Source organism: Microcoleus sp. FACHB-672 (assembly GCF_014695725.1).
In the GTDB taxonomy this organism is placed as follows: Bacteria; Cyanobacteriota; Cyanobacteriia; order Cyanobacteriales; family Oscillatoriaceae; genus FACHB-68.
Genome location: NZ_JACJOU010000019.1, coordinates 230687 through 461372 on the forward strand (window position 1 = coordinate 230687; position 230686 = coordinate 461372).

196 protein-coding genes, 2 tRNA genes and 1 other RNA gene (1 of these 199 only partly in view) are annotated in these 230686 nt (G+C 47.0%); 100 read left to right on the forward strand and 99 right to left on the reverse strand.

What is annotated here, in order from left to right; all coding sequences use genetic code 11:
• Positions 1 to 320: the 5' end (the start) of a DUF3616 domain-containing protein gene (locus H6F56_RS14575; protein ID WP_190669370.1), read on the reverse strand. The gene continues 751 nt to the left of window position 1, outside the view; only the first 320 of its 1071 coding nucleotides appear in the window; its start codon is at positions 318 to 320; the stop codon falls past the left edge of the window.
• A 240-nt stretch (positions 321 to 560) separates the two neighbouring features.
• Positions 561 to 812 (reverse strand): hypothetical protein, encoded by a 252-nt coding sequence (locus H6F56_RS14580; RefSeq protein WP_190669372.1) that lies wholly within the window; start codon positions 810 to 812, stop codon positions 561 to 563.
• A 267-nt stretch (positions 813 to 1079) separates the two neighbouring features.
• On the opposite strand from H6F56_RS14580, the gene H6F56_RS14585 reads away from it, so the two are divergent.
• Together H6F56_RS14585 and rpsU are read left to right on the forward strand one after the other, a co-directional pair.
• Complete coding sequence (locus H6F56_RS14585) at positions 1080 to 1397, forward strand: RNA recognition motif domain-containing protein (RefSeq protein WP_190669374.1); 318 nt, start codon at positions 1080 to 1082, stop codon at positions 1395 to 1397.
• Between the two features lie 297 nt (positions 1398 to 1694).
• Positions 1695 to 1877, forward strand: a complete 183-nt coding sequence (rpsU, locus tag H6F56_RS14590) for a 30S ribosomal protein S21 (protein ID WP_190669376.1) — start codon at positions 1695 to 1697, stop codon at positions 1875 to 1877.
• Between the two features lie 317 nt (positions 1878 to 2194).
• On the opposite strand, the gene H6F56_RS14595 is transcribed toward rpsU, so the two are convergent.
• From H6F56_RS14595 to H6F56_RS14600, 3 genes are all read right to left on the reverse strand, one after another.
• Positions 2195 to 2476, reverse strand: a complete 282-nt coding sequence (locus H6F56_RS14595) for an NfeD family protein (RefSeq protein ID WP_190669378.1) — start codon at positions 2474 to 2476, stop codon at positions 2195 to 2197.
• Positions 2477 to 2515: 39 nt separating this feature from the next.
• Positions 2516 to 2647, reverse strand: a complete 132-nt coding sequence (locus H6F56_RS26880; RefSeq protein ID WP_255513720.1) for a hypothetical protein — start codon at positions 2645 to 2647, stop codon at positions 2516 to 2518.
• Positions 2648 to 2915: 268 nt separating this feature from the next.
• Positions 2916 to 3095: a hypothetical protein gene (locus H6F56_RS14600; RefSeq protein ID WP_190669381.1), complete on the reverse strand. Its 180-nt coding sequence runs from the start codon at positions 3093 to 3095 to the stop codon at positions 2916 to 2918.
• 1020 nt (positions 3096 to 4115) lie between these two features.
• Here H6F56_RS14600 and H6F56_RS14605 point away from each other — a divergent pair.
• Positions 4116 to 4391, forward strand: coding sequence for a GlsB/YeaQ/YmgE family stress response membrane protein (locus H6F56_RS14605; protein ID WP_190669382.1), 276 nt, complete (start codon positions 4116 to 4118; stop codon positions 4389 to 4391).
• Between the two features lie 152 nt (positions 4392 to 4543).
• Here the strand turns inward: H6F56_RS14605 and H6F56_RS14610 are convergent, their stop codons facing one another.
• Both H6F56_RS14610 and H6F56_RS14615 read right to left on the reverse strand, forming a co-directional pair.
• Positions 4544 to 4915, reverse strand: a complete 372-nt coding sequence (locus H6F56_RS14610; RefSeq protein ID WP_190669383.1) for a DUF4342 domain-containing protein — start codon at positions 4913 to 4915, stop codon at positions 4544 to 4546.
• Positions 4916 to 5089: 174 nt separating this feature from the next.
• On the reverse strand, positions 5090 to 6205 hold the full coding sequence (locus tag H6F56_RS14615) for a WD40 repeat domain-containing protein (protein WP_242032011.1): 1116 nt from the start codon (positions 6203 to 6205) through the stop codon (positions 5090 to 5092).
• A 738-nt stretch (positions 6206 to 6943) separates the two neighbouring features.
• Between H6F56_RS14615 and H6F56_RS14620 the strand changes: the two genes are divergently transcribed.
• The 4 genes from H6F56_RS14620 to rppA all read left to right on the forward strand — a co-directional run bounded on the left by H6F56_RS14620 (position 6944) and on the right by rppA (position 14744).
• Complete coding sequence (locus H6F56_RS14620; protein ID WP_190669386.1) at positions 6944 to 7474, forward strand: hypothetical protein; 531 nt, start codon at positions 6944 to 6946, stop codon at positions 7472 to 7474.
• Positions 7475 to 7505: 31 nt separating this feature from the next.
• Complete coding sequence (locus H6F56_RS14625) at positions 7506 to 8132, forward strand: DUF305 domain-containing protein (protein ID WP_190669388.1); 627 nt, start codon at positions 7506 to 7508, stop codon at positions 8130 to 8132.
• Between the two features lie 500 nt (positions 8133 to 8632).
• Positions 8633 to 14005, forward strand: coding sequence for an AAA family ATPase (locus tag H6F56_RS14630; RefSeq protein WP_190669390.1), 5373 nt, complete (start codon positions 8633 to 8635; stop codon positions 14003 to 14005).
• 40 nt (positions 14006 to 14045) lie between these two features.
• Positions 14046 to 14744 carry a two-component system response regulator RppA gene (rppA, locus tag H6F56_RS14635; protein WP_190669392.1) on the forward strand — a complete coding sequence of 233 codons (699 nt, stop codon included), beginning with the start codon at positions 14046 to 14048 and terminating at the stop codon, positions 14742 to 14744.
• An 87-nt stretch (positions 14745 to 14831) separates the two neighbouring features.
• On the opposite strand, the gene H6F56_RS14640 is transcribed toward rppA, so the two are convergent.
• Both H6F56_RS14640 and petN read right to left on the reverse strand, forming a co-directional pair.
• Positions 14832 to 15941, reverse strand: a complete 1110-nt coding sequence (locus tag H6F56_RS14640) for an AI-2E family transporter (protein ID WP_309236530.1) — start codon at positions 15939 to 15941, stop codon at positions 14832 to 14834.
• A gap of 445 nt (positions 15942 to 16386) precedes the next feature.
• On the reverse strand, positions 16387 to 16476 hold the full coding sequence (petN, locus tag H6F56_RS14645; protein WP_190669395.1) for a cytochrome b6-f complex subunit PetN: 90 nt from the start codon (positions 16474 to 16476) through the stop codon (positions 16387 to 16389).
• 84 nt (positions 16477 to 16560) lie between these two features.
• On the opposite strand from petN, the gene H6F56_RS14650 reads away from it, so the two are divergent.
• Positions 16561 to 17019: a hypothetical protein gene (locus H6F56_RS14650; protein WP_190669397.1), complete on the forward strand. Its 459-nt coding sequence runs from the start codon at positions 16561 to 16563 to the stop codon at positions 17017 to 17019.
• A 139-nt stretch (positions 17020 to 17158) separates the two neighbouring features.
• On the opposite strand, the gene H6F56_RS14655 is transcribed toward H6F56_RS14650, so the two are convergent.
• The 3 genes from H6F56_RS14655 to H6F56_RS27350 form a co-directional block, all read right to left on the reverse strand.
• A complete protein-coding gene (locus H6F56_RS14655; RefSeq protein ID WP_190669400.1) occupies positions 17159 to 17836 on the reverse strand; it encodes an SDR family oxidoreductase in 678 nt (225 codons plus the stop codon).
• 380 nt (positions 17837 to 18216) lie between these two features.
• Entirely contained in the window at positions 18217 to 18834 is a 618-nt protein-coding gene (locus tag H6F56_RS14660; protein ID WP_190669402.1) for a class I SAM-dependent methyltransferase, read from the reverse strand.
• 32 nt (positions 18835 to 18866) lie between these two features.
• Positions 18867 to 20354, reverse strand: a complete 1488-nt coding sequence (locus tag H6F56_RS27350) for an adenylate/guanylate cyclase domain-containing protein (protein ID WP_190669404.1) — start codon at positions 20352 to 20354, stop codon at positions 18867 to 18869.
• A 172-nt stretch (positions 20355 to 20526) separates the two neighbouring features.
• On the opposite strand from H6F56_RS27350, the gene H6F56_RS14670 reads away from it, so the two are divergent.
• Positions 20527 to 21300 carry a class I SAM-dependent methyltransferase gene (locus H6F56_RS14670; protein WP_323798430.1) on the forward strand — a complete coding sequence of 258 codons (774 nt, stop codon included), beginning with the start codon at positions 20527 to 20529 and terminating at the stop codon, positions 21298 to 21300.
• Here H6F56_RS14670 and H6F56_RS14675 read toward each other — a convergent pair.
• The 4 genes from H6F56_RS14675 to H6F56_RS14690 all read right to left on the reverse strand — a co-directional run bounded on the left by H6F56_RS14675 (position 21297) and on the right by H6F56_RS14690 (position 25503).
• Positions 21297 to 22217 carry a cobalamin-binding protein gene (locus tag H6F56_RS14675; protein WP_190669406.1) on the reverse strand — a complete coding sequence of 307 codons (921 nt, stop codon included), beginning with the start codon at positions 22215 to 22217 and terminating at the stop codon, positions 21297 to 21299. The two genes, H6F56_RS14670 and H6F56_RS14675, sit on opposite strands and share 4 nt — an antisense overlap.
• Before the next feature lie 42 nt (positions 22218 to 22259).
• Positions 22260 to 23489, reverse strand: coding sequence for a DUF445 domain-containing protein (locus H6F56_RS14680; protein WP_190669408.1), 1230 nt, complete (start codon positions 23487 to 23489; stop codon positions 22260 to 22262).
• A gap of 170 nt (positions 23490 to 23659) precedes the next feature.
• Positions 23660 to 24355, reverse strand: coding sequence for a bifunctional demethylmenaquinone methyltransferase/2-methoxy-6-polyprenyl-1,4-benzoquinol methylase UbiE (gene ubiE, locus H6F56_RS14685; protein WP_190669411.1), 696 nt, complete (start codon positions 24353 to 24355; stop codon positions 23660 to 23662).
• A gap of 209 nt (positions 24356 to 24564) precedes the next feature.
• Complete coding sequence (locus H6F56_RS14690) at positions 24565 to 25503, reverse strand: response regulator (RefSeq protein WP_190669413.1); 939 nt, start codon at positions 25501 to 25503, stop codon at positions 24565 to 24567.
• A gap of 552 nt (positions 25504 to 26055) precedes the next feature.
• Between H6F56_RS14690 and H6F56_RS14695 the strand changes: the two genes are divergently transcribed.
• Positions 26056 to 36261 (forward strand): cadherin-like domain-containing protein, encoded by a 10206-nt coding sequence (locus tag H6F56_RS14695; protein ID WP_190669415.1) that lies wholly within the window; start codon positions 26056 to 26058, stop codon positions 36259 to 36261.
• Positions 36262 to 36326: 65 nt separating this feature from the next.
• On the opposite strand, the gene H6F56_RS14700 is transcribed toward H6F56_RS14695, so the two are convergent.
• The 6 genes from H6F56_RS14700 to H6F56_RS14725 form a co-directional block, all read right to left on the reverse strand.
• Positions 36327 to 36845, reverse strand: a complete 519-nt coding sequence (locus H6F56_RS14700; protein ID WP_190669417.1) for a chemotaxis protein CheW — start codon at positions 36843 to 36845, stop codon at positions 36327 to 36329.
• A gap of 168 nt (positions 36846 to 37013) precedes the next feature.
• Positions 37014 to 39875 (reverse strand): hybrid sensor histidine kinase/response regulator, encoded by a 2862-nt coding sequence (locus H6F56_RS14705; RefSeq protein WP_190669419.1) that lies wholly within the window; start codon positions 39873 to 39875, stop codon positions 37014 to 37016.
• Positions 39876 to 39965: 90 nt separating this feature from the next.
• Positions 39966 to 43550 (reverse strand): PAS domain S-box protein, encoded by a 3585-nt coding sequence (locus tag H6F56_RS14710; protein ID WP_190669421.1) that lies wholly within the window; start codon positions 43548 to 43550, stop codon positions 39966 to 39968.
• 839 nt (positions 43551 to 44389) lie between these two features.
• Entirely contained in the window at positions 44390 to 44911 is a 522-nt protein-coding gene (locus tag H6F56_RS14715; protein ID WP_190669423.1) for a chemotaxis protein CheW, read from the reverse strand.
• Between the two features lie 71 nt (positions 44912 to 44982).
• Complete coding sequence (locus tag H6F56_RS14720) at positions 44983 to 45342, reverse strand: response regulator transcription factor (RefSeq protein ID WP_190669425.1); 360 nt, start codon at positions 45340 to 45342, stop codon at positions 44983 to 44985.
• Positions 45343 to 45728: 386 nt separating this feature from the next.
• Positions 45729 to 46145, reverse strand: a complete 417-nt coding sequence (locus H6F56_RS14725) for a response regulator (RefSeq protein ID WP_190669427.1) — start codon at positions 46143 to 46145, stop codon at positions 45729 to 45731.
• 387 nt (positions 46146 to 46532) lie between these two features.
• On the opposite strand from H6F56_RS14725, the gene H6F56_RS14730 reads away from it, so the two are divergent.
• Positions 46533 to 46778: a hypothetical protein gene (locus tag H6F56_RS14730; RefSeq protein ID WP_190669429.1), complete on the forward strand. Its 246-nt coding sequence runs from the start codon at positions 46533 to 46535 to the stop codon at positions 46776 to 46778.
• A gap of 109 nt (positions 46779 to 46887) precedes the next feature.
• On the opposite strand, the gene purQ is transcribed toward H6F56_RS14730, so the two are convergent.
• Together purQ and purS are read right to left on the reverse strand one after the other, a co-directional pair.
• Positions 46888 to 47601 carry a phosphoribosylformylglycinamidine synthase subunit PurQ gene (gene purQ, locus H6F56_RS14735; RefSeq protein WP_190669431.1) on the reverse strand — a complete coding sequence of 238 codons (714 nt, stop codon included), beginning with the start codon at positions 47599 to 47601 and terminating at the stop codon, positions 46888 to 46890.
• Between the two features lie 85 nt (positions 47602 to 47686).
• A complete protein-coding gene (gene purS, locus H6F56_RS14740; RefSeq protein ID WP_190669433.1) occupies positions 47687 to 47968 on the reverse strand; it encodes a phosphoribosylformylglycinamidine synthase subunit PurS in 282 nt (93 codons plus the stop codon).
• Between the two features lie 197 nt (positions 47969 to 48165).
• On the opposite strand from purS, the gene H6F56_RS14745 reads away from it, so the two are divergent.
• The gene (locus H6F56_RS14745; protein WP_190669435.1) at positions 48166 to 48570 is read left to right on the forward strand and encodes a Fur family transcriptional regulator; all 405 of its coding nucleotides are present in this window, start codon (positions 48166 to 48168) and stop codon (positions 48568 to 48570) included.
• 82 nt (positions 48571 to 48652) lie between these two features.
• On the opposite strand, the gene H6F56_RS14750 is transcribed toward H6F56_RS14745, so the two are convergent.
• Together H6F56_RS14750 and H6F56_RS14755 are read right to left on the reverse strand one after the other, a co-directional pair.
• On the reverse strand, positions 48653 to 49615 hold the full coding sequence (locus H6F56_RS14750; protein ID WP_190669437.1) for an SPFH domain-containing protein: 963 nt from the start codon (positions 49613 to 49615) through the stop codon (positions 48653 to 48655).
• A gap of 132 nt (positions 49616 to 49747) precedes the next feature.
• Positions 49748 to 50179: an NfeD family protein gene (locus tag H6F56_RS14755; protein ID WP_190669900.1), complete on the reverse strand. Its 432-nt coding sequence runs from the start codon at positions 50177 to 50179 to the stop codon at positions 49748 to 49750.
• A 296-nt stretch (positions 50180 to 50475) separates the two neighbouring features.
• On the opposite strand from H6F56_RS14755, the gene H6F56_RS14760 reads away from it, so the two are divergent.
• Complete coding sequence (locus H6F56_RS14760; protein WP_190669439.1) at positions 50476 to 52419, forward strand: protein phosphatase 2C domain-containing protein; 1944 nt, start codon at positions 50476 to 50478, stop codon at positions 52417 to 52419.
• Positions 52420 to 53463: 1044 nt separating this feature from the next.
• Positions 53464 to 56121 carry a type I DNA topoisomerase gene (topA, locus tag H6F56_RS14765; protein ID WP_190669441.1) on the forward strand — a complete coding sequence of 886 codons (2658 nt, stop codon included), beginning with the start codon at positions 53464 to 53466 and terminating at the stop codon, positions 56119 to 56121.
• A gap of 49 nt (positions 56122 to 56170) precedes the next feature.
• On the opposite strand, the gene H6F56_RS14770 is transcribed toward topA, so the two are convergent.
• The 3 genes from H6F56_RS14770 to ald all read right to left on the reverse strand — a co-directional run bounded on the left by H6F56_RS14770 (position 56171) and on the right by ald (position 61700).
• On the reverse strand, positions 56171 to 57556 hold the full coding sequence (locus H6F56_RS14770) for a tyrosinase family protein (RefSeq protein WP_190669443.1): 1386 nt from the start codon (positions 57554 to 57556) through the stop codon (positions 56171 to 56173).
• Positions 57557 to 58262: 706 nt separating this feature from the next.
• Complete coding sequence (locus tag H6F56_RS14775) at positions 58263 to 59621, reverse strand: tyrosinase family protein (RefSeq protein WP_190669445.1); 1359 nt, start codon at positions 59619 to 59621, stop codon at positions 58263 to 58265.
• Between the two features lie 984 nt (positions 59622 to 60605).
• The gene (gene ald, locus H6F56_RS14780) at positions 60606 to 61700 is read right to left on the reverse strand and encodes an alanine dehydrogenase (RefSeq protein WP_190669902.1); all 1095 of its coding nucleotides are present in this window, start codon (positions 61698 to 61700) and stop codon (positions 60606 to 60608) included.
• Positions 61701 to 61790: 90 nt separating this feature from the next.
• Between ald and H6F56_RS14785 the strand changes: the two genes are divergently transcribed.
• From H6F56_RS14785 to H6F56_RS14805, 5 genes are all read left to right on the forward strand, one after another.
• Complete coding sequence (locus tag H6F56_RS14785) at positions 61791 to 62057, forward strand: TOBE domain-containing protein (RefSeq protein ID WP_242032012.1); 267 nt, start codon at positions 61791 to 61793, stop codon at positions 62055 to 62057.
• 94 nt (positions 62058 to 62151) lie between these two features.
• Positions 62152 to 62322 (forward strand): hypothetical protein, encoded by a 171-nt coding sequence (locus tag H6F56_RS14790; RefSeq protein WP_190669447.1) that lies wholly within the window; start codon positions 62152 to 62154, stop codon positions 62320 to 62322.
• Positions 62323 to 62564: 242 nt separating this feature from the next.
• Positions 62565 to 62858, forward strand: a complete 294-nt coding sequence (locus H6F56_RS14795) for a hypothetical protein (RefSeq protein ID WP_190669450.1) — start codon at positions 62565 to 62567, stop codon at positions 62856 to 62858.
• A gap of 276 nt (positions 62859 to 63134) precedes the next feature.
• A complete protein-coding gene (locus H6F56_RS14800) occupies positions 63135 to 63572 on the forward strand; it encodes a heavy metal-responsive transcriptional regulator (RefSeq protein ID WP_190669452.1) in 438 nt (145 codons plus the stop codon).
• A gap of 150 nt (positions 63573 to 63722) precedes the next feature.
• On the forward strand, positions 63723 to 64688 hold the full coding sequence (locus H6F56_RS14805) for a WD40 repeat domain-containing protein (protein WP_190669455.1): 966 nt from the start codon (positions 63723 to 63725) through the stop codon (positions 64686 to 64688).
• An 81-nt stretch (positions 64689 to 64769) separates the two neighbouring features.
• Here H6F56_RS14805 and H6F56_RS14810 read toward each other — a convergent pair whose 3' ends face one another.
• From H6F56_RS14810 to murA, 5 genes are all read right to left on the reverse strand, one after another.
• A complete protein-coding gene (locus tag H6F56_RS14810; RefSeq protein ID WP_190669456.1) occupies positions 64770 to 66953 on the reverse strand; it encodes a DEAD/DEAH box helicase in 2184 nt (727 codons plus the stop codon).
• Positions 66954 to 66968: 15 nt separating this feature from the next.
• Complete coding sequence (locus H6F56_RS26885; protein WP_255513721.1) at positions 66969 to 67094, reverse strand: hypothetical protein; 126 nt, start codon at positions 67092 to 67094, stop codon at positions 66969 to 66971.
• A gap of 224 nt (positions 67095 to 67318) precedes the next feature.
• A tRNA-Leu gene (locus H6F56_RS14815) sits at positions 67319 to 67400 on the reverse strand.
• The gene (locus tag H6F56_RS14820) at positions 67379 to 68254 is read right to left on the reverse strand and encodes a M48 family metallopeptidase (protein ID WP_190669458.1); all 876 of its coding nucleotides are present in this window, start codon (positions 68252 to 68254) and stop codon (positions 67379 to 67381) included. The genes H6F56_RS14815 and H6F56_RS14820 overlap by 22 nt, the downstream gene beginning before the upstream one ends.
• Positions 68255 to 68290: 36 nt before the next feature.
• Positions 68291 to 69673, reverse strand: coding sequence for a UDP-N-acetylglucosamine 1-carboxyvinyltransferase (gene murA / locus H6F56_RS14825; protein ID WP_242032013.1), 1383 nt, complete (start codon positions 69671 to 69673; stop codon positions 68291 to 68293).
• A gap of 228 nt (positions 69674 to 69901) precedes the next feature.
• On the opposite strand from murA, the gene H6F56_RS14830 reads away from it, so the two are divergent.
• Positions 69902 to 69983, forward strand: a tRNA-Leu gene (locus tag H6F56_RS14830).
• A gap of 116 nt (positions 69984 to 70099) precedes the next feature.
• Positions 70100 to 70918 carry a TrmH family RNA methyltransferase gene (locus H6F56_RS14835; RefSeq protein ID WP_190669460.1) on the forward strand — a complete coding sequence of 273 codons (819 nt, stop codon included), beginning with the start codon at positions 70100 to 70102 and terminating at the stop codon, positions 70916 to 70918.
• On the opposite strand, the gene H6F56_RS14840 is transcribed toward H6F56_RS14835, so the two are convergent.
• Positions 70875 to 71144 (reverse strand): hypothetical protein, encoded by a 270-nt coding sequence (locus H6F56_RS14840; RefSeq protein WP_190669462.1) that lies wholly within the window; start codon positions 71142 to 71144, stop codon positions 70875 to 70877. The genes H6F56_RS14835 and H6F56_RS14840 overlap by 44 nt on opposite strands.
• Positions 71145 to 71631: 487 nt before the next feature.
• Here H6F56_RS14840 and lpdA point away from each other — a divergent pair, with 487 nt between their 5' ends.
• From lpdA to H6F56_RS14860, 4 genes are all read left to right on the forward strand, one after another.
• Complete coding sequence (lpdA, locus tag H6F56_RS14845) at positions 71632 to 73065, forward strand: dihydrolipoyl dehydrogenase (protein ID WP_190669464.1); 1434 nt, start codon at positions 71632 to 71634, stop codon at positions 73063 to 73065.
• Between the two features lie 208 nt (positions 73066 to 73273).
• Positions 73274 to 74161, forward strand: a complete 888-nt coding sequence (gene trpC / locus H6F56_RS14850) for an indole-3-glycerol phosphate synthase TrpC (RefSeq protein WP_190669467.1) — start codon at positions 73274 to 73276, stop codon at positions 74159 to 74161.
• A gap of 357 nt (positions 74162 to 74518) precedes the next feature.
• On the forward strand, positions 74519 to 74800 hold the full coding sequence (locus H6F56_RS14855; protein WP_190669469.1) for a DUF5340 domain-containing protein: 282 nt from the start codon (positions 74519 to 74521) through the stop codon (positions 74798 to 74800).
• 216 nt (positions 74801 to 75016) lie between these two features.
• Positions 75017 to 76171, forward strand: coding sequence for a pyridoxal-phosphate-dependent aminotransferase family protein (locus tag H6F56_RS14860; protein WP_190669471.1), 1155 nt, complete (start codon positions 75017 to 75019; stop codon positions 76169 to 76171).
• Between the two features lie 172 nt (positions 76172 to 76343).
• On the opposite strand, the gene H6F56_RS14865 is transcribed toward H6F56_RS14860, so the two are convergent.
• The 4 genes from H6F56_RS14865 to H6F56_RS14880 all read right to left on the reverse strand — a co-directional run bounded on the left by H6F56_RS14865 (position 76344) and on the right by H6F56_RS14880 (position 79717).
• Complete coding sequence (locus H6F56_RS14865; protein ID WP_190669473.1) at positions 76344 to 76535, reverse strand: DUF2949 domain-containing protein; 192 nt, start codon at positions 76533 to 76535, stop codon at positions 76344 to 76346.
• 770 nt (positions 76536 to 77305) lie between these two features.
• Complete coding sequence (locus tag H6F56_RS14870) at positions 77306 to 77845, reverse strand: DUF192 domain-containing protein (protein WP_190669908.1); 540 nt, start codon at positions 77843 to 77845, stop codon at positions 77306 to 77308.
• Between the two features lie 127 nt (positions 77846 to 77972).
• The gene (gene nblR / locus H6F56_RS14875; RefSeq protein ID WP_242032031.1) at positions 77973 to 78692 is read right to left on the reverse strand and encodes a response regulator transcription factor NblR; all 720 of its coding nucleotides are present in this window, start codon (positions 78690 to 78692) and stop codon (positions 77973 to 77975) included.
• A 107-nt stretch (positions 78693 to 78799) separates the two neighbouring features.
• Positions 78800 to 79717 (reverse strand): NAD(+) kinase, encoded by a 918-nt coding sequence (locus H6F56_RS14880; RefSeq protein ID WP_190669477.1) that lies wholly within the window; start codon positions 79715 to 79717, stop codon positions 78800 to 78802.
• Positions 79718 to 79801: 84 nt separating this feature from the next.
• Between H6F56_RS14880 and H6F56_RS14885 the strand changes: the two genes are divergently transcribed.
• Entirely contained in the window at positions 79802 to 79957 is a 156-nt protein-coding gene (locus tag H6F56_RS14885) for a hypothetical protein (RefSeq protein WP_190669478.1), read from the forward strand.
• A gap of 64 nt (positions 79958 to 80021) precedes the next feature.
• Here H6F56_RS14885 and H6F56_RS14890 read toward each other — a convergent pair whose 3' ends face one another.
• Positions 80022 to 81002 carry an SDR family oxidoreductase gene (locus H6F56_RS14890; protein ID WP_190669480.1) on the reverse strand — a complete coding sequence of 327 codons (981 nt, stop codon included), beginning with the start codon at positions 81000 to 81002 and terminating at the stop codon, positions 80022 to 80024.
• 566 nt (positions 81003 to 81568) lie between these two features.
• Here H6F56_RS14890 and H6F56_RS14895 point away from each other — a divergent pair.
• The 4 genes from H6F56_RS14895 (at position 81569) to H6F56_RS14910 (ending at position 86790) form a co-directional block, all read left to right on the forward strand.
• Complete coding sequence (locus H6F56_RS14895; protein ID WP_190669482.1) at positions 81569 to 83437, forward strand: CheR family methyltransferase; 1869 nt, start codon at positions 81569 to 81571, stop codon at positions 83435 to 83437.
• Positions 83438 to 83752: 315 nt separating this feature from the next.
• Positions 83753 to 85090, forward strand: a complete 1338-nt coding sequence (locus H6F56_RS14900; protein ID WP_199312851.1) for a PAS domain-containing sensor histidine kinase — start codon at positions 83753 to 83755, stop codon at positions 85088 to 85090.
• Between the two features lie 141 nt (positions 85091 to 85231).
• Positions 85232 to 86248, forward strand: a complete 1017-nt coding sequence (locus H6F56_RS14905; protein WP_190669484.1) for a chemotaxis protein CheB — start codon at positions 85232 to 85234, stop codon at positions 86246 to 86248.
• Positions 86249 to 86379: 131 nt separating this feature from the next.
• Positions 86380 to 86790 (forward strand): ArsR/SmtB family transcription factor, encoded by a 411-nt coding sequence (locus tag H6F56_RS14910; RefSeq protein WP_190669486.1) that lies wholly within the window; start codon positions 86380 to 86382, stop codon positions 86788 to 86790.
• Positions 86791 to 86857: 67 nt separating this feature from the next.
• On the opposite strand, the gene H6F56_RS14915 is transcribed toward H6F56_RS14910, so the two are convergent.
• The gene (locus tag H6F56_RS14915) at positions 86858 to 86965 is read right to left on the reverse strand and encodes a PetM family cytochrome b6-f complex subunit 7 (protein WP_190669488.1); all 108 of its coding nucleotides are present in this window, start codon (positions 86963 to 86965) and stop codon (positions 86858 to 86860) included.
• Positions 86966 to 87201: 236 nt separating this feature from the next.
• Here H6F56_RS14915 and pdxA point away from each other — a divergent pair, with 236 nt between their 5' ends.
• Together pdxA and H6F56_RS14925 are read left to right on the forward strand one after the other, a co-directional pair.
• On the forward strand, positions 87202 to 88266 hold the full coding sequence (pdxA, locus tag H6F56_RS14920) for a 4-hydroxythreonine-4-phosphate dehydrogenase PdxA (RefSeq protein ID WP_190669490.1): 1065 nt from the start codon (positions 87202 to 87204) through the stop codon (positions 88264 to 88266).
• A gap of 83 nt (positions 88267 to 88349) precedes the next feature.
• On the forward strand, positions 88350 to 89417 hold the full coding sequence (locus tag H6F56_RS14925) for a two pore domain potassium channel family protein (RefSeq protein ID WP_190669492.1): 1068 nt from the start codon (positions 88350 to 88352) through the stop codon (positions 89415 to 89417).
• An 85-nt stretch (positions 89418 to 89502) separates the two neighbouring features.
• Here H6F56_RS14925 and H6F56_RS14930 read toward each other — a convergent pair whose 3' ends face one another.
• The gene (locus tag H6F56_RS14930; RefSeq protein ID WP_190669495.1) at positions 89503 to 90534 is read right to left on the reverse strand and encodes an adenosine deaminase; all 1032 of its coding nucleotides are present in this window, start codon (positions 90532 to 90534) and stop codon (positions 89503 to 89505) included.
• Between the two features lie 185 nt (positions 90535 to 90719).
• Between H6F56_RS14930 and H6F56_RS14935 the strand changes: the two genes are divergently transcribed.
• Together H6F56_RS14935 and H6F56_RS14940 are read left to right on the forward strand one after the other, a co-directional pair.
• Positions 90720 to 92069 carry an adenylosuccinate synthase gene (locus H6F56_RS14935; protein WP_190669912.1) on the forward strand — a complete coding sequence of 450 codons (1350 nt, stop codon included), beginning with the start codon at positions 90720 to 90722 and terminating at the stop codon, positions 92067 to 92069.
• A gap of 68 nt (positions 92070 to 92137) precedes the next feature.
• Positions 92138 to 92740, forward strand: coding sequence for a 50S ribosomal protein L25/general stress protein Ctc (locus H6F56_RS14940; protein ID WP_190669496.1), 603 nt, complete (start codon positions 92138 to 92140; stop codon positions 92738 to 92740).
• 88 nt (positions 92741 to 92828) lie between these two features.
• On the opposite strand, the gene H6F56_RS14945 is transcribed toward H6F56_RS14940, so the two are convergent.
• Positions 92829 to 93845 carry an adenosine kinase gene (locus H6F56_RS14945; protein ID WP_190669498.1) on the reverse strand — a complete coding sequence of 339 codons (1017 nt, stop codon included), beginning with the start codon at positions 93843 to 93845 and terminating at the stop codon, positions 92829 to 92831.
• Between the two features lie 110 nt (positions 93846 to 93955).
• Here H6F56_RS14945 and H6F56_RS14950 point away from each other — a divergent pair, with 110 nt between their 5' ends.
• Entirely contained in the window at positions 93956 to 95485 is a 1530-nt protein-coding gene (locus tag H6F56_RS14950; protein WP_190669500.1) for an AAA family ATPase, read from the forward strand.
• Positions 95486 to 95689: 204 nt separating this feature from the next.
• Positions 95690 to 96115, forward strand: coding sequence for an ATP synthase subunit I (locus H6F56_RS14955; protein ID WP_190669502.1), 426 nt, complete (start codon positions 95690 to 95692; stop codon positions 96113 to 96115).
• Positions 96116 to 96141: 26 nt separating this feature from the next.
• Here the strand turns inward: H6F56_RS14955 and H6F56_RS14960 are convergent, their stop codons facing one another.
• Both H6F56_RS14960 and H6F56_RS14965 read right to left on the reverse strand, forming a co-directional pair.
• Positions 96142 to 100476: a PAS domain S-box protein gene (locus H6F56_RS14960; RefSeq protein WP_190669503.1), complete on the reverse strand. Its 4335-nt coding sequence runs from the start codon at positions 100474 to 100476 to the stop codon at positions 96142 to 96144.
• A gap of 40 nt (positions 100477 to 100516) precedes the next feature.
• Positions 100517 to 100780: a hypothetical protein gene (locus tag H6F56_RS14965; RefSeq protein WP_190669505.1), complete on the reverse strand. Its 264-nt coding sequence runs from the start codon at positions 100778 to 100780 to the stop codon at positions 100517 to 100519.
• An 83-nt stretch (positions 100781 to 100863) separates the two neighbouring features.
• On the opposite strand from H6F56_RS14965, the gene H6F56_RS14970 reads away from it, so the two are divergent.
• A complete protein-coding gene (locus H6F56_RS14970; protein ID WP_190669507.1) occupies positions 100864 to 101658 on the forward strand; it encodes a YdcF family protein in 795 nt (264 codons plus the stop codon).
• Here H6F56_RS14970 and H6F56_RS14975 read toward each other — a convergent pair.
• Complete coding sequence (locus tag H6F56_RS14975; protein WP_190669509.1) at positions 101655 to 101879, reverse strand: hypothetical protein; 225 nt, start codon at positions 101877 to 101879, stop codon at positions 101655 to 101657. The genes H6F56_RS14970 and H6F56_RS14975 overlap by 4 nt on opposite strands.
• Between H6F56_RS14975 and H6F56_RS14980 the strand changes: the two genes are divergently transcribed.
• Entirely contained in the window at positions 101878 to 102105 is a 228-nt protein-coding gene (locus H6F56_RS14980; RefSeq protein ID WP_190669511.1) for a hypothetical protein, read from the forward strand. The genes H6F56_RS14975 and H6F56_RS14980 overlap by 2 nt on opposite strands.
• A 62-nt stretch (positions 102106 to 102167) precedes the next feature.
• Here H6F56_RS14980 and H6F56_RS14985 read toward each other — a convergent pair whose 3' ends face one another.
• The 3 genes from H6F56_RS14985 to H6F56_RS14995 form a co-directional block, all read right to left on the reverse strand.
• Entirely contained in the window at positions 102168 to 102392 is a 225-nt protein-coding gene (locus tag H6F56_RS14985) for a ferredoxin-thioredoxin reductase variable chain (RefSeq protein WP_190669514.1), read from the reverse strand.
• 346 nt (positions 102393 to 102738) lie between these two features.
• Positions 102739 to 103140, reverse strand: coding sequence for an ExbD/TolR family protein (locus tag H6F56_RS14990; RefSeq protein WP_190669516.1), 402 nt, complete (start codon positions 103138 to 103140; stop codon positions 102739 to 102741).
• Complete coding sequence (locus tag H6F56_RS14995) at positions 103124 to 103777, reverse strand: MotA/TolQ/ExbB proton channel family protein (RefSeq protein ID WP_190669518.1); 654 nt, start codon at positions 103775 to 103777, stop codon at positions 103124 to 103126. Before H6F56_RS14995 ends, H6F56_RS14990 begins: the two co-directional genes overlap by 17 nt.
• 372 nt (positions 103778 to 104149) lie before the next feature.
• Here H6F56_RS14995 and H6F56_RS15000 point away from each other — a divergent pair, with 372 nt between their 5' ends.
• Positions 104150 to 106252, forward strand: a complete 2103-nt coding sequence (locus H6F56_RS15000; protein WP_190669520.1) for an energy transducer TonB — start codon at positions 104150 to 104152, stop codon at positions 106250 to 106252.
• Positions 106253 to 106486: 234 nt separating this feature from the next.
• Here the strand turns inward: H6F56_RS15000 and plsY are convergent, their stop codons facing one another.
• The 4 genes from plsY to H6F56_RS15020 all read right to left on the reverse strand — a co-directional run bounded on the left by plsY (position 106487) and on the right by H6F56_RS15020 (position 109827).
• Positions 106487 to 107164, reverse strand: coding sequence for a glycerol-3-phosphate 1-O-acyltransferase PlsY (plsY, locus tag H6F56_RS15005; protein WP_190669522.1), 678 nt, complete (start codon positions 107162 to 107164; stop codon positions 106487 to 106489).
• Between the two features lie 160 nt (positions 107165 to 107324).
• The gene (locus tag H6F56_RS15010; RefSeq protein WP_190669524.1) at positions 107325 to 108446 is read right to left on the reverse strand and encodes a DUF3086 domain-containing protein; all 1122 of its coding nucleotides are present in this window, start codon (positions 108444 to 108446) and stop codon (positions 107325 to 107327) included.
• A gap of 127 nt (positions 108447 to 108573) precedes the next feature.
• The gene (locus H6F56_RS15015; RefSeq protein ID WP_190669527.1) at positions 108574 to 108966 is read right to left on the reverse strand and encodes a DUF3119 family protein; all 393 of its coding nucleotides are present in this window, start codon (positions 108964 to 108966) and stop codon (positions 108574 to 108576) included.
• Positions 108967 to 109029: 63 nt separating this feature from the next.
• Positions 109030 to 109827, reverse strand: a complete 798-nt coding sequence (locus tag H6F56_RS15020; RefSeq protein WP_190669529.1) for an MlaE family lipid ABC transporter permease subunit — start codon at positions 109825 to 109827, stop codon at positions 109030 to 109032.
• A 413-nt stretch (positions 109828 to 110240) separates the two neighbouring features.
• On the opposite strand from H6F56_RS15020, the gene H6F56_RS15025 reads away from it, so the two are divergent.
• Positions 110241 to 110681, forward strand: a complete 441-nt coding sequence (locus H6F56_RS15025) for an Hsp20/alpha crystallin family protein (RefSeq protein WP_190669531.1) — start codon at positions 110241 to 110243, stop codon at positions 110679 to 110681.
• A gap of 511 nt (positions 110682 to 111192) precedes the next feature.
• Complete coding sequence (locus tag H6F56_RS15030; protein WP_190669533.1) at positions 111193 to 113202, forward strand: MASE1 domain-containing protein; 2010 nt, start codon at positions 111193 to 111195, stop codon at positions 113200 to 113202.
• A gap of 158 nt (positions 113203 to 113360) precedes the next feature.
• Here the strand turns inward: H6F56_RS15030 and H6F56_RS15035 are convergent, their stop codons facing one another.
• The gene (locus H6F56_RS15035) at positions 113361 to 113600 is read right to left on the reverse strand and encodes a hypothetical protein (RefSeq protein ID WP_190669536.1); all 240 of its coding nucleotides are present in this window, start codon (positions 113598 to 113600) and stop codon (positions 113361 to 113363) included.
• Between the two features lie 613 nt (positions 113601 to 114213).
• Between H6F56_RS15035 and H6F56_RS15040 the strand changes: the two genes are divergently transcribed.
• Positions 114214 to 116796 carry a GAF domain-containing protein gene (locus H6F56_RS15040; protein ID WP_190669537.1) on the forward strand — a complete coding sequence of 861 codons (2583 nt, stop codon included), beginning with the start codon at positions 114214 to 114216 and terminating at the stop codon, positions 116794 to 116796.
• Positions 116797 to 117002: 206 nt separating this feature from the next.
• Here the strand turns inward: H6F56_RS15040 and H6F56_RS15045 are convergent, their stop codons facing one another.
• Positions 117003 to 117251 (reverse strand): hypothetical protein, encoded by a 249-nt coding sequence (locus H6F56_RS15045; protein ID WP_190669539.1) that lies wholly within the window; start codon positions 117249 to 117251, stop codon positions 117003 to 117005.
• Positions 117252 to 117872: 621 nt separating this feature from the next.
• On the opposite strand from H6F56_RS15045, the gene purC reads away from it, so the two are divergent.
• From purC to H6F56_RS27050, 8 genes are all read left to right on the forward strand, one after another.
• Complete coding sequence (purC, locus tag H6F56_RS15050) at positions 117873 to 118613, forward strand: phosphoribosylaminoimidazolesuccinocarboxamide synthase (protein ID WP_190669541.1); 741 nt, start codon at positions 117873 to 117875, stop codon at positions 118611 to 118613.
• A 278-nt stretch (positions 118614 to 118891) separates the two neighbouring features.
• Positions 118892 to 121375, forward strand: a complete 2484-nt coding sequence (locus H6F56_RS15055) for a BamA/TamA family outer membrane protein (RefSeq protein ID WP_190669914.1) — start codon at positions 118892 to 118894, stop codon at positions 121373 to 121375.
• A 39-nt stretch (positions 121376 to 121414) separates the two neighbouring features.
• Positions 121415 to 122290 carry a UDP-3-O-acyl-N-acetylglucosamine deacetylase gene (gene lpxC / locus H6F56_RS15060; RefSeq protein ID WP_190669543.1) on the forward strand — a complete coding sequence of 292 codons (876 nt, stop codon included), beginning with the start codon at positions 121415 to 121417 and terminating at the stop codon, positions 122288 to 122290.
• A 69-nt stretch (positions 122291 to 122359) separates the two neighbouring features.
• A complete protein-coding gene (gene fabZ / locus H6F56_RS15065; RefSeq protein WP_190669544.1) occupies positions 122360 to 122902 on the forward strand; it encodes a 3-hydroxyacyl-ACP dehydratase FabZ in 543 nt (180 codons plus the stop codon).
• Positions 122903 to 123092: 190 nt separating this feature from the next.
• Positions 123093 to 123908 carry an acyl-ACP--UDP-N-acetylglucosamine O-acyltransferase gene (gene lpxA / locus H6F56_RS15070; protein ID WP_190669546.1) on the forward strand — a complete coding sequence of 272 codons (816 nt, stop codon included), beginning with the start codon at positions 123093 to 123095 and terminating at the stop codon, positions 123906 to 123908.
• A 47-nt stretch (positions 123909 to 123955) separates the two neighbouring features.
• On the forward strand, positions 123956 to 125158 hold the full coding sequence (gene lpxB, locus H6F56_RS15075) for a lipid-A-disaccharide synthase (RefSeq protein WP_190669916.1): 1203 nt from the start codon (positions 123956 to 123958) through the stop codon (positions 125156 to 125158).
• A gap of 82 nt (positions 125159 to 125240) precedes the next feature.
• Positions 125241 to 126563, forward strand: coding sequence for a DNA cytosine methyltransferase (locus H6F56_RS15080; protein ID WP_309236533.1), 1323 nt, complete (start codon positions 125241 to 125243; stop codon positions 126561 to 126563).
• 752 nt (positions 126564 to 127315) lie between these two features.
• The gene (locus tag H6F56_RS27050) at positions 127316 to 130489 is read left to right on the forward strand and encodes a DUF4114 domain-containing protein (RefSeq protein WP_190669548.1); all 3174 of its coding nucleotides are present in this window, start codon (positions 127316 to 127318) and stop codon (positions 130487 to 130489) included.
• Between the two features lie 638 nt (positions 130490 to 131127).
• On the opposite strand, the gene H6F56_RS15090 is transcribed toward H6F56_RS27050, so the two are convergent.
• On the reverse strand, positions 131128 to 131799 hold the full coding sequence (locus H6F56_RS15090) for an SOS response-associated peptidase (RefSeq protein WP_190669550.1): 672 nt from the start codon (positions 131797 to 131799) through the stop codon (positions 131128 to 131130).
• Positions 131800 to 131972: 173 nt separating this feature from the next.
• On the opposite strand from H6F56_RS15090, the gene H6F56_RS15095 reads away from it, so the two are divergent.
• Positions 131973 to 133754 carry a hypothetical protein gene (locus H6F56_RS15095; protein ID WP_190669552.1) on the forward strand — a complete coding sequence of 594 codons (1782 nt, stop codon included), beginning with the start codon at positions 131973 to 131975 and terminating at the stop codon, positions 133752 to 133754.
• A gap of 156 nt (positions 133755 to 133910) precedes the next feature.
• Here H6F56_RS15095 and H6F56_RS15100 read toward each other — a convergent pair whose 3' ends face one another.
• From H6F56_RS15100 to H6F56_RS15110, 3 genes are all read right to left on the reverse strand, one after another.
• Positions 133911 to 134729, reverse strand: coding sequence for a metal ABC transporter ATP-binding protein (locus H6F56_RS15100; RefSeq protein ID WP_190669554.1), 819 nt, complete (start codon positions 134727 to 134729; stop codon positions 133911 to 133913).
• 2 nt (positions 134730 to 134731) lie between these two features.
• Positions 134732 to 135712: a metal ABC transporter solute-binding protein, Zn/Mn family gene (locus tag H6F56_RS15105; RefSeq protein WP_309236534.1), complete on the reverse strand. Its 981-nt coding sequence runs from the start codon at positions 135710 to 135712 to the stop codon at positions 134732 to 134734.
• A 386-nt stretch (positions 135713 to 136098) separates the two neighbouring features.
• Positions 136099 to 137382: a tetratricopeptide repeat protein gene (locus H6F56_RS15110; protein WP_190669556.1), complete on the reverse strand. Its 1284-nt coding sequence runs from the start codon at positions 137380 to 137382 to the stop codon at positions 136099 to 136101.
• Positions 137383 to 137571: 189 nt separating this feature from the next.
• Here H6F56_RS15110 and H6F56_RS15115 point away from each other — a divergent pair, with 189 nt between their 5' ends.
• From H6F56_RS15115 to H6F56_RS15135, 5 genes are all read left to right on the forward strand, one after another.
• Positions 137572 to 138885, forward strand: coding sequence for an esterase-like activity of phytase family protein (locus tag H6F56_RS15115; RefSeq protein WP_309236535.1), 1314 nt, complete (start codon positions 137572 to 137574; stop codon positions 138883 to 138885).
• Positions 138886 to 139108: 223 nt separating this feature from the next.
• Positions 139109 to 139705, forward strand: coding sequence for a chromophore lyase CpcT/CpeT (locus H6F56_RS15120; protein ID WP_190669558.1), 597 nt, complete (start codon positions 139109 to 139111; stop codon positions 139703 to 139705).
• Positions 139706 to 139889: 184 nt separating this feature from the next.
• Positions 139890 to 141041, forward strand: coding sequence for an NAD-dependent epimerase/dehydratase family protein (locus tag H6F56_RS15125; RefSeq protein WP_190669560.1), 1152 nt, complete (start codon positions 139890 to 139892; stop codon positions 141039 to 141041).
• Positions 141042 to 141124: 83 nt separating this feature from the next.
• On the forward strand, positions 141125 to 142258 hold the full coding sequence (locus H6F56_RS15130) for a glycosyltransferase (RefSeq protein WP_190669562.1): 1134 nt from the start codon (positions 141125 to 141127) through the stop codon (positions 142256 to 142258).
• Between the two features lie 131 nt (positions 142259 to 142389).
• Positions 142390 to 143316 carry a metal ABC transporter permease gene (locus tag H6F56_RS15135; RefSeq protein WP_323798469.1) on the forward strand — a complete coding sequence of 309 codons (927 nt, stop codon included), beginning with the start codon at positions 142390 to 142392 and terminating at the stop codon, positions 143314 to 143316.
• 177 nt (positions 143317 to 143493) lie between these two features.
• Here the strand turns inward: H6F56_RS15135 and H6F56_RS15140 are convergent, their stop codons facing one another.
• The gene (locus H6F56_RS15140; protein WP_190669564.1) at positions 143494 to 143658 is read right to left on the reverse strand and encodes a metallothionein; all 165 of its coding nucleotides are present in this window, start codon (positions 143656 to 143658) and stop codon (positions 143494 to 143496) included.
• A gap of 290 nt (positions 143659 to 143948) precedes the next feature.
• On the opposite strand from H6F56_RS15140, the gene H6F56_RS15145 reads away from it, so the two are divergent.
• The 7 genes from H6F56_RS15145 to H6F56_RS15175 all read left to right on the forward strand — a co-directional run bounded on the left by H6F56_RS15145 (position 143949) and on the right by H6F56_RS15175 (position 150791).
• Positions 143949 to 145091: a glycosyltransferase gene (locus H6F56_RS15145; RefSeq protein WP_190669565.1), complete on the forward strand. Its 1143-nt coding sequence runs from the start codon at positions 143949 to 143951 to the stop codon at positions 145089 to 145091.
• A 105-nt stretch (positions 145092 to 145196) separates the two neighbouring features.
• A complete protein-coding gene (locus H6F56_RS15150; RefSeq protein ID WP_190669567.1) occupies positions 145197 to 145901 on the forward strand; it encodes a sugar transferase in 705 nt (234 codons plus the stop codon).
• A gap of 153 nt (positions 145902 to 146054) precedes the next feature.
• Positions 146055 to 146432 carry a hypothetical protein gene (locus tag H6F56_RS15155; RefSeq protein WP_190669569.1) on the forward strand — a complete coding sequence of 126 codons (378 nt, stop codon included), beginning with the start codon at positions 146055 to 146057 and terminating at the stop codon, positions 146430 to 146432.
• 2 nt (positions 146433 to 146434) lie between these two features.
• The gene (gmd, locus tag H6F56_RS15160; RefSeq protein ID WP_190669571.1) at positions 146435 to 147514 is read left to right on the forward strand and encodes a GDP-mannose 4,6-dehydratase; all 1080 of its coding nucleotides are present in this window, start codon (positions 146435 to 146437) and stop codon (positions 147512 to 147514) included.
• A gap of 89 nt (positions 147515 to 147603) precedes the next feature.
• Positions 147604 to 148548, forward strand: a complete 945-nt coding sequence (locus H6F56_RS15165; protein WP_190669573.1) for a GDP-L-fucose synthase family protein — start codon at positions 147604 to 147606, stop codon at positions 148546 to 148548.
• A 503-nt stretch (positions 148549 to 149051) separates the two neighbouring features.
• Entirely contained in the window at positions 149052 to 149624 is a 573-nt protein-coding gene (locus H6F56_RS15170; protein ID WP_190669575.1) for a 5-formyltetrahydrofolate cyclo-ligase, read from the forward strand.
• Between the two features lie 366 nt (positions 149625 to 149990).
• Positions 149991 to 150791, forward strand: coding sequence for a carbohydrate ABC transporter permease (locus H6F56_RS15175; RefSeq protein ID WP_242032036.1), 801 nt, complete (start codon positions 149991 to 149993; stop codon positions 150789 to 150791).
• A 49-nt stretch (positions 150792 to 150840) separates the two neighbouring features.
• Here H6F56_RS15175 and H6F56_RS15180 read toward each other — a convergent pair whose 3' ends face one another.
• The gene (locus tag H6F56_RS15180) at positions 150841 to 153453 is read right to left on the reverse strand and encodes an HD family phosphohydrolase (RefSeq protein ID WP_190669579.1); all 2613 of its coding nucleotides are present in this window, start codon (positions 153451 to 153453) and stop codon (positions 150841 to 150843) included.
• 196 nt (positions 153454 to 153649) lie between these two features.
• Here H6F56_RS15180 and H6F56_RS15185 point away from each other — a divergent pair, with 196 nt between their 5' ends.
• A complete protein-coding gene (locus H6F56_RS15185; RefSeq protein WP_190669581.1) occupies positions 153650 to 154030 on the forward strand; it encodes a hypothetical protein in 381 nt (126 codons plus the stop codon).
• A gap of 32 nt (positions 154031 to 154062) precedes the next feature.
• On the opposite strand, the gene H6F56_RS15190 is transcribed toward H6F56_RS15185, so the two are convergent.
• The 6 genes from H6F56_RS15190 to glyA form a co-directional block, all read right to left on the reverse strand.
• Complete coding sequence (locus tag H6F56_RS15190; RefSeq protein WP_190669583.1) at positions 154063 to 155058, reverse strand: ADP-ribosylglycohydrolase family protein; 996 nt, start codon at positions 155056 to 155058, stop codon at positions 154063 to 154065.
• 115 nt (positions 155059 to 155173) lie between these two features.
• Complete coding sequence (aroQ, locus tag H6F56_RS15195) at positions 155174 to 155620, reverse strand: type II 3-dehydroquinate dehydratase (RefSeq protein ID WP_199312933.1); 447 nt, start codon at positions 155618 to 155620, stop codon at positions 155174 to 155176.
• Between the two features lie 31 nt (positions 155621 to 155651).
• The gene (locus H6F56_RS15200) at positions 155652 to 155789 is read right to left on the reverse strand and encodes a hypothetical protein (protein WP_190669585.1); all 138 of its coding nucleotides are present in this window, start codon (positions 155787 to 155789) and stop codon (positions 155652 to 155654) included.
• A 115-nt stretch (positions 155790 to 155904) separates the two neighbouring features.
• Complete coding sequence (locus H6F56_RS15205; protein WP_190669587.1) at positions 155905 to 157179, reverse strand: competence/damage-inducible protein A; 1275 nt, start codon at positions 157177 to 157179, stop codon at positions 155905 to 155907.
• Positions 157180 to 157255: 76 nt separating this feature from the next.
• On the reverse strand, positions 157256 to 158317 hold the full coding sequence (locus H6F56_RS15210) for a glycosyltransferase family 4 protein (RefSeq protein WP_190669589.1): 1062 nt from the start codon (positions 158315 to 158317) through the stop codon (positions 157256 to 157258).
• Positions 158318 to 158998: 681 nt separating this feature from the next.
• Positions 158999 to 160282 (reverse strand): serine hydroxymethyltransferase, encoded by a 1284-nt coding sequence (gene glyA / locus H6F56_RS15215; protein WP_190669591.1) that lies wholly within the window; start codon positions 160280 to 160282, stop codon positions 158999 to 159001.
• Positions 160283 to 160605: 323 nt separating this feature from the next.
• Here glyA and H6F56_RS15220 point away from each other — a divergent pair, with 323 nt between their 5' ends.
• Both H6F56_RS15220 and H6F56_RS15225 read left to right on the forward strand, forming a co-directional pair.
• The gene (locus H6F56_RS15220) at positions 160606 to 160803 is read left to right on the forward strand and encodes a hypothetical protein (protein WP_190669593.1); all 198 of its coding nucleotides are present in this window, start codon (positions 160606 to 160608) and stop codon (positions 160801 to 160803) included.
• 131 nt (positions 160804 to 160934) lie between these two features.
• A complete protein-coding gene (locus H6F56_RS15225; RefSeq protein WP_190669595.1) occupies positions 160935 to 161411 on the forward strand; it encodes a Tic20 family protein in 477 nt (158 codons plus the stop codon).
• A gap of 43 nt (positions 161412 to 161454) precedes the next feature.
• Here H6F56_RS15225 and H6F56_RS15230 read toward each other — a convergent pair whose 3' ends face one another.
• Positions 161455 to 162246 (reverse strand): fumarylacetoacetate hydrolase family protein, encoded by a 792-nt coding sequence (locus H6F56_RS15230; protein ID WP_190669597.1) that lies wholly within the window; start codon positions 162244 to 162246, stop codon positions 161455 to 161457.
• Between the two features lie 603 nt (positions 162247 to 162849).
• Here H6F56_RS15230 and rpsF point away from each other — a divergent pair.
• The gene (gene rpsF / locus H6F56_RS15235) at positions 162850 to 163209 is read left to right on the forward strand and encodes a 30S ribosomal protein S6 (RefSeq protein WP_190669598.1); all 360 of its coding nucleotides are present in this window, start codon (positions 162850 to 162852) and stop codon (positions 163207 to 163209) included.
• Positions 163210 to 163326: 117 nt separating this feature from the next.
• Here the strand turns inward: rpsF and ssrS are convergent.
• The 3 genes from ssrS to H6F56_RS15250 form a co-directional block, all read right to left on the reverse strand.
• Positions 163327 to 163512, reverse strand: a non-coding RNA gene (ssrS, locus tag H6F56_RS15240) — 6S RNA.
• 42 nt (positions 163513 to 163554) lie between these two features.
• Entirely contained in the window at positions 163555 to 164712 is a 1158-nt protein-coding gene (locus tag H6F56_RS15245; protein WP_199312857.1) for a 5-(carboxyamino)imidazole ribonucleotide synthase, read from the reverse strand.
• Positions 164712 to 165203 carry a pentapeptide repeat-containing protein gene (locus H6F56_RS15250; RefSeq protein ID WP_190669600.1) on the reverse strand — a complete coding sequence of 164 codons (492 nt, stop codon included), beginning with the start codon at positions 165201 to 165203 and terminating at the stop codon, positions 164712 to 164714. Before H6F56_RS15250 ends, H6F56_RS15245 begins: the two co-directional genes overlap by 1 nt.
• Positions 165204 to 165685: 482 nt before the next feature.
• Between H6F56_RS15250 and H6F56_RS15255 the strand changes: the two genes are divergently transcribed.
• The gene (locus H6F56_RS15255; protein ID WP_190669601.1) at positions 165686 to 166096 is read left to right on the forward strand and encodes a phage holin family protein; all 411 of its coding nucleotides are present in this window, start codon (positions 165686 to 165688) and stop codon (positions 166094 to 166096) included.
• Here H6F56_RS15255 and cobJ read toward each other — a convergent pair.
• Both cobJ and H6F56_RS15265 read right to left on the reverse strand, forming a co-directional pair.
• Positions 166039 to 167994, reverse strand: coding sequence for a precorrin-3B C(17)-methyltransferase (gene cobJ / locus H6F56_RS15260; RefSeq protein WP_190669603.1), 1956 nt, complete (start codon positions 167992 to 167994; stop codon positions 166039 to 166041). The genes H6F56_RS15255 and cobJ overlap by 58 nt on opposite strands.
• A gap of 396 nt (positions 167995 to 168390) precedes the next feature.
• Positions 168391 to 169965, reverse strand: coding sequence for an NAD(P)H-quinone oxidoreductase subunit N (locus tag H6F56_RS15265; protein ID WP_190669605.1), 1575 nt, complete (start codon positions 169963 to 169965; stop codon positions 168391 to 168393).
• A gap of 61 nt (positions 169966 to 170026) precedes the next feature.
• On the opposite strand from H6F56_RS15265, the gene H6F56_RS15270 reads away from it, so the two are divergent.
• The gene (locus H6F56_RS15270; RefSeq protein WP_206753409.1) at positions 170027 to 170191 is read left to right on the forward strand and encodes a hypothetical protein; all 165 of its coding nucleotides are present in this window, start codon (positions 170027 to 170029) and stop codon (positions 170189 to 170191) included.
• A 215-nt stretch (positions 170192 to 170406) separates the two neighbouring features.
• On the opposite strand, the gene proC is transcribed toward H6F56_RS15270, so the two are convergent.
• The 8 genes from proC to der form a co-directional block, all read right to left on the reverse strand.
• Positions 170407 to 171228 (reverse strand): pyrroline-5-carboxylate reductase, encoded by an 822-nt coding sequence (gene proC, locus H6F56_RS15275; RefSeq protein WP_190669609.1) that lies wholly within the window; start codon positions 171226 to 171228, stop codon positions 170407 to 170409.
• A gap of 91 nt (positions 171229 to 171319) precedes the next feature.
• The gene (locus tag H6F56_RS15280; protein WP_190669611.1) at positions 171320 to 171904 is read right to left on the reverse strand and encodes a cell division protein SepF; all 585 of its coding nucleotides are present in this window, start codon (positions 171902 to 171904) and stop codon (positions 171320 to 171322) included.
• A 337-nt stretch (positions 171905 to 172241) separates the two neighbouring features.
• Complete coding sequence (locus H6F56_RS15285; protein WP_190669928.1) at positions 172242 to 172913, reverse strand: YggS family pyridoxal phosphate-dependent enzyme; 672 nt, start codon at positions 172911 to 172913, stop codon at positions 172242 to 172244.
• Entirely contained in the window at positions 172904 to 173173 is a 270-nt protein-coding gene (pipX, locus tag H6F56_RS15290) for a transcriptional coactivator PipX (RefSeq protein ID WP_190669613.1), read from the reverse strand. Before pipX ends, H6F56_RS15285 begins: the two co-directional genes overlap by 10 nt.
• Before the next feature lie 126 nt (positions 173174 to 173299).
• The gene (acpS, locus tag H6F56_RS15295; RefSeq protein ID WP_190669615.1) at positions 173300 to 173713 is read right to left on the reverse strand and encodes a holo-ACP synthase; all 414 of its coding nucleotides are present in this window, start codon (positions 173711 to 173713) and stop codon (positions 173300 to 173302) included.
• A 103-nt stretch (positions 173714 to 173816) separates the two neighbouring features.
• Complete coding sequence (locus H6F56_RS15300) at positions 173817 to 175268, reverse strand: anthranilate synthase component I (RefSeq protein ID WP_190669617.1); 1452 nt, start codon at positions 175266 to 175268, stop codon at positions 173817 to 173819.
• Between the two features lie 41 nt (positions 175269 to 175309).
• Positions 175310 to 176314 carry an energy-coupling factor transporter transmembrane component T family protein gene (locus tag H6F56_RS15305; RefSeq protein WP_190669619.1) on the reverse strand — a complete coding sequence of 335 codons (1005 nt, stop codon included), beginning with the start codon at positions 176312 to 176314 and terminating at the stop codon, positions 175310 to 175312.
• Positions 176315 to 176678: 364 nt separating this feature from the next.
• Positions 176679 to 178040: a ribosome biogenesis GTPase Der gene (der, locus tag H6F56_RS15310; RefSeq protein WP_190669620.1), complete on the reverse strand. Its 1362-nt coding sequence runs from the start codon at positions 178038 to 178040 to the stop codon at positions 176679 to 176681.
• A gap of 134 nt (positions 178041 to 178174) precedes the next feature.
• Between der and H6F56_RS15315 the strand changes: the two genes are divergently transcribed.
• Positions 178175 to 179383 (forward strand): NupC/NupG family nucleoside CNT transporter, encoded by a 1209-nt coding sequence (locus tag H6F56_RS15315; RefSeq protein WP_190669622.1) that lies wholly within the window; start codon positions 178175 to 178177, stop codon positions 179381 to 179383.
• A gap of 160 nt (positions 179384 to 179543) precedes the next feature.
• On the forward strand, positions 179544 to 180116 hold the full coding sequence (locus H6F56_RS15320) for an NUDIX hydrolase (protein ID WP_190669624.1): 573 nt from the start codon (positions 179544 to 179546) through the stop codon (positions 180114 to 180116).
• A 2-nt stretch (positions 180117 to 180118) separates the two neighbouring features.
• Here the strand turns inward: H6F56_RS15320 and H6F56_RS15325 are convergent, their stop codons facing one another.
• Complete coding sequence (locus H6F56_RS15325; RefSeq protein ID WP_190669626.1) at positions 180119 to 180613, reverse strand: DUF427 domain-containing protein; 495 nt, start codon at positions 180611 to 180613, stop codon at positions 180119 to 180121.
• Between the two features lie 127 nt (positions 180614 to 180740).
• Entirely contained in the window at positions 180741 to 180989 is a 249-nt protein-coding gene (locus H6F56_RS15330; RefSeq protein ID WP_190669628.1) for a Ycf34 family protein, read from the reverse strand.
• Positions 180990 to 181252: 263 nt separating this feature from the next.
• Here H6F56_RS15330 and H6F56_RS15335 point away from each other — a divergent pair, with 263 nt between their 5' ends.
• From H6F56_RS15335 to H6F56_RS15345, 3 genes are all read left to right on the forward strand, one after another.
• A complete protein-coding gene (locus tag H6F56_RS15335; RefSeq protein ID WP_190669630.1) occupies positions 181253 to 182518 on the forward strand; it encodes a CCA tRNA nucleotidyltransferase in 1266 nt (421 codons plus the stop codon).
• Between the two features lie 161 nt (positions 182519 to 182679).
• Positions 182680 to 182865: a hypothetical protein gene (locus H6F56_RS15340; protein WP_190669632.1), complete on the forward strand. Its 186-nt coding sequence runs from the start codon at positions 182680 to 182682 to the stop codon at positions 182863 to 182865.
• Positions 182866 to 183621: 756 nt separating this feature from the next.
• Positions 183622 to 183903, forward strand: a complete 282-nt coding sequence (locus tag H6F56_RS15345) for a KGG domain-containing protein (RefSeq protein ID WP_190669634.1) — start codon at positions 183622 to 183624, stop codon at positions 183901 to 183903.
• Positions 183904 to 184017: 114 nt separating this feature from the next.
• Here H6F56_RS15345 and H6F56_RS15350 read toward each other — a convergent pair whose 3' ends face one another.
• Positions 184018 to 185145, reverse strand: a complete 1128-nt coding sequence (locus H6F56_RS15350; protein WP_190669636.1) for an NAD(P)/FAD-dependent oxidoreductase — start codon at positions 185143 to 185145, stop codon at positions 184018 to 184020.
• 182 nt (positions 185146 to 185327) lie between these two features.
• On the opposite strand from H6F56_RS15350, the gene H6F56_RS15355 reads away from it, so the two are divergent.
• The 4 genes from H6F56_RS15355 (at position 185328) to H6F56_RS15370 (ending at position 188733) form a co-directional block, all read left to right on the forward strand.
• Positions 185328 to 186170, forward strand: a complete 843-nt coding sequence (locus H6F56_RS15355) for a YaaW family protein (RefSeq protein ID WP_190669638.1) — start codon at positions 185328 to 185330, stop codon at positions 186168 to 186170.
• Positions 186171 to 186286: 116 nt separating this feature from the next.
• Positions 186287 to 187639 carry an O-antigen ligase family protein gene (locus H6F56_RS15360; protein ID WP_309236537.1) on the forward strand — a complete coding sequence of 451 codons (1353 nt, stop codon included), beginning with the start codon at positions 186287 to 186289 and terminating at the stop codon, positions 187637 to 187639.
• A 149-nt stretch (positions 187640 to 187788) separates the two neighbouring features.
• Positions 187789 to 188388, forward strand: coding sequence for a J domain-containing protein (locus H6F56_RS15365; RefSeq protein ID WP_190669642.1), 600 nt, complete (start codon positions 187789 to 187791; stop codon positions 188386 to 188388).
• Positions 188389 to 188460: 72 nt separating this feature from the next.
• Entirely contained in the window at positions 188461 to 188733 is a 273-nt protein-coding gene (locus tag H6F56_RS15370; protein ID WP_190669645.1) for a DUF3143 domain-containing protein, read from the forward strand.
• Positions 188734 to 188786: 53 nt separating this feature from the next.
• Here H6F56_RS15370 and H6F56_RS15375 read toward each other — a convergent pair whose 3' ends face one another.
• The 3 genes from H6F56_RS15375 to lysA form a co-directional block, all read right to left on the reverse strand.
• Complete coding sequence (locus tag H6F56_RS15375) at positions 188787 to 189536, reverse strand: isoprenyl transferase (protein WP_190669647.1); 750 nt, start codon at positions 189534 to 189536, stop codon at positions 188787 to 188789.
• Complete coding sequence (gene cdaA / locus H6F56_RS15380) at positions 189533 to 190477, reverse strand: diadenylate cyclase CdaA (RefSeq protein ID WP_190669649.1); 945 nt, start codon at positions 190475 to 190477, stop codon at positions 189533 to 189535. Before cdaA ends, H6F56_RS15375 begins: the two co-directional genes overlap by 4 nt.
• Before the next feature lie 307 nt (positions 190478 to 190784).
• Positions 190785 to 192197: a diaminopimelate decarboxylase gene (lysA, locus tag H6F56_RS15385; protein ID WP_190669652.1), complete on the reverse strand. Its 1413-nt coding sequence runs from the start codon at positions 192195 to 192197 to the stop codon at positions 190785 to 190787.
• Positions 192198 to 192378: 181 nt separating this feature from the next.
• Here lysA and rimI point away from each other — a divergent pair, with 181 nt between their 5' ends.
• The 4 genes from rimI (at position 192379) to H6F56_RS15405 (ending at position 197035) form a co-directional block, all read left to right on the forward strand.
• Positions 192379 to 192969: a ribosomal protein S18-alanine N-acetyltransferase gene (gene rimI / locus H6F56_RS15390; protein WP_190669654.1), complete on the forward strand. Its 591-nt coding sequence runs from the start codon at positions 192379 to 192381 to the stop codon at positions 192967 to 192969.
• Between the two features lie 198 nt (positions 192970 to 193167).
• Positions 193168 to 195642: an ATP-dependent Clp protease ATP-binding subunit gene (locus H6F56_RS15395; RefSeq protein ID WP_190669930.1), complete on the forward strand. Its 2475-nt coding sequence runs from the start codon at positions 193168 to 193170 to the stop codon at positions 195640 to 195642.
• Positions 195643 to 195881: 239 nt separating this feature from the next.
• Positions 195882 to 196454: a signal peptidase I gene (gene lepB, locus H6F56_RS15400; RefSeq protein ID WP_190669656.1), complete on the forward strand. Its 573-nt coding sequence runs from the start codon at positions 195882 to 195884 to the stop codon at positions 196452 to 196454.
• Between the two features lie 257 nt (positions 196455 to 196711).
• Complete coding sequence (locus H6F56_RS15405) at positions 196712 to 197035, forward strand: DUF1825 family protein (RefSeq protein ID WP_190669657.1); 324 nt, start codon at positions 196712 to 196714, stop codon at positions 197033 to 197035.
• Positions 197036 to 197138: 103 nt separating this feature from the next.
• Here H6F56_RS15405 and H6F56_RS15410 read toward each other — a convergent pair whose 3' ends face one another.
• Entirely contained in the window at positions 197139 to 199055 is a 1917-nt protein-coding gene (locus H6F56_RS15410) for a transglycosylase domain-containing protein (RefSeq protein ID WP_190669659.1), read from the reverse strand.
• A gap of 492 nt (positions 199056 to 199547) precedes the next feature.
• Here H6F56_RS15410 and tyrS point away from each other — a divergent pair, with 492 nt between their 5' ends.
• The 4 genes from tyrS (at position 199548) to H6F56_RS15430 (ending at position 203594) form a co-directional block, all read left to right on the forward strand.
• Complete coding sequence (tyrS, locus tag H6F56_RS15415) at positions 199548 to 200732, forward strand: tyrosine--tRNA ligase (protein ID WP_242032039.1); 1185 nt, start codon at positions 199548 to 199550, stop codon at positions 200730 to 200732.
• 118 nt (positions 200733 to 200850) lie between these two features.
• Positions 200851 to 201573 carry an orotidine-5'-phosphate decarboxylase gene (gene pyrF / locus H6F56_RS15420; RefSeq protein WP_190669934.1) on the forward strand — a complete coding sequence of 241 codons (723 nt, stop codon included), beginning with the start codon at positions 200851 to 200853 and terminating at the stop codon, positions 201571 to 201573.
• Between the two features lie 187 nt (positions 201574 to 201760).
• Positions 201761 to 202222 carry a hypothetical protein gene (locus H6F56_RS15425; RefSeq protein WP_190669661.1) on the forward strand — a complete coding sequence of 154 codons (462 nt, stop codon included), beginning with the start codon at positions 201761 to 201763 and terminating at the stop codon, positions 202220 to 202222.
• Positions 202223 to 202754: 532 nt separating this feature from the next.
• The gene (locus tag H6F56_RS15430; protein ID WP_190669663.1) at positions 202755 to 203594 is read left to right on the forward strand and encodes an exosortase-dependent surface protein XDP2; all 840 of its coding nucleotides are present in this window, start codon (positions 202755 to 202757) and stop codon (positions 203592 to 203594) included.
• Positions 203595 to 203688: 94 nt separating this feature from the next.
• Here H6F56_RS15430 and H6F56_RS15435 read toward each other — a convergent pair whose 3' ends face one another.
• Positions 203689 to 204396, reverse strand: coding sequence for a uracil-DNA glycosylase (locus H6F56_RS15435; RefSeq protein WP_190669665.1), 708 nt, complete (start codon positions 204394 to 204396; stop codon positions 203689 to 203691).
• A 131-nt stretch (positions 204397 to 204527) separates the two neighbouring features.
• Here H6F56_RS15435 and H6F56_RS15440 point away from each other — a divergent pair, with 131 nt between their 5' ends.
• The 3 genes from H6F56_RS15440 to H6F56_RS15450 all read left to right on the forward strand — a co-directional run bounded on the left by H6F56_RS15440 (position 204528) and on the right by H6F56_RS15450 (position 206334).
• Positions 204528 to 205202, forward strand: a complete 675-nt coding sequence (locus H6F56_RS15440; protein WP_190669667.1) for a phosphoribosyltransferase — start codon at positions 204528 to 204530, stop codon at positions 205200 to 205202.
• A gap of 188 nt (positions 205203 to 205390) precedes the next feature.
• Positions 205391 to 205687, forward strand: coding sequence for a hypothetical protein (locus H6F56_RS15445; RefSeq protein ID WP_190669669.1), 297 nt, complete (start codon positions 205391 to 205393; stop codon positions 205685 to 205687).
• Between the two features lie 113 nt (positions 205688 to 205800).
• A complete protein-coding gene (locus H6F56_RS15450; RefSeq protein ID WP_190669671.1) occupies positions 205801 to 206334 on the forward strand; it encodes a GAF domain-containing protein in 534 nt (177 codons plus the stop codon).
• A 15-nt stretch (positions 206335 to 206349) separates the two neighbouring features.
• Here the strand turns inward: H6F56_RS15450 and H6F56_RS15455 are convergent, their stop codons facing one another.
• Both H6F56_RS15455 and psb29 read right to left on the reverse strand, forming a co-directional pair.
• Positions 206350 to 206736, reverse strand: coding sequence for a VOC family protein (locus tag H6F56_RS15455; RefSeq protein ID WP_190669673.1), 387 nt, complete (start codon positions 206734 to 206736; stop codon positions 206350 to 206352).
• A gap of 107 nt (positions 206737 to 206843) precedes the next feature.
• Positions 206844 to 207563 (reverse strand): photosystem II biogenesis protein Psp29, encoded by a 720-nt coding sequence (gene psb29 / locus H6F56_RS15460; RefSeq protein WP_190669674.1) that lies wholly within the window; start codon positions 207561 to 207563, stop codon positions 206844 to 206846.
• A gap of 231 nt (positions 207564 to 207794) precedes the next feature.
• Here psb29 and H6F56_RS15465 point away from each other — a divergent pair, with 231 nt between their 5' ends.
• Complete coding sequence (locus H6F56_RS15465; RefSeq protein ID WP_190669676.1) at positions 207795 to 208418, forward strand: chromophore lyase CpcT/CpeT; 624 nt, start codon at positions 207795 to 207797, stop codon at positions 208416 to 208418.
• Positions 208419 to 208569: 151 nt separating this feature from the next.
• Here H6F56_RS15465 and H6F56_RS15470 read toward each other — a convergent pair whose 3' ends face one another.
• On the reverse strand, positions 208570 to 208941 hold the full coding sequence (locus H6F56_RS15470; RefSeq protein ID WP_190669678.1) for an STAS domain-containing protein: 372 nt from the start codon (positions 208939 to 208941) through the stop codon (positions 208570 to 208572).
• Positions 208942 to 209197: 256 nt separating this feature from the next.
• The gene (gene hemF, locus H6F56_RS15475) at positions 209198 to 210241 is read right to left on the reverse strand and encodes an oxygen-dependent coproporphyrinogen oxidase (RefSeq protein ID WP_190669680.1); all 1044 of its coding nucleotides are present in this window, start codon (positions 210239 to 210241) and stop codon (positions 209198 to 209200) included.
• Positions 210242 to 210560: 319 nt separating this feature from the next.
• On the opposite strand from hemF, the gene H6F56_RS15480 reads away from it, so the two are divergent.
• The 5 genes from H6F56_RS15480 to H6F56_RS15500 all read left to right on the forward strand — a co-directional run bounded on the left by H6F56_RS15480 (position 210561) and on the right by H6F56_RS15500 (position 216905).
• On the forward strand, positions 210561 to 211631 hold the full coding sequence (locus H6F56_RS15480; protein ID WP_190669682.1) for an Mrp/NBP35 family ATP-binding protein: 1071 nt from the start codon (positions 210561 to 210563) through the stop codon (positions 211629 to 211631).
• A 213-nt stretch (positions 211632 to 211844) separates the two neighbouring features.
• Positions 211845 to 213110 carry a rod shape-determining protein RodA gene (gene rodA / locus H6F56_RS15485; protein WP_242032015.1) on the forward strand — a complete coding sequence of 422 codons (1266 nt, stop codon included), beginning with the start codon at positions 211845 to 211847 and terminating at the stop codon, positions 213108 to 213110.
• Positions 213111 to 213248: 138 nt separating this feature from the next.
• Positions 213249 to 213446 carry an NAD(P)H dehydrogenase subunit NdhS gene (locus tag H6F56_RS15490; protein WP_190669685.1) on the forward strand — a complete coding sequence of 66 codons (198 nt, stop codon included), beginning with the start codon at positions 213249 to 213251 and terminating at the stop codon, positions 213444 to 213446.
• A gap of 87 nt (positions 213447 to 213533) precedes the next feature.
• On the forward strand, positions 213534 to 214202 hold the full coding sequence (locus tag H6F56_RS15495) for an HAS-barrel domain-containing protein (RefSeq protein WP_190669936.1): 669 nt from the start codon (positions 213534 to 213536) through the stop codon (positions 214200 to 214202).
• A 594-nt stretch (positions 214203 to 214796) separates the two neighbouring features.
• The gene (locus H6F56_RS15500; protein ID WP_190669687.1) at positions 214797 to 216905 is read left to right on the forward strand and encodes a cation:proton antiporter; all 2109 of its coding nucleotides are present in this window, start codon (positions 214797 to 214799) and stop codon (positions 216903 to 216905) included.
• A 79-nt stretch (positions 216906 to 216984) separates the two neighbouring features.
• Here H6F56_RS15500 and H6F56_RS15505 read toward each other — a convergent pair whose 3' ends face one another.
• Positions 216985 to 217185, reverse strand: a complete 201-nt coding sequence (locus H6F56_RS15505) for a hypothetical protein (RefSeq protein WP_190669689.1) — start codon at positions 217183 to 217185, stop codon at positions 216985 to 216987.
• 648 nt (positions 217186 to 217833) lie between these two features.
• Between H6F56_RS15505 and H6F56_RS25865 the strand changes: the two genes are divergently transcribed.
• Positions 217834 to 218325, forward strand: coding sequence for a helix-turn-helix domain-containing protein (locus H6F56_RS25865; RefSeq protein ID WP_199312867.1), 492 nt, complete (start codon positions 217834 to 217836; stop codon positions 218323 to 218325).
• 11 nt (positions 218326 to 218336) lie between these two features.
• Positions 218337 to 218903: an IS630 family transposase gene (locus H6F56_RS25870; protein ID WP_199312869.1), complete on the forward strand. Its 567-nt coding sequence runs from the start codon at positions 218337 to 218339 to the stop codon at positions 218901 to 218903.
• A gap of 78 nt (positions 218904 to 218981) precedes the next feature.
• Here the strand turns inward: H6F56_RS25870 and H6F56_RS15515 are convergent, their stop codons facing one another.
• From H6F56_RS15515 to H6F56_RS15530, 4 genes are all read right to left on the reverse strand, one after another.
• Positions 218982 to 220553: a glycosyltransferase family 39 protein gene (locus H6F56_RS15515; protein ID WP_190669691.1), complete on the reverse strand. Its 1572-nt coding sequence runs from the start codon at positions 220551 to 220553 to the stop codon at positions 218982 to 218984.
• A 340-nt stretch (positions 220554 to 220893) separates the two neighbouring features.
• A complete protein-coding gene (locus H6F56_RS26390) occupies positions 220894 to 221535 on the reverse strand; it encodes a PEP-CTERM sorting domain-containing protein (RefSeq protein WP_242032016.1) in 642 nt (213 codons plus the stop codon).
• 690 nt (positions 221536 to 222225) lie between these two features.
• Positions 222226 to 224520, reverse strand: coding sequence for a GumC family protein (locus tag H6F56_RS15525; RefSeq protein WP_190669693.1), 2295 nt, complete (start codon positions 224518 to 224520; stop codon positions 222226 to 222228).
• A 39-nt stretch (positions 224521 to 224559) separates the two neighbouring features.
• On the reverse strand, positions 224560 to 226101 hold the full coding sequence (locus H6F56_RS15530) for an SLBB domain-containing protein (protein WP_190669695.1): 1542 nt from the start codon (positions 226099 to 226101) through the stop codon (positions 224560 to 224562).
• Positions 226102 to 226444: 343 nt separating this feature from the next.
• On the opposite strand from H6F56_RS15530, the gene H6F56_RS15535 reads away from it, so the two are divergent.
• Positions 226445 to 227842, forward strand: a complete 1398-nt coding sequence (locus H6F56_RS15535) for an O-antigen ligase family protein (protein ID WP_190669697.1) — start codon at positions 226445 to 226447, stop codon at positions 227840 to 227842.
• Here H6F56_RS15535 and H6F56_RS15540 read toward each other — a convergent pair.
• Positions 227812 to 228039, reverse strand: coding sequence for a hypothetical protein (locus H6F56_RS15540; protein WP_190669954.1), 228 nt, complete (start codon positions 228037 to 228039; stop codon positions 227812 to 227814). The two genes, H6F56_RS15535 and H6F56_RS15540, sit on opposite strands and share 31 nt — an antisense overlap.
• Before the next feature lie 7 nt (positions 228040 to 228046).
• Between H6F56_RS15540 and H6F56_RS15545 the strand changes: the two genes are divergently transcribed.
• On the forward strand, positions 228047 to 229324 hold the full coding sequence (locus tag H6F56_RS15545) for a flippase (protein ID WP_242032017.1): 1278 nt from the start codon (positions 228047 to 228049) through the stop codon (positions 229322 to 229324).
• A 152-nt stretch (positions 229325 to 229476) separates the two neighbouring features.
• Positions 229477 to 230403 carry a glycosyltransferase family 2 protein gene (locus H6F56_RS15550; RefSeq protein WP_190669700.1) on the forward strand — a complete coding sequence of 309 codons (927 nt, stop codon included), beginning with the start codon at positions 229477 to 229479 and terminating at the stop codon, positions 230401 to 230403.
• The last annotated feature ends 283 nt before the right edge of the window (positions 230404 to 230686 follow it).

The following is a 230686-nucleotide window of genomic DNA, read 5'->3' on the forward strand; positions in this document are numbered from 1 at the left end:
TCATTTCCCTTGGTTTTTTTACGCTTCGTACTGTGAGAACCGATAAACCAAAGATAGTGATTGGTATAATCCATCCCTTCAATATCGATTTCGTCTTTCTCATTAAAAAGCTCAATAAAATCTCCAATAGCAAATCGCTTATGTTCTCCAAAGATACAGGGTTCAATCTGAGATAAACGCTCAATTGATGTTGTTTCATCAGAAGCCACCCATAAGCTCCCATCAGGGGTGAGAGCGGCTGCTGATAAATCTCCAATAATATCCGTAAATTCAGGCGCAAAGCGAAGTAAAACCCGACTCAGTAAAAAACCTTCTGCCATTGTAACTTTATCCTTAAAACTGTTAGAAAATTGTTGATAGTTACTGCTAGCATATCGAACAGCCAGCTTTTATAACCTATCCTTGGGTAGAGCTTTGAAAAAAACTTGCCAATTGAAAGTGGCTGCCGGAATATCTATCTTAAGAGGGATGTTAGCGTGAAGTATGAAAACGCCAAAGATTAGAAGCCGCAATTAGTAGAAATTCTCGCTCTATCTAGAGAGGTACAAAGCCGGCTTTCCCTATCGTTCGCAGAAGGCATTCGCATCTATCGAACACCACAGCAGTTTCCTGTGATGATGCCGGTGGGGTTTGCCGGCTTGATAGACTAGCAAGAAACGATAATATCGATCACCCGTCAGCCAGTTAAACCCGCCTCTGATTTCCAGTTGCCGGTGAGCGAAGGCATCAAGCTGGTAGAAGCAATTCCCAATCCCCGCAAGGTTTCGGTCAACCGCTGCTGCGATCTTTACACTCACCCTGATCGCAAGCATCGGCATCCCTCCCGTAAACCCGACTCAACTGTTCGCTAAATGGCATCAAGTGCGGCAGGGATTGAATGTGTCTGGGTTAATGCTATCGCCTCTCAAGCCTTACTGTCACTGGCTTTAAGAAAGTATAAAAAATGAATTTAAATCGATAATTTGTGCTATAATCCTGAGCGAGAAGTAAGTTCGGCGGCAGTGTTTGTTATTTTTTGTTGCAGGCGCATCTGCGGATCGAAATCTCTACACTATCTGATTTAAGTCTGGAGAGACTTTATGTCAATTTATGTAGGCAACCTATCCTACAAAGTTACCCAAGAAGACCTAACAAGCGTTTTTGCGGAATATGGAACCGTGAAGCGAGTTCAACTCCCCACTGACCGTGAAACCGGCCGGATGCGGGGTTTTGGTTTTGTAGAAATGGAAACCGAAGCCGAAGAAACTGCAGCTATTGAAGCTTTAGATGGTGCGGAGTGGATGGGCCGCGATCTAAAAGTGAACAAAGCCAAACCGCGTGAAGAAAACAAGCGGTCGGGTGGCGGCGGTGGCTGGGGAGATAAAAATCGCGGCGGATATTCTTCCCGACGTTATTAAGCTTTAGTCATAAAGCCTTCAAAGTAGTTAATTAGGTGAACTTCTTGCCAGGGTCATTCAGTTCCAGTCACTAGGTTTTACCTCAGTCTTACACTCAAAGCGCTGAGATTTGCTTAGAAATCTGGGGCGTCAGCGATCAAAGGCGATGAGTCTGCGCCGTTTAGCGCAAATTCAGCCATTGAAAGCCAAGCCAAGAACTGAATGACCTTGAATTTTTGTTCTATCCTATTTCGAGGTTTGATTCACTTGGGTGAATGCAATCATCCAACAATAGTTCAACGCTTAGGAGTAGACAGAATGACCCAAATTATTCTGGGTGAAAATGAAGGAATTGAGTCAGCGCTGCGCCGGTTTAAGCGTGAAGTATCTAAAGAAGGCATTTTTGCTGATATGAAGCGCCAGCGTCACTTCGAGACGCCAATTGAGAAACGCAAGCGCAAAGCGATTGCCAGAAGGCGGAAGCGGCGATTTACCAGATAGCGAACAGCACAAAATCGCAAATTACTGCAGCCATTTTCTCAAAATCTCATTTGACATCAAAAGTAGGGGCGAGTTTCGAGCGAGATTTAATCGTTAGAGTAAAAAGTGTATAGCTAAACCCGCCCCTACCTCTCCATACGTAGATCCTTTGGTTTAACAATCCTGCACCGTAGAGAAGCATTGACAAGCCGTGACGCATCATCTCTAGTGCAGTGTAGATTGATATAATTAAAAGCTTGATGGAACCTCAAAACTCAAACGAGAACAAGTTCAAAAAGTTTCGCCTCATCTAGAAACTGTAATCGCTGAGTTTGGCCTTATTTGATAGAATTCGACACAACTGGTTCAACCAGCAGTGTGATGTTATGAATTCCCTTAACAAGCACTCTTTGGCCGGGATTTAGGGTCAGTGAGCGTTCACATTTAGCCGGCCACCAGCTGCCTCTAAACTTGACCCGTCCTGGCTTATACGGGCCTTCAATAATTTCTTCAACAATGGCTTCTTCTCCCGGTTTTCCTAACAAATGTCTGAGGTAGTAGTTCCTTCTTTTTCTATATTTAGGTTTAACGGCATTGTAGAGCTTAAAAGGGTTAAACATTGCTTTTGCTACCTTCTTTGGGTGAGAGAATTGTTAAAATTAAGCAAGTCGCATCAGAAATTCCGCTGAGGCTGTTTCAGTTCCTTCGCCGGCAGCAGTCTTCGTTAGAAAAACATGAGTCGGATAATCGAACTTGCTGGGCATTGGGAAAAAGTAGGCTAAAAATTCCATGTGAACCTTCCTGATTGCGATGGTTCAACTTTACGAATTCCTCAATGCGTACAGTCTCGGCAACGTATCACTATCAAAGGTGGTTATCTCAATGGCATCTGATGACGCTTGAGATAGCGGTTTTTACTGCAATTCCAGTGGACACTTGCCTAACTGGCAACCAGAAAGCGCCGTCTTTGCGCCGGCAAATACACTTCACTTGAGCACCCTACAACCGCAAGTGATTGACACAAAAGACAAGTGGATGTACAGTAAAAGCCCTAGTTTTTTAGCTAAAGGCGTGAAGATAGACCGGCTCGATTTGCTCAACATCAAGTCTGGAACCGTTAGCCGTCGTTAAGCTACGAGTGCTGGGTGCCGGCGCTACAATTGCACAAATAGCACCGGCAACGAGACTGACAGGAGGCATTAAAAATCGGCAGAATTCGACAACTCTATTGGTTTGCACTTCTCTTTTGCAAGTCGTGATTTTCACAAGAAATAAGAAAGGATAAAAATAACTGGAATTGAGCGATATCAGAAGTTGTGGCCTGTAGTCAGATGCATCCTATGGCTGTCATGTCGGTCGTAATCTGGCTTTTGTTCCTTTTATAAAGCTCAGGTTTTGTACCTTAACAGGTTTATATTTTAATTTAAAAAAAATGCTTAAACATCAGAATAACTACTGATAAATAGGCAGTCAGGTGGCGATTAACTCTATAGCGCTTTAGTTAAGTTCAATGCTTCCAATGTAAAAAACTACAGACAGCACGATGAGAGTTTTTCTTACAAAAAAGAAGCCGGCAGTAAAACTTCCATTCTTTCCGACCCCTTCCGGATCGTCACAGATCTGATAAAACTAAGTCGCCATTCTCTCTAAGGTAGATGCAAGCACACTCTGCTGTTGCCATTCATGGGACAATCAACCAGCCGGACTCTACACGCAACCGGATCGGCTTCGATTAGGTTAAAATGCTACGCTCTTTTAAAGAAGCTAAAGCAACTAGCTCTCAGCCGTTGTCCCGACAAACTCACCCGTCCTACGTGACAGGTACTCGACGACTATTCGGGTGCAACACCGACTTAATACGATTACAAACTGTGAAGCGGGATGAAGCAAACCCTCACCCTAACGCGAGTGCGAAGTGATTATCCAAATCAGTTCGTCTATTGAAAGACAAGGGAGAAGAGGAGAGAGGAGGAGGAATACTTGGAGTTTGACTGCTAGCCGGCAATCGAAATTTGATGCACGTTGAGAAGATAACCCGGAAAAGCGGTTTTGCTTAACCTCAAAACCGGCCTTATCTCCACCTGTTTATTTACAGTTCTTAATTTCTCTTTAGGATTAAAGTCGAGCCGGTGCGACTTTAATCCTAATCCAGATTTTATCTAAGTGCTTATATCGTTTGGTAGATGCTTAACAGTGGCGCTCGCTGTTAAGGTTAAAACATAAAGAACTTTAGTCTTAGACATTCAAGGATTTAAAGCCATGAATAATATTCTTGCCTGGGTTATTTTAGGTTTAATTGCCGGCGCAATTGCTAAAGCCATATATCCCGGTTATCAAGGCGGCGGCATTCTTGCCACAATCTTGCTGGGTATTGTCGGCGCTTTTGTCGGTGGAACCTTGGCAACGTTCTTATCAACAGGAAGTCTCCAGTTAACAGCGACAACTTTTAGTCTTCCCGGTCTTTTTGTGGCCGTTTTGGGTGCCTTAGTTGCTATCTGGTTGTGGCACATGATTAACCGCCGCGCTTATCGTTAAACGAGACTTCAATGCGTCGCGGATGAGAGATGTGAGTAGCAATCTAACGAAGAGCCGGCAAAGAGCAAAGGCGCGGGTGATTTCATATTCTCCAGTGAATAATAACGATTTAATCAGCTGCATTACCCGCCCTTTCCCGGCGCCAAAGGAGTTTATTCTGTTCTTTCAATCGCAATTTTGAGATGAGCAACCAGTGCACCAATCGCACCAATTGCCGCTACGATTGGAAATAAACTGGTCGCAACAACTCCGCCAACAACTCCTGCGGTCAGAGGAATTTCTATTAGGGTGCGTCCTTCATCATTTTTAATAATGATACGCCGAATGTTGCCTTGATGAATGAGTTCCTTAACTTTGCTAACGAGAGCTTCGCCAGTGATAGAAAATTCTTCTACCCGAACGTTTTCTGAAGAATGAGCTTGAGGTTCAACAGTAATCCTTTCCAATCGAACGGTAGTATCTTCTTCAATCGGCGTTGAGTTAACTTCAACTGAATCGGAAGGGCGATTGTAAGGTGAATTCATATTTTAAGTCTCTGTGCTGAGGTTTCTTTCAGTATGGAAGTTTATTTCAGTAAATGGCTGCTTCTTTAGATATATAATTATTGCCTTAGCCATTTTTAAACTTCCTACATCTGAATCCCTCAATGTGAGCTTTGGGGCGGTATCGCCGCCCCACCGCAATAGCCGGCTTTATCCCTAGTGAGTGGGTTCCGTCACACTTCCCCAAATCTTAATTGTTGTGTCACGGCTACCACTGGCTAACGTCTCTCCATCCGGACTGAAAGCCACGCACAAAACTTCATCACAATGATCAGTTAAGGTGTTGATCAAAGTTTGGCTGTTGAGATCCCAAAGTTTGATAGTCTGGTCACTACTAGCACTGGCTAACGTCTCTCCATCTGGGCTAACAGCGACAGACCAAACCCAATTAGTATGCCCCTCCAGAGTGCCGATCAAATTCTGGTTTTCCAGATTCCAAATTTTAATCCTACAGTCACGGCTGCCACTGATTAAAGTCTTTCCATCAGGGCTAAAAGCGACTGAAAAAACTGAAGCTGAATGGCCGGTAAGGGTGTAGAGTAGTTTTTTTCTTTTCAGATCCCAAATCTTAATGGTGTTATCACGGCTGCCACTGGCTAAAATCTTGCCATCTGGGCTAAAAGCAACCGAAAAAACGGGTTCTAAATGGCCTTTCAGGGTACTAATTTGTTTCCTTTTTTCCCCATCCCAAATCTTAATCGTGTTGTCGAAACTGGCACTCGCTAACGTCTTGCCATCCGGACTAAAAGCAACAGAGGAAACCCAATGAGAATGCCCTCTTAAGGTACTGTTAAGCTTCTCTGTCTCAAGATTCAAAATCTTAATGTCACACTCATCGCTGCCACTGACGAGCGATGCTGCATGAACGGGGTTAAAGATGACAGACCGAACTGATTCGGAATGTAGTGTCAGGGTATTTTTTAGTTGAGCGATCTCCAGATCCCAAATTTTAATCGTCGTGTCATCACTGCTACTAGCTAAAGTCCTTCCATCTGGGCTAAAAGCGACCGAAAACACTTCTTTAGAATGGTCAGCGAGTGTGTGTAAGCATTTCCATGTTTGCAGTTGCATTGCACCGGGCCGGCTCAGCAAATGTGGCGGCTGCTGTTCTACCGGCAGCATTTCTAAGGACAAGTTTTCATGAGTTAGGGCTTTGAGAATCGCCTTAGGCAGTTGAAAGAGGTGCCCGTGGGGCAATTCTAAGGAAGGGTGGGAAGGAACAGATACAGACTGATTGGCGGTGATGGCTTTATTGAGTATGGAGTCGCTCATAGCTTTCATGAGGGTTTTTTGCTCCAAAAGAATTTTGACTTTAACCCAAACAACTCCTTTAACGGAGCAAACGTGGGAAATCCGGATTTGGTAGCTTTTTAATTTTTTATATTTTACAAACTTTTTCATAAGAAAATAAAATTTTTATTAGCTCTTTACATATTCGAGTATCCCTATCCGAATGAACACGTAAATATATTTTCCTTAATCTCAACCACTCAGTGATTCCTCGGAGATGAAGAACAGATGAGGAAGAATTTCTCTGCTTTATCGTTTGTCGCAGCATTTTTAGCCTTAGCGAATTCTGATACTTTTTTCCAAAAGCGCTTCAAAATCGCCGCAAACAGTCACTTTTTTGAGTAGTTTATATTTTGTAAATTTTTCTATTTAATCAATTTCTTGCCAAAAACTGCTTTCAGGTGTTTATCTACTTTTGCACCGTATAACCTGTTGAGCCGGTGAAGCAATCTTGGAAAAATTCATCTCACATTGATCTTATGAAATTACGGGGTGTGTAGGCTGGGAGGGTGAGATCGGGCAAATGGCTTAATAGAATTTCATCCTGATTTCATTTTGCTGTGTCAAATAATATTAGAAGGGGATTCTCCAGATTGGCAATCGGCAACCAACCCAGTTCGGGAAGGTTTGGGTGACTAAAATTAAGAATCTAAGCGATTTCAAGGAAGTAGCAGAAAACGAATTTAGCTGGGAAAAACAGAACACAGAGGAGGGAAAGAGATGAAAGCTTTGCAGAAAAGTATAATAGGCTTAGGAAGTATAGGACTGATATTTTTGGCGGCTTGCGGCAATGAAACACCGGCAACCAATTCTAGTAACACAAATTCGCCGGCTGCAACAGCTAATCCTGCAACTTCTTCTTCGACAACGACAGCTACAACGACCACTGCGACTGAGCCTAAATCAGAAGCATCTGCTAAAACAAATCATCCCCAAACCTCCCAAGGGGGTCAAGTTATAGAATCTGGCCTGTATCATTTAGAATTGGTGCCGGTTTCTGAAGAAAATGGCACACATATCGATTTTTTTCTGCAAAAAGGTGACACTCATGAAGCTATCCCTGATGCAAAAGTAACCGCTCAAATTCAGTTGCCGGCAGGAGAACAAAAAACTCTAGAGTTTGACTATGACGTTGCAGGCAAGCACTATGCTGTTTTTCTATCAGAAAAGGCCCCTGGAGAGTATAAGGTTGTTATTTTAACCGACATTAAGGGTGAAAAAATAAATGGTCGCTTTGCGTTTAATCGCTAACTTCTTACTGCAATACAAAGGATGTAAAACCATGAACAAGAAAGTCAAAAATTATACGGTTATTGGATTCTTAGCACCTCTAGTAATCGCTGTAGGATTAAGCAGTTGCAACACTGAAGCAAGTCAAGACAATTTGACGCCGGCACCCACGGCAACTGCAACACCTGTCGTTTCTTCTAAAGCCGAAGCAAAAACTCAGATCGATCAAAAATTTATCGAACTGATGATTCCCCACCATCAAGGGGCAGTAGAAATGGCAGAAATGGCTTTAACTAAAGCTAAACGACCTGAAATTAAAAAACTGGCTGAATCAATCATTCAAGATCAAAAACGAGAAATTCAGCAAATGCAGGACTGGTATAAACAGTGGTACGGCAAAGAAATTGCTGCTTCCTCCTCAATAGATCATTCTGCACATCAAGGGATGATGAGCATGGATATGATGGGAATGGATATGCAAGCGCTGAAAAATGCGGCAGACTTTGATAAGGAGTTTATTAAGCAAATGATTCCCCACCATCAAAGCGCTCTCATGATGGCCGAGATGGTTCTTGACACTGCCGAAAATGCCGAAATTCGTAATTTGGCAAAATCAATTATCGAAAGTCAAAATGCAGAAATCAAGCAGATGCAACAATGGCAGCAAGCTTGGAAGTAAGCAAACATTAATAAAATGAAGCTGAAAAACCTGGGTTTGTAGAAAAAATCCAGGTTTTTACCATCTCAATAGAATTTTTGCGTCCATCGAGAGAAACAGTATAAATCTCAGCAACAAGCAAGTTTATAAAGGTACGAGGAAGCAGAACTAAAGCCTCTTAGCTGCCAGTATAAATAAATATTTAAAATAAAGCTAGAGACTTTTTCTAACCTGAAAAAAAGTCGTAAAGAAATTATTGGCTCAACTAAAGGGAGTTAAATTAATATTAATACTAGACAAAAATATCAGATATCTGCTGACAAAGGCTATCATTATCACAGCGTCACTTCCTTGAAAAAGCCCCGCCGAGGTCCATTGAATCGAGTTCTAAAACCGGCAAATCGTCAACAGGCAAAGATGAGAATCACAGGGGAATAGGTCATGTTTGCCAGCTCGAAAGGCTATTCTCGAAACAGTTGGGTGCGCTTTACGATCAGTTAATCTTTCCAAAAATAACAAGTATGCTCTCGATTCCAGGCGTTACCGTCCAGACGCTTCTTTACGAAAGCGCTAGTTCTCTAATTTATCGAGCTGCTCGGGAATCCGACAGCCAGCCGATTATCCTCAAACTGCTTAAAGACAGCTACCCCACCCCTCAAGAGTTGGTGCGCTACCGCACTGAATACCGCATCACCCGATCACTGGAAAAACCCGGAGTCGTGCAAGTCTATGACTTGCAAAAGTACCAAAACACCCTCGTGATGTTTGTGGAGGACTTTGGCGGAGAGTCGCTGGCGTTCTGGATGCAGCGGTGCCGATTTAGCCTGGAAGAGTTCTTACAAATCGCAATAGAAGCGGCTCGAAGTTTAGGTCAGATTCACGCAGCCGGCGTGATTCACAAAGATATTAACCCCTCCAATATTGTTTACAACCGGCAGACGGGACAGTTAAAAATTATTGATTTTAGTATTTCCACCCAGCTAACACGGGAAAATCCCGTGCTGAAAACGCCCGGAGTTCTGGAAGGCACACTCGCTTATATCTCGCCAGAACAAACTGGCAGGATGAATCGCGTCCTCGACTATCGCACCGACTTTTACTCCCTCGGAATCAGCTTTTATCAAATACTGACAAATCAACTTCCCTTTACCACAACAGATCCTCTGGAATTAGTCCACTGTCATATTGCCAAACAGCCATTACCCCCGTCTGAAGTCAATCTAGGAATTCCCCAATTAGTTTCAGACATTGTAATGAAGCTGATCGCGAAAACTGCCGAAGAGCGCTACCAAAGTGCCTATGGATTACAAGCCGATTTAGAAGAATGCCGGCAGCAACTTCATTCTACTGGAATTATCTCAAATTTTCCCTTAGGGCGTCACGATATTTCTGATAAATTTCAACTTCCACAAAAGCTCTATGGACGACAATTAGAAATCGAAACCTTGCTTGCTGCTTTTGAACGGGCCAGCGATTTTAAAAGCGAGTTAATGCTAATTGCTGGATATTCTGGCATTGGTAAATCAGCTTTAGTACAAGAAATTTATAAACCAATTACTAAAAAACGTGGCTACTTTATTACAGGAAAATTTGACCAATATCAACGTAATATTCCCTATAGTGGTATCATTCGTGCATTTCAAGAATTAATTAAGCAACTACTAACCGAAAGTGAAGCTCAACTGAACCAATGGCGAAAGAAACTATTAGAAGCACTAGGGTTAAACGGGCAAGTGATTGTCGAAGTCATTCCCGAATTGGAATTAATCGTTGGCAAGCAAACCGCCGTGCCAGAACTCGGACCCGACGAGTCCCAGAATCGCTTTAACTTAGCGTTTAAAAACTTCATCAAAGTCTTTACCCAACCAGAACATCCCTTAGCGTTATTTTTGGATGATTTGCAGTGGTCAGATGGAGCATCATTGAAACTAATGCAATTGTTGATGAATGCTGCTTCCCCCGGATTATTCTTAATGGGGGCGTATCGGGATAACGAGGTTGGAGCAGCGCATCCGTTGATGCTTGCAGTAGAAGAGATAGCCAAAAAAGGGGCGATTATCAATCGAATTTTCCTGTCACCTTTAGATTTTTTCAGCGTTAGCAAAATTATTTGTGAGGCGCTGAATAGCTCTGAAGAAAAAGTTAAAGTCTTTGCTGAATTAGTGGAGGTTAAAACTGGTGGCAACCCATTTTTTATGAATGAATTTTTGAAATCACTTTATACAGAAAACTTATTAAAATTTGACATTCAATCACTAAGCTGGCAGTGGGAATTAGAACAAATTAAAGCGCGGGACTTTACAGATAACGTTGTTGAACTGATGGCCGGTAAAATTCAAAAGCTACCAAAAGAAACGCAAGAAATCTTAAAACTTGCGGCATGTATCGGCAATCAATTCGATTTAAATTTATTAACTTCTATCCTTAAAAAACCTTTAAGAGAAACGACAACTGCTTTATTTGCAGCAGTCGCTGAAAATTTAGTGACGCCTCTTAACAATATGGGAGATGTAGAACTAGCACTAATCGCTCTAGAGCTTCCAGATTCTTTGTTCTCCATTACCCAATCTCAATCCCTTGAATACAAATTTGTCCATGATCGCATTCAGCAGGCAGCTTATTCCCTGATTCCCACGAATACTAAGGAAGCAGTACATCGGCAAATCGGACAATTTTTGCTAAAAAATACTCCTCCCAATAAGCGAGAAGAAAAAATATTTGACATTGTTAATAAATTCAATTTTGCTCTAAAATTAATTACTGAGCGCACAGAAAAAGATGACCTCGCTCAATTAAATCTGACTGCCGGCAAAAAAGCGAAGCTATCAGCGGCCTATCAGCCGGCCCTGACTTATTTACAAACAGGGATAGAACTGTTAGCAAGCGATAGCTGGCAGCAACAGTATCATCTCACTCTCTCGCTATACGAACAGGCCGCAGAAGCCGCTTATCTCAACGCGGACTTTAACTTGATGAACCAATTCATTGAGGCGGTACTGTCACGAGCTAAAACCGTGCTAGATAAAGTGAAAGCTTATGAGGTAAAAATTCAAGCACACGTTGCCCAAGCTAAGTTGAATAAAGCAATCCATATTGCATTAGAAATCCTAAATTTGCTGGGAGTTAAGTTACCTAAACAACCTAATAATCTCGATATTTTGTGGGGACTACTACAGGCAAAGCTCAAAATAGGATCGCAACCGATTGCAAGCTTAGTTGACCTGCCGGTGATGACCGATCCTTACCCGAAAGCAGCGATGCGGATTCTGGCTAAAATTGCCGGTGCGGCTTACTCAAGCGCACCAATGCTGATGCCGCTGATTGTGTTTCAAAAGATTAGGTTATCTATCGAGTGGGGGAATACTTCTGAATCTGCTTTCGCTTACAGTTTCTATGGATTAATTCTCTGTGGCGTTGTTGGCGATATTGAAACCGGCTATCAATTCGGTCAACTCGCTCTTAACCTACTCTCACGACTCAATACAAGAGAAGTTAAAGCTAGAACCGAATTCATCGTTCATGTCTTTATCAGACACTGGATAGAGCCGGTTAAAGAAACATTGAATTCACTGCGGGAAGCTTATGCAGTTGCACTCGAAACTGGAGATTTAGAATACGCTGCCTATTCAGTTCATTTCTACTGTTGTTATGCCTTTTTAAGCGGAAAAGAATTGGAGCAATTGGAGTTAGAGATAGAAACTTACGCCCAGGCCATGCGCCAAATTGGGCAAGAAAGAACCGATGAGGGAGATGAGTTGTATTATCAGGAAGCTCTGCAATTGCTCAGCCAGGCAGCTTTGAACTTGCTAGGCCACTCACAAAACCCTTGTTATTTGATTGGCACCGCTTATGACGAACGAGCGATGCTGCCTGTGCTTGAAAAGGCGAATGACCGCACTGGAAGTTACTATGTGTACTTCAAAAAATTAATACTTTGCTACTTGTTTGGTGAGCAAGGGCAAGCAGTCGCCAATGCCGAATTAGCTGAAAAATATATAGATGGCGGAACCGCCCTTCTCTGGATTCCTCAATTTTATTTTTATGATTCTCTAGTGCGTCTTGCACTCGCTACTAATGCTGAGCAACCCTCTAGCAAAGCAGAGAAAAAGCTCCTCCAAAACCGCACAATTCAAAAGGTAATTTCCAATCAGAAAAAAATGAAAAAATGGGCGCATCATGCACCTAGGAATAACTCGCATAAATATCAGCTTGTGGAGGCTGAACTTTGCCGGCTTTTAGGAAAAGATCCCCTCGCAGTAGATTATTACGACAAAGCCATTACCCTCGCCAAAGATAACGAATACATCCATGAAGCGGCTATCGCTTACGAACTCGCCGCCAAGTTTTATTTATCCAAAGGAAAAGAATTAGCTGCTAGATCTTATATGCAGGAAGCTCGTTATTGTTATCAGCTATGGGGGGCAGTTGCTAAAATCAAGGATTTAGAAACGCGATATCCCCAATTACTGACCACAACTCAATCAGGAATTCAAGCTGTTAAAACTTCTGTATCCGTAACAACTACTGGTACTACTTCAAACTTGGATATTGCTACAGCGCTTAAAGCTTCTCAAGCAATTTCCGGCGAAATTATACTGGATAAGTTACTCTCTAGTTTAATGAAGATTCTGATGGAGAATGCGGGAGCGCAAAAAGGCTATCTGGTTTTACCAAGTCAGGGGAACCTACTAGTTGAAGCGTCAGGGTCAATCAGTAACGAACAGGTAACTGTCTTGCAGTCAATCCCCCTTGAAACCTGTGGGGGACTGTCGGAAGCAATTATTAATTATGTTGCGAGAACCAAAGAAAGCGTAGTTTTGGATGATGCTGCTCAAGAGGGGCAGTTTACTAAGGAATCTTATATCCAAAATAATCAGATAAAATCGATTCTGTGCGTGCCGCTGATCAACCAAGGCCAACTCATCAGTATTGTTTACTTGGAAAATAACCTGACGGCAGGAGCGTTTACTCCTGAACGAGTGGAGCTTTTACAATTGTTATCCGGACAGGCAGCGATTTCGATTCAAAATTCTAAGCTTTATACAGAAGTCCGCGAGAATGAAAGCCGGCTGGCTCAACTCAACCAAGCCTACGAACGTTTTGTACCCAGCCAGTTTCTCCAGTTTTTAGAAAAATCCAGCATTATCGATGTGGAATTAGGCGATCAGGTGCAGTTAGAAATGTCGGTGCTGTTCTCCGACATTCGCGACTTCACCACCCTCAGTGAAAGTATGACACCGGCAGATAATTTTAAATTTATTAATTCCTACTTGAGCCGTATGGAGCCGGCTATCACTGAGAATCACGGGTTTATCGATAAATACATTGGCGATGCGATTATGGCGCTATTTAGTGGGGAGGCAGATAATGCGGTGAAAGCGGGAATTGCCATGCTGCACCGGCTCACTGAATACAATCAACATCGCCGTAAATTTGGCTACCCACCGATTCAAAATGGCATCGGTATCAACACCGGCACCTTAATGTTAGGAACCGTTGGCGGACAAAACCGCATGGACGGTACCGTAATTTCTGACGCTGTTAATTTAGCTTCTCGTGTGGAAAGTTTAACCAAAAATTACGGAGTCTCGCTGCTAATTACCGAGCAAACTTATTCGCGCCTAAAAAATTCATCCCAATACGCAATCCGTACCATCGATACGGTGAAGGTTAAGGGAAAATCTGAAGCCGTGACAGTTTATGAGGTGTTTGATGCTAATCCGCCAGAAATTAAAGAGGGCAAGTTAGCCACCCTGCCATTGTTTGCAGAAGCTTTGGAGTTTTACTCGGAAGGAAAGTTAGCAGAGGCGGCACGACTGTTTAAGGATTGTCTGTGTCAAAATCAGGGCGACCTCGTGGCGCAAATTTATTTTGAGCGATGTCAAAAACACTAGATAAAATCTAATTCGTTAGAAGTGAAGAAAATCTATTTTTATGAGGATTATTCTAGTTGAAGATGAGCCAGATTTGGGTGCGGCAATTAAGCGCACACTCCATCAAGAAGCGTATGTGGTTGATTGGGCGCAAGATGGCGATGAAGCTTGGGGTTATTTAGAAAGCCAGTGGACAGAATACTCGCTAGGAATTCTTGATTGGTTGCTGCCTGGGGTGTCGGGATTGGAGTTATGTAAACGACTGCGAAAGCGGAACAATTCCATGCCGGTGCTGATGCTAACTGCAAAAGATCGGATGGAAGATAAAGTGGCTGGATTGGATGCCGGCGCGGATGACTATTTAGTGAAGCCCTTTGGCATGGCAGAATTATTGGCGCGGTTGCGTGCACTACAGCGACGATCTCCGCAAATTCAATCCCAACAGTTGCACTTTGGCAATTTCACGCTAGATTATGGCACCCGCACGCTTGGTTTTCAAGACGCTGCCGGTCAGCCGCAAGTTATTTCTTTGACGAACAAAGAATTTCAGTTATTAGAGTATTTCATTAGGCATCCTAATCAAATTGTGACCCGCGACCAACTGCTCAATCAACTATGGGAATTGGGTGCAGAACCGGCAAGTAATGTCGTAGCAGCTCAGATGCGTTTGTTGCGACGCAAACTGCAAGAAAAAGGCTACGATCAGCTAATAGAAACCGTTTATGGGCTGGGATATCGCTTTAATCCAACAGAGCGATGAAAATGAACTTTACTGTCTCCACTTTCTTTGCGGCTGCGATGGAAATAGCAAAAAGAGGATGCAGCCAATTTAATGCGGTGAAAATATTTAAGTTTCAGTGGTTAATTCTGCATCCCCTTTCATTTCGTCTATTTCAAACCAGTTAATAAAAACTCCTGCCAATGGAATCGCAATAAAAATGCCTAGCAGACCTGCGGCTCTTGCCCCTACCAATAAAGCAAAAAACACAACAACAGGATGAATATTCAATGAATTTTGCATGATTCTTGGATAAATTATATTATCTTGAATCTGCTGAAGAACGATGCAAGCCAACAAAACTTTCAGCGCTAGCCAAACATTTTGCGCTAGCACAATGAAAGAAATTAAGCCAATTCCTAGGGCTGCTCCAATTCCGGGTATTAAATCAAAAATTCCAACCAGTACCGCCAAAATTAAAGGAAACTTTACTTGTAAAATTAAAAGAACGATAAAAGTTGAAGTCACTAAAAATAACATCAACACAATTTGGCCTTGAAAAAAACCTAAGAAGTTACGCTCAACGATCACTGTCAAGCGCTTGTGTAAATGACGGGGAATAACTTTAAGCATCAGTGTCCAAAGCTTTTTTCCATCCAAAAGCATGAAAAAAGCAATGACCATAATTAATATAAAGTTTAACAAATTTGTTAAAAACATTTGTAAGACGGCAAGACTAGAAACAACTCCTGCTAAAGCTTGATTTCTTAATTGTTCTTCAACAACCCGCAAATTAACTTGAAGACTTCGCTCTCGCAAGAAATTTTCTACTCGTTCCGAGAGTGGGGCAAGGGCGTTGACAAAGTCCGTGACGCTATCAATCAATTGCTGACCTTGGGATAAAAGCGTGACGCCTACGGTAACAGTTAGACCGCCAATTACTAGAAATCCTAGTAAAAAAACAACGCCAACTGCTGCCCCGTGGGGTAAAAATCGGCGCAGCCATTTCACGGGATAGCTCAACAAAAAAGCAACAATTGCCGCAATTGTAAAAACAACAATAACTGTTTCAAAATATTGTAAAAGCCGCAGGCCGGCCCACCCCACAGCAAATAAAAGTAAAAAACGAATCAATACTAAGTTAGTTAGCCTATCCCAGACATCTTTGGTAGCAGGAACACTCATTTTTATCACTAGCCCTGAATAAATATATGAAATAGTTTTTGATGTAATAGGCATTTAAGCACTAGCGCAAAGGCCAGCAACTTGAACAGCACTCCTTGTGGCTGCAAATGATCGGCAATTCTTGCCCTGTTTTGAGTCCTATTAATTGAGAACTTTAACAGCAGCCGATAAGACCACTCTCATGACAATAAATTAGCACCAGCATCGGCTCCGGCAAATCTACCGCCCGGTACATCTAGCTTTCGCTTTTCTTTCCGTCTGCGTGGCCGCAAATTTTACTTTTCAGATATATTTTCACTTAGTAATCTACTGGCTGATGTATCGCAGACATCTAATCCTTCTTTGCTGCAAGCATCGAAGATTAACCTCAAACTTTTTAGCCAAAAGCCGGCAGTCTCGCCTTTTTCCCAAATTACGCCCAGAACCGCACAAAAAAGGGGCCGGCAAACAGCCCGCCCCGCAAGACATTCAGGGGATTCTCTCCCTTGTTGCCCCGATTCTACAAACCGTTGCGGCCCCAGACCACCATTGCAATAGAGAACGTAAATACAACCAGTAGCGAAGTCCAACCAAGCGTCAGAATATCCATAGCTATGCCTTAAGAAAAACCGTCCAAAATAACTCCAAGCCTTATATTATGTCAATTTGAGCCATCTCGGTCAGTGACATTATCGTGAACAACTTCTCAGAACTCGATCTCGCAGCAGAACGTATAGAATCGCTCAAAGCCGGCATCTTGTCTGCTTTTGCCTTATTGCTGGCTTTTGGTACGATCGCTGCGATCAATCAGCTAATCTTGGCCAAGCAGTTTGACCCCCTTGTGGGGTTGCAGATCGCGACTGTCGATATTCATTTGCTAATTAGTAGCGCAGTTGCGTGGCTGAGTGGCTTTCTCTTTGGCATCACTTACCGCTACATTATCCGGCAGGACAATAATTCTCACCTTCAAGAGGGTGCGGTGTTCGCCTTCGGACTGGTACGCGGATTGGCCCAGCTAGATGTGGGGCTGAAGTTTCAGGACAGCTTTTGGCCATTTGTAGTTCTGGCGCTGGAGAGTGTGCTGCTGTTTGCAATCGCCCGTTTCACCCTCGACTTGGCCATTCAGAGCCGGTGGGTTAAGCCTTTTAAATGAGCCGGTGAATTTGAAAGGCTTAATCCCTATCCGCTTAAGTGTGAGGGAAGGGGAGAAAATCTTCCCTTAAAAACCCTTTTTTAAACCGGCTAGGGGGATTTCAAAACAGCAAAAAGAAAAGTCTATTTTGCCGGCACACTTAACTTAACTTAAATTCCGCAAACTCTGGCTGGCCGTACATCATATTGCGATCAACCGCTGACAAAATTTTATTATTTGCCGCTTCTGAAGCTAGACACTGGCACACCAAATGCGCCACATCTGCGCGGTGAATCGTGCCGGCAACCCGATGATCTTCGGTGAGGAGGCCATTGCCGGTTGCCGGTTCCGATTTTAATCCACCGGGTCGAATAATTGTGTAAGTCAGGCCACTATTGATCAAATGTTGCTCAGCTTTTTCTTTCTCAACCAAAACCGGCCCTAGAGTTTGTAAAGCTTGTGGCGGCAATGCTAGCACACTCTCGCCGGCACCAATTGAAGAAACCAAAATAAACTTTTGCACACCCGCTTTCACCGCAGCATCAATCAGGTTTTTATTGCCCAAATAATCTGCTCTTTCCCCATCTTTTGGTAAACCGCCAATTGTGCTAATCACGGCATAAATCGGCTCATCTCCCTGCATCGCCTGCTCAACAGCCGCCACATCCAAAGCATCGCCTGTCGCGACTTTAAGACCCATCGATTCCAGTTGAGTCCGGTTTGTCTCGCTTCTCAGTAGTGCTTTCACCTTTACTGCTTGGTTCATCAAACAGAAAGCGATTTGCTCACCCACTCCCCGACTCGCGCCGGCTAGAAAAACATAAGATTCTGTTGTCATTTTTCCATCCTTTAGTTAACCCTGGTTGATCACAATATACTATAGTGCCGTTGTTAATTTACTTCTCAGATGTAGGTTGAGTTGACATAGTACCCCTCCGTTTCACTTTGCTCAATCTATGAGCATGGGTTGGGCACTGTAGAATCATATTAAATACATAGGTAAACGATCCTATTGTCCTATTTCAATCCACAATAGACCTGTTAAAAACTTTTAAAGCACATATTTAAAAACATTAAATCATTAACTAAATTTGCGCTTATCTATGGGTTAAAGATAAAAAAAGAGATTAAATTCTTAAGATCGGTATCCAATAATTTGTAACGTGTTCTCTTAAAATCGAATAATTTGTAACGTGTTCTCTTAAAAAGGTATTAATTTCATGAACCGCTTTTACGCCCTACCATTACCAACCAAGATTGCTCTTCGCAAGGCAATCCGGGTGGGCGATAGTAATGATCTACAATCTCAAAACCGGCAGCTTCCAAACAAGGAGATAGGGTTTCATATTCCCAGCCGGCAACATAGCGATAGCCGGTGGGACGCGCACTGTAACCCTCCGTATCGCCGCGACACAGCGACATCACGATCACACCACCGGCAACCAGCGAGTTGTGCAAATCCCTCAGTACCTTCACCATTTGGCTGCTAGGAACGTGGATCAGCGACGCATTGGCAAAAATCCCATCAAACGTTGCCTGGGGTAGATCGAGACTCAAAAACGACTGCTGCCAAACCTCACAACCGGCTGCCTGCTGCGCCATTTCCACAAATGCCGGTGTCGCATCCAAACCGATCACCGTATGTCCCTGACCTTTGAATGCTACTAAATCACGTCCAGGGCCACAACCTATATCCAGAATTTTACCGGGATTTCTGGGCATCGCCGCCACTAAAGCATCCCGATTTTGGGACACATCATGATCCCAAGTGCCGGCGCGGAAAGATTCAGCCGTTAGCTGGTACTCCGCGATGGTCAGTTGTTCGTGCTTCTCCACAGTTCCTCAACCTTTTGAACCTCTCACATATCTTACTCTCCCGTTCTCCCACTCGCCTGAAGCTCACTTTTTATCCTGCCGGTGAGTAAATAAGTCGTCATCTGTCCTTTGCCTTTAATTTCCATCACACCCCGTTCTTGGAATGCAAATTTATCTCGTAAGCGTTCGTAAGTGTTGGCTGTAACTTGAATAGCACCGGGAATGCCGTGAGATTCCATGCGGCTAGCCGTATTCACTGCATCACCCCAAAGGTCATAAATAAACTTTTTGGTGCCAATGACCCCCGCAACAACCGGCCCGGTGTTCATGCCAATACGGATGCTGAGTTCTGCATTGTGCTTGGCATTAAATTGCTTAATTTCGTGTTGCATATCCAGCGCCATTTCAGCAATGGCTTCTGCATGATCGGGGCGCTGAGTAGGAAGGCCGCCGGCAACCATATAATTGTCACCAATCGTCTTAATCTTTTCTAAACTATACTTCTCAGTCAGTCGATCAAATCCTGAAAAAATTTCGTTAAGAACATTCACTAATTCTGTTGGTGAAACTCGGTCAGACAACTGCGTAAAGCCAACAATATCAGCAAAAAGAACCGTAACTTCACCAAACCAATCAGCGATAGTATGGTGTCCTTGTTTCAACTGGTCGGCAATCGGTTGCGGTAAGATATTTAGTAACAATCGCTCGGATTTTTCTTGTTCTAATGTTAGTTCTTGATTGGTTTCTTGCAATTGAGCGGTGCGTTCGACCACACGCCTTTCTAATTCTTTAGAAGTTTGACGCAGCCGGCCAATGACCAGCGTTAGTCCTGACAGTGCCAGCACAGATAATACACTGAGCATGGCGAAGGTTCCCCCCAAGCCGGTGCGCGTCTTAGCGATGAAGCTATCGAGGGGAGTAACGATTTCTAAAATTCCCCGCACATCTCCCACGTTCCAATCTTTTTTAGGGCTATCGGGGTGAGTGTTATGACAGCCGACACAGCTAGGTTTAAGGGTGTCTGCCTCTGCATAACGGAAAGAAGGCCGGCCTTGATAATTTTCTAGACGAGCGAATGTTTCTTTCGGATATTGTCTCAAATATTCTAGTGCTTGTTCTTCAAATTTGTCTTTTGCGCCTCCTTCCTCTTTTCGCCACGGAAAGGGATAGTCACTGTACACCCGGACGGACATTCCAGTATTTTTTTCACTGAGGCTATGACCAAGTTCTAGTAAGTACGTTGCCGGCACAGGAATTCCCCCGCTGTACTTTGGGTAGTCGTGGGTAACAGTTACGCCCTTAATGTCTTCTAAACGATCAACCGTTTCTGAAGTATAAAGTGTGCGTGCCTCTTTCATTGCTTGAGCGTAGAGAGCGGCATTCTGGCGTGCTTGTGATTCAATTAGATCCGACGAAAGACGAGACATATTAGACATCGCCACCGCAACGCCAGTGCAAAATAAAATTGCCAGAATCAGGATAATGCGCTTATACAACAGGCGTGTGAACGCAGCCAAAAATTTATCAATTAACTGGCGCATAGCATTCTCAATACAAAGATGTTTCTTGCTTTATCCTTCAATAGATTAATGGCATCTCCGTAAAATTACTGTGAATTTTAATAACTTCAGAAAAAGCTAGCCGTCCAAGGCTCGGATTCATTCTGTAAATTTAGCTACCATACTTATCGGAGTTGTCACTTTATTAGCTATTGTGAATTCGAGTTTAACGTCTCAACCAAACGATCTGCCCCCTCAAACACCGGCAGCCGCAGACAAACAGATATTTCCTGGTGAAGTATTTGGCAACACGGCTGATTTTGACACCGGCATCCGCCAACTTTTGCCGCGTTACGATGAAATGCTGGATACGATTGTCCGTTGTATTCCCAGCAACAGCCTTCGCATCCTCGAACTTGGCTGTGGTACCGGCGAACTTAGTCTAAAAATTCTCAACCGCTATCCCACTGCCGAGTTAGTCGCTGTGGATTATTCACCGCGAATGCTTGAATTTGCCCAGGAAAAAATCCACGCTGCTGGATACGCCCACAGAGTCACTTGGATTGAAGCTGATTTTGGTGAATTGGCAAACAGCCAGAAATCGATGGGAGAGGGTTTTGATTGCGCTGTTTCTTCCCTCGCCATTCACCATCTCAGGGATGAGATGAAGTTGAAATTATTGGATTGGATTAACCAAAATCTGAATACCGGCGGCTGTTTCTGGAATGCTGATCCGATTTTGCCGGAATTGCCGGCAATGGCAGAAGTTTATCAAGCGGTACGTGAGGAGTGGGCGAACACTCAGGGACAAACTCTGGCAGAGGTTCGCGCCAAGATCGGCAACAGCACCCCACAAGGGCATTCTAATCCTGATCAATTAGCCACTTTAGCGGCTCATTTAGAGATGCTAAAAACGGCAGGATTTGAGCCGGTGGCTGTTCCTTGGAAATATTATGGGTTGGCTGTTTTTGGCGGATTTAAACCTTAGCTTGTAAAAAATTCCCAGCCGGCACCCCGATAGCCAAAATTAAAAATATCAGGGTGCAGAATTTCTGCCAAAATTTCTAGGGAATCAACTAGCCGTGGCCCTGGCCGGTTAAAGTAAGCATTGCCATCCGTGATATAAACTTTGCCGGTTTTAATGGCTTGCAAGTTTTGCCATTCTGGGTTTTTAATTAATGGCATGGCATCTTGGCGCGTGCGTTCCAAATCAAACCCGCAAGGCATAAAAATAATCACTTCTGGATCGGCGGCTGCTAACTCTTCCCATTTCAACCAAGGAGAATGTTTGCCGGCTACTCCAAAAACTGACTCCCCACCGGCAAGGGATACTAATTCCGGAATCCAGTTGCCGGCAGCCATCAAAGGTTCCGTCCATTCGATACAAGCAACGGTGGGAGAATGACCCTTCACCAAGGAAGAAACCGCTTCAACACGAGACTTTAATTTCTCAATCACCGGCTGACTGTCAACCTTAAGAGTGCCGGCAACCCGTTCGATATCTCCCCATACATCCGCTAAAAGATTGGGCTGCAAAGAAATAATTTGTGGTTGAATGCTGAGAGATTTGCTAACAGCCTCCTCAACATCTTGCAACGTACAAGCACAAACATCGCACTGTGCTTGGGTAATAATATGGGTAGGATTCAGTTGCTCTAAAACATCCGTTTTAATTTGATATACACTGAGTGCCGATTTCAATAAATCTGTCACGCGATCATGGATTTCCCCACTGCTGCCTTCAGGATTCATTTTAGGCTGCGTACAAATCGGCAACTGTTCAACGCCTTGTGGAAAATCGCATTCATGGGAACGTCCCACAAGTGCGTCTACCAAACCTAATGAGGCTATAATTTCGGTCGCACTGGGTAATAGAGAAACGATTCTCAACGGTTCGCTGTTCATAGTTTACGGGTGCTTGCAACGCCTTTTTACCTGAAATTCTTACTACCGAAATAGCAGCAGAATGGTTTGAATAAAACCTACCACGATACCTAAAACCCCGCCCAAATTAACAATGGCTTGCAATTCACTTTTGACAATGCCTTGAATTGCCAGCTCAAGGTCTTCGGCAGAGGTGGCTTTGACCCGATCAATAATGACTTGATCAATATTTAAAATCGGAATTGTTTTAGCCACAATATTTTCAAGATCTCGCTCTAAATATCGCTCTAGAATTAGGGCTAGCTCGACGCTGACAAGCTGTAAAGATGAACTTACCACCGCCGAAGAACGTAGCCGACTGAGGATTAATTTGGCAATATTTTCCCAGTCGAGAGATTGCGTTAATCCCGTCATTAAATCGGTGCCGCGACTTTGAATATAGCCACGAACACTATCTCGCAGCGTTTTGCGTAACTGCCGCACTGTAGAAACCGGCAGGTTTTGCAAAGAAACGTTTTGCAGCCACTCCTTTAAGCGCGAACGAACTCCCAAAGATTTAATTAATTCTGCTAAGCGAGCGTTTGCTTCTTCTTTCTCATCTAAACAAAAAGTCCGCAGACGCGTTAAGGTGTTACGCAAGCCAAGCAAATTCGCAACCACCCAATAAGTGCCGCTGGCTTTTTCTCGAAAGCCTTCATCAATTACTTGAATATTGCGATCCGTTAAAAAATCCACCAAAGCCTGACGCAATACTTCTGGGGGTAGCACTGCTTGAAGCAGCCAATCTGAAAGCTGACTTGCTTGCGCTTCACTAAGCTGAAAGTCTAGTAAAACTTGGTCAAAAATTTGATTGAGTTGCGCTTCTAAAAAATCTTCGCGGCGAGCTAAAACTTTTAGAATTCTGGGAAAAGCTTGCCCCAGCAAATCGCGCATAACACCGGCCATAATTTTGGCGGTTTTCTGCTCAGTATCCGACTTAACTTGATCGAGTGCTAGTTGCAGTAACCAAAGAATTGCCGCTTGCATCCGTTCTGTTTCTAGCAAGCGACGCGCCAAGTTTTGCAGTTCTCCCGGCGTCAGCAACGATCCCATAATCGTGTCGGAAATTTTATTGGCCAAACGCTCTTGGTTGGCAGGAATTAAACCGGGTGTAAAGGGGAGCTGCCGGCCAAAGGCGTAGTAAGCTCGGTAAGGACGGAATAACATCTTGATGGCTATATCGTTGGTGAAATAGCCAATAATGCCACCGGCGATCGGCGGGGTGAGATAAAGCCAGAGATCGGAAAGGTTCATCAGCTATCAGCTTTTTGTCCTTTGTCATTTGTCAGGCGTCCCCAGTCAGGTGTCTATTGCCTTCTCAGTTGTCGGTTGCCAGTGGTTTTTGTAGGAACCGCTAACCGATGACGCATGATGACGAATGACCGGCCCTTTAGGGTGGCGTAGCCATGACCAATGACAGAGAGTTATTTAGTAACGACTAATACTCCCATCATGCCACCTGCTATCGGGTAGTGTGTGGAGGTGGCAAAACCGGCTTGACGGGCCAACACCTCTTGCTGGCTGCCGGTGGGGAATTTATCTAAGCTGGGACTGATGTAGGCGTATTCCTCTGTCAGGCCAAAGTGCTGGGCCATTGGCACCACAATATTGTTCAGATACCACTGCTGAGTGCTTCGCAGCAGCGGGTTGCTAGGCCGGTGAAAATCAAGAATGGCGGCTTTGGCTGCCGGCTTGAGGACGCGGTGCAACTCTTGCAGACACCGGCAGATATCTGTAACATTCCGCAAACCGTAACCCACCGTCGCAGCGTCAAAATAATGATCCGCAAAGGGCAAATTCAGCGCATCAGCCTCAACCCAACTAATCGCAGCTGATGGCCACAGCCAAGGTTTCTCGCGCTTTTGTGCCACTGCCAGCAAAGCCGAGGAAAAATCCACCCCATACACATGGCCGGCAACCCCGACTTGCTGCGCCAACACCTGCGCGAGATCGCCACTGCCACAGCACAAATCCAGGCAAGTATCTCCAGAACTTGCACCACTCCACTTCACCGTCATCTGCTTCCAAATGCGGTGCTGGCCCACACTCAGCCGGTCATTCATTTGGTCATAAACCGGCGCAATGCGGTTGAATATCGCTTGAACTTGTTCAGCACTCATTGGGCATTAAACCTCTTGCAAAAATCTTTCAGTACCCATTAACCCATCGCACCAACCATTAACGCATCTGTGTATGCCTGCCGGCACGCTGCGTTATCATCTTTGGTTAAAAAAGACTTTTGCCAGAAGTATACGCAGAGTGAGTAAAAATCACTCCCATCGCGAATAAGATGAGCCTAATAGAGGACAAGCGACGCTGTAACTTAGCTTTAGCGGGTGCTGTTGAGCGCCAGAGCCACCTGCTTGGCGGATAAATGAATCAGGGTGAGTTCGTCTTCTCTGAGGCTGCAAGGTTGCTTCCACTGTAGCGATAAAAGCGCCAGAACTGTGTCTCGGTAAGTAACGGGGATCACTAAATGGGCTTGGATACCTGAAGATTGGTAATGAGCCACATCGGCCAGTTCTGGTTCCGCCGGCACATTCACCGATCCCTGAATTTTATGAGAAGCCATTGCTTCCTTAACCAAGGGATCGCTCGTCAGCCAGTTGTCTTCTATCCCATCGGCGCTGTAGGTGCCTTGGCTAGACGCTAAAGCACTGCTATCTACCAGTTGCAAGATACAAACATCCGTTAAGAAGCTTTTGCCAAATGCCGTTGCAATCGGTTCTAAACAAGCTTCTGTACTGTCAGCATCTTGGGCAACTTGCAAAATCGTTGAGATCAGGTTGGTTTGGGTTTGGGCGCGGCGCAAATCTTCCATGCGTTGCATTTGAACGTCATAGTTCTCTGCCGCCCGTTCCACCACTGCTTTGAGTTCATTGGGGTCCCAAGGCTTGGTGATGTACTTATACACCTGTCCGGAGTTAATCGCTTCGACCAAGTCTTCGATGTCGGTGAAGCCGGTTAAGATAATCCGCACAGTGTTCGGGAACTGAGGTAACGTTTTTTTAAGAAATTCAGTTCCCTTCATTTCTGGCATCCGTTGATCGGAGATGATCACGGCCACCTCGCCCTCTTTTTGCAGCACTTCCAAGGCGCGAACCCCGCTTTCCGCCTTGAGTACCTGAAATTCACGGCGGAAGGTGCGGTAGAGCAGGTCGAGATTATCAGGCTCGTCGTCTACCACCAACATTTTTGGTTTTTTCGGTCGCGCTAGACTCATTAACTGGCGTCTAATGGTTTCAAGTTCTGGAATAGCATTATCCATACGTTATAACAAACTCCTTAGGAAAATTTGGATTGGCAACCGAATCTTTCAATAAATGCTAACGACGATTGATGCACGCAGTGAATCAGTCATCTAGATGTCTTCACGTTTTGCTTGAGTGAACTTTCATTGATGACTTGTCCCCTCGTGCCCTACACCAACATAAACCTTTTAGTGATCCAGTTTTACATAACTTCATAATAGTACGGGCTTCACAATATCTTTATATAAAGTTACGCAAAAACCCGGTTTCAATTCAATCGCGGACAGGTTAAGACTGTAGAGACCAAATGCAAGGCTTGAGTAATTTCTAGGAGTGTTTGTTGGGGCTATCGATCCTATAGGCTGACACCGGCTCTGTGAATAAGGAATTTTCCTTGGTAGGGTAGCACAGATGTGTTGCCCTCTGATTGTAAAAGGCCACGGTTTCACCGGCATCTTTGCTCCCATATTTGGCACGCTCCAGCCACTCCTGAACTTTAAATCGGTTTGACTCAGCAAAGAAATCTCGCGGATATCTGTTCTGTAGCTACTTAAGGGTAAGGATAGAGGATGATGCCACTGTTCGATGAAAATCTGCTGTCTTTTGGGAAAGAACGACTGGATCACACTCCCAATTTACTGCCAGCAGATGGCAGCGCCTTGTCCTCTGGAATTTACCCGTTCTCGCCACCAGCATCTGCAAGTGCCCCTGACAATTCCTTTTTTTCCCTTATAGAAAGCATCGAAGAATTTAATGCACAAGTTTTTCTAAATGTCAATTATTTACCGAACACATCTGCCGTCGTCAATCCCATCGGAGGGCAAGATCCGCTAACAGGAATTGATCACAGGGAAATGAGGAGTGCCGGCAATTTGCTAGTTGGCAAACCGGCACAGCAGCCGGCGGTTCGCGAGATTGTTTTTGTTGACGCCGCCGTTGAAGATTACCAGAGTTTGGTGGCCGGCATCCCGGCAGGGGCAGAAGTTGTCATCCTTGACGCCAGCCACAACGGCACAGATCAAATAAGCGAAGTTTTAGCACAGCGTGCCGGTATCTCTGCGGTTCACATTGTCTCCCACGGTGGCCCTGGAAGTTTGAACTTAGGTAACTCAACCTTAAATCTGGCCGATCTTGCCAAAACGCAACAGTGGGCAAACGCCCTAACCCCAGATGCAGACATCCTTATATACGGGTGTGATGTGGCATCGGGGGCGCAAGGTGAAGCTTTTGTCGAAAAACTAAGTGAATTAACCGGCGCGGATGTTGCCGCCTCCATAGATAAAACCGGCAGCGCATTACAAGGCGGAGATTGGTTGCTGGAATACGGGGCCGGCCAGATCGAGACAGATTTGGCATTTAACGAGCCGGCGAGGTTAGCTTATAACTCGGTTTTTGCCATTATCGATTCAATCGGGCAATCCACCTTTGCTGCGAATGCAACCTTTGGGGGTACTTTAATCGGTGGGTTGTCGGGCATTACTTACAATAGCGCGAACAATCAATATTACGTGATTGCCGATGCTCGCAACAACGGAACCGGCCCGGTTCGCTTTTATACTTTCAATATCGATGTGAGTTCTGGAACCCTTGGAGCCGGCGGCGCAACGGCAACGGGTGTGACATTACTGGGAAACCCGACTCCGACTGCCTTTGCTGCCAACACGAGTGATACCGAAGGAATTGCCCTTGCACCAGGTGGGACAGGAGTATTTATTTCTTCAGAAGGGTTTTTTAGCGGCACCACGCCTACAGCACAACCGTTTATTAATCAGTTCAATATCGCAACCGGCGTTCAAACTTCAGCTTTGCCGATTCCGAGCAAGTTTACAGCCACAAACACCACCAGTGGCATTGTCAGCAACGCCGCCTTTGAAAGCCTCAGTATCAGTCCAAGTGGGCAGTTTTTGTTTACAGCAACAGAAAACGCCTTAAAACAAGACGGTGCAGTTCCCACCGCTTCCACCGGCACTCCTTCCCGGATTTTGACCTACAATTTGGCCACTAGCACGGCAGGCGCGGAATATCTCTACAACACGGATGCTGGTAATGGAATTTCCGAGATATTAGCCCTTGATAACACAACCCTGCTCGTGCTGGAACGCTCAATGAACCCACTAGCGCAAACGGGTAGCTTGCGCTTATACCAAGTATCGTTAACCGGGGCGACAGATATTTCAGGCTTAAACGCCCTCGCCGGTAGCCCTACAGCGGTTCAGAAAACGTTAGTTGTGGATTTGGTGGCGGCAGGTTTTCCGATTAATAATTTTGATCCGATTAATAATTTTGAAGGGATGACACTTGGCCCTACCTTGCCAAGTGGGAAACGATCGCTCATTTTGATCAGCGATAACAACTATGGGGCCGGTATTAACCTTGCCACAACAGTTGCGGCGTTTTCGGTTAATAGTGCCCCTGTGCTGGATAACACCGGCACCCCGACTCTCACAGCAATTGATGAAGATGTGCCCGTAGCCTCAAACACCGGCACACTGGTTTCTAACCTCATTGGCAGCAGCATCAATGACTTAGACTCTGCCGATCCAGAAGGCATTGCGGTGACAGGGTTAAACACCACCAACGGCACTTGGCAGTATTCCACTGACAGCACCACTTGGACAAGTTTAGGCACTCCCTCTGAAAGCGCGGCAATGCTGTTGGCGGCAGATCCGAATACCCGAATTCGGTTTATCCCCAATGCCAATTTCAACGGTGGTTCGGGTAATATTACCTTCCGCGCTTGGGATGGCACAACCGGCACCAACGGCACTACGGCAAATATTACGACTCTGGGAACTGGTGGGTTAACGTCTTTTAGCACCGCAACGGAAACCGCCAGCATTACTGTTAATGCTGTGAATGATTTGCCGGTTCTCACCGTTCCTGGCATTCAAACAATTAACCAAAATATTAATTCAGCAATTCCGGGTATCAGTATTGCCGATATTGATGCCGGCATCGGCAATTTGCAAGTCACGCTTTCTGCCACAAATGGAAGTCTCAATTTAAGTGCGCTCACTGGACTGACTTTTTCAACAGGTGATGGCACGGCTGACGCCAGCATGACTTTTACTGGCTCTCTCACGAATATTAACACCGCACTTGCAAATCTCACATATCGCAGCAGTGGTAACTATTCTGGGCCGGCAACAGTTAACCTAAATGTAAGCGACTTGGGAAACACCGGCACGGGAGGTGCTTTAATGGCATCGGGTTCTATTGCGGTTAATGTAACTGCTGTTCCCTATGGTGCCGGTTCCGTACTGGTTAATGAAGTCGTTACCAATCCTCAGCAAGACTGGAGTACCAGTAATTTTAATGGTGTTGTGGGTGCCGGTGTGGTTAGTGAAGGCACCGATGAATGGGCGGAACTTTACATCTCACAAGCCGGCTTAGACTTGACAAACTGGACAATTGAACTCCTTGACGGCACCAATGTTATCGGCAATTTAACTGCTGGCGGTGCATTTCAAACGTCTCGTTATATTTCCAACACAGCCGGTAGCAGTTTCACGAATACTGCTGTAGGAGATTATCTCCTATTAGGAAATGTTAACGGCGCGATGAACAATGCCATCACGCTGGTTATTAAAGATCACATCGGCACGATTATTGATCAAGTTGCCGTCGGTGCCGGTGCGCCTAGTGGCGTTGCAACGGGGGTTACGAATGAAGCAGTTGCTCGTGTGCCGAATGGTATAGATACGAATAATGATGTAATTGACTTCCGCAAGCAAGCAGCAACCCTTGGTACGTTTAATAATATTGGACAGCTTGCTTTAGCAGATCATATTTCCGGTCAAGTTAGCGATCAATTTGCTGCACCGACTTCACCTGTGCCGGCGGGGACTGTTTTACACCGCTTCCGCCTCACTGCTAGTAATGAACCTATTAACATAAGTAATCTCACATTTAATGTCTCACAAACCGGCATTGCCAATACTGATTTTACCGCCTTGCGGCTGGTTCAAGATACGAATAATAATGGCGTGGATGATGTCGGCGATGTAGTGGTGGGAACGGTTGAAAGTCCGGTGAATATCGCGGATGGTTTGAGATTTAGCAATATAACAGCGCCGGTTGGAACGAGTAATTATTTATTGAGTACGGGAGTTAATAATTTACTAGCCGGTGATCGATTAACCTTTAATTTAACAACGGCTAATATTACGGCTGCCGGTAACACAAGTTTATTACCTTTAGTAACCACCGGCACAGTTTCAAGCACACTTCATACCGTAGATGTGCCGCCACTTGCCGTAGTAATTAACGAAGTTTCTTGGATGGGAACGCAGGCGGCGGCAACAGATGAATGGATCGAACTTTATAACCCAACAAATAATGCAATCGACCTCACCGGCTGGACGATTCAAAGTGCTGGTGGAGGGACACTTAATTATACTATTACAAGTGGTGTTATTGCAGCAGGTGGCTATTTCCTTTTAGAGCGCACAGCAGATACAACTGTTAGCAATATTGCAGCAGATGCTATTTTGACAGGTGGGATTAATAATACTGGCGGAATTTCTTTAGTTTTGCGAGAAAGTGCCGGCAATATGATTGACACCGCTAATGTAAATGGTGGTGCATGGCCGGCAGGTTCTAACACAGCAGCAACCGCTCGGTTTACAATGGAGAGGATTGATCCGACTTCGGCTGATATTGATGGCAATTGGTTAACAAACACCGGCTTAATTCAAAATGGCTTAGATGCCGGTAATAACGCGATTCATGGCACACCAAGAGCGCAAAATTCGGTGTATGCAACGCCAGGGGTTGTGATTACCGAATCTGGGACAACTACAAATATTACTGAAGGCGGAGTCACGGATACTTATACAGTCGTTTTAAAAACGCCAGTGACAGCGCCGGTGGCGATTAATTTAGGTACAGTTTTTGGACAAACAAGTGTTAACGCCACATTTTTAACATTTAATGCCAATAACTGGAATGTAGCGCAAACTGTAACAGTTTCTGCTGTTGATGATACGACAGTTGAAGCCAACCATATCGGTACTATTAATCACGTTGCCAGCAGTTCCGATTTACGATACAACGGCATTACCATCGCTTCCGTTAATGCCAATATTACTGATAACGACTCAACGCCACCGACGATTAACTTTTCAACCGGACCGCTCAATTATACTGAAAATCAAGGTTCAGTATTAGTGGATGCCGGCATGACTGTAACCGATCCAGATTCACCTGATTTTAACGGCGGCGTTTTAACGGTTCAATTTGCCAATACGACAGGTTTAGCGGAAGATAGTTTATCCATTCGTAACCAAGGAACAGGTGCCGGTCAAATAAGCATTGCCGGTAACGTGGTAAATTATGGAGGAGTTGCAATCGCTACCTTTAGTGGCGGGACAAATGGGGCGACACCTTTAGTCATTAATTTCAACAGCAATGCCAATATCACATCAGTTTCAGCATTGCTGCAAAATATTACCTATCAGAATAGTTCAGAAAACCCCTCAACTGCTTCCCGCACCTTACAATTCCAAATGACGGATGGAGATACTGGAATTGGACTGCCGGTAAATAAAGCCATTAATCTGAATGCAGTCAACGATGTGGCGGTTTTAGCCACAAATGCCGACTTAACTTTAAATGAAGGTGCGAGTGGAATAATTAACACCGGCACATTACAAGTAACAGATGCTGATAATCTGCCAGCACAACTCATTTACAGCGTAACCACTTCGCCAAGTAACGGCAGTTTATTCTTAAATGGAGTTGCTACAACCAGCTTCACTCAAGACGATATCGATAACAACCGCATCACGTATTTACACAACGGAAGTGAAACGACAACTGACAGTCTTACCTTCACGGTTTTTGATGGGACAAATACTCTAGGCGCTTCCACTTTTAACTTCACTATTAACGCAGTCAACGATGTGGCGGTTTTAGCCACAAATGCCGACTTAACTTTAAATGAAGGTGCGAGTGGAATAATTAACACCGGCACATTACAAGTAACAGATGCTGATACTGCGCCGGCACAACTCATTTACACGGTAACGACGGCAACGACAAATGGCACTCTATTATTAAATAACGTTGCTACTACCAGCTTCACGCAAGACGATATCAACAACAACCGCATTACTTACACACACACCGGTAGTGAAACCACAAATGACAGCTTTACTTTTACGATTTCTGATGGCACAAATACGCTAGGTGCTTCTACGTTTAACTTCACCATCAATGCAGTCAACGATGTGCCGGTTTTAGCAGCCAATGCGGGCTTAACTTTAAATGAAGGTGCGAGTGGAATAATTAACACCAGCATCCTACAAGTAACGGATATTGATACGGCGCCGGCACAACTCATTTACAGCGTAACCACTTCGCCAACTAACGGTACTTTATTCTTAAATGGAGTCGCCACAACCAGCTTTACCCAAGACGATATCAATAACAACCGTGCCACCTATTTACACAACGGCAGTGAAACCACAACAGACAGCTTTACCTTCACGGTTTCTGATGGGACAAATACTCTAGGCGCTTCCACTTTTAACTTCACCATCAATGCGGTAAACGATGTGCCGGTTTTAGCAACCAATGCCGGCTTAACTTTAAATGAAGGTGCAAGTGCAAATGTCTCATCAGGAGTATTACAAACAACGGATATTGATACGGCGCCGGCACAACTCATTTACACCGTTACTAATTTACCAACCAATGGCACTCTATTATTAAATAATAGCGCCGCAACCAGCTTCACCCAAGATGATATCGATAACAACCGCATCACATATTTACACAACGGCAGCGAAACCACAACTGACAACTTTACCTTTACAGTTTCTGATGGCACAAATACCCTAGGCGCATCTACATTTAACTTCACCATTAACGCAGTCAGCGATGTGCCGATTTTAGCCACAAATACTGGTTTAGCTTTAACTGAGGGGACGAGTGGAATAATTAACACCGGCACCCTACAAGTAACGGATATTGATACGGCGCCGACACAACTCATTTACAGCGTAACCACTTCGCCAACTAACGGCACTTTATTCTTAAATGGAGTCGCCACAACCAGCTTTACCCAAGACGATATCGATAACAGCCGCATTACTTACACACACAACGGCAGTGAAACCACAAATGACAGCTTTACCTTTACGATTTCTGATGGCACAAATACCCTAGGTGCTTCCACTTTTAACTTCACCATCAATGCAGTAAACAATGTGCCGATTTTAGCAACCAATGCCGGCTTAACCTTAAATGAAGGAACAAGTGCAAATGTCTCATCAGGAGTATTACAGACAACCGATGTTGATACTGCGCCGACACAACTCATTTACAGCGTAACCACTTCGCCAAGTAACGGCACTTTATTCTTAAATGGAGTCGTCACAACCAGCTTTACCCAAGACGATATCAATAGCAACCGTGTCACCTATTTACACAACGGCAGTGAAACCACAACTGACAGTTTTACTTTTACAGTAAGCGATGGCGTTAATACGTTGAATGGTGCCACATTTGCAATTAATATCACGCCTGTTAATGATGCGCCGGCAGCTAATAACGACAGTTTTATCGCAACTGAAGACACTCCCCTCACCGTTGCTTTGGCAAACAGTGTTTTAACCAACGATACGGATGTAGAAAACACCCCCTTAACAGCAGCCTTAGTAACTAACCCAAATAACGGCACAGTTACTTTCAATACAAACGGCACTTTTACTTACACTCCCAACGGAAACTTTGCCGGCACAGATAGCTTTACTTATCAAGCAAGCGATGGTAATTCTACCTCAAATATTGCCACAATTACCATTACAGTAAACCCGGTTAATGACGCGCCGATTGCTGTGGATGACAGCTACAGCACTAACAAAAATATCCCCCTCACCATAGCCGCCGACACAGGAATTTTAGCCAGCGATAGCGATGTCGAAAATAACCCCTTAACAGCGGTACTGATAACCGACACAAATAATGGCACACTGAGCTTAAATCCTAATGGTTCCTTTACTTACACACCGAATGCCGGCTTTGTCGGTAACGACAGCTTCACCTATCAAGCAAATGACGGTTTGTTGAATTCCAATGCTGTGACTGTCTCCATTACCGTTGATGAGGCGAATGCGGTGCCGGTGTTGGCGAGAAATGCCGGCTTAACTTTAAATGAAGGTGCCGGTGTTAGCCTTTCGTCTGCAATGCTACAAACAACTGATGCTGATAACCTGCCGGCACAGTTAATCTACACAGTCACGGCTTCCTCAACCAACGGTACTCTTTTATTAAATGGAGTCGCAACAACCAGTTTCACGCAAGCTGATATTGATAACAACCGAATTACTTACGCACACAACGGCGGCGAAACAACAAGCGACAGTTTTACTTTCACAGTTGCCGATGGTGCCGGCGGATCACTCAGCAATACGTTTAACATCACAATAAATCCTGTGAATGTTGCGCCGGCAGCCAATAACGATAGCTTAACGCTGAACGAAAATGCGCCGACAACGGCAATTAACGTACTAGCAAATGATACCGATGCCGATGGAGATACGCTAGTAATTGCAAGTTTTACCCAACCAAGCAACGGCACCTTGCTAAGCAATGCAGACGGCACCTTCTCCTACACCCCCAATTCCAACTTTGCCGGCAGCGATAGCTTTACCTACAACATCAGCGACGGCAAAGGCGGCACAGACATCGGCATTGTCACCCTCACGATTAGCCCAACGCCAATTCCAACGCCTACTCCAGAACCGGCACCGATTCCCACGCCTACTCCGGAACCGACTCCAACGCCAATTCCCACACCAATCCCTACTCCGGAACCGACTCCAACGCCAATTCCCGCTCCCACTCCGGAACCATCACCGATTCCCACGCCTACTCCGGAACCGACTCCAATTCCAACTCCCATTCCTACTCCGGAACCGGCTCCAACGCCAATTCCCACACCAATCCCTACTCCGGAACCCACGCCAATTCCCACACCGATTCCCACGCCTACTCCGGAACCGGCACCCATTCCCACGCCTTCTCCAGAACCGACTCCAATTCCAACTCCCATTCCTACTCCGGAACCGGAACCGACACCCATTCCAACGCCTACTCCAGAACCGGCACCCATTCCCACTCCCATACCAATTCCTTCTGAGTCGCCACAGCCGAATAATCAGCCGGGGACAACACCAAATGCCGGTTCTGGTGCGTTTTACTTTGAAAATTTCTTTCAGTATTTCGCAACGCGTCAGCGAGATTTTATCAACTTATTCTTTGATGAGAACTACTATCTCGCTAACAACCCTGACGTTGCCGAAGCGGTTGCGAAAGGTGTCTATCACACCGGCTTTGAACATTTCCAAGATTTTGGATTGTTTGAAGGTCGCAATCCCAGCGAACTCTTCGATAATCAGCAGTATATCGCCGCTAATGCTGACGTTGCCGAAGCCATCGCTGCCGGGGTTTATCAGAGTGGTTTTGAACACTTTATTCAGCATGGATTATTTGAAGAACGCGATCTAAAGCTGCTGCTATTTGATGAAGCTTATTACCGAACAATGAACCTTGATGTTGCCGAAGCCATTGAACTCGGTGTCTATGACAGTGGCTATGAACACTTCATTAAACACGGTCAATTTGAGGGAAGAAATCCCAGCATTCTGTTTAACGAAAGCTATTATCTTACCCAAAATCCTGAAGTGGCTGCTGCTGTGGCTGCCGGCACTTACCATTCGGGATTTGAACATTTCATCCAAGTTGGTTTATTTGCCGGCTTAAATCCGAGCGCTTTATTCGATAACCAAGCCTATCTCGCCCAAAATCCAAAAGTGGCTGCTGCTGTGGCTGCCGGCACTTACCATTCTGGATTTGAGCATTTCCTCAAAATCGGCTTATTTGACGGAAGTTCGCCTCAACTATTGCTGAGTAAGCAAGTGTTTGATTTTGAAAGTATGACCGAGTATTTATCAACTGCCGGTCGAGGAGCATTGGCCTTATTCTTTGATGAAAATGCTTATTTAGCTGAAAACCCAGATATTAGAGAAGCCATTGCAAACGGCGATTTTAAAACTAGCTTAGAACACTTCCTAAAATTTGCACCGGCTCAAGGACGCGGTTTGATTTCCCTATTCTTTAACGAAGAGACTTATCTCGCTGAAAACTCAGATGTTGCCTATGCAGTCGCGCAGGGAAGTTATATCAGCGGGTTAGAACACTTCTTGCAATTCGGTATCTTTGAAGGCCGCGATTCCCGATTCTTGTTATTTGATGAAGGCTTCTATCTTGCCAATAACCCAGATGTTCAAGAAGCAGTTGATAAAGGTGTGTACCGTAGTGGCTTTGAACATTACGAACGCTATGGACAAGCTGAAGGACGAAATCCTAGCAATTTATTTGATGAAAAATTCTATTTAGCTGAAAATGCTGATGTCGCAGAGGCTGTGGCTGCCGGCATTTATCGCAGTGGCTTTGAACACTTCGTTAAGCATGGTTTGTTTGAAGGACGTAATCCCTGCACTTTATTCGATAACCAGCGCTATTTAGCAGAAAATGCTGATGTTGCCGAGGCTGTCTCTGCTGGCATTTATCGCAGTGGCTTTGAACAATTCCTAAAAGTAGGATTACAAGCGGGACGAGACTCGCAGTTTTTGCAGTTTAACGAAGTCGCTTATTTAGCAGCGAATGCAGATGTAGCCGCTGCTGTGGCGGCTGGAGTTTACAGCAATGGGTTTGAGCATTTTAAGCGGTTTGGCCGGTTTGAAGGTCGTGCCGGCTTGATTGGATAAATGCTGAAATTGGGTGACAAAATTAATAATTTGATAGTAGGAAATGGAAGGCTTTAAGCGGCTTGCTAAAGGTTTAGTTTCTCGCGCTCATTGTGTAGATTGGGGAGAACTTCTTGAATTAAAAGATCAAGGTTAATGTAAAAAACTACTTTACCTTCAGGCGTGTTAATTAGGTTTTGGATGGCTGCGGCGAGATTGCCTTGTCGGTATAATTCCGGAATTTCACTAAATTGGTCTTTCGGTACTTCCAAAATAGCCGGCATTTCCGGAATTGGAATTCCCAGCCGTTCGCCATGATAAAGGGTACAGACGATGAGATAGTGACGTTCTCGCTCATCATGACTGCTAATAAATAGCGTTGATAAATCAATAATTGTAATCGTTTCATTGTGGTCTCGCACCAACCGGCAGCCGGTTTGGAGTGTCCCGTGAGCGGTAAATTCCTTAAGAACACGCTGAACCCGCTCAATCGGAATCGCATAATATTCGCTTCCCAATTGAAAAATAATAAGTTTCTGAGCTGTTATTCGAGAGCGTTCATCGTGTCTAGTGCGAAACCGGCGGCTGTACTTAGGACTATTCATTGTTATTTATAAATAAGTAGAAAAACACTGAAAATTACAATTGAAAAGCAGTCTTACCTAAACCCATCAAACCATCATCTATGCCTAACGGCACGCTGCGCTATCATCTGTGTTTATCTGCGTGCATCTGCGGTTTAAAAAAACAAATCTTTGTAATCACTCAAAGCCTTAAAACTTAACATAACCGGCAATTAATTGAGCGATCACTTCTAATAAATGTGGCTCACTGTAAGGTTTAGTAAAATAATGAGAAGCTCCTAATTCCAGAGCCATTTGCCGGTGTTTTGCCCCACTGCGAGAAGTGAGCATCGCCACAGGAATGGCGGCAAACTTGGGATCAGACTTAATCTCACGCAACAGTTCAAATCCATCCATTCGCGGCATTTCAATATCAGCAATCACTAAAGAAAAATCCACATTTGTCTGCAATTTTTCTAAAGCATCTTGACCATCTTTTGCCTGAACCACCCGATAGCGTGCGCGTGTTAAAGCAAGTCCCAGGAGTTGGCGGATAGCGTAAGAATCATCCACCACTAAAATTTGCGGATGTGACTTAGAAGGCAGCAACACCGGCACCGTCGTTGCCTGTCTAGCATGGCCGGCTGTCGGTCGCTTATCGGGAACCGCAACGGCTGTGGCATTTCTCGTCTGAAATTGACTGACTAAATCATCCACATCAAGAATCGTTACCACCCGACCATCTCCCAAAATCGTACAGCCAACCACCCCATGAGGCTTAGACAAGGGGGCCGGCAAGGGTTTGACGACGATTTCCTGCTGACCCACGATGCGCTCAACAGCCGTTGCTAAAATCCCTTCACTAGATGCTAAAACCAATACAGGGATGTAATCTTGAGCGATGGGATCGGGAGAAGGGCCATCCGGATGAAGAATGCTGTAGTGAATCAACTCCTGTAAACGCACCAAGCGAACAAATTCATCCCGCCAACGCACCATCGGTTGAGTGCCGGCCCTATGGACTTGATGGGCTTGAAGGTGCAAAATCTCTTCCACCGCATCCAAAGGCACCGCAACGGTATTACGATCCGTTTTCACCAGCAACGCCTCAGTGATGGAAAGCATTAGCGGTAGCTTCAAAATAAAACTGGTGCCTTTCCCCGGACGGGAGTCCACTTTCACCGTTCCCCGCACCTGCCGCAGATTGGTGCGAACCACGTCCAAACCTACGCCTCGACCGGAAAGATCCTGCACTTTATCCACTGTGCTAAACCCAGGCCAAAAGAGAAATTCATAGAGTTCAGCCGTGGAAAGCTCTTGCGCTTGTTCCACCGTCATAAACTCTTTTGCCACAATTTGCCGGCGAATCGCTTCCGGATCAATGCCTTTGCCGTCATCCGTGACCGTAATAATCGTTTGACCGCCTTGATGACGCGCTTCAATTTCAATTTGGCCACTCACCGATTTCCCGATAGCTTTGCGAACCTCCGGCGGTTCAATTCCGTGATCAAAAGCGTTCCGCACCAGATGCACTAAAGGATCACGCAAAGCATCAAGCAAGCTTTCATCAATTTTCGTATCGCGTCCCAACAGCAGCAAATTGACTTCTTTATTGTAGGCTTGGCACAAATCTCGCAACGCTCTAGGCACATGATCCACGGCCCGACTGAACGCCACCACCCGCAGTTGCATCACTCGTGAGCGCAGTTGGTCGGTAATGCGACGTAAATGATCGGTACTGCGCTCAAATTTGCTGGCTAACTCATCAATTTTACTAGCTGACTGGGAGATTGCTTGAGTGGTTTCTATCACTTCTTGAGCTGTGGAGTGGAATTCTGTATATTCATCCATCTCCAAACTATCGAATACCGAATTAAGGATTGATAAGGCAGATTTTTTCAAACCTATTTCTTCATTTTTAATTCTCCACTCTCCATCTCCTATACTCATGCGATCATACTCTTCACGCAGTTGACCGCCATAGTGATTTAAATCTAAAATTTTCCGGCGAATTCGCTTGACTTCTGAGCGCAACTGTGATTCTTGAAGTTCTAAATTTGTTCGATTAATCACCAATTCACCGACCAAATTTACCAGCTCAGTCAGACGTTCCAAATCAATCCGAATAGTGGGCCGCTGTACGGTCGTTGAAGAGATAGGATTAGGTGCTGGGGCTTGAGGTTGCGGAATGACAACGGTTTCTTCTACAGGAATAATTTTTTCTTCAGTTTTTAGCTCTTCGGTTTCTGGGATCTGGGGGGAAACTAAATCTTCCTCAACCTTTACTTCTGTAATGACTGCCGGCACATTAATCGCCTGCCCAGAACATATTTGTTCGCGGGCAGCTTGCAAATTTTGTGCAACCGCCCATCCTGAAGATTTCAACTGTTCTAAACTGAGATTAGGAGCATCAATTAAGGGGCGCAAGCGGTCAGCAATTTCGCCAAATTCAGGCAGTTGCAGCATCCCTGATAGCCCAGAAAGCTGATAATAAATTTCATTAATAACAACTAATGTTTTCTCTAATGTCTCTGTTTTAGCTTGAGAAATTTCTGATTCTAAACGATTGATAATCGGTGGAACTTCATTTTCAAAGATGGCTTTAAGCAGGCCGGCACCGGCAGCATTCTTAGAAACCGAGACAGGAGGAGGCGTTTTTTTACCAAATTCAGTTTCTAACTGCTCTTTAATCTGAGCAATTGCCTTAAAATCTTCCTCAATATTGCTGTCTCCTGATGCGGATTTGTTAGCAATCTTTTTAAGGTGATCAACTCCCTCCAGCAAGGCAGTAATCGTTGTTTGATTTAGGTTGGAGATATTGGTGCCATCACGCACAATGGCGAAACAATCTTCCAGTACATGAGCCGCCTTGGCAAGTTCTTCAAAGCCAAACATTAAAGCCGATCCTTTAATGGAATGGGCGGCGCGAAACATTTCTTTGACCAGTTGCGAGCGAACGTCACCGGCGCTGCTGCTTTCCATTGCTAATAAATTTGTCTCTAGCAATTGGAGAAATTCCTGTGCTTCTGCAAAAAATGCACCAATTAGCTGATGAAAATCTTCAGAGTTCATAAGATTTTATTTGTCATTTGTCTTTTGTCTTGTAATTGCGAGGGCTAACTGATTGCAAAAATATTAGCGATTTTGCCATCAGTTTAATCACTAACTGCGAAAATTTGCCACAGAACTTTGGAGTTTAGTAACGGTAACGGCTAAGCCATCCAGGGAAGTGCGAACTTCCATCGATTTTGCTGCAGTCGTGGAGGAAATAATGTTGACTTGCTGCATACTGCCGGCAATTTCTTCTGCAAAAGTGACTTGCTTGGTAGCAGCGCGGGTGATGTTTTGCACAAGGGCGTTAATTTGCCGGCTCACTTCGATGATGGCAATTAAATAAGTTTTAGCTTCTGTTGCTAATTGCGTGCCGGCAACGACTTCTTGAGTGCCGGCTTCCATCGCCTGCATCACCCGTCCAATTTCACTGCGAATCTGCTCAACGATCTCGGAAATTTCTTCAGTGGCACTGCCAGAACGTTCGGCAAGTTTTCTTACTTCTTCAGCAACAACGGCGAAACCTTGTCCCTGTTCGCCGGCACGTGCGGCTTCAATGGTTGCATTCAAAGCCAGTAGGTTCGTTTGGGCGGCAATTTGGGAAATAGAGGTAACAATTTTCCCGATTTGTTGTGAAGATTCGCCCAAGCGTTTCATCATTTTAGAAGTTTGGGCGATAGTTTGGCGGAGGGTATTAATTCCTTCAACCGCCCGATCAACCGCAACGCCGCCGGCACCGGCTGTTTCTGATGCCTGCTGGGCAACTTGTTCCGTGCGGTTGGAAACATCACAAACATCTTTAATCGAGTTCACCATGCGTTCAATTTGTTTGAGTGCTCCCTCAATTTGCTGCGCCTGCATCCGAGCTTGCGTGGCTAATTCATCCGTGTTGCTAATCGATTCACTCGTAGCAGAACGAACTTGATTTGCCACATCTTGAATGCCGATAACAACTTTTCTCAGAGAACTGATCAGAAAATTAAAAGAATCCGCAATCGCTCCCAAGCTATCATTATTCACTTCAGCTCTGACCGTTAAATCTCCTTTAGCAGCTCCTTTCACTTCATTTAACAGTTTTAGCGCTTGTTGTGTGAGAGAATCGGCTTCGGCTTTGCGCTCTGTAGCGAGTTTTTCTAGTTGTTCCTCAGCGAATTGACGCTCGGTAATATCGAAACGAATGCTAATATATCTAACGATCTTGCCGAAGGGATCAAAGATCGGCGCAATTGTCGTATCTACCCAGTACACTGAGCCATCTTTGCGCTTATTTTTGATTTCTGCTTTCCAAACTCTGCCACGAGAGATCGTCGTCCACATCTCTTTAAAAAACGCGATGGAGTGATAGCCAGAGTTAAGAATTCGATGGTTTTGCCCAATCAGTTCTTCCCGATTGTATCCAGAAATTTCACAAAACTTGTCATTGGCAAATGTAATCGTTCCTTTTGCATCGGTTTCACTGACAATGGCTGCCTCATCCAGGGCATTTTGGCGGTTTTTCAGCTCTTGCAACAATCGTTCCTGCTCGCCAGCCAACTGTTGCAGGCGTTCTTGGGCCTTCTTGGCCGACGTTATATCATAGAAAACAACAACGCCACCTTTCGCCACACCTGTTTCATCTTTGAGGGGGCTGCCGTTGACTCTCGCCCAAAGACCTTCTGGCGCACCGGCATGACGGATAAACACTTCGCAATTGTCAACAACTTCTCCCCGGATCGCTCTTGCTAGGGGTAAATCAGCATCTGGGTAACGCGTAACTCCATCGGCTAAATACACACCATATTGCTCTGACCATTGGTTCGGGGTAATATCATCGGCCATGCTGCCCCCCAAAATCTTTTCTGCGGCGGGGTTGAATACCAAAAACTTGCCATTTTGATCAGCAACCAAAACGCCATCCCCCATGCTGTTGAGGACAGACTGCAAGATTTGAGTTTGCTGCCGCAGATCCGTCTCGGAACGCGCTAATTCAGCGGCTGTTTGCTGCAATTCGGTTTCTGCTTGTTTGCGTTCGGTGATGTCATCGTGGACACCAACCCACTCTCGAACTCTGCCGTCATGCTCTAGGATTGGCACAGCCCGAACGCTCATATATCTGTATAGACCGTCGTGCCGGCGCACCCGCTGCTCTACTTCATAAACGCTGCGTTTAGTCAAGGCAGCAGACCACTCTTGTGATGTGTGGGGACGATCATCAGGGTGAATAGCGCTCAGCCACCCCCATCCTTTCTGTTCGTTATAAGTTTGGCCGGTGAAAGCAGTCCACTCAGTCTGCTCTGTGATAAATTCACCTTCGGCACTGGTAGACCAAACGATTTGAGAGGTTGCGGCGATTAAAGAGCGATAGCGTTCTTCCTTCTGACGCAGGGCGTCTTCTGCCTGTTTGCTGTCGGTAATATCGCGGGCAATAGCATACAGCAATTGATGTTCGACAGAAGCACCTGTCGTCCAAGACAACCATCGATAGGAGCCATCTTTGCAACGGTAGCGATTTTGAAAAGATAGGCTGTTACTACTGGCAGATAATTTTTCAGCTTCAGCAACGGTTGCTGCATGGTCATCAGGATGGACAAACTCTAGAAAAGGTCGGTCTATCAGTTCCTCTGTGGTATAACCCAATGTCTTTGTCCAACTGGGGTTAAGCCGCTTGAAGTTGCCATCAAAGCCGGCGATGCACAGCAAATCTAGGGAAAGGGTAAAGAAGCGGTCGCGTTCTTCGGTAGAACGGTTTAATTCATTGCTTCGTTCGCTGATACGCGCTTCGAGTTCCTCATTGAGCTTGCGTAGATCCGCTTCAGCCTGCTGGCGTTGATTATCCAGAAATCCCAAGGATCTGGCATTCCACCAAATCAGGCCGGCAAAAACGACGAGATTCAGGATCGCCAGCAAGGAGATAGATACTTCGGTGTCGTAAGACTTGGCGCGATAGCCACTTAAAATCATCCAACCCAAAATCGGTGGAACTGCAATCACTGCCGGCGACAGTTGCCGCGCCATCAATCCGCCGGCATTATTCGCGGTGCCAACGACCATTAATCCCCGATCTGGACGGGCAAATAGGATGCCTAAGCTCAGCAAGATAAAGCCTACAGCGGCGTGCAAGGCCATTTGGGTATAGGAACCAACGCCATACAGGGTTTTGACGTGATAAACGTAACCCAACAACCCCAACAATGCCACCAACAAGCCGATCAGGCTTAGAATTTGCATGGACTGGTAGTAGGCATAGGGTCCGACCAATAGCAGCAACGCCCCTCCCAAGATGACAAAATTGAAGGCTGTATTCGGTGCCATTCGGCCTGGGGCAGAGGTGCCAAAGGTGTCGGTTGAAGCCTTAAATAGAAGTTCGTCAATGCCAAAGTTTCGCCCCAAGCCATACTGGAGCAAGGTTAGCAAACCGATGCCGAGAACAGTGCCGGCTAAAATTTGCCCCCACAGACGCTTAGACTGGTCGGTTGGATGCCGGTGCCATAGCCACAACGCTGTGCCACTCAAAATAAAGCACGCTGCTGCGTTTGCTTTCATCGTGACTAACCCAGGCACTACAGTTTTGAGGGTGGGGATGTTTAACATCCAACCCACAATGACCATACTGCCAATGACAATAACAGCAACACTGGCTTTTCGAGAAAAGGCTTGCAGTGAAGGAATAAGGTTTTGGGTCTGTGTTTCCTGACTTTGCGGATATATCTGTTCCATTTTCTCGCCTCCTTAATGAGTGTTTCTTTAGAGTTTTTAACGCTTTGCCGGCATAAAATCTTAGAAACTGAAGATTTTGTAAACTTATCTAAATTGCCAAATGTTTTAACTGATAACTTAGTTACAAAATGTTTAGGTTAGAGAACACTAAGTTATCTAACGCTTCCCCTTTAACTTTTTAAGGTAAAGAGGTTGTTGCGAGGAATCCACCCTGACTTACACCGCCTTAGCGCTCTAGCCTAGACTTCACACCGTTCACGTTATATTGGCTGTTTTTTAACACAAAAACAATAAATTATCCACTTTTTTTAAAAATAATTTTTTAATTTTGTAATGATATTGTACCCGCTAGCTCGCCTCCTTGATTAAGCTATGCAAGGGAGGGGATATTGATGCCGGCTCATAGCGACTCCTAACACTTGATTCAAAGCCAGCTTTTCTGCGAAGCAATAAGGCAGAGCTTGATCGCTATTAAAAACTCTCATAACTGACTTTAATATTTTTAATGAAGTCACAATAAATTCAATTTTATTTAGTTTATATTTTGGCATTTCTGTCTATTAACATTTGATTTTTATTGAAATGATGGCTAAAAAAGAAATGGTTTTTATTGAGTGACGCTACAGCATAAAATCGTAAACTTAGCCGCTACCCACTCTTAATTTTCTCAAAATTATTGGCGGGAACATCCCCTTTTTGTAAAGTTGTCATGCCGGCATCTTGCCCGCTTATCGTCATCTGTGGGAGCATCTTGCTGCCACTCTAATATTTTGGAAAATGCCAGATGCACCTATTATTGGCAAATTCATCAGCAACTTTTAAAGATGAAGCACGACAGCTTACCAGCGATCAGATTGTGCGATCGCTTCAACATCCAAAATCATCACTAACCGTCCCTCAGAGTCATAAAGACCTTTAAGCAGCGGAGCGAGTTCTTCGCTCACTTCTACTGCTGAAACAATTTCCTCTGTATTCAGCGACAACACCCCTTCTACCTGAGAAACGGCTAATCCCATCCGCATCACTCTTAAGCTTACATCTTGAGGTTCTGGGGCTTCTATGACTAAGATTCGGCTATGAGAATGTTGGGTGTCCACAGGTTCGGCTCCTATCAGGCGACCAAAATCTCCCACTGCCAAGATTTCACCCCGCAAGTTGGTTAATCCTAAGACAAAGGGGAGGGCGTTAGGAATCGGTGAAATCGACTGATCATTCAGGCAAAGCACTTCTCGAACGGTGATTAGCTCAACAGCGAAAAGACTTCCTTCTTGCCCAAAAAGCAGGAACTGCTGTGTAGGGGCAGTGTGGTGAAAACCTGCAGATCCGTTTGGATAAGAGCCGGCAGAAACAGATACATTCATACCGCTTTTAAATTTGCCGCTTTAAATTTTTTCTGATTGCTTGGTTTTGGGTTTCCCATCTTTCGCTCTTCTCACGCCAGACGCCGCACAATGTTAAGCAATTGTTGGGGGTCAAAGGGTTTACCGAGATAGGCATCCGCTCCCAGATCCGTCCCCCAAGTTTGGTCAAGCTCAGTGTTTTTTTGAGTGCAAAACACCACCGGCAAATTTTTCGTTGCTTCATTTTCTCGCAGCTCTCGGATTACTTCAAATCCATTCATCCGAGGCATCACAACGTCTAAAATTACCAAATCCGGTGGAGTTTTTCGGATACTAGCAATCGCTTCCGCTCCATCACCGGCACGAATAACACTCATTCCCGCTTCTTGTAAAATACGGCAAATTAGCTCCAATTCACTTGGAACATCGTCTACGACTAAAACTTTTAACATGGTTCGCTCCTTATTTACCTACTCTCGGTTACAAAGTTTCTACAACCAGAAAAGAGTTATTTTTAGATAACTTCTGCGTTTAGAAAAATTACTATCTGCAATTTTATGAAGTTCATTTCAATATTTTTTTGATTTTTAACCTTCCGCTCTCGCGCAAATTTGTCAAAATCAAAAGGTTAATTGTGAGCAAACATTGAAAAGTTGCTTTTTTATTTTACAATCAAATGAAACCTACCCAGAAAATATTTATATTAAACTTATAAATGCACTTGTTTATAAAAAATATGTGCTGGCAAAGCGAACACAGAACCAGCTCACTAGCGTTTTCCTACTTAGAGCAAGCTCGAAGCGATTCAAAGTCGCTTGAATTAGACATGAAGTGTATTTTAGAAAGTTGGTTTCACATCAGGCGGCACCAAAGCTTCCGTAAATTTTTTAACCACTTGACACAGTTGCTCTGCGTCAAAGGGCTTAGTTAAATACTCTGTCGCGCCGGCAAGACGTCCTTGTACTTTGTCAAACATTCCATCTCGTGCAGTCAACATAATGATCGGCAACTTGTGAAATTGAGGTAAATTCCGCACTGTGCGACAAAGTTCCAAACCATCAATCCCCGGCATGGAAACATCCAGCAACAAAACTGATATTGGCTCGTGGTAAATCAAAGACAGCGCATCCACTGCATTATCTGCCACTAAAACCCGATAATCCTCTTCCAACGCACGTTTGACTAGATTGTGCATCACCGCACTATCATCCACAGCCATAATGGTTGGTTTCGAGTTCCTACTTGTAGACGGCATACATTTCTCTCCTGAGTGTGGATCTATGGGAACCTACCTGAGACGGTTCGGGTAAACGATTGAGGCTGCTGTATTCGCCGGCTTCTTATTTAGGTTTAAGCGCTATACCGCAAGCGATTGCCTCATCTGTTAATATCCGAGTCTATTTTCCTCACCCTCTGCTGTAGACATTTTTATAGTGCCCAATTTTTGGTTAAGGTCACTATTACTTAATGGTTTGTCACTATTAAAGGCATCAGAGCGCTCGTGCCTTGAGCCGGCAGCCCCTAACACAACAACCCACTACTCATTTTAACGATTAAGTTTTCTATCCTTCTGTTTTTAGGATATTTCTCATATTTGTAGAGGTTTGCAACACAGTTGAGGTCAATCCTCCCCTCAAAAGTAATGAGCTGCTTTTTGTACGCTTCCCCTAAAACCTGCAAACCCGAAAACACCAGCAAAGGATGTCAACATTACTCCAAGCCCGCCTCCCAAAAGACGTTCACAGGAAATGTTGACACCCTTTTCTCTCGCCGGCAAGTTAGCGCAGATCGGGCGCTTAATATCTTGCAAGCTCATCCTGAAATTAGTCGGCTCACAGAATTATCTGTAGCACTACCGTCAGTCTTGTCAGTGGTAAAGCAAAAATAGAATGGGGAATAAGGCTGCCTAACAGCCTTCTCTTCGCGAACTTGGGCGTTTCAACGCTGGGATCAATTGAGGGATAAAAATCCCTTTAGCGCGACTAAGCGAGGATAGACTATGACCGAGAGGCCACCCGCAAACGCACCGCCGAGGCCAACAAACCCTCAAACAGCGCCACCCCATCTGTGCCTCCCACCATTGGATCAGATGCCCGCTCTGGATGGGGCATCATTCCGAGCACATTTCCCTTATGATTGCAAATCCCCGCAATATTATTTAAAGAACCATTGCTATTGCCGGCCTTGCTCACCTCACCGCCTGCCGTGCAATAACGGAACAAGATTTGGCCATTATCCTCCAACTGAGCCAGGGTGTCCGCATCAGCATAATACCGGCCCTCACCGTGAGCGATCGGCAACTCAATCACCTCACCCACCGCATAAGCAGATGTCCAAGGGGTGCCGGTGCGCTCTACCTTAACCGGCACCCGATCACAAATAAAATGCAAATCCTGATTCCGAGTCAGCGCCCCTGGCAAAAGTCCTGCCTCCGTCAGCACTTGGAAACCATTGCAAATTCCCAGGACAAACTTACCCTCAGATGCGTGTTTCACAACCTCCCGCATCACCGGCGAAAAGCGAGCGATTGCCCCACACCGCAAATAATCCCCGTAGCTGAAGCCGCCAGGAATCACCACCACATCGATATCAGAAAGATCCGTCTCTTCATGCCAGATCGTGCGCGTCGGTTGCCCAAGAATGCCTTGAGTCACCCAAACCACATCGCGATCACAATTTGAACCCGGAAAAACAACAACCCCAAATTTCATAACCTAATCCGGCTAATGATTACCTGACTTTCCCTATTCCTGAAGGCGTGAGCGAGAAATGCCCCTCACTGTGAAAACCAGAAACTTAAACACTCGTTTCCGCCGGCACCTCGCTCTCAGTTAACTCAAACCGATAATTTTCAATCACCGGATTGGCTAATAACTGATCGCAAATTTGCTCCAACTGCTGGCGTGCCTCATCCTCGTCGGCACACGAGAGCGTCAGCTCAACATACTTACCAATGCGGACTCGCCCCACATTGTCATATCCTAAATGCTTTAAGCCAGACTGCACAGCCACACCAGCCGGGTCTAAGACCGAAGGGCGAAGAGTAACATAGATTTGAGCGTGATAGGTTTGAGTCACAATAAAGCCCTAAATTTTATAGACAAAGCCGATGTCACCATTTCCCTATTTTAAAACCGAGAGCCGTTCAGTTTTATCAATTTTTTTGTGGGTGTTGGCCGGGGCGAATTTACCAAACCCAGCCATACTTGTCAACCCCCTGAGTTAGCCTAGAAAAAGCCACACATTTGACCAGAACAGATAAAGCACCCATTATCATGAAAGCCCCTCGCACCCGCAGTCAGGAACGCATTCTGAACCTGCTCAAGAGCTTAAAACAAGCTGTTTCAGCTCAAGATATTTATGTAGAGCTACGCAACCGCAGCCAAGGCGTGGGGCTAGCCACCGTTTATCGTGCCTTAGAATCCTTAAAACTTGAAGGGGTTGTTCAGGTGCGAACCTTAGCCAACGGCGAATCCCTCTACGGCTGCATGCAGCAAGATCAACACCACCTCACCTGTTTGCAGTGCGGGACATCCATTCCGATTGACGAATGCCCCGTTCATCAGCTCGAAACCCAGCTGCAACAGTCCCACCAGTTCAAAGTTTTTTACCATACCTTAGAATTTTTTGGGCTGTGCGATCAATGTCAGCCGGTTCAAGCCACCGCTTCAGAATTTTGAGGGACTAGGGGCTAAGGAAAAAGGGAACTAGGGAAAAGGGGAAGAATCGTTGGGCATTCTCTATTATTTATTCCCCATGCCCCTAATCCCTCGTTTCTACTTGCTCTCCCATGATCGAGCGAATCCCTTCAAACGTTGCTGGGATACTGCGCGGGTCCATAAACATCACCTTGCTGCTGTTGCTGCTGCCAATCTTAACCCCCATATCTATATAATTCTGAGCGAGTAAGAATTGCAGCGCTTCATCAGTCGTGGGGTCATTTTTAAGGGTTTTAGCAATAATTTGCAGCGCCTCAGATGTGGCTTGCGCCTTCAGCACTTGCTGCTGGCGTTCTGCTTGGGCTTTGAGTATAATCGCCTGCTGCTGAGCTTCTGCATCGAGAACCGCCGCCTTTTTGCGGGCTTGTGCGTCGAGTTCTAGCGCCTCCGCCTTACCTCTAGCGCTGTTTACCGCAGATTCTCGCTCTCCTTCAGACGTCAGAATTGCCGCCCGTTTGCGTCGATCTGCTGACATTTGCAATTCCATCGATTCCTGCACGGTTTTGGAAGGGATAATATCGCGCAGTTCTACCCGCGTCACCTTCACTCCCCAAGGATCAGTGGCAATATCTAAATCCCGCAGCAACAATTCATTGATTTGCGAACGGGCGGTAAAAGTTTGATCGAGTTCGAGTTGCCCCATCTCTGCACGAATTTGAGTCAATACCAAATTCACCATTGCTGACTGAAGATTTTCCACTTTGTAGTAGGCTTTCTCCAAATCCATGATCCGCCAGTAAACGACTGCATCAACCGTGATGGAAACGTTGTCACGGGTAATACACTGTTGCGGTGGGATGTCTAAGACTTTTTCTCGAATTGTTTGCTGGTAAACGATCCGATCCAAAAATGGAGTAATAAAATTAAGACCGGGTTCCAGTTTTTTACCGTTATATTTACCCAAGGTTTCTACCAAGGCTGCATTACCTTGATTGATAATTTTGACCGAGCCGGCAAGTGCAGAACCACCGAGAGCCAAAAATACCATAAGAAATAGCTGTTCCATTTTGAACCTCTTGCATTTGAATTTTGAAACAGGTTACGCCTAGGAATTTAGGAGGTTATGTCGCATCACAGTTAGCGGGTTTCCTGACCGAAAAATTCCCATAGCAGTAGATACAACTTGAATGAGTGTGATTTAGGAATGCAGCAGATGTTCTGGCACTACAATCAGGGTGTTGCCTTCACGCCTGACTACCAGAACTTTTTGGTTCGGCGCAATTGCCATCTGGTAATCCTCACACCGGGCACGCCAAGAATTTCCTTCATAAATCACTCGACCGGCCTGTCCAGGTAAAATCTCTGTCAGAGTTTCCGCTTCCTTCGCATCCTCAATCGTCGGCACCTTGCGGTTGGGCAGCAGCCGTCTGGACAGAACAGTTAGAACCAGAGAAAGTACCATCCATAGCCCGATCTGCAAGCTCATATTCAACCCAGTCAAGGAGACAAGCGCGACGGCAAAGGCGCTCAGTCCCATTGTAAATTCCACAAAGGCGGTGGGCAAAAATAGCTCCATCAAGCAAAGAACCGCCCCTGCCACTAACCAGAGTATTGTTGAGGTCAATAACATAGATAAAACCGCTGGAGGTGATGCTGTTGCTGCCACCTGTGGAATTAACCAAATCACACTCAAACCCATTGACAGACCGGCCTCCCCACAGTGGGTAATGATCAAGGCTGATTTGACGGGGCCGGCTTGATTGCAATGGCCAAGGGTTATCGCTCGCCCATTAATGCCGGCAATTTTTAATTAAGCTAGGTGATTGAAAATTTAGAGGTAGCTTTTTCAGTCTATGCTAGCTTTCAGTGATTCGCTATCTTGATCAACTTAACTTAAAAGTGTTTCTGTAGAAACTTCTGGGACGCATGAGCAGTTCAGAGCCGGCCATTTACTGTATTAATCCCGCTTGCGCGAATCCCCACAATTCCCTTGGGGGTCAAGTCTGTGCGAGTTGCCAAACGCCTCTGGTATATCGCTATCTTTGGGCTGTTGGCCCAGAAGCAGCGCAGATTGCCACCGGCCAAGTCATTCACAACCGCTACTCGGTGGTTGCACCGCAAATCTGGCTGGACACTCAGCCGGCAGCCTCACCCGATGTTCCCCAAGATTTGCCGGCGGCAATTCTCCCTTACCTGCATTTATATCCTCACCGGCTCCATGTTCCGGAGGTGTACGGGTTTGCCGAAGTTGGGGAGGGATCAGAGGCAACTCAGATTCTCTTGCTGGAAAATGTGCCGGTTGATCCAGTGGGAAACTTGTATCCTTCTGTGGTAGAAGCGTGGCCGGCTGCATCGGCGGTGCGCCAGGTTTACTGGCTGTGGCAAATTCTGCAACTTTGGACGCCTCTATCAGAACAGGGGGTGGCAGCGAGTCTGCTGGCTACAGATAACATTCGGGTTGAAGGTTGGCGGGTGTGGCTGCAGGAACTTTATCTCGATGACACCGGCACCGGCAAAACGAAGTCGCTGTCTAAGATGCGCTTAAAAGATTTGGGATACTATTGGTTGAGTTGGATTTCTGGAGCACAGCCGCAAGTTGCAGACCAACTTAAAGAGATTTGCGAGATGCTGCGGCGCGGTCAGGCCACGCTGGAAGATATCTTAGCCCAACTTAATCAGCTATTGCTAGAACAAGCAGCAGAGTTACCCTTACGTGTGCGGGTTGCCGGCGCTACAGATACCGGCCCCATCCGTGAACACAATGAAGATACCTGCTATCCCACAACAGCAGATGTAAAAGCACGAAACATTTCCTCCAATAACCAGTTAATTCCTCATTTTTTCGTGGTTTGTGATGGAGTTGGGGGTCATGAAGGGGGAGAAGTTGCCAGCCAGTTGGCGGTACATTCCCTGAAAGCGCTAGTACAGACTTTACTTGCAGATACGGCTGAAGCAGCAGATATCACGTCTCCCGATGTGGTGATGCAGCAACTCGAAGAAAGCATTCGGGTGATCAATAATACGATTGCCGCTCAGAATGACGCTCAGGGTCGCTCATCTCGGCAGCGCATGGGAACAACGCTGGTAATGGCTTTGCAGCTACCTCAAAAAATCAGGGCAGCAAGTGGGGTAGAGTTTGGCAATGCTCATGAGCTTTATATTGCTCATGTGGGAGATAGCCGCGCCTATTGGATCACCGGCGATTATTGTCAGCGACTGACTGTAGATGATGATGTATCGGTTCGGGAAGTTCGCTTGGGACGTTGTCTGTATCGGGAGGCGCTAGAGCGATCGGATGCCGGTGCGCTGACTCAAGCGCTGGGAACGCGGGATGCTGAGTTTCTGCGTCCGAACATCCGGCGGTTTATTGTTGAAGAAGATGGCTTGCTGCTGCTTTGTTCGGATGGCTTGAGTGATAATGACTGGGTGGAGCTAGCTTGGGCGAATTACGCGCCGGCAGTGCTTAAGGGTGAAATGCCTCTTGAGGCGGCAGTCCAGGCTTTGATTGATCTGGCGAATGATAAGAATGGTCATGATAATACATCGGTGGTTCTGGCTCACTGCCGGTTCTCTCCTGAACCGTTGGTACTTTTTGAGACGGTGCAAATCCCGACTTTAAACAAGCCGGTGGAGTCTGAACTTTCAGAGGCTTCTAAAGCGCTTCTTTATGATGAACCGGCAGCCGGTGAGCAAACTGTGTCAGTTCAAGCACAACCCCCGAAGCGTCAAAAAAGTTTGGTGAGTGTTGTAGTGCTGTTAGGCGTATTATTGGGAATCGGAGTTGTGGGGTTGTTTGCTTGGTCGCAACTTGATCGTCCGGGTTTTGATCGGCTGCGCGATGGACTTTTCCCTCCGGCGCAATCTCAATAAACTTTCTTGGGGCTGTTGAGATTTTTGTTTAAAAAACCACAAATAATTAAATATCGTGCCGGCAGATATAGACACAGATAGCGTTTACAATTGAAATATAAACTGTGATTTGCCTTCTAAAGAGGTCGCTTTAAACATCTCAACTAAAAAAAAAATATAAAGCACTTAGAAACGCTAGAAAATTAATATTTTATTTAAAATAAATTAACTGCTTATCTATAGCAATCCTATTTGAATTGTCAAAAATTGTATTGCGAACACCTTAAAAGCGACCTAAAGCGTAGGCAAACGAACTCAGAAAATCTCACGAATACTTTAGCCTTGCTATATATTTATTTCATCTAAAAATATCCTTTTTTATTTTTCAACTTTCTTAATTTGTAAATAGCTTAAATGCGTTTAAAGCATCTCATTTCTTTCAATTTGCAGTGCGTTCGCATAGCGTGTGCGTCAGCACAAACATCTTGCCCGTTTGCTGCCATCTGTACCAGTAAGATGCTCTAATATTTTTGTCACATCAGGGAGCAAGATACTCCCACTACAAATATTTTTACGAATGTAGGACGTTTTTATTTTATTAAAATTTACTTAAATACGGAACAGCTTGTAAATCTATAGTTACAGCCTCGCCATCATCACTAATAGAGAAATTCTGTCATACAAAGTGTGAATAACCCAACATTGCCGGCTCATAACCCAGGAACCTTGCACTCTGATGCAAATGTACCACCACAGCCGGCCTCGCACCCAAAAAAACCTCACTACATACCAAAAAAGCTTGACTTTTTAAGTAAATTATGTGTATTTGAAGAAACCCCCTAAAATGAGAAACCCTTGTGTCGGCAACACTTATTTAGTCATCCATATTGGATATAAAGAGAATAAGGTCATTTAATAATCCCCCAGAACCTAAGGGCACGGCCAGGGCACTTGCGCCCTCACAGCCGGCCCAGAAGTCCTAATATTTAAAAAGTCACCCTTGACATTTCGCCCAAAATCTCTCAAGTTGACTCTCTAGCCAAGCTGCTATCCAAAGAAGGTGCCATGTCAACCCTAGTTATCGTCGAATCTCCCACAAAAGCACGCACCATCCGTAATTACCTGCCTTCCACCTATCGCGTGGAAGCGTCAATGGGTCATGTGCGCGATCTCCCGTCGTCTGCCGAAGAAATTCCCGAAGCTGTCAAGGGAGAAAAATGGGCGCAGCTTGGGGTGAATGTGGAGTCCGACTTTGAACCCTTGTACGTTGTCCCCAAAGACAAAAAGAAAATAGTCAAGCAGCTCAAAGATGCACTGAAAGATGCGGATGAACTGATTTTGGCCACAGACGAAGACCGGGAAGGGGAAAGCATTAGCTGGCATTTGCTGCAATTGCTAAAACCAAAAGTGCCCACAAAGCGGATGGTATTTCACGAAATCACACAAGAGGCGATCCGCGAAGCCTTGAAAAACTGCCGCAACATTGATGAGCAGTTGGTACGCGCCCAAGAAACGCGGCGAATTTTAGACCGGCTTGTGGGATACACCCTTTCTCCCTTACTGTGGAAAAAAATTGCCTCAGGTTTGTCAGCAGGGCGAGTTCAGTCGGTTGCTGTGCGGCTTTTGGTGCAGCGGGAACGTCAGCGTCGCGCCTTCCGCCAAGGTAGCTACTGGGATCTCAAAGCGACTCTGACCCACGAAAAAACGCCTTTTGATGCCAAACTGGTCATGTTAGCCGGCACGAAGTTAGCCACCGGCAGCGATTTCGATGAAGCCACAGGTCAAATTATTGCCGGTCGGCGGGTGGTTTTGCTCAACGAAGCTGAGGCGAGAGCATTACAGGATAGATTATTCGGCAAAACCTGGACAGTTTCTAACTTAGAAGAACGCCCCGTTACCCGCAAGCCGGCCCCTCCGTTTACCACATCAACCCTGCAACAAGAAGCGAACCGCAAACTGCGGATGTCTGCCCGTGATACGATGCGAACCGCTCAAAGTCTGTACGAGCAAGGGTATATTACCTATATGCGAACCGACTCGGTGCATTTATCCGACCAGGCAATCACGGCGGCACGTAGTTGCGTCGAGCAAATGTATGGGAAGCAGTATCTCAGTCCGCAACCCCGGCAATATACGACGAAAAGCAAAGGTGCACAAGAAGCACACGAAGCCATTCGTCCTGCCGGCAGCAGTTTCCGTACCCCGCAACAAACTGGCTTAGCCGGTCGAGAACTGCAACTGTATGATCTGATTTGGAAACGCACCGTCGCCTCCCAAATGGCAGACTCGCGCCAAACTCATATCACCGTAGAAATGCAAGTCGAAGATGCCGGCTTTCGTTCTAGTGGCAAGCGCATCGACTTCCCCGGTTTCTTACGGGCTTATGTGGAAGGTTCCGACGATCCCGACGCCGCTATTGAAGATCAAGAAGTGATTCTGCCGGCCCTCAAAGTTGGAGATCGCCCCAAATGCCGCGATCTTGAAGCAATCGGTCACGAAACCCAGCCGCCGGCACGTTTCACGGAAGCTTCTTTGGTAAAAACCCTGGAAAGTGAAGGCATCGGGCGTCCCAGCACCTACGCCAGCATTATTGGCACCATTATTGATCGCGGCTATTCCCAACTCGTCAGCAACGCCCTCATTCCTACCTTCACAGCGTTTGCAGTCACCAGCTTGCTGGAAAAACACTTTCCCGAATTGGTAGACACCCGCTTTACCTCCCGCATGGAACAAACCTTGGATGACATATCCACCGGCGAAGCGAAATGGCTGCCCTACTTGCACGAATTCTTCCTGGGCCAAAAAGGTTTAGAAACCCAAGTCAAAGAACGGGAAAACCAGATCGACCCTAGTGAAGCGCGGACGGTGGAACTGGAGAACTTAGCGGCTAAAGTTCGGATCGGGCGTTTTGGCCCTTACATTGAAGTAGAAAATGGCAATGGGCCGGTGACTGCCTCAATCCCCAAAGATTTGACACCGGCAGACTTAGATCCGGAGAAGGTAGAGGGGCTGCTGCGCCAGAAAACAGAAGGCCCGGACGAAGTAGGCCGGCACCCCTTAACAGGTGAATTGATTTATCTCAAAATCGGCACTTACGGCCCTTATGTCGAACTGGGTGAAGTTTCTGAGGAAAACAAGAAACCTAAACGCGCCTCTTTGCCTAAAGGCGTGAAGCCTGAAGATGTGACACTAGAAATGGCGGTGGGGCTGCTTTCCCTGCCGCGCACCTTGGGAACCCATCCAGAAACCGGCGGGAAAATCCAAGCAAGTCTGGGGCGTTTTGGCCCGTATGTGGTACATGACCAAGGCAAGGAAGGGAAAGATTATCGTTCCCTGAAAGCCGGTGATGATGTCTTGACAATTGAAGTTAAACGTGCATTGGAGCTACTGTTAGAGCCGAAGAAGGGCGGGCGCGGCACCCGGAGCAAGACTAAGGCAGCTTTGCGAGAACTCGGCCAGCACCCAGCGGATGGGGAGCCGGTGAACGTCTACGATGGGCCGTATGGGCCGTATGTGAAGCACGGGAAAACCAATGCTTCTGTACCCGAAGACCAATCTGTTGATAATTTGACGCTAGCAGAGGCGGTGGAACTGTTGGCGGCCAAGGCTTCATCTGGCAAGAGTTCGTCTAAATCGAGTGGCTCAAAATCAAGTAGCGCGACCAAAACAAAGGCTGCCGGTCAGAAGTCAACAACCCGCAAAACAACTCGTAAAAAGGCTTAGATGCCAAATGGTTAATTGCTCAGTGTTGATCACACTGAGCGATTGGCTATTAGCTATTTGCCTTCACCAATGCCTTACGTTTGCGCTTGAACTGGGAGCCGGCACCCAAGGCTCCAAAGGCTAGCAACCCAAACGCGACAGAAGGTTCAGGGACGTGTTCTGATTGATGGCAAGGCATATCGCAGGGCATCGCGATCTCGTCAGGACACGGTTCTGTCCCATCCCCGTGATATGCCATGTGGCCCCAAGGGTTGTACATATAACCTGTCTGACTGTGTTCGATTGTGTTGTCTGACAAATCGGACGGAGCGCTGGCCATCATAAACAGAGATGAATCTGTAGGAGTAGCCGTTGCGGTAACTCCCGGCAAGCCGGGCATTAAATCTCTCAAATCATTGGCGATGGGAATGTTTCCTGTGTTCCAGGGGAACATCGGGTCAAGCAGGTTGTGTCCGTAAGGCTGACCGCTGGAGGGATAAAAACTGTTTCCCCAGCGTCCGTTTAGCTGCCATTGTCCCCAAAGGCGATCCACATTAGCATGAACCAGGAAGAACATCGGATCGTTGGGAGAATTTTGAAGGTTCATAGAACCTCCAATCCAATTGTGCATACTGTTATGTAACCCGGTGCCGGTTTCTATGCGGGATCGAAAAGCGTTGTAGCTAGTCTGGGCAAGTGCACCATTTACCTGAGTTTGCGTGCCCAAAGTTGTCCAATCGCGCAGACTGCGTGTGAGTTCTCGCGGGGTGCCAGTCGATAGTCCTGTCCACGCGCCCCTGTTTGTAGTATTGCTCAAGTCTCTTCTTAACAGCCAGCCATTGGCACGGGAGAAAGGCCCAGACTGAACTGTTCCGCCTCCGACACCCCCAGCCCCGCCATTGGGACCCATAAAGTTATTTTGAAAAATAATGTTTCGTGTGGCGGTTTGATTTGTCCAATCCCAGTAGGGAAGTGTCACACTGGAATCTACTGTTTGTAAGGCTCTTTCAAATTCATCTAAAAACTGCCGGTGCCACGGCAGAAAGGCTGCATTGCCATGAGCGCCATTCACTAATGTGGTGCCATTTGGAGCGAGACGGCCTGTCATATCCATTGTTGCTAAATGGGTGGCCACAAATTGGTCATACTCGCTAATACGAACGCCGTTCGGGGTGGTGACAAATCTTTGAGTTTTTAAGGCGACGACGGCATTGACGAACCTATCTATCTCAGTGCGGGTCATCGTCGCGGCATTTCTTCTAACCTGCAAAGGTCCACTGGTATTGCCAGAGTTGGGCATGGTGTCATATCTGTAGCCCAGACGCGTGAAATCTATAACGCTCGCCGCTGTCGCATTGCTTGTAGAAAAAGTATAGGCTTGAGCCGGATTCGCACAGAAAGCGACAATCGTGCCGGCGATTAAGCCGATGCCGGTGAAAGCACGTTTGAGATCCATAAGATTCCCCCAATAAAAAGCGCAAAATTAATATAGGCATATTTAAAATGCCATTGGCGCTATGCGAAGATTGCTTAGCTAGCGCCTAGGCGATAAGTTCCAATACCCTGCTTTGTGCAGTGATGCGAGTAGTTTGGCTTCAGTTCACGCAAAGCAGAGCCGGCTGAGAATTACAACAAATTTCTTCTCAACAGGATTAGCAACTATTTTTAGTTGGTTATATTGACAAGCTTGACATGAGTCTTTTCTTCGAGTTTTCACGAGCGGAAAGAATCTCGAACCCCGACTCTCTAAGAGCTTGACCTTTTATGTTATCTATGCAACTAATCATAAACTTATTTGGTGCTATTTTGTTGCCAAAATGGCAGTTTTTTTTGGGTAAAACAAAGCCTCAGAAAATCTCTCAGATGGGGAGGGTCATCAGATCGTTGCCGACTCATCAAAACATAATTTTTTGTACCGCCGTGAGCCGGCATAGAAGCGAGCGAACTGTAGATTCAACTGCCCGAAAGACACTGTAGAGGCGAGATGGCGCAGTTATTGAAGAGTACATGAATGCTCAAATCATTCAAAACTACTTATTTTTTTAATGTTTGTTTTATCCTTCTGAAATCTCTGGAAGCTTGTAGAAGTTTAACAGAGGCGGTATGGCCGGCAACCAACTAACTGATTCAGTGAGTTAGGCTCAAGTTAGCCGGCAGTTATTTTAAGCCTTTTGTGGTTGTTTACCCTTACGCAAGCGACCGGCACCCAATGCCCCAAATGCCAATAGACCAAATATAGAAGCCGGTTCGGGAACGTGTTCTGATTGATGGCAGGGCATATCACAGGGCATATTTATTTCGTCAGGACACGGCTCATCCCCATGATAGGCACTATGGCCCCAAGGATTGTACATATTGCCGGTAGTATCTGAGAATAAGTCTTCCGGGGCGCTAGCCATCAGGAACGATGAGAAATTAGAATTGGGTGGACTAACACCTGGTAAACCCGGGATTAAGGCCGCTAAGTCAGCGGCAACCCTTGATTGACCTCCATCCCAAGGCCACATTGGCTGGAGCCGGTCGTGTCCGTAAGCCTGGGTACCAATAGCAGCATAAGCCCCTACACCATCCAAACGACCAGTACCCGCAACAGCAGTCTGCCATCTGGCCCAGAGGCGGTCTATGTTGGCATGAAGCATCCAAAACTCTGGAGCGTTGGGAGAAGTCATGGTGTTCATTGAGCCTCCCACCCAGTTGTGCATGGGGTTGTGGATGTTTAACTCGAGCCGAGTGTTTAGAGTAAGATAGCTGGTTGTATTGAGTGCTGTATTTTCCTGGGCAGCGGTGATCATTCCCCGATTCGTTGCAGTTCTTGGGGCGAACACGCCCAAATTGCGTCTGAGTGGTTGTCTGCCGGTGGAGGTTCCCAGCCAAACGTCGCCACTCAAGTCACTTCTCTGAACCCATCCGTTGGCCGCTGTGAAAGGCCCTGTTTGAACCGGCCCACCAGGAGTTCCATTGGGGTTAATCCCATTGCCTCCGAGAAAATTGTTTGTAAAGAGCACGTTTTGAGAGCCATTAATATCCGTCCAATCCCAGTAGGGAATTGTGACAGTCGGATCTACTGTTTGTAGTGCCCTTTCAAATTCATATATAAATGCCCGGTGCCACGGCAAAAAGCCGGCCCTGCCATGTGCTGCATTGACTAAGGGACGCCCATCTGGCCCAGGGCGACCGGCTAAATCCATCGCTCCCAAATGGGTTGCTACAAATTGGTCGTACTCACTGACGACAGCGCCGTTAGCAGCCGTCACTGTTCTTGTTTTTAACGTCTGGATAGCACTAACGAATCTTGATATCTCAGTCGCATTCAAGCTAGCCGCGCTTCTTCTGACCTGTAAACCTGCTGTGCCGCCTGGAACATTTATACCGCTGTATGTGTAACCCAGCGCGCTAAAATCCAGAACGTCATTTGGTCTGTAGTTGCGGCTAAAAGTATATGCTTGCGCTTGTACTGCACCAAACACGATAGCACTGCCTGTTATTAAGCCGAGCCAGCTAGAAGCGCGTTTTAGATTCATGTAATTATCCTTCCAACACAATACAAATTTCAGGGGCTGGATGCTAAACGACATTCGCAATATTCTCGGCTGACCCTGAGCTACAAATATTTAGTGAATTAATCCCGCGTTCTTTAGAGATTTTTGGTTACGCTTATCCCAGGATAAAGCCATCTCGACATATTCACACTCAAAATCTCTGTATTTTCACGGAATCTTTATAAATTTCTGCTAGAAAAAATAACTTGAGCTTTAAAGAGAAGGCTGTAATTTCCCATACGCTTTCTCATTTTTACTTAAAAAGTATTGTTAAAAAAATAATAAATACGGCAAGCAATTTTAAAAAAAGCTAGGATATTATTGTTTTGAGCTTATATTTTTTTAGTAATTTGAGTCCTACTGAATTATTATAAAATTTATTGAGACTCCCAGCTTTTTTTTTATTAAAATCCTTGAACTGCTTACGCATCAACCCATCTCGCTCTGGCTGAATGGCCGTACAGCTTGTTTATTATATTAATTTTAAAACGAACTCTGGATTAATCACGTAAGTACAATAACTGAATTAGTTTATTTTACAAATAAAAATATTTAGGTGTTTGTAGTTATACTTAAGTAGCGAATATTTTCAATAGCTACTAGGTTCAGTGTATTTTAAAAAAATGAATAAATTAATAATAAATAGTTTTCTTAACCGAAGATTATGTAAAGATCTTGTAAAGATAATCACTTGATAACTAAATAGGTATTATGTAAAGCACAAGAAATACAACTACTGAGTGCGACAGAGTGGTTAGATGCATTGATGAATGGTTCCAAAAAGCAGACTTTTATGAACTGATCTTAACCGGCAACCTATAAGCTGAGCATCCCCCTACGGAATTACGCGGAGTGATCGTGAGTGGTGAGCGAGTAACTGAGTGTATCGCTCAAATCCTTGGACTGAATAAGTTTATAGCGCTCCACACTCAGCACTCACCACCAGGAGAAGAAAGTACCTTAGACTTAGGACATTGCCGCTAAATCAGGAAAAACTTCCCGCACCGCCGGATGGACGATCTGGTGGTTTCGCACATTTAGCCCACTTGCCAAAACCGGCTCAGAGTCTAAGGCTTTGATCCCCTGATTTGCCAACTTGAGTACATACGGTAAAGTGCTGTTATTAAGGGCTTGGGTTGCAGTCCACGGAACTGCCCCAGGCATATTCGGTACCCCATAGTGAACAACGCCCTCTTCTACATAGGTGGGATGGGTATGAGAGGTTGGGCGCAATGTTTCCACACACCCCCCCTGATCTACCGCAACATCAATAATCACAGAGCCTGGACGCATTTTTCCGATAAGATTTCGAGATACAAGCACCGGCGCGCGTCGTCCTAATACTAAAACAGCCCCGATCAGCAAGTCAGCATCTGGAACGAGGGACTCAATTTGCAAGGGCTGACTGTAAAGTAGCTGAACTCTAGAGCCAAAGAGGGTTTCGAGATAGGCTAAACGCTCAACGTTGATATCTAAAATCTGAACTTGAGCGCCCATTCCTACAGCCATTCGTGCCGCTTCTGTGCCAACAACACCGGCACCTAAAATCACGACTTTACCGGGCATTACCCCAGGAACTCCGCCTAAGAGAACGCCTCGCCCTCCCTGCTGGCGCTCTAAAAATCTCGATCCAAACTGCACTGCTAACCTGCCGGCGATGATGCTCATCGGCGTAAGTAGAGGCAGTCGTTTATCTGGTAGTTCGACGGTTTCATAAGCGATCGCGCTGACGCCAGAATCAATCAGATGCTCTGTCAAAGTCCGATCAGCAGCTAGGTGCAAATAGGTAAAGAGCAACTGCTCTTTCTGGAGAAACGGGTACTCTGGCGACAGCGGTTCCTTGACTTTAACAACGAGTTCTCTATCCCAAGCGTCTTTGGCGCTGCCAACAATTTTAGCGCCGGCCTGAACATAATCTTCATCCTGCAAGCCGGCACCGGCACCCGCGCCGGTTTCCACAAACACCGAATGACCCTTTTCACACAATACCCGAACGCTGCTCGGACTCAACCCGACACGAAACTCCTGATCCTTCGTTTCCTTAGGAACGCCAATTTCCATCTGCCACCTCTTTATGACCCATGCTTTTAGCTTATGTCTTTGCTGACTTGCGCTGCGAATACTCTCACTGTATGACAGCTGGCTCATGGTTTGCTGCTATCCTATCGAGAGAGTTTGGCCATATTTGAGGTGCCGGCAGTGACGATTAAAATTAGCGGGCGCAATCAGCTCACAGGTAGAGTGACGGATATTCAACTGGGAGATATCATGGCAGAAGTCACAATTCAAGTTGGAGATAACTTGATCGATGCAGTGATCACGCGCCGGTCTGCAGAAAATCTTAAAATTGCCATAGGGGACGAAGTGACAGCCCTGATCAAAGCAACAGAAGTCATGGTCATCAAAGCGGTTGATTAGATTCAGTTCCTCAAAGTCGTGGTTGACGCGATACCAACCATCTTTACAATGGAAGACAATAAATGGTAAAGAATTGTAACTAAGCGACAAAACCATGACTCAACCACAACCCACCACCACACCCAAACTTGAGGAGCCGAAGTTTGGTTTTAATGACTACGCCGAGCGCTTGAACGGTCGAGCTGCGATGATTGGCTTTGCGCTAACCGTAATCATTGAGTATGTCACCGGCCAGGGTTTGCTGGAATGGCTTGGACTTAAGTAAGTTCAACAAGTAACCCTTCCCAAACTGAAACAAGCAGCGCTTGCTGCAAGTCTTTGCACTTAGAAGCTTGCTCGGGAAAGGTTACTTGCTCTATACCAATTGAAGGAATTCAAGTTTTGTCAAGATTTCCTACGCCTTAAGGTGTAAGTTTAAGCTAGAGTATCCTTGAGCTAGAAGCGTTAAAGCGTTGTTAGCACTGTAAGTTTTAAGATCGGAAATAAATAGGAACCAAGCAGACTGTGATGAACGTTGTATGGCCTCGAATTTTGAAGTCAGCCTATCGTAGAGAACCAATTACCAGCTTTATCATTACAGTTGGAGCTGTAGATGCTGTAATTGGGGGGATCGGCTCTCGCGGATCGTTGCTCACCTTCGGACTCACTATGGCCGGCGTTGCCCTCGCTCTGCGTTGGTGGCAATTCCAGCGCAGTCAAGTTGAACAACCAGAACGAGTCCCGGAACTGTACTTGCCGGCAAGCTCATCACGCCCTCAGTTGCCCCAGTTGGCACCGGCTAAGAAACGGCGTCCTCAATAAAAAATGCAGGAGTTTGTCAAGGCGGGTTGAGTGATAATTTTGACTGTGTAATTAGCACGGTGGTTAAACCCGCTCATTGGAAAAGTTGAGATGGAAATCCGCTCACGGTAGCAGCATAGCAAAAGTTTCCAGCCCTCCATCGGCTGGCGCGTACCATTTTTTTCTTGTAATAATTTTTACTGCTTGCCGGCTAGAGCGGATTAGCTTAGTAGAAGAAGAAGAAACTTAGCGAGCTTTGTAGCTCATCACCAGGCAAATCTTATTAAAACGAGAATTATGAACACTCGCGCTATCGCCAAATTGCTTAAAATTGGCGAAGTAGCAGCCGGCACAGGGTTGCCGGTTAAAACCATTCGCTACTACGATGAAATTGGTTTGCTGGCTCCTACCGTAGAACGCTCTGATTCAGGATACCGACTTTTTAATGAAGCGATCATGAATCGGTTAGCATTTATTAAGCGAGCGCAATCTTTAGGACTTAGTCTCAGTGAAATACAAGAACTTTTGAGCGTCCATGATGGCGGAGCTTTACCTTGCGGAGAAGTCAAACACCGGCTGCAAACAAAATTAGAAGAAATTGCCGAACAAATTGCAGCTTTGGAAATGCTAAAAGCTGAATTACAAGGGCTGCTAAGCGGATGGGAAGAACAGCCGCCGGCTCACCTAATCGCTCAAACAATATGTCCAAACATTCAATCGAACAATGATGAATGATGAAGGATGAAAAAAATTCTGCATTTGGCCTCCTCAATTTTGCACTTTCTTAGGTGGAAGACTGTGATATTTGGCGTTCTTTTTGCAGTTCTCATTGCAAACACCTCTCAATCTCCAAGTGTTAATGCAACACCAAAAAGCCAAATTTCAATGACCCAAGCTGCTGCCCGAATCATCCCTAGTATCGATGCTTGGAAAAGTCCACGACTTGTTCGGATTTTGGAGGATCATAAAGGAACTGTTGAAAGCCTTTCCTTCAGTCCAGACGGGCAAATTCTTGCCAGTGGTGGAGGGAGTTTAGATCCTAGAATTAGAATTTGGGATTTGCAAAAAGGGGAAAAAATTCGCACCCTTAAAGGACATAAAACGAGAGTGCTAGCACTAGCCATTGCCTCAGATGGTGAAACACTCGCCAGTGGCAGTGATGACTCCCTACTCAATATTTGGAATTTTAAAACCGGCAAGTTAAATCATACGTTCTCAGAGCCGGCTAGCAATATATTATCTCTAGCGATTAGCCCGAACGGTCAAACTCTCGTCAGCGGCGGTTTGGATGGCATTAAATTATGGGATTTAACGAAGCAGCGACCCGTGCAAAATTGGGTGCGCTATGAGATTTTTTATTCAGTTGCAATTAGTCCTGATGGGCGTTTGCTAGTGAGTGGTAGCAAAGACGCAACGGTAAAAGTGTGGGATTTGTCCACCGGCAACTTCATCGGAACCCTGAAGGGGCATACACAGCCGGTAAGTGCACTTGTTTTCACGCCAGACAGTCAAACATTAATTACCGGCAGTTACGATACTGCAATTAAAGCGTGGAATATCCAAACAGGAGAACTGATTCACACACTTTTTGACCATACCAACCAGATTGATTCTCTGGCGATGAATCCAGACGGGCAAACATTAGCAAGTGCCGGTCATGATGGTATCCGAATCTGGGACTTAAACACTCAGCAACTAATTGTCAAGTTTCCCGCCCATTCTGACTGGGTGCAATCCTTGGCGTTCAGCCCAGATGGGCAAACGCTTGCTACTGGGGGATTTGACAGCTTGATTAAGATTTGGCAAGCCAATCCCCTGCCTCAAGAAGTTTTAACCGACAACGGAATTTAAACTTTTATCTGAAAAGCTTGGAGTGGTGGCATCTTGCCGGCTAGAAATATTACAATCTACTTAGATTCCTATAACGCTCGCTCAAACTCCTTCTTTGTCACCAATATCTCGCTTTAAGGGGCGCTTATAAGTAAATGAAAAAGTGTCTCCACTATCTATCACCTGCTGTATTTCTTCATACATTGGATAATCACCAACCCCGCTAAGATTTGCCCAACCTCGCGCCCGTGTTAAGGCAATAAATAACTGATTACGCAAGCTAACATCACTCTCATTTCGAGCAACATTATCACAGCCAACTACATAAACCATATTTGCCTCATTGCCTTTTGCGCGGGGAACCCGAGACACGGTAACGCCACCCTCCTTCCAAAAACAATTTGGTTTCTGGTGTGGCCACTGAGGTTTTAGTTCATTTAATTCTAAAGCAGTCGGAATGTAGATATCAATACCTTGTTCTATCAAGAAACTTGCCACTTGATTTTCTAACTCAATAGCATCTTCGCTAGCGCCTAATACGACAACTAAAATGTCTCGGCTGGGCTTAAGTTCGTCTTCGCTCAGGTTATGCCAAATCTTCTCAGAAAGTGCGCTCAATTCTGCTTTACGAGAGCGATAAATATTAAATTCTAATACAGGTTCTCCCCACAGTTCACCTATAGGATTCGGTGAATTTTGAGGAGGCCGGTGAAGCGTGATTTGCTGCCCTGGAATAAACTTGCCGGTGACTTCATAGCCAATTGCTCTCCAATCATCTGCACGGGTAATTCCTGTTAGCATTCCCTCTGAACGAAGCAATCCCATTCCTATCGCATGAGCTGCTGTAAGAATTGGCCCTGGCGTGCGGTAGCACCGGCGCATCACTTCATATTTTTTAATTCCCCCCGGATACTGCGCTCCTTTGGTTAATAACCCGCTAATGTTTTCACCAAACAATTCTTTAGTCGTAGGAATTTTTAAGCTATCTAAACTTTGCGCTTCATCATACGCCCAAATTAATCGACGCTGCTCTGGATGTTCTGGATCGGCGGGGCGCAATGCCTGATACGCCAGCCAGTAAATTGCTTGTTTATCTTGATATTTTAAATCACCATCAGCAACTAAATCTTGCCCTTCATCAATCAAAACTGCATCAAAAAGCGGTTGAATTTCTATCTCTTCAGCTAACCGCTTGCACAAGTCAGCTAATCCACGTCCAGGCTGTTTTTCCCTCGTGTCTCCTGCCGTTCTGCGTCGAATCCCGTGGAATTCACAAATTGTACTATAAAGTCCCGGTTGCTCTTTCGCTCCCCAGGCATGAAGCACTCGCAGCTTTTTATTTATCTTTGGATCATACTGAATATCTCCTCCACTGAAATGACGCAACCATTGAGCGACCGATCCAATCATTAAATCGTAAAGAGTGCGAGTAAAAAATACTAAGGCAATATCCCACTCTGGATGCTTTAAATGCATATGGGCTGCTTTTTGACACAGCAAGACTGTTTTTCCTGAGCCGGCGATTCCCCGCATCCGCTGAATACCTGGAGGAATACCTTTACCGATATGTTCTTGTTGAAAATCTAATTCATAAAGTTTTTCTTGCAACGTTGAAATAATGCTAGCGCGAGTTTTATCGTTGCTAGATTCAAGCGTGCGGGAAGGTTTTCTCAGCACCGGCATCCCGCCGATCACTGCGAGCATTAACTCCCACTGTTGCTCATCTAAATTACTCCCCGCTACAGCAGGATGGGTTTGTTGAATGCGTTCCACTAAGCCGGCTTCATTCAAATGCTCTTGGAAGATAATAGAAGGGCGATTGGGAAGTTTCTCAAAGCCTTTTTCTTGCCATTCTTTTTGGGTGATCAGAGGCAGTGCAACCAGCGCTCGTCCCGGAACTTTGCCACAAATAGCCGATTCACGATCACAGTAGGCAATTAGAGCCTTTAGTTGCCCTTCAGCTTGCTGATAAGGGTTTGATTCTGTGGCAAAAAAGTTCTGGAAACGCCACACATTTTCGTTAATTTCAATAATTTGATCAATGGTGACAGATAGAATTTCAATAACGATTAGATTAAGTTCTTGATCGGCAATGAGAATATCTGGCTCTTTTCTGGTTTCTCCTACTTTGGAAAAAAGAGGATAGCGCCAGTAGCCGATACAACTTCTATCAGCAAACGCACTTCGTACTGCATCCCAAACTTTCTGTTCACCCGCTTCTGTGCTTGCTTCTAGCGGTTCTGTAGTGATGAACTTGCGACCCTGATCTTCGTTACCAACGGCCATCTGGCTTACCAAACCCTACTTGCTCAAAGCTAATGCATGACGGGTTAAAGCCGGCCCTCTTTCAACATTTTGTAAAATATCGCGCTGTAAGTCCCGCAAGACTGCCGGCTGGCAACCCCAAACAAAAAGGGAAGAGAACATCGCGTCCCTTCCCTTGATTATTGTCTTGGGTTTCCCCTTGAAGCTTTTTGCGCAGTAGTTGCTGCTGTTTCTTGAGCTGTCGTGCTCGTGCAGCGCCGCCTTTGCCTTTGGAGTTTCTTCCCTCACGGCGAGGGGACTCCCAGCTTTTCAACCGTTGAGCCATAATGACTACCCTCTTTCAACTCAGTCACTTCTCAGCACTCAGCACTCGGTGCTAAAGAAAGTGGGCGAGGAGAGAATCGAACTCTCATACCTTTCGGTGTCAGATTTTGAGTCTGATGCGTCTACCAATTCCGCCACCCGCCCTTGGGTTCTGAGTTCTTATTATAGCGCATTTCTCGCTGATGCAACAAAGATTCATAATCTTTTGTACTTGCCCACCGATCAATTTCTCGCGCTCGTAATACTGGCACGGGATGCGTCAGTTGAGCCGTTTGCGCTTGCTTGAGCATTTCTCCCAACTGGTTTCTGCTAATGTCATCATAGGCGCGGGCTTGAGCCAGAAAAGCATCCACATTCAATTGCGGTGCCAGAGTCGCGGAACCCCCTGCCAACTTCATGAGGAGAGAAATCACTACCTTCGGATCTTGAGCAGCTAGCAGTGCCGCCCGATCACAAGTAAATTCTGCACATCGCACCCACTCTAGAAGTTGGGCTTGTAAGCTTTGAGCGATCGCTCCGCCCAAGTTTGGCAGTTGATTGGCGGCAAGCACCATCAAGTTTGCCAAGGTCAAATACACGCCATGATCGCACTTGAGATGACCCAATTCATGAGCGATCACCGCTTGAATTTCAGGCGGAGTCAGCAGCTCAATCAAAGAGGTGTGCATGACAATAAACGGTTGTCGGCCCCGCATTGCAAAGGTATAAGCGTTGGGAACCGGATGTTGGCGCACATAAAGTTGCGGCGGTTCTAGATCCAGAATTTTGCAGGCTTCTAACAGCAGTTGATGCAAATGCGGCAACTGCTGTTCGCCCACCAAAACACTAGAGGCAATATTGTCCAGGTAAAAAAACTGCTCACCAATTGGCCCTAGCAGATTTCGCACCAGCAGGTCTAACCCAGGCAGTTGCTTGAGGGAATTTGTCGCTTCCAGATCGAGCGGGTGACGAAATTGGTCTGCTTTCAGACCGATTAGCGGTGTCTTCAAGAAATCCATGCCGGCCACATCCAACAGGTAAACAGTCCCAGACCTTTATTTTAATGCCGATTCCGTTGACTTGCTTGCCGCCGATTCATTGTCCACTTCCACATTCGCTTCCACGTCTTCAGGCTCACCCTGTATCCGCTGTAATTTAGCGCCGAGTTGCTGTAGTTTGACATCTAACCGCTCGTAACCTCGGTCTAAGTGCTGCAACCCTTGGATCGTGGTTTTGCCCTCTGCTGCCAGCCCAGCCAGCACCAAAGCGGCAGAAGCGCGTAAGTCGGTTGCCACCACCGGCGCACCTGAGAGCATCGGTACACCTCGCACAATCGCATGATTGCCTTTGACGCGAATATCTGCACCCATGCGGTTTAATTCCGCCACATGACGCAGCCGATTCTCAAATACCGTCTCGCTAATGACACTGTCTCCCTCACTTATGGTGAGCAAGGCCATAAACTGCGCCTGCATATCAGTGGGGAAACCGGGATATGGCAATGTTTCAATATCCGTTGCTATATTACTTTCCCCTGGAATAATCCGCAGTTGGTAGGGCGCGTCAGCGATTATTTTCGCCCCAATCGCCCGCAGTTTAGCCATGACCGCCGTCAGATCATCCGAAATCACCGGCGACAGGCTGATTTCCGAACGGGTAATCGCCCCCGCGACCAAAAATGTCCCAGCTTCTATTCGATCAGGAATGATGCTGTAATCGGTCGAATGCAATTTTGGCACCCCAGAAATCACAATAGTCTTGGTGCCGGCCCCTTGTATTTTTGCCCCCATTGAGCGGCAGAAATTTGCCAGATCCACAACTTCTGGCTCTTGAGCCGCGTTATCAATCGTGGTTTCACCATCAGCCAGCGTCGCCGCCATCATCAAGGTTTCAGTTGCTCCTACGCTGGGATAGTCCAGGTAGATTTTGGCACCCTTTAAGCGCCGGTTCGGGCCGGTAACATAAGCATGAACAATTCCATGCTCAATTTGCACATCCGCCCCCATCGCCCGCAAACCGCGAACGTGAAGCTCAACCGGCCTGGCACCGATGGCACACCCTCCAGGTAGAGGGATTTGAGCTGCCCCCAACCGGGCGAGTATTGGCCCAATCGCAAAGAAACTCGCTCTTAGCTGGCTCACTAACTCGTAAGGCGCTTGCGATTGCCCGATTTCGGTGGCATTAACGTCTAAGATGTCCCCATTTCGCTCTATCTTCACGCCTAGGGCTGAAAGAATTTGGCCCATGCGAGCGACGTCGGCTAATAACGGAACGTTGCGGATTCGGCAATCCTCTGGACAGAGCAATGCGCCAGCCATCACCACCAAGGCAGCGTTTTTCGCCCCGCTAATTTTGACATGGCCTTGCAGAGTAGATCGGCCCCAAATGTGCAGAATCGAGTTGTCTGCTTTTTCAGGAGATGCGTGATTATCTTTCAAGTTGAGAGAGGAAGTAATATGTTTACCCTCCAGGATCAATTAATACTTTGTAACTTCTGATTTGGTTCCGATTTTACCGGAAAGATGTCAGATGTCCAGATTTATGCTTCCATAAGTTAGCAGTTTCTTCCGCATGATTGCTGAAATTAGGGATATTTAGCAAACCGGCTTGACAGCCACAGTGAATGGCGCTACGGTAGTATACTGCGATACGAGATAAACCAGTAAGCGGAACTGGCGGAATTGGTAGACGCGCATGATTCAGGTTCATGTGGTGCAAGCCTTCCGGGTTCAAGTCCCGGGTTCCGCATTTTTAAGGATGAGAGATAAAAGATCAGTGGAATTATTTGTTTTGACCGATAACCGATTACTTTCGGACTCAGGCAAAGAACTTTCACCCTTTATCCCTCATCTTTTATTTTTTCCATGCTGACGAGTCTTCAGAATTCTCTAGTCAAACAAATTCGGAAGTTGCACGCTGCCAAAGGCCGGCGGGAACAACAGCTATTTCTCATCGAAGGAACGCATTTGCTGGAAGAAGCGTGTGCGGTGAACTTCCCCCTCGTCACGGTTTGCTGCACGCCCCAATGGCAGGAACGTCATCCCAATCTGTGGGAAACGGCAACTGAAAACGCTGATCGCTCAGAAGTAGTGAGTGCTGAAGTGCTTGCAGCGTTGGCAACGACGGTTAACCCGGATGGCGTTGTGGCAACAGCGCAACGGACGGCAATCGCTTCACCCTCCGGTACCACAGATTTGGGTATTGCCTTGGAAACGTTGCAAGATCCGGGCAACCTTGGCACCATTATCCGGACGGCAACGGCTGCCGGTGCAGGCGGTTTATGGCTGAGTGGGGATAGTGTAGATGCGGATCAGCCAAAGGTGCTGCGGGCGTCAGCAGGTGCATGGTTTCGGTTGCCAATAATCGTTAGTCCCGATTTAAAAGCTGAAGTTGGTCGCTGCCGGCAGCAGGGAATGCAAGTAATCGCAACTGCTAGCAATGCCCCAGAAACTTATTGGGAAATTGACTACCGCCGCCCTACGCTGATTTTGCTTGGTAATGAAGGGGCTGGCTTATCTGCTGATTTAGTAGAGTTGGCAGATCGGCAAGTCAAAATTCCTCTCAAAGCCGGTGTGGAGTCGTTGAATGTGGCCATCGCTGCTGCCCTGATATTATACGAAGCTCAACGGCAACGCGGCTTCACTCCTGAGAATTCTGACAATCCGTCGATTTTGGATACTTAGATTGAAAAAACTGCTCAATATCTGCGGCTGCTTGTTCTAGCTCAGTGAGTTCAATTTTTTTTAACGGCTTTTTGTTGGCTTTGGCAGGTGTCTCACGTTCAACAGCCGGTTCTGATTTTTGCTGTTGCACTTCCTCGTCAGTTAAGGTTTTCTGCAATTGGTCAAGCGAATCAAAAAAGGATCGTGTAGCCTCTCGACGCAGATCTCGCTGATTATCACGATCCATAGTGCTTGACTCCCAATTTGACAACTAAAGACTCCAACTGCTCACCTCGGCTAAGTGTTGCAAGATAAAAGGCAAATTTCTAGAATTCATAAATATCGCCAATCTAGCTGTCACTTACAACAAGCATTATGCTGAGTTTATCTATTTTTCTGTGGCGTAGCTAGTGGGAATATTAAGGGGATCAAGCCGGCCTTCGATCAATCTGCCGGTAATTGCCGAGGGGAGAAGCGCAGAGAGTGTCTGGAAGATCAGCATTATTTAATTTTTAACCCCTAACAGAGGATGGCAAGCGTCCTACCTGTGCAGCAGAGGCGGGAAAAAAATCTTGTGCCAGCGAGCGCCTCCAGTTGACAATAAGGAGGGTAGCGCACCCCTAACTTGAGGTGCCCCTAATTTCGCCGCAAGCTTCGTTGAAACAAAACAGTAAAAATGTTTGAATAGGTAGTCTGCTCACTCTAAAACCTAAAATCTAAAATCTAAAATTGCTATGAGTCAGGGATTTGATTACGATTTGCTAATTATCGGGGCCGGTGTGGGCGGACATGGTGCGGCTTTGCACGCGGTCAGCTGCGGCTTAAAAGTGGCGATTGTGGAATCGGCTGAAATGGGCGGCACCTGTATTAACCGGGGCTGCATTCCCTCAAAAGCCTTGCTGGCGGCTGCCGGTCGCGTGCGGGAACTGCGGGATGCTCACCATCTCAAGACGTTGGGGATTCAATTAGGCGAAATGACGTTCGACCGGCAAGCCATTTCAGACCATGCCGGCAGCATCGTCAGCAAAATTCGCGGCGATATGACCAATAGCCTCAAACGTCTGGGCGTCGATGTGATTCAAGGATGGGGCCGGCTAGCTGCATCACAAAAAGTAACCGTCACGACAGACAAAGGTGAAAAAACAGTCACCGCCGACGAGGTTATTTTGGCTCCCGGTTCGGTTCCTTTTGTCCCCCCAGGCATTGAAATTGACGGAAAAACCGTATTTACGAGTGATGGCGGCATCAAGCTAGAATCACTGCCGTCTTGGATCGCCATCATTGGCAGTGGTTATATTGGCCTAGAGTTTGCCGATATTTACACCGCACTGGGCAGTGAAATCACGATGATCGAAGCCCTAGATCAGTTGATGCCTACGTTTGACCCAGATATTGCCAAACAAGCTCAGCGCGTGCTGATCGCGCCCCGCGACATTGAAACCAGAGTGGGGCTTTTGGCGAAAAAAGTAACGCCCGGATCGCCGGTGGTGATTGAACTTGCCGACGCCAAAACCAAAGAAATTGTAGAAGTTTTAGAAGTGGATGCCTGCTTGGTTGCAACAGGACGCATTCCAGCCACCAAAGATATGGGATTGGAAGCTGCCGGCGTTGAAATTGACCGGCGCGGTTTTATTCCGGTTGATGACCGCATGGCGGTATTATCTGGCGGTGAGCCGGTGCCCCACCTGTGGGCAATTGGCGACGCCACCGGCAAGATGATGCTCGCTCATGCAGCCTCCGCACAGGGCATCACAGCAGTGGAAAATATTTGTGGGCGTCCTCGTACCGTTGATTATCGCTGCATCCCCGCCGCCGCCTTCACTCACCCAGAAATTAGCTTTGTTGGCATGACAGAGCCGGCAGCCAAGGAAATGGGCCAAGCCGAAGGATTTGAAGTGGGAGCAGTGCGGACATACTTCAAGGGCAATTCTAAAGCTATTGCCGAAGGGGAAACCGACGGTTTAGCCAAAGTGATTTACCGGCAAGACACCGGCGAATTGTTAGGTGTTCATATTCTGGGTATCCACGCCGCCGATTTAATCCAAGAAGCCGCCAATGCCATCGCCCACCGGCAATCTGTGCGCGATTTAGCCTTCTTGGTTCACACTCATCCCACCCTCTCGGAAGTGCTGGATGAAGCCTATAAGCGAGCACTGACGCCTCACTGAGTCCTAAGTCCTGAGTGGGGGAGGAGGAGAGTGGGAGAGTGGGAAATGGCATTGGCAGTGCTGAGTGGGAGAGGGGGAGTTTAAGAAAAGACGCGATTAGCCCAATCCCCCATGCCCCATCCCTCGCCTGTGGTGAATTACCACAGACTCGCCCCATGCCCAATTCCCCATGCCCCATGCCCCATGCCCCATCCCCAATTCCCTTAATATGCACATTCGACGCCGTCCTCCAAATCCATCTGTTGCCGTTACTTCCCTGCGCTATCAAGTTAAAATGGCTGACTCGGAACCGCGCCATATTCTAGAAGAAATTGTCTGGCAAAAGGAAACTGAAGTCGCCCAACTGCGAGAACGCTTGCCTTTAGCTGAGCTACAGTATCAGGTAAAAAGCGCACCGGCACCCCGCGATTTTTTGGCGGCGTTGCGGGAAGGCAAAACGCAACCGGCACTGATTGCGGAAGTCAAGAAGGCGTCTCCCAGTAAGGGCGTAATCCGGGAGGATTTCGAGCCGGTGGAGATTGCTCTCGCCTACCAGCAAGGCGGTGCGAGCTGCATCTCGGTTTTGACGGATGAGAAATTTTTTCAAGGCAGCTTTGAGAATTTGCGGCGGGTTCGCTCCTCAGTTGAGCTGTCGGTGCTATGCAAGGATTTTCTAATTTATCCCTACCAAATCTACCTGGCTCGCCTCAACGGAGCTGATGCGGTGCTGTTGATTGCGGCGATTCTTTCTGACAAGGATTTACAATATTTCGTGAAAATTGTTAAGGTTTTGGGAATGACAGCCCTGATAGAAGTTCACACCTTGGAGGAACTTGATCGGGTGCTGGGCATTGAGGGTGTAACGTTGGTGGGGATTAATAATCGCAATTTGGAAGACTTTTCTGTGGATCTGCAAACCACTGTTGGACTGATGGCAGAACGAGGCGAGCAGTTGCGTGAACGTGGTATTTTAGTCGTGAGCGAGTCGGGGCTGCACGCCAGAGAGGATTTGAGTCGGGTTGCAGATGCCGGCGCTACTGCGGTTCTCATTGGTGAGTCTTTGGTGAAACAGCCAGACCCAGCCGATGCCATCGCGAAGCTTTTCTTAAACACTTAGGACTTGCCAGCAAACCAAAAATTGTGGAGACAGATCGGAGCAAGTCAGGTCTTTACTGCCGGCAAATCCGATTTGTGAAAGGATAAATGTGAGCGGTTAGCATTCAAAAACATATTAATTAAGGAAAAATAAATTATTTTCCTGTGTGCCTTTCCTCGGCTGAAGCAGGCGTGCTAATCGCTTTGCCGTGGCAGGGGGGGCGGGTATAGAGTATGATGCAATACTAGACTCTGCAGTTTGGAAACTTAGGTTTCTTTGAATGGCGGCGAAACGCCCAGATCCAGTTATATGCTTGGTTCTGCAACGCCTCATTTTATGACGATCAGGTCTCGGTTCACTTGAGGTAGATCAGCTTTCATGGAGCCTATTCCTCTTCCTTCTCATATCCACTACGAATTGCTATTGCAACTGTTAGAGCGTCAAACAATGTTTGCTGTTGGGCAAAAGCCTTCTCAACGCGAACAGGTACATCAGCTAATTTCGACGCTCCGCAAAGCGCTTGCCCAACAGAAGCAACTAGAAGATAGCTGTGAACGAGCGAATGTACCCATAGAGTACCGTTGGTCACTCAATGACAACAACGGAGAACAGGCTTCTACTCAGAATTTTCGGAAAGCACAGCAGCAACCACCGGCCTGATACGATATTTGGATCGAGCAATGGGCGGATTTGAAATGATGAATGCTGCTGCCGCTCGTTTTTCTAAATGAATCGGTTGCCGGCATTTACCACAATGGGACGAGAAAGTAAAAAGTAAAAAATCAGTGATTTTTTCTGTTACTTTTGCATATCGCTTTGTGCTATAAAAACACCCCTAGCCACTAAAAAAGATTTTTGAGACAGTAGGACGGACTCATGGACGATAAGCTGATGCTGATGATTCCTGGCCCAACGCCGGTGCCAGAGCAGGCATTACTCGCGCTCTCTCGGCACCCAATTGGCCACCGCAGTGGTGATTTTAGTAAAATCATGGCCGAGGTTACTCAAAACCTCAAATGGCTGCACCAAACGGAAAACGATGTTTTGATTTTGACAGCCAGCGGCACCGGCGCGATGGAAGCAGGAATTATCAACTTTCTGAGTCCGGGCGATCGGGTTTTGGTTGGCTGTAATGGTAAATTTGGCGATCGGTGGGCTGAAGTTTGTGAAGCTTATGGACTCGCCGTAGAGAAAGTTTCCGCAGAGTGGGGCAAAGCACTCGAACCTGAACAGTTCCGAGAAAAACTGGCAGCAGACACCGGCAAACAAATCAAAGCCGTGATCCTTACCCACAGCGAAACGTCCACCGGCGTGCTTAATGACTTAGAAGCGATCAACCGGCACGTCAAAGATCATGGCGAAGCCTTGATGATGGTAGACACCGTTACCAGCTTAGGGGCGGTTAATGTGCCGATGGATGCCTGGGGATTGGATGTTGTGGCATCTGGGTCACAAAAAGGCTATATGATTCCTCCTGGGCTGGGTTTTGTCGGTGTTAGCCCGAAAGCTTGGGAGGCTTACAAAACGGCAAAACTTCCCCGCTACTACTTGGATCTGGGTAAGTATCGTAAAGATGCTGCGAAAAATACTACGCCTTTTACACCGCCAGTCAACTTGTTTTTTGCCCTGCAAGCCTCGCTGAACATGATGCGGAATGAGGGGTTAGAAAATATTTTTGCACGGCACCAGCGCTTAATGAAGGCCACTCGCGCTGCAATTAAAGCAATGGATCTCCCGCTGTTGACCTCGGATGAGGCAGCCAGTCCAGCGATCACAGCCGTAGGGCCGGCACAAATAGACGCAGAAAAAGTGCGTTCAATTGTGAAAAAGCGGTTCGATATTGTCCTCGCCGGCGGACAAGATCATCTTACGGGCAAGATATTCCGAATTGGTCACTTAGGTTTTGTCAGTGATCGTGATATCTTGGCGGCGATTGCTTCTCTAGAAGTTGCCTTCAAAGAATTGGGTCATAAAAGCTTCACTCCGGGTGCCGGTGTTGCCGCTGCTGCTGAAATTTTTGCTCAGTCTTAGGCAAGAATTTTAAATCTAATTATTTAGGCTTCAAAATCAAAAGAGCGGGCTGTTTAACAAACCCGCTCTTTTTATTATGTTGTTTTGATTGTTGCCGAAGTCAATTTTCAAAAACATTTTCTCCTGCGTCCGGATCAAGCCGGTGGACAAGCTAGATAACATAAATCAAATCTTATGCTGTTTCCAGCCAGTCGTAGATTCGTTCTAACTGTTCAATCGTTACCAAGCCATACTGCCAAAGAATCATGGGCAATGGGCCTGGATCTTGCTCCCGATGCCGCAGAGCGATTTTAAGACAGGATGCAGAAATTGCTAAATCGTCTTGTAAAAATCGGATGAATTTATTGTGTGTTGCGGGTGCCATGTCTACCTTCCACTTCCTCAATTAAACCTAATTTTGTATCATCAATCCTGCTTTTAAAGAGTGCAGTTAGCCAGTATGGAATCTGTACACCGGGGTTGCCGACGATTCGTACCCATGAAGGGACGATAAGCCGGTTTATTGTGTGCCAGACGCTGCTAAAACTTTGTCACGCCCAGGACTGAAAGCTCTAAGGCTACTTGTCCTCTTCGCGTGCGTTTTGCACGGATCTCCGAATTCGTTGGGAGCTTTGATACCGCTGCAGACAACTTATTCGCTAATCCCTAGTGCATCAGGTTCTGCGAGCAACAACATCTGTAAATTTACAGATTTTTAGACCAGAACCCGATTGGCGCTTCAGCCGTTCTACTGAAACTTTTTATGAGCTAGAGCCGGCTTACATTTGCCAAACCCTTGCTACATCAATATTCCTTCCCTTTCGGGATGGTTTTGTGGGGGTCCACTCCTGTCTCACTCCTACACCAAAAGAAATACGCTTTGAGTGTACTTTCCCCCCAATCTCCGCCCTTGACTACAACCGCTAAATTCAGGATGAGGCGACTACCTCAGACTTAACTATCGATTGAGTTTGAGCGATTCACGGTATCTTGTACAAATTTACTCTAACTGTATTCATTTCTTGCCGCAGTCGAGTAAAGATTGTACAGAGATTTTGTGAAGTTTCCAAGAAGCATTTTATAAATTTTTTGCTCCTCAGATAGACAGATTAACAAATCCCGGTCGTTCTGTCCACAATCACAGATTATGCAACTTTAATGGTTTGGATAAGGTTTGGCAGGGGATTGAGGAGCTTGCTCGGTGCCGGCTTCTAAAAACTCGATAGCAATTTGATCGCCGGCTTTCAAGCCTAGTTCAGCAGCTCTGCCGCCTCGCAGCTCAATCACTTGGTCAACCAGTGTACCATCTGGGCCGTAAGTCGGACAAGGTAGCGTGGTGCAAGGCGGCACATTTGCCTCAATCGCTTGCACTTCCCCATCGCGCAAAAAGATCATATCCAAATTAATCGCAACATTCTTCATCCAAAAGCTGACACTTTGGGGCGGGTTAAAGGGAAACAACATCCCACGATCATCGGCTAAGGAAGTTCGGTACATTAACCCGGTGGCTTGTTGTTGCGGTGTTTTGGCCACTTCCAGGGCAATGCGTTTACCGGCAATGGTTGCTTTTGCGGAAATCGGTAACGCTTGCCCTTGGGAAGTGCTCACCGACACTGGAGAAACCACAGCCGGCAAGGTTGGATCATTGGATGATCCAGCCTGAGAGCTTTCTGGTGCCGGTTGTGAGCATCCCATCAGCAAAACACTAAGCGCTATTCCTAATAAACTATTGTGATCAATCACCTCGCACTGGCTCCTTTTTAGAATCGATTTTAGAGAGTGGGTTTAACGATAATTTTTCACCCCTAAAATCTCAAATTCCCTATGCTTCTCGTAAAACGTAGCCAACACCTCGCACCGTCTGAATCAGGCGCTTCTGACCTTCATCTTCTATTTTGAGACGCAAATATCGAATATACACCTCAATCACATTCGATTCACCCATAAAGTCATAACCCCAAACATTTTCTAAAATTTGGTCGCGGGTTAGCACTTCTCTGGGGTGTTCCATCAAATACTTCAGCAGTTCATATTCCTTCATGGTTAGCTCGATCACCCGTCCATTCCGCAAGGCGCGGCGGGTAGACAGATCCAGCACCAGATCACCAAAGCGTAACTGTTCCGTCCCTGGCGCATCGGGCTGCAGATACAGACGCACCAGTTGCAAGAAATCTTCGCTGCGATAGGGTTTGAGAAAATAATCATCCGCCCCCGCTTCTAAACAAGCTACGCGATCATCAACGCTATCACGAGCCATTAATAGCAGCACCGGCGCTCGGTTGCCAACTCTTCTCAGTTGCGTGCATAACTGCAAACCCGACTCTCCCGCCAGCATCCGATCCACAACAATTAAAGACGGCTGGAGTTGATCGGCTTGAGAAAGGCCGGTGGTTGCATCATAAGCGACAACCGGCTCATAACCAGATTCTTTTAAATCCAGACTGACATTGTGCGCCAGCGCGGCATCCGTTTCTATCAGCAGGACACAGGGATTTCGATCAAGCATAATAGCCCTTGTTAGTAATTCTGAGTGGTTAGGCATCAGCGGCAAATGGGCAATCTCATCGGGGTTCAGGAACTTAGCTACCTCCAAACCCATAACCCAATAACGACTGACCACTGACTGCTAACAGAAGACAACTTTACCCATCAGGGTAGTTCCACTGAGGTGGGTTTGGCAATGTGAGGTAAACCCCAGCCCAATTTTTCTCGCAGGATGTGGAAAAATTCCGGGGGTTGCAGGCGGATAAATCGAGCGCCGTAGTTGGATTTCTCAACCCGCACCTGATCGTCTGGCAAAACATAGCAGCCGGCATTCCCATCTACTACCATCACCAGCCGGTTAGGGTTGGCTGGATAAATCGTCACCGGCTCTGTATTGGCAAATACTAGCGCACGAGAAGCCAGAGAGTGAGGGCAGATCGGCAATAGCTGCAACACCGGCACTCCAGGCGTCACAACTGGGCCACCTGCTGACAAGGCATAAGCGGTTGAGCCGGTTGGCGTTGAGATAATAATCCCATCAGCAGCGATATCAACCGGCGCGTGCCGGCCCACTTCTATTTCAAAGTGACACATACAGGTGAGCGCTTCTCGGTGCAGCACCATTTCATTCAGGCATAGCGCTTCCCACAGCCGCACCTCTTCTCGAAGTAACTGCACTGAGAGCATGGTGCGCTCTTCAATTTCATAATCCCCAGCCAGCAGCTTTTCGAGCGCTTGGGGCAGTTGATTTAAATAAGTCTCGGTTAAAAACCCCATGTGGCCGGTGTTCACCGCTAGCAGGGGGATACCCCAAGGCGCGACTTGACGAAATGCCGAAAGCACCGTCCCATCTCCCCCCATCACCACGGCAAACTTCATGTCATCGTCGAAACCGGGGGGTGCCAGTTGCTCTATCGGGGTGTGGCAAATCGGCTTACCGGGGGTAGAATAGCCGAGAATTCCTCCGATGCCGGTGGTCATGCAAACATCCCACCCACAGCTATTTAGCTTGTCTTTCAGATCCTGTGCGGCGCGACAAGCTATGGGTTTAAGATCGTTGTAAATAATGCCAGCTTTGGGCACACTCAGAGTCCGGGTTAGGGTTCAGAATTATAAGGAGGAATTTTAACACCTCACATCTTAAAAAAAGCTGTGAGAGGTTGGGCAATGGCTTTGCGATCGCTGCAAGAAACAGCGACTCACCATTCCTGCCTATTTTTACCGCGCCGGCTCAGCGCCTTTACTTTGCTAGGTTTAATCGTTGCATATTTTGCACCGGCTGGCTATTGGGTTGCGGACGCTTCCATCCCACCCATCAACTAGATCCGGCTTGGAAAACCTCACACGGTCGGATTTTCAGCCAGCGCAGTTCTTTCAGCCATTTTGATTAAAACGGGACTTTTCGTTTATTTTGCTTATTTTGCTTTTTAAGTTTTCCTTTCTCGTAATCTAATTCCTTCAACTTCTTCATAATTCGGCTGTAGTAGTCTTGCAGATAGGCTTCTAAGGTGGTTGTCTCTTGGGAATCTAGCCCAAACACCTGATAAACCTCGTCCATTTCTGCGGTTAAAGGTTTGCCATTGGCGACGACTTCTGCAAAAGCCAGCCGATCGGCCACATTCCATCCCCACTGAAAGAACCGAGTCACGTTGCGAACTCCTCGCAGTATAGCTAAGGGCAGCCGCGTCACCTTTGCTTGCTGCCCACAGAGGCGTTCGCACAGGCGGATAATTTCATCGGCACTCCATGCCCGTGTCCCTACGATGGGAAAAGCTTTGTTTTCTGCTTCCGGAACCGAGACGGCGCGGACGGCAAATTTGGCCACGTCTTGGGTGTCCATAAATGCCACAGGAGAGGTTTCCCCTGTTATCCAAACCGCTTGATTTTCTAAAATCGGAATGGCGTACTGACCGATTAACCCTTGCATGAAGCCACAGGGTTTGAGGATCGTATAGTTCAAGCCCGATTCCGCTAAGAATAGCTCCGTACACCGCTTGATTTCCATCAGCGGGACTTGCGGATATTTCTGGGCGTCTAGAATTGAAAAGAATATATAACGTTCGACACCGGCAGCCTTCGCGGCTTGAATCAGCGCCACTTTGCCATCCCAGTCTACTTCTTTCACGCTTAGGGAATCTGTCGGTCGAGCGGTTGCGACATCGATCACTGCCGTCACCCCTTCTAGGGCAGGTGGCAAGCTTTCGGGTTCGCACAAATCTCCCCTTACCAGTTCAGCGCCCCATTCTTTTAGAAAAGCAGCTTTTTTCAGGTTACGGACTAAGCAGCGTATTTGATAGCCCTCATCCAAGGCACGGCGGGCGACTTGTCTCCCTAAAGTGCCGGTGGCACCGACAACCAATAAAATCATGAAGAATTGATTACGATTCTTAAAACTTTCTCTAAGATAGTATCAGAATTTTCTCATTTTGACACAAAACTTAACAAATAGAGCAAAAAATCGGTAGGGCATCGGCACTTTTACGAGAGAAAATGGAGACAGGGAAAAAATGCTTACCGTTTTATGGCGTATTGATAGATTGAACAATTGCCACCCTTCACGGGGACATTAAACGGATTGAAATAATTTATATTTTGATCACCGGCCAAGATTCGTAAAATTTATAAAGCCACAAGCAAGATAAAGCCGGCACCTAACAGTCAACAACTGTAGGGTTTTGAACATTGAACTCGCAAATGGGGGGGGAGGGGATATATGGGAAGAAAGTGCAAAAAGATCAGGGTTTGAGCCACTGATATCAGCGCTGCCGATGACTTAAGGTAAAAATTTACCCAGCTCAGTCGGCACACATTTTGAATGACTCGTTAAATACCGCAAAAGATTACCCTGTCAAGTTTCATAACCGGGTATGTATATTTGTGTATATATCTTTTGTGTGAGTAATTTTTTATAGATAGGGAATCTAAGAAAGACAAATGGATCAACTAGACATAGACCCAGCATTGGAAAACCTACTACAGTATCTAAAACATAGTCGGGGCATAGATTTCACTGGCTACAAACGGTCAAGCTTGATGCGCCGAGTCAACAAACGGATAGAGACAGTCGGAATAGAGAGTTATATCGAGTATCAAGACTATCTGGAACTGCATCCAGAAGAATTTGTTCATTTATTTAATGGCCTATTAATTAACGTTACGGGCTTTTTCCGAGATCGCTCAGCCTGGGATTATATCGTGAGCAACGTCGTTCCCAAGATGATTGCCGAGAAAGACGGGGGTGAAAACTTCCGGCTGTGGAGTGCCGGCTGCGCCTCTGGGGAAGAAGCCTATACCTTAGCGATCATCATGGCAGAAGCGGTTGGCTTTGAGCAATTTCGCGAGAGAGTTAAAATTTTTGCCACCGATATTGACGAAGAAGCACTCAACCAAGCTCGACTGGGTACTTATTGCCACAAAGAAGTTACAGGACTTCCTAAAGAATATCTAAAGAAATACTTCGAGCTAATCGATAACCGCTATGCATTTCGGAAGGATCTGCGGCGATCAATTATTTTTGGCCGCAATAACTTAGTGCAAGATGCACCCATTTCTCGGATTGATTTGCTAACGTGCCGCAACACCATAATGTATTTCAACGCCGAAACTCAAGCAAAAATCCTGACACGCTTTCACTTCGCTTTGAATGACGGCGGCATTTTATTTTTAGGGAAGGCAGAAACCTTGCTTACCCACAACCACAGCTTTGCGCCCGTGGATTTAAAACGGCGTATCTTTACGCAAGTGCAAAAAGGAAATTTGCGGGATCGCCTGTTGCTTTTGCCCCAAGCAGAAACTCCAGATACGTTAGACTTTCGTTCAAATCTAGTGCGTATGCGTGAAACTGCTTTTGATGCCGGCACCTCAGCCCAAGTTGTGGTGGATACCAGCGGTTCAGTCGTGTTAGCGAACGAACGAGCACGCAACCTTTTTGATCTCAAAGCTAAAGATATAGGCCGGCCTTTACAAGATTTAGAAGTTTCCTACCGTCCCGTCGAGTTACGCTCTCGGATCGCGCAAGTTTATTCAGAATGCCGCGCGATTGTCTTAAAAGATATTGAGTGGTTGCAGCCTAACAGCGTGATGCACTATTTAGACGTCGAGATAACGCCACTGTCAAGTGCTACTGGGGTTTTGCTGGGTACAAGTATTAGCTTCAGCGATGTCAGCCGGACTAAACAGCTGCAAGAGGAATTGCAACAAGCCAACCAAGAGTTGGAAATGGCTTATGAAGAAGTACAGTCTACTAACGAAGAATTAGAAACCACCAACGAGGAATTGCAATCCACCGTCGAAGAGTTAGAAACCACCAACGAGGAATTGCAATCCACCAACGAAGAGTTGGAAACGATAAATGAGGAATTGCAATCCACCAATGAAGAACTGCAAACAATTAACGACGAACTGCGTTATCGCACCGATGAACTCAACCAAGCGAATGGGTTTTTAGAATGTATCCTCACCAGTCTGCGGAGTGGGGTTGTGGTCGTGAACCGAGATTTGCTGATTCAAATTTGGAATAACAAAGCTGAAGATTTATGGGGTATGCGGTCGGATGAAGTGCACAACGAGCATTTTCTCAATTTGGACATCGGTCTGCCGGTGGGCCAACTGAGGCAGTCCATTCGTGATTGCTTGAATGCAGAGTCACAAATGTCTGAAATAATACTGGATGCTACAAACAGACGTGGCAGGATGATGCAGTGTAAAATTGTTTGCACGCCCCTCCTGAATTGGCAAAAAAAAGTTGACGGGGCGATTTTGCTAATGGATGAGGTTGTTCGGCAGGAGCCGGTTCAACAATAGGGGCAGAAATTCTTCCCAGTTCTGAGAGACAACAGCAGGGGAAGAAGCCGGCGGAAGAAATGAAGGGAAGCGCAAAAACGACAAGAGAGAATGTATCTGCGGTTACTAAAAATAGGATTAAGGAGATCACAGTCAACATCTATTCGGTAATAAACCTGTCTTCAGTCTTCTAGTCGATGCAGCGCTTCATGAAAATGTCTTAAAAACAACTATGAGAAATTTATTCAGAAGCCTTAATTTGTTGCTGTGTAATGAAGCCAACAATTTAGAAAGCGGTTAAATCGACAAAAATTCAATAATGGCGGCAGGTGTAGTGTGAACATAGACAATCAGTTACTCCAGCAGATAGAAAATGTCAGTTCGCGCTTGACACAAATGCACGAGTGTGTCCAAGACTTGCCGGCATATAAAGTAGAAGTGATAACGGAAGTCCTCGAACAAGTTAACGTTTCCCTAGAAGAACTCAAGGTTGCTAGAGAACAGCTAACCGTACAAAACGAACAGCTAAGCATTACTAGAGAGCAATTAGAACGAGAGCGCCAGCGCTATAAAGAGCTGTTTGAGTTCGCACCGGATGCCTATTTAGTAACCGATGACAATGGAACGATCCGGGAAGCCAACTACACTGCCGCCGTTCTTCTGTGCGTTTCTCAACGGTTTTTAGTGGGCAAACCCCTGAGCATTTTTGTCGCGGAAACACAGCGTCGGGACTTTCGCTTGCGAATTAATCAGCTGAAAGTCGGCGAATTGGAGAGGCTGCGGGAGTGGGAATTGCGAATGCAGCCGCGTAGAGGAGATAGCTTTGAGGTTGCCATCACCGTGAGTGCAGTCTGGAACCCGGAAGGTTTTAACTTGCGCTGGATGCTGCGCGACATTACCAGGCGTAAGCAAGTTGAGGCGCAACTTGGGCAAATGCACTTAGAAAACTTGCGGCTGCAAGAGATAGCTCATGTTAAATCGCAGTTCTTATCCGCGATTTCTCACGAACTTCGCACACCGATGAACGCGATCCTAGGTTTTTCGCAACTGCTGCTGCGCCACCCCCACTTGTCCTTAGAACCCAAGCAAGTTCAAATGGTGGAACGCATTCATGATAATGGTCATAATTTATTGGGATTGATTAATGACGTCCTCGACCTTTCAAAAGTCGATGCCGGCCGGATGGATTTGCGATTAGAAGAAGTGGACGTGGTGGATTTAGTTCATAAAACAACTGAAGAATTGCAATCTTTGGTGATTGAAAAACATTTATTTTTGCAGGTTCATACTGAGCTACAAAATCCGATCATAAGTAATAACCGTTCTCGTCTGCGTCAGATTTTAGTGAATCTGGTTGCAAACGCGATTAAATTTACAGAAACCGGCGGAGTGCGGATAGTGGTGCGTGAAGTTGAAGGAGACTTAGAGCGGCTCATCATTGAAGTTAAAGACACGGGCATTGGAATTCCTCAAGAGCATATAGAACGCATTTTTGAGGCATTTGAACAAGTAGATCGCAGCGCGAAGCGCGACTATCAGAGCACAGGTTTGGGTTTAGCTATCAGCAAATCGCTTGTAGAGTTAATGCAAGGAACGATTACGGTTACCAGTCAAGTTGGAGAAGGTTCGACCTTTTGTGTTGAACTGCCTCGGCAACTGAAGGCTGGCAAATAAGCAGGCTCTACGGCAGATCCTCGATTATTGCAAAATTCATGCAACTCAGCGGTTGAGTCAGCTGTTCTGCTAGCCTGAGTAAAGTAGCGCACCTTTGCCAAAGAAAACAAAAATATTGGCGTTGCTCAAAGGAATAAAGAAATGCCTGGTCACGATATTATCGTCATTGGTGCCTCCGCCGGCGGAGTAGACGCCTTATCAAAACTGGTTCGCAAATTACCCTCACAATTGCCGGCAGCGATTTTTATTGTTCTTCATATGTCAGCCAACAGTAGAAGTCTCATGGCGGACATCTTAAATCGTGCAGGTGCTTTAAAAGCCATGCCGGCCAAAGACGGTGACGTGATTGAACATGGACATATTTATATAGCACCCCCCAACCATCACCTGCTCATTAAGCCGGGTTATATCCGCTTATCCCAAGGGCCAAAAGAAAACTGTCACCGGCCAGCGGTTGATCCTTTATTTCGCACGGCGGCGCGGGCTTACGGTCAGCGAGTGGTGGGGGTGATTTTATCTGGCACACTTGACGATGGGACTGCCGGCCTGATAGCGGTGAAAAGTTGCGGCGGCGTAGCGATTGTGCAAAACCCTGAAGAGGCGATGTTTTCGGGAATGCCAAAGAGTGCGATCAACAATGTGAGCGTTGATCATGTTCTGCCGATTACCGAAATTGCGGCGCAATTGGTGCAACTTGCTGATCAGCTCGTGCACGATGAAGACCCAGGGCCGATGCCTGAGGAAATAAAATTGGAATCGGACATTGCAGAATTAGATAGAGCTGCAATGGAGCGCGAGGCACACAGAGGAACGCCGGCCAATCTGGGTTGTCCGACCTGCGGCGGTACTTTGTGGGAACATAATGCCGGCGATCTACTGCGCTTCCGTTGCCGCGTCGGCCACGCTTGGTCAGCAGATAGTTTGATATCACAGCAGTCTGAGGCCATTGAAGAGGCACTGTGGACAGCATTTAGAGCTTTAGAAGAAAGTTCGGCTTTGTCGCGCCGACTGGCTAAACGGGCGCACGGTCGCAAGCAAGGGCAAATTGCAGCACGTTTTGAAGATGAGGCGCTGGAGAGGGAGGAGCAAGCTGAAGTGATCCGAAAGGTGCTTGCGAATAAGGACAAACACGACTATCTGGAGTATGGAAATAATTAGAATATAGGCATTTGGGCGCAAAGATTCGTGGGGGACATCTCCCTCAGTCTCTAGAGTTCCCTCGCTAGTCGGTTGCCGGTCTTAAAGGTAAGGTTAAATTAAGGCTCTGGTGCAATATTTTAAATTGTGTTATGTCCAAACCGCTTGACGCTCAAACTGAAATCGCTTCGTTGCCGGTGACAGAAGGCTTGAACTGCAGCGCGGTGCATCCTGTCGATCTCAACAGTGTTCGTCTGTTGCATCGGGATATTCTTAATCCTGAAAAAGCCCAACGGATGGCAGAATTCTTTAGTTTGCTTGGCGATGCTAACCGCTTGCGGATTGTGTCTGCCTTAGCCGTGCAAGAGCTGTGTGTCTGTGATTTGGCTGCTGCCGTTAAAATGAGCGAATCGGCTGTTTCTCACCAGCTGCGAATGCTGCGGGCGATGCGTTTAGTAGGTTATCGCAAGCAGGGACGGAATGTTTTCTACCACCTTAAAGACACTCACGTACTCAACCTTTACCGGGAAGTGGCTGAACACTTGGATGAACCGGAGGACTAAGGGAATGTGTGGGGATGCGGCTGGGAAGCGGCACTGAGATGCCGGTGAGCATTCAATGCCGCAAACATTACTCTTTTTCCGCGCCTTGAATTTTCAGCAACACGAAGCCGGCAGCGATGCCTACGAAGACTAGGGAAAAAGAAAGAAGTGCCGCGTTGAAAATTTCACCGCTCATGTTTGTTATTGCTCCTTTGGGATGAATGGAAGGTGAGCTGAGATCACCACAGCGTATGGGACAGCCTACCTGGAAGTGTTAGCCTAGCAGGAAGTATTGTAAAACAGTTCGGGGTTGAATCCTCAATTGTTGATGGGTAGAGCCGGTATGGCCGGTTAAAGGCTGCCGGCTTTCCCTCTATCCGTTATAATTTTTTCTCCCACTTTCCCACTCAGCACTCTCCTGCAATAGCGACTATGAATAACAATATCCGTCCTCGTCTTGCTGTCACGTTGGGAGATCCTGCCGGCATTGGCCCAGAAGTGGTTCTGAAGGCTTTGGCAGATCCGGAAGTGATCCAAGCTTGCGAGGTGACGGTGGTTGGATCTCGGTCGCTTTTGCTGGAAACTCACACACAACTCAGCCGGCACCCTCAAGTGGGGGAAACCCTGGCAGATCCGCAGCAGTTAGATATTTTAGATGTGCCGGTGAATAGAGAACTCGGTGAAATTAAGACCGGCACTGGCAATGCGGCAAGTGGTGCAGCAAGTTTTGCTTATATGAAAGTAGCGATTGAGCAAACGCTTGCCGGCGAGTTTCAAGGCATTGTCACCGGCCCGATTTCTAAGACCGAGTGGAAAGCCGCAGGATATGATTATCCGGGACAAACTGAATTGTTAGCTGAAGCTGCCGGTGTCAAGCGATTTGGGATGTTGTTTGTGGCACGTTCTCCCCACACCGGCTGGACGCTTCGCACGTTACTTGCAACCACACATATTCCTTTATCCCAAGTTTCAACCGCGTTAACGCCAGAATTACTAACCCTGAAACTTGATTTGCTAGTGGAGTGTCTGCGGCAAGATTTTGGGTTAGAAAAGGCAAGAATTGCGATTGCCGGTTTAAACCCTCACAGTGGCGAAAATGGGCAATTGGGATGTGAGGAAAAAGATTGGTTAATTCCTTGGTTAGAAGCGGAACGCAAGCGCCGGCCTGATTTAATTTTAGAAGGGCCGGTGTCGCCGGATACGCTTTGGGTGAAGCCGGGACAAGCTTGGTTTGGAAATGCAAAATCTAACATTCAAAATGCTGCCGATGCGTATTTGGCATTATATCATGATCAGGGCTTAATTCCGGTTAAGTTAATGGCATTTGATCGGGCAGTGAATACAACAATTGGTTTGCCCTTTATTCGCACATCTCCGGATCATGGAACCGCGTTTGATATTGCCGGCAAAGGAATTGCAGATGCTTCCAGTATGAAAGCGGCTTTGCTGTTTGCTGCGGAGGTTGTGCAGCAGCGAAAAAAACCTGTGCCGGTGTAAATAATATAGATTTATAAGCTATAGAAGTAGGGGCTTAGTACAACTTAGCCCGCAAAATATTTCTCGCGATAGAGGTTTTTAGAATGCCGGTAATCTGGGTATTTTTAGGACTTTTAATTCTCATGCTTGTCATGTTTGATGTCCTTGTGACTACCCTAACAACCAATGGCGCTGGTTCTATAAGCGGCAGATTATCCTATTGGTTATGGTGGATAGCGTTGAGAGTTCATCGCCGGCATTCTAACCACCGGCTGCTAACGGTAACTGGCTGGGTCATTCTAATGGGAACTCCGTTAGTTTGGATTTGTTTAGTTTGGATGGGATGGGCTATATTATTTTGTGCCGGGGACACAGCGGTGGTTAACAGTGAAAGCAATTTGCCGGCTAGTATTTGGGAAAGAATTTATTTCACGGGTTACACCTTATCTACCCTAGGGGTTGGAGATTATCAGGCTCAAGGTGCGATATGGCAATTGGCAACTGCACTGGCATCTGCAAATGGTTTTTTCCTCTTTACTTTAGCGATCGCTTATCTATTGCCGGTGATTGCAGCCGTGGTGGTAAAACGTCAAATTGCTCTTTATATTTCTACTCTTGGGGGAACACCTGATGATCTTCTTAATAGAGCTTGGAACGGTAAAGATTTTGGACAATTAAGCCAGCACTTAATTGTACTGACCCCGATGCTCACCGGCATGGTAGAAAGTTATCTGGCTTACCCGATTCTTAATTACTTCCATACCCCCGAACGAGCTAAATCTTTTGTTTTGAGTGTGGTGACACTCGATGAGGCATTAACCCTACTTTACTATGGAGTTGAAAAGTCATGCCGGCCTGATAAAGCAGCGCTAAATCCCTTACGTCGGGCGAGTTCTGCATTTTTAAAGACACTCAAATCAGCTTATGTTGAACCGGCATCAGAGAATCCAACCATGCCTCCCCTCGCCCTACTGAGAGAGCAAGGCATTCCTGTGGTCAGTGATCAAGAGTTTTTAGAAGCAACGAAGCACTTCATCCTGCGCCGTAAGCTACTACTAGCAATGGTGAAACATGACGGATGGAATTGGGATAGCGTTAGCTCAACGGCAACTACCAATCGGGCGAGCAGTTTAGATGACGAAACGGCAATTGAAGAGCCTGAATTAAATTAATTTTAAAACAAAAAATAAAAGACAAAAGAATTAATAAAAAAACTCCGTTTGCCTTTTATTGGTTATTTATTTAATTTTTTGTACTTCACGTTGCTGACACCGGCTCATGCTTCAAAGCACCCGTCAAAATGGATGCCGGTGGCTTGCCGTGAGGCCAAGCGAAAGCATGACGAAAAGCGGCCTCCTTACACGCTTCTAGTTCATCAAAACCAATGATATCTAAGGTCAGCAAATTCTCAAATTCAAACGGCAACCGGACATTATGCAAGCCCGCGTTATCCGTGCAGATTGCGATATCAACCCCAGCCTCAAAACACCTATCAAACACCAGTTTTAACTCACGCATATCTTGAAGCGTGCCGGTTTTTAAATAGGTGGTGGGGCAAACTTCCAAACACTGCTGCCGGCTAGCAATTTCTGGCAATAACTCAGGATGCAACAGGGGAATTTGAATGCCGTGACCGATTCGCATTAAATAAGGCAGCAATTCTGGATAACAGCCAGAAGGGGTTTCATAGAGGTGCCCAGTGGTTTTCAGACCTCGTGCTCGCGCATAAGCGTATAACTCGATAAACTCATCCAAACGCTCAGCATATTGAGCATCTCCGCCGGCTAAATCGATCCCACACACATACTGGGGAAACTCGCCGGCTAAATCAACAATTGCCCGGTTCACCTCATAAGGCAAACGCGAGTGCATACACAAAATTTGACTGGTGACAATTGGACAGTCGCTCAGTTGGCTTGCCTTGCCGACAATGTCCACAATTGCAGTCATTTGATCAATTCGTTCAGACTGACTCAAATGTTCCGGCGTTCGGAGATAGGGCGTGTAGCGCAACTCCAAATACGCTAAATTTTCAAAAATATAAGCGCCCCGAATCAGCCGATAGATGAAGTAAGGCAACGTCTCGGCAGTTTGGACACTTTCAACCAGTGTGTGCAGTTCTAAATACTCATCAAGCGTTTTGCGGGGCTTGGTGTAAAACTCCTCAAACGTTGGGTATTCAGGAAATTGCTCAGCCAGATGGGAATGATGGCGCTGGAAATACCGCCATAGAATACGCGGTACAACCGAACCACCCAGATGCCGGTGTAACTCAGCGTGTAAAGCCACAAAAACCTCTTCAGATTAACGAAAACTTGAGAATTAGCAAGCATACGGGAGCTTAAAGGAGATCCCTAAAAGCTGAGGGCTAAATGCGGGTAACTAACCCTTAAATCTTAACAAAATTTAATTTGACTCGAATGACGCCAACTGTTAATAATTATAGTTTGTGTGAACTTTACCGCAGAAGACCCTTGGCTAACGTCGTTGTAATTGGTGCCCAGTGGGGCGATGAAGGAAAAGGTAAAATTACCGATCTGCTCAGCAAGTCAGCAGATATTGTTGTGCGTTACCAAGGCGGCGTGAATGCCGGCCACACGGTTGTTGTTAAAGATCAAACGTTCAAGCTGCACCTGATTCCTTCTGGCATCTTGTATCCCGAGACAGAATGTATCATCGGGTCGGGAACGGTGATCGATCCTAAAGTTTTAATTGAAGAACTCGACCGGCTAGACGAACTCAATGTCTCGACGAAAAATCTGCTGATTTCCCAAACCGCTCACATCACGATGCCTTACCACCGGCTTATTGACCAGGCATCGGAGGAACGCCGAGGAAATCACAAAATTGGCACAACCGGGCGCGGCATTGGCCCGACCTACGCAGATAAATCAGAACGCACCGGCATTCGGGTTCTAGATTTAATGGACCCGGAAGGGCTACGCAAACAAATTAACTGGACAGTTAATTACAAAAACGTCATCCTCGAAAAATTATATAACTTGCCACCCCTTGACCCACAAGAGGTCATCGGCCAATATTTAGAATATTCTGAACGCTTGCGTCCTCATGTCGTGGATGCGTCCCTGAAGATTTACGATGCCATTAAGCGCCGGCGCAATATTTTATTTGAAGGTGCCCAAGGAACCCTGCTAGACCTTGATCACGGCACTTACCCTTATGTAACTTCCTCCAATCCCGTTGCCGGTGGGGCTTGTGTCGGTGCCGGTGTTGGGCCAACCATGATAGACCGCGTGATTGGTGTCGCGAAAGCCTACACAACGCGGGTCGGTGAAGGGCCATTCCCAACAGAAATGGTCGATGGCATCGGGCAAGTCTTGTGCGAACGCGGGGCTGAATTTGGCACCACCACAGGACGCAAGCGCCGGTGTGGCTGGTTTGATGCCGTGATCGGTCGTTACGCGGTTCGCATCAATGGCATGGACTGTTTAGCCATCACTAAACTCGATGTTTTAGACGGACTAGAAGAAATCAAAGTTTGCGTTGCCTATGAAATTGATGGGGTGCGCTGCGAAGACTTCCCCAGCAATGCCCGTCAATTTGCCCGATGCAAGCCGATTTATGAAACGATGGCCGGTTGGAAACAATCGACCGATAGTTGCCGATCTCTAGAAGATTTACCACCCCAAGCGCTGGACTATCTCAAATTCTTGGCAGAATTGATGGAAGTTCCGATTGCGATCGTTTCCCTTGGCGCAAGCCGCGATCAAACGATTATAGTGGAAGATCCGATTCACGGGCCAAAACGAGCGCTGCTTTACGCGAATGGCACTTCTAGCACTCCCTCGCCGGTTATTGACTAGGGGAAGCGTCAAGAGTGACGGGTAGCAGATGATAAAAGATCAAGAAGAAAGGACAATTAGCAACTGATATGGAACTCACACTTGAAGGTCAGAAACGGGTTGAAGGCAGTAAACCCAATGCACTTCGCCGCGAAGGATTGATTCCGGCAGTTGTGTACGGCCATAACGGATCAGAATCTATTGCTTTCACGATTAAAGCAAAAAGAGTTGAGCATCTGTTGAGAGATGCCGCCGTTAACAATACGCTCATCGAGCTGAATATCCCCGAGGTTCCTTGGAATGGCAAGGCTCTGTTACGCGAAGTTCAGACCCATCCTTGGAAAAACTATCCTTACCACCTCAGCTTTTTTGCGGTGTCCGCTCAAGAAAGCTTAGAAGTTGAACTCGCCCTGAATTTTGTGGGTGAACCTGTTGGGGTCAAACTAGAGGGTGGGATTTTAGATCCTGTTCTCACGCAACTGGTCGTCAAATGTAAGCCAGAGAGCATCCCTGAATCCCTCGACATTGACGTTTCTGAGCTTCATGTGGGTGATGCCTTGCACGTCGATCAACTCTCCTTGCCTGATGGCGTCGTTGCTGTTGGGGAGCCGGGTCGGGTTGTGGTTAGTGTCCTCTTGCCTAAAGGCGACGCTGTAGACGACGAAGCAGATGCGGCGGCGGCTGCAGTTTAAGCAATTTTAGAACTGCACCGAGAAAAGCCTGGGATGAGTCTCAGGCTTTTCTATTTCTATTCCCTAATTCCCGAATCCCGGCTTTGTTTTAGCCGGCAACGATTTCCTCAACTTTTTTAGCCGGCAATTCTTCCAAACGCGGCCCGTGAACCTGCACGACCGAGGAAGCGAGGTAATTACCCCAACGAGCTGCCTGAGCGGCGCTGTAGCCGTTGGTAAGGCCGAATAACACGCCGCCGGCAAAGGCATCTCCCGCCCCGACCGTATCTATCGCCTGCACCGGAAATCCTGGCACATGAACGATTTGCCGGTTTTCCACCACCAGACAGCCATTCTCGCTATCGGTAATAAAAGCCAGATCCACTAGCTCACCCATTTTATGAGCGCAATCTTCTAGCGATTCCATCTCACAGAACCGGCGCACCTCATCGGCGTTGCAGAAAATCGTATCGCAATAGTCCGTCACCAATTTGTGAAAATCACCGGCAAAGCGATCCACTAGAAATGAATCAGAAAAGGTAAACGAAACTTTGACCCCGTTGCGCTTAGACTGCTCCATCGTCTCTACGCTAGCTTGGCGGGGTTCTGGCGCATCCCAAAGATAGCCTTCAATATAGCTGTATTGGCACTGCTTCAGTCGCTCCACATCAATATCTGTGGCGGCTAAGGTGGTGGAAACGCCCAAATTGGTACACATGGTGCGCTCAGCGTCGGGAGTTGTCAGCACCAAACAAGTGCCGGTTGGGCCATTTGATGAAGGCGCTGGTTGCACGTCAAATTCAATGCCGGCTGCTATCATGTCCTGCCGGTAAAATTCCCCGTTGGTATCTTTGGCAACTTTACCCGAATAGAAGCCGGTGCCCCCACTCTGGGCGAGGGCGATCATTGCGTTGGCTGCCGATCCGCCGGATCTCAGTTGCAGGGAGGTGTGCGCCAAGTTATGCAAAAGGCCGGCTTGCCTTTCGGCGTCCACCAAAGTCATTGAGCCACGATTTAGGGAATGTTCCTGGACAAAATCATCTTGCACTAATGCAAGAATGTCTACTAAGGCGTTGCCGACGCCAAATACACCGACTGGTTTTGACTGCTGGTTGTTTTCTGTCATAGAACCTTTTTCTTTTTAAGAATTATACACCGATTGAGGTTTAATTAAAATTAAAAAGCTTTGGTTAATTCAAAATTATAAAATTAGTTAAAATCTAAGTTTTAAACGATATGAGTGATGCTTGTTTTCCTCTTTTAATTCAGCAGATGTTGCAGCCGGCCTTTTATTCCCATTCGGTTAGGGAGCCGATAGAGCTAATTCAAACCCATATTTCTTTCGTTTTGCTGACAGGTGATTACGTTTACAAAATAAAGAAGCCAGTGAATTTTGGTTTATTGGATTATTCCACTTTGGAAAAACGACGTTTTTTTTGCGAAAGAGAATTGCTTTTGAATCAGCGGGGTGCGCCGGATATTTATTTAGAAGTTCTGCCGATTAGTCAACTAGGAAGTCAATTTCAGTTAGGTGGCGTGGGTGAGCCGGTTGAATATGCACTTAAAATGCGTCAGTTTCCCCAAGAAGCCCTATTTATTAATTTGTTTCAGCGAGGCTTGTTAACGGAACCGCATTTAGAAGAACTGGGGCGTTATGTAGCGAATTTTCATAAAAAATCCTTAAGCAATGAGTGGGGTCGCAGTTTTGGTAATGTTGCTCAGATTCGAGAGGCAATTGAGCAAAATTATCAGCGCACAGAAAAGTATGCCGATTGGCTATTAAGTCCGGAGCAGTTTGCAGAAATTAGAAGATTTACCGATAATTTCTTTTCTCAATATCAAGCCGTGTTTAACGGTCGAATTGAGAATGGTTGGATTCGAGAATGTCATGGAGATTTGCATTTAAGTAATATTGCTTGGTGTCAGAATCAAGTTTTGCTGTTTGATTGTATTGAATTTAATGATCGTCTACGCTGCGTTGATGTTATGTTCGATCTTGCTTATGCAGCCGTTGATTTGGAGGTAAGACAGCGCTCGGATTTGAGCAATATTTATTTAAATACTTATATTGAGCAAACAGGTGATTGGGAAGGGTTGCAGGTATTGCCACTGTATTTGATTCGGCAAGCTTATGTTAGGGCGATGGTAACATCTTTTTTGCTAGACGATCCGAGTGTTTCATCTGAAGAAAAACAGAAGCCGGTGGAAACTGCTAAAAAATATTACAACCTGGCTTGGCAATACACGCAACCGCGTCGAGGTGAGATTATTTTAATGTCAGGTTTATCGGGTTCTGGTAAGAGTACAGTAGCGCGGCATTTAGCGCATCAAACGAATGCTATTCACATTCGATCAGATGCCGTTCGGAAACATTTAGGAGGGATTTCTTTAAAAGAACGGGGAGGAGAGGATCTTTATACACCTGAGATGACTCACAAGACCTATCACCGGCTGTTGAAATTGGGAATAATGCTAGCAAAGCAAGGTTGGTTAGTGATTTTGGATGCTAAGTACGACCGGCAAGCGCTCAGGTTGGAAGCACTCGCTCAATCTCAAGCAAATCATCTACCTCTGCAAATTATTCACTGCACAGCGCCGGTGGATGTTTTGCGAGACCGGCTACAGCGCCGCCGAGGTGATATTGCTGATGCAACTGCCGATCTGCTGCCGGTGCAACAAGCAACGGCTGAACCTTTCACAGACTTTGAACAATCTTATGTAAAAATTATAGATACCACACAAAATCTAGATACACAATTAGAATAAGCGTATTATAGAATAATATAATGAGTTTGATATAGAATTATACAACTATGTAAAAGAAAGATTCCAAGAATTATTGAAAAGTCAAAATTATTCTTTTGAACAAGAATTAAAAGAATTTCAATCTTTAAATAGAACTTACGGAAGCCTGTACTCATTTAGCTATATGGGCATACAAAAATTCAAAAGAAATAGCTCGAAATATACATGGTAAAAAATAGTCGTTCTGAAAATAAAATCGTTAATCGAAAGTTTGAGCGAAAACCTGCCGGCCTTTCTAAAGGATTTTATATAGGATTGCAAGTTTGGATGTTGTTTCTTGTTGCCTTTCTTTCTCTGGGATATCGAATTGCTTTGAGTGTTTTTTTAGGGGCTGTCGGAGGTTTTGCTGCCGGCTTTATAAACGCTTGGTGGCGAACTAACGATCCAGATTTCCCACCCGGTGATGAGACTGAGAATCAGCTTTCTAAATTGGCTAAAGCGCGTTTAGAAACGCTGGAAAAACAGCAAACCTCTAGTTTGGCAAAACAGAGCCGGTGGACTCGTCAGGCAGGTTCAAGCCGGCGCTTATTTGACGATCCTCCTGAGCCAATTGATGAAAATGATGAAGAAGATGAAAAGGTAAAAGAATAAGCTATTTTAGATTTGAAACTGAGAGGTTATTTAAAAAGAGCCGGTTCGTGATACTGCTGCTGCACCGGCAGATCAATAATAAACTCTGTTCCCTCACCAGGTGCTGAAACACAACTCAGTTCGCCTCCGTGTTTATCTACCACAATTTGATAACTAATTGACAGCCCCAAACCTGTGCCGGCACCCACAGGTTTTGTCGTAAAGAATGGATCAAAAACGCGCTGTTTAACATCCTGGCTCATACCTGGGCCATTATCTGAAATTCGGATTTCCACGCGCTGCCCATTTAAAAGGCCGGTGTGAATCCGAATCGCCGGCATCACTAAAGCATTTCCCAGTTTTCTGTCCATCTCCAAAGCATCAATTGCATTTGCCAAAATATTCATAAACACCTGATTTAATTGCCCAGCAAAACAGTGTACCGGCGGCAATGTTCCATACTCTTTAACTACCTGAATTTCAGACATTGCCCCTTTGGCTTTCAAACGATTTTGCAGAATCAATAAAGTATTATCAAGCCCCTCATGAATATCCACAGATTTCATTTGCGCTTCATCCAGTCGCGAGAAATTCCGCAGTGATAAAACAATCTGGCGAATACGTTCAGCCCCCACTTTCATCGATGATAAAAGTTTCGGTAAATCTTCTTTTAAGAATTCTAGGTCTATTGCTTCGATTTCATCTTGAATCACCGGCAGCGGTTTCGGATAGGATTGCCGGTAAAGCTCCACAAGATTCAGCAAATCTTCAATGTATTCCATCGCCGGGTCAACATTGCCATAGATAAAACTCACCGGATTGTTAATTTCGTGAGCAACACCGGCAACCATTTGCCCCAAAGACGACATTTTTTCCGTTTGAATTAGTTGTGCTTGCGTTTGTTGCAGCGCTTTCATCGCTTGCTGAAGTTGTTGGGCTTGTTCCCTCGCTGCCCGCGCTGCCTCGGTGGCATGGGCGTAGAGTTCCGCTTGGCTGATGGCGATCGTGACTTGGTCACTAATCGCTTGCAACAGCGTCAATTCACTATCTCGCCAAGGACGAGGCCCACTACAGTGACCGCAGCTAAGCCAACCCATTTCTCCAGCCAGTGTGACAATGGGAATAATCGCAACTGAGGTATAGCCCCAACTTGTGTGCATCTGCTGATATTCTGGATCGGCAGACAGGGTAAGATCGTCCACCCGAATCATGTCCCGATTGAACAGCTTTGCCATGTAGTGATTTTCTGGATGATTCGGATAGTGACCCAAGAGGCTGGGAAACTCAGGATTTCGGGCTTCTTTGACCACTTCCCAAGAGGCGGTTTGACCTTGAAAATTTGAATTTGGGCTAGAAAAATCTCTCAGATGACTGCCACCGGCATTTGAGCGATACCAAATAAACAGACAGCGATCAATTTGCAACAAATTGCGAATTTCGCGCACAGCTGCGTCCAAAATCTTATCTAAATCTAAGGAGTTGCGGATTTGACTGGCTAACTGGTTGAGCAGCGCTTCTCGTTTAGCCAAGTTTCTAAATCGCGCTTCCGATTTCCGCAAAGCTGCCTCAGCTCGCTTACGTTGGGTGATGTCGCGCCCCACTGCCTGAAATTCTATAACATCACCCGATTCGTCAAAGATGGCCCGATTTGTCCACTGCTGGGCGCGGATTTCCCCATTCGGCAAAACGAGCCGGTTTTCCCAAGTGAGGACGGGATTTTTGAGGGAGACAGATTTTAAGTTTTTGAGCACAATCGCCTGTTCCCGTTCCGGGATTGCTGACATAAAGCGATCTCCGATCAGCTGTTCTCGCTGCTTGTTGAAGTACCGGCAGTAGGCGTCATTGACAAACGTTAGGCTTCCATTCGGCAAAAACCGGCAGATTAATTCGGTTTGATCTTCAACAATTGCGCGATAGTGCTTTTCGCTGGTTAAGAGTGCCTCTTGTGCCTGCTTGCCTTCGGTGATGTCGGTGGAAATGCCATCGAGGCGGATCGCTTTACCCTCGGCATTGTGAACGACTCTAGAGCGATCACGCAGCCAGCGCACTTCCCCACTACCGTGGATGATGCGGTATTCTAATTCAACGGTGCCGGCTTCAAAACGCTGATGAGTAACGTTTTGAACGCGCTGCCGATCTTCTGGGTGAATAGCGTCTACCCAGATGTTTGGATTTGTCAGAAAATCGCTAACTGAGCGTCCATAAACTGTTTCGACGGCGGAACTCAAATAAAGCAACTGGAAGGTTGTCGCATCAACTGACCAAACCACGTCATCAAGCGAATTGAGAATACTATTAAGCCGTTCTTCACTTTGATGCAGCGCTTCCCCCACCAGCTGCCGTTCAGCTATCTCTTCTTGCAATCGCTTGTTAGCTTGTCTGAAGGCTTTTGTGCGTTCCTGAACTCGAATTTCCAAGTCTTCGTTTAACTTTTGCAACGCTTCTTCGGCCCGTTTGCGTTCTGTAATATCGGTGGCAATTCCGTCCAGGCGCAGGGGGATACCGTCAGCATTGCAAGTCAAATGTCCTCGGTCATGCAACCAGCGCACTTCTCCATCAGGCCGGACAATTCGGTATTCTATCTCTTTTAAGCCGGTGGTAAACATTTGCTGGGAGGCTAACATTGCGCGTTCACGATCCTCTGGGTGAACCACTTCCTGCCATAGGCTTGGATGTTGGAAAAATTCTGAGGCTGGCCGGCTGTACACAGTTTCTACTGCGGGATTGACGTAAAGCATTTCAAAAGTTTGTGCAGAAACAGACCATACGATATCTGTGAGGGAGTTGAGAATGCCTTCTAGCCGGTCTTCCGATTCCCGCAGTGCTTCTTCCATGCGCTTGCGATCGGTGATATCGCTGCCGATCAGGGTGACAGCAACGACTTTACCACCGTTGTGAACCGGCCCAAGTCGGCTGGAATACCAGCAATAGTTGTCGGCAGAACCCACCCAGGCAAGTTCGCAATTCTGGGGTTGGCCGGTTTCAAAAACGCTGTTGATGCTCTGTCTTAATTGTTCGCGCGACTCTAGGGGCACGCAGTCATAAATACTGGTTCCAATAACTTCCTCTATGGTTAATCCTGGCAGGACGCGATTGATAAACTGAATCGCGCCGGTGGCATCTGCGGTGATAATCGTATCCGGTGCGTTTTCTACTAAAGAACGCCATTTCGCTTCTGATTCCTGTCGTGCCATTTCCGCCCGCTTGCGATCAGTGATGTCTTGAGCTAAACAGACAAACCCTTGAATTTGACCTTCATCATCCCGCAAAACTGAAGCTGAAAAATAAACAGGAATTTTCTCACCATTTTTAGCTAATAGCGTTGTTTCTTTCCGACCTAAAAAACTGTTGTTTTGAGTCAGTTCGCTATCTTCTAGATCTTTTAAGAATCTATCATCTCCTAATATAACTTTTAAAGATTGGCCGATTAGATCGCTTTCATCGTCATATCTCAGCAACAAAAAAGCCGCAAAATTAAAAGTTTTAATCGTCATGTCATGATTGAGGACGATCAAAGCATCTATCATCGACCTCAAAACATTATCGAAATAAGATTGAGAAACCGTAATCTTGGCTAAATTATCGGCCATTGTATTAAAAGTATCTGCCAAGATTGAAATTTCAGTTAAATTTTTAGATTTTAACCTAACATCCAATTTACCTTGACCAATTTTAACGGCAGCATCTTTAATTTCAATAATCGGCTGCACAACTTTTTTTGCTAAAAATAATCCTAGATAAATGGCTAAAATCGTAACTAATATGATTGATGCCAAGTTAAGCTGTAGAGCATTTTTCACATTACGAGCAGATAGTTCTTCAGCAAGCCTGAGATTGTCTGCCTCTATTGCAATAGCTCGATCCATTAAATCAAGAAATTCTTCTTCTGTTTCTTCCAACTCCTTTGTAGCTGCTAAAATCGCTGCATTTGTGGTGCGGTTATTTTTCAAATCAATGACTTGTTTATTCTTTTGAAAAAAGATATTTTGATATTCTTGAAGTTCTTGAAACAACTTTTTTGATTGAGAATCGCGTGGAAGAGATTCTAATCTTTTCATCCAAGCATCCATTTCTTTCTGGGCTGCTGCAAATTCTGCTTGTTCCTCTTTCCGGTATTGTGCAAGATTTTGTGCTTCCCTCTTGTTAGAGGATGTCCTAGCTAATTCAGACTTAATTAAAGCTTGACTTAAAGTTTCTGCAATCATTCTTGAGGATGCAGACTTTATTTGTTCTAATCCAAGTATTTTAGGAATAGTCGTTTGCGAAATTCGCAATAAATAAGAATTATTATTTTTTTCTAAAAGTACATTAATGATTCCTAAAAGGGCAACTAAAGAAGCCAGCCCCAAGAAACTCGAAACAAAAGCAGTCCTTAGCTTCATTTTATTCTGATTGTTTGTGAGGAGGCCGAAATTCAACGCATCATCCTAGGACTGAGCGAGGACAGTGAGCGTGTGCTAGACCTAAGACTTTTTCTATTTTGGCAGACTTACTAAATGTTGGGTAATCAGTCGTTGCTTGACCCCGATCTATTGCCAGTGCCACGCCGGCTGGGCAATTTAAGTAAAAATGAAATTCAGGTGATGTGAATAAAATAAGCCCCTTTGAGAGGCATTTTTTCAGGATGGATTTCACCGGCATCTGGGAACGCGACACCGCGCAAAGGCTTGGGCTAACGGATTTCACGCTCAATGAGCAACAGCAGAGGGTATCTGGCTCTGCTACCCTATTGCAATAGTATTCCCCGCTCAAACTCTCCTGCTAAACCAATGTTTCTGTTTTTGTCAAAGTTGCTGCCGATATTCATCTATCCCTTGGGGCTAAGCAGTCTGCTGATGCTCGTCGCCCTAGTTATATTATGGAAGCGCCCTCGCTGGGCAGCAGCGGTGATTTCGCTGGCTTGGATTATTTTGTTGCTGGGGAGTAACGGCTGGGTGGCGCAGGGTTTAGTTCGTTCGCTGGAGTGGCAGAATTTGCCGGCAACCCAATTACCTGAAGCGGATGCCATTGTCGTCTTAGGCGGCGCAGTCAAGCCGGCTATCTCGCCTCGTCCTTGGGTTGATGTCAGTGAAGCCGGTGATCGAATTCTTCACGGTGCTCAGCTATACCGACAAGGGAAAGCGCCGTTTCTCATCCTCAGTGGCGGGCGTATTGAGTGGAAAGGCGGGGGGCCGGCAGAATCCGAAGATATGGCCAAAATCGCTGAAACAATGGGGGTACCCAAAGATGCGATTCTCCAAGATCCCACCTCACTCAACACCCACGAAAATGCCGTCAACGTGCGAAAAATCCTCGACTCTCAAGGGATTCGCCGGCAGGTATTGCTTGTCACCTCAGCTATGCATATGCCGCGATCGCTGCTCATTTTCAAGCGGCAAGGCATCCAAGCAACTCCCGCACCTACAGACTTTTTGGTGAGCGAACAAGAGTTGCAAGAAATTAATAGTAGCTGGCAATCAACACTGCTCAATATTCTCCCCGATGCCGACAACCTCCAGCAAACAACCAAAGCATTAAAAGAATACATCGGTCTTGTTGTGTATCGCTTGCGCGGTTGGCTTTAAACCGGCCAAATGTAGCGAGTGAGTTCAGCCGTTTCTAGCGCCGCAGTTGATTCTTTAACGGGTATGTTATGGTGAGCGTAACCTTTCCTCTTCACACAAAAGCAAGTCGGAAGTTCATCTGAGCGACCGATCAAGGTTGAGGAATCTTTACTTGTCGCGCGAATTATTGCGTTTTTGTCTGCTTCCCTGTCAACCCTGGCATTGTTGCCTGTAACACCCATGAAGTTCAACGACTTGCGATGGATCGTTCCTGCGCCTCAGCCCGACATTGAAATTTTAGAAACGCACCAGATTAGCCGCGAGTTTTACCGGGAAGTTGAGCAGCGCGAAGAGTTTAATGAATACTGTCGGTGGTATTATGAAACCGCCCAGAAAAACCGGCGAGAGCTAGATAAAATGCGGGGTGATATCAATATTTTTGGTTGGTTTTTCCGAGGACGAAAATAAAAAGTAAAAAGGCAAAGCAAAGAATCCTTTCTTATTACTGTTGCCTTTTTTAAATCGACTCCTTATTCGATCATCTCTAGCTCATTTCCTTGAAAGTGTGCTCTGAATTTCTTGTCAAACTTGACATGAACAGGCAGGTTGGCGCTGACGGGTCTCCCTTGCCAATCCTGAATAATGCCCAGAACTTCCCCTTCATGACCCTTGACATCAAAGGGCTGATTGCGATGATCGGGATGGTGGTAAACAATCACAGACTCTTTGACGCGAACGCGATCGCCAACTTTCATAAATGTAGACCTAGTGTTCCCTCTCCAACAAGCTGAAAAACTGCCATTGCAAGAGCCTGGGGCTTTTTGCCAAGACAGCTTTTCTATCTTCTCATATCGCAGACGCTCAACCGGCTGCGGACAACCTTAATAGAATTGCCAAGATTAAACTCGATTTATCGTTTGGGTTTCACAAAACGACGCCCAACTGAACCAAGCGCTTTACCGGAACGTCAATGACTGACGCTTGATGGCCCCGGCGTCTCTTAAAAGCACCCATCTGTCAATTATTCCCGAACAAGTCGGTTTATTCTAAATCCCCGCCCTTTCTTGATGCCGTTTGGGAAATCCAAAAATTTGACAAGCACTAAGGCTTCTGAGTTGCTATGGCCAATTTTGCTCCCTTAATCCGGCGCACGCGATCCATCACCTCAACAACGATACCGTGATCAACAGCCTTATCCGCGTTCAATACCACCAGCAAGTCTGCATCCGGCTTGATCTGCTTGCGCACTTCACTTTCTAGCGCATCTAGCTGAATCGGTTCACGGTTAAATGCTAACTTTCCTTCGGGATTGATTGTCACTGTCACCTGAGCCGGTTTCTGAGATTGTCCGCTTGCGGCATTGGGCAAATTCACTGATAACCCTTCAGAGCGGGTCAAAAACAGTGTAGACATAACAAAAAACGTCAGAATTGCAAAGACCACATCAATCAACGGCACGATGTTAATTTGAAATGGTAGTTCCGGTTCATCGGGTAGGCGCATAAGACTTCTCCCCTTTTTCATAGCGATGGCGATACAGCAATTCTAACTGCCCACCATACTCCTGAATCCGTGCAATCTGGCGTGTGTAAAGCCCGCGAAATGAATTGGCAAACAGGAGAACAAAGATTGCAACAATCAATCCAGAAGCTGTAGAAACTAGAGCTTCACTGATCCCAGCGGTGACGCCTGCCGTTTTACTGCCACCCACATCACCGATATTGAGAGAGGCAAAGGAAGTAATCAATCCCAAAACGGTACCAAGAAGACCTAGCAGAGGTGCAAGTTGGATAATTGTGTCAAATATGTTGTTAAACCGCTTCAGCAATGGGATTTCTGCTTGCGATTCAGTTTCCAAAGCAAGGCGAAATTCTTCTGGGGTGGGTTCTTCGAGTTCCAAAGCAGCTAGAAAAATTCGAGAGATGGGCAGATCGGCATTCTGCTGCAGTTTATTCAAAGCACCTACCACATTATCGCGTCGGTACAGACCTAGAACTTCGCGCACCACACGATTCTGCCGGCGATTGACTCGAAACCAAAAAACCACCCGCTCGATAATTAGGGCCACTGCTAACACTGAAAATCCAAGCAGCGGCCACATAACGACGCCGCCGTCCGCAAAAACTTTACTGATTCCCATGTACTATTTCTAGGGCAATTGACAAGGCTACTATCGCTTACCAGATACTCTACTGGCAAAGCAAATCTTCATCATGCGAGATTACCCCTAATGCAAATCTATGTCAACCCCTATCTGCTTGTGTGCCTTAACCTCGCTTAGTAGCCAAGTATAATTACTTAAAGGAAAAATTTTATTTTTTCTGAAAAAGCTGGCAGATAAGGATTATAGAGACTGCAAGCCTAAAAATAACTCTGTTTCTCCTCTTGACAAAAGATTCCAATCATCTTAATTTGACTCAGAGCAAGTGCAAATAGTTTGCAATAAAAGATGAGTCTTTCAAGCATTGCTAGACAGCAACGAGAAAAAGAAGAGGAGGAGCTGAGGTCTTTTATGACCTACAGCGTCTTAGGTTCATTGGCGCTACACGCAGCGTTGCTGCTCCTGACCAATTTTGGAGTTAAAACGCCGGATCTGCTGGCTGCAGAACCTATAGAAGTGGTACTCGTAGAAGCTTCCAGTCTCGAAGCTGAGGAAGCAATCGAACAGACTTTATCTGAAGAAGACGCTGGCGGCGGCGGTGGCGGCGGCGGTGGCGGCGGTGGTGGCGGCGGCGGCGGTGGCGCTGAAGCTGATGCATTATCTACAGCAGCAGATTCCTCACCAGAAATAGCTTTGGCTGCTCAACCAGTTGTTGCACAGCAACAGCCAACGCCGACCCCAACACCAGAACCAACCCCAACACCAGAACCGACCCCAACACCGGAACCAACCCCAACACCGGAACCAACCCCAACACCGGAACCGGCCCCGACACCAGAACCGACCCCAACACCGGAACCAACCCCAACACCGGAACCGGCCCCGACACCAGAACCGACGTCGGAGGATAGCTTCACGCCAGAAGATCCAACCCCGACACCAGAACCAACACCAACCCCCACACCAACACCGGCACCAACTCCCACACCAACCCCCACACCGGCACCGGCACCAACTCCAACACCGACACCCAAAGTAACTCCCACACCGCCACCGGCACCAACACCTACGCCGACACCCAAGGCAACTCCCACACCGGCACCCAAGGCAACACCAACACCAACGCCGGCACCAACACCCAAGCCGGCTGCTAGCCAAACTCCCAAACCAGCTCAGACAGCACAACCAACGCCAACGAGTTCTCAACAAATTGCAGACTCTAAGTCGGCACCAACGCAAAATCCTTCGTCTAGCTTTTCTTCAGGAACGACTCGCTCTCTTTTAGAGAATCTAGGAATTGGAAACAATCGTGGCAATCAGTCAGGAACTACAAGCGTTCGCACCAATACTGGAGGTTCAGGCACTGGCTCAGGCACTGGCTCAGGCGGCGGCATTGGCACTGGCACTGGTACTGGCATAGGAGAAGGCACAGGCAGTGGTACAGGAGGCGGTAATGGCTCTGGCACAGGGACAGGTAATGGCAGCGGCACAGGCCCTGGCAGTGGCACAGGTTCCGGTGGCGGCAATGGCAGTGGCAATGGCAGTGGCAATGGCCCCGGCAATGGCACAAATGTTGCCACAGGGCCATTAAGACCAGAAACTGGGCCGGCAGATAGAGATGACAGCAGTTCTGGTGGTTCAGAACCGGAGAATATAACGTGCCGCCGATGCGAGCCGCCCCATCCTTCAAAGATCCCTGATGAAGTGGATCTAGACGGCGTACCTATGACTGAAATGCTTTTAGATATTGACAAAAATGGAAATGTCATAAGTGCGGAGGTTTACAAAGGCAGTGGTTCCCCAATCCTTGATGAATTAGCACTTGAAACCGCCAGAAACAAGTGGAAGTTCAGCTCATCAAAGAACGGAGTACAAGGCTTGTGGAAACCTCTGCAGTTTTTTGATACAGGCAATCGTGATGCCGCTCGTCTAGCTCGTGAGCGTGCGCGTGAAATAAACGACCGCGTACAGAAACAACGTGAAGCTGCTGCTGAACAGGATAGACAACGTGAAGCTGCTGCTGAACAAGAGAGACTACGTGAAGTTGCTGCTGAACAAGAAAGACTACGTGAAGTTGCTGCTGAACAAGAGAGACTACGTGAAGCTGCTGCTGAACAGGATAGACTACGTGAAGCTGCTGCTGAACAGGATAGACTACGTGAAGCTGCTGCTGAACAAGAGAGACTACGTGAAGCTGCTGAACAAGAAGAGGGTGATTTTGAACAACGTGAACAAGAACAACGTGATAATTTAAATCGTGAAACAGTTGATCCCATTCGACCAACTTCACCATTAGATACAAGGCCACCTCTAGAGACAAACCCACCGCTCGATCCAGTTTCACCTCTAGAGACAAACCCACCGCTCGATCCAGTTTCACCTCTAGAGACAAACCCACCGCTCAATCCAGTTTCACCTCTAGAGACAAATCCACGGCTCGATCCAGTTTCACCAATCGAGCCGGCTACCCCACCAGATACAACTTCAACGCCAGAATCAACCGGAGCCGAATAAAAGGTTGCCGATAATTATTACTCGTTAGGGGTCGAGCGCCCCTAACGAAAATATAGCTATATATATTGATATGCGGTCATTTTCTTAGTTGTGGCAGATTCGGCAACATCGGCACTACCCAATAAAAAAACCGGCTTCCGTTCCACTTTAATTGCAGTCGTAAAAGTAGCAGGGTGCCGGTTAAAAGAACTTAATTAATTTCATTGATAACAATGTGACCAGTTTTCCCACACGTTAACTGCTAGTTTCTGCATCTTGCGCTATAGTTTCCCCCAGACGAGGCTCAACACCGGCAAGCAAGCGCTCAATATTACTTTGATGACGCCAAATCACATATAAACCACCGGCAACCGCTAACAAACAGTAAGGTAGTGGTTGATGAGTCACAATCATCAATATTGCACAACCAATCGTCCCAGAAATTGAACTTAGAGAAACAATTCGGGAAATTGCTAAAACAGCAATAAAAGTGCCCAAAGTTCCTAAGCCCACCGGCCAGTAGAGCGCTAACAAAAGGCCCAAACTCGTCGCCACAGATTTGCCGCCACTGAAGCCTAACCAGATTGATTTACTGTGACCCAACATAACGGCTAACCCTGACGCCACAACCATCCAAGGCAGCCAATTATCAAGAATTGGGGGTGCAACGAGGGTAGAGGTTATATCCAGCGTATAAGCCCAGCGAGTCAGCAAGATCGCCGAAGCTCCCTTCAAGACATCAACCAAAAGAACAAATAGCGCCGGCCCTTTTCCCAGGGTTCTCAGCACATTTGTCGCGCCGGTTGATCCAGAACCCACTTCCCGAATGTCAACACCCTTAAGCCAGCGTCCTATCGCATAGCCGGTGGGCGTTGAACCCAACAGATAAGCCGCTATCAATAATCCCAAATTAAAACTTAACCAAAGAGCCATTCTGCAATTTTAGATTTGTCAACAACTGTGAATTAAACTTCTTACATTCAGCCGGCAAACAGACACCAAAAATATCTGTGTTTAGCTATGTTTATTTGTGGTTCGCATTAAACATCCACATTTTTGCCAAAAGTGCAAGCAAACCACTCAACGCTCACAATTAAAACTCCCTTGCCGCCGGCATAATTTGGGGTTCAGGAGCGAAAGCCAACCATAGGGGAAATTGCAATAACGCAAGATTAATTTGGTCTTCCGTTTCATCAATCACAATTAGCGGCATCTGACCATCTTTCACTAGCCGGTCTGCTTTTTGCGCCAGAGGTTCAGCCGCCTCAAATAAAACAACTCCCCGTTCTGGGCCAAAATCGCTGCGTGTAATACCCAGACAGTCTTGCAAGCCGCGACGCCATTCTCCCAGACGTTCTGGCGTAGTCGCCAGCACCAGCGTCCGTAGGCGATTGCCATAAACCTGACGCAATACCGAGATCGCAGATGAAGCGATGAGAATATTTTGCAACCGGCTCCCCATACTCCGCAAGGCTCCCCGGCCTCCTTGCGTAAAAAACCAGTTAGAAATGCGCTCAGCATGAATTGGCTCAAAGGTGCGGCGCAGTTGCCAAGGCGGGCCGTAATAATCCGGCATCGTGCGATATTGATCTAAAATACGCCGAATTTGTTTGGCTTGCTCTTGAAATCCTTGCTCAGCAAACTTAGGCGATGAGGACTTTTGTTCAACCCTCGCTTCTCTAACAGCTTGCTTTTGAGGAGCGGGTGCCGGCGGCATTAATTCTAACTGCTCAGCCGCACTAGCCAAATCCTGTAAACTTCCCACCAAGTAATCTTTAAAGCCTTGAACCCGAATAGCCAAATCTTGAGAAGCACCGGCAAAGGTTGTTCGCATCTCAGCACGGATGCGTTCTTGACGCCGTTCCAGTTGTTCTACACTAATTTGCAGCGCCTGCTTGCGTTGTTCTAGCTCACTCAAGCCTTCTTGGACGAGCCGGCCTAAAGCGGCTTGAGTGTCAGCCTGAGTTTGCAGCAGTTGAGCGCGAGAGGTTTGCAACTTGGCGATTTCCTCTTTCAAGGTTTGTTCTTGCTGTTGCAATTCAGCGACTCGTTTCGCCAAAGTTGCCGCCTCATCGAGAGAAATCATTGCCGGCAGCTCAACCGGCAAATTTTCGCTATCTGAGGCTGCCGGCAAAGGTTGCTCCTCTGGCAAATCCACCGGCTCAATGGCTTGATCTTGTAACTCTTCTGGATTTTGGGTTTCGTCTGAACTCATAAATTAATAGGGCAATCCTGAAAATCTCAGGGAATGTGCGTCACCGAGTGCGTGCTGAGTGGAAACTCGATCTGTTGTCTGGGCGGTTACCTAGCCTTCGATTAGCAATGGCAAAGCCGTCCCTACTTCACTGATTAACTGGGCAGCGCTCCTCCAAACAGGTTTGCAGCATCTTAGGGTCAAATAACACTGGCAAGAAGTGGATACTCTTGACTTCTTTAAAGTAAAACAGAATGGGGACAGCAGGCCAAAAAATCCGCCAATTTTGCCATTCCTGATAGGGAAAGCTGCGGATTAACTTTTCCGAACGATAGACATCCAAGGCTGTTTCCGTGAATCTTAGGCGAATGGTAAGCGCCTGAAACATGAGAAATAAACCAAAAATCGCAATTACGCTTGCTACCCAAAGCTGCACGAGTAAAAGGGGAAGGGCTGCGAACACCAAAACCAGCGGCAGCGTATAGCTGGGGGCCAGTTCAACTGTCTGCGCCGGCAAGCGAGAGGATGTGGCAGTTGTCACTTTTCTTAAATCCCTTTGTCTGTAAAGTTACGTTACCTCATTTAATTCTAAAGGTTCAAGCCCTTACAAACCTTTCATCACAGCACTGCCGGTGCCGCGAAACATCACGTAGGACAGAAAAAAGTTGAACACAAAGATCGCCAGCAGTGAGGTAACAACTGCTGTCGTGGTGGACTGCCCGACGCCCTTAGCGCCCCCCGTTGTCGTTAAACCCCAACTGCACCCAATTACAGCAATTAAAGAACCAAAGAAAATTCCTTTCAGGGCAGCACTGCAAATGTCCCAAATATCGAGGAAGTTACGAGCCGAACTTAAAAACATATTTTGGGAGATGCCGTACATATTGGTGGCGATCAACATTCCTCCTGCCATGCCGGTGATCAGGCACAGGATGGTTAAAACCGGCAGCATAATGCAGCAAGCGATGACGCGAGGAAGTACCAAATAATCAATCGGATCGGTTTTCAGGATATACAGCGCGTCTATTTGCTCGGTTACTTTCATCGTGCCAATTTCTGCGGCAAACGCTGAACCAACGCGCCCCGCTAAGATCACTGCCGTCAAAACTGGGCCAAGCTCACGGGCGAGGGAAATAGCGAGTACGCCGCCCACAGCATTTGCCGCACCAAAGTTGATAAATTCCCGCGCCACCTGAATTGTGAACACCATGCCGACAAAGCCAGCAGTTATTAGGGCGATCAGCAATGATTCTGGGCCAACTGCTGCCATTTGGTCGAGGGTGTTGCGCCGGTGGATCTTGCCGGCAAACAGGTGAACAATAACTTGGCCACCCAGGAAAATCGCGGCTACTAACCGCTGACCCCACAATCCCAAGTTAGAGCTAGTAACGCTTTCACTCATGTGATTTTAGATTTTAGGTTTGAGATTGGAAAGTTCAAGCCGCAGGGCTATTGCAATCATTTTAAGGGAGGCATCTATTCCGCAAGTACCGATTGCGGTGATGAGAGGGACACTCTAACATGACACAAATCGTTTAACCGAACTCTACAAGTTTTTAACGGTATTACTCAAAAACATAACAAACGCCTGGAAATCTCTTTGCAGCTTTCTCTGAGGCTTTGTGCTTGTTGAATACAGCAGCTCCCTCACTGTGCCGGTGTTGCGAATCTCTACCTCCTGAAAAAGTTCGGGAATTGCGATTTCTCCCTACCAAAGAACCGAATCCCCCAATTCGGTTGCTTTTAATATATTAAAAACAAGCTCAATTGAGAGCATTGAAACGCTTAAAAAAACAGGTAATGGAGGCAAATCCTATGGCACTCATTCGTTGGGAACCTTTCCGCGAGATTGATAGTTTGCAACGCGAAATGAACCGGCTGTTTGATACCCTCACACCAACTGCTGATGGACGCACGAATGGCGTTGCCTTTATTCCCGCAGCAGAAATGCAAGAAACTCCGGAAGCGATTCACCTGAAATTGGAAGTTCCTGGCTTAGAAGCCAAAGATTTAGATGTGCAAGTCACGGCAGAAGCCGTTGCCATTAGCGGCGAACGCCGGAGCGAAACCAAAACAGATGAAAACGGCATGGTGCGCTCTGAATTCCGCTACGGTAAATTTCAACGCGTGATTCCTTTACCAGGACGGGTTCAAAACAACCAAGTTCAAGCCGAATATAAAGACGGCATTCTTCAGCTAAGGCTTCCTAAAGCAGAAGAAGAAAAGAACCGCGTTGTTAAAGTGAATTTGGGTTAAAGCTTGGCTTGTTAAGCCTGCGCTGTAAGGTCTGATTTGGGGGCGAAAGATTTCTCGCCCCAACGAAAATTCCAACATCTGAACGCAACTTAAGATAAATAGCAAACAGCCCCAGGAAATTTCCTAGGGCTGTTTTATTTTGAATTTATGGGACGATAAATGGCCACTTGCCCATTTTGGTGAGGGCAGTAAGCCTAGCAATTCTGAAGATTTATAAAAGATTTACTTAAATCATTCTTTAGATAGATACAATCTTTTAAACCATTTAAGGTGATTCCTTGTACTGCGGAGATAATGTTGCCAATTTGTAAAGATTCCTGGGATTAAAGTCAATAAATATTATTAATTGACAGTAAAAATACAAAGCGGATCTGGCTAGTATAAACGCTTTGCTCCTTATTTAATAACGGTTTTGGCTGATGGGTTAGCCAAAATAGCTGGGAATGATGATTTAAGTGCGGAATGTGGGTTTTATAAGAAGCAGAATCTACATATAGACGGTTGACAAAACATGAAGCATTACTCATGGTCTAATTGGTCACTATGGCTAACCAAAGTGCTGGTTGTCGCGACTGTCTACTATACGGCAGCGATGTTGGCGCACTCACTCGCGGATCAACCGGGGACGGTCATGCCGGTGTGGCCGGCATCTGGAATTTCCTTAGCAGCAGTTATCCTGCTGGGATATAAAGTTTGGCCGGGAATTTGGCTAGGTCAGTTTTTAGAAGCGATGACGACTTTATTGAGTGAAGCAAATGCCCCTCCAGTTGCCACGTCTATTGCCCTCTCGGCATTTATTGGAGTCGCGGTAACAGTGGCTTATGTGTTAGGCACCTTTTTGCTGCGTCGGTTTGTGGGACACCAAAATTTGCTGGATCGGGCAGCGGATGTTTTTAAGTTTGTGGCACTAGGAGCTATTTTCATCTGCGCGGTGAGCGCAACGCTTGGTTCAACCAGTTTGTGTTTGGCTGGCATTTGTAGTTGGGATACCTATGGACAAACCTGGGGAACGTGGTTTTTAGGGGATACCGTCGGAATTTTGGTTCTGACGCCGGCATTACTAATTTGGAGTCGTCCGATTTCAAATTTGAGATTTTCGACTTTGCCGGCTTATATAAAATCTGCAATGGCAGATCCCAAATTGTTTGAAACTGTACTGCTGTTGGTACTGCTAGTGGGTGTTTGCGAGGTGGCTTTCGGCGGCGGCTATCCGGTGGCTTATTTGGTCATTCCCTTTTTAGTCTGGGCTGCTTTTCGATTTGGCCAGCGCGGTGCTACGTTATTAATTCTGTTCGTGTCGAGTCGGGCGATTTGGGGGACGGTTCGCGGTCATGGGCCATTTATCCGGGAGTCACTCAACGAATCTCTGCTGTTATTGCAGTGTTTTGTTGGGGTTATTGCGGTAACAACAATAATTTTGGCAGCAGTGATTGTAGAACGCGAGCAGGCGGAGGCTAGCTTGCAACGGGCGAATGAGCAGCTAGAACAAAGAGTTGAGGAGCGCACTGCTGCTTTAATGCTGGCAAATGAAGCGTTGCAGCAGTCGGAGGTTGAATTGAAAGAAAAAGCGAGCCAGATCGAACAGGCGATGCGAGAGTTGCAGCTGACTCAATCTCAACTGATTCAGACGGAAAAAATGTCTTCATTAGGGCAGTTGGTTGCCGGTGTAGCTCACGAAATTAATAATCCGGTGAGCTTTATTTATGGCAATGTGAGGCCGGCAAAGGAATATATTGACGACTTATTACACTTGGTACAGCTTTACCGACAGCACTATCCAAATCCGGCCAGTGAAATTAAGGAAATATCTGAGGAGATGGATTTAGACTTTGTTGTAGAAGATTTACCTAAGCTATTGAGTTCGATGAAAATGGGAGCAGATCGCATCCGGGCGATTGTTTTATCCCTGCGAAATTTCTCCCGTTTAGATGAATCAGAAATGAAGCCAGTTGATATTCATGAGGGGTTAGATAGTACACTGCTGCTCTTGCAAAATCGCTTAAAAGCGGATACCGGCAATAGTGAGATTCAAGTTATTAAAGAGTATGGCAATTTGCCCTCTGTGGAGTGTTATGCCGGCCAGCTTAATCAAGTTTTTATGAATCTGCTTGCCAATGCAATTGATGCACTGGAAAAGCAAGAGGATCCCAGGATGATTACTATCAGCACTTCTGTAAAGACGGGAGATAGACATCAGACGGAAGAAAAAAAATCTTTTATCTCTAATTCTCAAGTTGTGATTCGGATTGCTGATAATGGGATAGGAATGGAACAACATCTGCAAAAACGCCTTTTTGATCCGTTCTTTACCACAAAGCCGGTGGGCAAAGGGACGGGATTAGGTTTGTCAATTAGTTACCAGATTGTTGTGGAAAAACATAAAGGTCAATTGCGATGTGCTTCCACCTCCATGCAGGGAACAGAGTTTATCATTGAAATTCCAATTCAGCAGTCTTCTAGTAATGCGTCCGTTTTTTCCTGTGCTTTACCGCTAGTTGGCAGTGGGAAAGGTAACTTTTAAAATTATTAAAATTTGGATAAATTAAAGGGTGTTGCCGGCTGACAGACACAAGAAAGCCGGCTAGAAAAAGCTTTAGAAAAAAAGGGTAGACTTCCAGAAGAAGCGAGTGCCGGCTAGCAAAAATCACCCAGCCCCTCAATTGTCCTTAAACTTCCAATTCATTGAAATTTTAAGGGTGATGCCACGCTTAACTGCTTCTTGAGCGAATTGGCCCGCCCTCCAATGAGTAACAGGGCGTTCTGAAGCAGGTAGCGTTCACAGGCGAGCACTACTATTTGCACCACCTCTTCTGGGCTAAAAAACTTAGGAGGTCCGAGACGATGTTCTTCAGTTAATATTTGGGTAATGAATCCCACCCACTTTTTATCACTGACCTTTTCCTGTGCGGCAGCTTTCATCTGCTTTGTAGCGATTGCCCACTTTGTCCGTCACAAGCGCACCTGACCCTGTTCCAGTTGTTAAGGGTGCGAATCAGGGTATGACTAAACCCCTGAAGCAGCCAAGAGCAGTCGTGCCGGCCTGACTAGAACTCCTATCCTAAGCTGATCTCTGGTAGGTTACTTTCGCCAGACTGCAATAGCTCCTCTCGCCCTCGCCCCTTAACGATGTCTACTTTTATAGAGTTCAAGCCTTGTTAGGCTGGTAAGAACCAGATAAATTCGTAATAGGTCGCTCGGTATTCATCCTGAGTGATCGAGCTACACGGCTCTATTTCTATTGAGTAACTTTCCCGGTACTCCTTATCGATGGATAGTGTTAATTTGGTTGTCTACCCGCGTTCGCCCTAATTTGAGCGAGAGATTATCTTAATTAAGGGGCTTCAAACCGATATCATCCGAGTCCGGCAATCACGTTGCTCACACAGAGTTTGACCGTCATCAGATTCAAGGAACACTCACATTGGCGCGTGCCCAGCATCGCTTCGGCATTCACCAATCGCTTTGACTTGTCTTCGAGCGAAACTCTGTGCCGAATCGTGGGTTATCCTGCACCCTGTGAGGGGTTATTACTATGACATTTTCCGATGCTGGTAGCGTTCTGGCCACATTGACTCAAGCCAATCGCATGGGTGCTCTAGCCCGTCGCGTTAAAAATCTGCCAGTTGCCGAATTTGTCTGCCTGCTCGATTTTATTACCGCCGAATTTCAACAGTTTCTCCGGGCGATTGAGTTGATCAACAACGAAGCCCTGGAAACGATGCTTGAGCAGCTGCTGGATGCCTTTACGCTAAAAATTGGCCAAATCATCCAGGCGGATCGTACGACTATCTTTTTGGTTGACACCGAAAAACGCCAATTATGGTCTAAACTCACTCCCAGCGAAAATGGCAAGCCGCTGGAAATCCGCATTCCGCTTAATATTGGAATTGCTGGCCATGTGGCCACCACCGGCAAATGCATGAACATTGCCGATGTCAGCACTAACGATGCATTCAAGAAAGAAGTTGACGAACATCCGGGGTATCACACGCGTAACTTGCTGTGCATCCCAATTTTTAGTAACAAAAACCCCGATCAAGTGGTGGCAGTGGTGCAGTTGCTAAATAAAGCCGGTGATGTGCCGTTTGATAGTGAGGATGAGGAAGAATTCTGCACCTTTGCCAGCTCAATTGGCATTATCTTAGAAAGCTGTCAGTCTTTTTATGTGGCTGCCCGGAATCAGCGGGGGGTTTCCGCCCTTCTAAAGGCAACATCTTCACTGGGCCAAAGTCTGGACTTGGAAGCAACGCTGCGTTCTGTGATGGATCAAGCCCGTGATCTGATGCAGGCGGATCGCAGTACCCTGTTTTTGCTCAGTGAAGAAACTGGGGAACTGTGGACAAAGGTGGCGACGGCGGATGGCAAAACGATGATGGAAATCCGCATTCCTGCCAATAAAGGAATCGCCGGCTATGTGGCTTCTACCGGCGCAACGCTCAATATTACGGATGCTTATCAAGATCCCCGTTTTGATCCGAGTATCGACAACCGCACCGGCTACCGCACTCGCACGATTTTGTGTATGCCGGTGTATAACTCGACGAGTAAATTGATTGGGGTGACTCAGCTAATTAATAAGAACCAAGGCAGTTTCACCAGTTCTGATGAAGCGTTTATGCGGGCTTTTAACGCCCAAGCCGGCATCGCCCTGGAAAACGCCCAACTGTTTGAAAATGTTTTGATCGAGAAGCAGTATCAGAAAGACATCTTGCAAAGTCTTTCTGACGCCGTCATCTCCACAGATATGCAAGGCCGGATTGTTACGATTAATGAAGCAGCGCTTGAGTTACTCGGTTGCCCTGTGCGAATAGAAGCCGGTAAACACCTGTATCTGTGGGAACAGAAGCTTGTTGACCGCTTTCTCTGGGAGGTTGTGCCTATTGAAAATCTGCGATGGCGCTTACAAGACAGTCTGACAACAGGTTCTAGGCACTATGTGCCAGAACAAAATTTAGTTATTGGTTTATATATTGATCCGCCAAACTTGCTCCCAGACTCTGGAGAAGTTTCCAAACTCTACATCCTAGCCCTTCCGGATCGCACCAACCCGGACATTTATATTCCCTGGAACCAGCTGATCTGGGATGCCGGTGATATCCAAACTCCCACCCAACTCTTTAAAGATCAGGTGACACAGATCGAACGCAGCATCAATCTCACCGTCAACCCCCTCACCAACCCTGAAGGCGGCGTGCGAGGCGGTTTAGTCGTCCTCGAAGACATCAGCCGCGAAAAACGGATGAAAACAACCATGTACCGCTACATGACTCCAGGTGTGGCAGAACGAGTCATGGCGCTAGGCGAGGATTCCCTCATGGTGGGCGAACGCAAAGAAGTCTCGATTTTATTTTCCGACATCCGAGGATACACGACCCTTACAGAAAATCTGGGTGCGACGGAAGTGGTAATGCTGCTGAATCAGTATTTTGAAACAATGGTGGAGGCGGTGTTTAACCACGAAGGCACTTTGGATAAATTTATCGGTGATGCCCTAATGGCCGTTTTTGGGGCACCACTGCCCCTGGAAAACCACGCTAGGATGGCTGTTGAGTCTGCATTAGATATGCGCCGGCGGTTGGTAGAGTTTAACAAAAAGCGCATTATTGAAGCTCAGCCGCAGATTCACATTGGCATTGGCATCAGTTCCGGAGATGTGGTTTCGGGCAATATTGGGTCGCAAAAACGCATGGACTACACCGTTATAGGCGATGGTGTTAACTTAAGTTCTCGCCTAGAAAGTGTAACGAAAGAGTATAACTGCGATATTATTTTGAGCGAATATACTTATGACCTTTGTCGTGATCATATCTGGGTGCGCGAGTTAGACAAAATTCGTGTGAAGGGTAAAAATGAAGCAGTAAGTATTTATGAATTAATTGGTGATCGCCGGCAGCCTCTAGATAGCGCCACTGAAAGCTTTTTACAACTCTATAAAGATGGCCGCGCTGCTTACATAGCGAGGGATTTTCAGCAAGCAATTGTTTACTTTGAATCGGCGGCGAAAATTCGAGAAAAAGACCGGGCGATAGCAATTCATTTAGAACGCTGCCACAATTATCTTAAAAACCCTCCTCCTGCGTCTTGGAATGGGGTGCATACGATGACAACGAAGTAAAGGGAAAAGGAAATTTTTCTATGGGCAGATTTTTTAGAAATTAAGCCGGCTCTAAAAATTTGGGGTTTAAATTGGAATAAAGTGAATATTTTAAATTCCGTATATTAGATGAATAGGCTCTCACTTTTTATACTACCCATCCCTGAATTTTTCAGGCATAAATTGAATTAAAATCCCTTTGCCCTTCTTAATTCCTTATTTTTAGGTTAACTTTCGCTAGCAGGCGGTTGTTCACCAATTCCTAGCTCTTTTTTACTTTGTTTGAGCTGTTCCCAGAGGGCTTTAATATCTTCATAGGCTACTTCTGGCGCAATTTTTCCATTCATTTCTAAAGCACAAAGGTAGTTCACTTTATGGGCAAATTCTTGGAGATTTGCATTAAACACCAAGTTTTCAGGTGTAAACTTTCCATAATAGCGACTGCGCGGATAAAGAAAATTAGAGTGGCTTTCCATAAATTTCTCCTGATGAAATTTTTAAGTTTCAGCTTTATTTAGATTAACCTAATCACTACTCCGTGTTTTTCTTTGACTTTTTAGGCAAGTTCACTTAAGTTCTGTATAAGCCTAAATATATAAAATAAGGTTTAGCTGCTTTTATGAGGTAAGGGTCATTGCCGTTAGAGTTATCTCAGAGTTTATTACAGCGACGGTAAGAATAATCTTCCTTTACCAGCCTTTAAGATTAGATTAATCTAATCTTAAGAATAACCAAATAGATTCATCTTGATTTTAGCCGAAAGCACTTTAGCAATTCAGCAGATTATAGGTTTTAACTGAAGAAACCGGCAACGTGCTTGTTACGGCCACAATCAAACCATCTTTTAAAAGCTCTAGCTTCTTATCTAAATATTCCCGTTTATTTTATTCAATTAACATCGCTGCTGACTTTTTTGATAGCAACTTTGCCAGAGTAATCTCTAATTTCTAAGTAATTAACATGGGCATAGTGGATTGACATCCCCCGATAGATAGAAAGTTTTGATAGATCCGAGTGTCAAAGCGTGCCGCTGAAAGATAAAATAATTGAGCCAATTGCCTGAGATAGCACTCAGTTCCCTACTCACGAGACGCCTCATGTCCGCCCATCAAAAACTTTACGAAGGCAAAGCCAAAATTCTCTACACCACCGATGATCCAGAGATTTTGCTCGCCCACTTTAAGGATGATGCCACTGCATTTAATGCCCAAAAGCGGGGCAGCATCGCCGGCAAAGGCGAGATCAACTGCACCATCTCCAGTCATTTATTGCGAGAAATGGAAGCTGCCGGCATTGCCACCCACTTCATCGACTCTCCAACCGGCAACCAAATGCGCGTTAGGCGCGTCCAAATTTTACCGTTAGAAGTCGTAGTGAGGAACATAGCAGCAGGGAGTTTGTGTAAACAAACCGGGTTGCCGGTGGGCACCCTCCTGAAACAACCACTGGTCGAATTCTTCTATAAAAATGACGATTTGGGAGATCCGCTATTAACCCGTGAGCGGCTTTTCCTGCTGGAGTTGGCCACCCCAGAACAGGTAGAGCAACTGAAAACCTTGGCATTACAGGTGAACGACATCCTCTCAGCCTTTTTCCAGCGATGCGGGATTACCCTAGTTGACTTTAAACTAGAGTTCGGTCTAGATCGTGACGGAACCCTGCGACTGGCGGATGAAATTAGTCCTGATACGTGCCGGCTGTGGAATAACTCAGATGACGATCCAGATCGGCGGGTGATGGACAAAGACCGATTCCGCCGCGATTTGGGCAATGTCGAAGAAGCTTATCAACAGGTTTTAGAGCGGGTGCTAGCTCAAACCAACCAACAGTCAGAGTAAATAGTCAGGGGTGCTGGGGCGGGTTTAGCCGTGTGGTGCGTTCTAGAAACAGACAACGTTAAGTCAAACCCGCCCGTAAAGGTTCTTGCCAAAAGCCCTTACAGTTGCGCTTTGTCACCGTTCAGTGACAGTTCTGGCGTGATATCCTTGGGGCTGCTGAAATTGGGTTTTCGAGATCAAACTCGAAACATTTATGATATTTGTCGCTGAGCCGAAGTGTTTTCGCCTTCGGAGTTTGATCTCAAAGGTGTGTGGGAGTGGAAAAAAACGTGAGCAAAATGCGGATACCTCCGGTATGGGTGGCAATTGTGACGGCTTCAGCCACCCTGAGTTTATCGAACCCCGTCAGTGGGCAAACCATCAGGTTCACACAGTCTAATTCTGAACTGGCAGGCTTAATGCCGGCCCAGTCTGAAACTGGGGACGCACTGGGCAACCCAGACGCGATGAGTGAGTTGTGGCAATTGATCGGCCAAGCAGAACCCCTCGCCCCCAGTAGCACAAGCGCTTCTGGAGAACTGACTGGGGCTGAGGCTCTTGAGCCGATTGCCGTATCAGCGCTAGAGTTGCCGGTTCAAACTTCTCCTGATCTAGGTAAAGAAAATGTGCCGGCACAGGGGCACAAAAATACAGAACGGAGAATAAGCCCCCCATCTAGAATCCTTAATCTCTCGACTCCGCAGAGTACATGGGCAGCGATTGCCGCATTAGAGTCCATTGCTCAGACGCCCCCATCTCCTGAACAAGGGGCGGGTGAGGAAAACCCAGACGTTGAGCCAACTCCGTCTGCACCAGAGGAAACTGCGCCCACCCCGACTCCGTCTGCACCAGAGGAAACTGCGCCCACGCCAACTCCGTCTGCACCAGAGGAAACTGCGCCCACGCCGACTCCGTCTGCACCAGAGCAGACAGCCCCACCCGCGCCGGGACCCGCTCCAACACCCACCACTGATCGCTGCCCCGATCCCAACGCCCCGCAAGTGCTAGTCGCAGAGGTCGTCGTTAGTGGTGTGGAAGGAGAACTGCAAGATAAAATCTACCAAGCCATTCGCACTCAACCCGGTCGCACCACAAATCGATGCCAATTGCAAGAAGATGTGAATGCCATCTTTGCCACCGGCTTCTTCGGCGCAGTCGATTATCAGCCAGAGGATACCCCCTTAGGCGTGCGGGTGACCTTTGCGGTGCAGCAGAACCCCGTATTGCGGAATGTGACGGTAAATGTCGTCCCTGCCGGCGAAGGCCAACAAGTAGTGCCTCAAAGCGTGATTGACACCATCTTTGGCGAGCAGTACGGCGAAATTCTCAACCTGCGTCGGTTTCAAGAAGGCGTCAAACAATTAAATCAGTGGTATCAAGAGAACGGCTACATCTTGGCTCAGGTCGTTAACGCCTCACAAGTCAATGCCGAGGGCACCGTCATCTTACAAGTAGCCGAAGGGATCATTGAAGATATCCAAGTCCGCTTCCTGACAGAAGAAGGCGAGACAACCGATGATAAAGGCAACCCCGTTGATGGACGGACCCGCGAATTCATCATCACGCGGGAAATGCAGCTCCAAGCAGGGGACGTGCTCAATCGAGATACCCTGGTTTCAGACTTGCAGCGAGTATTTGGTTTGGGCATCTTTGAAAAAGTTGAACCCTCACTAAATCCAGGCCAAGATCCGCGAAAAGTCTCGGTGGTTCTCGATGTCACAGAAAGAAACACCGGCTCCGTAGCGGCGGGTGCTGGGATCAGTTCCGCCACAGGGCTATTTGGCACCCTCAGTTATCAAGAGCAAAACTTAGGGGGGAACAATCAAAAATTAGGTGCCCAGCTGCAAGTCGGTGAACGCGCCTTACTGTTCGACGTAAACTTCACAGATCCCTGGATTGCCGGTGACCCTTACCGCACCTCTTATACCGTGAATGGCTTCAGACGCCGGTCAATTTCTTTGATCTACACCGGCGGCGAAGACCAAGTCTATCTTCCCGATGGAGATCGCCCGCGTCTTCTGCGTTTGGGTGGCGGCGTCACGTTTAATCGCCCCCTAGGGCCAGACCCCCTAAATGCCGATTGGCAGGCATCCTTGGGCTTGCAGTACCAACGAGTGACCATCCGCAACTCCGATGGCGACATCAGCCCCGAAGATGAGCTGGGGAATGAACTGAGCTTTAGCGGCGACGGCAAAGACGACCTGACAACTTTGCAGTTTGGACTTGTGCGGGATCTGCGCGACGACCGCGCAAAACCAACCCGAGGGTCGGTTTTGCGTTTTGGAACGGAGCAGTCCGTGCCCATTGGTAAAGGCGGCATCTTACTCAATCGTCTACGGGGCAGCTATAGCTACTACATTCCCGTTAACTACGTTCGCTTTTCTGAGGGGCCACAGACATTAGCTTTTAATGTTCAAGCCGGCACAGTGGTCGGTGATCTGCCCCCCTACGAAGCTTTTGCTTTAGGCGGCAGTAACTCAGTGCGGGGTTATGACGAAGGCGACTTGGGTAGCGGTCGCAGTTTTATTCAAGCCACTGCGGAGTATCGCTTCCCAATTTTTGCGATTGTAGGCGGGGCGCTGTTTGCCGATTTTGGCACCGACCTCGGCACAGGATCTTCTGTACCGGGCAACCCGGCAGGGGTACGAGACAAGCCAGGAAGTGGCTTTGGCTACGGTCTGGGTGTTCGCATCAACTCTCCTTTAGGCCCGATCCGCGTGGATTATGGCTTTAATGACGAAGGAGAGGGCCGCTTTCACTTTGGAATTGGAGAAAGATTTTAAGGTCTCCAGTGAGAAGTCAAAAATGAGATGTCGTGAAGCATGACTATTTCTTTAACAGAGAACTCAGAAATAGGGACTGGGCACTCTATTCAGGCACCGTTTGAGCTGTCGGGTGTAGGACTGCACACCGGCACTCAAACTCAAGTCAGAGTCCTGCCGGCTTCACGCCATGAGGGGCGCTATTTTGTGCGAGTGGATCTGGCCGGTTCTCCTGTGATCCCCGCCCGCATCGAGTTTGTGCGCCAAACCACTCTCTCAACAGAACTTGGCAATGGAGACGCATGTGTGCGAACGGTCGAACACCTGTTGGCCGCTTTGGCAGCACAAGGAGTTGATAGCGCCAGAATCGAGATAAATGGCCCAGAAGTGCCGCTGCTCGATGGCTCAGCTTATCCGTGGGTAGAGGCGATCAATTCTGTGGGGGTTGTGGGAGAAAATGACCCAACCTCTATTCCTAAAACCCCAATCCTGCAAGAGCCGGTTTGGGTGCATCAAGGAGATGCCTTTGTCGCAGCGCTGCCGGCCCCACAAACGCGCTTTACCTACGGCATAGACTTTGATCTGCCGGCAATTGGTCAGCAGTGGTATAGCTGGACACCGGCAACCGAGCGCTTCGCCACCGAAATCGCGCCGGCTCGAACCTTTGGCTTTGCCGCCCAAATCGAGCAGCTGCGTTCACAGGGTTTAATTAAAGGCGGGAGTTTAGATAATGCCCTTGTCTGCGACGTCAGCGGGTGGCTAAATCCACCACTAAGATTTGCAAATGAACCAGTGCGTCATAAAATCTTAGACTTAGTAGGAGATATTAGCTTGTTGGGAGCTTTTCCCTCAGCTCACTTTTTAGCCTACAAAGCAAGTCACAAATTGCACATACAGCTTGCCCGGTTGCTGGCCCAGTCGCATTCGGGATTTTAGATATGGTAATGTCCAGATTCATCCCCAATCTAAAATCTACAATCTAAAATCCAAAATCAATATCTACTCATGTCCACCCTGAGCGATCTTAATTCCAATCACTCCTCTGCCCCTGATTCGGCTCAGCCTGAATCGGCCAGCGAGGCTGCACAGAGCGTTTCGGTGCCGGCATCACCCAAAACTGTGTTCAACATTGAAGAAATTCATAAACTTCTCCCCCACCGCTATCCTTTTTCCCTCGTGGATCGAATTATTGACTATGTCCCGGAAAAAATGGCTGTCGGGATTAAAAATGTCAGTATCAACGAACCCCATTTTCAGGGACATTTCCCAGGACGCCCGATCATGCCGGGAGTGCTGATTGTAGAAGCAATGGCACAAGTTGGCGGGGTCGTGATGACGCAACTGCCCAATCTGCCACCCGGATTGTTTATGTTTGCCGGCATTGATAAAGTCAGGTTCCGCAGACCTGTCGTACCCGGAGATCAGCTGGTGATGACAGTAGAACTGATCTGCGTCAAAGGCCGCCGGTTCGCTAAAATGCAGGGCCGTGCTGAAGTAGATGGCCAGCGGGTTACAGAAGGCGAACTATTGTTCTCCCTGGTGGACTGAAAACACTGTTAATTGATCGGTCGTCAGTGGTAAGGGAAAAGTGACGCTGCCTTCGTTGGCGCAACTCACTCATCGCTTCTAAAGACAACTGACCACTGTACGGGCGGGCGCAAGCAGACAATTTTTACTCAATTCCAGACAACGTATAAACAAACCCCGCCCCTACCAACTGACAACTGACAACTGACAAATGAAGACTTTAATTCATCCCACCGCTGTCATCCATCCCGGAGCTCAACTGCACCCGACAGTGCAGGTGGGACCTTACGCAGTCATTGGGGATCTAGTAAAAGTTGGCCCGGAAACGACGATCGGTGCCCACGTCGTCATTGAAGGGAAAACGGAAATTGGTGCCCGCAATCAAATTTTCCCAGGTGCCGCCATTGGGTTAGAACCCCAAGATCTTAAATATGATGGTTCCTTGAGTTGCGTACAAATCGGCAACGACAATCGGCTGCGTGAGTACGTGACAGTTAACCGGGCCACCGGCGCTGGCGAAATAACGACAATCGGCAATAACAACCTGCTCATGGCTTACGTTCATGTGGCCCACAACTGTGAGATAGAAAACGGCGTCGTAATTGCCAATGCGGTGTCCCTAGCCGGCCACGTCCATATTGAATCTCGCGCTACGATTGGGGGCGTTGGGGGTATCCATCAGTTTGTCCATATCGGGCGATTGTCGATGATCGGGGGTGTGGCCCGGATTGTTCAGGATGTGCCGCCTTATATGCTCATTGAGGGCAACCCGTCACGGGTGCGAACGCTGAACTCGCTTGGCCTGAAGCGGGCCGGTTTGACAGAGACTGATCGCAGCTATCTTAAGAAAGCATTCCGAATTATTTACCGTTCTGGGCTGACACTGAACGAAGCCCTAGAACAGCTAGATTTATTCCCCGAAAACGAATACGTGCAACATTTGCGCCGGTTCCTGCAACTGTCTCAAATGAAAGGCCGGCGTGGGCCAATGCCAGGCCGGCGTCTTCACATGAGAGGTGAGGAGTGAGGAATGGCAACCCAGAGGGGCAATTGGGCACAGAATCGCCGGAAAATATGGTGTTGAATTTGCCTCTACCTCCGAACACTCCCTCACCGTTCAGAATTTTTATCAGCACCGGCGAGGTGTCGGGTGATTTGCAAGGGTCTTTGTTAATCGAGGCTTTACACCGGCAAGCGAATGCGACAGGCATCAAATTAGAAATTGTGGCACTGGGGGGCGAACGCATGGCTGGGGCCGGCGCAACCCTGTTAGGCAATACCAGCGCGATTGGTTCTGTCGGGCTTTTGGAATCTTTACCCTATATTTTGCCTACGCTGCAAGTTCAGCGCCAAGCAAAGCGATACCTGCGGGAACACCCACCCGATTTGATCGTGCTGATTGATTATATGGGTCCTAATCTGGCGATCGGCAGCTATGTAAAGCGGCATTTACCCGCTGTGCCGGTGGTGTTTTACATTGCGCCGCAAATGTGGGTTTGGTCGCCTTTCCCGCGCTATACAGAGCAAATTGTCAGTGTCACAGACCGGCTGCTGGCGATTTTTCCAGAGGAGGCGCGTTATTTTCAACAGCAGGGGGCAACAGTGAGCTGGGTAGGTCATCCTTTGGTTGATCGCTTGCAAACCTTCCCCTCTCGCGAACAAGCGAGGGCTAATTTGGGTATTGACAAAGATGCGATTGCGATAGCATTGCTGCCGGCATCCCGACAGCAAGAGGTGCGTTACCTGTTGCCGGCAATCTGTGAAGCAGCCCAGCAAATTCAGGAGAAATTGCCGCAAGCTCATTTTTGGATTCCCCTGTCTCTGGAGAAATTCAGACGTCCCATAGAACAAGCAATTGAGGATTACGGGTTACGGGCGACTTTAGTTACCAGTCAGTCTCAGGACGTGCTGGCAGCGGCGGATCTGGCGATCGCTAAATCGGGTACGGTTAATTTAGAAATCGCTTTGTTGAATGTGCCGCTGGTGGTGCTTTACCGAGTCCATCCCTTCACCTATTGGGTTGCGCGCCGGCTGTTTAATTTTTCGATTCCCTTTATGTCACCGCCGAATCTGGTGCAAATGCAGCCGATAGTACCAGAGTTGCTGCAAGAGCAAGCAACACCGGCAAACATTGTCAGGGAAGCGTTAGAACTTTTACTAGATGAAGGCCGGCGTCAGCAAACTCTGAAAGCCTACCAGGAAATGCGCTCCAACCTGGGAGACGTAGGAGTGTGCGATCGCGCAGCTCAGTCTATTCTGCAGATGCTCTCAAAATAAAAGAATTCTTAACTTTTCAAATTGATTTTTTAACTTTTAATGGGAAGCAACCCCGTCTGCATTGTCACGGCTAATCTTCAATGTGACCAAAATTTTAAAGCCCAAGTCTCAATACCATTCTGATCGGCGACCCCTTGCAGTCGATTTATTTGCAGGTGCCGGTGGATTTTCCCTGGCGGTTGAGCAAGCTGGCTTTGATGTGTTAACAGCGGTGGAGGTTGACTCGGTTCACGCAGCAGTTTATACGTTCAATTTCCCCTATACAGAGGTTCTGTGCGCTGATATCTCTACTCTGTCGAGTCTAGTGATTGCAGATACCGCAGCGCAAAGTTGGACGTCATTGCCGGTTGCAGCAAATCAGCGGCAGTCATCTGCTTGGGATGGTGAAATTGATTTGGTGATTGGCGGGCCACCTTCTCAAGGGTTTGCCATCATGGGCAAAGGGGTTATTGAGGATGAGCGGAATGATTTCGTGTTTGAGTTCGCACGGGTGGTGTGTGAATTGCAACCGCGATATTTCATTATGGAGAATGTGCCAAGTCTGGTGACAGACCAGTACACAGATTTTTTAGAACGGTTGATCTCGCAGTTAGAAGCGGCTGGATATAAAATTACGCTGCCGGTGCAAGTCTTAAATGCGGCGGATTTTGGCGTCCCGCAAGATCGGCAACGGATGTTTTTGCTGGGGTCTCGTTGCGGTCAAGTTCTGTTACCTTATCCAGAACCCCTTATAGATCGCAAGGTGACGGTAAGGGATGCGATCGCAGATTTGCCAGATGTAGATGAGTTTCCTGAATTGCTGGATACCGATGAGTTGCTGCTACCGGAGGCACAACTGAAGGCTTTGGAAGATGGGGCGAGTGAGTATGTGCGTTCCCTACGGGGCTTGGTTCGCGATCGAGCGGATTGCGCTTATCACCGGCTGTGGAACCGGCAGCTTATAACGGGCTGCCTGCGAACCGCGCACACTCCTGATTGTGTACAGCGGTTTAAAGACACGCCGATGGGGAAGGTGGAAAATAACAGCCGGTTGCGGCGCTTAGATATGGAAGGACTTTGTAGCCCTTTGCGTGCCGGTACCGGCAGAGAGGGAGGCCGGCATACGTCTCCTCGTCCGATCCATCCTTTGCACCCCAGAGTGATTACTGTGCGCGAGGCGGCGCGGCTGCATTCGTTTCCAGATTGGTTTCGTTTCCACACGACGAAGTGGCATGGGTTTCGACAGGTGGGTAACGCGCTGCCACCCCTGCTAGGACGTGCGGTTGCCGGTGAAGTGATTAAAGCGCTGGAAGTTGAGTTACAAGTTCCAGATGTGCCGGTTGATTTGGGAAACCCAGATTTGCTAAGGATGAGTCCGTCACTAGCCAATCACTATTGGGAAGCCCATTTGCTGAAGACGATGTGAATTGATTCTGTAATCACCCCAACCAGCCGTAACAGGTTGGTTTTTTTGTCCCATAGCAGTGCGAGGTTTTCAACGGCTTGCAGCTGATCGCGGCCCGCCGGCAAAGTTTACTGGCTATCTCTAGCCCTTCCTTTTCTCTGTTTTGCTATCCTTTCCCTAGTAATATCTTCCAAAAGCCTTGCTGAATATAGGATTTATATTTATCTTTCTTTGCATAATTAAAATAAAAATCTTAATTTTTTGGAGATGGCCCTTACTCAGGTAGAATTTTTTTTAAAAAGAACACCCTGAGACTAAAGATGTTAGCTCCGTAAGTTTACTTAAATTATAAAGATAACTTTATAAAAGGCTTCCGCGTATTAACTGAAGCACAATATAACCACTTAGTAAACACCTAACTTTAGCCAAACTTGTTTCCAAGAAATCGGTGTATTAACTGAAAACTAATTTGGAGTAATAGGGTTAAATAAAGAAGTCAAGGACATTTATTTTTGAGCATCGCCCGAGGGGAAGATTTGTCAAAAGAAAAGCTCAAAAAGCCTTTGCTTAAAGCTTTACCGTTTCTTTAAAATATTTTTTTTGAAACGGGGAAACATTTCTAAATCGGGGGCGTCTTGAGGGGAAAGGGCAAAATAAAACGCTCTTTTCTAAGAAGTAACTAAGAACGAGCGAGCATCTTAGGGTATTAGCATCTAAGGCTGGTCTAGCCAATATCAAATCCTAATAGAAGAGTCAATCAAGGGAGATTCAACATGGAAACGACGATCGAAACCTTACCAGGCGACACCAACGATACCCTCACCGGAGGCACCGCCAGCGATACCCTCACCGGAGGCACCACCACCGAGCCAACAACCCCCACCGAGCCGGTTGACGAGACAGCCGTTCTGACACCAACAGGCACCAACACAACAGACGGCAGCACCGACACTAGCTCTATAGACGGCAGCACTGGCACCGACACAACAGGCGACAGCACCTTATCTGGCGGCGAAAGCGATACCCTACAAGGTGCCGTCGACTACGATACCATCATTGCTACCTCCGGCGAGAGCAGTTTACCAGGCACCACCAGCACAGACAGCTTAGGTGGCGCTGAAGAACCCAGCACCTTACCTGGTGGCGAAAGCACCTTACCTGGCGGCGAAAGCACCTTACCTGGTGGCGAAAGCACCTTACCTGGCGGCGAAAGCACCTTACCTGGCGGCGAAAGCACCTTACCTGGTGGCGAAAGCACCTTACCTGGCGGCGAAAGCACCTTACCTGGTGGCGAAAGCACCTTACCTGGTGGCGAAAGCACCTTACCTGGCGGCGAAAGCACCTTACCTGGCGGCGAAGGCCCCACCACCCCAACAAGTGGCGACTCTACATTTGAATCTGGAACCTTCGTAGTTGGAGAAAGCGGCGAAGTTAGCTTCAGCTATGAGTGGGACGGCGGAGACTATAAAGGCGAAGTCGGCATCTTCAACCTGGAAGGGATGGAAGAGTTTGAGCCTGGGTCTGAAGAATTTATCCAAGAAGCCGCTACTCGAGCTGTGAGCAACTCTGCTCAGGGTTATGTGGTCATTAAAGATGCCGAAGAAGGAGCCAAGTCTGAGGGAGAGCTGCCTTGGGAAGAAAACTTCAACGAAGGAGAATATGCTGGGCCAAAAACCTTTGAAATGGCTGCCGGCAGTACATTTGGCGTCATATTCTCGCCCAATGGCACAGTGCAAGGACTCGCTGAAGATCCAACCCTGAGTGGTGACGAGTATCCGTTATTCTCAATAGCCACAGCCAACCCTGATGATGCCTTACAGGTTGGCCAGCTTGCAGATGTCACCGGCGAAGGCAGCGTCTTCGTCATGGAAGACGTGTATGTTGGTAACCCAAACTCAGATGCAGACTACAACGACTTCATCATCAGAGTCGAGGGTGCTGTTGGAGAAGCACCCTCCATTGATGAATATATCAACCCCGATAAAGATTGGCGCGAGGAAGAAGCCGGTCAAGCCCTCATAGAAGACCTCAACAGTGGCGAAGGCGAAGAACCTACCGGCGGCGAAGGCGAAGAACCTACCGGCGGCGAAGGCGAAGAACCTACCGGCGGCGAAGGCGAAGAACCTACCGGCGGCGAAGGCGAAGAACCTACCGGCGGTGGCGGTGAACTTCCTCCAAACCTCCCAGACGGTGGCAACACCGGCGGCGAGTTCCCAGGCGGCGGCAACACCGGCGGCGAATTCCCAGGCGGCGGCAACACCGGCGGTGAGTTCCCAGGCGGCGGCAACAGTGGTGGCAACGGCAACGATACCCTAACTGGTAGCGAAGGCAGTGACACCCTAAACGGCGGAGCCGGCAATGACACCTTAGATTGTGGTGGTGGCGACGACACTGCTACCGGCGGCGAAGGTGACGACGACATCGACGGCGAAGAGGGTGACGACGATATCGACGGGAATGCCGGCAACGATACAGTCATCGGTGGTGTCGGCAACGATATAGCTGGCGGCGGTGAAGGTAACGATTCCGTTGATGGCAGTGACGGTAACGACACTGTCGAAGGTGATGTCGGCAATGACACCTGCGTAGGTGGCGGCGGCAATGACACCATCGTAGGTGGCGAAGGCGACGATGACACCAGTGGCGATGACGGTAGCGACACCGTTGATGGCGGTATCGGTAACGACACCGTTGATGGTGGCGCCGGCGATGACACCTGCGAAGGCGCAGAAGGCTCTGACACCGTTGATGGTGGCGAAGGCAATGACACCGTTGATGGTGGCACCGGCGAAGACAGCGTTGATGGTGGAGAAGGCGATGACACCTGCGAAGGCGCAGAAGGCAATGACAGCGTTGATGGTGGCACCGGCGAAGACAGCGTTGATGGTGGAGAAGGCGATGACACCTGCGAAGGTGGAGAAGGCGATGACACACTAGGCGGTGGCGACGGCGACGATGACGCCAGTGGAGATGAAGGCGACGACGTAATCGAGGGTGAAGGCGGCTCTGACACCTGCCAAGGCGGAGAAGGCTCTGACACGATCGTCAGTGGCGACGGCAACGATGCCGGTAGTGGAGATGAGGGTGAGGACGTAATCGACGGTGGCACCGGCGATGACATCAACTCAGGTGGAGGCGACAATGACACAGTCCTCGGTGGCGAAGGCCACGACACCACTATGGGTGATGAGGGTAACGACAGCGTTACGGGTGATGCCGGTATAGACACCTGCCTCGGCGGTGGCGGTAATGACACTATCACTGCTGGCGATGGTGGCGACTCTGGCTACGGCAACGCCGGCGATGATGTCATGGATGGCGGCACAGGTGACGATACGACCTACGGCGGTGAAGGCAACGATTCTGTCTTGTCTGGCGAAGGCGACGACACCAGCTCTGGCGACCTCGGTGATGACATGATCGAGGGTGACCTGGGTTCTGATATGGGCCTGGGCGGTGAAGGTAATGACACAATCGTTGGCGGCGACGGTCATGAGACAATCTACGGCAACACCAACGACGACGTTCTCAACGGTAACACCGGCAACGACAGTCTGTATGGTGGCCAAGGTAACGACATTATCCGGGGCGGTCAAGACGCTGACTGGATCACTGGTGACCTGGGTGATGACGTTGTCTACGGTGACATGGGTAATGACATCCTCATCGGTGGCGGCGGCGCAGACGTGCTTATCGGTGGTGAAGGTAACGATGTCTTCACACTCGAGTCCGGTATGGGTGCTGACACAGTCGTTGACTTCGTCATCGGTCAAGATACCTTCAGCTTGTCTGCCGGTTTAACCTTCGAAGGGTTAACGATTGTTCAAGGCAGCGACGCGCAAGCTAACGACACCTTGATCAAGATTGCCGGCAGCGAGGAACTGGTAGCTACCCTCACAGGTGTGCAAGCCAGCTCAATCACCAGCGCTGATTTCACTCTGATCTAAAACAGCTAACTTGGGGGCGGCTTACTTTCTTCGCCCCCAGTTCTTGCTCACAACATCTCGACTCGACCTGTAAAACTCAATTGTGGATACAAAATTTTGACCCGAAAAAAAGCATTTACAGGTTGAAACATTCCTAAACAGAATGAACTTCAAACCCTTAAACACCCCAAACGATTAGTAATTGACTGGGGTGTTTTCTTTTTAGTTTTTAAATCAATAAGCTTTCAGTTCGTTTCAATTGACTTAAGCTGTAAGTCACGAAACTTTAATTGCCGACGTTGGGCTGATAGCCTTACTGCCTAAAGACCTGGACATCAATTTCCAGCCTAATAGCTGAAGTCTTCTTTACAAGAAGGATAATAGCCAATTGAGTTTTTGAAACGATTGATAATCCTTTTTTAGCAAGATTAGGGCCAGCCAAAAGAATTTAATTTACGAATTTGCTAGAAGTTTTTTTGAGTAGGTTTAAATTTAATCAAAATTGCTAAAAAAACTTAATAAATTTTGACTAGATATCCTTCGCCTAAATCTTCTAATTTTGGAAAGCTTGATAACATTTAAAATGGAATAAACTTGCTGTTTCTATCCCTCACTTTTGTAATTATTTAGGATAATAATTTTTAGTGAACACGCTCAATTTAAGCGCTCTCTTCAATACACTCGTGTACATCGTTGGTGGGGCTATTGACTAAGGTGCTGACTGGATAAGTTTTCATAGCTGCTTCTGGATAGGGTCCCAGTAGTCGCAAAAGTTCTTCTGGATTCTTGTTTTGAGGGTCAAGCCATTGAGTGTAGGCTTCAGGCTGCAAAATCACCGGCATTCTGTCATGCACCGGCTGCAAAACTTCGTTAGCCACTGTTGTCAGAAAGGTGCAGGATATGATCGTTTCGCCTTCTGGGGGTTGCCATGAGTCCCACAAGCCGGCAAAAGCAAACGGTGAACCGTCCTTCATCTGGAAATAGTAGGGCTGTTTTTGCTTACCGACTTTTTGCCATTCATAAAATCCATCGGCAATGACTAAGCAGCGTTTGCGTTTAAAAGAACTGCGAAAGGCCGGCTTTTGTGTTACGGTTTCGGCCCTAGCATTAATCAAACGCGCCCCAATTTTAATATCTTTCGCCCAACTTGGAATCAAACCCCAGCGCATCCACTGAAACTGCCGGTGAGTTTGTCCATCTGCTAGAGACACTGTTGCGACTTGTTGGGTGGGTGCGATATTGTAGCGCACCGGCACCTGCGGTACGTCTTTAATCGCAAAGTATTCAGCTATTTTCTCGGCTTGCACGCTCAAGCTATATCGTCCACACATCGTTAAGGCTGGTGAAGTAAGAGTGCTAGCTCTAGTATGACGAGTTTATCGAGAAAATTTGCTTCAGTGCAGATGCTATTTTAGCTAATAGGCAGCCAGCGTTTGTTAAAAAACAACACCTAAGCCCTACAGGAATACGCTGAACTGCGGTTGCGGGAGTGAAACAGGTTGATATGCCTGAAAGTATTGGTGATACAGAATTTATGAATATTAACTTAGAGCGTAAAAACTTCTACTGCCCAATTGCGAAGTGGAGTGGACGGCTGATTTTGCCCTCTCTCCCAGAAAGGCGAAGTGATGGCGGAGTTTATCTGGAAGTTCAGAATACTCCAGATTCCCACGCCCAGCTTAAAGGCAAAAAAGTCTGGGTGACTTGGCATTCCACCTCTTGTCACCGCAAGTGGCTGCATCGCGCTGTTATTGATATCCACTTTGATGAGATTACTCGTAAGAGTATGGAGGAAAATCATTTTATCCACCCCATTCGGCTGGATGGATGGTCAAAAGTTAGTCCTCTGGAGTCCTTAGCCGGTGGCAGTTCGATTGATGATGTGCAAGTAGAATTGGATGTTGTCAGCGCAGATAGAGATGGGAATTCCTGGGTTCTGGCGATTGGAGACGAACCGTATCAAATTGCCGGCATTGACAAGGCGCTGAGCCGATTTATCGCACCGGCAGGAGAAAAGCGCTACCGCGTCAGGCATTATAACCCCAGCAGCCGTAGTTTTGATGGCCCAGAAGAAGTGATTGCCCTCCCCGATGCCGGCACAGTTTTACCGGGAACCAGTATTGAGCAGACTTCTATCAAAAATATTGAAAAATCTTCTCTAAATGCTTCTGGTTGGTATATTTATGGCTCACAGGATGCTTCTGGTTCCTTCACAGTAAAGGCTTTGGAACCGGCAGAGATGTTCAAACTTGTACCAACGCGGATGGTAATCGGAAGGGACGAAAGCCGCGATTATATTACTGACCTGAAGTGGGATAACATCCCACTTCAGCGAGTTGAAAGAACGCTCTTAGATAATAATGGTGGAGTGGTTCCCTTTAAGCAGAGAACACCGGCGCTAATTGCAAAGCGCACGAAAGAACTTTGGTCTGTCGGTGATGTAGCGCTTGTGGTTCACACCTATGGATGGCGAGGCGGCGAACGAGGTGATAAGGTGCCGTTGGGAATCGTTCCGGGACACTTTGCGTTTGGTTTTGCCAAGGTTGTGAGGGATGAGTTTACCGGCGAGTTGCGCTTTGATCTGGTATACCGGCAAGTTTATGCGCACAACCGCGAGGGTGTGATTGCCGGCGCAATGCGTTGGCATTTATATATGGGCAGTCTGAGACACGGATGGATGTATACGCTGCCGATTTCTGATGTGCTGGTGCGACTTCCAGAACTGACGGTTCCCTATCGGCTAGGCAATCATACGTTCAATCCCCTCATTGTCATCTTACAAGAACTGGCACTGATGACCGCCAAATACCGCGCCGGCGGGGGAAATGGGGCATCTCTCGTCACGCCAGCAGCTTCTTGTGTCAAGGATTCCAGTCAGGCTTTATTTGCTGCTGGCAGGCGGTTGGAGAATGAAGTTGTCAACGATTCTGTGGTGAAAGGCTGGCTTGATAGCAACCCCAACAGTTATGAGGCAAAGCGTTTTCGCCGGCTGGAGTCGCTGCTTAATGATGTTGAAAGTACCGTACTCATCCCGTGGGGAATTGTCCCAAAAGGCTGGGGCGGAGATAACGAAAATGTGGCAGCGCACCTGAAAGATGGTGCTATCACTCCTGCCAGCATCCTGGAAGCACTCAAGGCTTGGAAAACAATGATGCCGCGCCGTGCTGAAATAGAACTTCTCAAAGTTTTACTTGAGCATGGTGCCACAATGGTGGACTGCCAGGGAGCAATGCTGGGCGGAGAAGTTCCGGGTATTGTTCCCCTTGCTCCTACTGTTATTTTTTAATAGAAAATGGGCATGGGGCATGGGTCAAGGCTTCGCCAACTTAAAGGTAGGGGCATGGGGCATCGGTGTCTAACTGCCAAGACTCTGATGAAGTCGGTTGTCGTTAGACTTGTTTTCCTACAGATTGAAATCGTAACGCTGTTATCCCTAGTTTATTCAGTGGTTGTGGTGATACCGGCTAAAGGCCGGCCCATAAGTGGCTAACAAGTTTTGAGGCGCTAAAGCAATGTCGGGTTGGCCAGTGCACACGACTCTTTGGTTAAGGCAAATAACGCGATCACAATGCCGGCAAATCATATCCAAATCGTGAGAAATTTGCAGCACTGTCCAATTTTGTTCGCGTTTGAGTTGGTTAAGCAAGGCGTAGAACTCCGCTTCTCCCTGCGCGTCTACGCCGGCAAATGCTTCATCAAGCACTAACAGCCGGCGTGGCCAAACCAAGCAATACGCCAGCAACACCCGTTTCATCTGGCCACCACTTAAGGTGCCGATGGCTTGGTGACGCAGCCGGTAAGCATCTACTCGGTGCAAGGCAGCGGTTACTGCTGCTATTTTTTCTGGGTTGGTTTGCCAAAACCACTTAAATTTTGGATTTTGATGGTTTAACCCTTTCACCCATCCCAACCCCACCAATTCCCAGACAGTAATTGGAAATGAGCGATCAAAGAGAAAGTTTTGCGGCACATAGCCGAGTTGGTGGCACAGGTTTCCCAGCCGTTCCATAGGCCGACCAAATAGTTGGATCTGGCCGGCTGTGCGCGGAATTAAACCCAAAACTGCTTGCACCAACGTACTTTTACCGGCACCATTAGGGCCAACAATCGCTGTATCCGTTCCAGGTTGCAACTCAAATGAGACATCCTGAATCGCCGGATAGTTGCCTTGATATACCGTCAGATTTTGTACCTTCAGGATTGGGATCTGGAGGTTTGGAGAGGGTAATGGGCCACCGTTAGGCCGGTCGAGGTTGCTCACGTCTATTGACAGGCAGATTCAATGGTTTGCAGATTGGTTTGCATCGCTGTAAAGTAATGCTGCGGATCGAGCGGGCCAGATTCTAATGAGTTTAGAGGACGCAGGGTTAAGTTGAGGTCTTGGGAAAGACTTTGCAGCAACTTATTATCTACTCCCGGTTCCCCAAATAGTGCTTTGACGTTGTATTGTTTTACGGCTGCAATGGTTTTTCCCACATCAGCGGGGGAAATGCTTTGTTCTGGGATATTAACAACGGCGACTTGTTGCAGCTGATATCGCTTGGCGAGGTAGGGATAGGCGTCGTGGAATGTGACAAAGGTGCAGTTGGGATACTTTTGCAGCTGCTGTTTAAACCGGCTGTCTAGCTGTTCCAATTGCTGGATGTAAGCAGCAGCATTGGCTTGATATGAGGATTTATTGTCTGGATCGGCTGCAATTAAGCCATCACGAATATTTTGTACCTGTTGTTTCGCTAAGACTGGATCAATCCAGACGTGGGGGTTGCCGCTTCCGTTCTGAGTTTCATTATGGTCGTGATCGGTGTCTTCTTTGCCGGCACTCTCAATTGGCTTTACGACTGGGGAAATTTCCTGTAAGGTTTGAATGCCTTTACTTGCCTCTATTTCTTTCAGCTTCTGGTTTTGGGCGTTTTTTACGGTTGCTTTTAGAAATTCTTCTAAGTCCAAACCATTTTTAACGAGCACATCTGCTTGTGCTAGTGATCGCACGTTTGCCGGTGTGGCTTGGTACTCATGCACTTCTGTGCCCGGGGGGATTAAAATTTCTACTTCTGCTTTGTCGCCGGCTACTGCTTTGGTGAACCAATAGATCGGGAGAAAGGTAGCTACGACTTTCAGTTGTTTTGAGCTAGGCGGTGCATTTTGGCTGTCAGACAGGGGTGTGGGGGGGGTTTGGTTGCAGCCGGTGGCGATAGTCAGCAGCAATAATGCCGGCAGCAAGTGCTGCAAGTTGGGACTTTTCACGGTTTTTCTACAATCTGCGGAAAATTTTTGAGTATGATTTTTATTCTAGATGAAGAATGAGATTTATTCTCATTTTGTGTTGATGTTCTTTTCTTCGGGTGCCGGTTGGGGATGATTTCTTTAACTGCAGATAAATGCAGATGTGTTGTTGGTTGGAGTCTGAGTTCTTCTAAGAGTTGGAATTTATGACTGCAATGTTGGGGTTTTGGGCAGATTTTGTAACCCCAAATGATAGCGCAGCGTGCCGTCATGCATACACAGATGGATTAATCCTTATTGTCAGGGTTCTGCGGGTGAATTGATGAAACCTTTAATTGTTCTGTTTTCAACAATAAAATTAATTAAATATGGTTATTTTAATTAATATTTATGAATAATGTAAATGACTAAGGAGATCGTTTTTGATTAACTAGTTCAATTTGGCGAGAAAAATAATCTTCTTGATATTTTAGTTGCTGGGCAATTTCTAATCCTTTTTGAAAAGCTGCTAGAGCTTGGGTGAAAGCTTGACGAGCTAAATATATTTTACCGATTCGATCATAAGTATCCATCATGCCAAAGAAGTTGTAACCTCTTTGATCGACAACGACTAAAATTTGATAAACTTGCAATGCTGCTTCGAGTTCGTTCTGTGAGAGATAAAGCGCGGCTAAGTTTTGCAATGCTTCGCCGGCTCTCGCGTATTGCTGCAATTGCCATGCTAAGGTGTAAGCTTCTTGATAAAATTGGGCAGCTTTGCCGAGCCGACCTAATACTTCATAATCTTCTCCCATTGCGATTTTAAGCGCTGCTACTTGAGTCGGATCTTTGGCAATTCGGTAGCGATTTAAAATTTTTGTGCGGACATCTAGGGCTTTTTGGTGTTGCTGGGAATGCGCGTAAATAAAAGCTAGTTGTTGGAGATAGGTATCTTCTTCTAAGCGAGTTTGCTCACTGCGATTTACTTTGGCTTCACTAATTGCTAATAGTTGCTCGTAAGCAACGGCTGCTTCAGAGAAGTTTAATCCGCCAAAGTAAAGTTCGGCAATTGTTTTCAGGGCAATTTCTTGTGCCGGCACATCTTGCCTCGCTTGTGCGTTGGCTAGAATTTGTTGGTAAACATCGACAGCGGATTGTTTCGCTTGCACCAATACAAACACATCTCCTAAAGCTTGCAGCAATTGGGGAGTAATGGGGGGTTGCGCTTGTGCTTCTAGATAAATGACCTGCAAGCGTTGGGTGATCAGCTGGACTTGTGTTGTCTGATTTTGACTTAGGGCAATTTTCGCTACTCTGGTTAAGGCTTCTACTTCGGCCAGAGGGCCAAGAAAGCGGCGCAACCGCAATTCTCGATACCAGATTTTAAATGCTTCCGCTAAATTTCCCGCTTGTAGCTGAGCAGTTGCCTGCTGGTTGAGTTCATCTAGTGCAGTGGTTAAAGCTTGAACTTCTAGAGGAGTTAGCGGCTTTTTTAAGGGCCATTGAGGCAGCAGGGGATCGGGTTTGGTAATCTCCAAGGGGCTAGTATAAGGCTCATCCGGCTTAGATTGCTGGGACTGCTGAGCAAAAACCGGCCTAAGATCGGCTGCCACCGACAGCAGCAAAAGGATGCCGGCGGCGGAACAAGCTAGCCTCACAATTTGAGTGCGGCTTGGCCAAAATAAAGTTTTTTGCTCAAGCGACGTTTGCATATCCACAATCTTGCCTGGTGCTAGGTGGTAGGGTGTAAAGGGTAGGTGTTGCCTTTATATTTAAAGGCCAGCTGGCTGCCAAATTGAAAGCGAGCTGTTCTTATCTAAATTGTCGTTTGTCAGTTGTCCGTTGTTACGACCGCAGGCTGCTGACCATTGACTACTGACCACTGACTTCTGGATTTTGAAGTGAGCAGAGAATTTGTAAACATTAGCGCTTGCTATCGGGCTATATCAGGCGTTTTGGCGAAACTTTCTTTAGGAAAGACGGGATTGAACGTTCGTTGGTTCGTTTCTTGGGTGTTAGTACCGGCACTTGTTCTATCCAATTTACTCACCGGCTGTACTTTACCCCAAGTGACCGCTGAACAAGGGAATTCGCTGCCGGCGCAGGAAAAAACTTTGTCGCCGGCACAGGAAAGAAGGATACTAGCGGCTGAGAAACGGATTTTTCTGGATCTGTCCCTAGAATTTTTAGGCGAGTACCAACTGCCCCCACAAACGTTTGAGGATACGCCCGTAGGGGGTTTATCCGGTATTGCCTATGATCGCAAGCGAGACCGCTTCTATGCAATCTCTGACGATCCCAGTGCCTTTGCGCCGGCTCGATTTTACACCCTCCGCCTCGCTCTTAATTCTGACAGTGCCGGTGAAATTAGCATTCAAAATGTTGAAGTTGAAGGCGTTACCCAACTAATTGGTGAGGATGGCCAACCCTTTGCACGGGATTTGATCAACCCTGAAGGAATTGCCTTCGCACCGCCGAATAGCATCTTTGTGGCCAGCGAAGGAATTGCAAATCTGGATATTCCTCCGTTTTTACAAAAATTCGATCTTAATACCGGCCAGTGGCAGCAAAATTTACCCATCCCGCCGCGCTATATCCCCGATAGGAGTAATCCTGATAACCGGCAGGGGGTGCAAAATAATTTGGGGTTTGAATCTTTAACGGTAGACTCAGCAGGCGTTGGGGAACCGCTTCGCCTGTTTACAGCCACCGAGTTGCCTCTGGAACAGGATCGCGATCCGCCAAGCGCTGATCAAGAGGTCAAAAACCGGCTGATGCATTATTTAATTAGCGATCTGCCCCCACTGTTAATTTCTGAACATCTCTATTTGATGGATACAGGGCCACGGTGGTCGGTTGCCAATGGTTTGACTGAGTTATTGACGCTGAATCGCGGTGGCCATTTTCTGGGTTTGGAACGTTCTTTGGGTTTCTTGGGGTATGGGGGCAAGATTTATCAACTGGCCACCGGCGCGGCAACAGATACCTCTGGGATTGCCAGTCTCAAAGGTGAATTGCGAAAAATTGAGCCGGTGAGGAAAAAGTTATTGCTAGATTTGAGCACTTTGGGAATTACTTTAGACAATTTGGAGGGGATGACGCTTGGCCCTCGATTGCCAGATGGGACAGAGAGTTTACTTTTGGTCAGTGATAACAATTTCGATGAAGCGCAAGTCACGCAGTTTTTGTTGTTTCGTCTCAAACAAGGGCATTGATGAATCTCGGCAGGCCGGTTTTGAAAAGGCCGGCCTTTTTATTTATGGGATCAGAAGCGAACGCAGACCCTTAAAATAGTTGGGTTCGTTATTTTTTTCCCCGCGCTTTATATCACTGATGGGCGCAATGAATGCAAAATTCACGTAGCCGTCAAGCCGCTAAAACTGTCTTTTTGTCAACTATTTACAACCCAACTTCCAAACTCTAAAATCCAAAATCGTTATGACCCACTCGACGGATATTGCCACGTTGGCCCGCTGGATGGCTTGTGACTTTAGCAACCAGCAACAAGCTTTTGAAAATCCTCCTTTTTTTGCCCACATTCGTGTTTGTATGCGACCTCTGCCGGTAGAACTCCTCGGTGGCATGAGTCTTTATTTAGAGCAGGCGTATGATTATATGCTCAATGAGCCTTACCGAGTGCGGGTTTTAAAGTTGGTGCCGGCAGAGGATCACATCAAAATTGAGAATTATGCGGTTGAGGGAGAAGAACAGTTTTATGGGGCTTCTCGCCAAAGCGAACGGTTAAAAGACCTCACGGTTGAGCGGCTGAAACTCTTACCAGGCTGCACGTTTATCACTCACTGGACAGGGAACGGCTTTAAAGGCGAAGTGGAACCGGGTAAAGGTTGCATTGTGGTGCGTAAAGGAAAAACGACTTATCTTGACAGTTTCTTTGAAATTGATGAACACAAATTCGTCAGCCATGATCGGGGACGAGATCCAGAAACCGACGAACATCTCTGGGGTGCACTTGCCGGCCCATTTGAATTTGTCCGCTGTGGCAGTTTTGCTGATGAGATCGCTGTAAGCGCTTAACCGTCTTTTGTCCTTTGCTTGATAAAATTAACTGCATAGTTAAAGGGATTTGTCAACAATTAAAGACAAAAGATTGATAGCAAAGGACAAACGACAAATACCAACAGACCCCAAGCGAAATATGTCACAGGGTACACAAACCTGATACATTTACCGAGTATTGGCAAGCAAGATTCATCAACTTATGAGAGTCCTGGTTATTGGCGGTGATGGCTATTGCGGTTGGGCAACCGCACTTTATCTTTCTAACCAAGGTTACGAAGTCGGCATTTTAGATAGCTTAGTGCGGCGGCACTGGGATCTAGAACTTTGTGTAGAAACCCTGACTCCGATTGCGCCGATCCAGCAACGTATCCAGCGCTGGCGCGATCTCACCGGCAAATCCATCGACTTATTCGTTGGGGACATCAACAATTATGATTTCCTCAAACAATCGCTGTGCCGGTTTGAACCTACCACAATCGTCCACTTTGGCGAACAGCGTTCCGCACCTTTCTCCATGATTGACCGCGAACACGCAGTTCTGACCCAAGTCAACAACGTCGTGGGAACGTTGAATCTGCTGTACGCCATGAAAGAACATTTCCCAGATTGCCACTTGGTAAAACTGGGGACAATGGGTGAGTATGGCACGCCGAATATCGATATTGAAGAAGGATACATCACCATCGAACACAACGGGCGCAAGGATACCTTACCGTATCCCAAGCAACCGGGTAGCTTCTATCATGCCAGTAAAGTCCATGACAGCACGAACATCCAGTTTGCTTGCCGGATCTGGGGTTTGCGGGCGACTGATTTAAATCAAGGCGTTGTTTACGGCGTCTTGACAGAAGAAACCGGCATGGATGAACTTTTAATCAACCGACTGGATTATGATGGCGTGTTTGGGACAGCCTTGAACCGTTTTTGCATCCAGGCCGCAATTGGCCATCCCCTAACCGTTTATGGCAAGGGTGGACAAACGCGGGGCTTCTTAGACATTCGCGACACAGTTCGGTGCATGGAATTAGCAATTGCTAACCCAGCGCAACCCGGTGAATTTCGAGTCTTTAACCAGTTCACCGAACTGTTTAGCATCGGCGACTTAGCCATGATGGTGAAAAAGGCCGGCAATGCAGTCGGATTAGATGTAGAAATCCAAAACGTTGATAATCCCAGAGTTGAAAAAGAAGAGCATTATTTCAATGCTAAAAACACCAACCTTCTTGATCTGGGTTTGCAGCCTCACTATCTCTCTGATTCGCTGTTAGATTCATTGCTGAACTTTGCCATTAAGTACAAAAACCGCGTTGATAAAGAGCAAATTCTGCCCAAAGTTTCTTGGCGTCGATAAGTCAGCTGCCAGCAGTCAGCCGGTATTGACAACGAACAACTGACGGCTGGGTGCTGACAGCAGATAACTGACAACTGACAACTATGCGAATTGCCCTTTTTACCGAAACTTTTTTGCCTAAAGTTGACGGCATCGTGACGCGCCTGCGCCACACAGTTGAACATTTGCAGCGTGCCGGCGATCAAGTCTTGATTTTTTGCCCTGATGGGGGCTTGCGTGAGTACAAGGGAGCTAAAATTTACGGCGTTTCTGGTGTCCCCCTACCGCTGTACCCAGAGCTGAAAATGGCCTTCCCGCGACCGGCAATTGGGCAGCAGCTAGAACAGTTTCAGCCAGATATTATTCATGCTGTCAACCCAGCCGTTTTGGGGTTGGGCGGGCTTTACTACGCCAAAACTTTAGGCATTCCCTTGGTGGCGTCTTACCATACTCATTTGCCGAAATATCTCCAGCATTACGGGTTAGGAATGCTAGAACCCTTGCTGTGGGAATTGCTAAAAACCGGCCACAATCAAGCTCAGCTCAATTTGTGCACCTCGACGGCAATGGTGCAAGAATTGACAGAGCACGGCATTGAACGGGTAGATCTCTGGCAGCGAGGGGTAGATACGGAGATGTTTCAGCCCCATTTAGCCAGCGAGGAAATGCGCGTGCGCCTCAGCCAAGGTCATCCGGAAAGCCCATTATTACTCTATGTTGGGCGGTTGGGTGCTGAAAAAGAAATTGAACGCATTAAGCCGGTGCTAGAAGCGATTCCTAATGCCCGTCTTGCTTTAGTGGGGGATGGCCCAAACCGGCAAGCCCTGGAACAGCACTTTGCCGGCACACCCACCCATTTTGTCGGGTATCTCCAAGGGTTAGAATTAGCCGCCGCATACGCCTCTGCCGACGCTTTTATCTTCCCCTCGCGCACTGAAACGCTCGGTTTGGTGCTGCTAGAAGCGATGGCTGCTGGTTGCCCTGCTATCGCGGCGCGTTCCGGGGGAATTCCCGATATTGTCACCGATGGTGTCAATGGCTATCTCTTCAACCCAGAAGATGAAAATGGGGCAATCGCAGCTACTCTCAGCCTCTTAGGGCATCGTGAAGAACGGGAAACCCTGCGGCAAAACGCGCGCCGGGAAGCCGAACGTTGGGGATGGGCTGCTGCCACAGCTCAGCTGCGCCGGTACTATCAAGCTGTACTCGCACCTCAATCCATGCCCAAGGCAGCTTAGCAACGAAATGTCATGACGACAAGCTATTGACCGTGAGAATTTAAACGGTAGCAGAACTCAAAAAGGATAGCTAACTAAGTATAAAATTTTGACAATAAAGTTTGACGGCTCTGGGATGAGTTTTGATAAACTTGGCTCACCATGAGGGGCTAGCGGCTAAGGTTCAATTCTCCATCCTGGCAGTCCTGCTGACATTTATGTATAACACTCCCTACTTCGCCATCACCGGCAGCGCTGATTTTCTCAGCTTGTTGCAGTTTCCTTTCATGCAGCGTGCGATCGCCGGTGGCATCCTCATGGGCATTTTGGGAGGCTTACTCGGCAGCTTTGTCACCCTGAGACGGTTGTCTTATTTCAGCGATGCTGTTGGCAGCGCATCTCTGGTAGGCATTGTTTTGGGCGTCTTAATCAACGTGAATCCAACTTGGACGCTGCTGCCCTTCAGCATCATTTTTGGCCTCAGCGTCCTGTACTTAATTGATCAAACCGATCTAGCTAGCGACAGCGTTTTCAGTATTGCAGAATCGGGAGGCTTGGCTATCGGTGTCATCCTCACCAGCTTCATCCCCGGTTATCGGGGCAACTTGCTAGCAGTTCTGTTTGGCGATATTTTGGCTATTAATGAGACGGATTTAATCTTAATTCTGCTGCTGCTTCTCGCTAGCGCGATGTTCGTGCTGTCAACCCTGCGACAGCAAATTCTATTAACCTTAAATCCTGCTTTGGCAAAAGTTCAAGGTGTCTCTGTAGACTTGCACCGATATGTGTTTGTGGTGTTGCTTTCTCTAACGGTTGCTGTGGCGATCAAAGCTGTGGGAATACTCCTCGTTAACGCCTTTCTCGTCATTCCCGCTTCCACCGCCAAATTACTCAGCCACAAATTTGCTCAATTTCTGACCCTTTGCGTGATTTTGGGCGTTTTTAGCAGTGCCATTGGCTTACTCGGTTCGGGCCTTTTCAACTTTGCCTCTGGACCCAGTATCGTCTTGGTGCAGTTTTTGCTATTTGTTGGGGTTATGGCTTGGCAGAAGGGTTTGGGCGTGAGGAACAGAGTATAAAATATGGCTCACTAGCTTTTAGCCGTTGCCCTGTCAAGGTGTTTGATCTGTGTGGGTTCGTTGCTCAATTAGACTTGAAGGCGCACTTGCCCGTCAACTTTTGGTCAATCAACTGCTCGTCAAGAACGCCAAGACCGTTGAGATCACCTTGACAGGACTAATCCTGGCATTTAGCCTCTAGTGGCAGCCACAGCCGGTGTGACCGCAGCCTTCTCCGCCAGCATGACCATTGGCGCAAGCGTCGCTACAGTAGGGCTTGCCATCTTTATGTATGGCATTTTCAAGGGCTACTACGCACAGGCAAGACTCACAGGCACATTTCATTTGGGTTACAGTGGCCATAACTTTCTCCGGTTCAGTTCTTAATGGGTTAAATATCTGAATACTTGTTCAGTCTTTCTTACTATAACACCTGAACAGCGGGCCAGAGGTTATATGAGCTGCTTTTAAAAAATCGATATAAGATTTATCCCCCAGATGGAGTTGGCAAAGAAGTTGCCGGTAGTCTACCGGCAATGGGGTAGGAAAAATGGACAAAGCTGATTGACTCAGGCAAACACCGGCCGCCGGCCCAAGGTAAACTGTAACGGTTTTAGATTTGAGAGTGAATTCAAAATCGAAAATCCAAAAGTATGAAGTACGCTCTCGTTCATGAATGGTTAACGCCATTGGCAACCGGCGGGTCAGAATTGGTTGTGCAGGAAATTTTGCAGCACATCAATGCCGATCTCTACGCACTTATCGATTTTGAATCGACCAATCCAGAAAGCTATCTCTTTAAGCGTCCAATCGGAACAACGTTTCTGCAACATTTTCCCCTAGCGAGGAAGGGGGTGCAAAAATATCTGCCTCTGCTGCCGGTGGCGATTGAACAGCTGGATTTGCGAGAGTATGACGTGATTTTGTCTTCTTCCCACGCGGTGGCAAAAGGAGTGCTAGCAAGTCCGCAGCAATTACATATCTGCTACTGCCACACGCCGATGCGCTACGCCTGGGAGATGACGTTTGATTATCTCAATAGCAGCGCAGCCGGCAAAGGGCTTCCAGGGATTTTAACGCGACAGTTGCTACACCGGCTTAGGCAGTGGGATGCCATCTCAGCAAACCGAGTTGACTACTTCATTGCCAACTCCCGGCATACCGCTCAACGCATCTGGCGCTGCTACCGGCGCAAAGCCGAAGTGATCTATCCGCCGGTGAATATCGAGAGATTTTCCGTTCAACCGCACAAGCAGGATTTTTACCTAACCGTTTCCCGGTTAGTAAGTTATAAAAAAGTATCTTTAATTGTCCAAGCCTTCAACCAGTTAGGACTTCCCTTAGTGGTGATTGGCAGTGGAGCTGAGTTGCCACTGATTCGCAAAATGGCTAACCCCAATGTGCGAGTGCTGGGTTGGCAGCCGGCTGAAGTTGTGGAGAAGTATATGGCTGAGGCGAAAGCCTTTGTGTATGCAGCCTGCGAAGATTTTGGGATGGCTTTGGTGGAAGCCCAAGCCTGCGGGACGCCGGTAATTGCCTATGGTGCCGGTGGCGCACTGGAAACAGTGCGAGATATTCAGCAACACCCGGATTTAGGGACAGGCGTGTTTTTTGCCCAGCAAACCACAGCCGCTTTAATGGAGGCAGTGGAGACTTTTGAGGCATTTCAGCCGGCTTTTAATCCCGACAAGGTGAGAGCAAACGCAGAAAAATTTGCCCCCAAAATCTTTAAAGAGCGGTACTTGGCCTATTTAGATCATTGTTATCAAGAATTTGAGGCTAGAAATCTACGCTAAAAATCTGTATCTTACTGTCCATAGCTTTGAAAGCCACTTCGCCGCCCTTGAGCGTCTAGAGGCTTTATGATCAGGACTGTGTGTGGTGTGAATTGAAGGAGTAAGATGACTGCCGAAAGCCAACTCATCTCCGGCAAGGTCATTCGGGCGATGGTCAAACGGGGCTTTCCGCCCCTCGCATTGAGTGGTCTAGACGGAGAGTTTTCTAAGCGGTTGTTCGATATTCTGTTTTCTCTATGTGTTCTGATCCTGTTTTCCCCAGTTTATCTGCTCTTAGCTATACTGATCGCTCTGGCCTCGCCAGGGCCAGTTTTTTACAGACAAGAGCGTGTGGGAAAAAACCGCCAATCCTTTGGCTGTCTTAAATTCAGAACAATGGTTCAAAACGCTGACGAAATGTTGCTAGAACTGATAACAGAGTCCCCCCATCTTCGTCAAGAATTCGAGAATAATTTCAAGCTTAAGCAAGACCCCAGGATTACCTGGATCGGTCGATTTTTAAGGCTGACTAGCTTAGATGAATTTCCTCAATTTTGGAATGTTTTGAAAGGGGACATGAGCGTTGTCGGGCCTAGACCTTTAGTTGAAGAGGAACTGCCGAAATATGGACGGCATATAGATAAGGTGCTAACCATCCGGCCTGGAATTACAGGCTTATGGCAAGTATCTGGGCGGAATGATATTCCCTACCCCCGCCGAGTTCAAATGGATGTCTATTATGTCAACTTCCGGAATTTTTGGATGGATTTGTGGTTAATTTTCAAAACCCTTGGCGTTGTTATTTTCCCCAAAAATAATGGAGCCTACTAAAACCAAAAGTAGGGTGCGCTCGGCGCATAAAGTTTGTGAAAGACGCAATGCCCTATTGAGTCTGACACAAACAATCTCTCAGATGCTACGGTTCAAGGAGTGGCAAACATCCAAAAAATTTTGAATTCTTTACAAACATTTTAAAGTTGATGGGTGCTTGATTTCCGATTTGAAGTTAACGTAGGGATTGACACTCCCCATTTAATCCCATCAGGGAGATTTTCAGATCGGGAGAGGGTGCGGCAAGAGCAGTTGGGATTCAAGCAGGCACTCGTCCCCAGTTCAGGGTCACAAGACGCCAAAGCAGGGGAAAGTGCCATCCATCAGCCTTGCGAATCATCGGTGAGCTATCTGATGCCCCAGATGGTAAATATCCGGTGGTCGGCAGGCTATGTCTGGCAGATGATATCAGCCAACCAGAAATGGGAACTCTACACTCAGTCTCGCCGGTTATGGGCAGCCGGCCTATCTATCAAAGAACTGAATTTTACGTTCAGATTCTTCTTTGTAACGAACCATAAGGAATACTGAGGATGACGCAACGGAAGCGAGCGCTGATCACCGGCATTACAGGTCAAGACGGCTCCTATTTAAGCGAGTTGTTGCTGGAAAATGGGTATGAAGTTCACGGTATTATCCGGCGGACTTCCACGTTTAACACTGATCGGATTGACCACATTTATGTCGATCCTCACAACGAAAGCGCACGGTTATTTTTGCACTACGGTGATTTGACCGATGGCACAACTCTGCGGCGAATCTTAGAAGAAGTCCAACCTGTAGAAATTTACAATTTGGGTGCTCAATCCCATGTACGGGTGAGTTTTGACTCGCCGGAATACACGGTTGATACCGTGGGAATGGGAACACTGCGCCTGCTAGAGGCAATTCGAGACTATCAGCAGCGTACCGGCATTGAAGTGCGCTTCTATCAAGCCGGTTCCTCGGAAATGTATGGCAAAGTCCAAGAAATTCCTCAGAAGGAAACGACCCCGTTTTATCCAAGAAGTCCCTACGCCTGTGCCAAACTTTACGGCCACTGGCAAACGGTGAATTACCGGGAATCCTATGGACTGTTTGCGTGTAATGGCATCCTTTTTAACCACGAAAGTCCGCGTCGGGGCGAGACATTTGTAACGCGCAAAATCACACGGGCAATTGCTAGAATTGTTGCCGGCAAGCAGAAAAAAATCTTTCTGGGCAACCTAGATGCTAAGCGAGATTGGGGTTATGCAAAGGACTATGTTAAAGCCATGTGGCTAATGCTACAGCAAGAAGAACCCGATGATTATGTGATCGCAACCGGCGAAACTTACTCAGTCAAAGAGTTTCTTGATATTGCCTTTAAATACGTCAACTTAGACTGGCACGATTACGTAGAGTTTGATGAGCGATACCTGCGGCCAGCGGAAGTTGAATTGTTGATTGGAGATTCCACAAAAGCGCGGAAAAAATTAGGTTGGGAACCAACCGTCACTTTTGAAGAATTAGTGGGTTTGATGGTCAAAGCAGACTTAGAAGTGCTGGGTGTAATTTCGCCCAATGAAGATTTGGCCCAAGTTTTTAAGGATCACGCTTTTATCCGTCAAGAAGCGGGGGGTAGGTTTGATTAATTTTAGACTTTAAGTTGAGATTGAGATTTCTAAACCCAACTTAAAATCTAAAATCTAAAATTCCAAGACGCAGGCGGAAGGACGCAAAAATGACAACACTAGAGCTAAAAGACAAACGAATTCTGGTAACGGGGGGCGCTGGTTTCTTGGGCCGGCAAGTGATAGATCAGCTCGTCAAAGCCGGCGCTGACACCCAAAAAATTACAGTGCCGCGCTCACGTGAGTACGATTTGTGTTCAATGGATGCCTGTCAACGAGTTGTCCAACAGCAGGATATTATCGTTCACCTAGCGGCACACGTGGGTGGCATTGGTTTAAATCGGGAAAAACCGGCCCAATTATTTTACGACAACCTGATGATGGGCACTCAGCTCATTCATTCCGCCTATCAAGCCGGTGTCGAGAAATTTATCTGTGTTGGCACGATTTGTGCCTATCCTAAATTCACGCCAGTGCCTTTTAAAGAAGATGATCTTTGGAATGGCTATCCGGAAGAAACCAACGCGCCTTATGGAGTTGCAAAAAAAGCTTTATTAGTGCAACTCCAAGCTTATCGGCAACAGTACAACTTTAATGGTGTTTATCTGCTGCCGGTGAATTTATACGGGCCAGAAGATAACTTTGACCCTAGCAGTTCTCACGTCATTCCCGCCTTAATTCGTAAAGTTTACGAAGCCCAACAGCGAGGAGACAAACAACTGCCTGCGTGGGGAGACGGCACTCCCAGCCGCGAATTTTTGTATTCAACCGATGCAGCGCGGGGCATTGTCATGGCAACCCAAAAATACAACGATCCAGATCCAGTAAATTTGGGAACCGGCTATGAAATTACCATCCGCGATCTAGTAGAACTGATCTGCGAGTTGATGGAATTTAAGGGAGAAATTATTTGGGAAACTGATCAACCCAATGGTCAGCCACGTCGCTGCTTGGATACCGAACGAGCAAAGCAAGCTTTTGGTTTTACTGCCCAAGTTGAATTCAAAGAAGGGCTGAAAAATACCATTGATTGGTATCGCCAGCACGCTGCTTAAATCTAAGAAGCCTGTTTTCTCAAACAAAACAGGCTTTTTTATTCTTTCCCTTTCCAACGGATGGCGCTAATATCTCATCAGAAGCCAATAGAAAATTCACCTTAGAAATTAAGGTAAAAAAAAATCAGAGGGGTATCGTTAATCCGATGAAGATATTTTTTATTGCCCCTATCTTGGTAAAACGATATTTTTTTTCACATGCCCATCGCTTATTTATTCGGCTATCTCCTCAGTCTACTTTTTCCGGATTTATTATTACCATTCACAATTGCCGGCTACTGGTTCTCCTAGGTTTTGGGATTTATTTTCAGGCAAGTGAACCCAGCCGATACTTTTTTTGAAACCAAAAAAAATTTTCAAGAAAGATTGGTTGACAAGTTTGGCGACTTTAACGTTGTATACAATTGTGTTTGTCGTCTTGCTCAAACTTAATATCTTTAGTTTGCTAATAGAATTAGCTCTACCTTACTATTCCAACCCAAAAATTTTATAATAACCGGGTAATGAGTAGCACTGACTCCCAGCTAGATAAAGCAACATGGCGACGTGCGCTTTTGCAGCAACGGCAATCACTGCCGGCAGATATTTGGCAGCAAAAAAGTACGCAGCTTTGCAGCCACCTGCAATCCTCATCTCTGTTCGCTCAATCACAAACCATCCTGGCTTACTTCAGCTTTCGCCAAGAACCAGACCTCAGTCTTTTATTTAGTGATGATCACAGATGGGGATTTCCTCGATGTGCCGGCACATCTCTGTCTTGGCACCTCTGGAAGTCCGGAGAAGCCCTAGAAACCGGCAGTTATGGTCTGATTGAACCCAAGGCGGATTCCTCAATTTTGCAGCCGGCAGAAGTAGATTTAATTCTTGTCCCAGCCGTTGCCTGTGATCAGCAGGGATATCGCTTAGGCTATGGCGGTGGCTTTTACGACCGGCTCTTCAGTTCACCGGAGTGGGCATCCAAACCAACCCTCGGTATTGTGTTTGAATTTGCTTACTTGCCCCAGTTACCTGTCGATACTTGGGATCAAAAATTGCAGGGCGTTTGTACAGAAGTGGGGATAAAAATGATGCGATAAAATCCCCACTTTTTCAGGCCAATTCTTTGAACCTTGCGCGACGGACAATAGTCCGTCGCACTCCAACTACCTACTTTTGAGTGGTCTTTAGTCAGAAAAATAAAATTACTATAATATGGCATTGCATATATTTTTGCAACCCGGTTTTACTACTTTTTTCTATAAAAAACTGAGCAAATTTTCTTCCACCTTAAAATTCAAGGATCAGCTCTTTAAAGGAGATTAGTATTAAGACATTGAAAGTTTGTTTTAAAATTAAAAAGTCTGTTATTAGATTGCTAAAAAAAATCCATGCTTGATCGAAAAAATCAAAAATTAAACTTTAAACCTAAACGTCTAAATGGATCTGGGTGGAAATACCTTTGGATGTATGGGCTACTGACTGCGCTGGCATTTATTATGCTCGTGCCCCTGTTTTGGTTAATTAGTACGTCCTTGAAGTCGCCGGCAGAAAACATTTTCCAGTTTCCCCCGCAATTGCTGCCGGCTCAGCCGACATTACAGAACTTTGTCAAAGTTTGGCTGTCCGAACCTTTTGGCCAATATTTGTTCAATAGCACGTTGGTTGCCGGCTTGACAGTTGGGTTAAATCTGCTGTTTTGCTCTCTCGCTGCTTATCCTTTAGCACGACTAGATTTTCGAGGACGCGACTTAATTTTTACCGCTATCGTTTCCACCATCATGATTCCCTTCCAAATCGTGATGATTCCCCTGTATATCTTGACCGTAAAACTCCGCCTGATTAACACTTACCTGGGCATCATTTTTCCTTCCCTTGCTTCCGCCTTTGGCATTTTTCTATTACGGCAAGCTTTTATGGGTGTGCCTAAAGAATTAGAAGAAGCCGCCCGAATGGATGGCTGTTCTGAGTTGGGGATTTGGTGGCATATCATGCTACCTGCGATCCGACCGGCACTGGTGACACTGGCCATCTTTGTGTTTATCGGTTCTTGGAGCGACTTTTTATGGCCTTTAATTGTCTTAGATAAGCCTGAATACTATACCTTGCCTTTGGGAGTAGCAACCCTTGCCGGCACCACCTTTTCCTTAGATTGGCGGTTAATTGCTGCCGGTTCTGTGATTTCCATCTTGCCAGTGCTGTTTCTCTTTTTATTCGTACAGCGCTACATTGTTCCCACAGATGCCGGTAGTGGAGTTAAGGGTTAAATACCCGTTTTGCTTAGTGGAGATGCGTTGTGCCGCCGGTCAAATGTTTTTATTTAGCGGCCAAAACCGCTTTCGGATAAGCAATGCGTTTGTGATTGAACTGTAGCCAAACTTGCACAAAAATTTCAGCAATTTTTGGCATCTCTTCGCGAGTTAAACCGGAATCTTCCAGCTGGTTATCCTGCCAGCGGGCGCGAAGAATTTTATTGACCATATTCAAAGCTTCTTCTGGGGTAGCGTCCTTAAGAGATCGCAGCGCCGCCTCACAGGAATCTGCCAGCATGACAATTCCTGTTTCACGGGATTGGGGAATTGGGCCATCGTAGCGGAAATCCTCTTCCCTTACCGTTAAACTAGGGTCTTGGGCTGCTAGCTGCTGGGCTTGGTGATAAAAATAAGCAATGAGCATTGTTCCCTGGTGTTCTGGGATAAACGCTTTAATCGCCGTAGGCAGCCGGCACTTCCGAGCCATTACCAAGCCTTCAATGACGTGCTTTTTAATAATCTCCGCACTTTTCCACGGGTCATCAATGATATCGTGCTTGTTAGGGCCACCCATCTGATTTTCAATAAACCCTAATGGATCGTGCATTTTACCGATGTCGTGGTATAGTGTGCCGGTTCTCACTAACTCCACATTACAGCCGAGGGTTTTGGCGGCTGCTTCGGCCAGGGTGGCAACGAAGAGAGTGTGCTGGAATGTACCTGGAGCTTCCGAGGCTAAGCGTTTCAATAGAGGCCGGTTGGGACTAGCTAATTCAGCTAAGCGGATGGGGGTAACGAGGTCAAAGACGTGTTCCAGGTAAGGGCTAAGGCCGAGTGCCACAATACTCCAAGCCAAGCCGGCCAGACTTTGCAGGGCTGCCGCACCGACAACGGTATACCAAATCGAACCGACACTCGCACTAGCCATCAGCGTTAAGACCAGATAGACGGCTCCCTGAGTCAATCCGACAGCACCGCCCAACAGGGCGAGTTCTTCGCGTGAGCGTAATCTACCCGCGATCAAGCCACCGATCAAGCCACCGGCGGCACTAGCGATTAAATGAATTCCGTCAATTTCCAAGCCCACCGGCAGTACCCAACCCAGCAAAGCGACGACGGTTGTACCGACGGCTGAACCGTAGAAACTGCCTAGTAATAAACCAATCGCGGGCAAGCTTGTGTGAGGCACCTGCAAAGCCACTAACAGGGGCGTACTTAAGGTTAGCAGCAGTACCAAGATGTGATCGCGCCGGCGCAAACCTGGATGAAACCGCCGTTCTACCACCCATAAAACGCCGACGGCACCGGCTACTAGCCCGCCCAAGCTGATTAACCCCACCCAGTTCGGCTCTCGCTGACTTTTGCCGAAGTAATCGAGCAGCACAAAATCCGGCTGGCTAATCTGTTGACCGGCGTTGACAATCACTTCACCCCGATCAATGGTAACAATGACGGGTTCTACCTCAGAAGCAGCTTGCTCTGCCCGTAACCTAGTACGTTCCGCATCCCTGATTAAGTTGGGCCGTAAAACTGCCAGTAATATATCTGTCGAGAGCGACTCTGCCTCGGCTGGCACGGCTGTTCTAACTTGAATGCTTACCGCGTGCTTTAAAATGCCATCCGGTAGCCCAGGAGAAATCCCTTGAGCCAGAAGCCGCTCTGCCGCTTGATAAATACCCACTAACATTTTTTGCCAATCGGCTTCAGACATGGCAAACAGCTCAGCATCGTATCGGTTAGCCAGTCCCGTCACCGACGGTTCAGAAAGAGCCGCGACAGCCATCATATAACGCCGGCGGGCTTGAGTAATGGTCTCTAACAGGGTGGAAAAACTTTCATCTGAGGCCGTTTGCCGATAGGCTTGAAGTTCAGCAATGGCTTGCTGGCCTGCCACATTTAACGGAGGGCGGATCTGTTTGATGACGCCGCTATAAGGATCTTGACGGGCAAGCCGGCGCAGCGCTTCCAATGATTCCTCTAAGGGTTTCCTCGCATTGGGCGGCAAGGGGTTGCTACTGGGCTTTTTGCTATCCTTTGGGTCTTTTTGATCTTTGAGCGCAGCTAAAACCGAGCGCCAGTCGGCTTCCCTCGCTTGACGCAAGTACAACTGCGTCTCAGCTGACAAGCTGGAAGTCTCTGTGAAGGGTACTACACCAGCCATGCGTCGGAGTTCGTTACCTTGTTCGATGGCGCGTCTCAGGTCGTTGTATATCTGCTGGTTAACTGCGTTATCGATTTTTAATATGGGTACAGAGCCTATTCGGGCGGCTTTTCGGTTTTCTTCCGTGGTTTTGCTGTCCTCCACCTTCGCCGCTGTAGGCGCAACGATCGTGTAGGGAGCCTTCGTGCCAACATCCAGTTTTGGCTTATTGTAGAAGCGGTGACCGATAGAGCCGGTGAGGCACACCACTGCCAGCACCAGCGAAATAGGCGTGTGCGCTCTGTAGTTTTGGCTTTGTGAAACTATTGAGCGCTTTTGGTATACAGCAGGTTGATTGGACGACACGGAGGGCAAAAAGCGAGATAAGGATTTGTGGGTTGACTTGGGTGATGTGCTGCCGGCAGCTTCAGCTAAGCTCTTTGTCAGGACTTTTGCTAAAAGCCCTCGCCGCCACTGGGCACTATAGCGAATGCGAAGTTGTTCAATCTGCCGCGTCAATGAAGAAAGCGTGTTCATCTGAACTCTCCGCGCGATACCCTGTTGCTGATGAGGGCTTGTTTGTGCCACACTCCTACTTTAACTAAGGAAGAATGTCGGTCAGTGAGTACCACGCTCATACAACTCATCTGTGTCTATTGTTGCCAGCCCGTAGAGGCACAAAATTCGCTGAAGGTGAGCGTTTATTCCCTGCTGGGCACAGCTTTAAACCTGGTTGTCTTGCAAACTCATTGCCACTATTTCCAACTTGACGAGCGGGCTGGCCAGAAACTTTATCGCAAGCATTATTATAAAACCGGACGTGCGCCACGCTCTTAAACCTACAGTGGCAACACTTGCTAACGGCTATAGTAAGCCCTTTTACATTAAATGCGTCTTGTTGTTTAAGAAAATCCCCCTTAAGGATGATTTCTATGCGGCAGGATCAGCCGATTATCGCTCTGCTATTACCGGATCAATAGGGGTGCGTCTGAAAAAGAAGGCGGCAGTTATTTTGTTTAGGCTGGGCGCTTGCTTCAACATGAACGGTTTCCCTGTTGAAGGCGGCCTGGATCTAGCTCGCTCAAAATTTTTGCCTCTACTCTATTTTACATAATTTGTCAACTATTTATTTTCAATCCCAACCCATTAACGAAGCCTCATGACTTGGGGCGCTGCAACCGCCCTCAAGCGGCCCGATTCAAGTGAAACGTCTGAAACCTCATAAACACCAGACCACGCAGCCACCAAGCGAGCTGCGAGCTGTAGAATCTCTGTCACCCCTACACCCCACAACCGGATATTAGAATCCATTTCCGGTTGGCTTGATTGTGTGCGCCATGCCACGGGTAAGCCGGCAGTGCTGTTGTAAGCTCCCGATAAAGCGCCGGTGATCGCGCAAGTGATTTGTGGTGCCCTGCCGATGCGAGCAGCCCGAATCACAGACAGGCGCAAATCTTCTAACGTGCTTAAAAAACAATACAGCGCTAAAGCAATAGGCGTGGTGTTGGGTGTGGCTTCATGATGCCGCACCAACATGAGCTTAGCCATTTCTAAACCGGCTCTTTGCTGTAATAAAGTCTGAACCTGCCCCAATTGCGACACAAAAGCTCGATCCACCTCATCAGCAAGGGTTTCTTCGAGATAATCGAGCATTTGGGGAATCAAAGTCGCAGCGTCGAGTTTTTCTTTCAGCGCCTGAGTCAGGGCAAACCCAACCGCCAAAACTCCATCGCGCGACTGTAGAGCATTCGGCACACTTGCAACCGCCTGTTGCAGTTGTGTTTGCCGTTTGGCCTCATTTTCGTGAAAAAACAGCGCCACTGGTAGCGTTGCTACGACTGCTTCAGTGCCGGTGAAAAGCTCAGGAGGGATTTTCTCCCATTTGGCCCGCCACTGATTTAAATCTAACCTGCCGGCTTGAATCAAGCTTTGAGCGCCGGCAACTGCGATGTCTCCCCAGCTTGGTAGTACAGCGTAATTTTGAGAATCACGACTGAACCGGCTCAATCCTTGGTGGCTCACACCCGTCCACAAATGCGCCAATGACATCTGTGAACTAATTTGATACTCAGCCCCCAAAGCTTCTCCAACTGCAGCCCCCAATAAGGCTGCTTCAAACCGGCTTAGGATTGAGTATTGCATCGCTTAGCGCCCCTTGCTGAGTGCCCAATACTGAACACAAGCATTAACCGGGCGGCTGCATTAAAAATAATAATTTTGTTTTTTGTCTTTGCCTTTAGCCCTTTGCCTTGTCCCTTCATGCTTCATCCTTTCTCAGATGGACCAGCAGAGCGTGTAAACCGAGGCGATAACTGTCTGCGCCAAAGCCACTGATCTGTCCGATAGCCACAGGCGCAATAAAGGAGTGGTGACGAAAAGCTTCTCGGCGGTAAATGTTACTTAGGTGCACTTCTACCGTAGGAATCGCCACCGCGGCGATTGCATCTCGAATCGCCACACTGGTATGGGTATAAGCACCTGCATTAATTAAAATCCCTTGATGATTGCCAGATGCCGAATGAATGGCATCCACAATTACGCCTTCATGATTCGACTGTAGCGTAGAGACTTTCGATCCTAGCGCTCCTGCCTCATTTTCTAGTAGGCGGTTGATTTCATCTAAAGTTACAGAGCCATAAACTCCCGGTTCTCGCTGACCCAGGAGGTTTAGATTTGGCCCATGCAGCACAAGGATACTTAACAGGCGCAACTGTCTCTGTTCGTTACTCAACAAATTACCGCCGGCCTTTTGGTTCGCTGACTGGCACTGGAATCGGTTCGGGTTCGGGCTGAGCGTCTGGCCCTAACAGTGCTTCAATTAGCTTTCGCGCCCATTCCTTAAGTTTTTCCAGTATGTTATCAATGAAATCCATTGAACACAAAGCTCCTTAATTTCAGCCTGAGCGACTGCTTACCCACGAAAGATTTTTAAGTGAGGCAAGCAGCATTTTAGTTCTTTATTCGATCATAACGAATGATCCCAATAGGTCAAGGAACGAAATTTTCGAGAGGCTGCCGGCTTAACAATTTTCGTCGCAGGTGGTCGAGGGCCGCGCAGGCGCTGACGTGGCGAATTAAAGCCCGATCCCGTAGCGGACCAAATCGGTATTCAAAACTTTCCACTTCACCGGCAGACCCAGCTAGACCAATATAAACTAAGCCTACAGGTTTAGTCTCGCTCCCCCCTCCAGGCCCAGCAATGCCGGTGATACTTAGCCCCCAACCCGCAACCAATCTAGATCGGACGCCGCCGGCCATTTGCTTGGCCACTGTATCGCTAACGGCACCAAACTGATCTAAATCTTCAGAATTCACACCTAAGAGAGAAATTTTCACTTGATTGTCATAGGAAATGACACCGCCAAGGAAATAATTAGAACTGCCGGCTACCTCAGTCAGCATTTGCCCAAGTCCACCGCCGGTACAGGACTCGGCCACAACCAGCGTTTCACCGGCATTCTGTAACAGCCGGCCCACCACGACCGGGAGAGTCTCGTCATCTGCCCCGTAATAGTCAAGTCCCGCAATTTGTTGCAGTTGCTTCTCAACGGGCGTAATTAGCTCAATTGCCTCCATTTCTGAGCCGGCACGAGCTGAAAGCCGCAATTTCACCTCCCCCCGACTTGCATAAGGCGCAACCGTCGGGTTTGGTAAATTAAGAAACGCAGAGACTTTTTCCGCCAAGGTCGATTCAGCAATGCCCCAAAACTTTAACGTCCGGCTGTAAATAATTTCTTGACCCCACCCCTGACTTTTTAAATAAGGCACAGCAGTTTCTCTCCACATCCCATACATCTCCCCAGGCACACCGGGAAAAGTCAGAATGCTTAAGCCGTTACGGGGTTGCCAGATGATGCCTGGGGCAGTGCCTGCTGGATTGGGTAAAATTTCAGCTCCGCGTGGAATTAACGCTTGTTTGCGGTTGCTGGGAGCCATTGTTCGCCCACGTTGGGCGTATTTCTGAGCGATATCTTCTAGAATCTCAGGACGTTCAACTAGAGGCACACCAAAAAAGTCGGCTAACGTTTCATGGGTGAGGTCATCCGGCGTTGGGCCAAGACCGCCGGTAAAAATCAGCACCCCTGATCGTTCGCAAGCAATGGCCAATACTTGTTTAAGCCGGTCTGGATTATCTCCCACCACCGTTTGAAAATAGTGCGGGATTCCCAGTTGGGCCAGTTGTTGGGCCAGAAATTGGGCATTGCTATTGAGAATGTCGCCCAGTAGAAGTTCTGTGCCGACACAGATAATTTCAGCACTCATGGAGTTTTCGAGTTTAGATTGTAGATTGTAGATTTTAAACGGTGTTGGAGAGCGCAAATCTAAAATCTACCTTCGCTTAAGATTGCCGGGCGTGCTTCCAAACTCGCCAGCTAGCATAGCTTAGTAATGCGGTCGCACCCGATGCGTAAGCGATGCCACTCGGTATCCCGGAAAAAGCGAGGGCTAAACTCCCCACCCATAAAGTGAGGGCGTAAATAAACAGAACCGTTAATCTGTGGGACAAACCGGCTTCTAGCAGCCGGTGATGCAGGTGACGTTTATCGGCAGTGAAAGGCGATTTGCCATTGCGTAAGCGAGACAGAATGACAGCAGACATATCCAAAATCGGGACGGCCAGAATGAGGTAGGGCATCAACACAGCGGTAACAGCGGTGCCTTTAACTAAACCTATGACGCCAACGCCGGCCAGGGTGAAGCCCATAAAATAGGCTCCTCCATCTCCCATAAAAATCTGAGCTGGGTTGAAGTTGTAGCGCAGAAAACCCAGTGCTCCACCGGCTAAAGCTGCTGCGATCAAGGCAGCTGCCGGTTGTTTCATGAACAAACTGACGAACAGCATGACAACAGCGGCAATGCCAGAGACACCGGCAGCTAATCCATCCAAACCGTCAATCCAGTTGATGGCATTGGCCATGCCGACCAACCAAATCACGGTAATGGGCAGACTCAGGATACCCAGTTGGGTGAGTCCGGTGAATGGAATTGTCAGAAAATCAATACTGACGCCAGCCATCCAAGACATTGTGGCAACTGCTGATTGCATCAACAGCCGGCTGATAGGCGAAAGGCCAAACAAGTCATCTGCCAAACCAATGAGAAAAAAAGCAATTCCGCCCAGGGTAACGCCCCAGATTTCATACTCTTGATCGCGATTGAGAATCTCGCCACTGGCGTCTACAAAACCTCCTAACCCCCAAACTACAAGGAGTGCTATAACAGTGCCGGCAAAAATAGATACTCCTCCCAAGCGCACCATTGGGCGCTGATGGACTTTACGTCCGCCCGGTGGGTCTACGCGGCCACTTTTAAGACCGATTGTTTTGACAACTGGCGTGCTCCACAGGACAACGAGGGTGGACACCAGAAAGGCGAGCAAGTGGTACAGATGGTAAGGCATCTGAAAATTATTGGGGTGCGAGCCGAAGAATGTATCAGGCAGAGTCTACTACATTTCAGACATTCACAGTTACTTTTGGTTGACCAGGAAACCTAATCTTAAAATTTGGGTCGCCTTTCCCCTTACCCTGCCAATATTCCAGCAAAATTGACTTGAGAATTGAAGCTGGCAGGAGCCTTGACGGGCTTAACAATGGCTTGCTAAGGATACTCTCGAGCACGCTGTATCTAATTTGATATTTTCAGGTTTAGATTTTCTCTTGGGCGTTAATTGCTTCAAACTGAAATAAGTTTAAAGCTGTAGCTATATCTAATCTGATTAGATATTTTGCAAATACAATGCAAAATAAAAATAATAACTTTTTCTTTTACTCTGCTATAGCTCGTTTTAGCTCGATTCTGGGTAGGAAATATCTGTAAAATTTCACCAGATTCTGCCAACTCTACTCAAGAAAAGAGGACAGTGTTTGTAAGGCTTCAAATACGAAAAATAAGCTCAGCAATCAGGAATCAAAACTCAAAAAAAAATGCTTCACCTCGTCTGCTTAGCAAGAGGTGGAGCATTTTAAGGCTGATTAAGTATTTCGCAAACCGGCCTGAGTATTTGCTAAAACTTCATCCGCTCAATTTTTCCAGAGGAGTCGGAGCTTTCAAATCTCCAAATACCTTAATCCTGGCTGATTTAGACTAAAGCAGGCACAGGACTATTTAGGTGGGGATACAGGGGGAAACGCTCGCACAAAGAACCCACTCGCCGACGGCAATCTTGGGCAATAGCTTCATCTTCCGGATTCAGTAAGCGATCCGCAATAATGTCAGCAATTTCTGTGAATTCCACACTTCCCATGCCGCGTGTAGTCATCGCCGGCGAACCAAGGCGTAAACCACTGGTGACAAACGGCGATTCAGGGTCAAAGGGAACAGTATTTTTATTGGCTGTAATGTTGACTGCGCTCACTAACTGGTCAGCTTGCTTGCCGGTCATGCCAACAGAACGCAAATCGAGGAGCATCAGGTGGTTATCGGTGCCGCCTGAAACAATTTTGATGCCTCGTTTTTGCAATTGCGCGGCGAGGGCGCGGGCATTTTCAATCACTTGGCCAGAATAGGTTTTAAATTCTGGTTTGAGAGCTTCACCGAAAGCAACTGCTTTACCGGCAATCACGTGTTCTAGCGGCCCGCCTTGGGTGCCAGGGAACACGGATTTATCAAGTTTCTTCCCGAGTTCAGCATCGCCAGTGAGGATTAAACCGCCGCGAGGGCCACGCAGGGTTTTGTGCGTGGTGGTAGTGACGACGTGGCAGTGGGAGATGGGGTTGGGGTGGTGGCCGGTTGCAACTAAGCCGGCGATGTGGGCGATATCCGCCAGCAAGTAGGCACCGATTTCATCGGCAATGGCCCGGAATTTGTCAAACTGAATGACGCGGGGATAAGCTGAATAGCCACAAATCAGTAATTTAGGCCGGTGTTGCAGCGCCAATTCCCGGATCTGGTCGTAGTCTAGCTGCTCTGTTTCCGGGCTGACTCCGTAGTGACAGACGTTGAACCATTTGCCGGACACATTCACTGGAGAACCGTGGGTTAAATGTCCCCCGTGTGAGAGATCCATCCCCATAATGGTGTCCCCAGGCTCGAGCAGGGTGAGGAAAACGGCAAAATTTGCTTGTGCGCCTGAGTGGGGTTGCACGTTAGCGTGGGCGGCACCGAAAAGCTGTTTAGCCCGGTCGATGGCTAATTGCTCGATTTTGTCAACAAATTCACAACCGCCGTAATAGCGTTTACCGGGCAAGCCTTCGGCATACTTGTTTGTTAAGACTGAGCCTTGGGCGGACAGAACTGCCGGTGAGGTAAAGTTTTCACTTGCAATAAGTTCCAAGTGATCCTGCTGCCGATGGAGTTCTTGCTCGATGAAGCCGGCAACATCTGGATCGCTCTTGGCGAGGAAGTCAAAATTAGTCTGAGTCACGGAAGCTCTCTCCCCAGGAAAAATGTTCGACAATGGCTTTAATCTCAGGTCAGTGGCGCTTGCATTCACGAAGAATGTGGTTGCTTTCTCAGCCTGCCTATGTTTCCCAAAAACATTGATTATACACCATGCTTTATGGAAAATCCCTTGCCAATCGTGAAGGTCAGTTTTAGCCACTGATGACTGAGGGCCGCTGTCAAAAATGACGCAACAGATACTTTAACCGCTTGATAGGCACATTAAGCTGTGTGTTAATTTGCCGCTTTCCCGAAAAGCCTGAATAGAATGAACTCAGTGGTGTAGGGGATCACCGGAGGTGTGGAATGTTAGTTATTTTGATGGACAATCAGTTACTTTCCCCCCAGCAAGTTTGCCAAACCTGTTTAATGGCCGATCAAAGCGGTCAGCCTCGCTGGCGTAAAGGTCAACTTTGCTGTGGCAACCAAATTAGCCAACTCGCAGAACACCAACCAGCCCAATATGAATGTCAGATGGGTTTCCGAATTGCCAATATTGAGTGATATTTGGCTGTGAAACTCAAGTACGATCTTTTGGCAGCGAGCCGGCGCGACCTTCCAGCGTTCTCGGCAACTGCGTTATCCTGAGTTCAGACGCAACTGATGATACACACTCTGGCTCAGGAGGATACCTCATGTCTTGGCGCGGCTCTACGACTGTTTCAGATCGAATTTTTGCTAGCCTGCCTTATCTGCTTCCCCTCATTGATGGGATAGCCTTTGGACAGTTTTTGTTTGCACAGTTTCCACCCCTACAGTTGATTTTCCTACCGTTGCTACCCTTGTTGAAGATTTATAGCACAGTTCCCTTCGCCGGCTTGATTATTTTCTTTGCCTTGTTTCTTCTTGTGGTTAGAAACGAAAAGATCAGTCACTTTATTCGTTTCAACACGATGCAGGCAATTTTGTTAGATATCGTTTTGATGCTGTGCGGGATAATTTTGCCAATTTTAACAGGTGGTCTCCAAATCCGATTTGTTATGGAAACGCTATCTAACATGATATTTCTGGGTGTGTTGGCAGCCTTTATTTATGGCGTCGTGCAGTCGGCGATGGGGCGCTATGCAGAAATCCCGACGATTTCCGAGGCAGTTCATATGCAAGTGCGTTAGGGAGTTGTGAGGAGCGAAGACACCCTGATAGCACTTTAAGGCTTTATGGCCGGCTCGACGATGGCCGTGCCACCACAGTATTTTCCAGCGCGCCAATCCCTTCTATTTCGATGCGAACCCGATCACCAATTTGCAATGGCCCAACGCCTTGTGGTGTGCCGGTGAGTACCACATCTCCGGGCAGAAGAGTCATGATTTGAGAGATATAGGATACCAAGACATCCGGTGGAAAAACCATCCGATCAATCGAGGAGGACTGCACCGGGTGAGCGCTGTTATTCACAAAGGTTTGCAAACGTGCGCCAGGACTCAATTCTCGGACGATCCACGGCCCAAGGGGGCAAAAGGTATTAAATCCTTTGGCTCGTGTCCACTGCCCGTCCTGCTGCTGCAAATCCCTAGCAGTGACATCGTTGGCGATCGTGTAACCCCAAATTTTATTTTGTGTCTGTTCTGGGGTGCAGTCGGCACAGGGTTCGCCAATAATCAGGGCCAGTTCTCCTTCGTAATCTACCCGCTTTGACTGGGGGGGATAGATGATCGGTGTTTCGGTGGCGATAACAGCAGTTGGTGGTTTCAAGAATAAGAGGGGTTCTGCCGGCACGGGTGTGCCCATTTCGGCAGCATGATCGACATAATTTTTGCCAACTGCAACAATTTTGGAAGGAGCACAGGGAGCGAGAATTTGGTAATTATCGGGTTCTAAGTGCAAGTCAGTAGGTTGCCCTTTTAACCAGGGAGGCGCATCAAGTAACTGAACGCCTCGGCTTAGTTGTAATAAACCATAGTGAATCTGTCCCTGTGCTGTTTGGACGCGGACGTAGCGCTGTGCCATGACTTTGCGTTATGTTTTAGGATTAATTGTTGAGCTTCTCTATAGATAGCTCAAGCGTAGATTTTCACTGCTCACAGCTTAAGAGGCACCCGTTGATGAGAAAAGATGAACGACTATCCGATCAAAATCCACAATATTGTAATGCCTCAGTTCTTCAGTAACGCTGGGGAATTGTATCGATTTTTAGGGTTCAATTTTAGATTTCAGGTGGGATGTAGTCTGTCATCATCCATAAGCCGCCAGGGTTTTAGCGATTGGCAGATCCCTCAATAGTTGAAATTAATTAACCGGATTTGTTCTAACTGGGTGCTTGGTTCCTTCTAAAAGGGATAAGGATGCCGGTGTCGAGAGACATTCAATACAAATTCAATTGTGAGTTAGATGTTTTGGATGCTAAGATATAGGTTTTGCAAGTCAAGAGAAGCGGCTGCTGTAGCGCACTCAACTTGCTGTGGCTAAGGGTCTTAATGCCTCCGCAGGCGGCTGCACTGCCTGTTGAGTTTAAAGGAGGCACCGTAGGTTTGGTCTGTCGTGTGCACAACAATATTACCCGCTTAAGCCTGAAGGTTTGACTCAGGGAGAATGTCCAAAGGATAGGAACTCATGAACTACATTTACGAAACCATGTACATCTTGCGTCCAGATATGGGCGAAGAGCTAACAGAACAAGCAATTGCCAAGTACCAAAAGATTCTGCGCGATAACGGAGCAGAGCCGGTGGATACTCAGCATCGGGGCAAGCGCCGCTTAGCCTACGAAATCCTGAATTACCGGGAAGGCATTTATATTCAAATGAACTACCAGGCACCAGGAACCGTCGTGGCGCTGCTGGAGCGAGCGATGCGTTTGAGTGATGAAGTTATTCGTTATCTGACGATCAAACAGGAAGTAACTGAGCCGAAGGCAGAACCAGCCGCGAGCACTGCCACAGCTACAGCTACACCCGCACCCGTCGCCGTTTAATTTAGTTACGGTTGACTGCAAAAACTCCCCTGTCCAAAGGACAGGGGAGTAATTTTTTGTGGGTTCACCGAAAAGCAAAAACTCCTCTGCCTTCTAGACACAGGAGAAAATTTTTGTGGGTTCACCGAAACGCCGTCTTACCTCAGTTTTTGACCTGGAAAAATCCAGGTGGGCACCGATTGTCCAGCTTAAAGTTTCCGGCTACTTGGCCGGTCTACTGCTGCTAGAAACTATTAGGTTCCCTTTTTCAACAAGACATAGATCATAAAACATTATTGGCAGTCACCAACGTCTCAGTGGAACCTCTTCTATTGTAATCACTTCGCCGGTGTTCGCAAGGGGGTATCAACCGTACCAAATTGAGTCGCAAATCTGGGCTAGCTTCAGACTGTCTTGCCGCAGGTGGGCGGATGGGGAATTTTGCAAAACAGTAACGTGCCCCAATTTACGTCCAGGGCGCGATTCTGTCTTGCCGTACCAGTGGACATGAGCTTGAGGAATCTCAGCCAGTTTTTGCCGTTTGGCAAGGTAGGGGTTTTGGGAACGCTCATAACCCAACAGGTTCACCATCAAAGCACCGGCACAACTCAAATTTGGATTTCCCAAGGGGAGATCGCAAACGGCTCTGAGATGCTGTTCAAATTGGGACGTTTCACCGGCATCAAGGGAGAAATGACCAGAATTGTGGGTGCGGGGGGCAATTTCATTGATCAGCACCTGTCCAGCGGCAGTTAAAAATAGTTCAATGCCAAAGATGCCAACTGCCTGCAAGTTTTCTAAAAGGGTGCGGGCAATTTCTTGAATCTCTGCTATTGTTTTTGGCTCAATATGAGCCGGCACAATCACACGCCGACACACTTGATTTTCTTGCTGGGTTTCCACAATCGGGTAAATTGCAATTTCCCCGGCAGTGGAACGAGCGGCAATAACTGCTAATTCTTGCTCAAAGGCTACGAACTCCTCTAGCATCACCGGCACATATTTCCATTCCTCCCAAGTGGCTTCTAGCTCGGATTGGGTTTTGACGATTGCAGTGCCTTGGCCATCATAACCATGCCGACGGGCTTTCATCACCAGCGGGAAATCCGAGGGGTTGATTTGGGGAGTCGGTGCTTGAGGGCTTGATTTTTCTTCTAAAGCGAAAAATTTGGGCACCGGCAGTCCTAAATCCCGCATATAGGAGCGCTGGTGGTATTTGTCTAGCAGGGGTGCTAAAACTTGCAGGCTGGGGCGGAAGCAAACGCCTTGTTCGGCTAGAGGCATTAAGGCGTCTAGGTTAACAAATTCATTCTCAAAGGTGATCACGTCGCACCGGCTGGCTAGCTGCGCGGTGGCTTCGGCATCATCAATGGGTGCCAAAATAGTATCCGCAGCAATAGCAACGGCTGGATCACTCTGATTGGGCGTTTGAATGATTAATTTCACGCCCAATTTCTCGGCAGCACCCGCCATCATCCAAGCCAACTGTCCGCCGCCAATGATTCCGACTCGCTCAATTACCATTACCGGCACCCCAATGAGTCACGAGTGGACACGCCGGTTTTTGAGTTAACACCGGAAGCTTTAGCGCAGAGTTCTTTAACTTGAGCGCCGTCAAGCATGGCATCTGTGAAATCAGCGCCGGCGATGTTTGTATTGTTAAAGATTGATTGCAGCAAAATGGTTTCTACCAAAACCGCATCGCTTAAATCGACGCCGTTAAGGTTGACCCGATCCACCATTGCGTTGGTTAAATCTACACCGTGAAAATTAGCTTTTGTTAAGACAGAGGCACTAAAGATTGCACCCCGTAAGTCGGCATCGGCAAAGTTAGTAAATTCCAGATTGGCATTAGAAAATTCTGCCACTTGCAGAGTTTGCCCAGAAAAATCTCGCCGGCTAAGTTGAGCGTTACTAAACGAGAGAGGCGGGGGATAGTCTAGTGCTTGAGCTGGAGAGGGCCGGCACAAACAAATCAGTGCGAGTAGAAATGCAGCCAGTCGCCGAAAAATCATAAGAATATCGAATGAAATTGAACGCCTTGAGCAAATATTCCCGGAGTAGGGGCTAAGCATTCGGCCTGAGCAAATAATTGAGCTAAAGATTTATAAGCCGAATGCTAGCGCTGACGCGCCGCTATGCCTAACGGCAGTTACGCTAACGCTATTGCCCTCACTTGTCACAGAGCAGTTGGCAGCGCTTTAAAATTTTAAATGATTTTATGTTGTTTTAAAATAACAAAAATTTTAAACATAAAAAACTTCTGCTTAAAATAAATTGTTAAACGAACGCGTAGCTAATTCGCTATTTTTTTGCAGTAGATTGACCTCAGTCAATACCCCTCTTCTCCCCCTCTATCTCAACAAAAAATTAAATGCGTAGCTACTTAGACTTCTTGGCTGGCAACTCTGTCTTTGTGCTTATCTCATCCGGTATACAGGATCGCCCTTCATTTTGTCTAGGATCTAGATAGATGAAGTTTAACAAAGGTTATATCATGCCAAACTTTCTAATAACTTGGTTAGTTGCAGCCAGCTCCCTGGTTTTTACCTCCTATGTTGTACCGGGCATGGAAGTTCAAACTTTTACGGCTGCCGCCATTGCAGCAGTTGTCTTGGGCTTAGCCAATGCAATTGTCAGACCGCTTTTGGTCGTTTTAACACTTCCCGTTACAATTTTGACCTTGGGTTTGTTTTTGTTTGTGGTTAACGCCCTCACACTTCAGCTAGTCGGCGCAGTCACACCTGGCTTTATCGTTGGAAATATCTTTTCCGCCCTGATGGGTTCAGTCGTGCTGTCGTTTGTTTCCGGCGCAGTCAGCAAGTTTGTGCAGCCGGTGCCGAATTCACCTCAAATCGGCTCGCGTGGAGTTGATTCTTTGCCAGACTCAGCATCAAATCCCAAATAACCTCTTGGCGTAATCATCCAATCAGCATGGGTGCGGGTGCTGCTGTTGCCAATTAGCACAGTTGTCAGCATGTTAATGGGTATTTCATTGAATTGCTCAAGGGTAGTGATTGTAATTTCTTCATCCTCCCGATAGGCCGAGCGAACGATAGCCACCGGCGTGTTGGGATGACGATGTTTTAAGAAAATTTGCTGGGCGCTCACAATCTGCTCAGTTCGAGTGAGTGAGCGCGGATTGTAAAGCGCTGTTACAAAGTCTGCCATTGCGGCGGCTGTAAGGCGCTTTTCTATGACGTCCCAAGGCGTCAGTAAATCGCTCAAGCTGATGGCGCAAAAGTCGTGCATTAGAGGTGCGCCAACGCGAGAAGCAGCGGATTGTAGGGCACTGATGCCAGGGAAAACTTGGACTGCCGGCGCTTTCCCATCCCACCCTTGGGCGCGGAGTTCTTCGAGGACTAAACCCGCCATGCCGTAGATACCGCAGTCACCTGATGAGACAACGGCAACGGTTAAACCCCAATTTGCCAGCTCAATTGCGCGTTCAGCACGTTGGCGTTCTTGGGTGATGGGGAGGGCTTCAACGATTTGACCGGCACGCAGTAGAGGGGAAATCAGGTCGATATACAGGGAATATCCGATGATGGCATCAGCTTGAGTCACAGCAGTTTGAGCCGCTGGCGTCATTTGATCGAGTTTTCCCGGCCCTGTACCAATCAGAAATAGAGTGCCGATACGTCCCGTATATTCTTGCTGGGATTGAGCAATCGCAATCGTAACTGCACCCGGTTGTTCTGGATCTCGGTAAATTTGTTTGGAAATTAATAGGGGATTGTTTGCCGGCATTAAAGGATTAGAAAATAGATTGCCGGCTGCAATTGCTGCTGCTTCAGCAACACTGGGGGTTCCAACTTCTGCTTCTACAATCGTTGAAGGGGTTGGAACAGAGATGCCGCGTAATGTTTTTGCTGGGAAAGTTTTTATCGGCAAGTGCCAATCTTGGCAAAGTTCAATAATTCCCACTTCATCCGCTTTTATATCGATAGTTGCGATGCCGGCAATCGCTTTTAACGCGAAGTGATGGGTTTTAAATATTTGCTGAATCGCTGTTTCAATTAATTGTCTCGACGTTCCCCGTTCACAGCCGATTCCCACCCATAAAACTCTGGGATGCCAGTGTATTTGTGGAATAGGGGAAGGGGATATTAGAAGTTGATCTTTAAAAGTAATCCTAATTTGGGCAGGGGACATGGGGGGAGCATTTTCTCTTTCTTCCCCTCTATCAAAATAAAAGGGATGCCCTTCCGGTAGGTGAGATTGCCAGAGAGTTGAACCGGCTTCTTGAAAGACTTCTACAGTTTCTCCGCGTGCAACTGCCGCACTCACAGCCGTCCAATCTCCCTCACCGCGTTGCCAGCCAAAAGGAAAACCCAGCATATCAACTGCCGGCAAACCTAATCCTGCAGAAGCGCCGGTTAAAACAGGAGTTGCACCCAGTTGCCTTGCAATTAACCTTGCCAGTTGATCCGCGCCGCCTTGATGTCCACTACATAAACTGATCACAAACTGGCCGATTTCATCAAGAACCACAACTGCTGGATCAGTGGATTTATGCTGCAAAAGGGGTGCAATGAGGCGAACAACCGCACCGGCAGCCAGACTGAAGACAAACGCCCCATGATCAGCCCAGATATTAGCCAAGTGGTCTTTAAGAGAGCCGGTGTAAGCTTTTATTGTAGGACAAGTATTTTGCTCACCTGTCGTCTTTACAACATCCAATAGGGATTCTGGCACCCACAGAGTCGCATCAGCACTCTGACAGAAAGACAGCAAGCGTTTAGCGCCGGCAGGAGTCGTAGCAATTGCAGCTAAAGGCTGAAACTCAGCCAAGAGTAATCCCATTGAGAACTTAATAAATAGATAAACTTAAGCTTAGCAAGCTTGACACAACAAGGAATAGATGTCCAGCCAATATCATCCATTCCCATCATCAACCATCTTCTGCATCTGCGTTTATCTGCGTGCATCTGCGGTTAAAAAAATCTTAACTTTATCCCCAAAAGCCATCAAACTCATAAATATCTAGTAAATATCATCAACCATCATCTATGCCTAACGGCACGCTGCGCTATCATCTGTGTCTATCTATGGTTAAAAAATCTTAACCCCCAACCTTTAACAGCCCAACTAAAAAGTACCCAATCCAACAAAAAACGCCTGACTTACCATCAGGCGCTTGCTCAAAAATTTACAGATTAAACAACTAAGCTGTCTAGTAAATTCTTCCAGAAAAAGAAACTAATTTCCTCTAGCCACCGGCACACTCTTAACAGCTGGCGCAGATGCCGCCGACTTTGGTTGCACCATTGTGGCTTGCAACATCGGAGTCCGGCTGACAGAACTATTCGCCAAAGTCAGGAAAGGATTAGACAAAATTCCTGCCAGAGAAGTCGCGACTAATGTTAGTACCAAACCAACTTGCAAAGGCCGCATTCCGCTCAAATCCCAACGGATTGGTGGGTAATTCTTCACAGCATCGGACATTTCCTGGGGTTCTTTGACAACCATCATCCTGACGACGCGGATGTAGTAGTAAATAGAGACAACAGTGGTAACTAACCCCAACAAGACTAAACCGTAAGCGCCTGATTGCCAGCCGGCCCAGAATAGGTAAATTTTGCCAAAGAAGCCGGCAAGCGGAGGAATGCCGCCCAAAGAAAGCAAGCAAATACTCAGTGCTAACGTAAGCAGAGGATCTTTTTGATACAACCCTGCGTATTCGCTAATTTGGTCTGTGCCGGTGCGGAGGGTGAAAAGAATAACACAGGTGAAACCTCCTAAGTTCATGAACAAGTAAATTAGGAGATAAAACACCATGCTGGAATAACCGGCTTGTGTGCCGGTGATTAAGCCAATCATCACAAAGCCGGCTTGGGCGATGGAAGAGTAAGCCAGCATTCGCTTCATGCTAGTTTGGGCGAGGGCAACGACGTTCCCCAACACCATACTCAACACAGCTAAGGCGGTAAAGACAAAGTGCCACTGTTCGGTGACGACGGGGAAAGCAGTGGTTAACAGGCGGATAGCGAGGGCAAATCCAGCGGCTTTGGAACCGACAGAAAGGAACGCAACAACAGGAGTTGGAGAACCTTCGTAAACGTCAGGTGTCCACTGGTGGAAAGGAACCGCTGAGATTTTGAAGGAGATGCCGGCAATTGCAAAGACTAAGGCAATCACAACTGCTAAAGATTGACCGGCATTGGCGTTGGCGATGCCGGTTGCAATTGCCCTCAGCTGGGTTTCGCCGCCTGACATTCCGTACAGCAGAGAGACACCGTAGAGGAAGACTGCCGAACTGGAAGCGCCTATCAGCAAATATTTTAAGGCGGCTTCATTGGAACGCGGATCTCGCTTGGTGTAGCCGGTGAGTAGGTAGGAAGAGATACTTAGAGTCTCTAAGGAGATAAAGATCATCACCAGTTCATCAGCGCCGGAGAGGAACATCCCTCCGATGGTGGCGGTGAGTAAAATTGCCAAGAATTCCGCTATGGATGTGCCCGATTGCTCAACGTAGGTGATGGACATTAAAATTGTCACGGCAGCCGAGAGGGCAACAGTGCCGCGAAAAACGACACTTAGGGGATCGCTGTTAAAGCCTCCCAGAAACCCAATGGTGTTGGTGCTATCCCATTGATAATAAAGGGCGACGGTTGAAGCGAGAAGGCCGACGATCGCCACGTAGGGTGTCCAGCGGGCGGAGGTGCGCCCGACGATCAGATCGCCCACGAGTACGACCATGAGGGTGATGATGACGATCCCCTCTGGCAATACTGTGCCGGCGTTTAGCTGGGCTGCAAGATTGGCAAAGTTCATAAGGCTAATTAGGCAGATATTGGTAGCGCTTGGCAGCAATGCTTAAAATTATTTTACAATCTTGAATTTTACCGTGTTATTTGCCCTACTGTCCGATAATGTAGGCGTTCGCTTCAGTTTGGCCGGCTCGAAAACAGTTTTTAAACACGCCAGCTATCGAGTTTTAAGTTGTAATTTAATGCTTGATTCGCGGATCGTGAGAGCAGTTGCCGGTGATTACCGTTAAATTCTTTTGAAGTACAATTGCAGCAATTAACACATCAGCAAGAATGTATTGAGTGTCAGTATTTTTGCATTAAGAATTTTGCCGTTTCGTGCTTTAAAAATCGATAAAGCAAGGAAATCAAGAAGAAGACTTTAAGAATTCTTTACCAAAAAATGTGAAACCTTTAGACACTGCTAGCTTTCACAAAAGAAAAGATATTTTAGAGAGAATCTCACTCACGAATTGCCAAGTTCTTTAGACCGGCACGCCGCTGCTTTCACTGCTTCGATTAAAGCTGAACGGAAGCCGGCGTTTTCTAATTCAGCAATGCCGGCAATTGTGGTGCCACCCGGACTCGTGACCCGATCTTTCAATTCAGCGGGGTGTATTCCCGATTCTTGCAACAGCAGTGCTGTCCCTAAGACTGTTTGCAGTGCCAACTTCGCCGCGACTGCACGCGGCAAACCTGCATAAACACCGCCATCTGTCAAGGCTTCTATTAAAATTGCCACATAACCAGGGCCAGAACCCGAAAGGCCGGTTACCGCATCCATCATGGATTCGGGTACTTCTACCACTTCCCCTACAGCCTGAAGGATTTGCTGCGCTTGCTCTAGATGTTGGGGTTGGACGTGTTTGCCGGCTGCAATTGCTGAAATACCCGCTCCTACCGTTGCCGGGGTATTTGGCATCGCTCGGATCACCGGCCAACCCGGAAAAGCGGATTCTAACTTACTAACCGTAACGCCGGCTAAAATCGACACCACTACCGGGATCCGGCTATCTGTCACGCAGGCAACTGTCTGGGCAATTTCTACCGTCAGTGCGTCAAATACTTGAGGTTTTACCGCCAACAGCAGTACATCTGTTGCAAAAGCAACGGCGCGATTGTCTGCTGTAACCTGCACACCGTATTGCTGCGATAAAACACTGCGCCGGTGCGGTTGGGGGTCGCTCACTAAAACTTCGTCTGACCGATAAACTTGTTGAGCGACCAAACGGGATAATAGAGCTTCTCCCATTACCCCACCGCCAATGATGCCAAGCTTGATACTCATTTGTCCTTTATTCTTAGGGGTCAGTTGTTTTGGCCACTGACCGCTGTACAGGCGGGTTTCACCAACCCGCCCTTACCGATGACTAATAACTTTATTGAACCATGCGGACTTGTTCTGGCGTCCAGTTGGCAGCGGGTGCTGTGCCGGCCGGGCGAGAAGCCCGCAGGTGCGGCTGGAGAACATCATGAACAACACCGGATTGGGTGCTGACTTGAACACAGCTCGGTGTAAAGAGGAAGATGCTTTCCCCAATGCGCTCTTGATGGCCGTCCAGGGCATAGGTGCCGCCGGCAATAAAGTCTACCGCCCGCTGAGCTTGGTCTGGATCCATCAAGGTCAGATTTAAAACAACAGACTTACGTCCCCGCAGTGCTTGAATCGCTTGAGGCATTTCCTCAAAGGTGCGGGGTTCCATAACCACCACTTCAGAGATTCCGCTAGCAGCTCCTGGCAATCCAATCACATTACTTATTCCTGTACCGATAGGTGCGCCGGTCATAGATTGCTCGCGTAAACGAGCACGATTCGGACGGTCTTCTGCCGTTTGAGGCGAGGCATTTTCTTCTTGATAGACCGTTTGATATCTGTCTCCTTCCATCTCGTCGTACTCGTACTCGTAATCAACGGACTGGTTGAGACCGACAAAGTCGCGTAGCTTAGAAAATATGCTGTTCACGGTTGACGCTCCATTACAACTAGGGTTAACTCTAACAAACAGATTCCCTCGATAGGAAGATTAAGCAAAGCTTCTAGTTACAAGTTTTTGGACAAAAACCCTATTCACTTTAAGCGTTTGAATTGGATTTTATGGCTGGGATCTCATTTTTTAGCCAGCTTGAGAATAATTTGCTGGTTGCTGACTTTTTTGAGATCGCTGGGCGAGTATTTGAAGCGCTTGCTAAGGGAATCTGGTTTCCGCTCACTCCTTAAGTGTTAAGTTTATGTCCTCTGCACTGTCCAATTTAACAGCTTATTTTATACCGCAACCGGCGTTTTTGTTATTAACCAGAGAATTATATTGTCCGTTTGCCAAACAACACCGTCCCCAGCCGGATCATTGTCGCACCGGCTTTAACCGCTAGCGGGTAATCATCAGACATTCCCATCGACAGTTGCTGCATTTGCATATTTGGCCAATTTTTTTCTGCGATTTGAGCGGCCAGTTCACGGGTGCGCTCAAACACAGTCAAGGTTTCAGCCTCATCTATGCCGAGGGGAGGAATTGTCATCAAACCTTGAATTTGCAGATGCCGGCACTGAGCGAGATCAGGCAGATCCGCGAGTAAATCGGGGATCGTCCAGCCAAATTTGCCGGGATCGCTCAAAATTTTCACCTGTAAGCAAACTTGGGGCGTAAAAGGCCCCTCTGAAGCCAGCCGGTCTAAGCGCTGAGCTAATTTCAAGCTGTCTACCGAATGAATCCACTGAAATTGCTCCAAAGCTTTTTGGACTTTATTGCTTTGTAGATGCCCGATCAAGTGCCAAGTGATATCAGGCAAATCTGATAACTGTGTTTGCTTGGCTTCCGCTTCTTGGACGCGACTTTCGCCAAAATCTCGAATTCCGGCGGCGTAAGCTTCTCGCATCGCATCCACCGGCACCTGCTTGCTGACGGCAATCAATCGCACATCAGCCGGTAAGCCGGCGCGAATATTCGTAATCCGCTCAGCAATCGTCATTGAAATGTCCGGTGATGAATCACTTGCAGTTGATCGTACTCCTTCATCTGGCCAGTACGGCGGAGCAGGCGTAAACGATTTTCTACCATTAAACGAGCGTCAGCGCGAGTAACCGGCTCAAATTTCATGCCTGTGGTGCTGGCACTCACCAGAAAAAATAAACGCTGGGCATAAAGTGTGGTGAACAATTCCTGATCTTCGCCCAGCACACATATCTGGTAAAGCAGGCCAAACGTAGGATGATTTAAGTAATTTTCTGTATCCATTGATTGTCCGATTCGCCTCTGGCATGGCTCAACGTTGTTAGATATAAAGAAACAAGGGATTTTGGGTGTTTACTGGACAAGCTGATTAGATCACCCATGCCTGACTTTCCTCAACAGGCTTTAAATTCAAGAGCAAAACGCCAACGCGGTTGCAGTGCAATACTCTCCGTCGTGACTGATGCTCACCTGCCACTGGCACTGTCCCCACTCAGCAACCAAAGCCGCAGCTGCCCCATATAGATATAGTTGCGGTGCACCCGTGAGCTGGCGTTGAATTTCAACATCGGTGTAGCGGATTCCCTGCCAGCCGGTTCCCAGCGCTTTCACAACCGCTTCTTTGGCAGCCCAGCGCCCCGCAAACCGTTTGATTGAGGCTTGATTACCGGCTTCGCTTCTGCTGCGTGAATTGCCCTCCAATTGAGTACAATCACGCTGTTCAGCTGGGGTGTAGACTCGCCGCACAAAACGTTCACCAAAGCGGTCTAACGCTCCTTGAATCCGGGGAATATAAACAATATCCGTGCCTAGGTGAATGGTCAAAGTGGCCGATCTCCACGATGTCAACCATTACTTTAAGAGAAAATGCCCCCCATTGCGCGAATGTTTGTTTCTTTTGACAATACGGCTTTGAGCGCTATGACAATCAGGGGGGATATATTTGCGTTTGTTCGAGGGCGGCGAGCTGAGCTTTTGCTTTTTGCAAAGATTCACACCACTCTTTCTCCGGATCGCTGTCTGCGACTATGCCGGCACCCACTTGACCCCAAACGATGTTAGAGGGCTGAGTTGAGCTTGACTCAGGCGTGAATAATAGGGTGCGGATCAGGATATTTAAGTCTAAGTTGCCTTGCCAATCTAAATAGCCGCAAGAACCGTAGAACAAATTGCGACGCACCAGCTCTAATTCTTCAATAATTTCCATGCAGCGAACTTTGGGGCAGCCGGTGATCGTGCCGCCGGGAAACATGGCGCGAATCAAATCTGCGCTGTCACAGTTTGCTTGCATGGTGCCAATGATGTTGCTAACGAGATGCATGACATGGCTGTAGCGCTCGATGGTAAGTAGTTCATCCACACAAACCGATCCCCACTCACAAACTCGCCCTAAATCATTGCGCTCTAAGTCAACGAGCATGATGTGTTCGGCTTGTTCTTTAATATTGGCGAGCAAGTCTTTGGCAAGTTGTTCGTCAAGTGCCGAGGTGGTGCCGCGTGAGCGTGTACCGGCAATGGGACGGGTTTGGGCTTGCCGGTTTTGCAGTTGCACTAACCGTTCTGGAGAACAGCTGATCACGTCTCCCCAAGGTGTCTGCCAATAGCTAGCGAAGGGAGAAGGATTAATTTGTTGCAAGGCGCGATAAATCGACCAGCTTTCAGCGTTGGTTCGGGTTTCAAATCTCAGGGAAAGATTGGCTTGAAAGATATCACCGGCACGAATATATTTTTGAGCTTGCAGAACGGCTGCCTGATATTCTGCTTGAGACATTTGGAATTTAGGAGCCGGCATTGGAGATTTCTCCCCGTCTCCCCGTCTCCCCGTCTCCCCGTCTCCCTCTCTCCCCTTCTCTACTTGCCCCTGCATTCGATCCAGTTCACCGCTATCGCTAGCGGCTAACCACAAGGTTTGCTCGTGATGATCGAGGACAGCAAAGGATGCCGGTTCGTACCAGTAGGCAACCGGAAAGGGCAGGGGATCGGGTTTTAAATTGGGTAGACGCTCAATTTCCTTGGCCAAATCGTAGCCCAACCAGCCCAGCCAGCCGCCGGTGAAGGGGAGTTCTGAGTTCTGAGTGGTAAGTTCTGAGTTTGTGGCGCGTTGCAACTGGCGGCGGAGGAAGGGGAGAATTTCACCCACTGCCGGTGTCCACATTTGGGGCTTGCCATCTATGATTCGAGGAGCGCCGGCACAGATGGAATATCGCGTTAGGGGTTGACAGTCTCCATTTGCTATATATGGACTTTCCAGCAGGGTGGCAATTGCATTTGTAGGTGAGTTGCCGGCATTTGAGATGCGAAAAAGGGCGTCAAAGATTTCTGAGCCGGTACGATTTTCTAAGGGAAGTGTTCGCCAATACCAGGGTTGTATAGGTTGCATGAGAATCTTGGAGTTATCTCCAATTTAAAATCTAAAATTAATCAAGCTTCCCATCCCCAAATCAAGCGCGCCGCCCAGAAAACAATTAAGCCGGTTAAGGCGATTCCGTCCCAGGTTTTTAAGCGCAATTGATACCACTCGACGCGATGTTGATTTGGGCTGGTAAAACCGCGCACTTGCATCGCACTGGCGATTTGAGCCGCACGTAACAGTAAGTTTTCTAGCAGCTTTTCGGCCACCATTAACCAAACTTGCGTAGCACCCCGGAAGCCAAGTTTTTTCCAGTTAATTGCCCGCGTCCAGATGGAGCGAACTAAGTTTTGCACTTCTTCCAAAACCAGGGGAATAAATCGCAAAGATAAGGTTAAAGTCAGAGCAATTTCTGTTACCGGCCAATTGAAGCGTCGCAGGGGTTGCATTAAGCTTTCAATGCCGGCAGTAATTTCTTCGGGTGCTGTGGTGAGTAGGTAGAGGTTTGTACTGTAAATTACCGTAAAGTATAAGGTACTGAGGCTGATGGCAAGTTGCAGTGAGCGTCGGCTAATTTTTAATGGCCCTCGATTAAATAAAATGTAATTGTAGTCGGTGGGCTGGGGAAGAGTTTTGATTTCGGTTTGTGTGTCGGCAGTCCCCTCTTTCTGCGGGTTTTCTCTCCAACCAAAGGGGTTATACCAGGAGTTGCGGCGCACCGGCACCGGCGCTACAGTTGCCGGTTGTTGGGCAAAAGTTATCTCATTTGTCGGCAGTCTGGGTTGATAGCTAACGGCAATTCCGTCGGGCGCGAAAGCCCCCAAAACGAAGATAAATGTACATAACGTTAGCAGCCAACCTAATTGCTGCCGCCACACCCGCCAGGGAATTTTTGCACTCAGTGTCAGCACAATTAGAATTATTACCAGGGCAAGACGCCAAAGCGAATTTGCCAGAAGCGGGGCAATTAAAAAGCTCATCAGCCATGCAATTTTAACGCGCGAATCCAGCCGATGTAGCCAAGTAATGGGTTGTTCTAGATATAGTCCAAGCGGGAGTGAGCGCAGTAAGTCCATCTGAAGATTTTAACTTTTTAGGTTTGTTATAAATTTTACAGTTGGGTTATTTCATTTTTAAATAAAAATTGTGGTTTTATTAAATTATCTCCTATTTTATTTAGTATGTTCACTCAAAAGCCTAGATTCATTTACTAGGAAATTAAATACTTTCTATTTTTATTGTTTATATAAATAACTATATTTGAGTTAAAGAGTGTTTTGTATGTTCTCAGAAATTTGGCATGAGTTGAGCTAAATTTTACTAAAAGCTATATAAAATAGGGGCGTTTAAACCGGCACTGTTAGCGCATCGGGAATTCGCCCCTACAGATCCTGAAGATTTTAGATTTGACATTCAATCTAAAACCTAAAATCTCCAACTCTAATGGCGGGTCGCACGGTTAGCGGTTTCCCGTTCGGCTTCACGAGGTTTTTTGCCACGCCAAAGCAAACGAATTGGAGTGCCGGTGAAATCCAAATGTTTGCGGAATTGACGTTCGATGTATTGGCGGTAGTTGTCATTAAACCGCTGGATATCATTGACAAACAAGGCAATCGTCGGCGGTTGACTTTTGACTTGAGTGCCATAATAAATTTTTCCCTGCCGGCCTTGACGAGTCGTAGGGGGAGAGTGCCAGCTAAGTGCTTCTTGCAAGACTTCATTAATGACAGCAGTGCTGATGCGGCGTTTATGCTGTTCAGCGGCAGTATTCACTAAGTCTATAATCTTCTCAACTCGCTGGCCGGTTTGGGCGCTGACAAAAATAGTTTCTGCCCAACCCAAAAAATACATCCGGTCTTTGATCTGTCTTTCGTATTCGTAAATCGTGTGAGAGTCTTTGTCAACTGCATCCCATTTGTTGACAACAAGGATACAGGCGCGACCTTCTTCTTCAATGCGACCGGCAAGTTTTTGATCTTGTTCAGTAATGCCATCTACAGCGTCAATCACGAGTAAGACGACATCCGCGCGGCGAATCGCTTTAAAAGCACGGTTAATTCCAAAAAACTCCGGCCCATACTCGACGTTTTTCTTTTTGCGGATACCGGCTGTGTCGATCAGGCGATAGGTTTGGCCATTGCGTTCCACCACCATATCAATCGCATCACGGGTGGTGCCAGAGATAGGGCTAACAATCGCGCGGTTTTCCCCAACAAAAGCGTTCAAAAGACTAGATTTGCCGACATTGGGGCGTCCAACAATGGCGACTTTAATTTCAGCGGTTTCGGCGATTTCCTCCACCGGCGGCAAATAAGTCAGCACCACATCCAATAAATCACCCGTCCCGCTACCGTGAATGGCAGAAATGGGATAAGGTTCTCCCAGTCCTAGTTCCCAAAATTGGGCAGCTTGGGTCAATCCTTGTTCAGGTGACTCGCATTTGTTGACGGCAAGTAAAACAGGTACCGTTTGTTGGCGCAACCAGTCTGCAATTGTTTCATCAGCAGTGGTCGGGCCTGTTTGGCCGTCTACGACGTAGATGGCGACGCTGGACTCTGCCAACGCAGCCAATGCTTGTTCGCGGATCAGGGGTAAAAATTCAGTGTTATCGTCAAAAACTAAGCCGCCGGTGTCTACAACCATAAACTCGCGATCGCTCCAGTAAGCTTGCTGGTAGGTGCGATCTCGCGTTACGCCCGGTTCATCATGCACAATAGCATCTTGTGCGCCGGCGAGGCGATTGACAAAGGTGGATTTGCCCACGTTTGGGCGTCCGATAATAGCAACAATGGGCAAAGACATAACCGGAATTCAAGCGCTTAGCCGCGCTGAGGGAGCTGTAAATTACTATTGTACTCGCTGTCTCGGATTAGAGGCTACCGGCTACTTAAATTGTGACGAAGTAAAATTTAAAAACTAAAATCTAAAATTAAAAGATGGAACGAGCAATTTCATTGCTGGGATTGGTATTTTTTGTCGGGCTTTCCTATGCTTTTTCAATAAATCGGCAGGCGGTAAGGTGGCGTCCGGTGTTGTGGGGAATTGCTTTGCAGTTAATTTTTGCCCTGCTCATTCTCAAGACATCTGCCGGGTTTACTGCGTTTAAGTTTTTGGGCGATGTGGTGAGCCAGTTTTTAAATTTTTCGGATGCCGGCGCAAAATTTGTATTTGGAGATAATTTTGCCGATCATTTTATTGCCTTCAAAGTGCTGCCAACCATTATCTTTTTCTCCTCTTTCATCACCTTACTTTATTACTACGGAATTTTGCAGCGAGTCGTGCAATGGGTAGCCTGGGGAATGATGCGAACGATGGGCACTTCCGGGGCAGAATCACTTTCCTGTGCAGCGAATATTTTTGTCGGTCAAACCGAGGCACCCTTGCTCATTCACCCTTATGTGCCATTTCTAACTCAATCAGAATTATATGCCGTCATGACCGGCGGATTTGCCACCATTGCCGGTGGCGTAATGGCAGCTTATATTTCCTTTGGAGTGCCGGCAGAACATTTAATTGCCGCTTCCGTAATGTCTGCCCCGGCAGCGTTAGCAGTCTCAAAACTTTTTTATCCAGAAACTGAGAAATCCCTCACAGCCGGTACGGTACAAGTAAAGGTAGAACAAGCTTATGCCAATGCCGTAGATGCAGCAGCTTCAGGCGCACGCGAAGGCGGAAAACTAGCGCTAAATGTAGGGGCAATGCTCATTGCCTTTTTGGGGCTTTTAGCGATGTTAAACGCGGTGCTAGGTTGGCTAGGAGGATGGGTTGGTTTGCCCCAACTTTCTTTAGAATTAATCCTCTCTTATTTAATGTGGCCGGTTGCTTGGCTAATGGGAATTCCTGTTGCTGACTGCGCCGAAGTGGGTATCCTGTTGGGTAAGAAAACGATTCTGAATGAATTTATTGCTTATTTAGATCTGAAAGCATTAGTAGAAAAAAAAGTAATCTCAGAGCGAGCCGTAATTATTGCAACTTATGCTCTCTGTGGCTTCTCTAATATTGGCTCAATTGCCATTCAAATAGGTGGCATTGGTGGTATGGTGCCAGAACGTCAGCCTGACGTAGCTAGACTAGGATTTCGAGCAATGATTGCCGGCTCCATAGCTTGTTTCATGACAGCTTGTATTGCAGGAATGCTATTGTAGAAAGCTTCCAACAATAATAGATAAAACATCCTTCTTCATCTGCGTATATCTACAAAATTTTATCATCCCACTCCGCTTACATCTGCGTTTATCTGCGGTTAAATAAAAAAATCCACTTTACCGAAAGATTAACCTTAAAAAAATTCCAACGAATCACATCATGAAAGACTTGAAAAAGTGGAAAACCTTAAACTCTAACCTAGTCTTTAACAATCCCTGGTGTCAGATCAGACAAGACGAAGTAGAATTGCCGAATGGTAAAATAATTGACGATTTTTTCGTCAATATTCGACCAGATATTGCCCTTGTATTTGCCCTCACAGAAAATCAAGAAATTGTATTTGTACGACAATATCGGCATGGAGTCGGTGAAATTTTTATGGAATTACCAGCTGGCGCTGTTGATCCAGATGTTGAGAGTGCAGAATCTGGCGCAATGCGAGAACTAACAGAAGAAACTGGCTACACTGCCGGCAACTTAACTAAAATTGCCACCTTATATGACAATCCCGTTAAAGATACAAATAAACTCCACTTATTCTTCGCTCAAAATGCTAAAAAATCAAGTGAACAAGTCTTAGATATTACAGAAGATATAGAAGTCGTTTTAGTGCCGGCATCTAAAGTTATGGATAAAATAGCAGCCGGCGAGATTTGCGTTTCAGGAAGCATCGCTGCAATTTTCTTAGGATTGAATTACTTAAGAAAATTAGAGCGAGATTCGACCGTTTAAACTTACCATCCCCAAGTGCCGGCACCGCCTTTAAATGGCCCGACAATCTGACTGGTAATCCAGCCACCGTAAAAATCTCCAGGCTGTGGCTGCACTTTTTCACCATCCACATAACAAGCTTCCATCCGACTCGGATAAAAAGCAACATAATCTTTAAGAGACGCAAAAGTCGGGGTTGGATTTGGATAAAACCAGCCGGCATCTCGTACTTGCTGATCACCAGCACTCACCGTATAGTAGCCGGCACGTCCTTTCCATTCACAAAAACTTGATTGTGGAGTCTGAGAAAGATACTCCATCTTAATATCTTCTGGGGAAATATAATAAACCGGCGGATGACTGGTTTCTAATACCCGTTTAGCACGGCGAGTATCAGCAATTGTAATGCCATTAAAAATCACTTGAATATGCTTAGATGAATCCTCCAAACGAGGGGGACGTGGATAATCCCAAACAGATTCTTGTCCTGGTCCAGGTTCGATGCGTTGGCGACTCACTTTTATACTTTCCTCTCTGAAAATTCCTTAAAAAATAATTAAATGAGCTAAAAAGAATTCAGAAGAAATTTTTCCTGATTCACCCAAACTTCTGAATTCTTTTTCTGATGCCGGCAGTTCGCCTTCCCTAAGTAGGGATCAGCTCGCCTGGACGCAACTGTGCCCACTTGCCCATTTCTTGTTTAAAACTTGCACACCCTACAACATCCCATTCCATTTCAATTTCATCCCCACGCGGGCGGATATTAACATTAATCGTGGGTTCAATCGGTTCAAAATCTGGGGTTTCAGTAAGGTGACGTTCTTCATGCTGGGTTTCAACGGCATTATAAGTCAGGCAACGGTCTACATAGTGGCAGTTAACACAAATACACATGATTAAAAACCTCTTGACATTTCAACAGGTAGCTTGAAGAAATCTCTGATATTACAATTAAGACAAATTAGATTTGAGATTGCAATAAATCTGAGCTGAAAATTCTGGCAGCCGGCGCAGTATTGTTATTAACGATTGACACATTTAGCAGGCTTAATAGGCTAGTCGCTTCCTGAGCTGGTTAATTTTTGTGACTATGCTGGCATTTTACATCGATAACCGATTGGTTCGCGCACTGCCCGGTTATGGGGCAAAATTTAAGTATGGCAAATCCTCCGTCCGCAGCATTTTCTCCCCTATCTCCTGAATATTGGCCATTTAGCCTAGAATTACTACCGCAACCGGCTTATTTAGTCGGAGGCGCGGTTCGGGACGCGCTGCTATTGAAAGACCGTGAGTATTTAGACCTAGATTTTGTGATGCCGGCACAAGCAGTTCAAACCGCTAGCCAAATCGCGGAACACTACAGTGCTGGATTTGTGCTGCTTGATACCGACCGGCAGATTGCCCGCGTAGTATTTAAAGATGCAACAGTAGACTTCGCCCAACAGGAAGGCGACAGTCTAGAACGCGACCTACATCGGCGAGACTATACCGTCAATGCGATCGCCTATAATCCTCACACTGGCGTCTTCATCGACCCCCTGCAAGGCTGTGCGGATATTGAGGCCGGTTTAATGCGGATGATTTCGCCGGCAAACCTCAAAGATGATCCGTTGCGCCTGTTGCGTGCATATCGACAAGCCGCACAGTTAAATTTTTCCATTGAGCCGGCAACGAGGACTGCAATTCGCGCCTTTGCACCCCTGCTGGGTTATATCGCAGCAGAACGAGTGCGTAGTGAATTGAGCTACCTTCTCGCTACTTCCGAGGGAACACCCCAGCTACAAGCCGCTTGGGAAGATGGCTTAGTTGAAACTTGGTTCCCCAGCGCTAACGGCAGCAGTTTGGCTCAAGTTGCAGCCGTTGATGAGTCCGCCGCCAAACTTCAGCATACTTGGCCAGATTTTGGCACGGAACTGTGCCGCAGCTTGCGAGATACCTCAAAAACCTCGTTATTAGCCATTGCTAAATTGACGAGTTTGCTCGATCCAGAGATCCAGAAAGCTGAAGCTCAATTATTGCGCCTGAAGTACAGCCGGCCTGAAATGCAAGCTGTCCTGGCAGTGTTAAACTTTTTGCCAGATTTGCTGCCGGCGGCAAATGCTTTTTCCGTACCAGAGCAGTATTTTTTATTTCGCAATGTTGGTACGGTGTTTCCCGCACTCGCCGTTTTTGCCGTAGCGTCAGGGATGCCGGTGGATGCGATTGCGCCTTTAATTGAGCGATTTCTCACCCCCAACGATCCCGTCGCACATCCGATTCCCCCACTAACCGGCAGAGACTTGATGACAGCTTTGAATTTACCGCCCGGTCCTCTAGTTGGCAGACTCCTCACCGCAATAGGGGTGGCACGCGCAGAAGGCAAAATTTCTACACCCGAAGAGGCGCTGCAATTGGCGCAACAACTTGTCAACAGTGAAGTGTGAGCCGTGTTAGCGATCAGCAAAAACAAAAGCAAATTGATATTGTGCTAAAGTAAACATTTCAACTTGCCTAGGCATTTGGACATTTCATCACAGCTTTCGAGCTGCTTTAGGAGTGAGTAACAACTTTTACTTGCTCAATCAGTTGTTTTTTTGAGGCCAACATGGCTAAACGCCGCAATCCTAAAAAAGAAAAAGCCCTTCGGAACCAAGCTTACGCTCGCCGGTTTCGTAAACGGTCAACAACAGGCCGGTTTGGAAAAAGACGTTTCTACCGCGATAGTCGCCCTGAGGACTCTAAGAGTGAAAATGAGGGCATGGGCGCTGCAGATGACATGGATCATCAGTAAGCAGCTCAGCATAATTGCTAAGGTTTAATCCTTCATTCTCAAGTTTCCTGTAACTTTTCCTGGGAATATAGCCAGGATTAGGGGATGGAGAGATTGAAAAGAAGTGGGAGGGAAAGGCGAAAGTAAAAAAAGAATTTCTAGACTTGTCAGCTAGTTTTCAATTTGTTATTTGAGTCTTTGCCCTTCATTTCTGAAAGTTACAATTTAGACCTTCTCCTACGAAAATTATTTTTTTATTTAAAAAGCCGCTACACTTACACAAATAAAGCTTCGTCAAGTGTCTATTCTGACGCGAAAAAAGCTGGAGTTAAATTTTTTTGATAGAGTCTTTTATTTTTTGCTTATTAAAAATTAGAAAAAAACTTACCTGTAGAAAATTTTATTTTTTTAGACTATAAACCTATCAATTTGGTATAATTGTCAGGCTGTGATCAATTTATGTTGTTGGAGACGCATAAAGGCTATTTTTAGTGTCAGGTTAACAAATTAAATATTAACTTTTTACGACGCCCTCTTAATTCTATATCAGATTTCAGTACTTAGGATTATCTATTATTTTTCTTAAGTTTTGACATAAGCCTTTCAAAAATACGTTTAAAAGGAAATTTGCGAAAGACTAAAAAGAGAGAGATTGATACGTCTTAGGGTATAAAAAATTTAAAAATTAGATAAGTCTATAGAAAGATGAAACTGCCCCTCAAAGATTTTTAGGATAAGGCCACAAGTCAAGAAGTTTAAACCCTAAAAAGTCTTGTTATGGCAGACAAAAGTAAGCGCGGATTTGCGTCAATGGACGAAGCAAAACAGCGTGAGATCGCAAGCAAGGGCGGTCAAGCCGCTCATGAAAAGGGAACCGCTCACAAATTTTCGCCTGAGGAGGCTAAAGAAGCCGGTCGTAAGGGCGGTGAGATTGTGAGCCAGAATCGGCAGCACATGGCTGAAATTGGGAGAAAGGGCGGCGAGGCAGTCAGCAAAAACCGCAAGCATATGTCGGAGATTGGCAAAAAGGGCGGCCAGCAAAGCCATAAAGAGGAGTAAGGAATTACCAGCTGGGGCAAATTTACGAAAGTTAGTTTCGCCCTGAGTTAGTAGGGAGAAAAAATCATACAAGTGTCAATAAGTGTGGGTGTGGGATGCGGTTAAAGCTGAGAATTATTCTCGTGCGATCACATCCCAAAACCCTTCTCCCGGCATCGGCAGATGTCGCAATTGCTGATTAATCTGTTCGGCTGCGGCTTTGCCAGATTCTAACGCCCCTTCAATTTGGTTACCCCCACACCAGTCGCCACAACAAACCACCGGCACCGGCGTTGCGGCGGCAAGGTAAGTTTCAGGAATTGGCCGACTGACAAAGGCATAGCGCCAGCGGTGAACCTGCAACCAATCGGGGCTATTCAGCCAAAAATTTAAATACTCGCCGGCACGATCTAGCAACATCTGGCCGGCTGGTTGTAAGTCTTCCGCCTCTAAATAATCTTGAGCAAAGCTAGCACTACTGTTGGCGACAAACACCGGCATCTGAGAGTCGGTTCGTTTACTGCTATCCCATCCGATCCACGCCAGTTGATCGTCGTGGGGAAAAACAACTGTTTTCCAGGCAATCTCTCGTTGAGCTAAATCTTGCTGTCGATATGGTGAGTAGCCGGCGATCACGCTAAGGCATGGCTCAAACTCCACAGATCGCAGGTTTGCGATAAAATCTGCCGGCAGTTCCGTCTGCATCGGCTCAAGGATCGTCACAGCTTGAGGGGCCGGAATGGCCATGACAACAGCCCTCGCGTTCACCTCTTGTGGCTGAAGCATTTTGTCCAACGTATCGGGCGATTCTAGAAGCAGTTGCCATATCCCCTGATCCGTCGGCGTCATGGCCAATACACGCCGGCTTAACCAAATCTCTAAACCCGTAGCCAAAAATTTGCCCACCGCGTTCATTCCTGCCGGCGCAACATAGTAAGGACACCAACTTGAGGGGGCTGCCGGCGTCAAGCCCTTATTTTCGTCGTATATATACGTCTTGTCTGTCCACAGCTCTACAATATTGTGGGCCGACAAAATATGAACCAAACGCCGTAAGTGCTGGCCCTTCGGTTCTAAATACCGTCCTCCGTGATCCGCACGAATTTCCTGCACTCGGCGTGTGGCGACTCGTCCACCCAGCCCACGAGATTTTTCCAAGACAATCGTAGAATAACCGGCCTGGTGCAGCAATTGTGCACAAGTTAAACCCGCCATGCCGGCACCAATCACCGCCACATCAAAAGTCAGTGAGCTATCAGTCATCAGCCAGTTAGTTTAAATATTAAATTTTAGAGTAATCGAAAATCCTGGCCGGCAAAATTCAAAATCGCTCTTAGCCACAATAGTAGAATAAGTAAAAGCGAGAATCTGTGTGTGCGCTCCTGGCGCAGGCCAAGAGCGTTCGGCAAGCGCATCCGCAGATAAATAAAGGGAGGAAGCCGACATTGGACGAGCTAAGAGCAGCACTGGAACTGGCAACAGAAGAAGAATTACAACAACTGACGGACATTTTATTTTGCCGCCGGTTTAACCCCCTCGATTATGTTCAAACCCCTGCGCCCATTGATGTGAAAAGCCGAGACCGGCACGCCTGGTTGGATGCGATTGAGCAGCGATTTCGCTATTTAGCAGCAGATGGAATAACCATTTTGCGGGGGCGTAGCGAGCAGGTGAGCTACCGGCAAGTTTTAATTCAAGTCTGCCGCTATCTAAAAATTTCTTATTCAAATCAGCTATCGACAACCGATTTAGAAGCTGAAGTTTTTCTCAACTTACTCGGTCGAACCTGGAAAAAACTGCCGGCTTCCGAACAAGAAGCCTTAACCCGGCGCGTACAGAATTCCCTCGCCCAAACCAAGCTATCAAAACCCCTGCCGCTTTCAGTCCAAAAAGACCCTTTAGGCTTGCTCTTTAAAGGCGGTAGCGCTTTAGCTGTAAGTTCTGTCATCCAGCCGGTGTTGCTGCAACAAATCGCCCGTCAGTTTGCCATTCACTTCGCCACCTATCAAATGGCAAAGCAGACGCTAGCCGTGGGCGGGACAGCAGCGGCTAAAGGGTTTGAGCAATATGTTGCACTCCAAACAGCCCGTCGGGGCATGGCCGTGAGTGCAGCCCGTTATGGCGCAGCCCGCAGTGTATTTGCGTTTGTTGGGCCGGTGTTGTGGACTTGGTTTTTAGCAGATTTAGGTTGGCGGGCCATTTCCACCAACTATGCTCGGATTATTCCCACCATCGTTGCCTTGGCTCAAATTCGCCTCACCCGCTCTGAATGCTGGGAACTCGCATAAACATAAATTTTAGATTTTAGAGGTTAGATTTTTGATTGATAATGTATAAATCGAAAATCGAAAATCTAAAATTGGCTCTTGAACCCCGTTTACAGGCTCCTTGGAATTGTGCCCAAGTGGCGCTTTTTTTCCTTCCTTTAACTCCACTACTGGCAGTCTTGGGCCTCGCGTGGGCGATGTTGGTGACGTGGAAACAGCAGTTCCACACGATCATTCGGCGTCCGGCCAATCAAGGCTTGATTGTTTTATTTGTCTGGTTGGTAATTACTGCCGGCTTTGCTAATGATCGGCCTACTGCGTTTCTCGGTCTGTTTAATTTTTTACCATTTTTTATATTTTTTCCGGCGTTCAGCGTTCTGATCCAAACACCGGCTCAACTACGGCGAATCGCGGAGATTTTAGTCATTGGTTCAGTGCCGGTGGTGATTATCGGCTTGGGACAGCTATTTTGGGGCTGGGCCGGCCCGATAAAATTTTTATGGATTATTGTAGATTGGCTGCTGGCACCCACAGGCAATCCCCCCGGTCGGATGTCTTCTGTTTTTGAATATACGAATGTTTTAGCTAGTTATCTGGTCGCGACTTTTATTCTCGCCCTAGGGCTATGGCTGGAAACTTATCGGTCATTGCTGCTTAAATGGCAGCGACAGGAAACCCGCACAAAGCCTGACTACGCCGGTTTAAAAATCGCAAATCCTCACTGGAATGCCGATTTCAGACGCTGGGCATTTTTGACTGTGGCGGTTGCCGGCAATGCAGCGGCGCTGATTTTAACGAATTCTCGTAATGCTTGGGGAATTGCCGGTTTGGCCTGTTTGGTCTTCGCTGTCTATTTAGGCTGGCGGTGGCTGGTGGCTGTCGTTGTTGGGGTAGCCGGCTGTCTGCTGGGAGCAGCTTTTGGGCCTGATCCCCTCCGGTATTGGCTGAGAATCGCCGTTCCTCCTTATTTCTGGGCGCGAATCAATGACCAGATGTATCCAGACCGCCCAGAAGCCCTGATCCGCACGACTCAGTGGCAATTTGCTTGGGATCTCACCTTAGCGCGTCCCTGGACTGGCTGGGGATTGCGGAATTTTACCTCACTTTACCAAGCACAGATGCAGGAATGGCTGGGTCACCCCCACAATTTGATTTTGATGCTCAGTTCTGAAGCCGGTATTCCCGCAACGCTCCTATTATGCGGTGTCGTTGGGTGGGTTTTGGCTCAAGGCATCTTGCTGCTGCGCGATTGGCCGGCTGTTTATCCTACAGAGACAACTGCCCTCAGTTCCTCTACTGCTCGGTTAATTTTTTTCACGTATCTGCTTGCTTTCTTTGCCTGCACCTTATTTCACCTGTTTGATGTCACTTTATTTGATTTACGGGTGAATATTCTGGGGTGGTTATTGCTCTCAGCAATTGGTGGAATCGTTTATCAAAGAAAAGCAATTGTCACGAATTCCAATAATAAATTCAGGATTGGCACCTAACTGGGTCAATCCCAAGGCAACGGGTGCCGGTGGTTGAATCGTTACTTGTGTTGCCGGCACTGCCGCTAAAAATTTTAGGAACAGCGCAGAATCCCTAAGCTCGTTAAAATAGTTGAAAAGCATTCAACACTAAGCATGGTGGAGCTTCGGTGACTCAGAACAGGGCAAAGCGAAAAGATGAGTATCGAGTGGTGTACGATCGCACCGCCCTAGCGAATAGTTACTACACCCTGCTAGGGTTGCATCCTTCGGCGTCAGCCATAGAAATCCGGCGAGCGTATCGGGAATTAAGCAAGCGCTATCATCCGGATACAACGGACTTGCCGCCGGCTACGGCAAAGGAAAAATTCCAAAAACTGAACGAAGCCTATGCCACCCTCAGCAACCTAGAACGGCGGATGGCTTACGATCAAAAGATTCGCTACTCCAACATCCCCGTTATTCAGCCATCGGGTAACCTGAACCGCCCGATCAGCCAGTCTGGGAACCCGCAATACTCTTCGGCGTATCTAGACCCCACTGATCGCCCGCTTTCTGCCGGTGAAGTGTTTGCCCTGTTCATTCTGGGGATTACGTTTATTGGCTGTCTGTTATTAGCGATTGCTGTCGGCTTAACGCGGGGCGATGCAGCCTTGCAACCTATAGGGTTTAACAGCGAACTCAGACAAAAAATGCCGGCTCAAGAAATCACCTACGATGTGCCGATGTCCCAACCTTTTAATTCCTTAACAACCAAGCGTGAGAAGTAAAAAGCAGTTTTCTCACTTCTCACGTTATACGTCTGGAATTACTGCTATTATCTAACTCAACCCTTTAACCTTATGGCCATTCCACCCGCCGAGACTCCGCTGTACAACCATCCCCTCCCGGACATTGAGGACTGGCTACGCTCACAAGGATGCCAGCAAGACCGCAACCAGCTTCACTGCTGGCATCTGCAGCAAGCGAGCTGGGAAGCTGAACTCACCCTGGATATTGACCAGCTGACTGTGCGCTATCTTAATGCCGGTGAGGAGGGCCAAGATATTCAACGATCCTTTAAATACTCCCTCAGCCGCAGTGACATTGAAGCGGCGGTTTTCTCTGGGCCATAAAACTTTTGAATGCGTGAACTGTCCTGTACCTGCACAATTCACGCATTCAAAACTTACACTTTTCCAAAGCGGCGATCCCGCTGTTGGTAGGCACTCAGCGCCCGATGAAACTCTGCCCGATCAAAATCTGGCCACAGCGTTTCTGTGATGTAAAGTTCTGAGTAAGCCACCTGCCACAGCAAGAAATTGCTCAGGCGCATTTCACCGCTGGTGCGAATCAGCAAGTCGGGATCACAAATACCGGCAGTGTAGAGATGGCGCTCAAACAGAGCTTCATCAATTTGCTCGGGTTGAATTAAACCTTGCTGCACTTGCACCGCAATGGCTCGGCACGCCTGCAAAATTTCCTGCCGGCCTCCATAATTTGTAGCGACCGTAAACTGAATTCCCTGATTATGGCGAGTCTCATCGACTGACCGCTCAATCTCTGCGTGGAGCGTTCGCGGGAGCGCACTTAAATTTCCCACAAAATGAATCTGAACGTCTTCTTGCATCATTTCTCGTAACTCTTGCCGCAAGACGCGTTCAAACAGGGTCATCAAAAAATTAACCTCTTCTAGAGGCCGGCCCCAATTTTCTGTAGAAAATGCATAAGCAGTCAGCGCTTTAATTCCCCAGTCTCGACAGCAACGCAATAGATCCTTGAGTACATCGACCCCCCGCCGATGGCCCATAATTCGAGGTAGCCCCTGCCGCTTGGCCCAGCGGCCATTCCCATCCATAATCACTGCTACGTGTCTGGGCAGACGTTCTTGGTTAAGGTCAGCAGGTAACTCTTGTAAAACAGTTGGCTTAGCAGTCATTTTTTATCACCAGAAGCCGATGATGGAAGACGCAGAAAACGCGAAACAAGTGCCAATATCCGAGAACTTAGTATTCCCAACCGGCGCAAATTAGGAGCAACTGGTTCGCGCTCAACAGATTGAGAAAATCGAGCCTCTAGCAGTTCTTTCAGTTTACTGCTGGTTAAAGGTCGATTTAGTGTGCCCCTTTCCGCTAAGGAAATTGAGCCGGTTTCTTCAGATACAACGACACACAGGCAATTTTCGACACGTTCTGTAATTCCCATTGCCGCACGATGGCGCGTCCCTAGCTGTCGCGAAGCCGTGCGTTCAGAAAGTGGCAAAATCACGCCGGCTGCAACAATCCGAGAGGCCCGAATTAAAACGGCCCCATCGTGTAACAGTGTGCTTGTCTGAAAAATCGTCTGTAGCAGTTCCTTAGACACTTCTCCATTCAACTTCACTCCGGGCACGGAAAAATCCCGCTCATCAATTGGGCTGCCTGTTTCCAAAATCAACAAAGCACCCGTGCGGTTTTGGGAAAGTTCCTTCACCGCATCTACAATTTCATCAAGTACACTGTCGGTCTTGGGAATGGCTCCCCTCGACGGTTGGAACAGCTGTACAATTTCTCCCCGGCCCAGTTGTTCAAGGAACCGACGGAACTCGGACTGTAAAATTACAGCCATTGTCACCGCCGAGCCAATCACCAACTTTTCCAGGACAAAACTTAACAGCCTCAAATCCAAGCTGTTACTGACCGTTGTCGCCAGCATTAAGATAATTAATCCCCGCACCATCCACAGCGTGCGGCGCTCACCAATAATGACGAGCACCATATAAGTGAGGGCCAGAACCAACCCAATGTCAATAGGGCCTTTCAGCCATTGCGTCCAAAAGTCTATAAGGTGACGCAGCACGGACTGAGTCCAGCTAGGGTCGTGACCGGGACCCAAATTCATTGAACTATTAGCAAAGATTAGCAGATTTGTGCTTGAGACAGGCTCAGCAATGCTGAGTCCTTACAGCTTGATTCTATGCCAGCAGACATCCCTTGTGGCAGTCTTTTAAACCAGAACTTCTCTTCCATCTGATGCCACCTGCCCTTACAGAGAAAATTGTTACAGATGCAACAACCGGCCTGAAAATTAAGCGAGGTTTAACGACAACTAGAATCAGTGAGAAGTCAGAAGTGAGAGGAGGAAAATTTGTTTCTCGCTTCTGTGTTTCCTCAGGGATGCCCCGGCTTGTGGCTTAGCAGCCGGACATTTATTTTGCAAAGCCGATGAGTCTTTCTGGTAGCCGATCTTGACGGAGCAAGTCTTGGTAAGTTTCTCGCTGCAAGATGACGTTGGCTTCCCCCTCTCTGACCAAAACCGCTGCCGGTCGGGGCAGACGATTGTAGTTAGAGGCCATGCTGTAATTGTAAGCGCCGGTGCTCATCACCACCAAGACATCGCCCGGTTCTGCCGGCGGCAGTTGTGCGTTTTTAATCAGGATATCTCCCGATTCGCAGTGTTTGCCGGCCACCGTCACCGTCTCCGTCATGGGTGATCCCATCCGATTAGCGATCGCTGCCCGATAGAGAGATTGATAAGTAATCGGACGGGGATTATCTGACATTCCCCCATCAACTGCCAGATAAGTCCGAATTCCGGGGATCACTTTTTGATTTCCGACTGTATAAGCTGTGATACAAGCCGTTCCAATCAGTGAACGTCCAGGCTCACACAGCAGCTTGGGCAACGGCAACTGCTGAGCTTGGCATTCGCCGGCAATCGCTTCGCAAATTACCTTTGCCCAAGACTCGATGCTAGGGGGATCGTCCGATTCAGTATAGCGAATGCCCAACCCACCGCCGACATTTAATTCTGTCACCGGCAATTTGTACTCACCGGCTTTGACCAGCCATTGCACGAGAACCTTGGCCAAATCCTGATGCGGTTGGAGTTCAAAAATTTGGGAGCCAATGTGAGCGTGAATGCCAATACATGATATAAAAGACTGCTTGCTGACAAAGTTAAAAACTTCATCCACCCCATCGGGATCGAAGCCAAATTTGCTGTCTAAGTGGCCGGTGCGGATGTACTCGTGGGTGTGACACTCAATGCCAGGAGTCAGACGTAACATGATCTGCACCGGCATAAATGAGGCAGTTTGGGTGATTTCCGCCAGGGTGTGCAGTTCCAGCCAGTTATCCACCACAATGATGCAGCCGGTTTCAATGGCCAAGTTCAGTTCTGCGCGGGACTTATTGTTGCCGTGAAAATAAATTTTATCGGGACGAACGCCGGCACCCACGGCTGTGTGCAGTTCACCCCCAGAAACCACATCGATCCCCAAGCCTTCACTGTTGGCAATCGCGCAGACAGCCAAACAACTCCAAGCTTTAGACGCGTATACCACTTGAGATTCACCCGGATAGTAGCGGCTGAAAGCATCCCGGTACTGCCGGCAAGCCGTCCGCAGCGTTTCTTCATCCAAAATGTATAGTGGAGACCCAAAGCGCTCAATCAGCGTTGTCACATCACAGCCACCGATTTCCAAATGGTCTTGACTGTTAACTTTCGCTGTGATCGGCAACAGTTGTTGGTTCGGTGAGCGAGATTCTGAAGCACCAATCGTCTCTGGTAAATATTGATGTGCTGAATTTTCAGCCGCTACAGGGCGAGTAGATAGCATAATCCGATTCTTTATCCTTAGTTGAGTGAGGGAGCAGGTGCATTTCGGCTCTCAGTTGCGATTTCAAACTCCAAACATTTTACGAATTTTTGGCTAATCGAAAATCTTATTCTTGTTTCGAGTTTGACCGAGACAGTACAATTGAGTTTTGTGCGTTCTCAGCCATTTATCACTCGCTTCTGTGAATTTTTTGGAACTGAAACCGCTGACATCAGAGCTTTTGCCGGCAGTGGGAGAACTTGATCGGCTGTGTTTCGGGCAATTGTGGACAATCGATGCCTACCAGCGAGAAATAGACAGTCCTAACAGCGATTTACTGAGTTTATCCTTTGTCATAGATCATGACTCAGCCGCAACAGACAAAGAGCAAAAGACCAAGGGGAATAGACAAATTCTCCTGGGATTAGGTTGTCTGTGGGCAATTTTAGAAGAAGCGCACATCACAATTTTGGCCGTTCATCCTGAATATCGGCATCAGGGGTTTGGACAAGTATTGTTGCTGGGCTTACTGAAATCGGCAGTTAACCGGCATCTGGAATGGGCGACCCTAGAAGTAAGAAGTTCTAATCAACCCGCACTGTCTCTTTACCAAAAATTTGGGTTTCGCGAAGTCGGACGCCGCCGCCGCTACTACCAAGATACTGGCGAAGATGCTTTAATTCTCTGGCTTTCTGGTTTGCAACGCCCTGAATTTACCCAAACTTTAGCCAATTGGCATCAAGAAACTTCCGATCGTCTTTCCCGTAATGACTGGTCTATCAACTATCAGTAAGAAATTAACCTTTAAAGCAAAACCCCTCAAAAGACACTCACCCAAAAGAAGGAAATTTAAAATAAATTGGGCATTTGCCTTCAATCTTTTCAGTTTTGCCGGCTGCGATCCCCCTATATGTTGCAAGTGTGACAGCCGAATAAAATCCCTGTGCTAAAATCAGCGTACGGGCACGCAGCAGGTGATGGGAATAACGCCATGTTTGAACGCTTTACAGAAAAAGCCATAAAGGTGATTATGCTGGCCCAGGAGGAAGCACGTCGCCTGGGACATAACTTCGTGGGCACAGAACAAATCCTTCTGGGTTTGATCGGAGAAGGAACTGGTGTTGCCGCCAAAGTTCTTAAATCAATGGGCGTCAATCTCAAAGATGCTCGAATTGAAGTAGAAAAAATTATCGGCAGAGGTTCCGGCTTCGTCGCAGTTGAAATTCCTTTTACTCCAAGGGCCAAGCGCGTTCTAGAGCTATCTCTAGAAGAAGCTCGCCAACTCGGACATAATTATATTGGCACTGAACACCTGCTTTTAGGTTTAATCCGAGAAGGGGAAGGCGTAGCAGCCAGAGTGCTAGAAAACCTGGGAGTGGATCTGTCAAAAGTCCGGACGCAGGTCATTAGAATGCTGGGAGAGACGGCAGAAGTCACCCCAGGCGCGTCTCAGGGGCGCACCAAAACGCCAACACTTGATGAGTTTGGTTCTAACCTGACCCAAATGGCCGCTGACGGCAAACTTGACCCAGTGGTGGGCCGGCAAAAAGAAATTGAACGGGTGATTCAAATTCTTGGTCGCCGTACTAAGAATAACCCTGTGTTAATCGGGGAACCCGGAGTCGGTAAAACTGCCATCGCTGAAGGTCTGGCTCAGAGGATTGCTAATAACGATATTCCCGACATTCTCGAAGACAAGCGGGTTGTGACCCTAGACATTGGCTTGCTGGTAGCCGGCACAAAGTATCGTGGGGAATTTGAGGAACGCCTCAAGAAAATCATGGATGAGATCCGCTCTGCCGGCAATGTCATCCTGGTAATTGACGAGGTGCATACCCTAATCGGAGCCGGGGCCGCAGAAGGGGCCATCGACGCCGCAAACATTCTTAAGCCGGCATTGGCTAGAGGTGAATTGCAGTGCATTGGGGCAACCACCTTAGATGAATACCGCAAGCACATTGAGCGGGATGCTGCCTTAGAACGCCGCTTCCAGCCGGTGATGGTGGGCGAACCAACCGTTGACGAAACCATTGAAATTCTCTACGGGTTGCGTGATCGCTACGAGCAACACCACAAGCTCAAGATTTCCGACGCTGCCCTAGAAGCAGCCGCCAAGCTCTCTGATCGCTACATTAGTGATCGCTACTTGCCCGATAAAGCGATTGACTTAGTAGATGAAGCCGGTTCAAGAGTGCGGTTAATCAACTCCCAACTGCCCCCGGCGGCCAAGGAACTTGATAAAGAACTGCGGCAAGTTCTGAAAGAGAAAGACGATGCCGTCCGCTCTCAAGACTTTGACCGAGCCGGCGAATTGCGTGATCGCGAAATGGAAATCAAAACAGAAATCCGCGCGATTGCTAACAGCAAAAAGACCGAGTCTCCCAAGAGCGAAGATGCCTCGCCGGTTGTTACCGAAGAAGACATCGCCCAAATTGTTGCCAGTTGGACAGGCGTGCCGGTGAATAAACTCACCGAATCCGAATCCGAGAAACTGCTGCACATGGAAGACACCCTGCACCAGCGTCTCATCGGTCAGGAAGAAGCCGTCAAAGCCGTCTCTCGTGCCATTCGCCGTGCCCGTGTTGGTTTGAAGAACCCCAACCGGCCCATCGCCAGCTTTATCTTCTCCGGCCCTACCGGCGTTGGTAAAACCGAGCTGACCAAAGCCTTGGCTACCTACTTCTTCGGTTCGGAAGAGGCCATGATTCGGCTCGATATGTCGGAATACATGGAACGTCATACCGTCTCCAAACTGATCGGTTCGCCCCCTGGCTATGTTGGTTACAACGAAGGTGGCCAGCTAACCGAAGCTGTACGCCGGCGTCCTTACACCGTGGTGCTGTTTGACGAAATCGAAAAAGCTCACCCCGATGTCTTCAATATGCTATTGCAAATCCTTGAAGACGGACGCCTTACTGATGCTAAAGGCCGCACGGTGGACTTCAAGAACACCTTGCTGATCATGACCTCCAACATCGGTTCTAAGGTGATTGAGAAAGGCGGCGGCGGATTGGGCTTTGAGTTCTCTGAGAATCAATCGGATGCTCAATACACCCGCATTCGCTCTCTGGTTAACGAAGAACTTAAGAACTACTTCCGCCCAGAGTTTCTCAACCGTCTTGATGAAATCATCGTCTTCCGCCAGCTGAATATGGACGAAATCAAGGAAATCGCCGATATCATGCTGGGTGAAGTATTCAAGCGCCTGACTGAGAAAGGCATCACCTTGGAAGTGACCGAACGCTTTAAAGAGCGCTTGGTACAAGAAGGCTATAACCAAAGCTACGGTGCCAGACCCCTGCGCCGCGCGATTATGCGCCTGCTAGAAGACGTTTTGGCAGAGGAAATCCTGTCAGCACGCATCAAAGAAGGCGACACTGCCACCATTGATGTCGATGATGACGGTCAAGTGAAGGTTGTGCTGGGTCAAAAGCGGGAACTGCTTCCCCAAGCCGCTGAAATGTAACATTGCCGGTGGCTGTTTCTTCAGCACTTAGCGATTTGAATCAATAAAAAGCGGTAGAGATGAATCTTCTCTACCGCCTTTTTATATGGGTTGTGGTTGCTTCCAGCTTGTCGCTTGATGGATAGGAGCGCAATTCAGGCTAAAATGCCAGAGCTGCTGGGTGCTGTCTGCAACAAAGGCCGGCCCAAAAAGTTTAGGCACACCTTCACAGAACGGGAGTAACCTTAAGGGAGGACTCGATGGCATTTGATGAAAAAAATTGGGAAACTTCTCCACTTTGGGTGCGAGTGTGGCGCAAGCAGCGCGAAAATATTCAGATTTTAGTCATTGCGTTAGTTTTAGCCTTTTCGATCCGCACGTTTGTGGCAGAACCGCGCTATATCCCGTCAGATTCAATGGTGCCAACTCTGCTAATGGGCGATCGCCTCGTCGTGGAAAAAATTTCTTATCACTTTCGGCCACCAACTACTGGCGATATTATTGTCTTTGCTCCACCCCTAGCGCTGCAAAAAGATGGGTACGACAAAGATCAAGCTTTTATTAAACGAGTGATCGGTGAACCGGGTCAAATCCTTAAGATCCAAGATGGCCAAGTTTACCTGAATGACTCTCCCTTAAAGGAAGACTACATTGCACAACCGCCGGACTATAACTGGGGACCCCAAACGGTTCCTGAGAATGAATTCTTTGTCATGGGAGATAACCGTAATAACAGTAACGACTCTCATATTTGGGGGTTTCTGCCAAAACAAAATATTATTGGCCGTGCTTGGCTTCGCTTTTGGCCTTTCAGCCGGCTTGGTCGAGTTTAATCAGTTGGGTTTATAAACTTAAGCAATGTGAAGGTCAACCTTATAAAGAAACATCCTCAATGAAACATTTGCTTTTTTTTGAGTGGAGAAGTGCGATATGCTCACCTTTAGACATTTAGCTTGAGTGTTGAGAAGTAGGGCTTTCCACACCCGCTCAGTTGAACCAAAACCTGGCACTGCACTAGAATAAGACTAGGAAAATTCAGCTACAGCGGGACTTCCCACCTAGTCATTAAGTCAATTGGGTGGACTTAGCAATGGGATTTTTTGATTCAGACATCGTTCAGCAAGAAGCCAAGCAGTTGTTTGAGGACTATCAAGCTCTCATACAACTGGGAGGTAACTATGGCAAATTTGACCGAGAGGGCAAAAAGCTCTACATCGATCAAATGGAAGTTATGATGGAGCGCTATCGCATTTTTATGAAGCGCTTTGAATTGTCAGAAGACTTCATGGCTCAAATGACAGTAGAGCAGCTGAAGACTCAGCTAAATCAATTTGGCATGACGCCTCAGCAAATGTTTGATCAGATGCACTTTACCTTAGAGCGGATGAAGGCCGAGCTGGAAAAGCAAACCTAAAGATTTTAGATTTTAGATTGGGGCTAAGCGCTTGAACCCAACGACTGTTGGCAGTAAGGTATATCCTCTAATCCAAAATCTAAAATCCCCAATCCAGGTACCTTTAATTTGGGGAGGGTGGCTCAAAGTCGGAAGCAGGTCTGAAGTATTGTACCGGCTCATTTCGGAGTGCTTGCTGCATAAAATCACGCCATACCGGCGCGACAAATCCGCCACCTGTTGATCCTGATACTAAGGGAGTGTAATCATCATTCCCTACCCAAACCGCAACAGACAGCTGCGGCACATATCCGACAAACCAAATATCCCGTTCAGAAGAAGTCGTACCCGTTTTACCCGCTGCCGGTCGTCCAATTTGGGCTGAAGTTGCCGTTCCCTGGGAAATTACCCCTTGCAAGGCACTGTTTACAGAAGCCGATGCCCACGGATCGAGGACTAGCTTGGGCTTCGGCGTATTATCTAGCAACACATTGCCGCTGCTGTCCGTTACTTGAACAATAAAGGTGGTGTCCGAATGCCAGCCATTATTGGCAAAAGTAGCAAACGCACCAGCCATTTCCAGGGGAGTCAAATCCACAGAACCTAGGGGCAAAGAAACCACCGGCTCAATCGGACTTTTAATGCCCAGAATCCGGCAAACCTCAATCACCTTATTTAGCCCTACATCTTGGCCGATCTTGACAGCCGGCACATTAAGTGAGACTTCCAGCGCCCTACGAATGCTGACTGCACCTGAGTAGCCGCCGCCATAGTTTCTGGGGGAATAATACTCATAACCATCTGGATAGCTTACCGGCGAGTCATATACGACGGACTCTGGGCCATATCTGCCGCTGGCAAAAGCCGTGTAGTAAACAAACGGCTTAAATGCCGATCCAGGTTGGCGTTGGGCTTGGACGGCACGGTTGTATTGGCTTTTCCCGTAATCAACGCCCCCCACCATCGCCTTCACAAAGTGAGTACGGGGGTCAACTGCCACCAAAGCCATTTGGTCAGCATAAACTTGGTAGTAAAGCCGGTCGTGCCAGGTGCGTACCGTTTCTTCCGCTATGCGCTGGAGTTTGAGGTCAATCGTGGTTTGAACCCGCATCCCCCCTTTCACAACCGCATCCCGGCCAAAGCGCTTCGTTAACTCTTGTACCACCGCCTGGGTGACATAAGGCACCTTACTACCTGGAAACGAGGTAATCTTCCCGATTCCGAGCGGTTGTTTGCGGGCATCAGCTTCCTCTTCAGCCGTGATCCATTTCAGCTCTTTCATCCGATTCAGGACAACAGCCTGACGCTGTTTGGCCCGCTGATAGCTGACAAAAGGACTGTAATCTTCTGGTGCCTGAACTAGGCCGGCCATCATCGCCGCTTCTGCCAAATTTAACTTAGAAGCAGATTTATTAAAATAACTGCGGGAGGCTGTTTCAACCCCGTATAAGTTGTGACCCCAATAAACCTGATTTAGGTAGAGTTCTAAAATTTGGTCTTTCTTAAAAATTTGCTCTAGACGGATAGCCAGCACAGCTTCAGCGGCTTTGCGGCTGACAGCCTGTTTGGGAGAAAGGAAAAGATTTTTCACCAGCTGCATGGTGATGGTTGAACCGCCTTCAACCGTTTTACCCTCTTCCAAGTTTTTCACAAAAGCACGCAATACCCCGCCTGGGTTAAGACCGTGGTGAGAGTAGAAGTGGCTATCTTCTATCGCTAAAATTGCCCGCTTGAGGTCCGGAGAGATTTTGTTGAGCGGCACCACTTCGCGATTTGCTTCATCATGGATACTGGTCAGCTGGGTGCCATTAATATCGTAGATGTGAGTGGTTTCCGTGGGCGTATAGTTGCGTAAAACTCTCACATCTGGCAGGTTCCGGAAGCTGATCGCCAAGCCAACCAGTCCCCCGGCTACCACGGAACTGGCCAGCATTGTAATACCAAGCAGGGTTCCTGCTGTTACTTTGCTGACACCCTGAACAAAATCAAATACTGGTGCTGGGTTTTTCGGTTGTTCTTGTCTAATTGTGTTAGTTGACACGGCGATTTCACGTCCTCAACGAAAAAGGCTTAATCTGAAAAGCTTGTGTGGGCGAGATGTTCTCCAGAGATTTTAGTTTGAGTTGCACTCCCTACCGGCAGTCAAACCAGGCTTCCCCCTGTTGTAGTAATTTCACCACTGCCACTAGAGCCATCAGGACAGAAAAGGGTGCAGATTAACCTTACTCTATAAATTGAAAAGTGCGTCAAGACACACTCCAAAGTTTTCCAGGCCAGCATGGATATTTCTGCAACTTTTGCATATAGTAATCTGGCTGTTGGACTTTTTAAAGGTTAGGGAGCTGGGGGAAAACTCGTTCTGTTCCCTAATAACTGCTATATCCAAAGGATTTTTATTTCAGTGAGTGTAACCAATCAAGTTGTGGATTTGCAAACTCAGCCTTCAGACAAACCGCACAGCGAAGTGCTTAGCGCTCACTCATCTCCCCAAAGTGGGGGGAGTGAGGGGGGGGCGACTCAAGACGTTTCCTGGCTGCGGCGGGGTGTGAGCGAAATTTTTCCCGATGCGCCAAATTCTGAGAATTCTGACGAAAATCTGATACGCCGGCTTAGCGGTTCCCAGCCTTTGCGGGTGAAGTTCGGGATTGACGCCACCGGCGCTGATATTCATCTGGGTCACAGTATTCCGATGCGTAAGCTTCGAGCTTTCCAAGATGCCGGTCACACTGCGGTGCTAATAATAGGAGATTTTACCGCTAGAATTGGCGATCCGACCGGCAAATCGGAAGTGCGTCAGCAACTCAGTGTTGAGCAAGTCCACCAAAATGCCCAAACTTATCTCAGCCAAGTGCGGCCAATTCTGGATTTTGAAACACCAGGCCGCTTAGAAATTCGTTATAACTCAGAATGGTTGTCTAAGCTGGAGCTGGCCCAAACGATGGATTTGCTAGCCACCATGACTGTTGGCCAAATGCTGGCCAAAGAAGGATTTGCTGAACGCTACGAGAAAGAAAACCCGATTTACATCCATGAATTTCTCTACCCCTTAATGCAAGGCTATGATTCCGTGGCTGTGGAAGCTGACGTAGAACTGGGAGGAAGTGACCAAAAATTTAATATTGCGGTGGGGCGAGACCTGCAACGACATTTTGGCCAAAAGCCTCAATTTGGCTTGCTAATGCCGATTTTGTTGGGAACTGATGGCGTTCAAAAAATGTCCAAGTCCCTCGGCAACTATGTGGCCTTATCCGAAGACCCCTTGACCATGTATTCTAAGCTCGAAAAAATTCCTGATCGGCAGATCGAGCCATATTTTGAGTTATTAACAAATTTACCGCTTAATGAGTTACCAGAAAATCCCCGCGAACGCCAAAAACTTCTCGCCTTGGATATTGTCACTCAGTATCACGGCGCAGAAGCCGCCCAGCAAGCTCAGCAAGCAGCGCTAACCTTAGTTCAAGGAGATGCCAAGCAGGCTGATGCTGTCCCGGAATTCTCGTTAGGGTCGGTGCAGTTTCCGGCAAAACTGTTTTATATCCTCAGTGCCAGTGGGCTGTGCCCAACGGGTAACGATGCCCGCCGGCAGATTCAAGGGGGGGCTGTACGGCTGGATGGTGAGCGCGTTGAAGATATTGACCGGGCCTTCGAGCAGCAGGCTGAGCTGTATGGTAAGGTTTTGCAAGTTGGGAAAAAGAAGTTTGTGCGGTTAGTTCCGTAATCGGGCATAGGGCATAGCGCAAGGCTTCGCCAACCTAAAGGTAGGGGCATTGGTCTTATCCATAAGCTCTACAGTTGCAGCCATGCCCCAAGCCCGAAATGTAGCAGTAAAAAGTCAAATGGTATCAGTATCAGACCGTATTATTGTTCCGTTAGATGTGCCGGCAGAGGAGGCGGCGATAGCGCTGGTTGACTCGCTGCCTTTAGTATCTTTTTGGAAAGTTGGGCTAGAGCTTTTTGTCAGCGCCGGCCCTAGTATTTTGTCTAAGTTAAAAGACCGACAAAAGCGGATTTTTCTTGATTTAAAGTTTCACGACATCCCAAATACAGTTGCCGGTGCTTGTCGGGCGGCAGGGAGTTATGGGGTGGATTTACTGACAGTTCACGCCAGTGCCGGTCGTCAGGCGCTAAAGGCGGCGCAAGCGGCTGTAGAGGAAGGTGCCGCTGCAACGGGGCAGCAACCGGCTAATGTCATTGCAATTACTCTGCTAACGAGTCTGTCGTCGCGGGATTTGGCGTTCGATTTAAAAGTGCCTTTGGAATTGCCAGAGTATGCTTTGCAGATGGCGATTTTAGCCCAAGAAAGTGGTCTAGCCGGCGCGGTTTGCTCACCCCAAGAAGTGGAAAATCTCAGGCAAGTTTGTGGGGATGATTTTCTATTAGTTTGTCCGGGGGTTCGTCCTGTTTGGGCAGAGGCGGGCGATCAGCGGCGATCAATGACGCCAAAGGATGCTGTGGCTGCCGGTGCCGATTATCTCGTGATCGGGCGTCCGATTACTGCCTCTGTTGATCCGGCTGCTGCTTTTGAGCGAATTTGTGAAGAAATTTCGGCGATTGTGTAACCGGCTGCCGGTGGAAAAGATAATTGCTAGAAAGCAAAATGCTAAAGGGAAGAGAAAGATGTCCTTTCTTTTGCCTTTTTATTGTTTACTGTTTACTTGTAATCTCCAATCAACCTTTGCCGCCGAATTCATCAGCAAAAAGCCACAAACTCCGTCTGCAAATTCCAATCTTGTTTGCCCAACTGAGTTGGAACCACTAGTTGAGCAAATGTTGATAGATTTACCGAGTTATGCAAATCGCGTGATTCAGCGATCTCGCAGCGTGGGAGTGACAGAGGGGCTGAGTTATGTGATTATAGCGGGAATTCCAGAGTATGAACCTTTACCGCTTGGCCCCGGACGTTCTCCTAAAAGCGCTTCCTCAGATATGGGTGAGCCGGTAGAGCAATCTTCTGATGAACCCCGCCAAGTTTTTATTAGTACCCTTGAGCGGAATTATGCCACCGGCACGTTGGTGGAATTACAGCATTATCACTGGCTGTTTTTGACAAGAACTGCGAGTGGTTGGCGCTTGGCGATGATGTTTTCCCGACTGGGTACTTATCCGGCAGGAAAACCGCCCCTACCGCCACGAGATAGCAGTACCGGCGTTATTGCTCAGGCTGTTAATACTTGGTTGCGGGACTGCCGTGCCGGTGTCATCCGATAACTGATTGTAGCGGCTAATCGCGCGAGTAAGCGGGGGCAAGCGGGCAAGGGGGAAAAAGAACGACAGATCTTCCTAACTTTATGCCGGCCCGTAACTAAAAAACCCTATTTTTACTCGAATTCGGTTTGATAAAGGATTGTGAAGAGAGCTTTTACAAAAGAAGTCAATTTTTAATTGTAATTACTTACTCATATTATACCTTAAATTATAATTTAAATCTTAACCATTGGAAAAACTCTATGGTATGCATTATTTTTTAGAGGGGTTCATCCAGAACTTCATCATACTTATGGAATACTCCTGCTGATTTTAAAGATTGAGTAAAAATCCCTGTAAACCCTGGTAGAGCAAGCGTGTCGGGGACTAGGATAGTCGTGTGTAAATCAGCGAGATATATTTTACAGATATAGGCGAAGGCTTGAGTCGGGTATTAGAGATTTAAGGAATTGCTTAGGAACGGGACACCTCCCAAATATGGCTTTGATCTATTTACACACCGGCTGCAACAGCAATTATGTAGGGGGGAACTTATATGAACTTTCATTCCACATTAAAAGGTATTTACTTAGCGATAGGTTTAGTTGTTGCTGCTTGCACGACTGCTCAAGCGGCAAGTTTTACAACGAACTTTACGGCAGTTGATGGAGCAGAAGGTAATATTTGGCTAAATTCTATTACACAAAATCAAGCTACGATTGATCGGTTTTTACTGGTTAACAATGCAAAAATTCTTTTGAATACACCGATCACAAATAAGCAATCAGGCGATACGAGCAACCCAGAAACAGCCGGCACCAACAATAACACGGGTGGAGCAAGCACAGATAAAGGTGATAAAGCGAGTGCGCTGATGCCGACATCTGGACTAAATGATCCAACCGGCGCAGAAATTGCAGCTTACTTAGGAAACCTCAATCTCAACAATATTATTGATACTGAGGAACAAGGTGCGATTAGTATGAACCTGTTCTTTAATAAAACTGTTCGTGCGGATAAATCGGGGTTGGATAACCTGTTTTTCTGGGAAAGAGGAAGGAATAGCGATTTAGGTGTTCAGGCGATTGATGCATCGGGCAAGTTGATCGGGAATTTTGTCAAGCTCAATCGGGCAGATCAAACGCTGGCAGACTATAGCATTGATACATTAGAAATTAATGCAGCTCATATTGTCGGAAGTTGGGGGCTAAGCTTGCAGCAGCTTGGGGTGACTTCTTTGAATGGGATTCGGGTGACAGCAGATAGCAGTTATAATGGGCCGGATTTTAAATTAGTCGCTAGACAAGTTCCTGAACCGGCTTCTATGGTTGGTTTAGGTGCGGTTGCCGGGATGATGCTGATTTCTCGTCGGCGTCAGGTGAGTAAGCACAGCTAATTGATGGGCATGAGGCGGGGAGGATTTGGGGATTGGGGGTTTGGAAGGCACTAAATAGCAGAAAATGCCAAAAGAGTGCCGGCAACAAGAAAATCTAAACGGATGAATTGTGGATTTCATCCAACTTGGCACGCACTGCTTGGATATCTTGCCACATCAGCCATTTGGGACTGCCTTGTTCACGCGCAGGATTTCGCAGCAGATAAGCCGGGTGAAAAATAGGCATACACAGTCGCGACTCCCATTCGATCCATGTGCCGCGAATTTTGGTAATTCCTCGCTTATCGCCGGTTACTCCTTTGACAGCAGTTGCGCCGGTGAGCAGAATAATTTTTGGGTTAACTAGGCGAATTTGTTCGAGCAGGTAAGGTTTGCACGCAGCAATTTCTGCCGGCGTAGGGACACGGTTATCCGGAGGCCGGCATTTTACCATATTGCAAATATAAATATCTCGTTCTGTCTCTAAGCCCACAGAGGCAAGTATTTTATCTAACAATTGACCGGATTTTCCCACAAAAGGCAAGCCGGTTTCGTCTTCGTTTTGCCCTGGTGCTTCTCCGATAATCATAATCGGCGCTTGCAAATTGCCACGTCCAACGACTGCATGGGTACGAGTCTTTCCTAAATCGCAGCGATAACACTCATTGCAGTGTTTCGCCAGGGGTGCCATTGTTTGATAAGTGCCTGGAGAAATGGGGATTTTGGCGCTTGTGGGAATTAAGTCTTGCTGGAAAAACCCAGACGCACCGGCTTCGCCATCGCGTGATAGATCGAACAGGTTGAGCTGGTCTTCGTTGGACATAGCGCTGGAGAATTTTACTTTTAGACTCTAAATTTTAGATGAATTAGGATGCTAGAGCATCTGCCGGTCGAAGTGCAGGGCGAAAATCAGCGAATATAGAGGCAAGAGTTACCGTGTGGCTGGAGGGATCAATGTCACCTTCCCCATTGTTTTGCGATCGTGTTGATGCCGGCGAAAAGCTGGCGCAGCTGGTTGTTTCTGAATTTAATCGTGCTGAAATAGGGTCTAAAACGATTGTTTACGCCCTACCGAGAGGCGGGTTGCCGGTGGCTGCGCCGATAGCGCGTCTCCTCAAGTGCCCGTTAGATGTTATTTTGGCCAAAAAAATTACCCTGCCAGAAAATCCAGAACTGGCCATCGGGGCTGTCACAGCAGATGGCCATGTACTTTGGTCGGCCCAACGTGGCATCCGCCGGCTAGACTTTAAGCTGCGAGAAACTGCGCTGCTTCAGGCTCAAACAAAAGCCCAAGATCAGCTGGCCGATCTCGCCCCTGCACAGCCTGGGGTGAGTGCTCAGGGGGCAATTGCAATTTTAGTTGACGACGGCATTGCCACCGGCATGACGATGGCAACAGCAGCTCAAGCTTTGAGAGCACAGCAGCCGGCAGCGATTTGGATCTGTGCGCCGGTAGCGCCACCAGATTTACTGGAATCTCTGCATGAATGGGGAGATCACGTCATCTTACTGGCTACACCTCAGCCGTTTCTGAGTGTCAGCCGATTTTACGTCGAGTTTCCCCAAGTTGAAATGGCAGAAGCCTTGATCTGCCTGCAACAGCACCACGCTTGGCTGTCAGATCCATAAACGTTAAGGGCAAAGCGTTTGCTGCAATCAGTGATAAATCGTACTAAAGATTGATTACCTAAATGCTTTGTCCCTCCATAATTGGGAGGCTCCCATAAGGAAGCTAGAATGATGACTAAAAAAGTGGTTTGTCTGGCGGGCTTTCCAGATTACCCAATTTTTCAATGCTGTTAGCTGATAATTGATCAATGAGACTGTGGCAATTTTGGTGTCAGACTTTAATTTTATCGAGCCAACAAAATCCACCTCGGTTTGTTGAGATGGTGATGTTAATGTTGGCAATGGCTCTACTTTTGTTCTGGGGTCTGACTGATAGCTGGCCATTCCTGGTGTTGAGTTTGAGCTATGTAGCCGGCTCATCTGTTTCAATTTTAATTAGGCAGACAGTTACGCCTTCCACCTATCCCCAAGTAGTTCAATGGACAGCACTTCTCTTGTTAATTATGAGCCTGTATAGTATTGCTGACTTAGCCGGCCACTTGTAATTACCTAGCCCTTCACTTTTGCTGAATAGGGCTTGTCATTGAAATGTTGCACGTAGGCGACGAAATTTGTGTAAAACTAAATTGCAAATTTAAAAAGTTTTTTTATACCACTCATGCTTGATCAAACTCTACCGGCAGTTCTTTTAAAGATTTTAGAAAATAACTCCGAACCGGAGGCCGTTTTTTCCGCTTTAATGCCGGCTTTAGGCGAAGTCTTGCAAAGTGATCGTTGCTTTCTTTATCTGCGCGATCCCCATACACGTCTTGGCAAAGTTTCTTACTGCTGGTGCCGCACTCCAGAATTTCCAGAAATCTTCGATGCTGATTGGAAACCCGAACCCGAATCTTTAGCCAAAGAAGATCCGCTGTTTGCAGCAGCGTTGCGAACCGAACCGTCAATTTTTGTTGAGGATGTGGAAACCGCAAATCCAAAAATTGTTAATAAAGCTTTTGAACACAAAACCTTTGGACACAAAGCGTTAATTCATGCTCACTTATGCTTTGACAATCAGTTGTGGGGAATTTTACAACCTTGTGTATTTAATCAGCCAAGAATCTGGAATGATTTTGACCGATTTGTGATTTCCCATGTAACCGAAAAGATTACACCGCTGGCTGTTGCTTATATGAAGGCGGTGAAAATTTGAGCCAGAAAACGTATTTTAAATAGGTGAAGATTTTCCAGATTCGTGAAGAATTAAACGATTTCCAATAGGATCGTACGCGTAGATTTCTCTGCCGTGGGAAGCCGTTAAAATATCACCTGCCGGCGGATATCCCAAAGCGGACAAATGAGAAATTGCCGATTCTAAGTCATTAACTTCTAGACACAAACTCAAGCAGCCTTTAGAAGTATTGACAAATTCTGACAAGTGGGATTCTTTTGGTTGAAAAATCCCCAATCGCAATCCGGGAAGTTGAAACTCGCCATAGACATTCGGAATATAGGGGTCTGGTGCTTGAGCGAGTAATTGCCGGTAAAATTGCACCAACTTTTCTGAATTAGGAGCGGCGAGGGTGACAAGCGCACCCTGACATTGAAAACCCATCGGCTAATGCGGATTTCGCTGAGAAATTGCGTGTCTAAATTGTCCTTTGTGCTTTGTCATTTGCCTTTGTGACGGACAAATAACAAAGTACAAAAACAATCTAACTTTTAAAGTTTAAACTCGCTAGAACCATTAGAGGGAGCCTCTACGGTGCTTTTAGCTTGAGCGCGCTGCTCCCGTTTTTTCCGATCGGCGCTAAGGACATCCGCGAGGACAATCCGTGCCTGGGCCATTTTTTCCAAATTACTGCGGTACAGTTCTAAGTCTTTCTGTAATTTGTCTGCCGGCAGATGGAGGGCTTCACAGATTTTTTGCTGTGCCTCAACCCGCTGTTTGTCGTCTTTGACTAGATCTGGGCTAGCCAGTTCTAGGAGGGTGAATAACCCAATGGCAAATAGACGGCTGTACTTAAAGTGGGAATTGTGGGCAATCCCTAGCAGATGCTCTTGTAAGTCACCTGCTTCTGCCGGCAGCGAGGATTGGCTCAGCCAAGCCACTAATTCGCTTGGCGACAGCCGAGAAACGAATTCCTGTAAGCGCTGGCCGTCGTGTTGATATCTCTGCGGATCGTCTTCTAAGGCTTGACAGATCGCATTAAAAATGGAGGGTTTGTCTTGTTCGGGTATGTACCCTTGCATGAACCGCTCAAAGGAGGAAACAACGCCTAGGGCGTAGATGGGATCATAGCGAAAGTCTACATTGACGGAAAGCAAATGCATTTCCACCATGAGTTCTTCAACCACCCGCCGATAAATTGAGTTGATCGGACGGGTGTGAAGATTGTAGAAAGATCGCTTGGTATCTGAAACAGTGCGAACGTTATTCACAGACAAACTTAAAGGGCAACTTAACTTTATTGTCTCGCGCTTGTGACACGTTTGCCAAGGCAGGCTGTACCAATGTGGGATGCCGATCCCTTATTGCTGGTGGTTGTAGGGCAATATGGCAGCCAGAACAAATGATTGAATGCAATATTGCTATTACATTCGCCTTGGTATAATTCGTGCTGAATGGTGGCTAATGGCTGCCATGCGATGTTCGGTAATTTCATCCCGCCTATGACATTCTCTCCCGAACTTACCGCCCTGGCGCGTTATCTTGCTGGTGAATTTGACAATCAAGCTCAAGCATTTGCGGAACCGGCTTGGTATGTCCACCTGCGCCTGTGGCAGCGGCCGGTGCCGGCGAACTTATTTTCCGAAGATAGTATTACTTTATTTGCAGAACAAGCGAATATTGTGAGCTTGGATCAGCCCTATCGCCAGCGTGTGATGGAGTTGCAGTCTGTGGGGAGCGGTTCCCAGACCCAACTACAGGTGCGGTACTATATGCTCAAAGACCGTACTGCTTTTCAAGGGTGCGGTCGCAACCGGGATTTATTGAGCCGGCTGACCCCGGCAGAACTTGAATTTCTTCCTGGCTGCACGCTAACTGTCACGCAACAGTCTCTTGCTGCCGGTGGTTATCACTTTGGCGCATCTTTGCCGGCAGACGCCCGCTGCTGCTTTACCTATCAAGGAGAAACTCGCCAAGTATCCCTCGGTTTTGAGGCGACACCGACGCAATTTCTTACCTACGACAAAGGAATCGATCCAGCGACGGGCAAGGCTTTATGGGGGGCAATTCTTGGCCCCTTTCGTTTTACTAAATCCCAAGATTTTTCAGATGAACTACCCCTTTAAGGAAGGGTTGCCGGCTCACGGCTTGCCGGCGCATCTGAATGGCTCACTTAATTAAATGCACCCCTGTAGGCACACAAGCCAAAAGCTCCACTCAGGCGAGTGAAGACAAATTTACGGATGTTAAGTTAAGTCGCTCAGTAGCTGTCAAGAGTTAACTCGCTACGGAATTACGAGGCACTCCTTCCAGTGCGTCTTCTTCCGTTTCAAAAATTTCAAAGACAGAATCCATCATGGTGACTTCAAATACCAGTTTGGCCTCTGGATGGACATTACAAATCCGGAAACTGCCTTTGACTTTGTCGGCATCGCGCATACCGGCCACCAGTGAGGTTAAACCAGAACTATCAATGAAATTTACTTGACCCAAATTCACAACTATATGGCGGCTGAGTTTTGAAATACACTCTTGCAACTTTAAACGGAATTGCCAGGCCGTCGTGATGTCTAAGCGCCCTGTGGGTGCCAAGACAATGACTGTTGTGCCGTCCTGGGTCGTGTGTGTTTTTTGCTCTATATGAATCACGGCCCTTCCCCTCGAAACTATAGATTGTCGGGTCGATCTTGACAAAGATCGGTATTCGTGCTCAAACGTTTTAACGGGAGACAGAATCCGCCTTAATTAAAGCTTGTCTTGGCTTTTGTTCGAGCTTAATCGCCAATGCTAACCCTAAAGTTTATCTGCAATGGCTTCTGTTGTAGCTTAGCTTATTTTCGACCGGCAACAAATAGTTAGGAAAAGAAACGCGACTGGGCGGTAAATCGCCCAGCTCATAAATTCTCTAACTATTCAAAGCATCTGGCGTCCAGTTCGCCCAGTCTTGCGGCTTTAAGAAAATTTCATAGAGTTCGGCTTCCGGAGTCTTAGGTTCGGGTTGATAGCCATATTCCCAACGCACCAAAGGCGGCAAAGACATGAGAATTGATTCGGTGCGTCCATTGGTTTGTAAGCCAAAGATAGTGCCCCGGTCGTAGACGAGGTTAAATTCAACATATCGTCCCCGTCGATACAGCTGGAAATTGCGTTCGCGATCTCCATATTCCTTCGACCGCCGCCGTTCCACAATCGGCGTATAAGCAGGTAAAAAGGCCCGACCACAAGATTGCACAAAACCAAACAAGTCTTCCCAACTGCGTTGAGTCGGCATCCCGATGTGATTGCTGTACTCGGCTGCTGGGCCATTCGCATCAGGGCCACGATACAGATGTCCTTGGCCATCTTGGTAGTCAAAAAAGATGCCGCCAACGCCCCGCATTTCCTGCCGATGCTTTAAATAGAAATATTCATCACACCAGCGCTTAAACACCGGGTAATACTCCCCGTGATGCGCGTCGCAAGCTTGCTTAAACGTGTTGTGGAAATGGGCTGCATCTTCTGCAAAAGGATAGTAGGGCGTCAAATCTGCCCCACCGCCAAACCACCACACCGGGCCAGCCTCAAAGTAGCGATAGTTGAGGTGTACGGTCGGGATGTAGGGACTGCGCGGATGCAAAACCATTGAGGTGCCGGTGGCGTAGAACGGGTGACCGGCTGCCTCTGGGCGTTGCGCCAAAATCGAAGGCGGCAGATGAGAACCCCAAACTTCAGAAAAATTAACACCGCCCTGTTCAAAAACTGCCCCCTCGCGCATAACGCGAGAACGACCGCCGCCGCCTTCTGGGCGTTCCCACGAATCCTCTTGAAACGTGCCGGTGCCATCCACCTGTTCCAAACCCTGACAGATTTCATCTTGTAGCTGTTTCATAAACTGGCTGATTCGGGATTGGGAATCAGCAGGGGGCAAAAATTGGGATGCGGTAGCCTCGGAGGGGGAAAAAGCAGTCATAAATTTCAATGCTAATGTCGTTTCGCGAATTCAAGATAGTGAGAGCGGCCAATCATCTCAATCGTTAGACTGTTTAGCTCGCTCACGCAAGCAATCAAGCTGCTCAATGGTAAATCGTGAAAGTGCCTTTGTGAGCGACCGCGTAGCCTGTGCCTGAACACTCCCTAGCTACTTAGAAGAAAGGCGATCCTGACTAATTACCATTTTCAAGCCTACTACAAGCTGCAAAACTCAACCTAAAAGAAGTGGACACTAAGGTTAAGATCCATTAAGAGAGCCAACCAATGTGCCCGATTTCACAGCGAGGGTGGAGAACACAATGTCCGAGATGCTTGATTCGAGTGCGGTTTTAGAAGTCTTACGACCTGTGCAAGACCCCGAACTCCGCAAGAGTTTGGTGGAATTAAACATGATTCGCAATGTCAAGATCGACGGTGGCAAAGTCAGTTTTACTTTGGTGCTGACGACACCGGCTTGTCCGTTGCGAGAATTTATTGTGGAGGACTGCCAAAAGGCAGTTAAGCAGTTACCGGGCGTTCAGGATGTGGTGGTAGATGTCACGGCTGAAACTCCCCAGCAGAAAGGAGTGCCTGATCGGCAGGGAATTGCCGGCGTAAAAAATATTTTGGCCATTTCTAGCGGCAAGGGCGGCGTTGGCAAGAGTACCGTAGCGGTGAATGTGGCAGTGGCGTTAGCCCAAGCCGGTGCCAAAGTCGGTCTGATTGATGCTGACATCTATGGCCCAAATGCTCCGACCATGTTAGGACTCGCGGATGCCAAAGTCACGGTTCGCAATGATGGAAAAGGGGAAATCCTCGAACCGGCCTTTAATTACGGCGTCAAGCTGGTTTCCATGGGCTTTTTAATTGACAAAGACCAGCCGGTGATTTGGCGTGGCCCGATGCTCAACGGCATCATTCGCCAGTTTCTCTATCAAGTGCAGTGGGGAGAGTTGGACTATCTAATTGTGGATATGCCCCCCGGCACCGGCGACGCCCAATTAACCTTAACGCAAGCCGTACCGATGGCGGGGGTTGTGATTGTCACGACTCCGCAAAATGTGGCGTTGTTAGATTCGCGCAAAGGCTTGAAGATGTTCCAACAGATGGGCGTGCCGGTGCTGGGAATTGTGGAAAACATGAGCTATTTCATCCCACCTGATATGCCTGATCGGCAGTATGACATCTTTGGCTCTGGCGGCGGCGAGAAGACTTCTCAAGAACTAGGAGTGCCCCTGCTAGGCTGTGTGCCTCTAGAAATTACCCTGCGAGAAGGTGGCGATGCCGGCATCCCAGTGGTCATAGCTGAGCCGGATTCTGCCTCGGCCAAGGCTTTGCGAGCCATTGCTGAAAGAATTGCCGGTAAAGTTTCTGTAGCAGCTTTAGCATAGGAGCCGGCGAGTTGTGCGGAGTGTGCAGGCTCAAGGCAGTAAGAAAAGTGAGAAGAAAAAATGCAAAAAGCAAAAAGGCGCACTAGACGGTAACTAGCATATCGTCTATTATTTGTCAATTCGTGCGTCTCTTTTGCCCCGACCCACTTCTTAAACCTCACTTCTCATCCCTAAAAAATGTTTCGGAAATTCTTTATATTTCGCTGGAAGTCAATGCTCGCGCCCTGGCACCAGGTTGACTGGCTGTTGTTCGCTCTGCCTGTTGGTCTGACCGTATTTGCCGGGATTATGATCCGCAGCACTGAACTCAACCTGGGATGGACAGATTGGTGGCAGCACTGGCTTGTCGGCGGTATTGGTTTGCTCCTAGCCTTCATCGTGGCGCGCTGGCCCTACGAAATTTTGATTCAGTGGCAATGGGGGATCTATGCCATCACCAATATATCGCTGTTGGCCGTGATGTTTATCGGCACCACCGCCCTAGGGGCGCAGCGCTGGATCACAATTGCCGGTTTTAATATTCAACCTTCAGAGTTTGCCAAGCTAGGCATGATTATCACCTTGGCATCTCTGCTGCACACTCGAACCGCCTCAACCATTCCCTCTGTTTTGAAAACTTTGGCGATTGCTGGTGTGCCTTGGCTATTGGTGTTTATACAGCCGGATTTAGGAACATCCCTGGTATTTGGAGCGATTACCCTAGGAATGCTTTACTGGGCAAATGCAAATCCGGGATGGTTGTTGCTGATGGTATCCCCGATTTTTTCTGCAATTATCTTCAGTGTTTGTGTACCGGAGTGGTCAGATTGGGGAGCATCTGTCGGTTATGCCTTGTGGAAGAGTGTCCCTTGGTTGATTTGGGTTAGTGCAATGGGCGTGATCGGGTGGCTAACTCTACCGTGGCCACTGTTTGGTTCCTTAGGTGCGATGATCAGCAATATGGTGGCCGGTCAGCTAGGGCACATCTTATGGGGATTGCTCAAAGATTACCAAAAAGCTCGATTGATTCTATTTCTCGATCCGGATAAAGACCCTTTGGGCGGCGGCTACCACCTGATCCAATCTCGCATCGCCATCGGTGCCGGCGAATTTTGGGGGCGGGGACTTTACCGGGGAACACAAACCCAACTTAATTTCATCCCCGAACAACATACAGATTTTATTTTCTCAGCCATCGGTGAAGAACTTGGGTTTGTGGGCTGCATCGCTGTGTTGCTCGTATTCTGGGTGATTTGCCTGCGCTTGGTGATGATCGCCCAAAATGCTAAAGACAACTTTGGCTCATTATTAGCAATTGGCGTGCTGTCGATGTTGGTGTTTCAGGTGATCGTCAATATTGGCATGACGATTGGCCTAGCACCCGTTACCGGCATTCCCCTGCCCTGGGTCAGTTATGGTCGATCAGCATTACTGACGAACTTTATGGCGCTGGGTCTAGTAGAATCTGTGGCCAATTACCGGCAGCGGCTGAGGTTTTAGCGGTTTGTGAGACTGTCAATCTGTCCGAGCGTCGGTCGTTGATAACGATCAGACAAATCACCGAACACACAGGACGAGCAGACGAATAACCGCGAATTCCTAGTAAGCTAATAGAGGAAAATCTACTTCTGTGCGATTATGATTCTGCCCGGTTCAGCAGTGCGCGTGAAGAATGCCAACGATATTTATTACGCTTTTCAAGGACAAGTCCAACGAGTGAGTGATGGCAAGGCAGCTGTGCTGTTTGAGGGAGGTAACTGGGATAAATTAGTAACCTTCCGACTTTCAGAATTGGAATTGGTAGACGCCACAGCAGGCCGCCAGAAAGCAAAATAGCGAAGGGAAAAAATACTAGGAATGGAGAATCGACTAAACGGTTTGCCATTCCTAGTATCGATTACCCATTACCTCTTACCCAAAGATATGCGCCTTCCCCTGCCACAATTTACCGCCGGCAATCGCCACCCCAACCACATCGCTGAGGTGATTGAAACGGCAACGACAGAATTTTTAGCTCAGTGTTTGGAGCCTGATGACTTGAGTTTTCCGGCTATGCCACCTTTTGGCAGCTGGGTTAAGTCGATGGATGAAGAATCGGGAAATCAAATTTATGCAGTGGTTTACCATGCCACGACTAGCCCGATTGATTCGGTTCACCGAGCGCGGGCTTTGGGTTTGTCTCTCCAAGGTTTGCGGGAGGAGCAACCCCAGATTTTTGCGATGTTGACAACAGAGTTTCGGGCGGCCATTGTGGGGTTTGCGCCGGCACCGCAGGGAAGGAACGGTTCGGCAAAACCTGCCGACACGATTTATCAGTATCTTCCGCCCCGTCCGCCACAAATTCACCAAGCAGTTTACCAGTGCGAGCCGGCGGAGATTATTCACTTTAGCGAACAACTGGATTTTTTGCGGACATTACTCCAGCTCAATGGTGCGCCGGTGGAAGCGCTGACAGCGGCAGCAATTCGGGAAGTCTATCAGTTACGCAAGGCTGAGCGCGAGTGGTTGGTGAGAGCAGGGCGCACCCTCAGTCTGCTGCTTAAGGATGACTATGATCGTTTAAGGGTAATTTTGAGTCAAATTCACCCTTAAAAAGGTAAAAGATAAAATTTAAAATACATATATTAAATTCAGCTAGCTGTCAATAAAAAACTGACCCTCTGAAAAGATTTCTGCTAAAAATAACAGAGTAATTAAATCATTTTAAATCTTTGAGGGGTTAAGGGCTAGAAACTGCCTAGAATGAGAAGATAAAGGAATGGTTTTGCTCATTGGATGAGCCTGCTAATCTAGCGAAAAATCGTAAAAATTACTTTTATCATTAAGAGCTGGCTCGATGTGATGCCGGGTTAGAAGCACTTAATCATTGATAGCCGTTGAGATTTTAAATCTAGGTTAGATAGTTTCACAGGGCTAGCTATGGATTGCAGAGAGCTAAACCCATGTAGCACCGACAAAACTTGTGACGAATATTACTTGATCTCGGCGATTGATGGGAAATCAAATCTATCTGTAGGTGGATAGTCGTAAAGTTTGTCTGCCGTTGAAAATGACGTTGACTTGCTGTCTGCAATATTGCTAAGGCATTACAGTTCCTCCCAGCGAGGATTCGCAACCTTGAGCCGGCTGCATAGCTGACTCGGGTCTTTGTCAACGCTCATTTACCAAAATTCTCAACCCCTCGCTATGGAACATCTCTCAGAAGTTCTTAAGGAACCGATAGTTCCTTTTGCGATTTTGCTGGTGGTCATCTTGACCGTGCCGATTATCTTCGAGCGATTCCGAATTCCAGGATTAGTCGGGTTGCTAGCCGCTGGCGTGCTACTTGGCCAGAATGGATTGAAGCTACTCGATACTGATTTACCGACGATGAAACTGCTATCAGACATTGGGTTGCTTTACCTGATGTTTGTGGCAGGGCTAGAAGTGGATATCCATCAGTTTCGGAAAAAAAAGCATCGCTCTATTGGATTTGGCAGCTTAACCTTTATTATTCCGATGATTGCTGGGACAGCAGTCGGAAGAGTTTTTGGCTTTGAGTGGAATGCTTCAATTTTAATCGGTTCCCTGCTAGCTTCTCATACCCTTTTGGCTTATCCCATTGTCAGCCGCCTGGGAGTTGTGGCCAACGAAGCTGTCATCGTTACCATCGGTGCAACTATTTTTACTGATGTTGGCGCTTTGCTCGTGTTAGCCGTTTGTGTGGCGGTTAAGGCCGGTAGCTTTACTATTTTCCAACTGGTTACGCTCTTAGTATCATTACTTATCTACTCTGCGGTCGTCCTTTTTGGCTTTGACTGGGCGGGGCGAGAATTTTTCCGCCGCACCGGCGATGAGGAGGGCAACCAGTTTTTGTTCGTCCTCTTAGCGGTATTTCTGGCATCGCTGGGAGCACAATTAATCGGTGTTGAAAAGATTATTGGAGCTTTCTTGGCCGGCCTTGCAGTAAATGATGTGGTGGGGGAGGGGCCGGTCAAGGAAAAGGTGGTTTTTGTTGGGAGTGTGCTGTTCATTCCCATTTTCTTTGTGGATTTGGGGCTACTGATTGATGTGCCGGCCTTTATTAAAAGCATTCTCTCGATTTGGATGCCGCTCACGATTGTTGGAGCTTTAATAGGCAGCAAATTTTTAGCCGCGTTTTTCGCTTCTTTAATTTACCGCTACAACCGGCAAGAGATGCTGACAATGTGGTCACTGTCGTTGCCGCAAGTCGGTGCGACTCTAGCCGCAACGCTGGTGGGTGTTCGGGCAGGACTGTTGACTGAAGATGTCTTAAATAGTGTAATTGTTTTGATGCTGGCCACGGCAACTCTAGGGCCGGTGATTACCAGTCGGGTTGCTCCGGGGTTGAGTTCAACGACTGAAAGTCTAGAGACTGAAACAATCCCCCAAACTTGGGGATCTGAGGTGGCAGACACGGACTTTACAGTCGTTGTTCCAGTCTACAATCCCCAGACAGAGCAGTATTTGGTTGAGATGGCAGCACTATTGGCACGGCATGAAGCAGGGCGGATCGTGCCCTTGGCAATTACTACCGCTCACGCTCACATGGATGCTCCCCAAATAGAAACTGCTGTTGAGCGATGCCAGACGCTGCTGGCTCGGGCAACAGAACTGGGCGGAGAAATGGGCGTCAAGGCAGAACCGCTATTGAGAATTGATTATGCGATTGATCACGGGATTAGCCATGCCAGCCGAGAGCAAAATGCCAATTTAATTGTTATGGGTTGGGGCAAACAACCTGGATTTCGCACTCGTTTGTTAGGCAGTGTAATTGATAGTGTCCTGTCTTCCTCTCACTGTCCAGTGGCTGTGACGCGCCTTCTTGATTCGCCGCTAAAAATTCGGCGGATTTTGGTGCCGGTGGAAAGTTTGAGCGATTGGGCGATGCAACCGTTACGGTTTGCTCGAGTTTTGGCTGAAGCTAATCAGGCACAAATTACTTTGTTACACGTATGCGAGCGCAGAACCCCCCCTAGCAAAAAAGCCTGGATTGAGTCACAACTCTCTGTACTGGTTGCTAAATGGGTAAGTCTTGGCAAGGTGAAGCTTGATATTCAAGTTATACCCCACGCGGATGTGGTCAAAGCGATTCTCAACGCTGCTGAGTCTGTGGATTTGGTGGTTTGGCGTTCGCAGCGCTATCGCACGTCAGCGGGATTGGCTGTCAGTGATGTGACGACTCAGATGCTTAAGCAATTGACTTGCTCTTTAGTAATGTTTGGGGAACCGCAGCGAGTTAATACCGGCATCGTGTTAAATTCTGTGCCAGAGAACAAGAACGTTAGTGGTTAAACAGCTACTCGGCAGTTTATTCGTCGGATTTGGCCACTTGGCAAGGTGTAAGAATGCCTATTTGAGGGTTTGGGTGAGTTTAATCAACGAGCCTAACCCATCCCCGCCGCACGTTATAGATCAGCCGGTTGATGATGTCGTGTTCATTTTCGCTGAGAGATTCTTTTAATAAAGCATCTTTTAGCATTTGCCGGTCGGTGCGGGTCACGATGTTAGAGAACATGACTTGACCGTAGAGTTCTTCAAGGGTGACTTGGTACAGATAGTTAGGAAATTGCATTGTTTTTAGAAAATTTGTAATTTTCAAGCAATAGGTAAGGTTATCTATGGGGGTCATTTGCAGAGGGTTCTTTGAATCTGTCCCACAAAAGCGAGAGTCACTATCTATTTTGATAATTGAAGTGTCTTAATACTGTGACAGTAATCCTCTAAATTTGTGATTAATATCTGACCTTCTTGTGATTTTAATTCTAGGTTTTTGTGATTTCAGTCCTTGAATCTGAGGCAAGTAGGTCAAATTTCTGATGCCTGTACCTGAGCGTTTTAGGTATTGGCGGTCGTTTGAGTTACGCTTTGTAAATTAAAGACGGGCGAGTTAAAGTTGCTAAAGGCTCACTTAGCAACAAATATTTGAGCCGCTGTGAGCTACAAGCTGCCGAAAGTTAAGCTCACTAGGAGTAAAGACAGGAATCTGTAGCTGTCGTCTTCGTTTCCTTTTGATTATGATGAGTTAAGTTTTATTCGTGCTAAATCTAAACTTCTCAACTAAGTTTTTAGAAGCTGTTGAAACCCGTAAAAGTAGACCAGTTAAAGCAAAGCTTGCTTAGTATTTAGATTGAGTTTAGTTTTTAACCAAGTTATACCAATTCTTGAAATGGGTACTACGAATCGGATAGAATAGTACGTTGAATAGAGATTGAGGAAAAAAATGGCAGGAGTTTATAAGCTAGAAATCACAGAAAGTGAAAGCGAACTCAAAAAACGACTGAGCCAAGAAAAAACAGGCTCAGGAAAAGAACGACTACAACTGTTGTACCTACTCAAAACAAAAAAAGCTAAAACTATCAAAGAAGCCGCAGAACTTGTAGGGAGAAATCGAGTCACAGTCCAAGATTGGTTAACCACATACCGTCAAGGAGGACTCATTGAACTTTTAGCGAAAAAAGTCAGCACAGGAAGACCCAGAAAAATTCCAGCGTGGGCAGAAAAAGAACTAGAGAAGAAACTCCAGTCGCCAAGGGGGTTCGACAGTTATGGAGAAATTTGCTCATGGTTAAGAGAGAAGCTAGGGATAGAAGCCAATTATAAAACAGTGCATCAGTTAGTGCATTATCGACTCAAAGCCTCCCCAAAAATAGCCAGACCAAAAAGCGCAGAACAGTCAGAAGAAAGATTAAAAGATTTTAAAAAAACTTTTTAGAAAACCTAGCCATGCTGAGCGTAATAGCAGTAACCGTCATGGGGTTAGGGAAAAAGATCAGATTTTTTTGTCAAGATGAAACCAGAATAGGACTGAAAACAATAAGTGGCAGAAGAATTACTTGTCGAGGGGTAAAACCCATAGGAAAAGTGCAATGGAAATTCCAAGCAACATATATATATGGGGTAGTTGAACCTGAAACCGGAGAGCATTTCTTTTATGAGTTTACCCATTTGAATAGTCAATGCTTTCAGATATTCTTGGAATTGGTGGCCCAAAGATTTCCGGATAGCGTGTTGATTATTCAATTAGATAATGGAAGGTTTCATAAAGCGAAGAAAATGAAAATACCAAATAACATCATTTTAATGTTTCAGCCGCCGCACACACCGGAATCCAACCCAATAGAACAAGTGTGGCAGTATCTTAAGCGAGGTTTGAGATGGGAATTACGAAAGACCTTAGATGAGTTAAGGAGTTTACTTAGTAAGCAACTGGAACACTTGACAAAAGAAGTTATTAAATCAATAGCGGGAAGAGCCTATATTCTTGAGGCTCTATCTGTAGTTAACGTTTAGAGAATTGGTATTATTTGGATGTAATTTTATTTTTAGAAAAAAGTCAACTTTTTTATTATTGATATTACAATGGGTTGGTTATTTAACTAATTTCCAAAGACCGATGCCGGCATTTTTATTCGAGTAGATAGTTTCTAATTTAAACCCTAGCTTTTTGGTGAGATTTTCTCGATTCTTTTTATAGAAGCCGTATATAAATATATCGCTAAAACCCTGAGAAATCTCAGGAATATTTGATTTTACAACTAATTGAAATTGAGCTTTAGATTCGAGTAGGTAGCTAAGAGAAAAAACATTACCAATACTAGCATCAGAAAGGTTGCTAATGACTAGCGGTTTAAGAGATCGGTTAATGGTGCGAGCGATTTGTGGGTTTTGGCTGCCCCATTCTTTATTCCACCACGTATCTGATTGCGAACTGATGGCACAAGATAGGATACCACTAGATATTAGCACCACTGTAATAATTTTCCACAGCTTATGTTGTCGGCTCTTGGCTGAAGGGAAGAGTATTTGACTGGTTAAAAGATAAGTAATTGCTAATCTAATACCTAGATAAGATGGAATCAAATACCGGCTCTTGGTTGAGCGCACTCCTCCGCTAATTAAATCTGGGATAATTATGGCTAAACCAGGAATTAAAATTAATGTTAAAATAAATAGAAAATTATTCTTACTCATTTGATTTTTTAAAAAATAAATTGAGAATCCAATAATTATTAATAAAATTAATATCAGAAGGCTAAGAGGGATAAAAAATACGCCAACAGACTCGCTAGTAAAGCCAAAATCAAAATAGCCTCTGACAATATTAATAATCCAGTTATTAAATAATGATATCCAGGTAATTTTTAAGTAAGACCAATTTGTTCGATCATGAACTTCAGTAGAATTATTAATAACAACCGCCATCCAGGGTGAGAAACTTAACAATGCACCCGATGAAGCTAACATGAAAGAAGCTATCGTTTTGTTCCAGCGCCAACGTTCAGTGACAACTACATAAAATCCATGCGCTATAACAACTAAAATTAACAAAAGGTGAGAGTAAAGCCCCACAGCAACAACTATTCCATAAATAGCCCAACTGCTTGCATGTTTGAGCCGCATCGCTCGTAAAAGAGAAGCGCTTGATATTAAAATCATTACCGTCCACAAACTATAAGGTCGCGCTTCCTGAGCGTACAGGACATGGAAGGGAGAAACGGCTATCAACGCCATAGCCAGCGATCCAACCACTGATGATTTAAAGAGTTCTAGGCAAAGCCAGTAGATACTGGGGAAAACTAGCAAACTTATTAAGGCGGATAAACTTCTGATGACTGGCACAGAATCGCCAAAAGTCCGCGCCCAAAATTGTGCCATGACAAAATACAGAGGCGTCAGCTGGGGTTCTTCCACCGCTAATCCTTGAATCGTATCAATGACGCCTTTTTCTGGATTGGGGCGTTGATATTTGTGTAATTCTGGAATGCTAATTAACTTGCCGTTCGCAACTTGCCGAACAACTTCTGTTTCTGTATAACCAGAAATACGTAATGAGGTAAAGGTTTCATCATACCAGTAGAATTTTCGATCTAGATTTAAAAATCGAAAAAATATTCCTAGGAGTAGCAAGACGATGATTAAAAACCGGAATTTTCTTGTCATATACCAGCGGTAGCACCCCAAAGTAGCAGTCTAGCGCACAAAGGTGCTCTGCGTATTCATCTGAGGCGCACAGGTAGGTCAACCCCTGGCAATGCTATAGGAAGGATTAAAGCACGGTTCCTGTAGGAATTGTGTAGCAGGCTTTTCGGGGGCATGCAAAGCTTTGCTTCTGCTCTCGTTTTAATTGTGCGTTATAACTGGCAGTCGTTAATTTTCACCGTAAAAGACAGCACTAATTAAGCCTGCCTATGTTAATATTTACTCAATTTCTTCTTAAAAATAAAACTAATTACTGGAAAATACTCGTTAGACATTTAGTTAGAAAGGTTCTCGCTAAGTGCTAATCCGGAATTCTCAGAACCCCTTTGCGTCTGCGAGAAATTACCAGTGTTCCAGCGACTAGGAACAAACCTGCTAAGGCTGCAGGTTCTGGTACAGAGGCGGCTTTTTTCCAAGATGCTTTGACAATGAAGTCGTTGGTATCTCTATCACCACCGTATCCATCATCCCAAGCCAGTTTGTAGGAAGTATCAGACAGTTTCGTATAGGCAACAGCTTGTGACGTGGAGGAGTAAACAGTTGTAGTAGACGTGTCGTTATACCCCCAGCCATTGGTGGTTTTTACCTTCTCATAGTTTTGCAAGGCGAAGGTGTAATCTATGCCGGCCTTAAATGTGAAGGTAGAAATGCATTGTTTAACGGAAATTCCACAACTTCCCAACCAATCATTGTTGCCGATTACTGAGGTGTCGTCTGCGTTTTGGATTTCTTTAAGCAGGGAAGTGAAGCTTCCATTGGCTTGCTGCACGCCAAAGTCCGACTTGTATATCCCGTGAGATTCCAAGAAGTCAAAGCTCACCTCGGTATCCTTATCAAATTTGACGCTACTGGCAAACAAGTTGGCAGCTTGCACCGGCACAGAGAATAGGCCGGTAAGCGCAGTCGTGGCGACTACAGTGGCAAAGCGTCTTTGGAAACTCATAAGATTCTCCTTAAAATGTCAAATTAAAACTCAAAAGCGGCTGTTTGCTGTTAAATATAAGTTTCATACCGCTTGTTGAGCGAAACCCAACAAGCTGCTTAGAATTTGACTAAACACTGTATTACTTCTGTCTTAACCTCATTTCCCGCCAATGTCTATAACTTTGGCGGGCTTTCGTTAATTCTTTACAATGTTTATAGCCAATATAAAGTTTTATCTGTCCGAGCAGATTTACGTTTGCCCGACTTTCCACTACTATTTTATGGGCTTTTCACGACTACTAACGTGATCTGTATCACTAACTATAGAGACTTATCTATAGGTGAGAGGCCGACAGCCAGGGTTTTGTCATCAAAGCTGTGGCCTGCTTTTTGCTAGTAGATATAAACAGCGATTCCTAAATTAACCGAAAAGTTCCTTGCCCTCATCTGAAAGCTGCTTGGTCAATCGCGAGAAACCGGCTTTTTACTTATAAAACCCTAGATAACCTTGATCTGCTCTTCAGCCTCTAGTTTTAGGAATTGCCAGGGGCGGCACACCAGCAGGAATGAAAATTTTGGGGCCGTGGCAACGCAAAACCGACAAAGGCGAATATATCTTAACAATTCGCTTGGTTTTGCCAACCTTCTGGTCCATTTGGCTGCCATCCCCTGACTACTTTTAAGGCATTGAGGATGGCAGCTGTTGATTTCACAAACGGTGATAGGAAACATCACTACTAGAGGTGTAGCCTTTAACCCCATTTGCCACGATTCCTAAAACGGAAGCACCCGAAATTTTTAAGCCATCTAATCCTTTGATCACCATTGCTCGGTCTGTCTTATCCAGCCCCACAACCATTACTATCCCGTCGGTATGGGCGGCTAGGATGTTCCCGTCTGCTAGACCGACGAGGGGTGGGGTGTCATAAATGACCAAATCAAAAAAGGCTTGAAATTGCTCCATTAAATAGAGCATTTTTTTGGAGGAGAGGAGTTTGATTGGGTCGGCAGGCAGGGGTCCTGCCGTCAGAACAAACAGGTTATCCTCCCAAGGCAATTCATCGGCCCAGACACTGCCAGAGCGCTGGATCACATCATTCAGCCCGATGTCTGTGGCAATGGCATCGCTCAGTCCCCGAACATTCGGCAATCCTAACTTTTGATGGAGTTGAGGCCGGCGCAGATCCGCATCTACCAGCAAGACACGCTGGCCAATTGCGGCTGCGGTCTGGGCCAAATGTACAGCTACCGTAGATTTTCCATCTCCGGGTGTTGCTGAACCGATGGCAAAAGAGCGAATCGGCGTATGTGGGCTGAGCAACCGGATATTGGTGTAGAGGGAGCGGAAAGCTTCCAAAACTGGAGAAGCGCTGTCATGTTGAGAGGAACTGGGATTTCCCAGCACAAGCTTAATGCCACCTGATGAGCGCCCCCTGACATCGGCTGTTTCAGTGACAGGAGCAACTTTCTGGAGTCTTTTGGCGAAGGGAATAACTCCCAGTAGCGGTAGTTTCGTTCCAGCTTTTGCTTCTTCCGGTGTGTGGAAGACGGTGTTAAGTACCTCGATGAGGAAACCGACCCCGATGCCTAGCAACAAGCTCAGAATCACTGCGATGGCTAGCTGACGACGAGTTTGCGAGGTTTCCACCGGCATTGGCCGGCCCCTCTCATCCACAAAAACCTCTGGCTTCGCAATGATTTGCCAAGGCACTTCCAGCTGGCCGGCATCAAGCTGCAACGTTTCTCGTTTAGATAAAAATAGCTTTAAGCTATCCGTCGCAACTTCTAACTCCCGTTGTAAATCGGCGTATTCACGTAAAACAGCCGGGAATTGGGTAATTTGCTGGTTTAATAAATTTTCATTGTCCGCAATGGCTTGTTGGCGAGCTTCTAGCGCTTGGATTTGACCGGCAACCATTTGCAGAGCAGCATCCGCTTCTCGACGTAGCAGCACCCGCAAATTGTCTCGCTTTTCTCTCAAGGACTGCATAGGCGGGCTATCGTCCTGAAATAAGACTGAATTAACAGCAATTTGACTTTCTACATCTTGCAGCTGTCTGACTAATGGTTCGTAGGTTTTTAGGTCTACGCCCAAGACTTGAGCGCTTTTCTGTTCGGCAAACTGTCTTTGCAAATTCGCGTACAGCGCTCTGGATTCAGCCAATTGAGCTTGGATATCTGTTCGCCGCGACCCTAGCGCCCCCGCTTGCTCTGATAAACCCCGGCTGGTTACTTCAGGAAGGCTGAGGTTAGACTGCCGGCGCAACCGTTGCAGACGTTCTTGAAGAGTGTCAACGCGCCGTTGTAGTTCAGGTAACTGGGTATCAATAAATGTGATCCCCTGCTTTGTGCTGCTAAGACGCTCTTGGCCGCTGTAATTTAAATAGTTGTTAGCCAGTGTTTGCAGAACAAACTTAATTTTTTTGGGATCTTTATCTTGGTAGCGGATATCTAGAATTTTTGTGCCGGCTTCTTTGCCATCTTTTTCATAACTGACCCGGCTAATCCACAGATTCGCTAATAAGGTGCTGAAGTTAATGTCAGGATAAACTTTTTGTAACTCGGCAATCACAGGTGCCAACAGTTCAGGACTCTTTAACACCCGAATTTGAGTTTGGTAATCGACCAAACTGGAGTCTTCGACTGAGGAGCCTATCTTACTGAGATCGGCTGCCCCCAAATTGTTACTTTGGGCCTGTAAAAATACTCTGGCCAAACGGCCTTCTGCAGTGATTGGTTCCGCCAAGACTCGGAACCCGCCTTGGAAGTCAGGAATTGTTTGTTTGGCTTTCCAGATCAGCAAACCGCCAGAGAGAGCGCTCAGTGTGATGGCCACTCCGGTCATTACCCATATTCTGCGACGCACAACTGCAAACAGCCACGCCAGATCTAAGGGCTGTTGCTCGATCTCTTCGGGTCTACTGGTTGATAGCTGAGGCAGCGACTGAGCCGGTTGCCCATTACGCTTAGATGAAATCGGCTGAGAATGGTAGTCTGTATCCATCTTCTTTGTTGATATCCCCAGAAAAAGATTCGCTCAATTCTATTTAATAATGCCCAAGAGAGTGAGAAATTCCAAAAATCGGTTGGGAATGCTCACGAGTGCAAGAATGTTTCCTGCGGGACTTAGCGCAGTGTTCACAGTGTCCGCCACGCTAGCGATGCCAGAGCGTTTGACGACAATGATGTCGTTAGGACGGAGCAGGGGATTGGTTTGTTCGTTGATTCCTTGGGCAAAATCAACGGGCACTGTTCGTCGAGAAACTGTGCCATCAAAATTAAGACGAATCAGTTCAACCGATTCTCGATAGGCCCGACTGTTATTGAATCCTCCTGCGCTCAAGAGAGCTTGATTCAAGGTGGTGTTAGGCGGAACTTCTACAAACCCTGGTCTTCCTACTTCGCCTACCACACTAACTAAAATATTATCAGGAGAAAAGCTAGCTGTAGCTAATTCTGATACTTCTGCCGGCCTTAATTCAGTAGCTGTAGGGATAATAACCGTATCTCCATCTTGCAAAATTGCGTCCTGAGATAGATCCCCTTGTTGCAAAAGTTGCCATAAATTTACATTAAAAAGCTGCTCCCCGCCGGCTTTTGTTAGCCTTCGTACCTGAATGCGGCGAACATCTGCCATTGGTCTGATTCCGCCGGCCAGCTGAATCGCCCGTGTCACACTTGGCAGTCCTACAGTTCTTAACTCGGTTTCTGTGTTGCCTCCAACTACAACGTAGCTACCGGGACGGTTGACCTCGCCGAGCACTGCAACGGTGCGCGGTTGGTCAATGGGGGTGCCAAAGCTAGCTGTGGATAATTGGCGGACATCATTGGCCGCGACTTGGGTAGCCGTGGGGACAAAGATCGAGTCTCCGTCCCGTAAAGTGAGGTCTTGAGGCAACCGGCCTGTTTCTAAAAATTCTCGGAGATTAACCGTGAGCACTTGAGCTGGCCCTCTGGCGGTTGACCGGCGCAGCTGGATGCGTTGAATATCAGCGGTTAGGGTCACTCCCTGCGCCCTTTCTATAGCCTGCAATAAAGTTGGGAACTGAACGGAAGGTCTGGTGCCTGCGCCCGATGTCAGGGCTAGGGGGTACGACCCGGGACGATTCACCTCGCCTGATATTAGGATATTTAAAGGACGTGTCGCCAGAAGGCTTAAGGTAATCAGGGGACGTTTAAGTACGCGAGCGTAAGCTTGTGAAATTGCATCACTGGCTTCTTCTAAGGTCAGTCCCTCGACAGATACGCTGCCAATCAGGGGCAGTTGTATGGCTCCACCTGCCGGAATCTGGTACTCGCCACTATATTGAGGCAATTCAAAAATATCAATACGAATGTTGTCGCCGCCGCCTAATGTATAAGCGGCTGTTGATTGCACGGTGCCGCTAGAGGGTAATTGAGGGGGTGGGAATCCTTGGCCCGGTTGCGCGGGGTAGCCTGCCGGTGGGGGCGTTAGTGGGGGAAGTTGGGCTTTGGCCGGGTTAGAAACAGCTACGCTCATGGCCACCAGGCTTAGACCGGCAACCAGTTGGGTTATTGGTCTAGTAGAACTCGCACAGACCATACACAACATTCTTTTCTTCATTCTCTAAATTTAACCGGGTTCTGTAGAAACTGCCAAACTAGTGGGCATACTAACTGGAGAGTGGCTGCTGTGCCGGTTGGGTCTAGCCAGTTTTTTGTCTGGCCGGCGTAAAGCTGAATAGCTGTCTAAGCCAAAATAGAAGACCTTCGCTTTTGTGGGCCGGATGTGCAGCCAAAGCCCTAATACTGCCGGTTAAGGCGTTTACGGGATATACGGAAGCAAAGGGTGAGCTTATCAGCAAGTTCTTTATAATTGTTAAGGATGAATTCAGTTTTTCTGTAATTAAGATAAAAAGAAATTAAAATATTTCCATTAAACTAATAAAAAAGCACCCAAATAAATTATGAAAGACATTATTCAAGAGCCTTTTTTATTGGCAATCATCATCGCTTTAGGAATTTGTTATATCTTTCTGTTTTACAATGCATTCGCTAAAAATAGTAAGCTAGCAGCCAATGCTGAAAAAATTTTTGCCGGCCTTTTCCTTTTTACAATATCAGGAGCTACAGGGGCTAGTATCAGTCCTTTCAGTAAGCTGCATCCATCTGTAATGTATAATTACAATACAACTGCTGTAACAATTACAGCTCAGATAGCCATTTATTTTATTATACTTTTTCTTCTATCTTCCAGACTACGCTACACCCTAAAAGATCTCATAAATGTTATCATTCTTATTCTTATTAAATCTCCTTTTATAAGTCTGTTTCTTTTAATGGTCAGTTTGTCAGGTTTTTGGTCTGATACTCCTGACATAGCCATAAAAGCGAGCTTAGCTTATTTAGCCGCATCGGCTGTTGCAGTTTATGTCGGCAAACAATATAGCTGGACAGAACTTTATCGGTTGTTTCGCTGGATTAGCTTCTTCGGAGTGATATTCAGTATTTACTATGCCCAATTCAGACCTTCAATTGGAAGGCACCTCAAGGGTTGGAGCGGTATTTTAGGTCATCCAAACCAGTTTGCCTTCTTCATGGCTTTAACTGCCGTATTGTGGTTTTTGTACGCTATTTACTCGCCGAAACAGCGCCGACTGTCTGCTGTAGTTATTTTGCTTGCACTTTTTTCTTTACAAAATGCTAATAGTGGAGCCAGTAAAGTTTTAATACTTGTGCTATTAAGCTTGTGGTTTTACCTCAACTTTGTAAAAAGGCTGCCGGTGCAGTGGGCTTTTATTTCAGTTGTGCTTTTTATGATTGTCAGCACAATTTTTGTTGTTTTTATTTCAGACAACTTGGAGTCAATTGTTGTAGGGGGTTTAGGCAAGGATCTTACACTGACCGGACGCACAGAATTCTGGCCGCAGATCATCGAAAAAATTAACCAGCGTCCCTTGCTAGGCTATGGATCTGCAAGCTTTTGGCAACCTTGGCGAGGGCTAGCAGATCCAGGCGGTGACATCATTGTGGCTAAAACACAATTTAAGCCGCCCCACTCTCATAATGGCTTTTTAGACCTCGCCTTACAATTAGGATGGGTGGGATTGAGTTTATTTATTCTTTCGTTCTTTAATAATCTTGCTAAAGCAGTTACATATCTAACTCGGACTAAATTACCAGAAGCAGGATTACCACTTGTATTTTTGACCTATACGATTATGACAAACCTTACAGAAACAGGTCTTTTTGGAGCAACCAGTGTTTGGTTTTGGTATATAGTATTAACCGTTCGCTTAACTTTAGATACAAACACAAAACCCCAGAGAGAAAATCACAGAATCAGGGAACCGGCTTCGCTATAATCAAGGCATCCATAAGAGCGGGTGGGTGCCGGCAAAGCATGGAAAGTTAGAGCCGTTGCGATATCACTAGGGTGCCGGCTTAACCAGTCCTCAACCATTATCTTTTTTGAAACAAGTTGAAAACTTCTAATGTTAAACAAGCTCACGGCATTCACTAAAAAGCTCAGTCCGGGTTTGCGTAAAGTTATTGCAAACACAGCTTGGTTGTTTGCAGAAAAATTCTTACAAATGGGCCTGGGTTTGCTTGTAGGAGTTTGGGTCGCGCGTTATTTAGGGCCAGATGAATTTGGCCTCCTCAATTATGCAATCGCCTTTGTCGGGCTGTTTAGTCCAATTGCCACACTGGGGTTAGGTCAAATCGTAGTCCGCGACCTCGCTCGTGACCCATCTTGTAAAGAAGAAACCCTCGGAACTGCTTTTGTTCTCAAACTCCTCGGAGGTTTGCTCACATTATTTTTAACAGTAGGAACGCTTGGATTTTTAAACCCTACAGATAACAGAACCTTTGGGTTAGTAGCAGTTGCCGCAACAGGAACAGTTTTTCTCTGCTTTGAAGTGATCGATTTTTGGTTTCAATCGCAAGTTCAATCTAAATTTACCGTTTGGTCTACGAATTCAGCCTACGTGATCATCAACGCGGTCAAAATTACCTTGATTCAAATGCGAGCACCGTTAATTGGCTTTTCATGGGCGCTGACCGGAGAAAAAATCTTGTCAGCAATAGCACTAGGAATTACCTATCAGTGGAGAGGGCATCTATTAAAAGCGTGGCGATTCAGTTTCAGGCGGGCTAAGGAATTACTTAAAGATAGCTGGCCGCTGATTTTATCAGGGTTCGTCATTATGATTTATATGCGGATTGATCAGGTGATGTTGGGGCAAATGAGAAACTCAAGCGAGGTGGGAGTTTATTCAGCTGCCGTAAAAATTTCAGAAATGTGGTATTTTATTCCGGGCGCAATCATTCAATCTGTTTTCCCTTCTATTGTCAAAGCTAAAGAAGTTAGTGAAGAAGTATATTATGATCGGGTACAAAAACTTTTAAATTTAATGGCGGTGGTTTCTTACGCTGTAGCGATTCCCATGACTTTTTTATCCGGATACATTATAGAATTTCTTTATGGGAAAGAGTATGTTGATGCGTCTCCACCTTTAGCAGTTCTTGTTTGGGCTGGGTTATTTGTTTCTTTGGGCCTAGCACGAGGCCCCTGGTTAATTACAGAAGGTTTAATCAGATTTTCAGCTTCAACAACGGCTGTTGGAGCAGTGGTTAATGTAGTTTTCAATTTTCTGCTAATTCCTACCTATGGAGGGTTAGGAGCCGGCATTGCCACGGTAATTGCCCAAGCATTTGCAGCTTATGGAGCAAATGCTTTCTATCCAAAAACACGGGTAATTTTTCTAAGGCAGACTAAAGCACTTTTCTTAATTGACTTTATTAAAAATCCAAAAGATTTGTTTAATATAAAGTCAAAGTTCTAAAAATAGAGGTTCTAGTCAAGCAGCTAGGTAATCAAGAACAAATCTTAAAGAAGAGTTTTACCTTTATCTAGCTTAAAGCTAAGCCGCAGGTTTCTGTGGCTTAGCCACATAATGAAAGTAGCAACACTGCAAAGAATAATGGAGAATTCTAAATGGTTGATTGGCAAGTAAAAACTCCGATTGCCTTAATTATATTCAATCGGCCTGATACAACTGAAAAAGTGTTTGAGGCCATTCGTCAAGCACAACCGTCAAAGCTGTTGGTGATTGCTGATGGCCCTCGTCCTGACAGAGCCGGTGAAGCAGCAAAGTGCGCTAACGCGCGTGCGATTATTGACCGCGTTGATTGGAACTGCCAAGTTCTGACAAATTATTCTGACATCAATTTAGGGTGTAAAGATCGAGTCTCTAGCGGATTAGACTGGGTTTTTAACACGGTTGAAGAAGCAATTATCTTGGAAGATGACTGCTTACCTCACCCCACATTCTTTCGCTTTTGTGACGAGCTACTCGAAAAATATCGAGATGATAAGCGAATCATGTGCGTCAGTGGAACCAGTTATCAATTTGGCAATAAGGTTACTGAGGATAGCTACTATTTTTCTCGCTATCCTCACATCTGGGGATGGGCGACCTGGCGAAGGGCATGGCAATATTATGATATTGAAATGAAGCTCTGGCCACAACTTCAAGAGGGAGATTTTCTAAAGGATTTGCTTATAGAGACTGAAGCCGTTAACGCTTGGAAAAGTGCGTTTCAAGTTTCTTATGATAACACAGTGAATAATTGGGGCTTTAGATGGACATATGCCTGTTGGGTTCAAAATGCCCTGAGTATCACTCCTAAGGAAAATTTAGTTTCAAACATTGGCTTTGGTGAAGACGCAACTCATACTGCTAACCCCAACAGTAAAAGTGCTAATATGTCGGTTGAAGCGATGAGTTTTCCTCTAAAACATCCAAGCGGGTTTATTCGCAATTGGCCGGCTGATCGAGTCACTCAAAATGTTTGTTATGATTACGCTCCAAGCGTAATGAAGCGAGTTAAGAGAAGAATTAAGAAAGCCTTAAAGGTTTAATTTTTTTTGGAAGTGTCCTCAAACAGGTTTGAGAGATAACATGATTCCATCGGGGTTCACCGGCTCTACTGAAGCTGTCTAAATTATTTAGCCGGCATCTGCCAGATGTGGCGTTTCGCTGTGTCAGAGGTTAGTATAAGAAAGGAATTTTTGAGGCAACGCGCTGAATGATTGAGCCGCTGATAGATGCACGGATGTTGTGAGAAAGTACGGGTCTCTGTAAATAAATATGAAGACTCTGAAGCAAAATCCCCAGGAAGATATGAGACCCGGACATTCTAGT

Bases quoted from the DNA above. Each gene is read 5' to 3' on its own strand.
- H6F56_RS14580 (WP_190669372.1), bottom strand. From the start codon at position 812: ATGCTTGCGATCAGGGTGAGTGTAAAGATCGCAGCAGCGGTTGACCGA.
- H6F56_RS14585 (WP_190669374.1), top strand. From the start codon at position 1,080: ATGTCAATTTATGTAGGCAACCTATCCTACAAAGTTACCCAAGAAGAC.
- rpsU (WP_190669376.1), top strand. From the start codon at position 1,695: ATGACCCAAATTATTCTGGGTGAAAATGAAGGAATTGAGTCAGCGCTG.
- H6F56_RS14595 (WP_190669378.1), bottom strand. From the start codon at position 2,476: ATGTTTAACCCTTTTAAGCTCTACAATGCCGTTAAACCTAAATATAGA.
- H6F56_RS26880 (WP_255513720.1), bottom strand. From the start codon at position 2,647: ATGGAATTTTTAGCCTACTTTTTCCCAATGCCCAGCAAGTTCGATTAT.
- H6F56_RS14605 (WP_190669382.1), top strand. From the start codon at position 4,116: ATGAATAATATTCTTGCCTGGGTTATTTTAGGTTTAATTGCCGGCGCA.
- H6F56_RS14610 (WP_190669383.1), bottom strand. From the start codon at position 4,915: ATGAATTCACCTTACAATCGCCCTTCCGATTCAGTTGAAGTTAACTCA.
- H6F56_RS14615 (WP_242032011.1), bottom strand. From the start codon at position 6,205: ATGAGCGACTCCATACTCAATAAAGCCATCACCGCCAATCAGTCTGTA.
- H6F56_RS14620 (WP_190669386.1), top strand. From the start codon at position 6,944: ATGAAAGCTTTGCAGAAAAGTATAATAGGCTTAGGAAGTATAGGACTG.
- H6F56_RS14625 (WP_190669388.1), top strand. From the start codon at position 7,506: ATGAACAAGAAAGTCAAAAATTATACGGTTATTGGATTCTTAGCACCT.
- H6F56_RS14630 (WP_190669390.1), top strand. From the start codon at position 8,633: ATGCTCTCGATTCCAGGCGTTACCGTCCAGACGCTTCTTTACGAAAGC.
- rppA (WP_190669392.1), top strand. From the start codon at position 14,046: ATGAGGATTATTCTAGTTGAAGATGAGCCAGATTTGGGTGCGGCAATT.
- H6F56_RS14640 (WP_309236530.1), bottom strand. From the start codon at position 15,941: ATGCCTATTACATCAAAAACTATTTCATATATTTATTCAGGGCTAGTG.
- petN (WP_190669395.1), bottom strand. From the start codon at position 16,476: ATGGATATTCTGACGCTTGGTTGGACTTCGCTACTGGTTGTATTTACG.
- H6F56_RS14655 (WP_190669400.1), bottom strand. From the start codon at position 17,836: ATGACAACAGAATCTTATGTTTTTCTAGCCGGCGCGAGTCGGGGAGTG.
- H6F56_RS27350 (WP_190669404.1), bottom strand. From the start codon at position 20,354: ATGCGCCAGTTAATTGATAAATTTTTGGCTGCGTTCACACGCCTGTTG.
- H6F56_RS14675 (WP_190669406.1), bottom strand. From the start codon at position 22,217: ATGAACAGCGAACCGTTGAGAATCGTTTCTCTATTACCCAGTGCGACC.
- H6F56_RS14680 (WP_190669408.1), bottom strand. From the start codon at position 23,489: ATGAACCTTTCCGATCTCTGGCTTTATCTCACCCCGCCGATCGCCGGT.
- ubiE (WP_190669411.1), bottom strand. From the start codon at position 24,355: ATGAGTGCTGAACAAGTTCAAGCGATATTCAACCGCATTGCGCCGGTT.
- H6F56_RS14690 (WP_190669413.1), bottom strand. From the start codon at position 25,503: ATGGATAATGCTATTCCAGAACTTGAAACCATTAGACGCCAGTTAATG.
- H6F56_RS14695 (WP_190669415.1), top strand. From the start codon at position 26,056: ATGATGCCACTGTTCGATGAAAATCTGCTGTCTTTTGGGAAAGAACGA.
- H6F56_RS14700 (WP_190669417.1), bottom strand. From the start codon at position 36,845: ATGAATAGTCCTAAGTACAGCCGCCGGTTTCGCACTAGACACGATGAA.
- H6F56_RS14705 (WP_190669419.1), bottom strand. From the start codon at position 39,875: ATGAACTCTGAAGATTTTCATCAGCTAATTGGTGCATTTTTTGCAGAA.
- H6F56_RS14710 (WP_190669421.1), bottom strand. From the start codon at position 43,550: ATGGAACAGATATATCCGCAAAGTCAGGAAACACAGACCCAAAACCTT.
- H6F56_RS14715 (WP_190669423.1), bottom strand. From the start codon at position 44,911: ATGAATGTATCTGTTTCTGCCGGCTCTTATCCAAACGGATCTGCAGGT.
- H6F56_RS14720 (WP_190669425.1), bottom strand. From the start codon at position 45,342: ATGTTAAAAGTTTTAGTCGTAGACGATGTTCCAAGTGAATTGGAGCTA.
- H6F56_RS14725 (WP_190669427.1), bottom strand. From the start codon at position 46,145: ATGCCGTCTACAAGTAGGAACTCGAAACCAACCATTATGGCTGTGGAT.
- H6F56_RS14730 (WP_190669429.1), top strand. From the start codon at position 46,533: ATGAGCTGCTTTTTGTACGCTTCCCCTAAAACCTGCAAACCCGAAAAC.
- purQ (WP_190669431.1), bottom strand. From the start codon at position 47,601: ATGAAATTTGGGGTTGTTGTTTTTCCGGGTTCAAATTGTGATCGCGAT.
- H6F56_RS14745 (WP_190669435.1), top strand. From the start codon at position 48,166: ATGAAAGCCCCTCGCACCCGCAGTCAGGAACGCATTCTGAACCTGCTC.
- H6F56_RS14750 (WP_190669437.1), bottom strand. From the start codon at position 49,615: ATGGAACAGCTATTTCTTATGGTATTTTTGGCTCTCGGTGGTTCTGCA.
- H6F56_RS14755 (WP_190669900.1), bottom strand. From the start codon at position 50,179: ATGTTATTGACCTCAACAATACTCTGGTTAGTGGCAGGGGCGGTTCTT.
- H6F56_RS14760 (WP_190669439.1), top strand. From the start codon at position 50,476: ATGAGCAGTTCAGAGCCGGCCATTTACTGTATTAATCCCGCTTGCGCG.
- topA (WP_190669441.1), top strand. From the start codon at position 53,464: ATGTCAACCCTAGTTATCGTCGAATCTCCCACAAAAGCACGCACCATC.
- H6F56_RS14770 (WP_190669443.1), bottom strand. From the start codon at position 57,556: ATGGATCTCAAACGTGCTTTCACCGGCATCGGCTTAATCGCCGGCACG.
- H6F56_RS14775 (WP_190669445.1), bottom strand. From the start codon at position 59,621: ATGAATCTAAAACGCGCTTCTAGCTGGCTCGGCTTAATAACAGGCAGT.
- ald (WP_190669902.1), bottom strand. From the start codon at position 61,700: ATGGAAATTGGCGTTCCTAAGGAAACGAAGGATCAGGAGTTTCGTGTC.
- H6F56_RS14790 (WP_190669447.1), top strand. From the start codon at position 62,152: ATGACTCAACCACAACCCACCACCACACCCAAACTTGAGGAGCCGAAG.
- H6F56_RS14795 (WP_190669450.1), top strand. From the start codon at position 62,565: ATGAACGTTGTATGGCCTCGAATTTTGAAGTCAGCCTATCGTAGAGAA.
- H6F56_RS14800 (WP_190669452.1), top strand. From the start codon at position 63,135: ATGAACACTCGCGCTATCGCCAAATTGCTTAAAATTGGCGAAGTAGCA.
- H6F56_RS14805 (WP_190669455.1), top strand. From the start codon at position 63,723: ATGACCCAAGCTGCTGCCCGAATCATCCCTAGTATCGATGCTTGGAAA.
- H6F56_RS14810 (WP_190669456.1), bottom strand. From the start codon at position 66,953: ATGGCCGTTGGTAACGAAGATCAGGGTCGCAAGTTCATCACTACAGAA.
- H6F56_RS26885 (WP_255513721.1), bottom strand. From the start codon at position 67,094: ATGTTCTCTTCCCTTTTTGTTTGGGGTTGCCAGCCGGCAGTCTTGCGG.
- H6F56_RS14820 (WP_190669458.1), bottom strand. From the start codon at position 68,254: ATGGATTTCTTGAAGACACCGCTAATCGGTCTGAAAGCAGACCAATTT.
- H6F56_RS14835 (WP_190669460.1), top strand. From the start codon at position 70,100: ATGCTGACGAGTCTTCAGAATTCTCTAGTCAAACAAATTCGGAAGTTG.
- H6F56_RS14840 (WP_190669462.1), bottom strand. From the start codon at position 71,144: ATGGATCGTGATAATCAGCGAGATCTGCGTCGAGAGGCTACACGATCC.
- lpdA (WP_190669464.1), top strand. From the start codon at position 71,632: ATGAGTCAGGGATTTGATTACGATTTGCTAATTATCGGGGCCGGTGTG.
- trpC (WP_190669467.1), top strand. From the start codon at position 73,274: ATGCACATTCGACGCCGTCCTCCAAATCCATCTGTTGCCGTTACTTCC.
- H6F56_RS14855 (WP_190669469.1), top strand. From the start codon at position 74,519: ATGGAGCCTATTCCTCTTCCTTCTCATATCCACTACGAATTGCTATTG.
- H6F56_RS14860 (WP_190669471.1), top strand. From the start codon at position 75,017: ATGGACGATAAGCTGATGCTGATGATTCCTGGCCCAACGCCGGTGCCA.
- H6F56_RS14865 (WP_190669473.1), bottom strand. From the start codon at position 76,535: ATGGCACCCGCAACACACAATAAATTCATCCGATTTTTACAAGACGAT.
- H6F56_RS14870 (WP_190669908.1), bottom strand. From the start codon at position 77,845: ATGGGATGCTCACAACCGGCACCAGAAAGCTCTCAGGCTGGATCATCC.
- nblR (WP_242032031.1), bottom strand. From the start codon at position 78,692: ATGCCTAACCACTCAGAATTACTAACAAGGGCTATTATGCTTGATCGA.
- H6F56_RS14885 (WP_190669478.1), top strand. From the start codon at position 79,802: ATGGCTTTGCGATCGCTGCAAGAAACAGCGACTCACCATTCCTGCCTA.
- H6F56_RS14890 (WP_190669480.1), bottom strand. From the start codon at position 81,002: ATGATTTTATTGGTTGTCGGTGCCACCGGCACTTTAGGGAGACAAGTC.
- H6F56_RS14895 (WP_190669482.1), top strand. From the start codon at position 81,569: ATGGATCAACTAGACATAGACCCAGCATTGGAAAACCTACTACAGTAT.
- H6F56_RS14905 (WP_190669484.1), top strand. From the start codon at position 85,232: ATGCCTGGTCACGATATTATCGTCATTGGTGCCTCCGCCGGCGGAGTA.
- H6F56_RS14910 (WP_190669486.1), top strand. From the start codon at position 86,380: ATGTCCAAACCGCTTGACGCTCAAACTGAAATCGCTTCGTTGCCGGTG.
- H6F56_RS14915 (WP_190669488.1), bottom strand. From the start codon at position 86,965: ATGAGCGGTGAAATTTTCAACGCGGCACTTCTTTCTTTTTCCCTAGTC.
- pdxA (WP_190669490.1), top strand. From the start codon at position 87,202: ATGAATAACAATATCCGTCCTCGTCTTGCTGTCACGTTGGGAGATCCT.
- H6F56_RS14925 (WP_190669492.1), top strand. From the start codon at position 88,350: ATGCCGGTAATCTGGGTATTTTTAGGACTTTTAATTCTCATGCTTGTC.
- H6F56_RS14940 (WP_190669496.1), top strand. From the start codon at position 92,138: ATGGAACTCACACTTGAAGGTCAGAAACGGGTTGAAGGCAGTAAACCC.
- H6F56_RS14945 (WP_190669498.1), bottom strand. From the start codon at position 93,845: ATGACAGAAAACAACCAGCAGTCAAAACCAGTCGGTGTATTTGGCGTC.
- H6F56_RS14950 (WP_190669500.1), top strand. From the start codon at position 93,956: ATGAGTGATGCTTGTTTTCCTCTTTTAATTCAGCAGATGTTGCAGCCG.
- H6F56_RS14955 (WP_190669502.1), top strand. From the start codon at position 95,690: ATGGTAAAAAATAGTCGTTCTGAAAATAAAATCGTTAATCGAAAGTTT.
- H6F56_RS14960 (WP_190669503.1), bottom strand. From the start codon at position 100,476: ATGAAGCTAAGGACTGCTTTTGTTTCGAGTTTCTTGGGGCTGGCTTCT.
- H6F56_RS14970 (WP_190669507.1), top strand. From the start codon at position 100,864: ATGTTTCTGTTTTTGTCAAAGTTGCTGCCGATATTCATCTATCCCTTG.
- H6F56_RS14980 (WP_190669511.1), top strand. From the start codon at position 101,878: ATGAAGTTCAACGACTTGCGATGGATCGTTCCTGCGCCTCAGCCCGAC.
- H6F56_RS14975 (WP_190669509.1), bottom strand. From the start codon at position 101,879: ATGGGTGTTACAGGCAACAATGCCAGGGTTGACAGGGAAGCAGACAAA.
- H6F56_RS14985 (WP_190669514.1), bottom strand. From the start codon at position 102,392: ATGAAAGTTGGCGATCGCGTTCGCGTCAAAGAGTCTGTGATTGTTTAC.
- H6F56_RS14990 (WP_190669516.1), bottom strand. From the start codon at position 103,140: ATGCGCCTACCCGATGAACCGGAACTACCATTTCAAATTAACATCGTG.
- H6F56_RS14995 (WP_190669518.1), bottom strand. From the start codon at position 103,777: ATGGGAATCAGTAAAGTTTTTGCGGACGGCGGCGTCGTTATGTGGCCG.
- H6F56_RS15000 (WP_190669520.1), top strand. From the start codon at position 104,150: ATGACCTACAGCGTCTTAGGTTCATTGGCGCTACACGCAGCGTTGCTG.
- plsY (WP_190669522.1), bottom strand. From the start codon at position 107,164: ATGGCTCTTTGGTTAAGTTTTAATTTGGGATTATTGATAGCGGCTTAT.
- H6F56_RS15010 (WP_190669524.1), bottom strand. From the start codon at position 108,446: ATGAGTTCAGACGAAACCCAAAATCCAGAAGAGTTACAAGATCAAGCC.
- H6F56_RS15020 (WP_190669529.1), bottom strand. From the start codon at position 109,827: ATGAGTGAAAGCGTTACTAGCTCTAACTTGGGATTGTGGGGTCAGCGG.
- H6F56_RS15025 (WP_190669531.1), top strand. From the start codon at position 110,241: ATGGCACTCATTCGTTGGGAACCTTTCCGCGAGATTGATAGTTTGCAA.
- H6F56_RS15030 (WP_190669533.1), top strand. From the start codon at position 111,193: ATGAAGCATTACTCATGGTCTAATTGGTCACTATGGCTAACCAAAGTG.
- H6F56_RS15035 (WP_190669536.1), bottom strand. From the start codon at position 113,600: ATGAAAGCTGCCGCACAGGAAAAGGTCAGTGATAAAAAGTGGGTGGGA.
- H6F56_RS15040 (WP_190669537.1), top strand. From the start codon at position 114,214: ATGACATTTTCCGATGCTGGTAGCGTTCTGGCCACATTGACTCAAGCC.
- H6F56_RS15045 (WP_190669539.1), bottom strand. From the start codon at position 117,251: ATGGAAAGCCACTCTAATTTTCTTTATCCGCGCAGTCGCTATTATGGA.
- purC (WP_190669541.1), top strand. From the start codon at position 117,873: ATGTCCGCCCATCAAAAACTTTACGAAGGCAAAGCCAAAATTCTCTAC.
- H6F56_RS15055 (WP_190669914.1), top strand. From the start codon at position 118,892: ATGCGGATACCTCCGGTATGGGTGGCAATTGTGACGGCTTCAGCCACC.
- lpxC (WP_190669543.1), top strand. From the start codon at position 121,415: ATGACTATTTCTTTAACAGAGAACTCAGAAATAGGGACTGGGCACTCT.
- fabZ (WP_190669544.1), top strand. From the start codon at position 122,360: ATGTCCACCCTGAGCGATCTTAATTCCAATCACTCCTCTGCCCCTGAT.
- lpxA (WP_190669546.1), top strand. From the start codon at position 123,093: ATGAAGACTTTAATTCATCCCACCGCTGTCATCCATCCCGGAGCTCAA.
- lpxB (WP_190669916.1), top strand. From the start codon at position 123,956: ATGGTGTTGAATTTGCCTCTACCTCCGAACACTCCCTCACCGTTCAGA.
- H6F56_RS27050 (WP_190669548.1), top strand. From the start codon at position 127,316: ATGGAAACGACGATCGAAACCTTACCAGGCGACACCAACGATACCCTC.
- H6F56_RS15090 (WP_190669550.1), bottom strand. From the start codon at position 131,799: ATGTGTGGACGATATAGCTTGAGCGTGCAAGCCGAGAAAATAGCTGAA.
- H6F56_RS15095 (WP_190669552.1), top strand. From the start codon at position 131,973: ATGCCTGAAAGTATTGGTGATACAGAATTTATGAATATTAACTTAGAG.
- H6F56_RS15110 (WP_190669556.1), bottom strand. From the start codon at position 137,382: ATGCAAACGTCGCTTGAGCAAAAAACTTTATTTTGGCCAAGCCGCACT.
- H6F56_RS15120 (WP_190669558.1), top strand. From the start codon at position 139,109: ATGACCCACTCGACGGATATTGCCACGTTGGCCCGCTGGATGGCTTGT.
- H6F56_RS15125 (WP_190669560.1), top strand. From the start codon at position 139,890: ATGAGAGTCCTGGTTATTGGCGGTGATGGCTATTGCGGTTGGGCAACC.
- H6F56_RS15130 (WP_190669562.1), top strand. From the start codon at position 141,125: ATGCGAATTGCCCTTTTTACCGAAACTTTTTTGCCTAAAGTTGACGGC.
- H6F56_RS15140 (WP_190669564.1), bottom strand. From the start codon at position 143,658: ATGGCCACTGTAACCCAAATGAAATGTGCCTGTGAGTCTTGCCTGTGC.
- H6F56_RS15145 (WP_190669565.1), top strand. From the start codon at position 143,949: ATGAAGTACGCTCTCGTTCATGAATGGTTAACGCCATTGGCAACCGGC.
- H6F56_RS15150 (WP_190669567.1), top strand. From the start codon at position 145,197: ATGACTGCCGAAAGCCAACTCATCTCCGGCAAGGTCATTCGGGCGATG.
- gmd (WP_190669571.1), top strand. From the start codon at position 146,435: ATGACGCAACGGAAGCGAGCGCTGATCACCGGCATTACAGGTCAAGAC.
- H6F56_RS15165 (WP_190669573.1), top strand. From the start codon at position 147,604: ATGACAACACTAGAGCTAAAAGACAAACGAATTCTGGTAACGGGGGGC.
- H6F56_RS15170 (WP_190669575.1), top strand. From the start codon at position 149,052: ATGAGTAGCACTGACTCCCAGCTAGATAAAGCAACATGGCGACGTGCG.
- H6F56_RS15175 (WP_242032036.1), top strand. From the start codon at position 149,991: ATGTATGGGCTACTGACTGCGCTGGCATTTATTATGCTCGTGCCCCTG.
- H6F56_RS15180 (WP_190669579.1), bottom strand. From the start codon at position 153,453: ATGAACACGCTTTCTTCATTGACGCGGCAGATTGAACAACTTCGCATT.
- H6F56_RS15190 (WP_190669583.1), bottom strand. From the start codon at position 155,058: ATGCAATACTCAATCCTAAGCCGGTTTGAAGCAGCCTTATTGGGGGCT.
- H6F56_RS15200 (WP_190669585.1), bottom strand. From the start codon at position 155,789: ATGGATTTCATTGATAACATACTGGAAAAACTTAAGGAATGGGCGCGA.
- H6F56_RS15205 (WP_190669587.1), bottom strand. From the start codon at position 157,179: ATGAGTGCTGAAATTATCTGTGTCGGCACAGAACTTCTACTGGGCGAC.
- H6F56_RS15210 (WP_190669589.1), bottom strand. From the start codon at position 158,317: ATGCCTTACCATCTGTACCACTTGCTCGCCTTTCTGGTGTCCACCCTC.
- H6F56_RS15220 (WP_190669593.1), top strand. From the start codon at position 160,606: ATGTTAGTTATTTTGATGGACAATCAGTTACTTTCCCCCCAGCAAGTT.
- H6F56_RS15225 (WP_190669595.1), top strand. From the start codon at position 160,935: ATGTCTTGGCGCGGCTCTACGACTGTTTCAGATCGAATTTTTGCTAGC.
- H6F56_RS15230 (WP_190669597.1), bottom strand. From the start codon at position 162,246: ATGGCACAGCGCTACGTCCGCGTCCAAACAGCACAGGGACAGATTCAC.
- rpsF (WP_190669598.1), top strand. From the start codon at position 162,850: ATGAACTACATTTACGAAACCATGTACATCTTGCGTCCAGATATGGGC.
- H6F56_RS15245 (WP_199312857.1), bottom strand. From the start codon at position 164,712: ATGGTAATTGAGCGAGTCGGAATCATTGGCGGCGGACAGTTGGCTTGG.
- H6F56_RS15250 (WP_190669600.1), bottom strand. From the start codon at position 165,203: ATGATTTTTCGGCGACTGGCTGCATTTCTACTCGCACTGATTTGTTTG.
- H6F56_RS15255 (WP_190669601.1), top strand. From the start codon at position 165,686: ATGCCAAACTTTCTAATAACTTGGTTAGTTGCAGCCAGCTCCCTGGTT.
- cobJ (WP_190669603.1), bottom strand. From the start codon at position 167,994: ATGGGATTACTCTTGGCTGAGTTTCAGCCTTTAGCTGCAATTGCTACG.
- H6F56_RS15265 (WP_190669605.1), bottom strand. From the start codon at position 169,965: ATGAACTTTGCCAATCTTGCAGCCCAGCTAAACGCCGGCACAGTATTG.
- proC (WP_190669609.1), bottom strand. From the start codon at position 171,228: ATGAGTATCAAGCTTGGCATCATTGGCGGTGGGGTAATGGGAGAAGCT.
- pipX (WP_190669613.1), bottom strand. From the start codon at position 173,173: ATGGATACAGAAAATTACTTAAATCATCCTACGTTTGGCCTGCTTTAC.
- H6F56_RS15300 (WP_190669617.1), bottom strand. From the start codon at position 175,268: ATGCAACCTATACAACCCTGGTATTGGCGAACACTTCCCTTAGAAAAT.
- H6F56_RS15305 (WP_190669619.1), bottom strand. From the start codon at position 176,314: ATGGACTTACTGCGCTCACTCCCGCTTGGACTATATCTAGAACAACCC.
- der (WP_190669620.1), bottom strand. From the start codon at position 178,040: ATGTCTTTGCCCATTGTTGCTATTATCGGACGCCCAAACGTGGGCAAA.
- H6F56_RS15315 (WP_190669622.1), top strand. From the start codon at position 178,175: ATGGAACGAGCAATTTCATTGCTGGGATTGGTATTTTTTGTCGGGCTT.
- H6F56_RS15320 (WP_190669624.1), top strand. From the start codon at position 179,544: ATGAAAGACTTGAAAAAGTGGAAAACCTTAAACTCTAACCTAGTCTTT.
- H6F56_RS15330 (WP_190669628.1), bottom strand. From the start codon at position 180,989: ATGTGTATTTGTGTTAACTGCCACTATGTAGACCGTTGCCTGACTTAT.
- H6F56_RS15335 (WP_190669630.1), top strand. From the start codon at position 181,253: ATGGCAAATCCTCCGTCCGCAGCATTTTCTCCCCTATCTCCTGAATAT.
- H6F56_RS15340 (WP_190669632.1), top strand. From the start codon at position 182,680: ATGGCTAAACGCCGCAATCCTAAAAAAGAAAAAGCCCTTCGGAACCAA.
- H6F56_RS15345 (WP_190669634.1), top strand. From the start codon at position 183,622: ATGGCAGACAAAAGTAAGCGCGGATTTGCGTCAATGGACGAAGCAAAA.
- H6F56_RS15350 (WP_190669636.1), bottom strand. From the start codon at position 185,145: ATGACTGATAGCTCACTGACTTTTGATGTGGCGGTGATTGGTGCCGGC.
- H6F56_RS15370 (WP_190669645.1), top strand. From the start codon at position 188,461: ATGGCCATTCCACCCGCCGAGACTCCGCTGTACAACCATCCCCTCCCG.
- H6F56_RS15375 (WP_190669647.1), bottom strand. From the start codon at position 189,536: ATGACTGCTAAGCCAACTGTTTTACAAGAGTTACCTGCTGACCTTAAC.
- cdaA (WP_190669649.1), bottom strand. From the start codon at position 190,477: ATGAATTTGGGTCCCGGTCACGACCCTAGCTGGACTCAGTCCGTGCTG.
- lysA (WP_190669652.1), bottom strand. From the start codon at position 192,197: ATGCTATCTACTCGCCCTGTAGCGGCTGAAAATTCAGCACATCAATAT.
- H6F56_RS15395 (WP_190669930.1), top strand. From the start codon at position 193,168: ATGTTTGAACGCTTTACAGAAAAAGCCATAAAGGTGATTATGCTGGCC.
- lepB (WP_190669656.1), top strand. From the start codon at position 195,882: ATGGCATTTGATGAAAAAAATTGGGAAACTTCTCCACTTTGGGTGCGA.
- H6F56_RS15405 (WP_190669657.1), top strand. From the start codon at position 196,712: ATGGGATTTTTTGATTCAGACATCGTTCAGCAAGAAGCCAAGCAGTTG.
- pyrF (WP_190669934.1), top strand. From the start codon at position 200,851: ATGGTATCAGTATCAGACCGTATTATTGTTCCGTTAGATGTGCCGGCA.
- H6F56_RS15430 (WP_190669663.1), top strand. From the start codon at position 202,755: ATGAACTTTCATTCCACATTAAAAGGTATTTACTTAGCGATAGGTTTA.
- H6F56_RS15435 (WP_190669665.1), bottom strand. From the start codon at position 204,396: ATGTCCAACGAAGACCAGCTCAACCTGTTCGATCTATCACGCGATGGC.
- H6F56_RS15440 (WP_190669667.1), top strand. From the start codon at position 204,528: ATGTCACCTTCCCCATTGTTTTGCGATCGTGTTGATGCCGGCGAAAAG.
- H6F56_RS15445 (WP_190669669.1), top strand. From the start codon at position 205,391: ATGAGACTGTGGCAATTTTGGTGTCAGACTTTAATTTTATCGAGCCAA.
- H6F56_RS15450 (WP_190669671.1), top strand. From the start codon at position 205,801: ATGCTTGATCAAACTCTACCGGCAGTTCTTTTAAAGATTTTAGAAAAT.
- H6F56_RS15455 (WP_190669673.1), bottom strand. From the start codon at position 206,736: ATGGGTTTTCAATGTCAGGGTGCGCTTGTCACCCTCGCCGCTCCTAAT.
- H6F56_RS15465 (WP_190669676.1), top strand. From the start codon at position 207,795: ATGACATTCTCTCCCGAACTTACCGCCCTGGCGCGTTATCTTGCTGGT.
- hemF (WP_190669680.1), bottom strand. From the start codon at position 210,241: ATGACTGCTTTTTCCCCCTCCGAGGCTACCGCATCCCAATTTTTGCCC.
- H6F56_RS15480 (WP_190669682.1), top strand. From the start codon at position 210,561: ATGTCCGAGATGCTTGATTCGAGTGCGGTTTTAGAAGTCTTACGACCT.
- rodA (WP_242032015.1), top strand. From the start codon at position 211,845: ATGCTCGCGCCCTGGCACCAGGTTGACTGGCTGTTGTTCGCTCTGCCT.
- H6F56_RS15490 (WP_190669685.1), top strand. From the start codon at position 213,249: ATGATTCTGCCCGGTTCAGCAGTGCGCGTGAAGAATGCCAACGATATT.
- H6F56_RS15495 (WP_190669936.1), top strand. From the start codon at position 213,534: ATGCGCCTTCCCCTGCCACAATTTACCGCCGGCAATCGCCACCCCAAC.
- H6F56_RS15500 (WP_190669687.1), top strand. From the start codon at position 214,797: ATGGAACATCTCTCAGAAGTTCTTAAGGAACCGATAGTTCCTTTTGCG.
- H6F56_RS15505 (WP_190669689.1), bottom strand. From the start codon at position 217,185: ATGCAATTTCCTAACTATCTGTACCAAGTCACCCTTGAAGAACTCTAC.
- H6F56_RS25865 (WP_199312867.1), top strand. From the start codon at position 217,834: ATGGCAGGAGTTTATAAGCTAGAAATCACAGAAAGTGAAAGCGAACTC.
- H6F56_RS25870 (WP_199312869.1), top strand. From the start codon at position 218,337: ATGCTGAGCGTAATAGCAGTAACCGTCATGGGGTTAGGGAAAAAGATC.
- H6F56_RS15515 (WP_190669691.1), bottom strand. From the start codon at position 220,553: ATGACAAGAAAATTCCGGTTTTTAATCATCGTCTTGCTACTCCTAGGA.
- H6F56_RS26390 (WP_242032016.1), bottom strand. From the start codon at position 221,535: ATGAGTTTCCAAAGACGCTTTGCCACTGTAGTCGCCACGACTGCGCTT.
- H6F56_RS15525 (WP_190669693.1), bottom strand. From the start codon at position 224,520: ATGGATACAGACTACCATTCTCAGCCGATTTCATCTAAGCGTAATGGG.
- H6F56_RS15530 (WP_190669695.1), bottom strand. From the start codon at position 226,101: ATGAAGAAAAGAATGTTGTGTATGGTCTGTGCGAGTTCTACTAGACCA.
- H6F56_RS15535 (WP_190669697.1), top strand. From the start codon at position 226,445: ATGAAAGACATTATTCAAGAGCCTTTTTTATTGGCAATCATCATCGCT.
- H6F56_RS15550 (WP_190669700.1), top strand. From the start codon at position 229,477: ATGGTTGATTGGCAAGTAAAAACTCCGATTGCCTTAATTATATTCAAT.